Source organism: Streptomyces sp. Sge12, assembly GCF_002080455.1.
Classification (GTDB): Bacteria; Actinomycetota; Actinomycetes; order Streptomycetales; family Streptomycetaceae; genus Streptomyces.
This window is the reverse complement of sequence record NZ_CP020555.1, coordinates 3,252,129-3,479,762: the sequence shown is the minus strand read 5'-3', so window position 1 is coordinate 3,479,762 and position 227,634 is coordinate 3,252,129. Positions and strand designations below refer to the sequence as shown.

Here is a 227,634-nt window from a genome sequence, read left to right as displayed (position 1 = left end):
AGGTTGTTGACGTAGTACTTCGAGCCGATCAGGCCCAGCTCCTCCGCGCCCCACCAGCCGAAGCGCAGGTGCTTGGTGGGCTGCAGACCGGCCCGGGAGACGGCGAGGGCCGTCTCCAGGACGGCCGCGCTGCCGGAGCCGTTGTCGTTCATGCCCGCGCCCGAGGTCACCGAGTCCAGGTGGGAGCCGGCCATCAGCACCGAGTTCGGGTCGCCGCCCGGCCAGTCGGCGATCAGGTTGTAGCCGGTGGCGCCGCTGGAGGTGAAGGTCTGCAGGGTGGTGGTGAAGCCGGCCGCGTCGAGCTTGGCCTTCACGTAGTCGATCGAGGCCTTGTAGCCCGTCCTGCCGTGGGCTCGGTTGCCGCCGTTGTTGGCGGCGATCGTCGAGAGCTGCGACAGGTGGGCCTTGACGTTGGCCAGCGGTATGTCGGGCGGTGTCGGCGCCGCGGTGACCGCCGTGGGGGCGGCGAGTGCGGCGGGGGCGGTGGAGGCGAACAGGCCGGCGACCGCGAACGCGGTCACGGCAGCAAGGCGCCGGGAGACGGACAGGCTCATGTGGGGGCTCCGGGATTCCGCGGGGATATGACGGAACGAGTGGGGATAGAGCAGGTGAGCGTTAGTGCGTCAGTGCGAGCCTGATGTTCAGCGAGAGTATGACTGTCCGTCAAGACCACAATTCGGTCAGGGCAGTTCGGAAAACGGACGATCCCCGGTACGGGTGGTCCGTACCGGGGATCGAGGGTGCGAGGGGTTTGCTGGTGCGTGCCCCGGGGAGTGCTCCGGGACGCGCCGCCGCGGGTCCGTTACGCGGGCTCGCGGGCCGGGGCCGCCACGACGGCCGGCGCCGCCGCCTCCAGCCTGACGCGGGAGCGCCGCGCCGCCCGCAGCGCGTCCCAGGTGAGGAGCGCGAGCGCGGCCCACACCAGGGAGAAGCCCGCCCAGCGCTCGGGCGGCATGGCCTCGTGGAAGTACAGGACGCCGAGCCCGAACTGGAACACCGGGGCCATGTACTGGAGCAGCCCGAGGGTGGACAGCGGGACCCGGATCGCCGCCATCCCGAAGAAGACCAGCGGGATCGCGGTGACCAGCCCGGTCGCGGCCAGCAGAGCCGCGTGGGCGACGCCGTGCGAGGCGAAGGTGGACTGGCCCTGCGCGCCGAGCCACAGCACGTAGCCGAGGGCCGGCAGGAACAGTACGGCCGTCTCCGCGGCCAGCGACTCCAGCCCGCCCATGTTGAGCTTCTTCTTGATCAGCCCGTACGTGGCGAAGGAGAACGCCAGGACCAGCGAGATCCACGGCGGCCGTCCGTAGCCGATGGCGAGCACCAGTACGGCGGCGAAGCTGAGGCCGACCGCCACCCACTGCGCGCGGCGCAGCCGCTCACCGAGCACCAGCACGCCGATGGCGATGCTGACCAGCGGATTGATGAAGTAGCCGAGGCTCGCCTCGACGACGTGCCCGTTGTTGACGGCCCAGATGTACAGGCCCCAGTTCACGGTGATCACCAGGGCGGCCAGTGCGGTCATGCCGAGCTTGCGGGGCTGGCGGAGCAACTCCCGTATCCAGCCCCAGCGGCGCAGGGCGAGCAGTGCCAGGCCGACCACGGCCAGGGACCACACCATGCGGTGGGCGAGGATCTCGACGGCTCCGGAGGGCTTCAGGAGCGGCCAGAAGAGGGGGACCAGCCCCCACATCCCGTATGCGCCGAATCCGTAGAGCAAACCCGTGCGCTGCTCGTTCTCTGCCTTCACGGGGCCTCCTGTGCGACTTCCAGCCAACTTCACGACGGTATCGCCGTACGGCCCAGATGTCATGCCCGTAATCACGAGATACTCATGACATCTTTCGGGGTCGCGAGCGCCCCGCCCCTCGTGCGCGGGGCGCACCGGACGCAACGGAGCCCGGATCCTGGCGCAGGATCCGGGCTCCGTGGGGTCGCGCTGCCCGACCGTGGGGTCGGCCTGCCCGCTACCCGACGACGGTCCAGGTGTCGTTGCCGGTCAGCAGGGCCCCCAGGTCGCCCTTGCCGCTGCGGTCGATGGCCGCGTCGAGCTGGTCGGCCATGAGGGTGTCGTAGACGGGCCGCTCGACACTGCGGAACACCCCGATCGGGGTGTGGTGCAGGGTGTCCGGGTCGGCCAGGCGCGAGAGCGCGAACGCGGTGGTGGCGCTGGCGTTCCGCGCGTCGTGCACCAGGATCTGCGCCTCGTTGGCGGCGGTCACCTCGACGACCTCCAGGTCCCCGGTGGCGGGGTTGCGGACGACGCCCTTCGCGCCGTCCGCGCCGAAGCGGATCGGCTGCCCGTCCTCCAGCCGGATCACGGCCTCCACGGCTTGGTCCTTGTCCTTGAGGACCTCGAAGGCGCCGTCGTTGAAGATGTTGCAGTTCTGGTAGATCTCCACCAGCGCCGTGCCCTGGTGGTCGGCCGCCCGGCGCAGGACCTCGGTGAGGTGCTTGCGGTCGGAGTCGACGGTGCGGGCGACGAAGGAGGCCTCGGCGCCGATCGCCAGCGACACCGGGTTGAAGGGCGCGTCCAGCGAGCCCATCGGCGTCGACTTGGTGATCTTGCCGACCTCGGAGGTGGGGGAGTACTGGCCCTTGGTCAGCCCGTAGATCCGGTTGTTGAACAGCAGGATCTTGAGGTTGACGTTGCGGCGGAGGGCGTGGATGAGGTGGTTGCCGCCGATGGAGAGCGCGTCCCCGTCGCCCGTGACGACCCAGACGGACAGGTCGCGGCGGGAGGTGGCCAGGCCGGTGGCGATGGCCGGGGCGCGGCCGTGGATCGAGTGCATCCCGTACGTGTTCATGTAGTACGGGAAGCGGGAGGAGCAGCCGATGCCCGAGACGAAGACGATGTTCTCCTTCGCGAGGCCGAGTTCGGGCATGAAGCCCTGAACGGCGGCCAGTACGGCGTAGTCACCGCACCCGGGGCACCAGCGGACCTCCTGGTCCGACTTGAAGTCCTTCATCGACTGCTTGCTCTCGGCCTTCGGTACCAGCGAGAGCAGGGTCCGTGCCCCGTCGGTCGCCTCCGTCACCTCAGTCATCGATGGCCTCCTTGAGAACCGTGGCGAGCTGCTCCGCCTTGAACGGCATTCCGTTGACCTGGTTGTACGACTGGGCGTCGACCAGGTATTTCGCCCGGATCAGGGTGGCGAGCTGCCCGAGGTTCATCTCCGGCACCACTACCTTCTCGTAACGCTCCAGGACCTCGCCGAGATTCCTCGGGAAGGGGTTGAGGTGGCGCAGGTGGGCCTGGGCGATGGGGAGTCCGGCGCCGCGCAGCCGGCGGACGGCCGCGGTGATGGGGCCGTAGGTGGAACCCCAGCCCAGGACCAGGGTGGTGGCGCCGTCCGGGTCGTCCACCTCGAGGTCGGGCACCCGGATGCCGTCGACCTTGGCCTGCCGGGTGCGGACCATGAGGTCGTGGTTGGCGGGGTCGTACGAGATGTTGCCGCTGCCGTCCTGCTTCTCGATGCCGCCGATGCGGTGTTCGAGACCGGGGGTGCCGGGGATGGCCCAGGGGCGCGCGAGGGTCTCCGGATCCCGCTTGTAGGGCCAGAACACCTCGGTGCCGTCGCCGAGGGTGTGGTTCGTGCCGGTGGCGAACTTGACCTTCAGGTCGGGCAGGTCGGCGACCTCCGGGATCCGCCAGGGCTCCGACCCGTTGGCGAGGTAGCCGTCGGAGAGCAGGAAGACCGGGGTCCGGTAGGTGAGCGCGATCCGGGCCGCGTCGAGGGCGGCGTCGAAGCAGTCCGCGGGGGTCCGCGGCGCCACGATCGGCACGGGAGCCTCGCCGTTGCGGCCGAACATGGCCTGAAGCAGGTCCGCCTGCTCCGTCTTCGTCGGCAGGCCGGTGGAGGGACCGCCGCGCTGGATGTCCACGATCAGCAGCGGCAGCTCCAGCGACACCGCGAGGCCGATCGCCTCCGACTTGAGCGCCACACCGGGCCCGGAGGTGGTGGTCACCCCGAGCGCGCCGCCGAAGGCCGCGCCGAGCGCCGCGCCGATGCCGGCGATCTCGTCCTCGGCCTGGAAGGTCCGCACGCCGAAGTTCTTGTGCTTCGACAGCTCGTGCAGGATGTCCGAGGCGGGGGTGATCGGATAGGAGCCCAGGTAGAGGGGCAGATCCGCCTGCTGGCTCGCGGCGACGAGACCGTAGGAGAGCGCCAGGTTCCCGGAGATGTTGCGGTAGGTGCCGGTCGGGAAGGCCCGGGTGGCGGGGGCGACCTCGTAGGAGACCGCGAAGTCCTCGGTCGTCTCCCCGAAGTTCCAGCCGGCGCGGAAGGCGACGATGTTCGCCTCGGCGATCTCGGGCTTCTTCGCGAACTTCTGCCGCAGGAAGCTCTCCGTGCCCTCGGTGGGCCGGTGGTACATCCACGACAGCAGGCCCAGCGCGAACATGTTCTTGCTGCGCTCGGCCTCCTTGCGGGAGAGGCCGAAGTCCTTCAGCGCCTCGACCGTCAGCGTGGTCAGCGGTACCGGGTGCAGGTTGTAGGCGTCGAGCGAGCCGTCCTCCAGCGGCGAGGTCGCATAGCCGACCTTGGCCATCGGGCGCTTGGTGAACTCATCCGTGTTGATGATGATCTCCGCGCCGCGCGGCACGTCCGCGATGTTCGCCTTGAGGGCCGCCGGGTTCATCGCGACCAGCACGTTCGGGGCGTCGCCCGGCGTGAGGATGTCGTGGTCGGCGAAGTGGAGCTGGAAGGAGGAGACGCCCGGGAGGGTTCCGGCAGGGGCGCGGATCTCGGCGGGGAAGTTCGGCAACGTCGACAGGTCGTTCCCGAACGACGCCGTCTCCGAGGTGAACCGGTCACCGGTGAGCTGCATACCGTCACCGGAGTCACCCGCGAACCGGATGATCACACGATCGAGGCGGCGTACTTCCTTGCCGCCGGGGCTCTCCGGGGTGCGCTGTCCACCGACGACCGCACCCCCGGCACCGTCGGCCTGCTCGGCTGGGCTGCTGACCTGGCTGGTCACTGAACCGGACCTCCTTCGAGGCGTGACCCCCCGGGACCCACCCTACGACGGTAGGGATCAAGGCCCCCAGGAGCGGCCACATTCTGGACCGTAGGACCGCCCCTCGAGACGGCCCTGCCGGTATGCCGTATCTGACAGAGTGTCAGTCGATCAAGATTTCAGATAGGTGAGAACGGCCAGTACTCGCCGGTGATCCCCGTCACTCGGCGACAGGCCCAACTTCATGAAGATGTTGCTGACGTGCTTCTCCACCGCTCCATCACTCACGACCAGCTGTTTGGCCACGGCGGAATTCGTCCGGCCCTCGGCCATCAGCCCGAGCACCTCCCGCTCGCGCGGGGTCAGGCCCGCCAGCACGTCCTGCTTGCGGCTGCGCCCGAGCAGCTGGGCGACGACCTCGGGGTCCAGGGCCGTACCGCCCCGGGCCACCCGCACCACCGCGTCCAGGAACTCCCGGACCTCCGCCACCCGGTCCTTGAGCAGATACCCCACTCCGGTACTGGATCCGGCCAGCAGCTCGGTGGCGTACTGCTCCTCGACGTACTGGGACAGCACGAGCACACCTATCCCGGGGTAGTCGCGGCGCAGCCGTACGGCCGCCCGTACGCCCTCGTCGGTGTGGGTCGGCGGCATCCGCACGTCCGCGACCACCACATCCGGCAGCGCGCCCTCCGCAGCCAGCTCCGCCACCGTCTTGAGCAGGGCTTCCGCGTCCCCGACGCCCGCCACGACGTCATGCCCCCGGTCGGTCAGCAACCGGGTCAGGCCCTCACGCAGCAGCACTGAATCCTCGGCGATGACCACCCGCACCCTGTCTTCCACGACTCAGCAGCTCCGCATCCACTTGGTCCCGCACTACCCGACTCAGCCAAGCATCCCAGCCTTAAGTCCCGGTGAAGGCAGAGCCGGGACAACACGTCGGCGTACGGGGGGAGTTTTCGCGTACTGGAAGGTCGCATACCGCAAACGGATGCCGGGGGAACGGAGGAGGGGCCGGGCCACCGGCCCGGCCCCTCTCCACTCCTCGGCGCGGTTCCTCGGCGCGGCGAGGCCTACGCCCGCCAGGGCAGCTCCGCCGTGACCGTCGTCCCGCCCCCGGCGGGGGAGTCGACGACCAGTACCCCGTCCACCGCGTCCAGCCGCTCGGTCAGCCCCGCCAGCCCCGTCCCCTCCGACGACCCGGCCCCGCCCGCGCCGTCGTCGGCGACCTGGATCAGCAGCCGCTCCCCGGACTTCCACACGTCCACCGAGGCCGACCGGGCCCGGGCGTGCTTGCTGACGTTCTGCAGCAGCTCCGACACCGTGAAGTACGCGATCCCCTCGATCGCCGCCGCGGGCCGGGCCGGCAGATCCACGGCCACCCGTACGGGCACCGCGCACCGCGAGGCCACCGACGACAGCGCCGCGTCCAGCCCGCGGTCGGTCAGCACGGCCGGATGGATCCCGCGCGCCAGATCGCGCAGCTCCTGGAGGGCGATCTTCACCTCGCCGTGCGCCTCGTCCACCATGCGGGCGGCGGCCCGCGGGTCCTCGGTCAGCTTCTCCTTCGCCAGCCCCAGATCCATCGCCAGCGCGACCAGCCGGGCCTGCGCCCCGTCGTGCAGGTCCCGTTCGATGCGCCGCAGGTCGGCGGCGGCGGTGTCCACGACCACCCCGCGGTCGGACTCCAGCTCGCTGACCCGGTCGGCCAGGCTGGACGCCCCGAGCAGCCCGCCGACCATCACCCGGTCGACGGTGGTCAGGGCCCGGATCACCCAGGGGGTGGCGAGGGTGACGGCCAATCCGATGAGGCACGTGAGGGCGATCTCGGCGGGCGAGTCGAGGTAGAAGGTGTAGTCGTCGTTCTGGAAGAGCTGAAGACCCGGCTGGTCGGTGTAGGCCGGGAAGACCCAGAACCACAGCGGGTACAGCAGGTAGGACCAGCCGAACGCCCACAGCACCAGCGACAGGCAGAAGGAGAACACCGCCCACGGGAAGTGGACGACCGAGTACAGCACGTGACGCCAGGCGCTCCCGCTCTTGAGCAGCGCCCCCATGGCGGCGAGCGGCCCGGCCTTCCTGGCCCGGATCGGCGCCGGCGCGGCGATGTCCGCCCCGAGCAGCACGCGCACCCGGGCCCGCTCCAGATGCCCGAACCCACGGCACATGGCGAGGACGCCGGCCAGCACCGGAACGCCGAGGAAGGTGACGAGCAGCCCGGCGCCGAGGCTCACACCGGTGATGGCGAGTGAGAAGTACAGCGTGCTCAGCGGCAGCCCGATCAGCAGGTACCCGAACTCCCGCCAGGTCCGCCCCGCGACCGGAGCCCACACCACCGCCCCGACCCCACCCTTGCCCTTGCCCATGATCCCGACCCCTTCCCAGCCACCGTTACCCCTCCACCCTGCCGCCCGCTTCCCCCCACAACCATGCGGCGAGTCGGCCTCTCCACCGGGGGGTTAACCCCACCCCACGGCCACTCCGCGCCGCCGCCAAATCCAGCCCGGCCAGCCTCCGAGGCGGCGCCGCCAAACCCAGCCTCGCCGGCGTTTGAGGCGCGGGGTCCGGGGCGGAGCCCTGGGAGACGGCGCCGCACCGGGCAAGGGAACGGGACCCGCCCCATCCCCGCAGCCCCGCCGGCGAGGCGTACCGCGGAGCCCCGGAAAACGGCGCCGCACCGGGCACGCGAACGGGACCCCCGCCCACCCCGGACGGGAGTCCCGCTGGATCAAGGGCCCCGGGGGCCTACCCCCGGTCACGCCACGGCAGCTCCGCCGTGACCACGGTCCCCGCCCCCGCGGGCGAGTCCACCACCAGCACCCCGTCCACCGCCCCCAACCGCTCCGCCAGCCCCGCCAACCCGCTCCCGCCGGCCGCACTCGCCCCGCCCCGCCCGTCGTCGGACACCCGCAGCATCAGCCGCGCACCCGCCCGCCACACCTCCACCGTCGCGCCCCGCGCCCCCGGCCCCGCGTGCTTGCTCACGTTCTGCAGCAGCTCGGACACCACGAAGTACGCGATCCCCTCGATCGCCTCCGCCGGCCGCGCCCCCGGCAGATCCACCACCACCTTCACCGGCACCACGCACCGCGCCGCCACCGACGACAGCGCCGCGTCCAGCCCCCGGTCCGTCAGCACCGCCGGGTGGATCCCGCGCGCGAGGTCCCGTAGCTCCTGGAGCGCCAGCTTCACTTCCCCGTGCGCCTCGTCGACCATGGCCGCCGCGCCCTCCGGGTCCTCCAGCAGCTTCTCCTTCGCCAGGCCCAGCCCCATCGCCAGCGCCACGAGCCGCGCCTGCGCCCCGTCGTGCAGGTCCCGCTCGATGCGCCGCAGGTCGGCCGCCGCGGTGTCGACCACCACGCCGCGGTCCGATTCCAGCTCCGCGATCCGCCGCTCCAGGTCGTCGGAGGGCGACAGCAGCCCCCGTACCATCGCCCGATCCACATTGGCCATCAGCCGCACGAGATACGGCAGCACCGGCCACAGCACGAACAGGCCGGTCAGCGCTACCGTGAAGGTGAGTACCCCCCACGGCAGCCGGATCAGCTGGTACAGCACCGTCCGCCAGCCGACCGGATCCTTGATGCTCGTCCACAGCCAGGGGAAGAATCCGCCGGACCGCTTCGGACCGGGGATCGGGGTCGGCTCGTCGACCCGTACGCCCAGCAGCCCGCGCGCGCGGGCCCGGTCCAGCCGTCCCCATTGACGGGACAGATACAGACCGCACGCGAGCAGCGGAATTCCGATGGCGGTCACGGAAAGGCCGCCCGCAGTGGAAACCATGACAACCGCGTAAACGAAACCGACGACCGCGAGCGGCAGGTTGCTCACCAGATAGGCGATCTCCTTCCACGTCACCGCGCTGAAAACAGCGCGTACCGGGGGAGGGCGATCGTTGTCGGGGATGGCGTGGCTCAAGGTCATGCGGCACAGCCTGTCAAGTGCGACCCGCTGATGCCATGGGGTGGCCGGGGTGCTGTGAACGGGGGATAACCCCACCCCGTGTGAGGCAGGCCCTAGACTCCCGTCCGTACCAGATCGTCGACAGTGACCGAGGAGCGAGGAACGGACGTGCCCGAACCAACGGTATCGACCGTAACCGTGCTCGCGGCGGACTACTTCCGGAGTTATTCGGTCGTCGGTCTGCTGGCCGTTCTCGGTGTGCTCTTCGTGGCCGTCGCCTTCGGTGCGGGCCGCCTGCTGCGGCCCGTCGTGCCGACCCCCGAGAAGCTGCTGACGTACGAATGCGGAGTGGACCCGGTCGGCGAGGGCTGGGCGCACACCCAGGTCCGCTACTACGTCTACGCGTTCCTCTACGTCATCTTCGCCGTCGACTCGATCTTCCTGTTCCCGTGGGCGACGGTGTTCGCCGCCGCCGGTTACGGCGCCACGACCCTGGTGGAGATGTTCATCTTCCTGGGCTTCCTGGCCGTCGGCCTGCTCTATGCGTACAAGAAGGGCGTCCTCGAATGGACGTGACACCGGCTGTGACGCCGACCGAGGGCGTGCTGCTCCCGGAGCCCAAGCGCCTCGGAGTTCTCTCCCGCCTGGCCCCGGAACCGATGAAGGTGGTCCTGAACTGGGGCCGCCGGTACAGCCTGTGGGTCTTCAACTTCGGCCTGGCCTGCTGCGCGATCGAGTTCATCGCCGCGTCCATGGCCCGGCACGACTTCATCCGGCTCGGTGTGATCCCCTTCGCGCCCGGCCCGCGGCAGGCCGACCTCATGATCGTGTCGGGCACCGTCACGGACAAGATGGCGCCGGCCGTGAAGCGGCTCTACGAGCAGATGCCGGAGCCGAAGTACGTCATCTCCTTCGGCGCCTGCTCCAACTGCGGCGGCCCCTACTGGGACTCGTACTCGGTGACCAAGGGCGTCGACCAGATCATCCCGGTCGACGTCTACGTGCCGGGCTGCCCGCCGCGTCCCGAGGCACTCCTCCAGGGCATCCTCAAGCTCCAGGAGAAGATCGCCCGCGAGTCGCTGGCGGAGCGGTACGCGAACGGGCCTTCGGTGTCGCAGCTGACGAGCGGTCTCGTCACGCCGCCGCCCGCGCCCACCTCGGGGGCCGGCGCGTGAACCTCTACGACTCCCTCCCCGACGCGGCGGCGACGGTCTTCGGCGCCGAGGCCGTCGCCGAGTTCTCGTACGACGTGCTCACCGTGGACGTACCCGTCGGCAGCTGGATCTCCGCCCTCGAAATCGCCCGGGACAAGCTCGGCTGCACGTACTTCGACTGGCTGAGCGCGGTCGACGAGCCCGGCACGGGTTTCCGGATCTGCGCGCACGTCGCATCGCTGGAGAACCACCGGGTGCGCCGACTGCTGCTGCGCACGACCGTCCCGCACAGCGCCGCTTCCCTGCCGTCCGCCGTCGCCGTCTACGCGGGCGCGGAATGGCACGAGCGGGAGACCTTCGAAATGTTCGGGGTGACCTTCACCGACCACCCGAACCTCGTGCCCCTCCTGCTCCCGGAGAACTTCGAGGGGCACCCGCTGCGCAAGGACTTCGTCCTGGCCGCGCGCGTCGCCAAGGCCTGGCCCGGGGCCAAGGAGCCGGGCGAGGCGCACGACCCGGACGCGCCCAAGCGCCGTCAGATGCTTCCGCCGGGCGTACCGGACCCCAATGACTGGGGCCCGATGAAGGGTCAGCTCCCGCCGGCCCCCGCCCGCCCGGCCCGTACCCCGCGCGCGGCCGGCGCCGCGGGCGCCGCCGCACGCACCCCGCGCGAGGGCGCACCCGTGCGCCGCACCCGCTCGGTCGCCGAAGGCTCGGCCACCCAGCCCCCGGCCGAGGCGTCCGAGGAAGCCGCGCCGCGTCCGCCCCGTCGTACGCGCTCGGTGTCGGAGGGCTCGGCCAGTCAGGCGGCGGCAGCCGCCGCCCCGGACGCGGAGCCCGCCGCTACCCCGGACGCACCCGCTCCGGAGGCCGCGGCGCGCCCCCCGCGTCGTAGCCGCTCGGTCGCCGACGGCTCGGCGAGCCAGACGCCCGCCCCCGGCGCCCCGGACGCGGGCGGGGCAGCGGCTCCGCCGCGCCGCCCTGCGCCCCGCAGCTCGGACGCCCCCTGGCACGACCCGAAGCCCGCCTTCGAGGAGCCGGCCCCCCGCCCCGCGCCGGAGGCCGCGCCCGCGCCTCCCGCGGCGGCGCCGAAGGCCGAGCCCCATGAGCCTGCGGCGGCCGAGCCCGCGGCCGACCCGGCAGCCGGACCCGAACCGGGACCCGGACCCGAGCCGGAACCCGGGCCCGGCCGCCCGGCCACCCCCAAGACCGACCCCACACCCGACAACGGAGGCGACGCGTGAACGACGTCCTCGACGTCGCCCTCCGGCTGATCGTCGTCTTCGCCGTCTTCCTCGTGCTTCCGCTCGTCGTCGGGCAGACCGAGCACAAGGTGATGGCCCACATGCAGGGCCGCCTCGGCCCCATGTACGCCGGCGGCTTCCACGGCTGGGCCCAGCTCGTCGCCGACGGCGTGAAGTTCGCGCAGAAGGAAGACATCGTCCCGGCGGGCGCCGACCGCCGGATCTTCCAGCTCGCCCCCGCCGTCGCCCTGCTGCCGTACCTCCTCGTCCTCCTGGCCATCCCGATCGGCCCCGGCGAGGGGGCCGTCGGCCAGGTCATCGACGCGGGCCTGTTCTTCGTGCTGGCCGTCATGGGCGTCGGAGTCCTCGGCTCCCTGATGGCCGGCTGGGCCTCCGCGAACAAGTTCTCCCTGCTCGGCGGCCTGCGCACCGCCGCCCAGCTGCTCGCCTACGAGCTGCCCATGCTGCTCGCCGCCGCCTCCGTCGCCATGGCCGCCGGTACGGTCTCCCTCCCCGGCATCGTCGAGGCCTTCGAGTGGTGGTGGCTGCCCTGGCAGATCGTCGGCGCCCTCGTCTTCTTCACCGCCGGCCTCGCCGAACTGCAGCGTCCCCCCTTCGACATGCCCGTCGCCGACTCCGAGATCATCTTCGGCGCGTACACCGAGTACACCGGCCTGCGCTTCGCGCTGTTCCTGCTCGCCGAGTACGCCGGCATCGTCGTCCTCTGCTTCCTCACCACCGTCCTCTTCCTCGGCGGCTGGCACGGCCCCTTCGGCGGCGACGACCTCGGCTGGGTCTGGACCCTCCTCAAGACCGCGATCCTCGCCTTCGTCGTGATCTGGCTCCGCGTGAGCTACCCGCGCCTGCGCGAGGACCAGCTCCAGAAGCTCGCCTGGACCACACTCATCCCGCTCGCGCTCGCCCAGATCGCGCTCACCGGCATCGTGAAGGTGGCGATCCAGTAATGCCCATCCCCGGATCCGGCCTGGCCAAGGGCCTGGCCGTCACCCTGCGCACGATGACGAAGCGCTCGCACACGGCCCAGTACCCCGAGGTCCAGCCCGAACTCCCGCCCCGCTCCCGCGGGGTCATCGGCCTGTTCGAGGAGAACTGCACCGTCTGCATGCTCTGCGCCCGTGAATGCCCCGACTGGTGCATCTACATCGACTCCCACAAGGAGACGGTCCCGGCGTCCACCCCCGGTGGCCGCGAGCGCAGCCGCAACGTCCTCGACCGCTTCGCCATCGACTTCTCCCTCTGCATGTACTGCGGCATCTGCATCGAGGTGTGCCCCTTCGACGCCCTCTTCTGGTCGCCGGAGTTCGAGTACGCGGAGACCGACATCCACGAGCTGACCCACGAGCGCGACAAGCTCCGCGAGTGGATGTGGACCGTCCCGGCGCCGCCCGCGCTGGACCCGGCCGCCGAGGAACCCAAGGAGATCGCCGCCGCCCGCAAGGCCGTGGAGAAGGCCGAAGCCGCAGCCGCGGCGGCGGCCGCCGCCGAAGCCGCCGCCCGGGCGGCCGAGACCGCGCCGCCGACCGAACCGCCGACCGAACCGACCCCGGAGGGAGACGCGTGAGCCCCGCCGCCACCCTGGCCGCAGCCGCCACCACCGGGCCCGGCTTCCTCTCCCCGACCGGCGTCGAGATCGCCTTCGTACTCGTCGGCCTCGCCACCCTCGGCGCGGCCCTCGTCACGGTCACCACCAAGCAGCTGGTGCACGCCGCCCTGTGGCTGGTCGTCGCGCTCGGCGGCATCGCCGTCGAGTACCTGCTGCTGACCGCCGAGTTCATCGCCTGGGTCCAGGTCCTCATCTACCTCGGTTCCGTGGTCGTCCTCCTCCTCTTCGGACTGATGCTCACCAAGGCCCCCATCGGCCGCTCCCCGGACGCGGACTCCGGCAACCGCTGGATCGCCCTCGGCGTCGCCGTCGTCGCGGCGGTGTCGCTGGTCTGGGTGGTCGTCGACGCCTTCCGCACCACCTGGATCGACCTCGACGGACCCGTCCAGGGCTCCACGAAGGTCTCCGGCGAGATCCTCTTCCAGCACTGGGTGCTGCCCTTCGAGGCGCTCTCCGTCCTCCTCCTCGCGGCCCTGATCGGCGCCATCGTGCTGTCCCGCAGGACCGACTCCGCCGAAGACGCCGACGCCAGCGACAAGGGGCAGCGCTGATGCACCTCGCCTACCCCGCCGTCCTCGCGGCGCTCCTCTTCTGCACGGGCCTGTACGGAGTACTCGCCCGCCGCAACGCCATCCTGGTCCTGATGTCCGTCGAGCTGATGCTCAACGCCGTCAACCTGAACCTGGTGGCCTTCGACGTCTGGCTGCGCGACGCCCTGCACGCCGGCCAGGCCCTCACCCTCTTCACCATCGCGATCGCCGCCGCCGAGATCGGCATCGGCCTCGCCATCGTGCTGATGGTGTACCGCAACCGGGGCACCTCCGACGTCGACCGGCTGCGCGACACCGCCGAGGGCCACGAGCCCGCCGCCGCGAACAACCAGAGCGAGGTCACCGCGTGAGCACCACGACCCTCGCCGTCCTCGTCCCGCTGCTGCCCTTCCTGGGCGCGGTCGCGGGACTGCTGCTCGGCCGCACCGCACCCGGCTTCGTCCGGCCGCTCGCCATCCTGCCGACGCTCGCCTCCGCCGTACTGGCCGTCATCGTCGCCGTCCGCCAGGGCGGCGGCGAGCCGATCGACACCGCGACCGAGCTGACCCCGACCGGCTCGGTGCCGATCGACCTCTCGCTGTACCTGGACGGCTTCGCCGTGCTGGTCGCCGTCCTGGTCGGGGTCGTCGCCACCTGCGTACAGCTCTACTCGACGGCGTACCTCCGTGAGGACCCGCGCTACCCGTCGTATGCCGCTCTCGTCTCACTGTTCACCTCCGCCATGCTGCTCGTCGTCTACTCCGGCGACCTGATGGTGCTGCTGGTCGGCTGGGAGATCATGGGCATCTGCTCGTACTTCCTGGTCGGCCACTACTGGGAGACCGAAGCGGCCCGCTCCGCCTCCCTGAAGGCCTTCCTCGTCACCAAGCTCGGCGACGTCCCCTTCCTGATCGGCCTGTTCGCGCTCGGCACGGACGCCGGCTCCTTCCGGATCCCGAAGATCCTGAACACCGTCGCCGCGGGCGGACTCGACCACCCGACCTTGATCGCACTGCTCCTGCTCGCCGGAGTCGCGGGCAAGTCCGCGCAGTTCCCCCTGCACACCTGGCTCCCCGACGCCATGGCGGGCCCCACCCCGGTGTCGGCGCTGATCCACGCCGCGACGATGGTCGCGGCCGGCGTCTACTTCATCGCCCGCCTCCTGCCCGTCTTCGCGGCCTCCCGTGCCGCGCTGGTCGTCATGGCCGTGATGGCGGCCGTCACGATGGTCGGCTCCGGCCTGGCCGCCATCGCCCAGGACGACATCAAGCGAGTGCTCGCCTACTCCACGGTCGGCCAGCTCGGCTACATGGTCGGCGCCCTGGCCGTCGGCGACCGCGGCGCCGCCGTCTTCCACCTCCTGTCCCACGGCGCCTTCAAGGCGCTCCTCTTCCTCGGCGCCGGCGTGATCATCCACGCCGCCGGTACGAACTCCCTGGGCGCCATGTCCCGGATGGGCGGCCTGTCCAAGCGCATCCCCGACGCCTTCTGGACGATGACGATCGCGCTGCTCGCGCTCGCCGCCGTCCCGCCCTTCGCCGGCTTCTTCTCGAAGGAAGCCGTCCTCGTCGCCGCCGAGAACACCGCGGCCGGCCACTCGGAATTCGCCCCGAGCGCCGCCGGCTGGCTCGTGCTCGTCGCCGGTCTGCTGACCGCCCTGCTCACCGCCGCCTACGCCACCCGGCTGTGGCTGATGGCCTTCCGCGGCCGGGGCGCGGCCGCCCCCGACCACGGCAAGGAACCCCTCGCCATGACCGGCGTGCTGTGGCTGCTGGCGATCCCGTCGGTCGGATTCGGCCTCGCAGCGGGCCCCATCGCCGGCTGGTTCGACGGCGGGGAGCTCACCCCGACCCTGGTCACCTCGGTCCTCGGCACGGGCGCCGCCGCCATCGGCGCGATGCTGACCTACGCCCTCTGGCAGCGGGCCTCCGCGAAGGCCGCCCTCGCGACCGCCGCCGGCACCCGGGCCGCAGCCGCGGCCGGAGCGCCCGCCGCCGCCGTCGCCGCCGAATCCGCCGCGGAGGCCCCCGAGGTGGCCGAGGTGACCCACGATCACCCCGCCGTCCCGGTCGGCCCCGCCGCCGACCCCGGCAAGGCGTTCCTCGGCCCGCTGCACCGCCACGCGGCCGACGGCTTCCACCTCGACGCCGTCTACGACCGGCTCTTCGTCCGGCCCGTCCGGGCCGCCGCGAGCCTCGTCCGCTTCCTCGACCGCGAGGTCGTGGACACGTACGTCCGCGGCGCGGGCACCGGCACCCAGCTGCTCGGCAGCCTCGTCCGCCGCGCCCAGACCGGCAACGTGCAGAGCTACCTGAGCGCCCTGCTCGCCGGCGCCGTGGTCCTGGCGATCGCCACCGCCGTCCTCGCCAACGTCAACGCCGGATCGTGAGCCGTGAGTCAGCCGTGATTGATATCAGCCCGTCCGTGATGCAGTTCCTTCTGGCGTTCATCGTGGTCGCACCGCTCCTCGGCTCCGCCGCGGCGCTCCTGCCGGCCCCGCCCGGCCTCAAGGGCAAGAGCCCCGAACAGGCCGTGCTCCGCCACGGCGTGACCGTGACCGGCGTGATCCTCGCCGCGGCCATCGCCCTCACCCTGGGCTTCGACCACGACGCCCCGTCCCGCTTCCAGGCGACGACGGACATCAGCTGGATCCAGGCGCTGAACGTCCGGATCCACCTCGGCATCGACGGCATCTCGCTCCCCCTCCTCCTGATGACCGCGCTGCTGTTCTTCCTCTGCGCGCTCTACAGCTACTTCAAGCTCCCCGCGGGCCCCTCCCCGAAGGCCTTCGTCGCACTGCTCCTGGTCCTGGAGTCCGGCACCCTCGCCACCTTCGCCGTCCTCGACCTGCTGCTCTTCTTCCTCGCCTTCGAGATGGTCCTCATCCCGATGTACTTCCTCATCGCCCGCTGGGGCGGTGCTCAGCGGCAGGCCGCCGCCTGGAAGTTCATCCTCTACACCCTCCTCGGCTCCGTGGTCATGCTGCTCGGCCTGCTGCTCATCGGTGTGACGAGCGGCACATTCGACATGGTGGCACTCGCCTCTGACAACGGCCGCGAACTGTCCCACACCACCCAGCTCCTGGCCGTCCTCGCCATCGGCCTCGGCCTCGCCGTGAAGACCCCGATGTGGCCCCTGCACAGCTGGCTGCCGGACGCGCACACCGCCGCGCCCACCGTCGGATCCGTCCTGCTGGCCGGCGTCCTGCTCAAGATGGGCACGTACGGGTTCGTCCGCATCCTGCTGCCCATCACCCCCGACGGCATGGCCACCTTCGCCCCTTACCTCGGGGCCTTCGCCGCCGTCGGCATCGTCTACGGATCGCTCGCCTGCCTCGCGCTGGCCCGCAAGGGGAACAAGGGCGACCTCAAGCGCCTCATCGCCTACTCCTCCGTCGGCCACATGGGCTTCGTCCTCCTCGGCATCGCGTCCATGACCCCCACCGGCGTCAACGGCGCGCTCTTCGCCAACATCGCCCACGGCCTGATCACCGGCCTCCTCTTCTTCCTGGTCGGCGCCCTCAAGGACCGCTACGGCACCGCCGACCTCGACACCCTCGCCGGGGCCACCGGCGCCGCCCTCTACGGCCGCGCCCCCCGCATGGGCGCCTTCCTCGCCTTTGCCGCCGTCGCCTCCCTCGGCCTGCCGGGCCTGGCCGGCTTCTGGGGCGAGATGCTGGCCCTCTTCGGCGCCTTCGAGCCCGCCGAGGGCCTCTCCCGCCCCGCCTTCCTCACCTACATGGCCATCGGGGCGTTCGGCACCCTGCTCACCGCCGCCTACCTGCTGATCGTCGTACGGCGCGTCTGCATGGGAGACCCGAAAGCCGGCCCCGAGCTCGCCGTCCCGGACATCCAGCGCTACGAATTCGCCGCCTGGACCCCGCTCGTCGCCCTCACCGTCCTCGCCGGCCTGTGGCCCGCGGTCCTCCTCGGCCTCACCGACCCGGCCGTCCAGAAGCTCCTCGCAGGAGGCAATTCATGACGGCCACGACGGCCCTGACGGCCCTCTCCGCCAAGGCCCCGAGCCTGGTCCAGTCCGTCGACTGGCTCGCCATCGCACCCGTGGTGATCACCGCCGCCGTCGGGCTGGCCGTCCTCGTCGCCGACCTGTTCCTCGCAGAGCGCCACAAGCCCGTCCTCGGCTGGATCTCGGTGGCCGGCCTGGCCGCCGCGACCGCCACCCTGCTGCCCCTGCGCGCCGGAGACCGGGCCACCTTCTGCCTCACCGGCGACCCCGCGGCGTGCAGCTACGTCGCCGACCGCTTCACGATCGCCATCCAGTTCCTGGTACTGGCCGGAGCCCTGGTCACCGCCCTGGTGTCGGTCACCGCCGTCCGCGACACCCGCATGCCGGCCGGCGAGTACTGGTTCCTGCTGCTCTCCTCCGCCGCGGGCGCGGCCCTGCTGCCCGCCTCCCGCGACCTCGCCACCCTGATCGTCGCGCTCGAAGTCGCCTCGCTGCCCGCCTTCGCCCTCGTCGGCATGCGCCGCGGGAACCGGCTCTCCTCCGAGGCCGCCCTGAAGTTCTTCCTGTCCTCCGTCACCGCCACCGCCGTGTCGCTGATGGGCGTCAGCTTCGTCTACGCCACCACCGGCTCCCTGCACCTCACCCAGGTCGCCGACCGCCTCGAAGACGTCCCCGGGCAGCTCGACACCCTCGCCATGGCCGGCGTCGCGCTCACCCTCGTCGGTTTCGCCTTCAAGACCGCGGCCGTCCCCTTCCACTTCTGGGTCCCCGACACCTACGTCGGCGCCCCGCTGCCCATCGCCGGCTACCTCTCGGTGATCGGCAAGGCCGTCGGTTTCACCGGCCTCATCCTCGTCACGGTGATCGCCTTCCCGGCGTACTCCGACATCTGGGGCCCTGCCCTCGCCGTGCTGGCCGCGCTGACCATGACGCTCGGCAACGCCGCCGCCGTCCGGCAGTCCGCGGACCGCCCGAACAGCGCCGTACGGCTGCTCGCCTGGTCCTCGGTCGGCCAGGCCGGCTACCTGCTGGTCCCGATCGCCGCGGCCGCGTACACCGACCGCGACCAGATCGGCTCCACGGTCGCCTACGCCCTCATGTACGCCGCCGTGAACCTCGGCGCCTTCTCCGTGGCCGCCCTGGTGGCCCGTACGAAGCCGCTGCACCGGATCAGCGACTACCGCGGCCTGTACGCCGAGCGCCCGCTGGCCGCCCTCTCACTGGCCTTCTTCCTGCTCTGCCTGGCGGGCCTGCCGCCGGGCATCATCGGGCTCTTCGCCAAGGTCACCGTCTTCCGGTCCGCCGTCGACGCGGGCCTGGGCTGGCTGGCCGTGGTCATGGCGATCAACGTCGTCATCGCCCTGTACTACTACCTGCGCTGGACGGCACTGCTCTTCCGCACCCCCGAGGGCGCGCAGACCCGTACGAGGGCCCCCTGGCCCGTGGCGGCGGCCGTCGTCCTCACCGCGATCACGGCGGTCGTGCTGTCCGGCGCCCCCGAGATCATCCTGCGCGTCACGACGGGCAGCCTCTTCGCGCAATAGCCGGCCGGTCCACCCGTACGGAGCAACGCCCGCCGCGGCCCCGCCGCCCCCCGCCGAGGGGCGGCGGCAGGCCGCCGCCCTGCCGCACCCTGGGAACCTGACGCCCTCACCTCGCGTTGACCAGGAAGGGAGGGTCCACTGGACCGTAGACCCTCACATCCATGACGGGCTCCCCTGCCGCACCACTTGGAGGGCGTACCGTGCACCGCCGGCACAACGGGCTCAAGACCGCCGTACTCCTCGGCGGGCTGTCCGCACTCATCATCCTCATCGGCAGCTTCTTCGGACGGGGCGGCCTGATCATCGCCGTCCTCGTCGCCCTCGGGACCAACGCCTACGCCTACTGGAACAGCGACAAGCTGGCTCTACGCGCGATGCGCGCCCGCCCCGTGAGCGAGTTCGAGGCGCCACAGCTCTACCGCATGGTGCGCGAGCTCTCCACGTCCGCGCGCCAGCCCATGCCACGCCTGTACATCTCGCCCACCGAGGCCCCCAACGCCTTCGCCACCGGCCGCAACCCGCGCAACGCCGCGGTCTGCTGCACCGAAGGCATCCTGCGCATCCTCGACGAGCGCGAGCTGCGCGGGGTCATCGGCCACGAGCTCAGCCACGTCTACAACCGCGACATCCTGATCTCCTCGGTCGCCGGCGCGCTCGCCTCGGTGATCATGTTCCTGGTGAACTTCGCCTGGCTGATCCCGATCGGTCGGTCGAACGACGACGAGGGCCCCGGCCTCCTCGGCATGCTGCTGATCATGATCCTGGGCCCGCTGGCCGCGTCCGTGATCCAGCTGGCCATCAGCCGCTCCCGCGAGTACGAGGCCGACGCCTCCGGCGCCCAGCTCACCGGGGACCCCCTCGCCCTGGCCAGCGCCCTGCGCAAGCTCGACGCGGGCACCAAGCAGCTGCCGCTGCCCCCCGAGCCGCGACTGGAGGCGGCGAGCCACATGATGATCGCCAACCCGTTCCGCCCGGGCGCGGGCCTTTCTAAGATGTTCTCCACACACCCTCCGATGGCCGAGCGCATCGCCCGGCTCGAACAGATGGCAGGCCGCAGCCAATGAAGACAATCCTCAACATCATTTGGCTCATCCTCAGCGGCATCTGGCTGTTCCTGGGCTACCTCCTCGCAGGCGTGATCCTCTGCATCACGATCATCGGCATCCCGTTCGGCATCGCCGCCTTCCGCATCGCGGTCTACGCCCTCTGGCCCTTCGGCTACACGACGGTCGAGCGCCACGACGCGGGCGCGGGCTCCGCCATCGGCAACGTCCTGTGGCTGGTCCTGGCGGGCTGGTGGCTCGCTCTGGGGCACATCTTCACGGGCATCGCGCTCTGCATCACCCTCATCGGCATCCCCTTCGGCATCGCCAACTTCAAGATGGTCCCGCTCGCCCTGCTCCCGCTGGGCCGCGAGATCGTCCCCACGGACGCGCCGTTCGCCTCGCGCTGACGCAGGAACCGGCGTCGTGGACGCCGGCACAGACTCCGCCCGCAGGCCGTCCGGATCGGCCTGCGGGCGGAGTTGTCCACAGGCCCGGGCGGCTGTCGGTGGGGTGCGTCACCATGAACGCATGAACGAGACGGAGCAGTTGCTGGAGCAAGTCGCCGCGCGCGCACACGCATCCGGGCAGGGGCACGGAAAGCCCCTGCCCGCCCCCCTGGGCCCGGAGGAGATCGCCCGGGCCGAGGGCATACTCGGCTTCGCGCTGCCGCCCCTGCTCGCCGCCCTCTACACCCGCGTCGGCGACGGCGGATTCGGCCCGGAGTGCGGCCTGCTGCCACTGCGCGACGCCGTCCGTGCCTACGGGGCGGGCCGCTCGTCGGCCTGGCGCTGGCCCGAGGGCGTCCTGCCGATAGCCGACTTCGGCTGCGCCGTGTCCGTCTGCGTCGACTGCCGTTCCGACACCGCCCAGGTCCTGCTCTTCGACCCCGGCCTCGGGGAACCGGAGCTCGCCTGGTCGGTCGACACCCCCGGACTGGCGGCCTGGCTGCGCGGCTGGCTCGACGGCACCGCCTGGTACTGCGACGAGTCGCCGGCGGGGGAGGAGTACGACCTGGAGCTGACGCCCTGGGACGGATTCAGATCCCGGATCTGAGCCGCCCCCGCAGCCCGTAGGCGCATGCACCCGCGGCCAGCACAGCCGCTCCCCAGGCCGCCGACGCGAGGGGCAGCGCACACGCCAGCACCACACAGCCGGACAGTCCGACCACTGCCACGGCCCGCCCCTTGACAGCTGAATCGAGAGTCCACGCAGAGGCGTTCGCGATCGCGTAGTAGACGAGCACTCCGAAGGAGGAGAAACCGATCGCGCCCCGCAGATCGGCGGTGGCCGCCAGCACCGCCACGACCGCACCCACCGCCAACTCCGCATGGTGCGGCACCTGGTGCCGGGGATGTACGGCGGCCAGCGCGCGCGGGAGACGGCCGTCGCGCGCCATCGCCAGAACGGTCCGCGACACCCCGAGCACCAGCGCCAGCAGCGACCCCAGCGCGGCCAGGGCCGCGCCCACCCGCACCACCGGGGCCAGTTCGGGCCGGCCGGCCGCCCGCACCGCATCGGCGAGCGGCGCCGCCGACCGCGCCAGCCCCTCGACGCCGAGCACCGACAGCGCCGCCACCGCCACCGCGGCGTACACCAGCAGCGCGATCCCCAGCGCGACCGGCACCGCCCGCGGGATCGTCCGCTCCGGGTCGCGCACCTCCTCGCCCAGGGTGGTGATCCGGGCATAGCCCGCGAAGGCGAAGAACAGCAGCCCGGCGCCCTGCAACAGCCCGAACACACCCCAGTCCGAACCGGACAGTCGCCCCGGGTCGGCCGCCCCGGAGGACAGGCACACCACGACCACGGCCGCCAGCACCGCCAGAACCGCCGCCACGATCAGCCGGGCCACGCGGGCCGACCGCTGCACACCGCCGTAGCTCGCGGCCGTCAGCGCCACCACCGCCGCGACGGCCACGGCATGCTGCTGCCCGGGCCAGACGTAGGCGCCCACCGTGAGGGCCATTGCCGCGCAGGACGCGGTCTTTCCGGTCACGAAGGCCCAGCCGGCCAGATACCCCCAGAAGGGCCCCAGCCGCTCGCGCCCGTACACGTACGTGCCGCCGGACGCCGGGTACCGGGCGGCCAGTCGGGCCGAGGAGTGCGCATTGCAGTAGGCCACGAGAGCCGCCACGGCCAACGCGGCCGACAGGGCCCCGCCCGCCGCCCGCGCCGCCGGCGCCAGAGCGGCGAAGATCCCGGCGCCCACCATCGCGCCGAGTCCGACGACGACGGCGTCGGACACCCCCAGGGTGCGCCTCAACTTCTCTTCCACGGGCGGAGGGTAACCGGCCTAGATGACGCCCTCCCGGCCGGGAAGCGGCGTCCTGGCGCGCTCCCATCCCTCCAGCGCGGTCAGGCAGGCGTGGTCCATGTGGCGCAACCCGCTCAGGTCCAGCCGCACCGGCTGCCCGTGCGGCAGCGCGTCCAGGGCGTCGAGCAGCTTCGGCAGCCGCAGGAAGCTGGCGTTACCGACGACCCGCACGCACAGCTCCTCGTCCTCCCACACCTCCTCGATGTGCACGTGGGAGGTCTCCCAGGCCGCCTTGGCGACGGCGAGCCCCAGCCCGATCAGCACCCCCTCGAAGAGGTTGGTGACCAAGATCGCCGAGGCCGTGACCACCAGCACCACCGCCTCGCCCCGGTGCGTCCGCCACAGCGCTGCCACCGCCCTGGCCGGCAGCAGCTTCCACCCCGCGTGCAGCAGCACCCCGGCCAGCGCCGCGAGCGGCACGCTCTCCAGGACCTGGGGGAAGGCCACGGCGAAGAGCAGCAGCCAGCCGCCGTGCATCACCCTCGCCGCACGGGTGCGCGCCCCGGCCTCCACATTGGCGGCGCTGCGCACGATGACCGCGGTCATCGGCAGCGCGCCGAGCAGCCCGCACACGCTGTTGCCCACGCCCTGGGCGATGAGTTCCTTGTCGTACTCCGTCCTCGGCCCGTCGTGCATGCGGTCCACGGCGGCCGCGCTGAACAACGTCTCCGCGGACGCGATCAGCGCCAGCGCGACCACGGTCCCGGCCGCACCGACCGAGGCCAGCACCCCGAAGTCGCCCCAGCCCGGCGGGGACACGGCAGCCAGTACGCCCGTCACCCGCACCTTCTCGACGGGCAGCCGCAGCAGGACGGCCACGGCGGTGGCGGCGCCCACCCCGACCAGCGCCCCGGGCACGATCCGCAGCCTCGCGGGCACCCGGCGCCAGGCGACCATGGCGGCGATGGTCCCCACCCCGAGCAGCACGGCGGCCAAGTCGGCCTGCGCCCCCAGCTCGTGCACCCCGCGCAGCTTCGCCAGGGTCTGCCCCGGAGCCTCCACACCGCCCAGGGCGTACAGCTGCCCGGAGATCAGCACCAGCCCGATCCCGGCCAGCATCCCGTGCACGACGGCCACCGAGATCGCCCGGAACCACCGCCCGAGCCGCAGCGCCCCCATGGCCAGCTGCATCACCCCGGCGGCCAGCACCAGCACCCCGAGCGCAGGAAGACCGTAGGCCTGCACCGCCTCGTAGACGAGCACGGTGAGCCCGGCCGCGGGCCCGCTCACCTGCAAGGAGCTCCCGCGGAACCACCCGGTGACCAGCCCGCCGACCACCCCGGTGACGATCCCGAGCTCGGCCGGCACCCCGGAGGCGACCGCCACCCCCACGCACAGGGGTAGTGCGACCAGCGCGACGACGACGGACGCCCCGAAGTCATCGCGAAACGTGCCGGCCCCAGGCATGCGAGAACCCCCTGCCACGCGGTGATGTGATGCCACCCAGCGTGGTGGGCGCACTCATCGCCGCCCAAGTGCCCACAGGAGTCCGCAGTGGCGCGTGCGCCGCACACGCCCCGCACACACCCCCCTCGCAACCGCCGCGGCCCGGCGGTCGGTGAGGACCGCCGGGCCGGCGTGAGGCAGATCGTGGAGCAGGGGTCAGCGGTAGTTCACGAACTGGATCGCGAAGTCCAGGTCCTTGCCCTTCAGCAGCGCCTGGACCTCCTGGAGGTCGTCACGGCTCTTCGAGCTGACACGCAGCTCCTCGCCCTGGACCTGGGCCTTGACACCCTTGGGACCCTCGTCCCGGATGATCTTCGCGACCTTCTTGGCGTTCTCCTGCGAGATGCCTTCCTCGATCGTGGCGAAGATCTTGTACTCCTTGCCGGACAGCTGCGGCTCCCCGGCGTCCAGCGCCTTCAGCGAGATCCCGCGCTTGACCAGCTTGGTCTCGAAGACGTCGAGGACGGCCTTCACGCGCTCCTCGGAGTTCGCCTCCATCAGGATCTTCTCGCCGGACCAGGCGATCGTGGCGCCGGTGCCCTTGAAGTCGTAGCGCTGCGAGAGCTCCTTGGCGGCCTGGTTGAGGGCGTTGTCGACCTCCTGCCGCTCGACCTTCGAGACGATGTCGAAACTGGAGTCGGCCATGTGCTGTGGCTCCTTGAAATCGGTTGTGATCACCCCGGAGGGCGCGGCCGGACATGCCCGGCCCGCTCGGCAAAGCCTAGCCACCGTGCCCACCCGCAGCGCTGATCAATCCGGTGGTGAAGCACCCCCGGTCATCAGGTATCGTTTACGTCGTTGCCGGGGAGCGCCACCGCAAGGTGGAAAAAACGGCAGCATCTCTTGGCGGTGTGCCCGAGTGGCCAAAGGGAGCAGACTGTAAATCTGCCGGCTCAGCCTACCCAGGTTCGAACCCTGGCGCCGCCACGCGAGTGGAACCCCCGTTCATCTGTGGAATCACAGTGAGCGGGGGTTCTTTCGTTACCTTCCGAACGCGGCACGGACCCGGGACGAGCCTCCGCTCGGCGTTGCTCCGGGCAGATGAAGTACTCACCTGACTGGGCCACAGCCCCGGCCCTGCCAGCGCAACGTCGGAACCGCGGACGGTTCGGATGGGCGGCGCGTGACGCACGCACCCCTCCCATCGCATCCCGCGGCAGCCCACGGCGCCGGCGGGTAAGGAAGCCATGAACCTGAACCATCAGACGGCGACGATTCAGCGGCCCCGGGGGCGTTCCCGGGTTCTGCTCGCCTCCATCGCCGCCGCGGCCGCCCTCACCGGCCAGCTGATCGCGGTGGCCCCGGCCGCATCCGCCGACGGTCCCGAGCCGGCGGCGCAGCAGAACACGAAGCCTGCCGACAGCCCGAAGCAAGCGCCGCCGGAACCCGACAAGACCAAGAAGCAGACGGTCCTGCCCGTCCACGGTCTGCGGCAGTTCACCTCGGACAACACCTTCACCCCGCCGGCGGGGGTCACGCAGGTGTTCGTGCAGGCCTGGGGCGCCGGCGGTGGCGGCGGCGGGGGCGGTGGGTCCGCGCGCGGCAACAACGGCGGCAACGGTGGCGGCAACCCGAACAACCCGAACAACCCGAACAACCCGAACAACCCGAACGGCGGAGCCGAGACGGGCGCGGACACGGACGGCGCCGCAGCCGCGCGGAACAACACCGGTGGCCACGGCGGCGGTGGCGGCGGGGGCGGCTTCACCTGGTGCGTCATCCCGGTCACGCCCCACAGGGACTACGGAGTGGACGTCGGCACCGGGGGCGCCAACGGTCTCGGCGGGGCGCCCGGCTCGAACGGCGCCGCCGGCGCCGCCGGTACCGCGACCACCCTGACCGTGGCGTCGACCAACAGGACGCTTGTCACCGCGACCGGCGGTACCGGCGGCGGTGGCGGCGCCGCCGCCGACCGCGGTCCCGGCGAACCGGGCACGCCGGGCCTGGGCGGCAGCGGATCGTGCTCCTCGGGCGGCATCAACCGCGACGGTGACCCGGGCAACGCCGACGGCACCGGTGGCGGCACCGCCGACGGCATCGTCGAGCTCCCGGAGGGCGCGGCCTTCGGCGGCGACGGCGGCCGCGGCGGCGGCACCAACCGGGCCATCGGCAACTCCGGCTCGCGCGGCAAGGACGGCGGCGACGGCTACGTAGTCATCTACTGGTAGTCGCGCCACCACGCACCACGGCACCGACCGGAAGCCCGCCCGCCCGCCCATGACCACGGGCGGCGGGCTTTCGAGGCCGGCGCGGCGCACGCGCGAAAAACGGTGGGCGCAGGCGACACGGCTGCGGCATCCTGGGCGCATGATCAGCAACAGCATCAGCAGCCGAAAGGCCCGTGCCGCGTAAGGCACCCTCGCAGGTCAGGATGGACCTGCCCGCCCCGCCGCCCCGACCGCACGAGCGCGGCGTCGTCCCCGGCGTATCGGCCGCCACCCTCGCCGCGATCGCCCGCGTCGAGCACCGCCGCCTCTCCCGCGGCGACACCTACCGGTCCCTGCGGCACTGGCACCGGACCGTCTACCAGCGGGGGCCGTGGATCATCTACCCGGCGATGGACGACGACCACCGATGCTGCGACTGGGTCGGCTACTGCCGCGGGACGCTGGAGACGGTCTGTCACCTCCTCCCGCCCCGCGCCCGGCGCGAGTTGCGCGCCGTGATCCGGCCGCTCGACGAGCGCTTCCTCGCCCGCACCCTCGCCGACCCGTACGCCGCCCCCGACGCTCCCTGGTGGCAGCGCCGCCTGACGTACTGACCCGGCCCGGCCGCAACGTAGACGGCCGCATTTCGTTCACCGGGGGTGAAATGGACATCTGACACACGTGGAAAGGTCGGCGGCGGGGTTCTCATGGCCCTGCTCGGCGCGGGGATCCCGGCTCTGGTGGGAGCAGCCCTCCACCCGGACGTGGGCGAGCCCTACCAGGAGACCCGGCTGTACTTCGGAACCCAACGGGCCGACGGCCGCGGCACGGTGGAGGAACGCGAGTTCATGCGGTTCCTGGACCGGGAGATCACCCCCGCCTTCCCCGAGGGACTGACCCTCCACGACGGGTACGGCCAGTGGCGCGGCCAGGACGGAAAGATCGTCCGCGAGACCTCGTACGAGGTGGTCCTGCTGTATCCGGAGAAGGAGGCCGGCGAGCGCAGCACGCGCATCGAGCGGATCCGGCAGGCGTACGAGGACCGCTACCAGCAGGACTCGGTCGGCCGGTCCGACGACAAGATCAGCGCCGGGTTCTGATCCGGAGGGCCGCCACAGGACCGCCGCACGGCCCGGGCGGCGGCTCAGTTGCCCGCCACGTCCTTCACGGCCACCTGCACCGGCGTCGAACCGGAGATCAGCTCCAGGGTCAGGCCCGCCGTCGCCGGCGTCTCGATCAGCTCGGCCAGAACCGCCGCCACGTCGTCGCGCGGGACGGCCCCACGGCCCGTCTGCGCCTCCAGACGGACCAGGCCCGTCCCGGCGTCGTCGATCAGCGAACCGGGGCGCAGGATTGTCCACTCCAGGCCCAGACGGGTCCGCAGGTGGTCGTCGGCCTCGCCCTTGGCCCGCAGGTACGCGTCGAAGACCTCATCGCCCTCGTGGTGCGCGTCGGCGCCCATCGAAGACACCATCAGGAAGCGCCGTACGCCGGCCCGTTCGGCGGCGTCGGCGAACAGCACCGCCGCGCCCCGGTCCACGGTGTCCTTGCGCTCGATCCCGCTGCCGGGTCCCGCCCCGGCCGCGAACACCGCCACGTCCGCGTCCCGCAGGATCCCGGCCACATGGTCCACCGAGGCCGACTCCAGATCGCAGAGCACGGGCTCGGCACCCGCCTGCCTCAGGTCATCGGCCTGCGCCGGATCGCGGATGATGCCCGCGACCTCGTACCCGCGCGCGGAGAGCAGCCGCTCCAGCCGCAGCGCGATCTGACCGTGTCCACCCGCGATGACGATGCGCATGACCCGACCGTACGACGACCCGGGCGCCCACGCCCGCGAACGCACGGCGAACTTCAGGGACCGGGCTCCGTCCGGCCCTGTCGGGGCAGGTCCAGGGCCACCGCGACGGCGGAGTCGCAGTACTCGCGCACGGCACTCGTACGGGCTACCACGCGCCCGCGATGGATCACGATCCTGCTGTACGCGAGGGACAGCACGCCCGCGATCTGCTCCCCGCGCACGGCGAGCAGCTCCGCCGGGAAACCGGCCTCCACCCGAACCTCCGGCAGGCCCATGGCCTCACGGGCGCAGGCGCTGACCGACTCGTAGGCCTCGCCCGCCCGCAGGCCGCCCTGGGAGGCCAGCAGGTACGCGGCCTCCAGCGGGTCCCCGCGGCCGACGGGGTTCCCGGCGTCCCGCAGCGCCCCGCTGCCGGCCGCGACGCGCACGCCGGCGGCCCGCAGCAGGCGTACGGGCGCGGTGCGCAGGCCGCGGCGTTCCAGGGCCGCGCAGTCGCCCTGGGGCAGGCAGGTCACCCGGACGCCGGCCGCGGCCAACTGGTCGGCGGCGCGCGAGGCCGCGTCCAGCGGGAGCCGGGACAGGCCGCCGCAGGGGCCGATGGTCACCCCGGGGCGCAGCCCGCCGGCCATCGCCGCTAGCCGGGAGAGGCGGCCCGGGTCGTCACCGTCCGTGTGCAGATCGACGGGGCAGCCGTGCTCGGCGGCGAGTTCCAGAACGGCTTCGAGGAAGCCCGTCGGGTCCGGGTCCAGGTCCGGGCAGCCGCCGATCACGGAGGCGCCCATCTTGACGGCGTCCCGCAGCATGGCGAGCCCGTCCGCGCCCGCCACCCCGGTCAGCAGCCGGGGGACGGCCACGGCGGTGAGGTCGGCGAGCCCGCGCAGGGAGCGGCGGGCCTGGAGCACGGCCTCCATGGGTCCCAGGCCGTGCACGTCGCCGATGCGGACGTGGGACCGGACGGCGGTGGCGCCGTGGCCGAGTTGGAGCAGGGCGGCTTCGGTGGCCCGGCGCTGGACCTCGTCGGGGGAGTAGGAGACGGGCCCCTCACCGTCGGCGGTCAGCGCGGTGTCCCCGTGGGCGTGCGGCTCGGCGGGGGCGGGAAGCAGCAGGTAGCCGGACAGGTCCACCCGGGACAGTGCGGGGGAGGGGAGGCTGCCCGCGGTGCCGACGGCCTGGATCCGGCCGCCGCCGAGGCGGACGTCGACGGTACGGCCGTCGGTGAGCCGGGCCCCGGCGAGCAGCAGGGTGGTGGCCTCGGCCGCGGCCGCGTTGCCATGGCCATTGCCGTTACCGCTGCGGGGTGGGAACGGCTGCTGCGGCTGGCTGTCGGACATCGCGCTCCTGCGGTGGCTCGGGCGGTTCCTGGAGCCGTGGCAATGGCAGTGGCGGAGCCCGCGGCCCGCGGCCCGCGGCCCAAGATCACGCAGCGTGCTCCGAGCGTAGGGCGCGGGGCACCCCGCTTCGCGGAAGAGCGCAATAGTCGTACCGGTGTGGTGCCCACGCCCGGGTCCTCGTGGACCCGGTGGCTCCGCGTGACGGTCGGGGGCTCCGAACGGTCGCGGCCGTGTGAGCCCGCACACAATCCGGTGGAAAAGTGGGGCTGGAGTGATCGAAGGGTTGATCAAGACGGTCCGGCGAACCCCCTCCGAGCCCTGTCCCCGCAAAGGATTTGGGCGATCGGCAGGCAACCGTGTAATGTCTTCATCGCTCGCCCCAATAGCTCAGTCGGTAGAGCGTCTCCATGGTAAGGAGAAGGTCTGCGGTTCGATTCCGCATTGGGGCTCTGGTGAGAGAGGTTCCCCACCCTCGGGTGGGGAGCTGATCACATCAAAGCGGCGTAGCTCAGTCGGTAGAGCAAGCGGCTCATAATCGCTGTGTCACCGGTTCAAGTCCGGTCGCCGCTACACACAGTAGCCGATTGCGGGGTCGGTCTCCCGGTCGGCTACTCTTGTATGCGTTCATCCGTCCCAATTTCCGTCAAGGAGCACTCACGTGGCTGCCACCGACGTCCGCCCGAAGATCACGCTGGCCTGCGTGGAGTGCAAGGAGCGGAACTACATCACCAAGAAGAACCGGCGTAACAACCCGGACCGTCTTGAGATGAAGAAGCACTGCCCGCGCTGCAACTCGCACACCGCGCACCGCGAGACCCGCTGACCCCAGCGAAGTCTCGAATAACAGGCACCGTCATGAGGTCGTCCCCTTCATTGGGGGGCGGCCTTGTGTCGTTTCCGTGACCGTTCCGGGCCTGTTCCTGTCTTTGTTCTTGCGTCATTCGTGTCCCTTCATCAGGAGGTAGTGAGTCATGGCTCTCGACCAGTCCTTCGTGGGGCGGAGCTACCCGCCCACCGATCCGTACGAGGTCGGCCGGGAGAAGATCCGCGAATTCGCGGTTGCGGTGGGTGACACCAATCCCGTCTACACCGATCCCGAAGCCGCGAAGTCGTACGGCTACCCCGATGTGATCGCTCCGCCGACTTTTGTGTTTGCGATCACTTTCAAGGCCGCCGACCAGGTCGTCGAGGACCCGCAGCTGGGCCTGGACTACAGCCGTGTCGTGCACGGCGACCAGAGGTTCGCGTACTCGCGTCCGGTGCGGGCCGGCGACCGGCTTTCGGTCGTCTCCACCATCGAGTCCGTGAAGTCCCTCGCCGGCAACGACGTCATCGACATCCGCGGTGAGGTCCACGACGAGACCGGCGAGCACGTGGTGACGGCGTGGACGAAGCTCGTCTCCCGCGCCCCCGAGGAGGCCTGACATGGCAGCGCAGATCCAGTACGCCGACGTCGAGGTCGGCACCGAGCTGCCGGCGGCTTCGTTCCCCGTGACGCGCGCCACGCTCGTCCAGTACGCGGGCGCCTCGGGCGACTTCAACCCGATCCACTGGAACGAGAAGTTCGCCAAGGAGGTCGGACTGCCGGACGTGATCGCGCACGGCATGTTCACCATGGCCGAGGCCATCCGTGTGGTCACCGACTGGGTCGGCGACCCGGGTGCGGTGGTCGAGTACGGAGTGCGCTTCACCAAGCCGGTCGTGGTCCCGAACGACGACCGGGGCGGCCTGATCGAGGTCACCGCGAAGGTCGCCGCCAAGCTGGACGACAACCGCGTCCGGGTCGACCTGACGGCCATGAGCGCGGGCCAGAAGGTCCTGGGCATGTCCCGCGCGGTGGTCGAACTCGCCTGAGGCGGGAGCGGCGTGAGGACGGGGCGGGGTGGGGCGGGGCGGGGGCCGGTGGGCCTCCGCCCCTTTTGGTGGGGGCGGGGGGCTAGGGGTGCGGGGTCGGGGTGGGGGTGGGGATGCGCGGGCGGCTTCGGGGGGCGGGGTTGTGGTCGGGCGGTAGTCAGGGATGCGTATGGGGGTTTCCCGGCAGTCATCGTCTCTCCGTGTCGGGCCGGCCCCTCAAGGGCGCTCCCTTCGGTCGCGTCGCTTCGCGATTTCGCTGCGCTCAACCCTTGACCGACCGTCCCGCCCCGGACATACGAAGACTGCCGGAAAACCCCCAAAGGAACGGGCCGGGCGTTCCTTTCCAGGGACGGGCGGTCGGAGATACCCGAGCGGGCCGGGCGCAGGCACGCCCCCGAGGCGGGCTCATCCCGAGCCGCCTCCCGGGTCGGGGGAAGCGCAGCAAATCGCTACGCGCTCCTCATCTCTCAGCGTCCGACGACCGTCTTGGGTTGGACATAGGCCGCCCACGACGCGTGGTGCTCCTCAGTCACGCGTCCGACGACGGTCCGGGTTGGGCACAGGCCGCCCACGACGTCGGTTCGAGGCTCGACATGCGTCCGAGGACCGCCTTGGGCTGGGCATAGGCCGCCCACGGGCCGTTGATGCTTCTCGACGACCGCGACTGGCGCCTGTCCGGGGTGGAAAGGCGTGGGACAGCGGCTATTTCGTCGTGGATGCGGGTCAGGGCACGTGGATGCCGCAAAAGGCCGACAGTTTGCCCCAATTGCCCCCGTATGTGCCCCTGTTTGTGGGCTCGGTCCGGCGCTGACCCGGATCCACGACGAAATAGCCGAAGGATCGGCCGTCAGCCCCTCCCAACGACCTGAGACGGTCGCCGGACGCGTGACCGAAGAGCGTCAGAAGGTCGTGGGTGGCCTGTGCCCAACCCAAGAAGGTCGTCTGGCGCGTGATTGAGGAGCGCCAGCGGGTCGTGGGCGGCTTATGTCCGGCCCAAGGTGGTCGTCTGGCGCGTGATTGAGGAGCGCCAGCGGGTCGTGGGCGGCTTATGTCCAACCTCAGGCGGTCGTCGGACGCTGGGATGTGAGAGGCGCCAACGGTCTTGGGCGGCCTATGTCCAGCCCCAGACGGTCGTCGGACGCTGAGGGATGAGGAGCGCGTAGCGATTTGCTGCGCTTCCCCCGACCCGGCAGGCGGCTTCGGGTGGGCCCGCCTCGGGGGCGTGCCCAGCCCCGGCCCGCTCGGGCATCTCCGACGTCCCCGTCCCTGGAATGCATCCCCGGCCCGTTCCTTTGGGGGTTTCCCGGCAGTCTTCGTATGTCCGGGGCGGGACGGTCGGTCAAGGGTGGCCGAAGGCCATCGCGAAGCGACGCGACGACGAAGGAGGAGCGCCCTTGAGGGACCGGCCCGACACGGAGAGACGATGAGACTGACGGGAAACCCCCATACGCATCTCTGGCTACCGGCCCAGCAGGTCCCGTCCGCCGTGTCGGCCCGAGCAGGGCGCCCCGCCCCCGCCCCCGCCCCCACCCCCACCCCCGCCCCGCCCCGCCCCCGCCCCGGCCCCCCGCCGCCACCCACCCCCTTGACTTGGTTAGTGATTGAGCACTAACTTCGTCTCATGGTGAGGATGAGCGCAGATGAGCGGCGCGAGAGCGTCATTCGCGCGGCGATGCACGAGTTCGCGCGTGGGGGTTACTACGGGACCTCCACCGAGGCGATCGCCAAGCGGGTGGGTGTCTCGCAGCCGTATCTCTTCCGGCTCTTCCCGAACAAGCCCGCCATCTTCCTCGCCGCGGCCGAGCGCTGCCTGAGGGATACGCGGGCGGTCTTCGCCGAGGCTGCCGAAGGGCTGCACGGCGAGGAGGCCACCCATGCCATGGCGAACGCCTACACCCGGCTGATCGCCGAGGACCCGGACAAGCTCCAGATGCAGCTCCAGATGTACGTCACCGTCGCCGCCGCCGAGGCGGCCGGGGACCACGAGCTCGGCGAGCTCGTGCGCAAGGGGTGGATGGAGCTCTGGGACACCGTCCACGTGCCCTTCGGCGGGGACGTCGGTGAGACCACGACCTTCATGGCGTACGGAATGCTGATCAACACCCTCGCTGCCATGGGCTTCCCGCCCGAGCACCGGGTCTGGGAGGGGCTCTACCCTTCGGCGCGCACCACGGGGCGCCTGGAGGCGTGAGGGTGTGCGCGTCTGCCCGCGCATTCGCTTGGCCACGAAAGTTAGTCAGTAATAACTAACAAGCTGTAGGGGGAACCGTGCACACGCAAGAATCGGACACCAAGCTCCGCGGGCCCGCCGTCTGGGCCCTCGTCCTCACCGGCGTGGCCAGCTTCATGGCCGCGCTCGACAACCTGGTCGTCACCACCGCCCTCCCCGCCATCCGCGAGGACCTCGGCGGCAAGCTGGAGGACCTGGAGTGGACGGTGAACGCGTACACGCTCACCTTCGCCGTCCTCCTCATGTTCGGTGCCGCGCTCGGCGACCGCTTCGGGCGCCGGCGGCTCTTCATCGCGGGCCTCGCGGTCTTCACCGGCGCCTCCGCCGCGGCCGCCCTCTCGCCCGGCATCGACGCGCTCATCGCCGCCCGCGCCGTGCAGGGCGTCGGCGCCGCCATCATGATGCCGCTCACGCTCACCCTGCTCACCGCCGCCGTTCCGGCCGCCCGCCGCGGTATGGCCCTCGGTATCTACGGCGCCGTCACCGGCCTCGCCGTCGCCAGCGGGCCCCTCATCGGCGGCAGCCTCACCGAGCACATCTCCTGGCAGTGGATCTTCTGGCTGAACGTGCCGATAGGCATCGCCCTGATCCCGCTCGCCCGCCTGCGCCTCGCCGAGTCCACCGCGCCCGGCGCGCGTCTCGACATCCCGGGCACCCTGCTCATCAGCGGCGGCCTCTTCGGCATCGTCTACGCCCTGGTCAACGCCAACTCCGAGGGCTGGACCAGCGCCCCCGTCCTGACCGGCCTGATCGTCGGCGCCGCGCTCGTCGGCGCGTTCATCCACCACGGCTTCACCCACGCCGACCCCATACTCCCCATGCGGCTCTTCCGTGACCGAGGCTTCCTCGGGATCAACCTGGCCAGCCTGCTGATGTTCCTCGGCATGTTCGGCTCGATCTTCCTGCTCAGCCAGTTCCTCCAGGGCGTCGCCGGCTACTCGCCCACCGAGGCCGGCCTGCGCATGCTCCCCTGGACCGGCATGCCGATGATCGTCGCCCCGCTGGCCGGGATCCTCTCCGACCGCATCGGCGGCCGCCCCGTCGTCGCCGCCGGGCTCGCCTTCCAGGCCCTCGGCCTCGGCTGGTTCGCGGCGATCCTGAGCGCCGACGTCTCGTACGCCGCCCAGCTCCCGCCGCTCATCCTCAGCGGAATCGGCATGGCCCTCTACTTCGCCCCCGCCGCCAACGTCCTGATGTCCACCGTCACCCCGGCCGACCAGGGCAAGGCCTCCGGCACCAACAACGCACTGCGCGAGCTCGGCGGAGCCCTCGGTGTCGCGGTCCTCGCCTCCGTCTTCTCCGCCCAGGGCGGCTACGAATCCCCGCAGGCCTTCACCGACGGAACCGTCCCCGCCCTGTGGATCGGCGCCGGCGCGGTCGCCGTCGCCGCCGCACTGGCCCTGCTGGTGCCCCGCAGGTCCAAGGCCGCCCCGGTGCTCGCGGGCCGGAACGCCGCCGTCCCGGAGAAGGTCCCCGCGGCCGGCTGACCCACCCCACCCGCAACCTCGACCGCCAAGGAGCACGCGTCATGCCCGACATTCCCTGGTCCACGCCCACCGCGGCCGCCCCCGACGCCGAGGTCTACGTCATGGCCTCCCGTTTCGAGACCGCCACCCTCGCCGGCGCCGTCCGGTTCTTCCTCAAGGCGCCCGGCATCATCCTCCAGATGCGCAAGGCCCCCGGCGCCCACGGCGTCGCCCTGCGCGCCCGGGTCCTGCGCCGGACCTTCCTGACCCTCTCCGCATGGGAGGACCGGGACGCGCTGTACCGCTTCGCGCGCAGCGAGCCCCACCGCACCAGCTCCCGCGCAGCCAGCGCGTACATGAAGGAGTCGGTCTTCACCTACTGGACCGTCCCGGCCGCCGAGCTGCCCCTCACCTGGGCCGAGGCCGAGCGCCGCCTCACCGAGCAGAAGTCGAGCCACTGACCCGGCAGGCAGGGGGGACGAGCGAGTACGGTCCGTGGCCCCGCAGGGATGCGAGAGGCACGGACCGTACTCTTGTCCACGTGCAGGAACTCCACGATGCCCCCCTCGCCCCGCTGACCACCTTCCGTCTCGGTGGTCCCGCCGCCCGCCTGGTCACCGCGACCACCGACGCCGAGGTCGTCGCCACCGTGCGCGCCGCGGACGAGAGCGGCACCCCGCTCCTGATCATCGGCGGCGGCAGCAACCTGGTCATCGGCGACCGGGGCTTCGACGGCACCGCACTGCGCATCGCGACCACCGGCTTCGACCTGGACGGGACGCGGCTGGAGCTCGCCGCCGGCGAGAACTGGAGCGACGCCGTCGCCCGCACCGTCGAGGCCGGCCTGGCCGGTATCGAGTGCCTCGCCGGCATCCCCGGCTCCGCCGGCGCCACCCCGATCCAGAACGTCGGGGCGTACGGCCAAGAGGTCTGCGACACCATCACCGAGGTCGTCGCCTACGACCGCACCACCGGCGAAACGGTCACCCTGAGCGCCGCCGACTGCGCCTTCCGGTACCGCAACAGCACCTTCAAGGACCAGCCCGACCGCTACGTCGTGCTGCGCGTGCGCTTCGCCCTGGAAGACGCCGGCGGCCTGTCCGCGCCGATCAAGTACCCCGAGACCGCCCGCGCCCTCGGTGTCGGGGCCGGCGACCGGGTCCCCGCCGCCACCGCCCGCGAGACCGTGCTGCGCCTGCGCGCCGGCAAGGGCATGGTGCTCGACCCCGCTGACCACGACACCTGGTCGGCCGGCTCCTTCTTCCACAACCCGATCCTGACCGACGAGGCCTACGCCGCCTTCCTCACCCGCGTCCAGGACCGCCTCGGCCCCGACACCGCCCCGCCCGCGTACCCCGCCGGTGACGGCCGTACGAAGACCAGCGCGGCCTGGCTGATCGACAAGGCCGGCTTCACCAAGGGCTACGGCACCGGCCCCGCGCGCATCTCCACGAAGCACACCCTCGCCCTCACCAACCGCGGCGAGGCCACCACCGAGGACCTCCTCACCCTGGCCCGCGAGGTCGTCGCGGGTGTCCACGCGGCCTTCGGCGTCACCCTGGTCAACGAGCCGGTGACGGTCGGCGTCAGCATCTGAGGAGCCCCGGCCGCCCATGCTCTGTCCCCTGCACGGGGCCGGTACGGACCCCACCCGTCTCGTGGGGCGCACGCTCAGCCGAGTCGTCGCGTCCTGGCACATCAGTGACGGCGAACGCTCCGAGGCGCCCCTCGACGTCTGGCTGATCGACAGCATCGGCGACACCATCCGGATCACCACCGGATCCGACCAGTGCCTCATCGTCGAGTCCGCCGCACCCCACGAGGCGTACGACATGGGGGAGTGGGGCCGCATCGAGGTCGGCGAGGACCTCGGCGACCACCCCTTCCTGCGGCACCTCGGCGAGACCGTCGCCTCGGTCGCCGAGTTCGCGCTGCCCGCACAGGGCCGCACCCACCTGGAGATCGGCTTCCTCGACGGCGGCCGGGTGCGCGCCGACTGCTACGAGGGGGACCTGCGGCTCACCCGGTGAGCCAGTGGTCGATCCCCGCCAGCAGCTTGGCCTGTACGTCGTCGGGCGCCGCGCTCCCGCGCACCGACTGGCGGGCCAGCTCGGCGAGTTCCGCGTCCGTGAAGGCGTGGTGGCGGCGGGCGATCTCGTACTGGGCCGCCAGCCGGGACCCGAAGAGCAACGGGTCGTCGGCGCCCAGCGCCATGGGGACCCCGGCCTCGAACAGGGTGCGCAGCGGGACGTCCTCGGGCCGCTCGTAGACCCCGAGGGCGACGTTGGAGGCCGGGCAGACCTCGCACGTGATCTGCCGGTCGGCGAGCCGCTTGAGGAGCCGGGGGTCCTCGGCGGCCCGGACGCCGTGCCCGATGCGGGAGGCGTGCAGGTCGTCGAGGCAGTCGCGGACGGAGGCCGGGCCGGTGAGCTCGCCGCCGTGCGGGGCGGCGAGGAGACCGCCCTCGCGGGCGATGGCGAAGGCCCGGTCGAAGTCGCGGGCCATGCCGCGGCGCTCGTCGTTGGAGAGGCCGAAGCCGACGATGCCGCGGTCGGCGTAGCGGACGGCGAGACGGGCGAGGGTGCGGGCGTCGAGGGGGTGCTTCATGCGGTTGGCGGCGATGAGGACCCGCATGCCGAGGCCGGTCTCGCGGGAGGCGGAGTCGACGGCGTCGAGGATGATCTCGACCGCCGGGATCATCCCGCCGAGCAGGGGGGCGTAGGAGGTGGGATCCACCTGGATCTCCAGCCAGCCGCTGCCGTCCCGTACGTCTTCCTCCGCGGCCTCGCGGACCAGGCGCCGGATGTCGTCGGGCTCACGCAGACAGGAGCGCGCGGCGTCGTAGAGCCGCTGGAAGCGGAACCAGCCGCGCTCGTCGGTGGCACGGAGCTTGGGCGGCTCCCCGGCCGTCAGGGCGTCGGGAAGGCGCACACCGTACTTGTCCGCGAGCTCCAGCAGGGTCGATGGTCGCATCGACCCGGTGAAGTGCAGGTGGAGGTGGGCCTTCGGCAGAAGCGTGAGATCGCGTGCGTGCTCCATCTGGTGATCCTGCCGTACCGCTGCGCTCGGCGGGAGGGGGTTTTACCGATCGGGGGCTTGCGCGAACGCGTGAGCGGGCGCGGCGCCGTTGCCGGGGGCGCTGCCCCCGGACCCCCGCGCCTCAAACGCCGGCGGGGCCGGGAAGCGCCTGGGCGGCGGCACCTCGAGGGTGCCGCCGCCCAGGTTGTGCCGCGGGCCGCGTCAGGCCTTGGCTTCGGCCAGGAGCTTCTGGATGCGGGAGACGCCCTCCACCAGGTCCTCGTCGCCCAGGGCGTAGGACAGGCGCAGGTAGCCGGGGGTGCCGAAGGCCTCGCCCGGGACGACCGCGACCTCGACCTCGTCCAGGATCAGGGCCGCGAGCTCGACGGAGGTCTGCGGGCGCTTGCCGCGGATCTCCTTGCCGAGCAGCTCCTTCACCGACGGGTACGCGTAGAACGCGCCCTCGGGGGTGGGGCAGAGGACGCCGTCGATCTCGTTCAGCATCTTGACCATGGTCTGGCGGCGGCGGTCGAAGGCCTTGCGCATCTCCGCGACCGCGTCCAGGTTGCCCGAGACGGCGGCGAGCGCCGCGACCTGGGCCACGTTGGAGACGTTGGAGGTGGCGTGCGACTGGAGGTTGGTCGCGGCCTTGATGACGTCCTGCGGGGCGATGATCCAGCCCACGCGCCAGCCGGTCATGGCGTACGTCTTGGCGACGCCGTTGACCACGATGCACTTGTCGCGCAGGGCCGGAACCAGCACGGGCAGCGAGGTGAACTTCGCGTCGCCGTACACCAGGTGCTCGTAGATCTCGTCCGTCAGCACCCACAGGCCGTGCTCGGCGGCCCACTCGCCGATCGCGCGGGCGTCGGCCTCGCTGTAGACCGCACCCGTCGGGTTGGACGGGGAGACGAACAGGACGACCTTGGTGCGCTCGGTGCGCGCGGCCTCCAGCTGCTCGACGGACACCCGGTAGCCGGTGGTCTCGTCGGCGACGACCTCGACCGGGACACCGCCGGCGAGACGGATCGACTCCGGGTAGGTGGTCCAGTACGGAGCCGGGACGATGACCTCGTCACCCGGGTCCAGGACGGCCGCGAAGGCCTCGTAGATCGCCTGCTTGCCGCCGTTGGTCACGAGGACCTGCGAGGCCTCGACCTCGTAGCCGGAGTCCCGCAGCGTCTTGGCGGCGATCGCGGCCTTGAGCTCGGGCAGGCCGCCGGCCGGCGTGTAGCGGTGGTACTTGGGGTTGCGGCAGGCCTCGACCGCGGCCTCGACGATGTAGTCCGGGGTCGGGAAGTCGGGCTCGCCGGCGCCGAACCCGATCACCGGGCGTCCGGCGGCCTTGAGGGCCTTGGCCTTGGCGTCCACGGCGAGGGTGGCGGACTCGGAAATGGCGCCGATTCGGGCGGACACCCGGCGCTCGGAGGAAGGCGTTGCAGAGGTCATACGAGCAATCGTCCCAGACGGCAAAGAAGCGCCGCACACCGTTTCAGTCAACGGACTGCTGCATGTCAGGTCGGGTGCTGTTCGACGTCACGGCCCGGTTCACGTACACTCACCTGTCGTTGGACCTCGCCAGCCGCTGAGAAGCGTGAGCACTCCGTGCACTCGCTCGGATGCGGTAGGTTGGGGGACGCAAAGGGTCGTAGCTCAATTGGTAGAGCACTGGTCTCCAAAACCAGCGGTTGGGGGTTCGAGTCCCTCCGGCCCTGCTCCACACTCCATCTCGGACGTGTGTGCGCAGGTACGTACTTAGATGCAACGCCGTGCGGCGCAACCGGGCGCGGTACGGCCACGACCCGGATTCAGGTGAGAGACGTGACGGACGCCCTGGGCTCCATCGACATGCCTGACGCCGAGGACGAGACGCGCGAGAAGAAGGCCCGCAAGGGCGGCAAGCGCGGCAAGAAGGGCCCTCTGGGCCGGCTCGCGCTTTTCTACCGCCAGATCGTCGCGGAACTCCGCAAGGTTGTCTGGCCTACTCGTAACCAGCTCACGACGTACACCACCGTGGTGATTGTCTTCGTCGTCATCATGATCGGTCTGGTGACCGTGATTGACTTTGGGTTTGAAAAAGCCATCAAGTTCGTCTTCGGCTGATCCCCGCGGAGGGCGGCGCCTGATGGGTGTCGCCCGTTTTCGCATGTTCCACCACCTTTTGTATCCAGGAAGAAGCAGCCACCGTGTCTGACCCGAACCTGAACGCGAGCCACGACTCCGTCGAGTCCGTCGAGGACGAGCTCGACATCGTCGAGGCGGCGGACGCTGTGGACCCCGACGAGGTCGAGCTCGCCGACGCCGAGGCGGGTGTCGCCGCCGAAGAGGCCGCGCTGCACGTCGAGTCCGACGAGGACGAGGTCGAGGCTGACACCGAGATCGAGGCCGGCGCCGAGGTCGAAGAGGCTGCTGACGAGGTCGAGGCCGACGAGGAAGAGGCCGAGGAGGCCGCTCCGGTCGAGCCCGCCGAGCCCGTCGACCCCATCCAGGCCCTGCGCGAGGAGCTCCGCCTCCTGCCCGGCGAGTGGTACGTGATCCACACCTACGCCGGCTACGAGAAGCGCGTGAAGGCCAACCTCGAGCAGCGTGCCGTCTCGCTGAACGTCGAGGAGTTCATCTACCAGGCCGAGGTGCCCGAGGAAGAGATCGTCCAGATCAAGAACGGCGAGCGCAAGAACGTCCGGCAGAACAAGCTGCCCGGTTACGTTCTCGTCCGCATGGATCTGACGAACGAGTCCTGGGGCGTCGTCCGCAACACGCCTGGTGTCACCGGCTTCGTCGGCAACGCGTACGACCCGTACCCGCTGACCCTGGACGAGATCGTCAAGATGCTCGCCCCGGAGGCGCAGGAGAAGGCCGCCAAGGCCGCCGCGGAAGAGGCCGGCCTGCCCGCGCCCGCCGTCAAGCGCACCATCGAGGTCCTGGACTTCGAGGTCGGCGACTCGGTCACCGTCACCGACGGCCCGTTCGCGACGCTGCAGGCGACCATCAACGAGATCAACCCCGACTCGAAGAAGGTCAAGGGCCTCGTCGAGATCTTCGGCCGCGAGACCCCGGTCGAGCTCAGCTTCGACCAGATCCAGAAGAACTGATCTTCTGAGCGACAGCTTCCGGACAGGTCAGATCGCCCCGTGAAGGGCGGTCTGACCTGCTCGGTTTTTAGCCCCGCACCGATACCCGTTATCGTGGTGCGGTATGCCTCCATCCGGATGACCGGATCGGCGGCTGAAAACTCTCACTAGGACCCGGAGAGAGCAATGCCTCCCAAGAAGAAGAAGGTCACGGGGCTTATCAAGCTCCAGATCAAGGCCGGTGCGGCCAACCCGGCTCCGCCGGTCGGCCCCGCGCTCGGTCAGCACGGCGTCAACATCATGGAGTTCTGCAAGGCCTACAACGCCGCGACCGAGTCGCAGCGTGGCATGGTCGTGCCGGTGGAGATCACGGTCTACGACGACCGCTCCTTCACCTTCATCACCAAGACTCCGCCGGCCGCGCGCCTCATCCTGAAGCACGCGGGCATCGAGAAGGGCTCCGGCGAGCCCCACAAGACCAAGGTCGCCAAGCTCACGGCTGCCCAGGTCAAGGAGATCGCCGAGCTGAAGATGCCCGACCTGAACGCCAACGACATCGACGCCGCCGTCAAGATCATTGCCGGCACCGCGCGTTCGATGGGCGTCACCGTCGAAGGCTGATCCAGCCACCCCCAGCACCATCAGTGGTAGGACCAAGCGCTGGTCCGCACCACGACTCCATGCCTGAAGCCGAAATACAGGAGCAGAAGTGAAGCGCAGCAAGACTCTCCGCGCTGCGGACGCCAAGGTCGACCGGGAGAAGCTGTACGCCCCGCTCGAGGCCGTCCGTCTCGCCAAGGAGACCTCCACGACCAAGTTCGACGGCACCGTCGAGGTCGCCTTCCGCCTGGGTGTAGACCCGCGCAAGGCCGACCAGATGGTCCGCGGCACCGTGAACCTCCCGCACGGCACCGGCAAGACCGCCCGGGTCCTGGTCTTCGCGACCGGTGACCGTGCTGCGGCCGCGGAAGCCGCCGGCGCCGACATTGTCGGCGACGACGAGCTGATCAACGAGATCGCCAAGGGCAACCGCCTGAACGAGTTCGACGCCGTTGTGGCCACCCCGGACCTCATGGGCAAGGTCGGCCGCCTCGGCCGCGTGCTCGGTCCCCGTGGCCTCATGCCGAACCCGAAGACCGGCACCGTCACGATGGACGTCGCGAAGGCTGTCACCGAGATCAAGGGTGGCAAGATCGAGTTCCGCGTCGACAAGCACTCGAACCTGCACTTCATCATCGGCAAGGTCTCCTTCTCCGATGACAAGCTGGTCGAGAACTACGGCGCGGCCCTGGACGAGATCCTTCGTCTGAAGCCGTCCGCCGCGAAGGGCCGCTACATCAAGAAGGCCGCCCTCAGCACCACCATGGGCCCCGGCATCCAGCTGGACCCGAACCGCACCCGGAACCTCCTCGTCGAGGAAGACCCGGCTGCTGTCTGATCGGGCTGAGCCCTACGGCTCGCTGATCTGATCGACCGAACGGGCCCTTCGCCCCCTTCACAGGGCGGCGAAGGGCCCGTTTGCGTGTTCATGACCACATACCGCTCGGCGGGGCCAAATGGGGGAGCGATCCGGCCCAGTGGCACCGTAGGGTCGCTGAAACAGGAGATTGACCAAAGATTGACCAAGGGGTGGGGGATGCGCGTGTCCGCGTACCGGAAGAAGACCGTCGGCGCAGCGCTGGCAGCCGTACTGCTCGTGGGTGGGGCCACGGCGTGCGAGAACGGGAAGAAGGAGGACTCCGGCAAGCCCGCAGCCGGGTCCTCCGCGCAGCCGAGCAAGCCCGCCGCGGGCGGTTCCGCCACCGAGGCGCTCGCGGCGGCGTACAAGAAGACCTCCGCCGCCAAGTCGGCCAAGGTCCGCATGACCATGTCGATGCCCGCTTCGACGGGCGCCGGCGGCAACGTGGAGATGACCGGTACGCAGGGCTGGGACCCGCAGGTCATGGACATCACCATGAAGGGCGGGCTCACCGCGGGAGCGGGCGCCGAGTCCATGCGCATGATCATGTCGAACAACGTCATGTACATGGAGGTGCCGAAGGACTCCCCGATGTCCGAGGGCCTGGACGGCAAGCGCTGGATGAAGCTGGACATCACGGCCGCCGCGGAGGCCTCCGGCGACGCCGAGGCGATGAAGAAGCTCAGCGGCATGGGCTCGATGGACCAGAACCAGGACCCGGCCAAGCAGCTCGCCCTGCTGCTCAGCTCGCCGAACGTGAAGCACCTGGGGGCCGAGAAGGTCGAGGGCGTGGACGCCGAGCACTACAAGGGCACCGTGAGCTTCGAGGAGATGCTCGCCGTGAACGAGGGCGCCAAGGTCCTTTCGGAGGCCGAGCGCACCAAGCTCGTCGAGGCCACGAAGAAGGCCGGCATCAAGGGCTACGACATGGACGTGTGGCTCAACAAGGACGGCTACCCCGTCCACATGAAGGTCGGCATCGGGACGCCCCAGGGGGACCTGAACATGGACGCCTACTACTCGGACTACGGCTCCGCGGCCACCGTGCAGACCCCGCCGGAGAACGAGACCCTCGACCTCTTCGCGATGCTCAAGGAACTGGGCCAGCTCGGCGCGGGGGCCTGACCCTCCCACGCGCCACGCACGTCAGCACCACGGATCCATGGATCCGCAGATCCACAGGGGGAAACCAGATGAACAGGGCTGTCCGGACCCGAGCCGGAATCGCGATGGCGGGCACCGCGCTGCTCGTGGGCGGCCTCACGGCCTGCGGCGGCGACACGGCCGACGCGGGCACCGGCAAGGGTGACGGGGGCAAGGCCGCCGCCGAGCGGGCGCACTCGCCCGTGGAGGCGGTGAAGGCCTCCTACGTGAAGACGGTGGCCGCCAGGTTCGCCAAGGCGGAGCTGTCGATCGCCGAGCGCGACGGCAGGACCGACAGCGAGTCCGGCACCAAGGGCTGGTACCCGTCCAGCCACGACGTGATCCTCAAGAGCGAGAAGCCCGACACCCGCTCGATCATGGTCGGCGACATGGTCTACACCCACCTGGGCGAGCCCCTCATGGGCAAGGCCTGGATGAGCATGAACCTGGCCAAGGACGGCAAGCCGGGGGTCCGGCTCAACGACGACCCGGCCGAGTACCTCGCCATGCTGCTCGGCCAGGAGAAGCTCACGCACGTCGGCGCCGAGAAGACGGCCGACGGCATCGACGCCGATCACTACAAGGGCAGCTTCACGGGCGCCGACCTGCTCAAGGCGGACGAGTCCACCAAGGTCATGCAGGAGGCGGACCGGCAGTACCTCCACGAGGCCGTGAAGCACCTCACGGCCTTCGAGGTGGACCTGTGGATCGGCAAGGACGGCTACCCGGTCCGCGTGGAGACGGTGAACACCGACGGCAAGGGCACGACGAAGACCACGGCGAAGTTCTCCGACTTCGGCAAGCCCGCCCCCGTCGAGGCCCCTCCGGCCGACCAGGTCGTCTCCTTCGACGAGGTGACCAAGGAGACCGACCGCAAGCTCAAGCAGGCCGACGAGGACCTGAAGGAGGCCGACAAGACGCTCCGGGATGCCGGCCTCGGCGGCCTGGACCTCGACTCCTGAGGCGATTTGCCTCGGCTGCACCCCTTCACGTAGTCTTCCCCAGAAGCCAAAGACCGCTGGTCGTTGCCGTGCCCGCAAGGGTTCGGTGGCCGAAGGATCCGTTGAATGCGGACGACCCGCGTAGGTGACTGTGGAAGGTTCCCGGAATTCGTTCCGGTTGAGCCACGCCCTGGCGCCTATGCCGGGGCGTTTCTTATTTCAGCCCCTTCTGAGCGGTCCTCATCACCCGGAAGGAGGCGAACGCACCATGCCGACGCCCAACAAGGCTGCATCGGTAGCCGAGCTCAAGGACGCGTTCCAGAGCTCGAACGCCGCCGTGCTGACCGAGTACCGGGGTCTCACCGTCGCGCAGCTCAAGACGCTGCGTCGCTCCCTCGGTGAGAACGCCCAGTACGCCGTGGTGAAGAACACGCTGACCAAGATTGCGGCCAACCAGGCCGGGATCACCGCGCTGGACGAGCACTTCGCTGGTCCGACCGCGGTCGCCTTCATCACCGGTGACCCGGTGGAGTCGGCGAAGAGCCTGCGTGACTTCGCCAAGGACAACCCGAACCTCATCATCAAGGCGGGTGTCCTTGATGGTAAGGCGCTCACCGCCGATGAGATCAAGAAGCTTGCGGACCTCGAGTCCCGCGAGGTTCTGCTCAGCAAGCTGGCCGGCGCGTTCAAGGGCAAGCAGTCTCAGGCTGCCTCGCTCTTCCAGGCGCTGCCGTCGAAGTTCGTCCGCACCGCGGAAGCGCTTCGCGTCAAGCTCGCCGAGCAGGGCGGTGCCGAGTAATTCGGCTCGCGCACTGATCCACGCCGCCTAGTGCGTGGGTCGTAGCGGGCCGTTACGCCCGCCTCTATATACATCCGGCACCTGCCGATTTAGTGGAAGGATCGCCCATCATGGCGAAGCTCTCTCAGGACGACCTCCTCGCCCAGTTCGAGGAGATGACCCTCATCGAGCTCTCCGAGTTCGTGAAGGCCTTCGAGGAGAAGTTCGACGTCACCGCCGCCGCGGCCGTCGCCGTTGCCGGCCCGGTCTCCGGTGGCCCGGTTGCCGACGCCGCCGAGGAGCAGGACGAGTTCGACGTCATCCTCACCGGTGCCGGCGACAAGAAGATCCAGGTCATCAAGGTCGTGCGTGAGCTGACCTCCCTGGGTCTGAAGGAGGCCAAGGACCTCGTGGACGGCGCTCCGAAGCCGGTCCTCGAGAAGGTCGCCAAGGAGGCCGCTGACAAGGCCGCCGAGTCCCTCAAGGCTGCCGGCGCGGCTGTCGAGGTCAAGTAACACCTCCGGGGCCCTCTGGGGCCCCAACCAAGGGCGATCACCCGTAAGGGTGGTCGCCCTTTGGCGTACCCGCAGTGCCTGACTTGCCCTGGTCTCGTTGGGGAGTAGGGTGATCATCGTTGCTCCGGAGCAGGGTCCGAAGATGATCCGCTCGGAGCAGGGGGCCTTGACGAACGGGACGCGGCGCGCAATTCTCAGTCCCGTCGAGAGGTCGACCGCCTGGATCCGAGATCCGAGGCATGGATCGACTACGAAGAGGGCAGTACTGATACGCGCTCTGTACACGAGTACGGGCGCCGCAGCGTTGGACACAGTGTTGGTTGAACGACACGGGGAAGGCCTGTTGCCGGTTTCCGGAAACCTGGTCTGGACATCAGTGAGCCGAGTGGCTACACTGACCCTTTGCGCTGCCTGTTAGCTGTCCCCTGCCCGTCGCCAGGGACATGCCCACGCTTGAGCACACTTGATTGATCCACCCTGACCTGGCCTTTTCGGTTGGATTTGGGGGGCTTGTCTTCTGTGTCTGCTGGGACCGGTACGCGCGTAGTGAGTCCGAGCCCTCGGAAGGACCCCCTCTTGGCCGCCTCGCGCAACGCCTCGACCAATACGAACAACGGTGCCAGCACCGCCCCGCTGCGCATCTCCTTTGCAAAGATCAAGGAGCCCCTCGAGGTTCCGAACCTCCTGGCGCTGCAGACCGAGAGCTTTGACTGGCTTCTCGGCAATGCCGCCTGGAAGTCTCGCGTCGAGTCGGCGCTTGAGAGTGGACAGGACGTCCCCACCAAGTCCGGTCTGGAAGAGATCTTCGAGGAGATCTCGCCGATCGAGGACTTCTCCGGGTCGATGTCGCTGACCTTCCGCGACCACCGTTTCGAGCCGGCGAAGAACTCTGTCGACGAGTGCAAGGAGCGCGACTTCACGTACGCGGCTCCGCTGTTCGTCACTGCCGAGTTCACGAACAACGAGACCGGAGAGATCAAGTCTCAGACGGTCTTCATGGGCGACTTCCCGCTCATGACCAACAAGGGCACCTTCGTCATCAACGGCACCGAGCGTGTCGTCGTGTCGCAGCTTGTCCGTTCCCCCGGTGTCTACTTCGACTCCTCGATCGACAAGACGTCCGACAAGGACATCTTCTCCGCCAAGATCATCCCGTCCCGGGGTGCCTGGCTGGAGATGGAGATCGACAAGCGCGACATGGTCGGTGTCCGCATCGACCGCAAGCGCAAGCAGTCCGTCACCGTTCTCCTGAAGGCTCTCGGCTGGACCACCGAGCAGATCCTGGAGGAGTTCGGCGAGTACGAGTCCATGCGCGCCACCCTGGAGAAGGACCACACCCAGGGGCAGGACGACGCGCTGCTCGACATCTACCGCAAGCTGCGTCCGGGCGAGCCGCCGACCCGTGAGGCCGCTCAGACGCTGCTCGAGAACCTCTACTTCAACCCGAAGCGCTACGACCTCGCCAAGGTCGGCCGCTACAAGGTGAACAAGAAGCTCGGCGCCGACGAGCCGCTGGACGCCGGCGTGCTCACCACGGACGACGTCATCGCGACGATCAAGTACCTGGTCAAGCTGCACGCCGGCGAGACCGAGACGACCGGCGAGTCCGGCCGTTCGATCGTGGTCGAGACCGATGACATCGACCACTTCGGCAACCGTCGTCTGCGCAACGTCGGCGAGCTCATCCAGAACCAGGTCCGCACGGGTCTGGCTCGTATGGAGCGCGTCGTCCGCGAGCGCATGACGACCCAGGACGTCGAGGCCATCACGCCGCAGACCCTGATCAACATCCGGCCGGTCGTCGCCTCCATCAAGGAGTTCTTCGGCACCAGCCAGCTGTCGCAGTTCATGGACCAGAACAACCCGCTCTCGGGCCTGACCCACAAGCGCCGCCTGTCGGCGCTGGGCCCCGGCGGTCTGTCCCGTGAGCGGGCCGGCTTCGAGGTCCGTGACGTTCACCCGTCGCACTACGGCCGCATGTGCCCGATCGAGACCCCTGAAGGCCCGAACATCGGTCTGATCGGCTCGCTCGCCTCCTACGGCCGCGTCAACGCGTTCGGTTTCGTCGAGACCCCGTACCGCAAGGTCATCGACGGTGTCGTCACCGACGAGGTCGACTACCTCACGGCCGACGAGGAAGACCGCTTCGTCATCGCCCAGGCCAACGCCGGCCTGTCCGAGGACATGCGCTTCACCGAGAACCGCGTGCTGGTGCGCCGTCGTGGCGGCGAGATCGACTACATCGCCGGCGACGACGTCGACTACATGGACGTCTCCCCGCGCCAGATGGTGTCCGTCGCGACCGCGATGATCCCCTTCCTGGAGCACGACGACGCCAACCGTGCCCTCATGGGCGCGAACATGATGCGCCAGGCCGTTCCGCTCATCAAGGCGGAGGCCCCGCTCGTCGGCACCGGCATGGAGTACCGCTGTGCGGTCGACGCCGGTGACTCGATCCGTGCGGAGAAGGACGGTGTCGTCCAGGAGGTCTCGGCCGACTACATCACCGTCGCCAACGACGACGGCACGTACACCACGTACCGCGTCGCCAAGTTCTCCCGCTCGAACCAGGGCACCTCGGTCAACCAGAAGGTCATCGTCAACGAGGGTGACCGGATCATCGAGTCCCAGGTCCTCGCCGACGGACCGGCGACCGAAGAGGGCGAGATGGCCCTCGGCAAGAACCTGCTCGTCGCGTTCATGCCGTGGGAAGGTCACAACTACGAGGACGCGATCATCCTGTCGCAGCGCCTCGTGCAGGACGACGTCCTCTCCTCGATCCACATCGAGGAGCACGAGGTCGACGCCCGTGACACCAAGCTCGGCCCCGAGGAGATCACCCGGGACATCCCGAACGTCTCCGAGGAGGTCCTCGCGGACCTCGACGAGCGCGGCATCATCCGCATCGGTGCGGACGTCGTCGCCGGCGACATCCTGGTCGGCAAGGTCACGCCCAAGGGTGAGACCGAGCTGACCCCGGAGGAGCGCCTGCTCCGCGCGATCTTCGGTGAGAAGGCCCGCGAGGTGCGTGACACCTCGCTCAAGGTCCCTCACGGTGAGATCGGCAAGGTCATCGGTGTCCGCGTCTTCGACCGCGAGGAGGGCGACGAGCTTCCTCCGGGCGTGAACCAGCTGGTCCGCGTCTACGTCGCCCAGAAGCGCAAGATCACCGACGGCGACAAGCTCGCCGGCCGCCACGGCAACAAGGGTGTTATCTCCAAGATCCTTCCGATCGAGGACATGCCCTTCCTGGAAGACGGCACGCCGGTCGACATCATCCTGAACCCGCTGGGTGTCCCGTCCCGAATGAACCCGGGACAGGTCCTGGAGATCCACCTCGGCTGGCTCGCCAGCCGCGGCTGGGACGTCTCCGGCCTGGCCGAGGACTGGGCCGAGCGTCTGAAGGTCATCGGGGCCGACCGTGTCGAGCCCGGTACCAACGTCGCCACCCCGGTGTTCGACGGTGCCCGCGAGGATGAGCTCGCCGGCCTCTTCGAGCACACCATCCCGAACCGCGACGGCGACCGCCTGGTCCTGCCGTCCGGCAAGGCGCGCCTGTTCGACGGCCGCTCCGGCGAGCCGTTCCCGGACCCGATCTCGATCGGGTACATGTACATCCTCAAGCTCCACCACCTGGTCGACGACAAGCTCCACGCCCGGTCGACCGGTCCGTACTCGATGATCACGCAGCAGCCGCTGGGTGGTAAGGCACAGTTCGGTGGCCAGCGCTTCGGTGAGATGGAGGTGTGGGCGCTCGAGGCTTATGGCGCCGCTTACGCCCTCCAGGAGCTGCTGACCATCAAGTCCGACGACGTCACCGGCCGCGTGAAGGTCTACGAGGCCATCGTCAAGGGCGAGAACATCCCCGAGCCGGGCATTCCCGAGTCCTTCAAGGTGCTCATCAAGGAAATGCAGTCGCTCTGCCTCAACGTGGAGGTGCTGTCCTCGGACGGCATGTCCATCGAGATGCGCGACACCGACGAGGACGTCTTCCGCGCGGCGGAGGAGCTCGGTATCGACCTGTCCCGGCGTGAGCCGAGCAGCGTCGAAGAGGTCTGACGGGCCTGACGGGGGGCTCGCTCAAGAGCCCCCCGTCATCCCCGGGACCGTTCAGACCATGATTGAGACTCGACCCCGAAAGAGGGATTGACGCACAGTGCTCGACGTCAACTTCTTCGACGAGCTGCGGATCGGCCTTGCCACCGCGGACGACATCCGAACCTGGTCGCACGGCGAGGTCAAGAAGCCGGAGACCATCAACTACCGCACCCTCAAGCCCGAGAAGGACGGACTCTTCTGCGAGAAGATCTTCGGTCCTACCCGGGACTGGGAGTGCTACTGCGGTAAGTACAAGCGTGTCCGCTTCAAGGGCATCATCTGTGAGCGTTGTGGCGTCGAGGTCACGCGCGCCAAGGTGCGCCGTGAGCGGATGGGCCACATCGAGCTTGCCGCTCCCGTCACCCACATCTGGTACTTCAAGGGCGTCCCGTCGCGCCTCGGATACCTGCTGGACCTCGCGCCGAAGGACCTCGAGAAGGTCATCTACTTCGCCGCGTACATGATCACGTTCGTCGACGACGAGCGTCGCACCCGCGACCTCCCGTCGCTGGAGGCGCACGTCTCCGTCGAGCGCCAGCAGATCGAGAACCGCCGTGACGCGGACCTCGAAGGCCGGGCCAAGAAGCTCGAGACCGACCTCGGCGAGCTCGAGGCCGAGGGCGCGAAGGCCGACGTACGCCGCAAGGTGCGCGAAGGTGCCGAGCGCGAGATGAAGCAGCTCCGTGACCGCGCCCAGCGCGAGATCGACCGCCTCGACGAGGTGTGGGCCCGCTTCAAGAACCTCAAGGTCCAGGACCTGGAGGGCGACGAGCTCCTCTACCGCGAGCTGCGTGACCGCTTCGGCACGTACTTCGACGGCTGCATGGGCGCCGCCGCGCTGCAGAAGCGCCTGGAGTCCTTCGACCTCGAGGAGGAGGCCGAGCGCCTCCGCGAGATCATCCGTACCGGCAAGGGCCAGAAGAAGACCCGTGCGCTCAAGCGCCTCAAGGTCGTCTCCGCGTTCCTGCAGACCAGCAACAAGCCCAAGGGCATGGTTCTGGACTGCGTGCCGGTGATCCCGCCGGACCTGCGTCCGATGGTGCAGCTGGACGGTGGCCGCTTCGCGACCTCCGACCTGAACGACCTGTACCGCCGCGTGATCAACCGCAACAACCGTCTGAAGCGCCTCCTCGACCTCGGTGCCCCCGAGATCATCGTGAACAACGAGAAGCGCATGCTTCAGGAGGCCGTCGACGCCCTCTTCGACAACGGTCGTCGTGGTCGTCCGGTGACCGGTCCCGGCAACCGTCCCCTGAAGTCCCTCAGCGACATGCTGAAGGGCAAGCAGGGTCGATTCCGTCAGAACCTTCTCGGTAAGCGTGTGGACTACTCCGCGCGTTCCGTGATCGTCGTCGGTCCGCAGCTGAAGCTGCACCAGTGCGGTCTGCCCAAGGCCATGGCGCTGGAGCTCTTCAAGCCGTTCGTGATGAAGCGCCTGGTCGACCTGAACCACGCGCAGAACATCAAGAGCGCCAAGCGGATGGTCGAGCGCGGCCGCACGGTCGTCTACGACGTCCTCGAAGAGGTCATCGCCGAGCACCCGGTCCTGCTGAACCGTGCGCCCACGCTGCACCGCCTCGGCATCCAGGCCTTCGAGCCCCAGCTGGTCGAAGGCAAGGCCATCCAGATCCACCCGCTCGTCTGCACCGCGTTCAACGCGGACTTCGACGGTGACCAGATGGCCGTGCACCTGCCGCTCTCCGCGGAGGCGCAGGCCGAGGCCCGCATCCTGATGCTGTCCTCGAACAACATCCTCAAGCCGGCCGACGGCCGTCCGGTCACGATGCCGACCCAGGACATGGTCCTCGGTCTGTTCTTCCTGACCACCGACGGTGAGCTCCGTGACACCAAGGGCGAGGGCCGCGCGTTCGGCTCCACGGCCGAGGCGACCATGGCGTTCGACAACGGCGAGCTCGCGCTCCAGTCGTCCGTCGACATCCGCTTCCCGGTGGGCACCATCCCGCCGCGTGGCTGGGTGCCGCCGGTCGCCGAGGAGGGCGAGCAGGAGTTCCAGCCGGGCGACAGCTTCCGTCTGAAGACGACCCTGGGTCGCGCGCTCTTCAACGAGCTGCTGCCCGAGGACTACCCGTTCGTCGACTACTCGGTGGGCAAGAAGCAGCTCTCCGAGATCGTCAACGACCTGGCGGAGCGCTACCCCAAGGTCATCGTGGCGGCGACGCTCGACAACCTGAAGGCGGCCGGCTTCCACTGGGCGACCCGTTCGGGCGTCACCGTCGCCATCTCCGACGTCGTCGTGCCCGAGGCCAAGAAGGCCATCGTCGCGGGCTACGAGGCGATGGACGAGAAGGTCCAGAAGCAGTACGAGCGCGGTCTGATCACCAAGGACGAGCGCACGCAGGAGCTCATCGCGATCTGGACCAAGGCGACCAACGAGGTTGCCGAGGCGATGAACGCGAACTTCCCCAAGACGAACCCCATCTTCATGATGGTTGACTCGGGTGCCCGAGGAAACATGATGCAGATGCGACAGATCGCCGGTATGCGTGGTCTGGTGTCGAACGCGAAGAACGAGACCATCCCGCGTCCGATCAAGGCGTCCTTCCGTGAGGGCCTCACCGTTCTGGAGTACTTCATCTCCACGCACGGTGCCCGTAAGGGTCTGGCGGACACCGCCCTGCGTACCGCCGACTCGGGTTACCTGACCCGTCGTCTGGTGGACGTCTCGCAGGACGTGATCATCCGCGAGGAGGACTGCGGCACCGAGCGCGGCCTGAAGCTGAAGATCGCCGTTCGCGGCGAGGACGGCGTGCTGCGCAAGGCCGACGACGTCGAGACCTCGATCTACGCCCGCATGCTGGCCGAGGACGTCGTCATCGACGGCAAGGTCATCGCGCCGGCCAACGTCGACCTCGGTGACGTGCTCATCGACGCCCTGGTCGCCAACGGCGTCGAGGAGGTCAAGACCCGCTCGGTCCTGACCTGTGAGTCCGCGGTCGGCACCTGTGCCTTCTGCTACGGACGCTCGCTCGCCACCGGCAAGCTGGTCGACATCGGTGAGGCGGTCGGCATCATCGCCGCCCAGTCCATCGGTGAGCCCGGTACCCAGCTGACGATGCGTACCTTCCACACCGGTGGTGTGGCCGGTGACGACATCACGCAGGGTCTGCCGCGTGTCGTCGAGCTCTTCGAGGCCCGTACCCCGAAGGGTGTCGCCCCGATCTCCGAGGCCGCCGGCCGCGTGCGGATCGAGGAGACCGAGAAGACGAAGAAGATCGTCATCACGCCCGACGACGGCAGCGACGAGACGGCGTTCCCGATCTCGAAGCGCGCCAAGGTCATCGTGCACGAGGGCGACCACGTCGAGGTGGGCCAGAAGCTCACCATGGGTGCCACCAACCCGCACGACGTGCTGCGCATCCTCGGTCAGCGTGCCGTCCAGGTCCACCTGGTCGGCGAAGTCCAGAAGGTCTACAACTCGCAGGGCGTGTCGATCCACGACAAGCACATCGAGATCATCATCCGGCAGATGCTGCGCCGCGTGACGATCATCGAGTCCGGCGACGCGGAGCTCCTGCCGGGCGAGCTGGTCGAGCGGTCGAAGTTCGAGACCGAGAACCGTCGTGTGGTCACCGAGGGCGGTCACCCCGCCTCCGGCCGTCCGCAGCTGATGGGTATCACCAAGGCCTCGCTCGCCACCGAGTCGTGGCTGTCGGCGGCGTCCTTCCAGGAGACGACCAGGGTTCTGACGGACGCGGCGATCAACGCCAAGTCCGACTCCCTGATCGGCCTCAAGGAGAACGTCATCATCGGTAAGCTCATCCCGGCCGGTACGGGCCTCGCCCGCTACCGCAACATCCGGGTGGAGCCCACCGAAGAGGCCAAGGCCGCGATGTACTCGGCCGTCGGTTACGACGACATCGACTACTCGCCCTTCGGCTCCGGCTCCGGCCAGGCTGTCCCGCTGGAGGACTACGACTACGGCCCGTACAACGGCTAAGAGCTCGTAAGAAGAAGCCCCCCGCTGCTCCGAGAGGAGCGGCGGGGGGCTTCTTCGTTGCCGTGGGGGATCCGGCGGCCGCGGGGCGGACCCCGCAGCCGCGCGGGGGAGCTCAGTCGCGCCGGCGGCGGCGGAGGGAGGTCACCTTGACGCCGATGAGGACCATCAGGGCCAGGGTGGCGCCCGCCAGGCCCGGGGTGAGGCCCTTCGGGGTGAAGGTGCAGGAGAACGCGTCGGTGCCCGCCGGGAGCTCCACCGCCAGCAGGCCGTGGAAGGGCTTCGTCGGGGCCGAGCACTGCCAGCCCGGTACGGCGGTCGTGGCGATGACCGCCGTCCCGCCGGCGGGGGTGGGCAGGGTGGCCTCGACGGTGTGGCCGCCCGGGCGGACCGAGGTGGCGCCGGTGGTGGTCAGGTGCCGGACGACCGTGTCGAGCGCCGCCCGGTCCAGGCAGCCGAGCGGGTGCTCGCCCGCGTCCGCGCCCTGGGTACGGGTCTGCACGGTGACGTCGACGCGGCCCGAGGCGGGGACGGTGCCCAGCGGGGTCACGCCGGTCATCCGGTCCTCCAGGGGCCGCTGGGTGCCGCCGGCGCGGACCGTGCCGTAGAGGGCGGGGGAGTACCAGAAGGCCTCGGAGCCGGGGGTGCAGCGGGCGGCGTAGGTCTGCTCGGTGTCGGTGCCGCCGCGGGTGACCGGCGGGACCTGGTAGACGGTGGCGCCCAGGACGTTCTCCTGGTGGGCGTAGACGCTCTGCGCCGCGTTGGGGGAGGTGTAGGGGCCGGTGCGGACGGTGACGAGCGGGGGCGCGGGGAACTTCGCGGCCGTCCAGGTGTCCGTGGCGGTGCCCGGGCGGACCCGGGCGCCGATGGAGAAGATCGCGTCGAGGACCGGGTTGTCCGCGCCGAAGAAGGTCCGGCCGTCGTTCTTGAAGCCGTATCCCAGGGGCTCCAGGGCGCGGTAGGTCGCCTCGGGGAGGTAGCTGCTGTAGTACTGCGGCCCCTCCGCGCGCAGCGCCAGGGCGTCGTTGTACGCGCTCTGCGGCGCGCCCGAGTCGGTCCGGTACGCGGGCCAGCCGGCGACGTCCCGTACGGCGTCGAAGTGGTTGCCGATGGACGCGTTCGAGGTGGCGACGGGCTTGGCCCAGCGCTCGCGGGCCCGGCGGGCGTCCGCGTTCGCGGCGGCGACCGTGGACTCGGCGAAGACGACGCCGATCATCAGGGCGGCGGCCACCGGGATCAGGTACCGGCGCTTCTCGCCGAGCCGCAGCAGGACCAGGGCCAGCAGGGAGAGCGCCCCGCCGCCGAGCACGGCCGGCCAGGTCCAGCCCCCGAAGTCGTCGGTGCGGCGCAGGACGAAGGTGGCGGCCACCAGGAGCGCCGCGACCAGGGCCAGGTGCAGCGGGCGCGGCCGGTTGGCCAGCGCCAGCCAGGCCACGATCACGACCATGCCGCTGAAGACGAAGGCCTCGCGGTACGGATTGCCGTTCGGGACGGCCAGCCCGTGCCACAGGTACTGCGTGGGCGGGAACTGGAAGGAGGCGGCCACGAGCAGGATCGCGGCCGCCCACACCAGCCGGGTGCGCTTGGCCACGGCGGTGTTCAGGACGAACGAGCCGGCCAGGATCAGCCCGAGCGAGGCGACGTACAGCCGCGGGCGGCCGCCCCACAGGTGCGTGGCCGGGAGCATGCCCGAGAGGAAGATCTCGATCCGTACGGGGTCGAAGGCGGCCGCCTTCGTGGGCTGCGCGGCCCCGCTGGACAGGAACGAGGGCAGCAGGAGGGGCAGGGTGAGCAGGATCCCGGTCCCGGTGGCCGTGGCGGCCCGCCACAGGGCGCGCAGCCGGTCGCGGGCCGTCATCTCGCGGGTGGCCATGCGGATGGCCAGCAGGATGCAGGCGGCCATCGTGGCCATCATCGCGGTGTAGAAGTTCCCGAACCAGGCGAGCGCGACCAGCAGGGTCACGGCCGGCCAGCGGCGCTCCTCCAGGCACCACTCGACGGCGATGCCGAGCAGGGGGAGCGCGACCAGGCCCCACAGCCACATCGGGATGTACGAGGCGTCGCTGAGCGCCCAGCCGCACAAGCCGTACGTGGCTCCCAGCACGCCCCGCTGCCACCACGGGCCGGCGTGCAGCTTGCCGAGGTACACCGTCATGGCGGCCGCCGCGGCTCCCATGGTGAGCGGGGTGATCGCGAAGACGGCGAGGTCGACGTGGGCGCGGGGGACGAGCACGGCCAGCCAGGAGAGCGGGTTGCCGAGGTAGGTGTGGTAGTCGGCGAGGAACTGCTGTCCGAAGCCGCCGCGCCAGGTGAAGAGCACGTCGCCGGCGGCCTGTCCGTGGACCAGGTCCCAGAGCGCCCGGTGGAAGGGCACGTACTGGTTGGCCTGGTCGTTCAGGGCCCGGCCGGTGTTCCCGAAGGGGAAGGTGCCACGGGCCACCCAGGCGGCGCAGAATGCGCCCGCGGTGAGCAGTAAGGCCAGCAGGGGGCCGCGAAGGCCCCTGGTCCGGCGGGTGGCCGGGCGGCGCGGGGCCGGTCGGTCGGGGGCGGATGGACGGGCGTCGACTGTGGTCGGCTCGGGTGCCACGGTCCCCAATGTCCTGCTCCCTGCTGATCGACTCGCGGGCGTCCCGCCCCCGGGCAAGGTGTCAGTTTAGGGCGCAGGGCGGGGCACGGGGCCGATCGGGCCGCTCCCCGCTTGCGCGCGGCGGGTTTTCGTGCTGGGCATTTGTTTTGACCTACCTCTGTGAGGTAGGTACGCTCTGACCTTGTGCCTGGGGTGTGCCCTGGGCTCCCGCGTGTGCGTAAGACCCCGCGGAGAGCCGAGAAGACCACACCGCAATCTGCGCCCGACTCACTTCGGTGAAAGCGTGCAGTGTTCGACACACCCGACCGCGTGGGTCGGGGGAGTTCCAGGTTAGTTTCACTACACGGCACACAGAAACCGGAGAAGTAGTGCCTACGATCCAGCAGCTGGTCCGTAAGGGCCGGCAGGACAAGGTCGAGAAGACAAAGACTCCCGCGCTCGAGGCCTCGCCCCAGCGTCGCGGCGTCTGCACGCGAGTGTTCACGACCACCCCGAAGAAGCCGAACTCGGCGCTCCGTAAGGTCGCGCGTGTGCGTCTGACCTCCGGCATCGAGGTCACCGCTTACATTCCGGGTGAGGGACACAACCTGCAGGAGCACTCGATCGTGCTCGTGCGTGGTGGCCGTGTGAAGGACCTGCCGGGTGTTCGTTACAAGATCATCCGCGGTGCGCTTGACACCCAGGCTGTCAAGAACCGCAAGCAGGCCCGCAGCCGCTACGGCGCCAAGAAGGAGAAGTAAGAATGCCTCGTAAGGGCCCCGCCCCGAAGCGCCCGGTCATCATCGACCCGGTCTACGCATCTCCTCTGGTGACGTCGCTCATCAACAAGATCCTCCTGAACGGCAAGCGCTCCACCGCCGAGCGCATCGTCTACGGCGCCATGGAAGGCCTCCGCGAGAAGACCGGCAACGACCCGGTCATCACGCTGAAGCGCGCGCTGGAGAACGTCAAGCCGTCCCTCGAGGTCAAGTCCCGCCGTGTCGGTGGCGCGACCTACCAGGTTCCCGTCGAGGTCAAGCCGGGTCGCCAGTCGACCCTGGCCCTCCGCTGGCTCGTGGGTTACTCCCGCGCCCGTCGTGAGAAGACCATGACCGAGCGCCTGATGAACGAGCTTCTCGACGCCTCGAACGGCCTCGGTGCGGCCGTCAAGAAGCGCGAGGACACGCACAAGATGGCCGAGTCCAACAAGGCCTTCGCGCACTACCGCTGGTAGTCCCAACCCACATCGAGACCGAGAGAAGACTGAGCCGATATGGCTACCACTTCGCTTGACCTGGCCAAGGTGCGCAACATCGGCATCATGGCCCACATCGACGCGGGCAAGACGACCACCACCGAGCGCATCCTGTTCTACACCGGTGTGTCTTACAAGATCGGTGAAGTCCACGACGGCGCTGCCACGATGGACTGGATGGAGCAGGAGCAGGAGCGCGGCATCACGATCACGTCTGCCGCGACGACCTGCCACTGGCCGCTCGAAGACGTCGACCACACCATCAACATCATCGACACCCCGGGTCACGTTGACTTCACGGTCGAGGTGGAGCGTTCGCTCCGCGTCCTCGACGGTGCCGTCACCGTGTTCGACGGTGTCGCCGGTGTGGAGCCGCAGTCCGAGACCGTTTGGCGTCAGGCCGACCGTTACGGCGTGCCGCGCATCTGCTTCGTCAACAAGCTCGACCGCACCGGCGCCGAGTTCCACCGCTGCGTCGACATGATCGAGAGCCGCCTCGGCGCGATCCCGATCGTCATGCAGCTCCCCATCGGTGCCGAGGCCGACTTCCAGGGTGTCGTCGACCTCGTCACGATGAAGGCGTTCGTCTGGTCCGCCGAGGCGACCAAGGGCGAGATGTACGACATCGTCGACATCCCGGCCACGCACACCGAGGCTGCTGAAGAGTGGCGCGGCAAGCTGGTCGAGACCGTCGCCGAGAACGACGACGAGATCATGGAGCTCTTCCTGAACGGCGACGAGCCGTCCGTGGAGCAGCTGCACGCCGCCGTCCGTCGCATCATCCTCGGCTCCGGCAAGGGCAAGGGCGAGCCCACGATCACTGCGGTGTTCTGTGGCACGGCGTTCAAGAACAAGGGTGTTCAGCCCCTGCTCGACGCCGTCGTCCGCTACCTGCCGTCGCCGCTGGACATCGAGGCCATCGAAGGCCACGACGTCCGCGACGCCGAGGTCGTCGTGAAGCGCAAGCCTTCCGACGAGGAGCCGCTCGCGGCGCTGGCGTTCAAGATCATGAGCGACCCGCACCTCGGCAAGCTCACCTTCGTCCGGGTTTACTCGGGCCGCCTGGAGGCCGGCACTGCGGTGCTGAACTCCGTCAAGGGCAAGAAGGAGCGCATCGGCAAGATCTACCGCATGCACGCCAACAAGCGTGAAGAGATCGACGCGGTGGGCGCCGGTGACATCGTCGCCGTCATGGGCCTGAAGCAGACCACCACCGGTGAGACGCTGTGTGACGACAAGCAGCCCGTGATCCTGGAGTCCATGGACTTCCCGGCTCCGGTCATCCAGGTCGCCATCGAGCCCAAGTCCAAGGGTGACCAGGAGAAGCTGGGTGTTGCCATCCAGCGTCTCGCGGAGGAGGACCCCTCCTTCCACGTTCACTCGGACGAGGAGACGGGCCAGACCATCCTCGGCGGTATGGGCGAGCTGCACCTCGAGGTGCTGGTCGACCGTATGAAGCGCGAGTTCAAGGTCGAGGCCAACGTCGGCAAGCCGCAGGTCGCGTACCGCGAGACGATCCGCAAGGCCGTCGAGCGCCACGACTACACGCACAAGAAGCAGACCGGTGGTACCGGTCAGTTCGCCAAGGTGCAGATCGCGATCGAGCCCATCACCGAGACCGACGGTCCGGCGTACGAGTTCGTGAACAAGGTCACCGGTGGACGCGTCCCGAAGGAGTACATCCCTTCGGTCGACGCCGGTGCGCAGGAGGCCATGCAGTTCGGCATCCTGGCCGGCTACGAGATGACGGGCGTTCGCGTCACGCTTCTCGACGGTGGCTACCACGAGGTCGACTCCTCGGAGCTCGCCTTCAAGATCGCCGGTTCGCAGGCCTTCAAGGAGGCCGCGCGCAAGGCTTCTCCCGTGCTCCTTGAGCCGATGATGGCCGTCGAGGTCACCACGCCCGAGGACTACATGGGTGACGTCATCGGTGACATCAACTCCCGCCGTGGCCAGATCCAGGCCATGGAGGAGCGTCACGGTGCTCGCGTCGTGAAGGGCCTCGTGCCCCTTTCGGAGATGTTCGGCTACGTCGGAGACCTCCGCAGCAAGACCTCGGGTCGCGCCAGCTACTCGATGCAGTTCGACTCCTACGCCGAGGTTCCCCGGAACGTCGCTGAGGAGATCATCGCGAAGGCCAAGGGCGAGTAACTCTTCCGAGTACACGCTTTAGGCTTGTCACCGGAGCCTCTGGGGCAACAGGAGTAACCCTCCGTTGCCCCGGGGGACCGGCTTTCCAGCAAAGATCACCTGGCGCCGATCTGTAAGGCGTACAGAACCACTCTCCAGGAGGACCCCGTGGCGAAGGCGAAGTTCGAGCGGACTAAGCCGCACGTCAACATCGGCACCATCGGTCACATTGACCACGGTAAGACGACCCTCACGGCCGCCATTACCAAGGTGCTGCACGACGCGTACCCGGACCTGAACGAGGCCTCGGCCTTCGACCAGATCGACAAGGCTCCTGAGGAGCGCCAGCGCGGTATCACCATCTCCATCGCGCACGTCGAGTACCAGACCGAGGCGCGTCACTACGCCCACGTCGACTGCCCGGGTCACGCCGACTACATCAAGAACATGATCACCGGTGCCGCGCAGATGGACGGCGCGATCCTCGTGGTCGCCGCCACCGACGGCCCGATGCCGCAGACCAAGGAGCACGTGCTCCTGGCCCGCCAGGTCGGCGTCCCCTACATCGTCGTCGCCCTGAACAAGGCCGACATGGTGGACGACGAGGAGATCCTGGAGCTCGTCGAGCTCGAGGTCCGCGAGCTCCTCTCCGAGTACGAGTTCCCGGGCGACGACCTGCCGGTCGTCCGCGTCTCCGCGCTGAAGGCGCTCGAGGGCGACAAGGAGTGGGGCGAGAAGCTCCTCGGCCTCATGTCCGCCGTCGACGAGGCCATCCCGACCCCGCCGCGTGACACCGAGAAGCCGTTCCTCATGCCCGTCGAGGACGTCTTCACGATCACCGGTCGCGGTACCGTCGTCACCGGCCGTATCGAGCGTGGTGTCCTGAAGGTCAACGAGACCGTCGACATCATCGGTATCAAGGAGACCAAGACCACCACCACGGTCACCGGTATCGAGATGTTCCGCAAGCTCCTCGACGAGGGCCAGGCGGGCGAGAACGTCGGTCTGCTCCTCCGCGGCATCAAGCGCGAGGACGTCGAGCGCGGCCAGGTCATCATCAAGCCCGGTTCGGTCACCCCGCACACCGAGTTCGAGGCCCAGGCCTACATCCTGTCGAAGGACGAGGGTGGCCGTCACACCCCGTTCTTCAACAACTACCGTCCGCAGTTCTACTTCCGTACCACGGACGTCACGGGTGTCGTCACCCTGCCGGCCGGCACGGAGATGGTCATGCCGGGCGACAACACCGAGATGACGGTCGCGCTGATCCAGCCGGTCGCCATGGAGGAGGGCCTGAAGTTCGCCATCCGTGAGGGTGGTCGTACCGTGGGCGCCGGCCAGGTCACCAAGATCACGAAGTAATTTCGTGCTCTGACCTGGTAGCCCGTTCACCGGGCACCAAGTTGCACTGAAGGGCCCCGGCCCATCGCCTCGGCGGTGGGACGGGGCCCTTCGGCATGTCCGGACCGGATGCCCCGGGCGGATACGAGTGAGGGCCGCACCCCGTCCGGGGTGCGGCCCTCACTCGTATCGGCGGTGGGTCAGTTCACGCGCAGGGACTCGGTGAACTCCACGCAGGCGGCGTGGTCCGGGAGCAGACCGGTCGCGAGCGCGTCGGCCAGCGAGGGCGCGGCCTCGTCGCGGGCGGACAGCTGCGGGACGTCGGCCGGCCACTCGATGCCGAGGTCGGGGTCGAGCGGGTGCACCGAGTGCTCGCCGGTCGGGTTGTACGTCTCCGAGCAGAGGTACGACAGCGTCGCGTCGTCGGACAGGGCGCAGAAGCCGTGGCCGAGGCCCTCGGGGATGTAGACCGCGCGGCGGTCCACGTCGTCGAGGCGGACGCCCTCCCACTGGCCGAAGGTGGGGGAGCCGACCCGGAGGTCGACGATGACGTCGAGCACGGCGCCGCGCACGCAGGTCACGTACTTGGCCTGGCCGCGCGGCACGTCCGCGAAGTGGATGCCGCGGACCACGCCCGCGGCGGAGACCGACAGGTTGGCCTGCGCCAGGTTCAGCGGGTGGCCGACGACCTCGGCGAGGCGGTCGAAGCGGTACCACTCGGTGAACAGGCCGCGGGGGTCGCCGTGCAGCTGCGGGGTGACCTCGAAGGCGCCGGCTATGGAGAGTTCGCGGAACTTCATCGGGCGTCCTCCTCGGCGAGCAGCATCAGCAGGTAGTCGCCGTAGCCGCTCTTGGTCAGCGGCTCGGCGAGCGCGCGCAGCTGCGCGGAGTCGATCAGGCCGGCCCGCCAGGCCGCCTCCTCGATGCAACCTATCTTGAAGCCCTGGCGCTCCTCGATGACGCGGACGAACTCGGAGGCCTGCACCATCGAGACGAAGGTGCCGGTGTCCAGCCACGCGGTACCGCGGTCGAGGATGGTCACGTTGAGCTCGCCGGCCTGGAGGTACGCGTCGTTGACGGCGGTGATCTCCAGCTCGCCGCGGGCGCTGGGCTTCAGGCCGCGGGCGATCTCGACGACCCGGTTGTCGTAGAAGTACAGACCCGGCACCGCGTAGCGGGACTTGGGCTTCTCGGGCTTCTCCTCGATGGAGATGGCCTGGCCGTTCTCGTCGAACTCGACCACGCCGTACGCGGTGGGGTCCGCCACCGGGTACGCGAACACGCGGCCGCCCTTGGCGTCCGTGTGCTGGGCGAGGCGGGTGCCGAGGCCACTGCCGTGGAAGATGTTGTCGCCGAGGATCAGGGCGACGGACTCGTCGCCGATGAAGTCGGCGCCGAGGACGAATGCCTGGGCGATGCCCTCCGGGCGCTCCTGGACGGCGTACTCCAGCCGCAGGCCGAACTGCGAGCCGTCGCCGAGCAGTCGCTCGAACTGGTCGCGGTCGTCCGGGGTGGTGATGATCAGGATCTCGCTGATCCCCGCCATCACGAGGGTGGAGAGGGGGTAGTAGATCATCGGCTTGTCGAAGACGGGCAGCAGCTGCTTCGAGACTGCCCGGGTCAGCGGCCAGAGACGAGATCCGGTGCCACCGGCCAAGAGGATTCCACGCATGGGGAGAACCCTATGCGAGAGCGCGTGGGGGCGCCGAGCTCAGGCCGTGTGACGTTCGGCAGGCCGCTAGACTCTTCGTATTATGCGCATCCTCGTGACCGGCGGCGCCGGCTTCATCGGTTCAGAATTCGTCCGCCAGCAGCTCGGTGCAGATGCCACGGCGCAGATCACTGTCTTCGACAAGCTGACGTACTCGGGTGTGGAGGCCAACCTCGCCCCGGTCGCGGACCACCCCGGCTACACCTTCGTCAAGGGCGACATCTGCGACGCCGAGGCCGTCGACCAGGTCATGCCCGGTCACGACGTCGTCGTGCACTTCGCGGCCGAGTCCCACGTGGACCGCTCGATCGCCGGCGCGGGCCCCTTCGTGCTGACCAACGTCGTCGGCACCCAGGTGCTGCTCGACTCCGCCCGCAAGCACGGCGTCGGCCGCTTCGTCCACATCTCCACCGACGAGGTCTACGGCTCGATCAGCGAGGGCTCCTGGACCGAGGAGTGGCCGCTGGTGCCGAACTCCCCGTACTCCGCCTCGAAGGCGTCCTCCGACCTGCTGGCGCTGGCCTACCACCGCACGCACGGCATGGACGTGGTGGTCACCCGCTGCTCCAACAACTACGGGCACTACCAGTTCCCGGAGAAGGTCATCCCGCTGTTCGTCTCGAACCTGATGGACGGCAAGAAGGTCCCGCTGTACGGCAACGGCGGCAACGTCCGCGACTGGCTGCACGTCTCCGACCACTGCCGCGGCATCGACCTGGCCATGCGGCGGGGCCGGGCCGGCGAGGTCTACAACATCGGCGGCGGCACCGAGCTCACCAACAAGGAGCTCACCGGTGTCCTGCTGGAGGCCGCCGGCCTCGGCTGGGAGATGGTCGAGCAGGTCGAGGACCGCAAGGGCCACGACCTCCGCTACTCCATCGACATCAGCAAGATCGGCGCCGAGCTGGGCTACGCCCCGCAGGTCACCTTCGAGGACGGCATCAAGGCCACCATCGACTGGTACCGCGAGAACCGCGCCTGGTGGGAGCCGCTCAAGGTGAAGGCGGCCCTGCAGAAGTGAGCGCGAACCCGCGAGCCGGACGCTGGCTCGTCACCGGTGCGGCCGGCATGCTCGGCCAGGACGTCCTGGCCGCCCTGAAGGACGCCGGCATCGAGGCCGCGGGCCTGCGCCGCGCCGACCTGGACATCACCGACCCGGCGGCCGTCCGCGCCGCCGTCGAGGGTGCCGCCGTCGTCGTCAACTGCGCGGCATGGACCGATGTGGACGGCGCCGAGACCGCCGAGGATGCCGCCACCGCCGTCAACGGCACCGGCGTACGCGTCCTCGCCGCGGCCTGCGCCGACGCCGGTGCGCGCCTGCTCCACGTCTCCACCGACTACGTGCTGCCCGGCAACGCCACGCAGCCGTACGCCGAGGACGCGCAGACCGGCCCGGTCAACGCCTACGGGCGCTCCAAGCTGGTCGGCGAGCAGGCCGTCGCCGAACTGCTTCCGCAGAGCGGCTACATCGTGCGGACCGCCTGGCTGTACGGCGAGCACGGGGCGAACTTCGTCGCCACCATGCTGAAGCTGGCCGCCCAGCGGGACACCCTCGACGTCGTCGACGACCAGCACGGCCAGCCCACGTGGTCCTACGCGCTGGCCCGCCACCTGGTCGGGCTCGGCCTCGCCGCGCTGGCCGGTACCGCCCCCGCCGGGGTCTACCACGGCACCGCGAGCGGCCGGACCACGTGGATGGGCCTGGCCCGCGAGGCCTACCGGCTCGGCGGCCTCGACCCCGAGCGGATCCGGCCGACCACCTCCGAGGCGTTCGTCCGCCCCGCCGTCCGGCCCGCTTTCAGTGTCCTTGGTCACGACCGCTGGTCGGCCGCAGGGATGGAACCACTGGCGGACTGGCAGGCCCAGCTCGCCGAGGCGATCACCCGACCCGCCTTCACTGATCTGCTGGGACTCCCCCCGAAGAGCTGATCGAACGGGTCCTCCCGTATTCATGTGCACACCGTCGGCGGGGCCCGGGACGAAACCTTCCGGGCCCCATTGGCGTCCTCATGGGTGCCATATGCTTCTCCTACTAAAGATGTTGGCCCCTTCGCGCGAAAGGCGCCGTCCGCTGTGCAACTCTCCGTTCTGACTTCCATCACCGGTCTTCTGGTGCTGGGGTACATCCTCGAGCTGCTGCGCCGCCAGCAACTGCGGGAGAAGTACGCGGCGATATGGCTCGCGATCGGGCTGCTCGTGGCCCCGCTCGGATTCGTGCCCGACCTCCTGGACCCCGTCGCCAGAGCGCTGGGCGTCGCGTCCGGTGTGAGCCTGGTGCTGTTCGTCGGCTTCGTCCTGGTCCTGCTGGTCAGCCTGCACCTCAGCTGGGAGACCAGCCGGCTGGAGGCGGAGACCCGCACCCTCGCGGAGGACGTCGCGCTGATCCGCGCGCATCTCGTCCAGCAGGGCGGATACCCCAGCACGTCGCCGCGCACGGAGGATTCCGGCGCCATCGAGGCACAGGTGAACTCGTGAACGACGGTCGTCGCGTTCTGATCATTCTTCCCGCCTGGAACGAGGAGGACGGCCTGCCCTCCGTCCTGCGCGAGATCCAGCAGCAACTGCCCTACGTCGACACCCTCGTCGTCGACGACGGTTCGGCGGACAACACCGCCGAGGTGGCCCGGGCGGCCGGCTCGGCCGTCGCCCAGCTGCCCTTCAACCTCGGTGTCGGCGGCGCGATGCGGCTCGGCTACCGCTACGCGCAACAGCACGGCTACGACGTGGCGATCCAGGTGGACGCCGACGGCCAGCACGACCCGGCGTACGTACCGGCCCTGCTGGAGCGCCTCGCGGCCGGCGACGCCGACCTCGTCATAGGCGCCCGCTTCGCCGGCGACGGCGACTACACGGTGCGCGGCCCCCGCAAGTGGGCGATGTCCCTGCTGTCCGTGGTCCTCTCGCGCATCACCCGGACCAAGCTCACCGACACCACCTCGGGCTTCCGCGCCTGCAACCGGCCGCTCATCGAGTTCTTCGCCCGCTGGTACCCGGTCGAGTACCTCGGCGACACCATCGAGTCCATGGTGGGCGCCGCCCGCTCCGGCTTCACCGTGCGCCAGATCCCCGTGGCGATGCGGGAGCGCACCACCGGCCGCCCGAGCGCCTCGCCGCTCAAGGCTATGGTCTACCTCACCCGGGCCGGCCTCGTGCTGCTGCTCGCGATGATCCGCCGGATGCCCAAGGAGCTCAAGACCTTCACCCCCGGCACCCCGGCGTACATCGCGTTCCAGCAGCGCACCGCCGAGCTGGTCCGCCGCGAGCTGACCAAGGCCTAGGCGGAGAACATGTCACGTTTCGAGATCCTGCTGCCGTACTACGGCGACGTCACGCTCATGCAGGACGCCGTCCGCAGCGTCCTGGCTCAGGACGGGGACGACTGGCGGCTCACCGTGGTCGACGACGGCCGCGAGCCGGGCGTCCCCGAATGGTTCGAGCAGCTGGCGGACCCCCGCGTCCGCTACCTGCGCAACGAGCGCAACCTCGGCGTGACCGGCAACTTCAACCGCTGCGTCGAGCTCGCCGAGTACGAGTACCTGGTGCTCATGGGCTGCGACGACCTCATGCACCCGAACTACCTCCAGGTCGTACGGGCCACCGCCGACCGCGAGCCGACCGCGGCGATGATCCAGCCGGGCGTCCAGGTCATCGGCACCGACGGCCTGCCCTTCGACACCCTCGGCGACCGGACCAAGCGCAAGATCTACGCGCCCAAGGGACCGGGCCGGGCCCTGCTCGGCGGCGAGGAGCTGGCCACCAGCCTGCTCCGCGGCAACTGGCTGTACTTCCCCTCGATCTGCTGGCGCACCGAGGCAGTCAAGCGCTTCGGCTTCCGCACCGACCTCGGCGTGATCCAGGACCTCGCCCTGGTCGTGGACCTGCTGGTGGCGGGGGAGACCCTGGCGACCACGCCGGAGGTCTGCTTCAGCTACCGCCGGCACGCCGAGAGCGAGTCCTCGGCCAAGGCCTACACCGGCCACCGCTTCGAGGAGGCCAAGCGCTTCTTCGTGGAGACCGCCGACCGTCTGGACCGGCACGGCTGGCCGCGCGCCGCCAAGGTCTCCCGGCTGCACCTCTCCTCCCGGCTGCACGCGCTCACCCTGCTGCCCGGCGCCGCCAGGAAGGCCGGCCGACCCGGCGTCAGCGCCATGCTCCGCCACGCCACGCGCTGAGCGTGCGGCCTATGAAAGTTCCTGGATGAACCCGATATCGAAACTGCTCAAGGCCCTGCCCCCCGGGACCGCCATGGTCGCGGGGGGCACCGCTGTGCTCGGCGCCGCCTCCTACATCCACCTCGCGGTGGCCGGGCACAGCCTCTCCAAGGCCGACATGGCCGGGGTCTCGGTGCTGTGGACCCTGGTGATGTCCGTCGGAATAGGCCTGTTCTTCCCGATCGAGCAGGAGCTCACCCGGATCGTCGCGGCCCGAGCGGTGCGCGGTGAGGGAGCCGCGCCCGTTCTCCGGAAGGCGGGGCTGCTGACCGCCGGCATCCTCGCCGTCGTCATCGGCGCGCTCGCCCTCTTCGGCGGACCGATCGCCGACCGGCTGTTCCAGGGAGACCGGCAGCTGGTCGCCGTGCTCGGCGCCGCCTTCGCCGGGATGGCCCTGTGCTACCTCACCCGGGGCGTCCTGGCCGGCACCGGCCGCTTCACCGCGTACGGCTCCCAGCTCGCGGTCGACGGTGGCCTGCGGATCGCCCTGGCCTTCGCCTGCGCCCTCGCCGGACTGCACTCGGCGCTCGCCTTCAGCCTGATCCTCGTCGTGGCACCGTTCGTCGCCCTGCTGGTCACGCTGGCCCCGACCCGGGGCGCGGCGCGGCCCGGCGGGCCCATTGCCACCCGCGAGCTGGTCCGCGGCCTCGGCCCGCTCACCGCCTCCACCCTGCTGGCCCAGGTGGTCGTCAACGCGGCGGTGATGAGCACCCAGCTGCTGGAGCCGACCCGCACCGAGCTGATCGCGGGCCTGCTCAGCGCACTGGTGCTGGCCCGGGTGCCGCTGTTCGTCTTCGGCTCGCTCCAGGCCTCGCTGCTCTCCGGACTGTCCACCGTGGTGGCCGCCGGGGACCACCAGGGCTTCGCCCGGATGCTCCGCAAGGCCTGCCTGGTGGTGCTCGGCCTCGGCGTGGTCGGCGGTGTACCGGCCGTGCTGATCGGCCCCTGGCTGATCGAGGTCCTCTTCGGCGCCACGCCCGGCCAGCTCGGCCGCCTCGACTTCCTGTGGTTCGCCATCGGGACCACCTGCTACATGCTGGCGATGGTCCTCGGCCAGGCCCAGATGGTCCTGCACAAGCACCGCGCCCAGCTGGTCTGCTGGGTGTTCGGCACCGCCGTACTGCTCGGCATCACGCTGGTCCCCGGCGACATCGCGCTGCGCGTGGGCCTGGCCTACGCGATCGGTTCGCTGGCCACCGCCGCCGCGATGCTCCTGACCCTCCGCGGCGCCGTGGAGCGCCGCCGCACCACCGCACTGATACCCGACGGACATCTCACGGAAGTCTGACCTGTCATGACGCGACTGGCCCCCCTGTCTCCCGCCGACCCGGAGAGCGACCGGCCCGCCGGGGACTCCCCGGCGGACGGCCCCACCCCGGCCGGGTGGTGGCACGCCCGGTGGGTGATGCCGTTGGCGCTGGCACTCGGATACGTACTCAACGTGCTCTTCCGGCTGGCCCTCGTCAGGCAGCAGGACTACCCGACGGTCAGCCCGGACGAGCCGATGTACCTGGTGATGGCCAGGATCCTGGCGGGCCGGTCCAGCACCGAGATACCCAACGACCAGGTGATACCGGCGGGCTACTCCCTGCTCATCTCGCCCGCGCTGCGGATCACGACGGACCCGGTGTACGCCTACCACCTGATCATGGGCATCAACGCCCTGATCAGCTGCCTGGTGCTGCCCCTGGCCTACTGGGCGCTGCGCCGGCTCGACGTGTCCAGGGCGGTGTCCTACGTCGCCGCCTTCGCCACGGTGCTGCTGCCGCCGGTGGTCTTCTACTCGCAGTTCGGGATGGCCGACACCCCGCTGCCGGTCCTGGTGCTGGCCTGGCTGATCGGCGTGCACGGCATGTTCTCCGAGGGCAGCCGGCGCCGCCGGATCTGGTTCGCCCTCCTGGGCGCCTTCGCCGCCGGGTACTGCCTGCTCACCCATGACCGCGGCGGTGTGATCATCGCGCTGACCGGTCTGGTGCTGCTGGTGGCGCTGGTCCTGGGCTGGGCCCCCCGGATCGCCGCCGCGCTGGGGCTGGCCATGCTGGGCGCGATGTTCGCCGTCAAGCAGGTCATGACGGCCTGGATGATGTCGAACATCGATGGAGCCAAGCCGAGCGAGGTCGGCAACGCCGTGTTCGAGACGCTCGAGAACACCCGGCTGCTGCGCCGCACGATCATGCGGATGATCGGGCACATCTGGTACTTCATGACCAGCACCTGGGGGCTCGGCGCGCTGGCCGTGGTGGTCTGCGTGTGCGCGGTGCTCAGCCCGCGCTTCACCCGGGCGAACCGAGTGGTGGCGTTCCTGATGGTGGCGCTGCTCGGAGGCATCGCCCTGGCGGCGGCCGCGGGCCTGCCCAACGACCACCGCATCGACACCATCGTCTACGCCCGGTACCTGTCCCTGCTGGTCCCCGTGTACGTGCTGGTCGCGCTGGCGGTGCTGTACCACGTCCGCGGCTGGAAGAAGATCGCCGCGCTCGGTGCGGCGAGCGCGGGCGTCGTGCTGGCGCTGACCGCGGCGCTGCTCCACATGGCAGGAAAGCAGTGGGCCAAGTCCCACTTCGTCATCTGGGGCCTGCCCGATTCGACCTTCCTCTCCAGCCTCTGGAAGGAGGACTGGAGCCGCTTCCACGGGGGACGCACGGCGGCGGTCGCCCTCATCGTCTTCCTCGTCCTGATGGCGGTGCGCCTGATCGGAGGCAACCGCCGGGCCGGGCTCGCCACCGGTGCTGTCGCCGTGGTGGTGGCGCTCTTCGCGGGCTGGGCGACCGTGACCATCACCGATCGCGTCACCGAGCCCAGCACGAAGTCGCGCTACAGCGACGCCACCGGCTTCCTCGAGAAGTCGGGCCTGCGGCCCGGCGACCGGCTGGTCATGGACCGGGCCTTCCGCTGGGAGACCCGGGTGACCCTCGGCTACGAGGTGATCGACGGCCGGACCTGGACCCGGTCCCTGATCAAGGGCGAGGCCGTGCCCGCCGGAGCCAATGTCGCCGTGCTGAACAGGTTCGACGACAAGTCCCCGGCCGCCGACAGCTGGCCGGGCGTCCCGGCCGGCTGGCACATCGACCGGGACGTCCGCGAGGACAACTACGTGATCTGGCGCCGCGACTGATCCGCGCCGCCGGACACGAAGAACGGGTGGCCCCCCGGCCGGATCGGCCGGGGGTCCACCCGTTTCTTCGTACCGCTCTTCGCTACTTGGTGAAGTAGCCGGTGACGTCGGCGATGAGGTCGACGGTGCCGGAGTGGTTGTAGAAGCTGACCTTGCCGTCGACGACCGGGAGGATCACCAGGTTGGGGATCGTCTGGCCGGCGGTGAAGTTCAGGTTCGAGGCGCCGGGGCGGGTGGTGCCGCTGGGGTAGACCGACACGAAGCTGGACTGCGTCGGGTTGGTCGCGGTCACGTTCAGGACGACCGCCTTGACGCCGGTGGCCGGGATGCCCTCGACGCCGGCGACCTGGAGGGTGACCGAGGTGCCGCCTGCGACCTTCGCCTGCGGTACGCCCAGGCCCTCACGGGTGTCCATCAGCCGGGTCGGGCCGACGTTCGTGTGCGTCGAGCCGGCGGCGCTGTCCGAGAAGTAGCCGGTGACGTCGGCGATGAGGTCGACGGTGCCGGAGTGGTTGTAGAAGCTGACCTTGCCGTCGACCACGGGGACGACCACCAGGTTGGGGATCGTCTGGCCGGCGGTGAAGTTCAGGTTCGACGCGCCGGGGCGGTCGGTGCCGCTCGGGTAGACCGACACGAAGCTGGACTGCGTCGGGCTGGTCGCGGTCACGTTCAGCACCACGGCCTTGACCCCGGTGGCCGGGATGCCCTCGACGCCCGCGACCTGGAGGGTGACCGAGGTGCCGCCGGCGACCTTCGCCTTCGGCACGCCCAGACCCTCACGGGTGTCCATCAGCCGGGTCGGACCGGCGTTGGTGTGCGTGGCGCCCTCACCGCTGGAGGTGAAGTAGCCGGTGATGTCGGCGATCAGGTGGACCGCTCCCGAGTGGTTGTAGAAGCTGACCTTGCCGTCGACCACGGGAACGACCACCAGGTTGGGGATCGTCTGGCCGGCGGTGAAGTTCAGGTTCGACGCACTGGGGCGGGCCGTACCGGCCGGGTGGACCGACACGAAGCTGGACTGCGTCGGCTCCGTCGCGGTCACGTTCAGGACGGCCGCGGTCACCCCGTTCGCCGGGATACCGGTGGCACCGCCCGCGACCTGGAGGGTGACCGAGGTGCCGCCGGCGACCTTCGCCTTCGGCACGCCCAGGCCCTCACGGGTGTCCATCAGCCGCTTGGGGGCGACCGGGACGAACTTGACGTCCTTGACCTCGGCGACGACGGTGACCGCCAGGCTGGTGGACACCTTGCCGTTCTTCGTGGTCGCACGGACCTGGACCTGGTGGCTGCCCGAGGTCAGCGACGTCGACGCGCTGCGGGCGGTGCCCGCGGCGGTGGCGACCGGCTGGTCGTCGACCAGCAGCTCGAACTTCGTCACCAGGGAGCTCGCCGTGCTGGTGTCGAAGCCGACGGTCAGGGGACCGGAGGTCTGGAACGAGGCGCCCGGCTGGGCGGCGTCACCGTTCACGGTGGTGACCTTCAGCCGGGCCGCGGGGCCGGACGTGCGCAGCTGCTCCAGCTGCGGGTACAGCGAGTTGCCCGGGCACTGGGTGTTGAAGCCGTCGCGGTGGCCCGAGAGCGTCTTGAACTCGTACGTCTGCTTCTCGGTGAAGGTCTTGCCGAAGAAGTTGGTCTGGGTGGCGCCCGCGGTCAGCGTGGTCGTGCCGCTCATGTCGCCGTCGTACTGGCCCAGCTTGTAGGCCGCGACCTTCGAGATGGCGTCGAGCGCGGCCGCCGAGGCGCCGGCGCCCGTGTAGTCACCGAGGACGGAAACGCTCGTCGACTCGGAGTTCCAGCCGTAGGAGTGCGCGCCCATCACGGGCTGGTCGACGCCGCCCTGGCGACCCTCGAAGATCGTGCCGCACTTGTCGGTGAGGAAGTTGTAGCCGAGGTCCCGCCACTTGTTCTCCTTCACGTGGTACACGTGCAGGCCGCGGACGATGGCCGCGGACTCGGAGCACTCGTACGGCGCGGAGGCCGCGGTGTGGTGGACGAAGACCGCCTTGATCTTCGCTCCGGGGAGGTAGATCGGGCCCTCGTTGTTCAGGCTCTCGTCGGCACCCCACTGGACGCGCGAGACGATCTCGGGCTTCGGAGCCGTGGAGGCCGGTCCCGGGGTCGTCGGCGGCTCCGCGGGCGTGGGCGGAACGGGGTCATCGGCCGGGGCGGCGAAGGCCGCCGGCTCGGCCTTGATGTCACCGGGCTTCTTGGCGTCACCGGCGGAACCCGGGTCCACGAGCGCCAGCTCCATACCGGCGGGGAGCGCGGCGGCGTCGCCGCCCACCCGGACCTCGGCGCCGTCCGAGAGACCGACCCAGACGGGCTCGGTGGCGCCGCGCATACCGGGGCGCTTGCCGTCGAGGTTCGCCTTGGCCTGCTCCAGGGTGATCCACTGCGACCACTTGCCGGTCTTGGCGTTACGGGTGCGGGCCTCGATGGACCCCTTCACCTCGGCACCGGGGTCGGTCCAGGTGACACCCAGGAGGCCGAAGGGCTTCGTGTCCTGCTGCGCGAGGACGGCCTTGCCGGTCCCCTTGGGCTTCAGCGCGAGCTTGTGGACCTTGCCCGGTACCGGGCCCCGCACCTTGCCGGCGGCGCTGTAGCGCGCCAGTCCGTTCTCGTCCGGGGAGTCCGTGCCGAACCCGTTGGCCGCCCCCTGGAAGCCGAGTACTGCTACGACACCGAGCGCGGCAGCCAGAGCCGTCCCGCGCGCGCGACCTAGTCTCAAGTTGTTTCCCCAACCCCTTTTGTGAACCCACCAGGTGACAGCCCTGGTCGGGCGGATGCTACTGCCCCGTACCACTCCGGCACCCGGCGGGGTCGCCTCCGTGCCGGGTAATGAGAAGCTCCGGGGGAAGCACACAAAGGACGTCGCAGGGTGGGGACATGAGGAACAACGACAACGACGGCAGACCGAACCCCTGGGCCGAGCCGCCGCATTGGCGCACCGGGCCCGCGTGGCAGGAGCGGCGCCGGGGGCCGAGGCGGCTGGGGATCGCCCTGGCCGTCGCGTGCATAGCCGGGCTCGCCCTGCTCGCCCTGCGCCCCGAGCTGCTGATCGACCGGCTCGCCGGCAAGGCCGAGGCCCTGCGCCACACGGCGGGCGCACCGCCCCTGGCGGTGGAATCCGTACGGCCGACCGCGCCGCCGCCGATGGCCCCCGACGAGCCGACGCTGCAGGAGCCCTTCCGCGGCTCCCCGGCCCTCCAGTGGGCCGACGGCGCGGCCGGCATCGAGGTCCCCGAGGCCGCGGCCACGGGCTGGATGTCGAAGGAGGCGGTCGCGGACGCGCTGGAGAAGACGAAGCGGTTCCTCGTCGCGGCCAACCTGGACCCGGCGACCCTGCGCGGGGAGCGGCCCGCCGACGCACTGGCGCTGCTGGACCCGCAGCAGCCGGAGATCCCGCAGCGGCTGGAGCAGTACCTGACGAAGCCCACGGAGCAGGACACCCCGGTGACGGTCTTCACCCGCTTCGATCCGGCCGAGGCCAAGCCGGTCGGCGACGTCGTCAAGGTGCGCGGCAGCATGCGCGTGGAGAAGGGGGAGCCGGGGGAGGTGCTCGTGGTGACGGACTACACCTTCGTGCACCCGCTGACCAAGGGGGGCACGAGCGTGCAGCGCACCATCGTGCGCCGGCAGATCACCCTGGCGCTGCTCGACCCGGTGCGCTGGGAGACCACCCGCGGGCGGCTCCAGCTGCGCGAGTACCACGCGGAATGGTCGAACGTGGAGTGCAGTGCGGCCGACGGCTTCCTGCACCCGCAGTTCCCGCAGGACCTGGCGACCGGGCCGGCGGCGACCGGGCCCGCGGTGGACCCGTACGACCGCAGTGCCGGCGGGGTCCGGGGCGACGGATGCGGCACGATCACCCGTTCCTGACCGGGGGAGGGGCCCCGCCGGGTGCTGGGCGTGGTGCGGTTTGACCACTCAGCGTGGCGGGGTATTCTCTTCGGCCCGATTGGCCAGGTACGTGCCTCGTATGGCAGACTACTCAAGTTGCTCGGCTGAGTGCCGATGCTGCGCGCCTCCCGCCGGGAGGACCGGAAGCGAGTCCCACAGTACTCGTCGTCCTTAATCTGCCTCTCGGGGCAGCAATGGGGACGGACGTACGGGAATCTTCTGGGAAGCGTCAGCACGGTGCCCACCAGGCGCTCGGTGGGTGTTTCTCCCCCGAAACGCGGTCACAGGGACCGCACCCCCTTGGACGAGGGAATTTCCGTATGGGAATTTTCTGTAGAGGGAGTGCGACACGCCCGACCGCGTGGGTCGGAGAGAAGCCGCGGGATCCGTCCCGCAGCCGACCGAGGGCCAGAGCGTTTCCACATACAGACAGGACTACGGAGTAGCCATGGCGGGACAGAAGATCCGCATCCGGCTCAAGGCCTACGACCACGAGGTCATCGATTCCTCGGCGAAGAAGATCGTCGAGACGGTGACGCGCACTGGTGCGTCGGTCGCGGGCCCGGTGCCGCTGCCCACTGAGAAGAACGTGTACTGCGTCATCAAGTCGCCGCACAAGTACAAGGACTCGCGCGAGCACTTCGAGATGCGCACGCACAAGCGCCTGATCGACATCCTCGACCCGACCCCCAAGACCGTTGACTCGCTGATGCGCCTGGACCTTCCGGCCGGCGTTGACATCGAGATCAAGCTCTGAGAGGCGTCGAGAAGATGGCAAAGCAGATCAAGGGCGTCCTGGGCGAGAAGCTCGGCATGACCCAGGTCTGGGACGAGAACAACCGTGTCGTCCCGGTGACCGTGGTCAAGGCCGGACCCTGCGTCGTTACCCAGGTCCGTACGAACGACATCGACGGCTACGAGTCGGTCCAGATCGCCTTCGGCGAGATCGACCCGCGCAAGGTGAACAAGCCCCTCAAGGGCCACTTCGCCAAGGCCGACGTGACCCCCCGCCGCCACCTGGTGGAGCTCCGCACCTCCGACGCCAGCGAGTACACGCTCGGCCAGGAGATCACTGCTGAGGTGTTCGAGTCCGGCGTCAAGGTTGACGTCACGGGCAACAGCAAGGGCAAGGGCTTCGCCGGTGTCATGAAGCGGCACAACTTCCGGGGCCTCGGCGCCGGTCACGGTGTGCAGCGCAAGCACCGCTCCCCCGGTTCGATCGGTGGCTGTGCCACCCCTGGGCGTGTCTTCAAGGGCATGCGCATGGCCGGTCGCATGGGTAACGAGCGTGTCACCACCCAGAACCTGACCATCCACGCGGTTGACGCGGAGAAGGGTCTGCTCCTCATCAAGGGTGCGGTCCCCGGTCCGAACGGCGGCCTCGTCCTGGTCCGTACCGCGGCCAAGGGGGCTTGAGGTAATGAGCACCATTGACATCCTTTCGCCGGCAGGCGACAAGGCCGGTACCGTCGAGCTCCCCGCGGAGATCTTCGACGCGAAGACCAGCGTTCCGCTGATCCACCAGGTCGTTGTCGCTCAGCTGGCTGCTGCCCGTCAGGGCACGCACAAGACCAAGCGTCGTGGCGAAGTCCGTGGTGGTGGCCGCAAGCCGTACCGCCAGAAGGGCACCGGCCGCGCGCGCCAGGGTTCGACCCGTGCGCCGCAGTTCGTCGGCGGTGGCGTGGTCCACGGCCCGCAGCCGCGTGACTACTCCCAGCGGACCCCGAAGAAGATGAAGGCCGCCGCTCTCCGCGGTGCCCTCTCGGACCGCGCGCGTCACTCCCGCATCCACGTCGTCACCGGCGTGGTCGAGGGTGCCGCCTCCACGAAGGCCGCCAAGACGCTGTTCGGCAAGATCTCGGAGCGCAAGAACCTGCTCCTGGTCGTCGACCGCGCCGAAGAGGCCGCGTGGCTGTCCGCCCGCAACCTGCCCCAGGTTCACATCCTGGAGCCGGGCCAGCTGAACACGTACGACGTGATCGTCTCTGACGACGTGGTCTTCACTCAGGCCGCTTTCGAGTCCTTCGTGTCTGGCCCCAAGGCCGATGAGACCGAAGGGAGCGACGCCTGATGTCTGAGGCGACCGTTACCAGCAAGACCTTCACCGACCCGCGCGATCTGCTGATCAAGCCGGTGGTTTCGGAGAAGAGCTACGCGCTGCTGGACGAGAACAAGTACACGTTCATCGTCGCGCCCGGCGCCAACAAGACCCAGATCAAGCAGGCCGTCGAGGCGGTCTTCTCGGTCAAGGTCACCGGGGTCAACACGATCAACCGTCAGGGTAAGCGCAAGCGGACCAAGACCGGTTTCGGCAAGCGTGCGAACACCAAGCGCGCCATCGTGACCCTTGCCGAGGGCAACCGTATCGACATCTTCGGCGGCCAGGCCTCCTAACGGAGGTCTAGTCGTCCGGAATCGGACGAGGACTGAGAAATGGGTATCCGCAAGTACAAGCCGACGACCCCGGGCCGTCGTGGCTCCAGCGTCGCCGACTTTGTCGAGATCACGCGGTCCACGCCGGAGAAGTCGCTGGTTCGCCCCCTGCACAGCAAGGGCGGCCGTAACAACACCGGTCGGATCACCGTTCGCCACCAGGGTGGTGGACACAAGCGCGCCTACCGCGTGATCGACTTCCGTCGTCACGACAAGGACGGCGTGCCGGCCAAGGTCGCGCACATCGAGTACGACCCCAACCGCACCGCGCGCATCGCGCTGCTGCACTACGCCGACGGCGAGAAGCGCTACATCATCGCGCCGCGCGGCCTGCAGCAGGGTGACCGGATTGAGAACGGCCCGACGGCCGACATCAAGCCCGGTAACAACCTGGCGCTCCGCAACATCCCGGTCGGTACCACGATCCACGCGATCGAGCTCCGCCCCGGTGGCGGCGCCAAGTTCGCGCGTTCGGCCGGTGCCTCCGTGCAGCTGCTGGCGAAGGAGGGCGTCATGGCCCACCTCCGCATGCCGTCGGGCGAGATCCGTCTCGTCGACGCCCGCTGCCGCGCCACGGTCGGCGAGGTCGGCAACGCCGAGCAGTCGAACATCAACTGGGGCAAGGCCGGCCGCATGCGCTGGAAGGGCGTTCGCCCGTCCGTCCGCGGTGTCGCGATGAACCCGGTTGACCACCCGCACGGTGGTGGTGAGGGCAAGACCAGTGGTGGTCGCCACCCGGTCTCCCCGTGGGGTCAGAAGGAGGGTCGTACTCGCTCGCCGAAGAAGGCTTCGAGCAAGTACATCGTCCGCCGCCGCAAGACGAACAAGAAGCGCTAGGAGCGGGTTTAGATGCCGCGCAGTCTCAAGAAGGGGCCCTTCGTCGACGACCACCTCGTAAAGAAGGTGGACGTCCAGAACGAAGCCGGCACCAAGAACGTCATCAAGACCTGGTCCCGTCGCTCGATGATCATCCCCAGCATGCTGGGTCACACCATCGCGGTGCACAACGGCAAGACCCACGTCCCGGTGTTCGTCACCGAGTCGATGGTCGGCCACAAGCTCGGCGAGTTCTCGCCGACTCGCACCTTCCGCGGCCACGTCAAGGACGACCGGAAGTCGAAGCGCCGCTAAAGGCGGGGTGGTTATGACTATGACTTACACCGAAGGGACAACCATGGAAGCCAGGGCCCAGGCGCGGTACATCCGCGTCACGCCCATGAAGGCCCGCCGAGTGGTGGACCTTATCCGTGGCATGGATGCCACGGAGGCTCAGGCGGTCCTGCGTTTCGCCCCGCAGGCCGCGAGCGTGCCGGTTGGCAAGGTGCTTGACAGCGCCATCGCCAACGCCGCACACAACTACAACCACCCGGACGCCTCCACGCTGGTCATCAGCGAGGCGTACGTGGACGAGGGCCCGACCCTGAAGCGGTTCCGTCCGCGTGCGCAGGGCCGTGCCTACCGGATCCGCAAGCGGACCAGCCACATCACCGTGGTCGTCAGCAGCAAGGAAGGTTCCCGGTAATGGGCCAGAAGGTAAACCCGCACGGGTTCCGGCTCGGCATCACCACCGACTTCAAGTCGCGTTGGTACGCCGACAAGCTGTACAAGGACTACGTCAAGGAAGACGTCGCCATCCGTCGGATGATGACGTCCGGCATGGAGCGCGCCGGCATCTCGAAGGTTGAGATCGAGCGCACCCGTGACCGCGTGCGTGTGGACATCCACACCGCTCGTCCGGGCATCGTCATCGGCCGCCGTGGCGCCGAGGCCGACCGCATCCGCGGTGACCTCGAGAAGCTCACGGGCAAGCAGGTCCAGCTGAACATCCTCGAGGTCAAGAACCCCGAGCTGGATGCACAGCTGGTTGCCCAGGCCGTTGCCGAGCAGCTCTCCTCCCGCGTCTCCTTCCGTCGCGCCATGCGTAAGAGCATGCAGGGCACGATGAAGGCCGGCGCCAAGGGCATCAAGATCCAGTGTGGCGGCCGTCTCGGCGGCGCCGAGATGTCCCGCTCCGAGTTCTACCGCGAGGGTCGTGTGCCGCTGCACACGCTGCGCGCGAACGTGGACTACGGCTTCTTCGAGGCCAAGACCACCTTCGGCCGTATCGGTGTGAAGGTCTGGATCTACAAGGGCGACGTCAAGAACATCGCCGAGGTTCGCGCCGAGAACGCTGCAGCCCGTGCGGGTAACCGCCCGGCCCGTGGCGCGCAGGGCGCTGGCGACCGTCCCGCCGGCCGTGGTGGCCGTGGTGGCGAGCGCGGCGGCCGTGGTGGCCGCAAGCCGCAGCAGGCTGCTGGTGCCGAGGCCCCCAAGGCCGACGCTCCCGCCGCCGCTCCGGCCGAGAGCACCGGAACGGAGGCCTGACCGACATGCTGATCCCTCGTAGGGTCAAGCACCGCAAGCAGCACCACCCGAAGCGCAGCGGTATGGCCAAGGGCGGTACTGAGGTCACGTTCGGCGAGTACGGCATCCAGGCGCTGACCCCGGCTTACGTGACGAACCGCCAGATCGAGGCGGCTCGTATTGCGATGACCCGCCACATCAAGCGTGGCGGCAAGGTCTGGATCAACATCTACCCGGACCGCCCGCTGACGAAGAAGCCGGCCGAAACCCGCATGGGTTCCGGTAAGGGTTCTCCCGAGTGGTGGATCGCCAACGTGCACCCGGGTCGGGTCATGTTCGAGCTGTCCTACCCGAACGAGAAGATTGCTCGTGAGGCGCTCACCCGCGCTGCTCACAAGCTTCCGATGAAGTGCCGGATTGTTCGGCGCGAGGCAGGTGAGTCGTGATGGCGACGGGAACCAAGGCGTCCGAGCTTCGTGAGCTCGGCAACGAGGAGCTCGTTGGCAAGCTGCGCGAGGCCAAGGAGGAGCTGTTCAAGCTCCGCTTCCAGGCGGCCACGGGTCAGCTGGAGAACAACGGCCGGCTCAAGTCCGTCCGTAAGGACATCGCTCGCATCTACACCCTGATGCACGAGCGTGAGCTCGGTATCGAGACGGTGGAGAGCGCCTGATGAGCGAGAACAACGTGACTGAGAAGACCGAGCGCGGTTTCCGCAAGACCCGTGAGGGTCTGGTCGTCAGCGACAAGATGGACAAGACCGTCGTCGTCGCCGTCGAGGACCGCGTCAAGCACGCCCTGTACGGCAAGGTCATCCGCCGTACGAACAAGCTCAAGGCGCACGACGAGCAGAACGCTGCCGGCGTCGGCGACCGCGTCCTCATCATGGAGACGCGTCCGCTGTCGGCGAGCAAGCGCTGGCGCATCGTCGAGATCCTCGAGAAGGCCAAGTAAGGCAATTCGCGCAAGCGAATTCCAAACAGACACAGTCTGAGGGGTTTCCCTCAGATTCGTTCCGCCAGGCTCGGTGGGGGCGACGCTCTCCGGAGTGAAGCCCCCGCCGGGAACCGGCAGACAAACAGGAGATACACGTGATCCAGCAGGAGTCGCGACTGCGTATCGCCGACAACACTGGTGCAAAGGAGATCCTTTGCATCCGTGTTCTCGGTGGTTCCGGTCGCCGCTACGCGGGCATCGGTGACGTCATCGTCGCCACCGTCAAGGACGCGATCCCCGGTGGCAACGTGAAGAAGGGTGACGTCGTCAAGGCGGTCATCGTTCGCACCGTCAAGGAGCGTCGCCGCCAGGACGGCTCGTACATCCGCTTCGACGAGAACGCCGCCGTCATTCTGAAGAACGACGGCGACCCTCGCGGCACCCGTATCTTCGGCCCGGTGGGCCGTGAGCTGCGCGAGAAGAAGTTCATGAAGATCATCTCGCTCGCGCCGGAGGTGCTGTAAGCATGAAGATCAAGAAGGGCGACCTGGTTCAGGTCATCACCGGTAAGGACAAGGGCAAGCAGGGCAAGGTCATCGTCGCCTTCCCCGCCGACAACCGCGTCCTGGTCGAGGGTGTCAACCGGGTCAAGAAGCACACCAAGGCTGCGCAGAACCAGGCCGGTGGCATTGTGATCACCGAGGCCCCGGTCCACGTCAGCAACGTTCAGCTGGTTGTGGAGAAGGACGGCAAGAAGGTCGTCACCCGCGTCGGCTACCGCTTCGACGACGAGGGCAACAAGATCCGCGTTGCCAAGCGGACGGGTGAGGACATCTGATGGCTACCACTCCGCGTCTCAAGACGAAGTACCGCGAGGACATCGCGGGCAAGCTGCGTGAGGAGTTCTCCTACGAGAACGTCATGCAGATTCCCGGCCTCGTGAAGATCGTGGTCAACATGGGTGTGGGCGACGCCGCCCGCGACTCCAAGCTGATCGACGGCGCCATCAAGGACCTGACGACGATCACCGGTCAGAAGCCGGCCGTCACGAAGGCCCGCAAGTCCATCGCGCAGTTCAAGCTGCGCGAGGGTCAGCCGATCGGCTGCCACGTCACCCTCCGTGGTGACCGCATGTGGGAGTTCCTGGACCGTACGCTGTCGCTCGCGCTGCCGCGTATCCGTGACTTCCGTGGTCTGTCGCCGAAGCAGTTCGACGGCCGTGGTAACTACACGTTCGGTCTCACGGAGCAGGTCATGTTCCACGAGATCGACCAGGACAAGATCGACCGTACCCGGGGTATGGACATCACCGTGGTCACCACGGCGACCAACGACGACGAGGGCCGTGCCCTCCTTCGTCACCTCGGCTTCCCCTTCAAGGAGGCGTAAGCGAGATGGCGAAGAAGGCTCTCATCGCGAAGGCTGCCCGCAAGCCCAAGTTCGGTGTGCGTGCGTACACCCGCTGCCAGCGCTGCGGTCGCCCTCACTCCGTGTACCGCAAGTTCGGCCTGTGCCGCGTCTGCCTTCGTGAGATGGCTCACCGTGGCGAGCTGCCGGGCGTGACCAAGAGCTCCTGGTAATTCCCTCCCGTCCGTAAGGACTTGGGAAGTACCAGAGACTCTCGGTAAGCATCTGGTCGGTGGGTGCCCAGCACCGCATGCCGTAGGCTTGTGGGGTTGGGCGTCCACCGCCCTATCGACTTACTACGCCGTAGGTCCCCGCACCGCACCCGTCCCGCCACTGAGTGGGGAGAGGGATGGCGCATACAGGAAACCCCGGCGAGAGAGGCCGAAGGCCACTTCATGACCATGACTGACCCGATCGCAGACATGCTGACCCGTCTGCGTAACGCTAACTCGGCGTACCACGACACCGTCGTGATGCCGCACAGCAAGATCAAGTCGCACATCGCAGAGATCCTCAAGCAGGAGGGTTTCATCACCGGCTGGAAGGTCGAGGACGCCGAGGTCGGCAAGAACCTCGTCCTCGAGCTGAAGTTCGGGCCGAACCGTGAGCGCTCCATCGCGGGCATCAAGCGGATCTCGAAGCCCGGTCTGCGCGTGTACGCGAAGTCCACCAACCTGCCGAAGGTGCTCGGCGGCCTGGGCGTGGCGATCATCTCCACGTCGCACGGTCTGCTCACCGGCCAGCAGGCAGGCAAGAAGGGCGTAGGTGGGGAAGTCCTCGCCTACGTCTGGTAGTCGGGAACGGAGGAAAAGCAATGTCGCGAATCGGCAAGCTCCCCATCCAGGTTCCCGCCGGTGTGGACGTCACCATCGATGGCAGCACGGTCGCGGTGAAGGGCCCCAAGGGTTCCCTCTCCCACACCGTCAAGGCTCCCATCGCCGTTGTTAAGGGCGAGGACGGCGTTCTGAACGTCACCCGTCCGAACGACGAGCGTCAGAACAAGGCCCTGCACGGCCTGTCCCGCACGCTGGTGGCGAACATGATCACCGGTGTGACCACGGGATACGTCAAGGCTCTCGAGATCAGCGGTGTCGGTTACCGTGTCCTGGCGAAGGGCTCCAACCTGGAGTTCCAGCTGGGTTACAGCCACCCGATCCTGGTGGAGGCGCCCGAGGGCATCTCCTTCAAGGTCGAGTCGCCGACCAAGTTCACGGTCGAGGGCATCGACAAGCAGAAGGTCGGCGAGGTCGCCGCCAACATCCGCAAGCTGCGGAAGCCCGACCCGTACAAGGCCAAGGGTGTCAAGTACGCCGGCGAAGTCATCCGCCGCAAGGTCGGAAAGGCTGGTAAGTAGCCATGGCATACGGTGTGAAGATCGCCAAGGGCGACGCGTACAAGCGCGCTGCCAAGGCTCGCCGCCACATCCGCATCCGCAAGAACGTCTCGGGTACGGCGGAGCGTCCGCGCCTCGTCGTGACGCGTTCCAACCGCAACATCGTTGCTCAGGTCATCGACGACCTCCAGGGTCACACCCTGGCGTCCGCGTCGACCCTGGACGCTTCGATCCGCGGTGGCGAAGGCGACAAGAGCTCGCAGGCCCAGGCTGTCGGCGCGCTCGTCGCCGAGCGTGCCAAGGCTGCGGGTGTCGAGACCGTTGTGTTCGACCGCGGTGGCAACCGATACGCCGGGCGCATTGCCGCTCTGGCTGACGCCGCCCGCGAAGCCGGGCTGAAGTTCTAAGCCCCGGTTCCGGGACTCACGGACGTAACAGAGAGAGGTAATCCAATGGCTGGACCCCAGCGCCGCGGAAGCGGTGCCGGTGGCGGCGAGCGGCGGGACCGGAAGGGTCGCGACGGTGGCCCTGCCGCCGAGAAGACCGCTTACGTTGAGCGCGTTGTCGCGATCAACCGCGTCGCCAAGGTTGTCAAGGGTGGTCGCCGCTTCAGCTTCACCGCGCTGGTCGTGGTGGGCGACGGTGACGGCACTGTAGGTGTCGGTTACGGCAAGGCCAAGGAAGTTCCCGCGGCCATCGCCAAGGGTGTCGAGGAAGCGAAGAAGAACTTCTTCAAGGTTCCGCGCATCCAGGGCACCATCCCTCACCCGATCCAGGGCGAGAAGGCTGCGGGCGTCGTCCTGCTGAAGCCTGCTTCCCCCGGTACCGGTGTTATCGCCGGTGGCCCGGTGCGCGCCGTTCTGGAGTGCGCCGGCGTTCACGACATCCTGTCGAAGTCCCTGGGCTCCGACAACGCGATCAACATCGTGCACGCGACCGTGGCGGCCCTCCAGGGCCTGCAGCGTCCCGAGGAGATCGCGGCTCGCCGTGGTCTGCCCCTCGAGGACGTCGCCCCCGCGGCTCTGCTTCGTGCACGTGCTGGGGCGGGTGCGTAATGGCTCGCCTCAAGATCACGCAGACGAAGTCGTACATCGGCAGCAAGCAGAACCACCGCGACACTCTGCGTTCGCTCGGGCTCAAGCGCCTGAACGACGTGGTCGTCAAGGAGGACCGCCCCGAGTTCCGCGGAATGGTGCACACCGTCCGCCACCTCGTGACGGTTGAGGAGGTTGACTAACATGGCTGAGAACAGCCCGCTGAAGGCCCACAACCTCCGTCCCGCCCCCGGCGCCAAGACCGCGAAGACCCGTGTCGGTCGTGGTGAGGCGTCGAAGGGTAAGACGGCCGGTCGTGGTACGAAGGGCCAGAAGGCCCGTTACCAGATCCCGCAGCGCTTCGAGGGTGGGCAGATGCCCCTCCACATGCGCCTGCCGAAGCTCAAGGGCTTCAAGAACCCGTTCCGCACCGAGTTCCAGGTCGTGAACCTGGACAAGCTCGGCGCTCTCTACCCCGAGGGTGGAGAAGTCACGGTGGCCGACCTGGTCGCCAAGGGCGCGGTTCGCAAGAACAGCCTCGTCAAGGTCCTGGGCCAGGGCGAGATCTCCGTGGCGCTGCAGGTTTCGGTTGACGCCGTTTCCGCCTCCGCCAAGGAGAAGATTGCCGCTGCCGGCGGCACCGTCACCGAGCTCGTCTAAGACGATTTCAGTGGCTGAATAGCTCGAAACCCGACCGGGGATGCCTCACATATGGGGCATCCCCGGTCGGTCGTTCCACGGGAGGCACACTCGCCGGTAAGGTGGCGTGCACCTTTGCTTTGTCGTATTCGTCGATCCCTCAGACCGTCACCTCTGACGCAGTAGCGCGGGGGTCGCAGGAGGCACCGTGCTCACCGCGTTCGCCCGGGCGTTCAAGACGCCCGACCTGCGCAAGAAGCTGCTCTTCACGCTCGGCATCATCGTGCTGTTCCGGCTCGGGTCCCACATCCCGGTTCCCGGCGTGAGCTACAAGAACGTTCAGATCTGTGTCGACCAGGCAGGCAGCAGCAACGGGCTGTTCGGTCTGGTCAACATGTTCAGCGGCGGTGCGCTGCTGCAGATCACGATCTTCGCGCTCGGCATCATGCCCTACATCACGGCGAGCATCATCCTGCAGCTGCTGACCGTGGTCATCCCGAAGCTGGAGACCCTCAAGAAAGAGGGCCAGTCCGGCACGGCGAAGATCACTCAGTACACGCGCTATCTGACGGTCGCGCTGGCGATCCTGCAGGGCACGGGCCTCGTCGCCACGGCCCGCACGGGCGCCCTGTTCCAGGGCTGCTCGGCCGCTCGCGATATCGTCCCCGACCGGTCGATCTTCACCACCGTCGTCATGGTCGTCACCATGACCGCCGGTACCTGTGTCGTCATGTGGCTCGGTGAGCTCATCACCGACCGCGGCATCGGCAACGGTATGTCGATCCTCATGTTCATCTCGATCGCCGCCGGCTTCATCGGCGCCCTCTGGCAGATCAAGCTCCAGGGCAAGATCGCCGACGGCTGGGTCGAGTTCGGCGTCGTCATGCTCGTCGGCCTCGCGATGGTCGGCCTGGTGGTCTTCGTCGAGCAGGCGCAGCGCCGGATCCCGGTCCAGTACGCGAAGCGCATGATCGGCCGTCGTGCCTACGGCGGTACGTCGACCTACATCCCGCTCAAGGTGAACCAGGCGGGCATCATCCCCGTCATCTTCGCCTCGTCGCTGCTCTACATCCCGGCACTGGTCGTGCAGTTCAGCGGGTCCACCGCGGGCTGGGCCGTCTGGATCCAGAAGCACTTCGTCAAGGGCGACCACCCGTACTACATCGCGGTGTACTTCCTCCTGATCGTCTTCTTCGCGTTCTTCTACGTGGCGATCTCGTTCAACCCCGAGGAAGTTGCAGACAACATGAAGAAGTATGGTGGGTTCATCCCGGGCATCCGCGCCGGTCGACCCACCGCCGAGTACCTCAGCTACGTACTCAACCGGATCACCTGGCCGGGGTCGCTGTACCTGGGTCTCATCGCTCTTGTGCCGACGATGGCGTTGGCCGGCTTCGGAGCGAACCAGAACTTCCCGTTCGGCGGGACGAGCATCCTGATCATCGTGGGTGTGGGTCTGGAAACCGTGAAGCAGATCGAGAGCCAGCTCCAGCAGCGTAATTACGAAGGGTTCCTCCGCTGATGCGAATCGTCCTCGTTGGACCGCCCGGTGCGGGCAAGGGAACGCAGGCCGCGTTCCTTGCCAAGAACCTGTCGATTCCGCACATCTCCACGGGCGACCTGTTCCGGGCCAACATCAGCCAGGGCACCGAGCTGGGCAAGCAGGCGAAGGCGTTCATGGACGCCGGCGACCTGGTCCCCGACGAGGTGACCATCGGCATGGCGAAGGACCGTATGGAGCAGCCGGACGCCGTGAACGGCTTCCTGCTCGACGGCTTCCCGCGCAACGTCTCGCAGGCCGAGGCCCTCGACGAGATGCTCCAGGCCGCGGGCATGAAGCTCGACGCCGTCCTCGACCTGGAGGTCGAGGAGGACGAGGTCGTCAAGCGGATCGCCGGCCGGCGGATCTGCCGCAACGACTCCTCGCACGTCTTCCACGTGACGTACGCCCCGCCGAAGGCCGAGGGCGTCTGCGACACCTGCGGCGGCGAGCTCTACCAGCGCGGTGACGACTCCGAGGCCACGGTCCGCAACCGGCTGGAGGTCTACCACACGCAGACCGAGCCGATCATCGACTACTACAAGGCCCAGGGCCTGCTGGTGACCATCCCGGCCCTCGGTGAGGTCGCGGACGTCACCAAGCGCGCGATGGACGCCCTCAAGAAGTAGTAGCCCTTTCTTGTGCAGGTACGGCCGCGGTGTCCCCAGGACATCGCGGCCGTACTGTTGAAAAGACCCGAACAACGCAGATCCGAAGGTGGAAGGCACTTCCCATGGTCCAGATCAAGACCCCCGAGCAGATCGCGAAGATGCGCGAGGCAGGGCTGGTCGTCGCCGCGATCCACGCTGCGACCCGTGAGGCGGCCGTGCCGGGCGCCACGACGCGGGATCTGGACATGGTGGCCCGCAAGGTCATCGCGGACGCCGGTGCCAAGTCGAACTTCCTCGGCTACGGCGGCTTCCCCGCGACGATCTGCACCTCGGTGAACGAGGTCGTCGTCCACGGCATCCCGGACGACAAGACCGTCCTCAAGGACGGCGACATCATCTCGATCGACGCCGGCGCGATCGTGGACGGCTGGCACGGCGACGCCGCGTACACCGCCTTCGTCGGCACCGGGCACGCCCCTGAGCTCGTGGAGCTGTCCCGGGTGACCGAGGAGTCCATGTGGGCCGGTATCGCCGCCATGAAGCTCGGCAACCGCCTCGTGGACATCTCCAAGGCGATCGAGACGTACATCAAGCGCCAGCCCCGTCCGACCACCGGTGAGCACAGCCTCGGCAAGTTCGGGATCATCGAGGACTACGGCGGCCACGGCATCGGGTCCGAGATGCACATGGACCCGCACCTGCTGAACTACGTCTCGCGCAAGCGGGGCAAGGGGATCAAGCTCGTTCCGGGCGTCTGCCTGGCGATCGAGCCCATGGTCTCCCTGGGAACCGCCCAGACGGAGGTCCTTTCGGACGACTGGACGGTCATCACGACGGACGGCACCTGGTCCTCGCACTGGGAGCACTCCATCGCGCTGACGGAAGCCGGGCCCATCGTCCTGACCAGCCCGGACTGCGGCAAGGCGAAGCTGGCGGAGTACGGAGTCACGACGGCTCCGGACCCCCTCGGTTAATGATCTAGACTCTGGGGCAAACTTTCCGGATTCGTCTTTCTGGGTGCCCTGACGTAGACTGACTCGTCGGCTCTCGTGCACTTCCATGTCTGCATGGCGCACGGAGTCGATCAAGGTAGCCGATTCGAAAGGCGAAGCGTGGCCAAGAAGCAAGGTGCCATCGAAATCGAGGGCACCGTGATCGAGTCCCTCCCGAACGCGATGTTCAAGGTGGAACTCCAGAACGGTCACAAGGTCCTCGCGCACATCAGCGGCAAGATGCGCATGCACTACATCCGCATCCTCCCCGATGACCGGGTCGTTGTGGAGCTCTCTCCGTACGACCTGACGCGTGGCCGGATCGTCTACCGATACAAGTAGATCTTGCTCTCACTCCTGCCTGGGCATCCGTCCCGGTGCGGGTGGTGGCACTGACCCGGAGAACCTCACCAACATGAAGGTCAAGCCGAGCGTCAAGAAGATCTGCGACAAGTGCAAGGTGATCCGCCGTCACGGTCGGGTCATGGTCATCTGCGACAACCTGCGCCACAAGCAGCGCCAGGGCTGACGCACGCCGACCGACCTGCCTTCCGCAGTTCTTCGCGCGACGTAAGAAAACGTACATACGCAGAACCCGCCCAGCCCTGTACGGGGCCGGCGGTACCTCCGGCGGGGGCCGGGGACCCGGGCGTACCATCACCCACTTTCGGGTGGTCGGCGGTCGGGGTCGGTTCTGCTGAAGACCCCCGAACACACAGGAGCCATTGAATGGCACGCGTTTCCGGTGTTGACATCCCGCGCGAAAAGCGCGTGGAGATCGCACTCACCTACGTCTTCGGTATCGGGCGCACCCGGTCCAAGGAGATCCTCGCCTCCACCGGCGTGAACCCGAACACCCGCGTTCGTGACCTGGCCGAAGAGGACCTCGTCAAGATCCGCGAGTACGTGGACGCCAACCTCCGTACCGAGGGTGACCTCCGCCGCGAGATCCAGGGCGACATCCGCCGCAAGATCGAGATCCAGTGCTACCAGGGCATCCGCCACCGTCGTGGCCTGCCGGTGCACGGTCAGCGCACCAGCACCAACGCGCGTACCCGCAAGGGCCCGCGTCGCGCGATCGCCGGTAAGAAGAAGCCGGGCAAGAAGTAGTCCTGTTCAGCGGTCTTGCGCTGTAGGACCGACCACCTCCCGTAGGAGATTTAGATGCCCCCCAAGGGTCGTCAGGGCGCTGCCAAGAAGGTGCGCCGCAAGGAAAAGAAGAACGTCGCTCACGGGCACGCCCACATCAAGAGCACGTTCAACAACACCATCGTTTCGATCACGGACCCCTCGGGCAACGTGATCTCCTGGGCCTCCGCCGGCCACGTCGGCTTCAAGGGCTCGCGCAAGTCCACCCCCTTCGCCGCGCAGATGGCTGCCGAGTCGGCCGCCCGCCGCGCGCAGGAGCACGGCATGCGCAAGGTCGACGTCTTCGTGAAGGGTCCGGGCTCCGGCCGCGAGACCGCGATCCGCTCCCTCCAGGCCACCGGCCTCGAGGTCGGCTCGATCCAGGACGTCACCCCCACCCCGCACAACGGCTGCCGCCCGCCGAAGCGCCGCCGCGTCTGACGACTGCCGGACTTCTCGCTTCACCGAAGCGGGAAACGGCGTCTGAAGCAGCGGACGCACCTGTGCGTTCTTGAGTGTCCGGGCGGTACGAACCCCTCGCGGGGGACGTGCCGCCCGTACCCTTGTAGTCCGCAGCCCCGTGCTGCACTCCGTCGGGCGTCAAATAGTGGGCGTCCACGAATGAAGGAACACAGACATGCTTATCGCTCAGCGTCCTTCGCTGACCGAAGAGGTCGTCGACGAGTACCGCTCGCGGTTCGTGATCGAGCCCCTGGAGCCGGGCTTCGGTTACACCCTCGGCAACTCCCTGCGCCGTACCCTCCTGTCCTCCATCCCGGGTGCCGCTGTCACCAGCATCCGCGTGGACGGCGTCCTGCACGAGTTCACCACCGTGCCGGGCGTCAAGGAAGACGTCACCGACATCATCCTCAACATCAAGCAGCTGGTCGTCTCCTCGGAGCACGACGAGCCGGTCGTGATGTACCTGCGCAAGCAGGGTCCCGGCCTGGTCACCGCTGCTGACATCGCGCCCCCGGCCGGTGTCGAGGTGCACAACCCGGACCTGGTCCTCGCCACGCTCAACGGCAAGGGCAAGCTGGAGATGGAGCTGACCGTCGAGCGCGGTCGCGGCTACGTCTCCGCCGTCCAGAACAAGCAGCTGGGCCAGGAGATCGGCCGTATCCCGGTCGACTCCATCTACAGCCCGGTCCTCAAGGTCACCTACAAGGTCGAGGCGACCCGAGTCGAGCAGCGCACCGACTTCGACAAGCTGATCGTCGACGTCGAGACCAAGCAGGCCATGCGCCCGCGCGACGCCATGGCGTCCGCCGGTAAGACCCTGGTCGAGCTGTTCGGTCTGGCGCGCGAGCTCAACATCGACGCCGAGGGCATCGACATGGGCCCGTCCCCGACGGACGCCGCCCTGGCCGCCGACCTGGCGCTGCCGATCGAGGAGCTCGAGCTCACCGTTCGGTCGTACAACTGCCTCAAGCGCGAGGGCATCCACTCCGTGGGTGAGCTCGTCGCCCGCTCCGAGGCCGACCTGCTCGACATCCGCAACTTCGGTGCGAAGTCGATCGACGAGGTCAAGGCGAAGCTGGCCGGCATGGGCCTGGCCCTCAAGGACAGCCCGCCCGGATTCGACCCGACCGCCGCCGCCGACGCCTTCGGCGCCGACGACGACGCGGACGCCGGTTTCGTCGAGACCGAGCAGTACTAGAAAAGCTTGTGGGGGGCTCGCGCCCCCCACACCCCCTCTCGCGACCGCTTGAGGGAACTGACTCCGGTACCTGACACGGCCGGTGCAGATTTGAAGGAGTAACAATGCCGCGTCCCGCAAAGGGTGCCCGCCTGGGCGGCTCCGCCGCGCACGAGAAGCACCTCCTCGCGAACCTCGCGAAGGCGCTCTTCGAGCACGGCCGCATCACCACCACCGAGGCCAAGGCCCGTCGCCTGCGTCCCTACGCCGAGCGTCTGGTCACCAAGGCCAAGAAGGGCGACATCCACAACCGTCGCCTGGTGCTGCAGACGATCACGGACAAGAGCATCGTGCACACGCTGTTCACCGAGATCGCCCCGCGCTACGAGAACCGCCCCGGTGGTTACACGCGCATCACCAAGATCGGCAACCGTCGTGGCGACAACGCCCCGATGGCCGTGATCGAGCTGGTCGAGGCCCTTACGGTCGCCCAGCAGGCCACCGGTGAGGCCGAGGCCGCCACCAAGCGCGCGGTCAAGGAGGCGGAGGCTGTCGAGACCCCCGCCGAGGAGACCAAGGAGGCCTGATCCCCCGGGATCACGCTTGCTTGAACGGCTCTGAACGGGCCCGCCCCCTTCCGGGGCGGGCCCGTTCTGCATATGGGTGATTCTGAGAGGATCGGTCACGTGAGTGACGAGGTGGAGCCCGGGCATGTCCGGGTGCGGCTGGACCTGAGCTACGACGGCAAGGACTTCTCCGGCTGGGCGAAGCAGCGCGTGCTGCGGACCGTCCAGGGCGAGCTGGAGTCGGCCCTGCAGACCGTGATGCGGCTGTCCGAGCCGGTCGAGCTGACCGTGGCCGGGCGGACCGACGCGGGGGTGCACGCCCGCGGTCAGGTCGCGCAGTTCGACCTCGCCGAGGAGGTGTGGGCCGAGCACGGCGGTCTGCTGCTGCGGCGCCTCGCGGGCAGGCTGCCCCACGACGTACGGGTGTGGAAGGTCGCCGAGGCCCCCGAGGGCTTCAACGCGCGCTTCTCGGCCATCTGGCGCCGCTACGCGTACCGCGTGGGCGACCACCGGGGCGGCGTCGACCCGCTGCGCCGCGGGCACGTGCTGTGGCACCAGTGGCCGCTCGACGTGGACGCCATGAACGAGGCCGCCGCCCCGCTGCTCGGCGAGCACGACTTCGCCGCGTACTGCAAGAAGCGCGAGGGCGCCACGACCATCCGTACGCTCCAGCAGCTCAGCTGGGAGCGCGCCGAGGACGGGATCATCACCGCGACCGTCCGCGCGGACGCCTTCTGCCACAACATGGTCCGCTCGCTGGTCGGCGCCCTGCTGCACGTCGGGGACGGGCACCGGCCCACCGACTGGCCCGGCAAGGTGCTGGCGGCCGGCGTACGGGACTCCTCGGTGCACGTGGTCAAGCCGCACGGGCTGACCCTGGAGGAGGTCGGCTACCCGGCGGACGAGCTGCTGGCCGCCCGCAGCAAGGAAGCGCGCAACATGCGGACCCTGCCGGGCGCCGGCTGCTGCTGAGCGCGTGCCCGCCTAATCCGTTTGGGCGGATCGGGGCCCGGCCTGGACAATGCGCGGCATGGGACATCTCGAAGCCAGCCACCTGGAGTACTACCTTCCCGACGGGCGGGTCCTGCTCCCCGACGTCTCCTTCCGGGTCGGGGAGGGGTCGGTGGCGGCCCTGGTGGGGGCGAACGGCGCCGGCAAGACCACCCTGCTCAAGCTGATCTCCGGGGAGCTCCAGCCGCACGGCGGCGGGGTCACCATCAGCGGTGGGCTCGGCGTGATGTCGCAGTTCGTGGGCTCCGTACGGGACGAGACGACCGTGCGGGACCTGCTGGTCTCCGTGGCCCAGCCGCGGATCCGGGAGGCCGCGAAGGCCGTGGACCACGCCGAGCAGCTGATCCTCACGGTCGACGACGAGGCCGCGCAGATGGCGTACGCCCAGGCGCTCAGCGACTGGGCCGATGTCCAGGGCTACGAGGCGGAGACCCTGTGGGACGTCTGCACGATGGCCGCGCTGGCCATCCCGTACGACTCCGCGCAGTTCCGCGAGGTGCGCACGCTGTCGGGCGGTGAGCAGAAGCGGCTCGTGCTGGAGGCGCTGCTGCGCGGGCCCGACGAGGTATTGCTGCTCGACGAGCCGGACAACTACCTCGACGTCCCGGGCAAGCGCTGGCTGGAGGAGCAGCTGAAGGCCACCCGCAAGACGGTGCTCTTCGTCAGCCACGACCGGGAACTGCTCACCCAGGCCGCGGAGAAGATCATCAGCCTGGAGGCGAGCCCGACGGGCAGCGACGTGTGGGTGCACGGCTCCGGCTTCGCCACGTACCACGAGGCCCGCAAGGAGCGCTTCGCGCGCTTCGAGGAGCTCAAGCGGCGCTGGGACGAGGAGCACGCCCGTCTGAGGGCCCTGGTGCTGCGCCTGCGCAATCAGGCCGCCTCCAGCCCCGACATGGCCTCGCGCTACCGGGCGATGCAGACCCGCTTCCAGAAGTTCGAGGAGGCCGGCCCGCCGCCGGAGCCGCCGCGCGAGCAGGACATCAAGATGCGGCTCAAGGGCGGCCGGACCGGCGTGCGGGCGCTGACCGTGGAGAACCTGGAGCTCACGGGGCTGATGAAGCCGTTCTCCCTGGAGGTCTTCTACGGGGAGCGGGTCGCGGTGCTCGGCTCGAACGGCTCGGGCAAGTCGCACTTCCTGCGGCTGCTGGCGGGCGAGGACGTCAAGCACACGGGCGCCTGGAAGCTGGGCGCACGGGTGGTTCCCGGCCATTTCGCGCAGACGCACGCGCACCCGGAGCTCTTCGGCCGCACCCTCGTCGACATCCTGTGGACGGAGGCGGCCAAGCCCCTGGGCCAGGCGATGGGGGCCCTGCGCCGCTACGAGCTGGAGCGCCAGGGCGAGCAGCCCTTCGAGAAGCTCTCCGGCGGCCAGCAGGCACGTTTCCAGATCCTGCTGCTGGAGCTGGCGGGCACCACGGCGCTGCTGCTGGACGAGCCGACGGACAACCTGGACCTGGAGTCCGCGGAGGCGCTCCAGGACGGCCTGGAGTCCTACGACGGCACTGTGCTGTGCGTCACGCACGACCGGTGGTTCGCGCGCACATTTGACCGTTACCTGGTCTTCGGTTCGGACGGTGTTGTGCGGGAGACTCAGGAACCCGTCTGGGACGAACGTAGAGTCGAACGCAAGCGCTAGGGGGAGACCGTCGCCCCCTCCGGTGGAGTGAGGGGCAGGCGTCGTGGGGCTGCGGCCGAGCATCTGGCTGATGAAGTGGGAGAACCAGACGTCCGGGAACCGGCTGGTCGACTGGCTGCTGCGGCCGGCTTCCCGGTTCTGGCAGTTCGCCTCGCTCGCGGTGCTCCTCGGGATCGCGGTCTCCACGAGCCTGCGGGAGAACTGGGGCTCGGACAACGCCTTCGTGGTCAAGGCCGCCGAGACGCTGCTGGCCGGCGGGTCCCCCTACGAGGACAAGCGGTTCCTCTACCTGCCCAGCGCCGTGATCATGGCGGTTCCGGAGGCGCTGCTGCCGCACACGGTGCTGCGGTGGGTGCTGCCCGTCGGGATGTCGGGGCTGCTGGGCATCGGCTGGCTGGCCGCGCTGCGGCTTTTCGCGGTGCCGCTGCGCTCGCGGTTCGCGGTCTGCGGTCTCGCGGTCTTCGCCCTCGCCTACAAGCCGTACGTGAACCTCGTGCTGATCGGCAACTGGACGGCCATCTCGGCGGCCGCGCTGCCGGTGGCCCTGCTGCTCGCGCGGCGGCGGTCGTGGGGGGCGGCCGGCCTGGTGATCGGGCTGGCGATCGCCTGCAAGCCGATGCTGGTGCCGATCGGGCTGCTGTTCCTGTTCGCCCGGCAGTGGCGGGCGCTGGCCGTGGCCGTGCTGGTACCGGTGGGGGTCTCGCTCGCCGGCGCGCTGATGATGCCCAGTCCGTCGCTGTTCTTCACCAAGACGCTGCCCTTCCTGTTGCAGGGGCAGGACTCCTACGCCCTGCCGTGGGACGCCTCTCCGATCGCCGTGCTGCCGCGGCTGGGGGTGCCGGAGCCGGTGGCGGTGGTGGTGGCCTTCGCGGGTGCCGCGGCCGGGCTGTGGGGCGCCTGGCGGCGCTGGCGGCGGCCGGACGATGCGGACCAGGGGGAGCTGCGGCTCGTGGAGACGGCCTGCATGGTGATGCTCGCCGCATTTCTGGTCTCCCGTCCCTCCTTCGACCACTACCTCCTGGTGGTGCTCCCGCTGCTGCTGGCCTCGGGGGTGCGGGCCGGCTCGATGCCCCGCTCGCCCTGGTTCTGGCTGGCCCTGACGCCCCAGGTGGCCCTGGTCCCGTGGCCGTCGGAGCTGGCCCACAAGCGGCGGGCGTTCAAGGACTGCGCCACCCTCTGCGGGCTCGCGATCATGATGGCGCGTCGTGCACTGCGCTCCGGGCGGGTTACTCTGGAGCCCGTAACAACTGCGGGGTCCCCACCCAGGACCGAACCGGAGTGCGCCGCGACGCCAGCAGAATCGGCATCGCGGACCGCGTTTTGACCCGTACGGGTCTGCTTGGGTATCCTGCTGGTTTGTTATGCGTATTGGCTTTCTCATTCTCACGTGAAAGGGCCTTGCGCCGGTCCACCGGACCGATGACCAGCAGTTCGCGCGGGTGCGTCCCCGCTGCGAATGAGGGCTGTCGTGATCGTCCGTGGTGACCCTGTCAGGACCTTCCCGTGGGGCTTGCGCCCTTGGGATAACCACCACCGAAGAAGCGAAGGCATACGCGTGCGTACGTTCAGCCCCAAGCCCGGCGACATCTCGCGCCAGTGGCTCGTCATCGACGCCCAGGACGTTGTCCTCGGCCGTCTGGCGACCCAGGCCGCTGCCCTCCTGCGGGGTAAGCACAAGCCGACTTACGCCCCCCACATGGACATGGGCGACTTCGTCATCATCGTCAACGCCGACAAGGTTCACCTGTCCGGCAACAAGGCGTCGCAGAAGATGGCCTACCGCCACTCCGGCTACCCGGGTGGTCTCCGCTCGGTGCGCTACGACGACCTCCTGGCGAACAACCCGGAGAAGGCCGTCGAGAAGGCCATCAAGGGCATGCTCCCCAAGAACACCCTGGGCCGTCAGATGCTCTCGAAGCTGAAGGTCTACTCGGGCGACCAGCACCCCCACGCTGCCCAGCAGCCGGTGCCGTTCGAGATCACCCAGGTCGCGCAGTAGTTCCGGCCACCCCCTAAGACGTAGAAAATTCTGAGGAGCATCGTGGCCGAGACCACCGCCGAGACGACCGTCGAAGAGTTCGAGGGCAACGTCGAGGAGTACACCAGCGAGTCTGAGGTCGTCGTCGAGGGCGACTACACCTCCGAGTCCCTTGCCGGCCGCTTCGGCGACCCCCAGCCGGCCGCCGGCCTGGGCCGTCGCAAGAACGCCATCGCCCGCGTCCGGATCGTTCCGGGCACCGGCAAGTGGAAGATCAACGGTCGCACCCTTGAGGACTACTTCCCCAACAAGGTGCACCAGCAGGAAGTCAACGAGCCCTTCAAGCTCCTCGAGCTTGACGGCCGCTACGACGTCATCGCCCGCATCTCGGGTGGCGGCGTCTCCGGCCAGGCCGGCGCCCTGCGCCTGGGTGTGGCCCGTGCGCTGAACGAGGCGGACGTGGACAACAACCGCCCGGCGCTGAAGAAGGCCGGCTTCCTTTCCCGCGACGACCGTGCGGTCGAGCGCAAGAAGGCCGGTCTCAAGAAGGCCCGTAAGGCTCCGCAGTACAGCAAGCGTTAATCTGCGCCTGCTGTTCTGCAACGAAACCGCCCCGGCAGCACTCTCTGTGCTGCCGGGGCGGTTCGTTTACCGCCACAAGCGGCAAATACCTGTCACAAGCGGTCATACGCGAAGCGGAAACTCGGGAGGACAACAGTGGGACGACTCTTCGGGACGGACGGTGTACGCGGCGTTGCCAACGCGGATCTGACGGCGGAGCTCGCGCTCGGCCTCTCCGTGGCGGCTGCCCACGTACTCGCCGAGGCGGGCACCTTCGAGGGCCACCGGGCCACCGCCGTGGTCGGCCGGGACCCCCGTGCCTCCGGCGAATTCCTGGAGGCCGCGGTCGTGGCGGGCCTCGCGAGCGCGGGCGTGGACGTCCTGCGCGTCGGTGTGCTGCCCACCCCGGCGGTGGCGTATCTCACCGGTGCGCTGGGCGCCGACCTCGGCGTGATGCTCTCCGCCAGCCACAACGCCATGCCCGACAACGGCATCAAGTTCTTCGCGCGCGGCGGCCACAAGCTGGCCGACGAGCTGGAGGACCGCATCGAGTCGACCTACGAGCAGCACCGCACCGGCGCCCCCTGGGACCGGCCCACCGGCTCCGGCGTGGGCCGCGTGTCCGACTACACCGAGGGCTTCGACAAGTACGTCGCCCACCTCATCGGGGTCCTCCCCAACCGCCTCGAAGGCCTGAAGGTCGTCCTCGACGAGGCGCACGGCGCGGCCGCGTACGTCTCGCCCGAGGCCTTCGCCCGGGCCGGCGCGGAGATCATCACGATCGGCGCCGAGCCCAACGGCCTCAACATCAACGACGGTTGCGGCTCCACCCACCTCGGTCTGCTCAAGGCCGCCGTGGTCGAGCACGGCGCCGACTTCGGCATCGCGCACGACGGCGACGCGGACCGCTGCCTGGCCGTGGACGGCTCCGGCGCGGAGGTCGACGGCGACCAGATCCTCGCGGTGCTGGCGCTGGCCATGCGCGAGGCCGGCCAGCTGCGCGAGAACACCGTGGTCGGCACCGTGATGTCCAACCTGGGCTTCAAGCTGGCCATGGAGGCCGAGGGCATCCAGGTCGTGCAGACCGGGGTCGGTGACCGGTACGTGCTGGAGTCGATGAAGGAGCACGGCTACGCGCTCGGCGGCGAGCAGTCCGGCCACGTGATCATCCTCGACCACGCGACCACCGGCGACGGCACGCTGACCGGCCTGCTGCTCGCCGCGCGCGTCGCGGCCACCGGCAAGTCCCTCGCCGAGCTCGCGGGCGTCATGCAGCGACTGCCGCAGGTGCTGATCAACGTTCCCGACGTGGACAAGTCCCGCGTGACCACCTCCGCCGAGCTCGCCGCGGCCGTGGCCGACGCCGAGCGCGAGCTCGGCACCACCGGACGGGTGCTGCTGCGTCCCTCCGGTACGGAGCCGCTCGTACGGGTGATGGTCGAGGCCGCGGACATCGAGCAGGCCCGCGCGGTCGCCGGCCGGCTCGCGGACGTCGTGAAGTCCGCGCTCGGCTAGACCTCAGGCCCTAAAAGCCGCTGCCAGGCCTCCGTGGCGCACCCGGTTTCCGGATCATCCGGCTCTCCTGGGTGCGCCACAGCAGTTTCCAGCACAGGAGGGTGAGCGTTCCGGCGAGGATGATGCCGCCCAGGTTCACGGCCAGCTGGATGCCCGATCCCCACATCTGCGCGAAGTCGCCGTAGCTGAGGGCCACCGCGGCGTTGGCACCCGCCGGGACGGTGGTGACGGAGATCGCCACGCCCACCAGGGCGCCGGCCTTCGCCGAGGTCAGCGACAGCATGCCGGCGACCCCGGCGAGCAGCGCGACGACGAAGGAGAACGGGTCCGGCTGCCAGATGAAGCTGGTGTTCGGCCGGGGGTTCTCGAGCATCCCCTCCTGGAACAGGCCGAACGCGGTCATCACCAGGCTGAAGAGCGTCGTCGCCGCGATCGCCACGGTGAAACCGACGGCCAGGGCGATGAGCGAGCGCAGGGCGAACTTGTACCGGCGCTGCACCAGACCGGTGCAGACGCCGGCGAGCGGGCCGAACTCCGGGCCCACCGCCATGGCGCCCACGATCAGGATCGCGTTGTCCAGGACCACACCGCAGGCCGCGATCATCGTCGCGATGACCATGAATGCGGCGTAGGTGATCGTGAGGGTCGACTCCTCGTGCGTCGATTCGGCGAGCTGCTCCCAGACCACCGCGTCGGCGGCCTCGCCGGGCGCCTCCTCCTCGGCGTCGTCGGCGCGCCTGGAGATCGACAGGTCGATGTTCTCGACGGCGATCGAACCGCTTTCGCCGATGCCGAGCGCGCGCATCTCCTGGAGCAGTTCGTCCGCCGCCTCGCGGGCGACGTCGCACAGGACGAGGTCGCCCTCGGGGTCGCGGGCGGCGCCCGGCAGCACGACCAGGTGGGTGGTTCCGACCGTTCCGTCGATCAGCGCCACCACCCGCTCGGTGAGGTGGTGCGGGGTGATCATCCGCAGATGCAGCATCCCCGCACCCTAGCCACTGGCGGCCGGGCCCGTCTCTCCGGAGGGGACGGCCTAGAGCTTGCGGAGGCTCAGCTTCTGCACCTTGTGGTCCGGCCCCTTGCGGACGACGAGGGTGGCCCGGCCGCGGGTGGGTGCCACGTTCTCCAGCAGATTGGGCCGGTTGATCGTCCGCCACATCGTCTGCGCGTACTCCATGGCCTCCTCCTCGGAGACCTGGGTGTACTTGCGGAAGTAGGAGAAGGGGTTCTGGAAGGCGGTTGCGCGCAGCTTCCGGAAGCGGCCCAGGTACCAGCGCTCGATGTCCTCGGCACGCGCGTCCACGTACACGCTGAAGTCGAAGTAGTCGGCGAGGGCGACGCGGGTGCGGCCGTCGGTGCCGGGCAGGGCCGGCTGGAGCACGTTGAGGCCCTCGACGATCAGGATGTCCGGGCGGCGCACGACGAGCTCCTCGCCGGGCACGATGTCGTAGATCAGGTGTGAGTAGACCGGGGCCCGTACCTCGTCCTTGCCGGCCTTGATGTCGGCGACGAAGCGGGTGAGCGCGCGCCGGTCGTAGGACTCCGGGAAGCCCTTGCGGGAGGTGAGCCCGCGCCGCTGGAGCTCCTTCATCGGGTACAGGAACCCGTCGGTGGTCACCAGCTCCACGCGCGGGTGCTCGGGCCAGCGGGCGAGCAGGGCCTGGAGCAGGCGGGCTACGGTGGACTTGCCCACGGCGACCGAGCCGGCGACCCCTATGACGAAGGGGGTGCCCTGCTGGGCGCCGTGCCCGTTGCCCGCGTCGCCGAGGAAGGTGTTGAGGGTGCCGCGGAGGTTGCTGGTGGCGCCCACGTAGAGGTTCAGGAGCCGGGACAGCGGCAGGTAGACGTCGCGGACCTCGTCGAGGTCGATGACGTCGCCGAGGCCCCGGAGCTGCTCCACCTCCTCGGCGGTCAGCGGCAGCGGGGTCCGCTCCCGCAGCGCGCTCCACTCGGCGCGGGTGAGGTCGACGTACGGCGAGGCGTCGGGGCCGCGGCGGTGTGCGGGGCGCGTGGGGTGCCCGTCCCGCCCGGTGCGCTCCGTTGCGTCGTCCGGCGTGCTGCTTCGTGGCGGCGAAGTGATCACACCGCCATTGTCGGGGCTCCGGGGCGGTTGTGGGTGGTGTGGTCGGTCACGTGTGCAACGGGAGAGGCGCGTGACGGTCGGGGCCCGGCCGGAACCGGGAGGGTTGCACGGCCGGTGGTTTCGATTGGAAATTCTTGGTGTCTCGCCCGGGTCACGATTGGCCGCGATCGCCGTCCGTGGCGCCCCGGTGATCCATCGCCCCGTACATTGTTGATCACCGCAGTCATCTCCACGCCCCGCTCCGAGGGGCGCGGTTCGGGCTGCCCTGTACCTGTCTTTTCCATGGGGGAGTTTTTTCGTGCGCAACGCTCTTGTCCGTCGTACCGTCCTGGCCGCCTCCGCGGTCTCCCTGGCCCTGCTGGCCACCGCCTGCGGCTCCGACAAGGCCGACACCAAGGCGGACGCCAAGCCGTCGGCCCCCGCCTCCTCGCCGGCCCCGGCCGCGGCCAAGGGCAAGACGGACGCCGAGGCCACGGCCCTGGTCGTCACCCAGGCCGATCTGCCGGACCAGATCGTCTCCGCCGAGGGCGCGGCGAAGGCCGCCACCGAATCGGCCGGGGCCACGGTCGACAAGGCCGAGTGCAAGCCGCTGATGCAGGCCCAGTCGGGCCAGAAGGTGGGCACCGCGACCGGTATCGGCCGCACGGCCACCAAGGCCAAGCCGAAGGAGGCGGCCGCCGACGCCTCGCCCGAGGACAAGCTGAAGGCGGGCCTGGAGGCGCTCGGCGCCACCCAGACGCTGGTCAGCGTCGGCTCGTACGACGCGAAGGGCGCCGAGGAGGCGTTCGCCGCCCTCAAGACCGCTGCCGCGGCCTGCTCCGGCGGCTACACGGTCACCGAGAGCGGCGAGAAGGTGAAGTACCTCGACGTCAAGCCGGGTGCCGCCGTCACCGCCGGGGACGAGGCCGCGGCCTTCACCCTGACCATGGACCTGGACGACGGCGAGAAGTCCGCCAACCACTTCGTCGTCGTGCGCAAGGGCAACGCGCTGGCCACCTTCTACGCCTTCGGCGTGACGGCGGAGCAGCCCAAGACCGTGATCGACGCCCAGGTCAAGAAGCTCGGCTGAGTCCGGCCGCCGAACAGGCCGTCAACCCCGCTCCGGCGCATTCGCCGGGGCGGGGTTTTCGTCTTGTTCGGCTACGGGGCAGACGGCCGACCACGGCGTACGCTGCGCCGTATGTGCGGAATTGTGGGTTACGTGGGAGCGCAGTCGGCGCTCGATGTGGTCATTGCCGGACTCAAGCGGCTGGAGTACCGCGGCTACGACTCGGCCGGGGTCGCCGTGCTCGCGGACGGCAGCCTCGCGGCCGCCAAGAAGGCCGGCAAACTCGTCAATCTGGAGAAGGAGCTGGTCGGGCACCCGCTGCCGGCCGGCTCCACGGGGCTGGGGCACACCCGGTGGGCGACCCACGGCGGGCCCACCGACGCCAACGCCCACCCGCACCTCGACAATTCGGGGCGCGTGGCCGTCGTACACAACGGCATCATCGAGAACTTCGCCGCGCTGCGGGCCGAACTGGCCGAGCGCGGGCACCGGCTGGAGTCCGAGACGGACACCGAGGTCGTCGCGCACCTGCTGGCGGAGCAGTTCTCGGCGACCGGCGACCTCGCGGAGGCCATGCGGCAGGTCTGCCGGCGCCTGGAAGGTGCGTTCACGCTGGTCGCGGTGCACGCCGACGAGCCGGACGTGGTGGTCGGCGCGCGCCGGAACTCGCCCCTGGTGGTGGGCGTCGGAGAGGGCGAGAACTTCCTCGCCTCGGACGTGGCCGCATTCATCGCCCACACCCGCTCCGCGATCGAGCTGGGCCAGGACCAGGTCGTCGAGCTGCGCCGCGAGGGGGTCACGGTGACCAACTTCGACGGCACGGCCGCGACCGTGCGGGCGTACCACGTGGACTGGGACGCCTCGGCGGCCGAGAAGGGGGGCTACGACTACTTCATGCTCAAGGAGATCGCCGAGCAGCCGAAGGCCGTCGCCGACACCCTCCTGGGCAGGATCGACGCGAGCGGCTCCCTGACCCTGGACGAGGTGCGCATCCCCGTCTCGGTGCTCCGCGAGGTCGACAAGGTCGTGATCGTGGCCTGCGGTACGGCCTACCACGCGGGCATGATCGCGAAGCTGGCCATCGAGCACTGGACCCGCATCCCGTGCGAGACGGAACTCGCGAGCGAGTTCCGCTACCGCGACCCGATCCTGGACCAGCGCACGCTCGTCGTCGCGATCTCCCAGTCCGGCGAGACCATGGACACCCTGATGGCGCTGCGGCACGCGCGCGAACAGGGCGCCAAGGTGCTGGCCATCTGCAACACGAACGGGTCGACGATCCCGCGCGAATCGGACGCCGTGCTCTACACGCACGCCGGCCCCGAGGTGGCCGTCGCCTCGACCAAGGCCTTCCTGACGCAACTGGTGGCCTGCTACCTGGTCGCCCTCTACCTCGGCCAGGTCCGCGGCACCAAGTGGGGCGACGAGATCGAGGCCGTGATCCGCGAGCTGTCGGACATCGCCGCGGCGGTCGACACCGTACTGGAGACCATGGAGCCGGTACGGCAACTCGCGCGCTCCCTCGCCGACAAGAACACCGTGCTCTTCCTCGGCCGCCACGTCGGCTACCCGGTGGCGCTGGAGGGCGCGCTCAAGCTCAAGGAGCTGGCGTACATGCACGCCGAGGGCTTCGCGGCGGGCGAGCTCAAGCACGGGCCGATCGCGCTCATCGAGAAGGACCTGCCGGTGGTCGTCGTCGTCCCGTCGCCGCGCGGCCGGTCGGTGCTCCACGACAAGATCGTGTCGAACATCCAGGAGATCAGGGCCCGCGGGGCGCGGACCATCGTGATCGCGGAGGAGGGCGACGAGACGGTCGTCCCCTACGCCGACCACCTGATCCGGATCCCGGCCACGCCGACGCTGCTCCAGCCGCTGGTGGCGACCGTCCCCCTCCAGGTGTTCGCGTGCGAGCTGGCGACGGCGCGCGGCAACGAGGTCGACCAGCCGCGTAACCTCGCCAAGTCGGTGACCGTGGAGTAGCGGAGCAGTAGGGCGGCCTGGGTGATTATCGGTGTGGGGATCGACGTCGCGGAGATCGATCGGTTCGGCGCGGCGCTGGAGCGCACGCCGAACCTGGCCGGACGGCTCTTCGTCGACGCCGAGTTGACGCTGCCGAGCGGCGAGCGGCGCGGAACCGCCTCGCTCGCCGCGCGGTTCGCCGCCAAAGAAGCCCTGGCCAAGGCCCTCGGTGCGCCCGCCGGCCTGCTGTGGACCGACGCCGAGGTGTACGTCGAGGAGAGCGGGCGGCCCCGGCTGCGCGTCTGCGGGACGGTGGAGGCGCGGGCGCGGGCCCTCGGCGTGAAGTCCTGGCACATCTCGCTCAGCCACGACGCCGGGGTCGCCTCGGCCGTGGTGATCGCAGAAGGGTAGGGGGCAGTCCGTGCGCACTGCTTACAGCGTGGAGACCGTACGGGGCGCCGAGCGCGAGCTGATGGCGCGGCTGCCCGAGGGCGCCCTGATGCAACGGGCGGCGGCCGGACTGGCCGCCGCCTGCGCGGGGCTCCTGCGACGAAGGCGCGGCGGCGTGTACGGGGCGCGGGTCGTGCTGCTCGTCGGCCCCGGCGACAACGGCGGCGACGCCCTGTACGCGGGCGCCCGGCTGGCCCGGCGCGGCGCCGGGGTCACCGCGGTGCCGATGGACCCCGAGCGGATGCACCCGGCCGCCCTGGCCGCGCTGCTGGCCGCCGGGGGACGGGTGGCACAGGCCGTACCCCAGCGGGCGGACCTCGTACTGGACGGGCTGCTCGGGATCGGCGGCAGGGGCGGACTGCGCCCGGCGGCCGCCGACCTGGTGGAGCGGATCCCGCCGGGGGCCCCCGTGGTCGCGGTGGACCTGCCGAGCGGCGTGGACGCGGACACCGGGGAAGTGGCGGGCCCGGCCGTCGCGGCCGACGTGACGGTGGCCTTCGGGGCGTACAAACCCGGCCTGCTGATCGACCCCGGGGCCTCCCGGGCGGGCGCGGTGCACCTCGTGGACATCGGGCTGGAACTGCCGCCCCCGGAGGTGGAGGCCCTGCAGCACGCGGACGTCGCGGGGCTGCTCCCGGAGCCGACGGCGTCGAGCGACAAGTACCGGCGGGGCGTGGTCGGGATCGTCGCCGGGTCCGCGCAGTACCCCGGTGCGGCCGTGCTGGCCGTGGCGGGAGCACTGCGCGGCGGTGCGGGCGCGGTGCGGTACGTGGGGCCGGCGGCGGACGCGGTCCTCGCCCGCTACCCGGAGACGCTGATCGGGCCCGGCCGGGTGCAGGCCTGGGTGGTCGGCCCGGGGCTGGGCGAGGGGCGTGCCGGGGAGGTGGCGGAGCTGCTGGCCGGGGACGCGGCGGTGCTGGTCGACGCGGACGGGCTGCGCGGGCTGGACCCGGCGGCGCTGCGGGCCCGGAGCGCCCCCACGCTGCTGACCCCGCACGCGGGGGAGGCGGCGGCGCTGCTCGGGGTGTCGCGGGAGTCGGTGGAGGCGGGCCGGCTGGATGCCGTACGGGTGCTGGCGCAGCAGTACGGGGCGTCGGTGCTGCTGAAGGGCTCGACGACCCTGGTCGCCTCCGGCGCCGGCGCCGTCCGGGTGAACCCGACGGGCACCCCGTGGCTGGCCACCGCCGGCAGCGGCGACGTGCTCTCCGGGCTGGCCGGGTCCCTGCTGGCGGGCGGCCTGTCCGGTGCGGACGCGGGCGCGGTGGGCGCGTACCTCCACGGCCTGGCGGCCCGCCGGGTCGGGGGCCCCCTCCTGGCCCACCAGGTGGCCGAAGCCCTCCCGGCGGCCTGGCGCGACACCCGCCACCCCTGAGGCGGGCGGCGCGGGGAGGGGCCCGCGCGGCGGCGACCGCACCCGCCCGCCCGCACCCACCCGCCGCGCCCTCCCGCGGAACGAAGCGGAGACGCGATGGCCACTTGGCCCGGCCCCCGCAGGGCCGGGCGGGGATTCTGAGAGACTGGGGGCGATGAACGAGACAGCGACGCGCGTGTACGCCGAGATCGATCTTGACGCTGTACGGGAGAACGTGCGCGCACTGCGCGAGCGGGCGCCCCGGGCCGAGTTGATGGCCGTGGTCAAGGCGAATGCCTACGGGCACGGCGCCATCGAGTGCGCCAGAGCCGCCCGGCAGGCCGGTGCCACCTGGCTCGGTACGGCCACCCCCGACGAGGCCCTGGCCCTGCGCGCCGCCGGCATCGAGGGCCGCCTCATGTGCTGGCTCTGGACCCCCGGCGGGCCCTGGCGGGAGGCCGTCGAGGCCGACCTGGACGTCTCCGTCAGCGCCATGTGGGCCCTCGACGAGGTGCGCGAGGCCGCCCGCGCGGCCGGCCGCACCGCGCGCATCCAGCTCAAGGCCGACACCGGCCTCGGCCGCAACGGCTGCCAGCCCGCCGACTGGGAGGCCCTCGTCGGCGCGGCCGTCGCCGCCCAGGCCGAGGGCACCGTCCGGGTCACCGGCGTCTGGTCGCACCTCGCCTGCGCCGACGAGCCCGGGCACCCCTCCATCCAGCTCCAGCTGGCCGCCTTCCGCGACATGCTGGCGTACGCCGAGAAGGAGGGCATCGAGCCCGAGGTCCGGCACATCGCCAACTCGCCGGCCACCCTCACCCTGCCCGAGTCCCACTTCGACCTGGTGCGCTGCGGGCTGGCCGTCTACGGCGTCTCGCCCGCACCCGAGCTCGGCACCCCGGCCCAGCTGGGTCTGCGGCCGGCGATGACCCTCAAGGCCTCCCTCGCCCTGGTCAAGACGGTCCCCGCCGGGCACGGCGTGAGCTACGGCCACCACTACGTCACCGACGCCGCGGCGAACCTCGCGCTGATCCCGGCGGGCTACGCCGACGGCATCCCGCGGCAGGCCTCCGGCCTCGGCCCCGTGCTCGTCGCCGGCAAGATCCGCCACGTCGCCGGACGCATCGCGATGGACCAGTTCGTGGTCGACTTGGACGGAGACCACGCCCGCGCAGGTGACGAGGCCGTCATCTTCGGGGACGCGGAGCGCGGTGAACCCACCGCCGAGGACTGGGCCAGGGCGGCGCACACGATCGCGTATGAGATCGTCACCCGTATCGGTGGACGTGTGCCCCGGGTGTACCTGGGCGGCTGAGCGGAGTGAGGGCGGCGGCGTGAGCGAGAACTGGCGCAAGGCCGGCTGGGCCGGCGCCGCGATCGGCGTGATAGCCGCGGGTGCGGCGGCCGGTGTCGCGGTCGAACGGATCACCGTGGGGCGCGGCATGCGCATGAAGGCGCGCCTGGCACTCGACGCGGCCGGGGACTACGGCTCCCTGCGCGGCACCCAGGGAATCTGCCGGGCCGAGGACGCCACCGAGCTCTACTACGAGGTCGACGAGCTCCCCGACGACGGCAAGCGGCGCCGGCTGCGGCGCAAGCCCGAGCCCCCCGCCACCGTCATCTTCTGCCACGGCTACTGCCTCGCCCAGGACTCCTGGCACTTCCAGCGCGCCGCCCTGCGCGGTGTGGTCCGCGCGGTCTACTGGGACCAGCGCAGCCACGGGCGCAGCGCCCGCGGCCTCGCCCAGGCGGACGGCGAGCCGCTGGGCATCGACCAGCTCGGCCGGGACCTGAAGACCGTCATCGACGCCGCCGCCCCCGAGGGGCCGCTGATCCTGGTGGGTCACTCGATGGGCGGAATGACCATCATGGGATTCGCCGAGCAGTACCCCGAGCTCGTGCGCGACCGCGTCGTCGGCGTGGCCCTGGTCGGCACCTCCAGCGGCCGCCTCGACGAGGTGACGTACGGGCTGCCCGCGGTCGGCATGGGCGCGGTGCGCCGGATCCTGCCGGGCGTGCTCAAGGCGCTCGGCTCCCAGGTGGAGCTGGTGGAGAAGGGCCGCCGGGCCACCGCCGACCTCTTCGCCGGCATGATCAAGATGTACTCGTTCGGCTCCCGGGACGTGGATCCGGGCGTCGCGCGGTTCGCCGAGCGGCTGATCGAGGCCACGCCCATCGACGTGGTCGCCGAGTTCTACCCGGCCTTCCAGACCCACGACAAGTCCGGCGCGCTCCAGCAGTTCGCGGACCTGCCGGTCACCGTCATCGCCGGGGACCGGGACATGATCACCCCGCCCGCGCACAGCGTCGCCATCAAGGAGGCGCTGCCCGGCGCCGACCTCGTGGTCCTGGAGTCCACCGGGCACCTGATGATGCTGGAACGCCCGGAAACCGTGACGCGGCTGCTCACCGAGCTGCTGGCGCGCACCGGGGCGGTGGCGGTCCCCGCAGCGACTAACGTTGGCGGGCATGGAAGAAGTACCGCTGGAAGCACAGCGCAGCCAGGCGCCGGCAGCTGAGGCCGCGGCCGGCTCGCAGACCCGGATCACCGTCGATTCCCCGGACGCGATGCAGGAGTTGGGCCGCAGGATCGCCGCCCTGCTGCGCCCCGGCGACCTCGTCCTGCTGACCGGCGAGCTGGGCGCGGGCAAGACCACGCTCACCCGCGGCCTCGGCGAGGGCCTGGGCGTGCGCGGGGCCGTTACCTCGCCGACCTTCGTCATCGCCCGCGTGCACCCCTCGCTGACCGGTGGACCGGCGCTGGTGCACGTGGACGCGTACCGGCTGGGCGGCGGGCTGGAGGAGATGGAGGACCTCGACCTCGACGTCTCGCTGCCCGAGTCCGTGGTCGTCGTGGAATGGGGCGACGGCAAGGTGGAGGAGCTCTCCGACGACCGGCTGCACGTGGTCATCGCCCGCGCGGTCGGCCACGAGGAGGTCCTGGACGACGTGCGCGAGGTCTCGGTGCGCGGGATCGGGGCGCGCTGGGGTTCCGGAGCCGGGCTGGACGCGCTGGCGGGCGCCCTCTCGGAGTAAACGTACCGACAACTCGTCGGCAAGATATTGCGCTGTCGGCAGCGCTCGTGGTGACATGGTACCGAGAGTTTCTTAGGTATGCCTAAGTACGGTGTCCCGGGTCCAGGAGGGCAGCCATGTCGGCACCAGCAGGAGCACATCGCGAACCCCGCCCGTCCGCCGTCTCCATGTGGACGCTCCTCGCCGCCGGCGTGGCCGCCACCGCCGTCTCCACACCGCCCGCCCGGGAGTGCGCCACGGGCACCGGCGGGCCGGACGACCCCGCACACGAAGAGGCCGCTCCGGAGTCCGAAGCGGCCTAGAGGGCTCCCGGGGGAACCTTGGGGAGGCTGCCGCGTTCACCCGGTCGGGTGAAGGGCGGGCCGTCCGTCAAGGAACGACGACGACCTTCGACGCGATCGTCGCGAAAGCCCACATCGCATCGCCGTCGGCACGGGTCATCCGGATACCGCCGGTCTTCTTGTTCGGGTCGGGCTCCGGCATCGCGCCGTCCGTCCGGGCACTGAAACCGACCGCCACGCCCTCCGCGGTGGCGAACCGGACGACGTGCTCGATCGGCACCCCGTCCGAGCCGGTCACGGAACCCGAGCGCGAACCGACCAGGTAGGTGCCGGCCTTCGGGTGCACCGTGCTCGGCATCACCGCGAACGACTTCGGCTCCTGCGCGGGGTCGCCCACCAGCCACACCCGCTTCTGGCCCACCGAATACACCACCCGCACCCCGGTGCCGGAACCCTCCGGCACGGCCACCGGCTTCGCCGGGTCCTGCTTGGCGGCCTGACTCGCGGCGGGAGCCGGCTCCTGCGCGGCCGCCTTCGGGGGATGCGCGGGCGCCGTGGCGGAGGCCTGGTAGCCGAGGAAGCCGACGACGGCCACCGCCGCGGCGGTGAGCCCGGCCACGATTCCCGAGCTGCTGCGTGCCACCTTGCTCCACCTCTCCGCGCCGACTGGTACCACGTTCGATACCCCGGTCGAAAGGTAGCAGCCACCCTGCTCCCAGACCGGCCGCAAGGGGCGCGGCCCCCGGAGTCGTAGGCTGTTCGCGTGCTCTTGCTCGCCGTAGATACCGCCACGCCCGCCGTCACCGTCGCCCTGCACGACGGTGAGTCCGTCGTCGCCGAGTCGAACCAGGTCGACGCCCGCCGCCACGGGGAGCTCCTGCTGCCCTCCGTGGACAAGGTCCTCGCCGAGGCCGGCACCACGCTCGAAGCCGTCACCGGCGTCGTCGTCGGCGTCGGGCCCGGCCCCTACACCGGGCTGCGCGTGGGCCTCGTCACCGCCTCCACCTTCGCCGCCGTGCTCGGCGTGCCCGTGCACGGGCTGTGCACCCTCGACGGCCTCGCGTACGCCGCCGGGGCCGCCGGCATCGAAGGCCCCTTCACCGTCGCCACCGACGCACGGCGCAAGGAGGTCTACTGGGCCCGGTACGAGGACCCGCGCACGCGCGCCGGCGAGCCCGCCGTGGACCGCCCGGCCGACATCGCCGAGCAGGTCGCGGGCATGCCCGCGGTCGGCCAGGGCGCACTCCTCTATCCCGAGGTCTTCCGGGACGCCCGCGGCCCCGAGCACCAGTCCGCCGCCGCACTGGCCTCGCTGGCCGCGGAACGACTGGCGGCCGGCCTGGAGTTCCTGCCTCCGACCCCGCTCTACCTGCGCCGGCCCGACGCGCAGGTCCCGAAGAACTACAAGGTGGTCACCCCGCAGTGACGTCCCACACGCTGCGTGAGATGCGCTGGTGGGACATCGGACCCGTGCTGGAACTGGAGCACGAGCTGTTCCCCGAGGACGCCTGGTCCGCCGGGATGTTCTGGTCCGAACTCGCCCACGCCCGAGGCCCGCAGGCCACGCGCCGCTACATCGTCGCCGAGGACGGGACGGGCCGCCTGGTCGGCTACGCCGGACTGGCCGCCGCCGGCGACCTGGCCGACGTACAGACCATCGCGGCCGCGCGCGACCAGTGGGGGACCGGGCTCGGCGCCCGGCTCCTGACCGACCTGCTGCGCGCGGCCACCGCATTCGAATGCGCCGAGGTGCTGCTGGAGGTACGGGTGGACAACACACGCGCCCAGAAGCTCTACGAGCGCTTCGGCTTCGAGCCCATCGGCTTCCGCCGCGGCTACTACCAGCCCGGCAACGTCGACGCGCTCGTCATGCGACTGACCGACCCCGCACAAGCACGAACTGAGAGCAGTGAGAGCAATGGCTGACGAACCGCTCGTCCTCGGCATCGAGACCTCCTGCGACGAGACCGGCGTCGGCGTCGTCCGCGGCACCACCCTGCTCGCGGACGCCATCGCGTCGAGCGTCGACGAGCACGCGCGCTTCGGCGGCGTCGTGCCCGAGGTGGCCTCGCGGGCCCACCTGGAGGCGATGGTCCCCACCATCGAACGCGCCCTCAAGGAAGCCGGCGTCAGCGCCCGCGACCTCGACGGCATCGCCGTCACCGCCGGCCCCGGCCTCGCGGGCGCGCTGCTCGTGGGCGTCTCGGCGGCCAAGGCCTACGCGTACGCGCTGGGCAAGCCGCTGTACGGGGTCAACCACCTGGCCTCCCACATCTGCGTCGACCAGCTGGAGCACGGCCCGCTGCCGGAGCCCACGATGGCCCTGCTGGTGTCCGGCGGCCATTCCTCGCTGCTGCTGGCCCCGGACATCACCTCCGACGTACGGCCGCTCGGCGCGACCATCGACGACGCGGCGGGCGAGGCCTTCGACAAGATCGCGCGCGTGCTCCAGCTGGGCTTCCCCGGCGGTCCGGTCATCGACCGGCTCGCGCGCGAGGGCGACCCGAAGGCGATCAACTTCCCGCGCGGGCTGACGGGCCCGCGCGACGCCGCGTACGACTTCTCGTTCTCCGGACTGAAGACGGCCGTCGCCCGCTGGATCGAGGCCAAGCGCAAGGCGGGCGAGGACGTCCCGGTGCGCGATGTGGCCGCGTCCTTCCAGGAGGCCGTGGTGGACGTGCTGACGCGCAAGGCGATCCGGGCGTGCAAGGACGAGGGCGTCGACCACCTGATGATCGGCGGCGGCGTCGCGGCCAACTCCCGGCTGCGCTCGCTGGCGCAGGAGCGGTGCGACGCGGCGGGGATCGTGCTGCGCGTACCGCGGCCGAAGCTGTGCACGGACAACGGCGCGATGGTGGCGGCGCTGGGCGCCGAGATGGTCAAGCGGAACCGGCCCGCCTCGGACTGGGACCTGTCGGCGGACTCCTCGCTCCCGGTGACGGACCCGCACGTGCCGGGCACGTCCCACGACCACGTGCACGAGCACGAACTGAGCAAGGACAACCTGTACTCGTGAGCACCGTCGCGCTGATGTGGGAGGCCCGGGCCGCCGACGGCCGGGGCAACGAACTGCTGGAGTGGGCCCGCGCCCAGGTCCTGGCCCGGGAGCCGGTGCGCCGCGAGGTGTTCCGGGCCCCGCAGGACCGGGTCCTCGTGATCACCTGGTGGGAGGCCGCCGAGGGCGTGGCGGCGGACCTCCCCGAACTGCCCGAGCCCGCGGCCGACCTGATCACGCGTGCGGTGCACCGCTGGCGTTTCGAGTCGGTGCAGGTGGACCAAGCCTGACCGAAGCCACCGCCCCGGGGACGCCCGCCCGCCCGGCCCGGGTGGCGCCGGGCCCGCGTTTCAACCGTCGAGCGTCGCCGCAGGCGGGCCGGCAGGCGGGACCGCCGGGGCGCCGATCAGCATCGACGGAGCCCCCGCCACCCGGGTCAGGAAGACGGTCGCCGAGTTCGGCCCCTGCGGCTTGACCTTCCGGCGCAGTTCCTCGGGCTCGATCGCCGAGCCGCGCTTCTTCACGGTCAGGATCCCGACCCCGCGCTCGCGCAGCAGCGCCTTCAGCTTCTTCAGGCCGAAGGGCAGCACGTCGGTGATCTCGTACGCCGTCGCGTACGGCGTCGCGCGCAGCTCGTCGGCGGTGACGTAGGCGATGGTCGGGTCGATCAGCCGGCCGTCCAGCTGCTCGGCGACCTCGGCGACCAGGTGGGCGCGGATGACGGCGCCGTCGGGCTCGTAGAGCCAGCGGCCGACCGGCCCGGCCGCCGGGTCGGGCAGCGGATCGGCGGTGTGCAGCCCGCGCGGCCCGGGGAGCAGGGTGGCGCGCACGGTTCCCGGCGCGGTCCCGAACCAGAGCACGGCCTCCTTGACGTCCCCCTGGTCGGAGATCCACTCGGCCTCGGCCTCCGCCGGCACGGCCTCGTGCGGGATCCCCGGTGCGATCTTGATGGCGGCGTACTTCGCCGCCCGGGCCGTCTCCACCGCCCACGACAGCGGCGGCGAGTACGACTCGGGGTCGAAGATCCGGCCGCGCCCCCCGCGCCGGGCCGGGTCGATGAAGACGGCGTCGTAGCCGGAGGTGTCCACCTCCGTCACGTCCGCCTCCCGGACCTCGATCAGGTCCGCCAGCCCCAGTGCCTCGGCATTGGCCCGGGCGACGGCGACGGTGAGGGGGTCGTGGTCCACCGCGAGCACCCGGATGCCGAGCCGGGCCAGCGCGAGGGCGTCCCCGCCGATCCCGCAGCACAGGTCCGCGAGGCTGCGTACGCCGAGGGCCGCGAGCCGTTCGGCCCGGTACGAGGCCACGGACGCGCGGGTGGCCATCTCGCCGCCGCCGGGCGTGAAGTACATCCGGAAGGCGTCCTCCGCGCCGAACTTCGCCACCGCGCGCTGCCGCAGCCGGGCCTGACCGAGCGCGGCGGAGACCAGCCCGGCGGGGTGCTCGCGGCGCAGCCGGGTGGCGACGGCCAGCTCCTGGGCGGGGTCGTAGTCGCGGAGCGAGTCGAGGAGGGCGCGGCCCTCGGGGGCGAGGAGCGCGGCGAAGTCTTCGGGGGTCACGGCTCCATTGTCGGCGACGGGCGGGACCCGGACGGTGTGGGCCAGTCGAAGGAAGGTGGGACCGCGTTCGCGGTGTCTTCCCGGGAGCCCGTGTGTCGGGTGCCAGGATGCGCAGCTATGCAGCTAGTACGACAAAAGGGAAATAAGTCGCAACAAGGTCACCGGTACGCGGCGGGTCCGCGCGGCCGGTTCGGGGTGGCCGTCGCAGCCCTGCTCGTCGCCGCCCTCGGAACGGCCTGCGGATCCGGGGACTCCGGTCCGGACAAGGCCGCGAAGGAGAAGGCCGCCAAGGCTGCGGAAGCGGGCGCGGCGGGCGCGCTCAGCGCCGCCGAGAAGGCCAAGGCGGCCCAGCAGGCGCGCGTCGTCGCGGCGAAGAAGTGGGGTCTGCGCAAGACCCCGCTCGCCGCCCCGCCGGCGCCGAAGGAGAAGCCGGAGATCACCACGCGCGACGGCTTCGAGGTGGAGGACCAGGAGGAGTACCCCCACGTCTTCACCACCGTCCCGACCGAGGACAAGGTCGTCTTCCTGACGATCGACGACGGCTCGGAGAAGGACCCCGAGTTCCTGAAGATGATGCAGGAGCTCAAGATCCCGTACACGGCCTTCCTCAGCGACTACGTCGTACGGGACAACTACCCGTACTTCAAGAAGATGCAGGCCGCGGGCGTCACCCTGAACAACCACACGCTCAACCACCGCTACATGCCGGGCCTGTCGTACGAGCAGCAGCGCGAGGAGATCTGCGGCCAGCAGGACACCATCCAGAAGCAGTTCGGCAAGCGGCCGACCCTCTTCCGGCCGCCGTACGGCAACTACAACCAGGACACGCTGCGCGCGGCGAAGTCCTGCGGCATCAAGGCGGTCCCGCTGTGGAACGCGGAGGCGTTCACCAACCGGATGGACTACCGGGAGTGGGACCGCGACCTGCACCCCGGTGACATCATCCTCACGCACTTCCGCGGCAAGGAGGACTGGAAGGGCACGATGCCTGACATGATCCGTCATGTCATGAAGACCGTCACGGACAAGGGATACGCCGTGGCTCGCCTGGAGGACTATCTGTGAAGCACGCGCGCCGGTTGGTAGCCGGAACGCTGGCGGCCGGCGCGCTCGCGCTGTCCCTGACGGGGTGCGGGGACAACGTCGACACCACCGAACGACTGGGCCGCAAGACGGCGGAGGCGACACCGGACGCCGGTGGCGCCACGCCGTCCGCGGCCCCGTCCGGCGCTACGCCGGCGCCCGGGGGCGCATCCGACGAGGCGTACAAGAAGTGGGGCCTGACGGCCCCCCTCCAGTACGCGCCCAAGCCGGCCCGGAAGCCCCAGATCCCGAAGCCGACCGCGGGCAAGGTCCCGGTGATAGACCGAATACCCGTCGCGCCGGACGACAAGGTCGTCTTCCTGACCTTCGACGACGGAGCCGAGAAGGACCCCGAGTTCCTGAAGATGGCGGCCGACCTCAAGCTGCCGATCAGCATGTTCCTCACGGACAACGTGGCCTCGTCGGACTACGGACACTTCGAGAAGCTCCGCGACAACGGCTCGGCGAGCACGATAAACAACCACACGCTGTCGCACCCGAACCTTCGCACCCTGTCCTTCGAAGGGCAGAAGAAGGAGATATGCGGCCAGCAGGACCGCCTGGAGAAGCGCTTCGGCCAGCGCCCGCCGCTGTTCCGCCCGCCCTTCGGCAACTACAACGACGACACCCTCCGGGCAGCCTCGGAGTGCGGAGTCTCGTCCCTGGTCCTGTGGCGCGTGTCGATGCAGATCAACAACTTCCAGTACGCCGAGGGCTCCGCCCTCAAACCGGGCGACATCGTCCTCGCCCACTTCCGCGGCCCCGGCGAACTCAAGGGCACGACGGAAACCCAGATGACGACCCGCATGCTCCAGCGCATCCAGGAACAGGGCTACCGCATAGGCCGCCTGGAGGACTACCTGTAGGGCGGGCGGGATCCACTGGGGCGGCGTTGGCGGGCGGGAGCCACTCGACCGGTAGTCAGGGACGCGTATGGGGGTTTCCCGTCAGTCTCATCGTCTCTCCGTGTCGGGCCGGTCCCTCAAGGGCGCTCCTCCTTCGTCGTCGCGTCGCTTCGCGATGGCCTTCGGCCACCCTTGACCGACCGTCCCGCCCCGGACATACGAAGACTGCCGGGAAACCCCCAAAGGAACGGGCCGGGGGATTCTTTTCAGGGACGGGCACGCCAGAGAACCGCGAGCGGGCCCGGGGCGCGCCAGATCGCTACGCGCTTCGCACGTATCAGCGTCCGACGACCGTCCGGGGCTGGACATAAACCGCCATCAATCGCTACGCGCTCCTCCATGACCGCCTCCGACGCTTGCCCTGGGCTGATCACGGGCTTCGGAAGGTGCGGCCCGGTCGACGGGCTCGACGTTGGCGACGGAGGTGGAGAATTCACGCCCGGACGCGCCGCGGATGCAGGCGAGTTCCACCCGGTGCTCTGTGCGGCCAAGGGACTCGTGTGTGGGCCCGCAGCCGCCGCTTCGTGCTGGACGGCAAACCGGTGCTCTTCGCGGTGTCGCACCTGCCGTCGGACATCGTTGCGGACTCGGCCGTCACCCAGGTCGACACCGGTCCCGGCGGGACGTACGCACGTCTGGCGGAGCTGGGGCACGCGCCCGTCCACTTCCGGGAGGAGATCCGCTGCCGGATGCCTTCGGCGGACGAGGCCGAGCGGCTGTCACTCTCCATCGGCACGCCGGTCGTCCGGATCGTCCGCACGGCGTTCGCCGAGGGCGGGCGGGTCGTCGAGGTCAACGAGATGACTCTCGACTCCGCTTCCTACGTGCTGGAGTACGGCTTCGACGCCTAGAAGGGCGGAGTGTCGCTGTAAGCCGTCGGCCGGGGTGGTGGGGTGCGGGGGCGGGGTGTGCGAAGGAGGGTCACCGCCTCCTCGACGCGGCCCAGCTCCACCAGGGCCGGGCCGAGGGGCCACCGGTGGTCCAGGCGGTCCGTGTCCAGCAGGGCGATGGCCTCCTCCGGGTGCCCGGCGTCGATCAGCAGGCAGGCCAGGCTCTCCGTTGCGTACCAGCTGCCGCCCTCGGGGTGGGCGCGGGCCTCCGCCAGCGCTTCGTCGAGCCGGCCGCAGGCGGCCATCAGCGGCCCGCGCAGCCGGAACAGTTCCCATTCCTCCTCGCCCCGACGGGCCTTGAGCGCGTCCAGGTGGGCGAGGCCCTCCTCGGCTCGCCCCTCGGCCGCGAACAGCTTGCACAGCAGGTCGACGACCCAGTCCTCGGCGCTGTCCGGGGCGCGCATGACCTCGATGGCCTCGGCGCCCCGCCCGTGCCGGGCCAAGAGCTCCGCGAGGAGTACCGCCGTGTTCAGGCGGTCCTCCTCCCCATGCTTCCGGTACACGTCGACCGCGCCCGCCACGTCGCCGCGCTCCTCCAGCAGCTCTGCGAGCCGGCGGAGCGCCTCGTGCGTGCCCGGACCGGCCACGTAGGCGCGCAGTTCGTCGATCCGGTCGTGCCGGACCAGCAGTTCGGCCAGCGGGTCGCGGTTGTTGACGACCGTGGCGCCGGGCGAGTGCAGCACCGCGATCGCCTCGTCCGTACGGCCCTGCTTCTCGCGCACGAGCGCCAGGAGGTTCACCGCGTTGAACGGCTCCATGTACGGCCTGCCGCACTCCGGACTTCCGCAATGGGCGCACGGCATACCAGGCGCTCTGCAGGCCTCCAGCAGCTCCGCGACCTCGTCGCCGCGCCCCAGCCCGACGCCCACCTCGACCAGTGCCTCGGCGAGCATCCAGTCGGTGACGTGCGGCAGGAGCAGCTCGTACGCCTCCTCCCCCTGCCCGTGGCGGGCCAGCAGCAGCGCCAGGTCGTGCAGGGCCGACAGCTCGCCCTGCGACGCGAAGGGGCGGACGAGGGCGACGGCCTCCTCGCCCCGGCCCCCGGCGTCCAGCAGCCGCGCGGCCTCCGCGGCCGCCGTCCACCAGCCGGTGGCGACGTACGGGGCCAGTACCTCAAGGGCCTCGTCCAACTCTCCGCGGCCGGCCAGGAGACGCGCCCAGGCGCGGGCGCAGAACCAGTCGCCGTCCTCCGCCACGGCCTGCCTGCGGACCACTTCGGCGTGCCCGAGGGCGAGGAGGCGGTCGACGAGGTCCGGGGGCACGCACTCGTCGTGCATGTTGGTTCTGCGGTGGAGTACGGCGGCGTCCATAGCCGCACCCTAAAGGGCGCTCGTCCGACCCCCTTCCGGTGATTGCCGGGCGCCCCGCGAGCCGACCACGGGCCGCACCGGGTACGCCTCTCCGCACCGACCATGCCGAGCCCATTCAGGAGATCAACCATGTACGCAGCAGTGCGGCGGTACGAAGGCGTGACCGACCCGGCCGAGGCCGGACGCCTCGTCGACGAGGGGTTCGTGCCGATCATGCGCCAGGTTCCGGGATTCGTGGCGTACTACTGGGTCGATGCCGGTGGCGGGGTGATGGTGTCCACCAGCGTCTTCCGGGACCGGGCAGGGATCGACGAATCGATCGCCAGGGCGGCGCAATTCGTACGCGACAACCTGGCCCAGTTCCTGCCCAACCCGCCGCAGGTCACGGCGGGCGAGGTGGTTGCCTCGGCCTGACGCCTGCACTCCCTGCCGCCTGACAGGGAGATACCCGCCCCGGACGACCGCCGGACGCTGAGACGTGCGAAGCGCGTAGCGATCTGGCGCGCCCCGGGCCTGCTCGCGGGTCTCTGGCTACCGCCCCAGTGGCTCCCGCTCACTGCCGCCCGGCCTCGCTTCCGCGCTCACCAGTGGGGTGATGGTGGTTTCTGCCGGGCCGTGGGTGTCCGCCTCGCGTTGGCGTTCTGCGCTGTCGCTGATGCGGAGGAGCAGGGCGATCATGATCCAGTTGGCCAGGAGTGAGGAGCCGCCCTTGGCCAGGAAGGGGAGGGCCTTGCCCGTCAGGGGGATCAGGCCCGTCACGCCGCCCGCGACCACGAAGACCTGGAGGGCCAGCGCCGCGGCCAGGCCCACGGCGAGCAGTTTGCCGAACGGGTCGCGGGCCCCGAGCGCCATGCGGAGTCCCCGCTGCACGAGGAGTGCGTAGAGGATCAGTACGGCCATGACCCCGGCCAGGCCCAGCTCCTCGCCCACCGTGGTCAGGATGAAGTCGCTGCGTCCGGCGAACGCGATCAGCTCGGGGTGGCCCATGCCGAGGCCCGTGCCCGAGATGCCGCCCGTGCCGAAGCTGAACAGGGCCTGCGCCGACTGGTCGGAGGTGACCCCGGCCGGGCGGTTCTCCCAGTAGTAGGACAACGGGTTGAGCCAGGCGGCCACGCGCGCCTTCACGTGCGGCTCCGTCGAGCCGACCACGAAGGCGCCCGCCGCGGCCATGAGCAGGCCGCAGACGATCCAGCTGGTGCGTTCGGTGGCGACGTACAGCATCACCACGAAGACACCGAAGAAGATCAGCGAGGTGCCGAGGTCGCGTTCGAAGACCAGGACCAGCATCGAGACGATCCACACCGTGACGATCGGACCGAGCTGACGCATCGGGGGCAGTCGCATGCCCAGGAACCGGCGGCCCGTCAGGGCGAGGGAGTCGCGGTGGACGACCAGGTATCCGGCGAAGAAGATCGCGATCATGATCTTGACGAACTCGCCGGGCTGGAGCGAGAAGCCGAAGAGTTTGATCCAGCGCTTCGCGCCGTAGGTGTCCGCGCCGAAGAAGGCCGGCGCGATCAGCAGCACCAGCGCGACGGCCATCGTGATGTAGATGAAGCGTTGCAGCAGCCGGTGGTCGCGCAGCAGCGCCAGTACGAGCAGGCAGGCGGCGACCCCGACCACCGTCCACATCAGCTGGCCGGGGGCGTTCGCGTCCGAGTTGTAGCGCTCGATGTAGCCCTGGTCGAGGCGGTGCAGCAGCACCAGGCCGAGGCCGGTCAGCAGCATCGCGAGCGGGAGGATCAGCGGATCCGCGTAGGCCGCGAAGCGGCGCACGCCCAGGTGCCCCACCAGGGACAGCAAGGTCATGCTGATGGTGAACCCGGCGAGGTTGGGCGGCAGCTCGTCGTTCATGGCGAGGCCTGCGGCGGCGTGGCCGAAGACGGCGATGGCGATGACGAAGAGCAGGAGCAGCGCCTCGGTGCGCCGGCGGGCGACCGCCGTCGTCAGGGGTTTCAGTCCACGCACGGGATGCCGCCACCGTCCCTGGAAGCGGGCGGCGAGGGCGGTGAGGACGGTGAGGGTGGCGACGACGGCGACGGCGCCGCCGGTGAGGACGGTGCGCCGGGGCCGGGGGAGGCCTTCGGTCCGATCTGCTCGGTAATGAGGCGCTTTATCTTCATATCATCTACGACGTTGATGTCCTCCCCATGGTTCCTTCCGAAGCCTTCGATGGGAAGTGTCGTGAATTGGACCTTCCCCCCGGACAGGTTCTTGGCCTGCTTCACGAACGCCAGCAGATCCCAGCCCTCGTCCGTCACCACGTCCTGTTTCGCGGCATCGATCAGCTTGATCAGCTTCGCCGGATCGGTGAAGGTCCCGGCCGAGTTCAGCTTCTTCGTCGCCCCCGCCAGGAAGGCCTGCTGCCGCTTCGTCCGGTCCAGGTCACCCCTCTCCAGGCCGTGCCGCTGCCGTACGAAGGCGAGCGACTGCCGGCCGTCGAGCGTCTGCGGCCCCGCCGGGAAGTCGGCGCCCGAGTACGAGTCCTTCACCGCCCTGTTCAGGCACACCGGTACGCCGCCCAGCGCGTCCGCGAGGTGGTAGAAACCGGCCAGGTTCAGCTCGGCGAAGTGATCGATCGGGACCCCCAGGAAGTTCCGCACCGTCTCGATCTGCGCGGCGCGTCCCGCCTCCCGGCCGTCCCGCTCCAACTGCCGTACGTCCGTGACCCCCTGCGCGGCGAGCTGCTCCTGCTTCTTCTCCTTCGCCAGCCCGTACGCCTTCTTGATCTTGTCCTTGCCGTGGCCGGGTATGTCGACGAAGTCGTCGCGCGGGACCGAGAAGGCCTTCGCCCGGCTCCCGTCCCCGGGCACGTGCAGCAGGATCAGGGTGTTCGCGTTGTAGCCGCCGATGTCCGAGCTGCCGGCGTGCAGCTTGTCGAGGACCTCCTCCGGCAGTTTCTCGCCGTTCCGGTCCCGCCGGCTGTCCAGCCCCACCAGCAGGATGTTGCTGTCGCCGGACTTCGACTTCTCCGCGCCTTCGAGAGCCTTGGAACTGCCGATACCGGCCGCGAGGTCGCGGTACAGGTACCAGGCGCCCCCTCCCGCCAGGGCTCCCAGCGCGCACCCGGTGACCAGCAGCGTGCGGACCGCGCGCCGTCGGCGGGACGGGCGGCGGGATCGTGTCGTCGGCTTCCTCCGGTGCGCGCTCATACCTGCCGATGCTGACGGAGGTCCGCTGAAGGAATCCTGAGGGCGCCCGCGGAGCGCTACCGGATGCGCAGCACCAGCCGCGCGCCCCCACCGGGCGCCGGCAGCGCGCGTACGTCGCCCCCGTGAGCCCGCGCAATCTCCCGGGCGATGGCCAGACCGAGCCCGGTGCCGCCGCTGGCCCGACCGCGGTCCGCGTCCAGGCGTACGAACCGCTCGAACACCCGGTCCCGGTCCGCCTCCGGGATGCCCGGGCCGTCGTCCGTGACCTCCAGCAGCCTCCAGCCGTCGTGCTCCGCGGCCCGCACGACCACCTCGGCGCGGGCGTACCGCAGCGCGTTGTCCACCAGATTGGCCAGCGCCCGCTCCAGCCGCGCCGGATCACCGGACGCCGGTACGGGCGCCCGCGCATCCAGCCGTAGCGAGACCCGGGCGTCACCCCGCGGGCCGCCCCGGCGCGCCGCGTCCTCCGCGGCCAGCAGCGCCAAATCCACCGGCTCGCTCCGGGGCGCCGGGCCGCCGTCCAGCCGGGCCAGCAGCAGGAGGTCCGCCGCGATGCGCTGAAGCCGCTCGGTGTCCGCCAGCGCGGCCCCGACCGACTCCCGGTCGGGGCGGTCCATGGCCAGCGCCACCTCCAGCCGGGACCGTACGGCGGCCAGCGGATTGCGCAGCTCGTGCGAGGCGTCCGCGGTGAACTGCCGCTGCCGGGCGTCGGAGCGCTCCAGCCGGTCGAGGGTGTCGTTCACGGTCCGGGCCAGCCGCGCGATCTCGTCCGCCCCGCCCGGGTCCGGGACCCGCCGGTCCAACTCGCTCGCCGTGACGGCCGCCAGCTCGCGGCGGATCGCGTTCACCGGGCGCAGTGCGCGGCCCGTCACCCACCAGGCCAGGGCCGCGGCGAAACCGGCGAGCGGGGGACCGCCCGCCAGGAGTCCGATCGCGACGGCCCGGGTGGCGTCGTCGACGTCGCCGAGCACGGTCATCGCGTACACGGTGTGCGCGCCCGGCGCGTTGACGACGACCACCGCGCGCCGTTCCCCGCCGGGGCGGGCGGGAGGGAGCACGGCCGACCGGGAGTCCTCCCCGGGCCCGGGGCGAGGGGCGCCGGCCAGGTCGGGGGTGTGCTTCGGATCGCCGGTGCCGCTACCGGTGCTGGCGACCGTCCGGCCGGCCTCGTCCCGTACGAGGACCAGGTCCACCCCGCTCTCGGGCGCGGGCAGCCGTCCACCGGGCGGCAGGGTCCGGCTGTCGAGCTGCGCGGCGACCTTGCGGGCGGCGAGCTCGGCACGGCCGGTGGTGTTGTCGAGGAGGTTCGCCCGCAACAGGGCGTGCAGCCACAGCCCCCCGGCGGCGAGGACAGCGGCCATCGCCAGGGCCGCCGCGGCGGCGGTGCGCGCCCGGATGCTGCTAACCACCGTCGGGGGCCAGCCGGTAGCCGGTTCCGTGGACGGTGCGGATCGAGCGGCGGCCGAAGGGGGCGTCGATCTTCTTGCGCAGCGAGGAGACGTACACCTCGACGATGTTCGGGTCGATACCGTGCGGGGAGTCCCAGACCTCGTCCAGAATGTCCTGCTTGGCGACGGCCCGGCCCGGCTGCTCCATCAGGCAGGCGAGCACGCCCAGTTCGCGGGCGGTGAGCTCGATGTCCCGGTCGCCGCGGCGGCACCGGCGGCCCTGCGGATCCAGGACGAGGTCGCCGGCCTGGAGCGTGCCGCGGTCGGGAGCGCCGGCGCGGCGGGCCAGTGCGCGTATTCGGGCGGCCAGGACGACGAAGGAGAACGGCTTGGTGAGGTAGTCGTCGGCGCCGGAATCCAGGCCCTCGGCCTCGTCGTACTCGCCGTCGCGGGCGGTGAGCATCAGGACGGGGGTGGTGTCGCCGTGGGCGCGCATCCTCGTGCAGATCGCGTGGCCGCTGGGACCCGGGAGCATCAGGTCGAGGAGGACGACGTCGTACGGGCCGCCGGCGAGGGCGAGGTCCATGCCGAGGTGGCCGTCGTGGGCGATGTCCACGCGGTGGCCGTCGGCGGAGAGGCCGCGCCGCAGGGACTCGGCGAGGCCTTCTTCGTCTTCGACTACGAGAATGCGCACGGCCCAAGCCTCACATATCGCCCGTCCGGGGCGCGGCCGGGTGTGCGGCTTGCGGTGGTGTGCCGGGTGCCCTGCGGGCGGCTCGGCGGTGTGCGGCTCGCGGCGGTGTGCCGGGCTCTGCCGGGTGCCCTGCGGGCGGCCCGTGCGATGTCCGGCTCGGCGCCGTGTGCCGGGCTCTGCCCGGACCCGCGCCTCAAACGCCGGCGAGGCTGAGTGGTGCGGGCCCGTGCCTTCGTGAGCGGCATGGCCGGGACGGTGCGGGCCGGCGCCTTCGTGAGCGGGGTGGCCGGGCCGGGATGGTGGTGCGGGGTGGTCGGCCTGGGCCGGTGCGTGGGGCCGGGGCGGGGTGTCTCCTCGGCTCGGCGCGCGCGGGCATGTCTCGGCCGTACGCGGGGGTCGCGCCTCGTCCTGCGGGGACACCCCGCCCCGTCCCCACTCCCCTCCGCCGACACACCCCCGGGAAAGCCCTGCCCCCCAATCGGGTCCCGCGTACAGCCGAAGCCTGCCGTGGGGCGGGGACACGCAGGAGGGTCCCCGCAGGACGAGGCGCGACCCCCGCCGTACGGCCATGACGCCGCCGCGCGCGCCGAGCCGAGGAGATCCTCGTGCGGGGCACCGCCCCACCCGAGATCCGCCAAATCAAGCCCCGCCGGCGTTTGAGGCGCGGGGTCCGGGGCGGAGCCCCGTGCAACGGCGGGGCGGGGCACCGCCAAGCCGCCCGCAGGGCAACCCGCGCGGGGGCCGGGGCGGAGCCCCGGGCAGCGGCGGGGCGGCGTACCGCAGGGGGGCCGCGCAACGCCCGAGGGGCGGGAATTGGCACTCCGCTTGACCGAGTGCTAATCGCCGGAATAGTCTCGCACCTGGCACTCGCCCCTGGTGAGTGCCAACACAGCGACAGGCAGATCCGGCACCCGCGACGACGGATCGACCTGGTCGCCACCTCAGACAGTTAACCCCGGATCTCCGAAGGGGGAGGTCGGATCGTGACGACCACCAGCTCCAAGGTTGCCATCAAGCCGCTTGAGGACCGCATTGTGGTCCAGCCGCTGGACGCCGAGCAGACCACGGCTTCCGGCCTGGTCATCCCGGACACCGCGAAGGAGAAGCCCCAGGAGGGCGTCGTCCTCGCGGTGGGCCCGGGTCGCTTCGAGGACGGCCAGCGTCTCCCGCTGGACGTCACCGTCGGCGACATCGTGCTCTACAGCAAGTACGGCGGCACCGAAGTGAAGTACAGCGGCGAGGAGTACCTCGTCCTCTCGGCTCGCGACGTGCTCGCGATCGTCGAGAAGTAATTCTCTTCATCAGTACTGCTTTGAGCTGCGCCCCTGGTCACCCCGCTGATTGCCGGGCGGCGAGGGGCGCAGCTCGTTAAACCCGAGTTTTCGAGAGGGCTGAACCGCTCCCATGGCGAAGATCCTGAAGTTCGACGAGGACGCCCGTCGCGCCCTCGAGCGCGGCGTCAACAAGCTTGCCGACACGGTCAAGGTGACGATCGGCCCCAAGGGCCGCAACGTCGTCATCGACAAGAAGTTCGGCGCCCCCACCATCACCAACGACGGTGTCACCATCGCTCGCGAGGTCGAGCTGGACGACCCGTACGAGAACCTGGGCGCGCAGCTCGTGAAGGAGGTGGCGACCAAGACCAACGACATCGCGGGTGACGGCACCACCACCGCCACGGTGCTGGCCCAGGCGCTGGTCCGCGAGGGTCTGCGCAACGTCGCCGCGGGTGCTTCCCCGGCCGCCCTGAAGAAGGGCATCGACGCCGCGGTCAAGGCCGTGTCCGAGGAGCTCCTCGCGACCGCCCGCCCGATCGAGGACAAGTCCGACATCGCCGCCGTGGCCGCGCTCTCCGCGCAGGACCAGCAGGTCGGCGAGCTCATCGCCGAGGCGATGGACAAGGTCGGCAAGGACGGTGTCATCACCGTCGAGGAGTCCAACACCTTCGGCCTGGAGCTGGAGTTCACCGAGGGCATGGCCTTCGACAAGGGCTACCTCTCGCCGTACATGGTCTCGGACCAGGAGCGTATGGAGGCCGTCCTCGACGACCCGTACATCCTGATCAACCAGGGCAAGATCTCCTCGATCCAGGACCTCCTGCCGCTGCTGGAGAAGGTCATCCAGGCCGGCGCCTCGAAGCCGCTGCTGATCATCGCCGAGGACGTCGAGGGCGAGGCGCTCTCCACCCTCGTCGTCAACAAGATCCGTGGCACCTTCAACGCGGTGGCCGTCAAGGCCCCCGGCTTCGGTGACCGCCGCAAGGCGATGCTCCAGGACATGGCCACCCTCACCGGTGCCACCGTCATCGCCGAGGAGGTCGGCCTCAAGCTCGACCAGGCCGGTCTGGACGTACTGGGCTCCGCCCGCCGCGTGACCATCTCCAAGGACGACACCACCATCGTCGATGGTGGCGGCAGCCACGAAGAGGTCCTCGGCCGCGTCAACCAGATCAAGGCCGAGATCGAGTCGACCGACTCGGACTGGGACCGCGAGAAGCTGCAGGAGCGCCTGGCGAAGCTCGCCGGTGGCGTCTGCGTCATCAAGGTCGGCGCCGCCACCGAGGTGGAGCTCAAGGAGAAGAAGCACCGTCTCGAGGACGCCATCTCGGCGACCCGCGCCGCGGTCGAGGAGGGCATCGTCTCCGGCGGTGGCTCCGCTCTCGTCCACGCCGTGAAGGTCCTCGAGGGCAACCTCGGCCTGTCGGGCGACGAGGCCACCGGTGTCGCGGTCGTGCGCCGCGCCGCCGTCGAGCCGCTGCGCTGGATCGCCGAGAACGCCGGTCTCGAGGGTTACGTCATCACCTCGAAGGTCGCCGAGCTCGACAAGGGCCAGGGCTTCAACGCCGCCACCGGCGAGTACGGCGACCTGGTCAAGGCCGGCGTCATCGACCCGGTGAAGGTCACCCGTTCCGCGCTGGAGAACGCCGCCTCCATCGCCTCCCTGCTGCTCACGACCGAGACCCTGGTCGTCGAGAAGCCGGCGGAGGACGAGGGCGACGCCGGTCACGGCCACGGCGGTCACGGCCACAGCCACTGATCGCACGCACCACGCCGAGAAGGCCCCGTTCCGCAGCCGCGGGGCGGGGCCTTCCCCGTGATGGGGCCTCAGGTTCCGTACGGGGAACCCGATCCGCCCATCTGCCGTTGCAGGGCCGCGGTGTTGTAGTGCCACCAGCCCTCGACGATCTCTCCCTCCAGGCACCTGAAGGTGGTGCTCCCGGACATCTCGTACGTCTTCCCGGTCGGTGGGACTCCCATGAAGGTGCCCTTGTGGGTGCCGCGCCAGTTCCACACCGTCGTGACCATGTCGCCCTCGGCCAGCATGGCCTGCGGCTCGAAGGTCATGTCGAAGGCGGCGCGCCACGTCTCCATGTCCGACCGCATGGCGTCGCGTCCGATGACGGTGGACTCCGCCTTGCTGACGTCGTGGTCGATGTAGTTCGTCGCGAAGCACTCGTCGAGGACGCCCATGTTGCCGCCCATGGCCGCTTCCTCGAACACCCGCCGGGCGAGCTGCTTGTTGAGGTGCTCGTCGCGGACGACGTCGAGGTTCATGAACTTCGGCATTCCCTCACAGAGGGCCACCATCTCCTGGAACATGCGGTCCGTCTCGGGGAGATGGGAGTTCTTCATGGCCTCCTCGTACGAGGGGAACTCCACCATGTCCACGTAGTGGTTCCGGGCCTCGCGGTCCTGGCCGATCATCGTGTGCGTCGCCGTGCGCCTGCCGCTGCTCTGCTCCGCCCAGCGGTCGATGAGCGCGTTCATCTCGTCGAACCGCCTGGTCTCATAATCGATCACTTGTACGAATGTCATGGCGTCGCCTCCCGCGCTGGATGGGACAGGTCCAGTTTAGGGAGATTTCACCCGATCGGCTGCTTGTGACGAGGCCCGTCCGGGTGGCCTCCGGGGCTACTGGGGGCCGTACTTGCGGCCCGTGCGCGAGGACACCCCGCCCAGCAGTCCGCGCGGCGTCAGCTTCACCACGCCCATCAGCGCCTTGTACCGCGGGTCCGGGATCGACACCGTTTTCCCCCGCGCCAGGTCGGCCAGGGCCGAAGCCACCAGCTTGTCGGCGTCCAGCCACATCCAGCTCGGGATGTTGTCCGTGCCCATTCCGGCCCGCTCGTGGAACTCCGTCCGGACGAAGCCGGGGCACAGCGCCATCAGCCGCACCCCGGACCCGCCCAGGTCCCGCGCCGCGCCCTGGGTGAACTGCACGACCCAGGCCTTGCTCGCCCCGTACGTACCGCGGGGTACGAAGGCGGCCACCGAGGCCACGTTGATCACGCCGCCGCGGCCGCGCGAGCGCATCGACGCGGTGGCCGCCGAGGTCAGCCGCAGGACCGCCTCGATGTGCACCTTCAGCATGGTCAGCTCGTCGGCCATGGAGACTTCCAGGTAGCGGCCTTTGTTGCCGAAGCCCGCGTTGTTGACCAGCAGGTCCACCGGGTGCGTGCGGTCGTCGAGGCGCCGCTCGACCGCCGCGATGCCCTCCTCCGTGGAGAGGTCGGCGGCCAGTACCTCCGCCTCGATGCCGTGCCGGTCGTGCAGTTCGGTGGCCTGTTCGCCGAGTCGCTTGGTGTCGCGCGCCACCAGCACCAGGTTGTGCCCCTGGGCGGCCAGCCGCCGGGCGAAAGCGGCGCCGATGCCCGCCGTGGATCCCGTAATCAACGCAGTCGTCATAGGCGCAACCTAGCTTCCCCCGCTGACGGCGCTACTTCGCCCCGGCCCCGGCCCCGTACTTCTCCACGTACAGGCGAACCCGCTCGTGGGCCTCCGGCTCCATCGCCCCGCCCGCCGCCAGGGTGAGCGGCAGCAGGGCCCGCTCGGTGGTGAAGGCGCGGAACCAGAGTTCCACCGTCACCTCGTGGTCCGGCCGGTGGATGACCTCGATCGCGTCGCCGGGGGAGACCGAACCCTCCTCGATCACCCGGAGGTACGCACCCGGCCGGGCCTCCTTCGTGAACCGCTTGACCCAGCCGGCCTCACCCAGGGCGCCCTGGAAGGTCCGGCACGGGATGCGGGCCGAGGCCACCTCGAGGACGAGGTCCGCGCCGACCCGCCAGCGGTCGCCGAGCCGCGCGGTGTTCAGGTCGATGCCGGAGGTGGTGAAGTTCTCGCCGAAGATCCCGGCCGGCAGCTCCCGGTCCAGGCTGCGCTCCCACAGGTCGAGGTCCTCGCGGGCGTACGCGTAGACGGCCTGGTGGTCGCCGCCGTGGTGCCGGCGGTCGCAGACGGCGTCGCCCTCCAGTCCGCTGCCGAGGCCGGTGGCCTTGGGGCCCGGGGCGACGACGCGGACCGGTCCGGGGACGGGGCGCTTGCCTATGCCCGTCACCCCTCCCTCCGCGTCGGAGTAGTCGACGGCCGTGGCGCGGCCGAGGTTCACGGAGATCAGATGCATGGAGCCCATGGGACCACACGCTAGCCGAGCAATCCCAAAGCGTCACCGGGATATTCGCGCAGCAGTCAAAGCAGGGCTTATGCTCGGGTGGTGATCGAGGCACGTCATCTCCGGGTTCTGCGCGCTGTCGCCGGGACCGGGTCCTTCTCCGCAGCCGCCCGCGAGCTCGGCTGCACCCAGCCCGCCGTCTCCCAGCAGATGAAGGCGCTGGAGCAGTCCGCCGGCACCCCGCTGCTCATCCGCACCGGCCGCGAGATGCGGCTGACCCAGGCCGGTGAGGCCCTGGTGCGCCATGCCGCGGGGATCCTGGCCGGGCTGACCGCGGCCGAGGAGGAGGTCGCGGCCATCGCCGGGCTGCGCGCGGGACGGGTGCGGCTCGTGTCCTTCCCCAGCGGCAGCTCCACGCTGGTGCCGACCGCGCTCGCGGCGATGCGCGCCGAGCACCCCGGGACCCGTATCTCGCTGGTCGAGGCCGAGCCGCCGCGTTCGGTGGAGATGCTGCGCGAGGGGGACTGCGACCTGGCGCTGGCCTTCCGCTACGGCGGCGCCGCCCATTCCGCCGCGGAGTGGGACGACCTCGTGGTGCGGCCGCTGCTGACGGACCGGCTCGTCGGGCTGGTTCCGCAGGGGCACCGGCTGGCCGGCGCGGAGCGCGTGGGCATGGCGGAACTGGCGGACGAACCCTGGATCGCGGGCTGTCCGCGCTGCCGCCGCCACTTGGTGGAGGTGTGCGAGGGCGTGGGCTTCACCCCGCGCATCGACTTCGCCACCGACGACTATCCGGCGGTGGTCGGTCTGGTCGGCGCCGGGCTGGGCGTGGCGGTGCTGCCGGAGCTCGCGGTGGAGTCCGTACGGGCCAAGGGCGTGAGCACGGTGGCCGTGGAGCCGGCGGTCGAGCGGGAGGTCGTCGCGCTGACCCTGCCCGACCTGGCCCGGGTGCCGGCCGTGGCCGCGACCCTGGCGGAGCTGGAACGGGCGGCCGCGCGCTGACCCGCGTCCGCCCCCGGCGGCGGCCGGGGGCGCACATCGGACGGCCCGGTGGGGCCGAACGAGTGAAACGCGGGCCGGGCGGCGACACGCCCGGTGGTGCCGGTGATTCGAGGAAACGTTCCTTCTGACGTTTCGTCGGCGCTCAGTTCGGCGCGATCGGTCCGATCGCACTCGACGCGGGGATCAGGCGGTGCCGGGCGCGGCCCATCAGTTCCTCGCGCTCGTCCTCGGTGAGGCCGCCCCACACCCCGTAGGGCTCTCGGACGGCGAGTGCGTGCGCGGCGCATTCCGAACGCACCGGGCAGCGCATGCAGACCTCTTTAGCCGAGGCCTCGCGCGCGCTCCTGGCCGCGCCCCGCTCGCCTTCCGGATGGAAGAAGAGGGAGCTGTCGACCCCGCGGCAGGCAGCGAGGAGCTGCCAGTCCCAGAGGTCGGCGTTCGGTCCGGGGAGGCGGGAGAAATCTGCCATTGGTAGTCCTCTTGGTGCCGGTACTGAGGCGGATACGGTCCATGTCTCCACACCTACTGTCGGAGTAGATGTAAATATGACTCATTGGGAATCTAGCCTCAGACACGTGCCAAACGGAAGGAAAGCCGCCAAATAGGGCATAGCTCCAGATGGAGGACAGCCGGCCCGCGCCTCCAACGCCGTGATCGCTTCCTCACGTAGAGTGCTGAAGGTGTCCGTCCGACCCGTAACTCTTTCGAGTGACCATCGTTGAGAGTGCGAAGGCGGTTGAACCAACAAGTTCTCGGACAGGTGTCCGGGAGCATCGACCGCACAGGTGACGATACGTACCAGCCTGGAGGCTCAAGGTGACGCGCATCAGCAGCTGCGGAGGGCGGTCATGACATCCGTCCTCGTCTGCGACGACTCCCCGCTTGCCCGAGAGGCGCTCCGTCGCGCGGTTGCCACCGTGCCCGGCGTCGAGCGTGTGACGACGGCTGCCAACGGCGAGGAAGTCCTCCGCCGCTGGGGCGCCGACCGCTCCGACCTGATTCTGATGGATGTACGGATGCCCGGGCTGGGCGGTGTGGAGACGGTCCGTCGGCTGCTCTCGGCCGACCCCGGCGCCCGCATCATCATGCTGACGGTCGCCGAGGACCTGGACGGCGTGGCCCTCGCGGTCGCCGCCGGCGCCCGTGGCTACCTGCACAAGGACGCCTCGCGCGCCGAACTGCGGGCCACGGTCACCCAGGCCCTCGCCGACCCGACCTGGCGACTGGCCCCGCGCCGGCTCCGCTCGGCCGAGATGGGCGCCGCGCCCACGCTCACCGCGCGCGAGATCCAGGTCCTGGAGGGCATGAGCCACGGCCGGTCCAATGCGGAGATCGGGCGCGAGCTCTTCCTCTCCGAGGACACGGTCAAGACGCACGCCCGCCGGCTGTTCAAGAAGCTCGGTGCCTCGGACCGGGCGCACGCCGTGGCGCTCGGATTCCGCTGGGGTCTGGTCCGCTGACCCCTCGGTCCGGGCCGGGAGCGGCCCGGTCCGCCGCAGGCCGTGGATCGTCGCGAGCGGTCCCGTCCGCCACCCGCGGACGGGGCGGCGCGCCGCCCTCGTGATCTCCTGTTCTCGGGGGCAGCCCTGTCCCCGCCGTACCCGGTGCGCACACGGGGGTTGGCGGGGCACAATCCGGGGGACGTCTCGCTTCGTGCGCGATGCCGCATCCTTGAGGGTGTGGAGTCTCTCGGGGACTATTCGGCCGAGCGGGAGGGGAGGGCGCAGACGATGGGTTCCGGCGCGCCTGCTCATAACGCTTCGATGCACAACAAGGGCCACGGTGCCGCGGATGCTCCGGCGCCAAGGCACCATGGATTGATGCGCGACGACGAGGCCCTGGGGTCACCCGCGGCCACAGGCCCGACCGGCGCCGCCAAAGGCGGCAGTGCCGGGGGTGTCAGCGCGCTCGTACGCCGGGCGGTGGAAGGCGACGAGCAGGCCACGCACGACCTGCTCGCCTTCGTGCACCCCCTCGCGATCCGCTATTGCCGCACCCGGCTCTCGCGGCTGCCCGGTGACGCTCGTCACTTCGTGGAGGACCTGGCGCAGGAGGTCTGCGTCGCCGTCCTGATGGCGCTGCCGCGCTACCGGGACACCGGGCGGCCCTTCGAGGCCTTCGTCTTCGCGATCGCCGCGCACAAGGTCGCCGACCTGCAAAGGGCCGCCATGCGGCACCCGGGCAGCACGGCCGTGCCCTCCGACGAGATGCCGGAGCGGCCCGACGACTCGCTGGGCCCGGAGGAGCGTGCGCTGCTCAGCAGCGACGCGGCCTGGGCCAAGAAGCTCCTGGCCAACCTTCCGGAGAACCAGCGCGAGCTCCTCGTGCTGCGGGTCGCCGTCGGGCTGACCGCGGAGGAGACCGGGCAGATGCTCGGAATGTCCCCCGGGGCCGTCCGCGTGGCCCAGCACCGGGCGCTCAGCCGGCTGCGGGCACTGGCCGAGCAGTAGGGGCGCTGCCCCACGCGGGAGGGCGGCTGTGCGGGCCTCGCGGCCCGTGCGGGCCCTGCGCTCCGTCCGGTCCCGTGGCACCGGTCGCGGCCCTGTGTGCGGAGCCCGCCCGCGGGTGCCGGTCGTAGGAAACGACGAAACTTCTGCTTGACCTTGGTCGTGGAATGAGACGCGTCGGGATCCCGTTAGCATGGACATCCGCGCTGAGCAAGACCATTTGGGAAGGTGTCATGACTGCCGACGGAGTGCCCGACAAATTCGCCACGCTCGGACTGACCTACGACGACGTGCTGCTGCTGCCGGGCGCGTCGGACATGTCTCCGGACGCGATCGACACCTCCTCCCTCATCTCCCGGAACGTGCGCGTCAACGTTCCGCTGCTGTCCGCGGCCATGGACAAGGTCACCGAGGCCCGCATGGCCATCGCCATGGCCCGCCAGGGCGGCGTCGGCGTGCTGCACCGCAACCTCTCCATCGCCGACCAGGCCAACCAGGTCGACCTGGTCAAGCGCTCCGAGTCCGGCATGGTCACCGACCCGATCACCGTGCACCCGGACGCGACGCTGGGCGAGGCCGACCAGCTCTGCGCGAAGTTCCGCATCTCGGGCGTCCCGGTCACCGACGCCGGAGGCAAGCTCCTCGGCATCGTCACCAACCGCGACATGGCCTTCGAGTCGGACCGCAGCCGCCAGGTGCGCGAGGTCATGACCCCGATGCCGCTGGTCACCGGCAAGGTCGGCATCTCCGGCGTGGACGCCATGGAGCTGCTGCGCCGCCACAAGATCGAGAAGCTTCCGCTGGTCGACGACGCGGGCATCCTCAAGGGCCTCATCACGGTCAAGGACTTCGTCAAGGCCGAGAAGTACCCGAACGCCGCCAAGGACAAGGACGGCCGGCTCCTCGTCGGCGCCGCCGTCGGCGTCGCCGGTGACGCGTACGAGCGCGCCCAGGCCCTGATCGAGGCGGGCGCCGACTTCATCGTCGTCGACACCGCGCACGGCCACTCCCGCCTGGTCGGCGACATGGTCGCCAAGATCAAGTCGAACTCCACCGTCGACGTCATCGGCGGCAACGTCGCCACCCGCGACGGCGCCCAGGCGCTCATCGACGCCGGCTGCGACGGCATCAAGGTCGGCGTCGGCCCGGGCTCCATCTGCACCACCCGCGTCGTCGCCGGCATCGGCGTCCCGCAGGTCACCGCGATCTACGAGGCCTCGCTCGCCGCCAAGGCGGCCGGCGTCCCGGTCATCGGCGACGGTGGCCTCCAGTACTCCGGCGACATCGCGAAGGCCCTGGTCGCGGGCGCCGACACGGTGATGCTCGGCTCGCTGCTCGCGGGCTGCGAGGAGTCCCCGGGCGAGCTGCTCTTCATCAACGGCAAGCAGTTCAAGTCCTACCGCGGCATGGGTTCGCTCGGCGCGATGCAGTCCCGCGGCGACCAGCGCTCCTTCTCCAAGGACCGCTACTTCCAGGAGGGCGTGGGCGGCGACGACAAGCTCATCCCCGAGGGCATCGAGGGTCAGGTCCCCTACCGCGGCCCGCTCTCCGCGGTCGTGCACCAGCTCGTCGGCGGCCTTCGCCAGTCGATGTTCTACGTCGGCGGCCGCACGGTCCCCGAGCTCCAGGACCGCGGCCGGTTCGTCCGGATCACCTCGGCGGGCCTCAAGGAGAGCCACCCGCACGACATCCAGATGACGGTGGAAGCACCGAACTACTCCCGCAAGGGGTAGCAGCCACGCCGAAGGGGCGGGCCCGGACGACCGGGCCCGCCCCTTCGGCGTGGGGGCCGGTCGTCCGCACAGCGGTCACCGGAACGCGGGCCCCCGGCGTTCGGGGATACTGGACGGGCAGACCCAGAGGAAAGGCCACCACACGTGACTGAGATCGAGATCGGGCGCGGCAAGCGCGGCCGCAGGGCGTACGCGTTCGACGACATCGCCATCGTCCCGAGCCGGCGTACCCGGGACCCGAAGGAGGTCTCGATCGCCTGGCAGATCGACGCGTACCGCTTCGAGCTCCCCTTCCTGGCCGCTCCCATGGACTCGGTCGTCTCCCCGCAGACCGCGATCCGCATCGGCGAGCTCGGCGGCCTCGGCGTGCTGAACCTCGAAGGCCTGTGGACCCGGTACGAGGACCCGCAGCCGCTGCTCGACGAGATCAGGGAGCTGGACGAGGAGGCCGCGACCCGCCGTCTCCAGGAGATCTACTCCGCGCCGATCCAGGCGGACCTGATCCGGCAGCGGATCAAGGAGGTGCGCGACTCGGGCGTCGTCACCGCCGCCGCGCTCTCCCCGCAGCGCACCGCCGAGTTCTCCAAGGCCGTCGTCGACGCGGGCGTGGACATCTTCGTGATCCGCGGCACCACGGTGTCGGCCGAGCACGTGTCGGGCGCCGCCGAGCCGCTGAACCTCAAGCAGTTCATCTACGAGCTCGACGTCCCGGTCATCGTCGGCGGCTGCGCCACCTACACGGCGGCCCTGCACCTGATGCGCACCGGCGCGGCCGGTGTCCTCGTCGGCTTCGGCGGCGGCGCCGCGCACACCACGCGCAACGTGCTCGGCATCCAGGTCCCGATGGCGACCGCCGTCGCGGACGTGGCCGCGGCCCGCCGCGACTACATGGACGAGTCCGGCGGCCGCTACGTGCACGTCATCGCCGACGGCGGCGTGGGCTGGTCGGGCGACATCCCGAAGGCCGTCGCCTGCGGCGCGGACGCCGTGATGATGGGCTCCCCGCTGGCCCGTGCCACCGACGCGCCCGGCCGCGGCAACCACTGGGGCATGGAGGCCGTCCACGAGGACGTGCCGCGCGGCAAGAAGGTCGACCTGGGCACCGTGGGCACCACCGAGGAGATCCTCACCGGTCCCTCGCACACCCCGGACGGCTCCATGAACATCTTCGGCGCGCTGCGCCGCTCGATGGCCACCACCGGCTACAGCGAGCTCAAGGAGTTCCAGCGGGTCGAGGTCACGATCGCGGACTCGCAGCACAGCCGCTGATCGCTCCACCAGTACGCCGGAGGGCCGGCACCCCGAGCGGGGTGCCGGCCCTCCGGCGTGTGCGGGGCGCCGGTCAGGCGGCCTTGCGGGCCGTCTGGAAGGCGGCGTACGCGCCGATCGCGAAGAACAGGACCGAGATCGGGTCGAAGTTGTCCAGGTAGGACTGGTGGACGTCGGCGAGGTGGCTCGTGAGCAGCTCGGTCGCCGTGAGCGGGGGGTTGGCCTTCGCGATGAACATGGCCTCGGTCAGCAGGTAGCCGGCGTAGACGCCGGCGAGCGTCAGCAGGGCGCTCAGGACCGGGAGGACGGGGTTGCTGCCGCCGAGGCGGACGGCGACGAGGCCCACCAGGAACCCGACACCGGCCGCGGCGTAGCCGATCTGGTACTCGATCGCGCCCATGAGGCCGCCGTAGGCGGCCCCCGCGGCCAGGGCGGCGGCCAGCGCCCCGAGGATCGCCAGGCCGATGTTGCCGGTGCGGGCCGGGGCCGGGGCGGGAGCCGCCGTGTAGGAGTCGGGCGCGGGCGGCGTGAAGTTCTGGCTCATCGGAAATCCCCCCAGGGACGCAGACGCACAGAGGTCCAGGGGGACGTATGTGCGAGATAAGTGACGCCGCAGGCTAGCAGCCGTGTCGGACATCCACCTGGGGGTTTTCCCGGGCTCAGAGCCGGTGGGCCGCGCCCACCGGGCTGGCGCCGCGGGTGTCCAGGAGCAGCTGGGCCTTCACGGCGAGTCCTTGCAGGTCGTAGGTGCGGTGGTGCTGGAGCAGGATGGTCAGGTCCGCGTTCGCGGCGGCCTCGTACAGCGATTCGGCGCGGGGGACCGGCTGGTCCCGCACCCGCCACCCCGTGATGTACGGGTCGTGGTAGCTGATCAGCGCGCCCAGGTCGAGGAGGCGGCTGGCGATCTCGCAGGCCGGGGAGCCCTCCTGGTCGGCCAGGTCGGGCTTGTAGGTGACGCCGAGGAGCAGGACGCGGGCTCCGCGGGCGGATTTGCCGTGCTCGTTCAGCAGGGTGGCCGAACGCTGGATGACGTACTGCGGCATCCGGTTGTTGATCTCCTGGGCCAGGCCGACCATGCGCAGGGGGTGGCCGGGGGTGCGCGTGGTGTGGGGGAGGTAGTTCGGGTCGAGGGGGACGCCGTGGCCGCCGACCCCGGGGCCGGGGCGGAAGGCCTGGAATCCGTACGGCTTGGTCTCGGCGCAGCGGATGACGTCCCACAGGTCGACGCCGAGGTCGTGGCAGAGCACCGCCATCTCGTTCATGAGGGCGATGTTGACGTGGCGGTAGTTCGTCTCGAGCAGCTGTACGGTCTCGGCCTCGCGCAGGCCGCGGGCGCGGACCACCTTCTCGGTGAGGCGTGCGTAGAAGGCGTGCGCGGATTCCGTGCAGGCGGGGGTGAGGCCGCCGATCACCTTGGGGGTGTTGGAGATGCCGTGCGTGCGGTTGCCCGGGTCGTGGCGGCTGGGGGAGTAGGCCAGGTGGAAGTCCCGGCCCGCCCGCAGCCCGGAGCCGGCTTCGAGGATCGGGCGGAGGTAGTCCTCGGTGACCCCGGGGTGGGCGGCCGATTCGAGGATCACGGTGGTGTGGGGGCGCAGCCGGGCGGCGAGCGCGCGGCCGGCCTCACCGACGGCGGAGAGGTCCAGTGCGCGGTCGGCGCCGAGCTGGGTGGGGGCGCAGATGACGGCCGTGCGGACCCGGCCGAGCTCGGCGGGGTTGGTGGTGACCCGGAAGCCGGCCGCCGACATGCGGCGGATCTCGGCGGCGGTGAGGGTGGAGTCCGTGACCGGACCGCTGTCGTAGCCGACCGTCTCGATTCCGGCGGCGACGGCCGCCTGGGCGAGTGGGAGGCCGAGATGGCCGAGTCCGATGACGGCGAGATCTGCGGGCATGGGGGTGCCGTCCCTTCCCTGACATGAGGGGGCTGCGGCGCAAGGCCTCCGGGGGCACGGGGGAAGCTGGCGCAATGTCAGACTAGGCGTATATATGACAGATATGTCGCATTCCGGGGTGAACGCCACCGTTGTGTTGTCCACAGGCGGTGGCTGATGTGGGTGCGGGCGGTCAGAATCAAGGAACGGGGGCATGTGAGCGGAATCTCATCCGCACCAACGGGAGGCAGCCGTGAGGACAGCGACACTGGGGCCGACGCAGCGGGCCGAGGCTCTCAGCCGGATGGCCGAGCGGGAACTGGACGTGCTGGTGGTGGGCGCGGGCGTGGTGGGCGCCGGCACCGCACTGGACGCCGTGACCCGGGGCCTGTCGACCGGCCTGGTGGAGGCCCGGGACTGGGCATCGGGCACGTCCAGCCGCTCCAGCAAGCTGATCCACGGCGGCCTGCGGTACCTGGAAATGCTCGACTTCGCCCTCGTGCGCGAGGCCCTGAAGGAGCGCGGCCTGCTGCTGGAGCGCCTCGCCCCGCACCTGGTGAAGCCGGTGCCCTTCCTGTACCCGCTCCAGCACAAGGGCTGGGAGCGGCTGTACGCCGGCTCGGGCGTCGCACTGTACGACGCGATGTCGGTCTCCAGCGGCCACGGCCGGGGCCTGCCCGTGCACCGGCACCTGTCGCGGGCGCGCGCGCTGCGGGTGGCGCCGGCGCTGCGCAAGGACGCGCTGGTGGGAGCCCTCCAGTACTACGACGCCCAGATGGACGACGCCCGGTACGTCACCACGCTGGTGCGGACGGCCGCCGCGTACGGGGCGCACTGCGCCAATCGGGCGAGGGTCGTCGGCTTCCTGCGTGAGGGCGAACGGGTCGTCGGCGCGCGGGTGCGGGACGTGGAAGCCGGCGGCGAGTACGAGATCCGCGCGAAGCAGGTCGTGAATGCGACGGGGGTGTGGACGGACGACACCCAGGCGCTGATCGGGGAGCGTGGCCAGTTCCACGTACGGGCCTCGAAGGGCATCCACCTGGTCGTACCGAAGGACCGGATCCATTCGAGCACCGGGCTGATCCTGCGGACCGAGAAGTCGGTGCTGTTCGTCATCCCCTGGGGCCGGCACTGGATCGTGGGGACCACGGACACCGACTGGGACCTGGACAAGGCCCACCCGGCGGCGTCGAGCGCGGACATCGACTACCTGCTGGAGCACGTGAACTCGGTGCTGGCGGTGCCGCTCACGCGCGACGACGTCCAGGGCGTGTACGCGGGCCTGCGGCCGCTGCTGGCCGGGGAGTCGGACGCGACGAGCAAGCTGTCGCGCGAGCACACGGTCGCGCACCCGGTGCCGGGGCTGGTGGTGGTCGCCGGGGGCAAGTACACGACGTACCGGGTCATGGCGAAGGACGCGGTCGACGAGGCCGTGCACGGGCTGGACCAGCGGGTGGCGGACTGCGTGACGGAGGACGTCCCGCTGGTGGGGGCGGAGGGCTACCGGGCACTGTGGAACGGCCGGGCCCGGATCGCCGCCCGGACGGGTCTTCATGTGGTGCGGGTGGAACACCTGTTGAACCGCTTCGGATCCCTGACGGAGGAACTGCTGGACCTGATGGCCGCCGACCCGGGGCTGCGGGAGCCGCTGTCCGGGGCGGACGACTACCTCCGGGCGGAAATCGTCTACGCGGCCTCGCACGAAGGGGCGCGGCACCTGGACGACGTCCTGACGCGGCGCACCCGGATCTCGATCGAGACCTTCGACCGGGGGACGCGGTCGGCGCGGGAATGCGCGGAGTTGATGGCCCCGGTCCTGGGGTGGGACAAGCAGCAGATCGAGAAGGAAGTGGAGCACTACGAGAAGCGGGTCCAGGCGGAAAGGGAATCGCAGCGCCAGCCCGACGACCAGACGGCGGACGCGGCGCGGCTGGGGGCGCCCGACATCGTTCCGTTGTAACTCCGGGATCCGGAGGGGGGAACCGCAGACCCGGGGCGCCCGTCCGTTGCGGAGTGAGGAACAATGAGGGTTCTGCCGGGGCGGGTTATCGCGGGCCCCGGCCGCCGGGTCGCTCAGCCGCTGGGGCAGGCGGAGCAGCGGCACGATCGCAGAGGGGACGCATGTCGAAGCCGGAGCACACCGAGTCGCCTGCGGCGAAGCCCAGCAGTGAGAAGTCCGAGGCTGGCGCCGCGGCTTCGGATGCCGGGTCGCCTGCGGCGAAGCCCGGCGGTGAGGCAGCCGCGCCTGTGTCTGCCGAGCCGGCGGACGCTGCGTCCGACGCCGATCCTGCGGGGTCGCCTGCGGGGTCGCCTGCGGCGAAGCCGGGCAGTGAGAAGGCTGCGCCTGCGGCTGCCGAGCCGGCTGACGCTGCGCCGGAGGCCGAGCCTGTGGTTGGGAAGCCCGGGTTGAGCAAGGCTGCGGCGGAGGCCGTGGAGGCCGGGCCTGCGGCTGGTGCCGCGGATGCGGAACCGGCTGATGCCGAGCCTGCGGTTGCGAAGCCTGGGTTGAGCAAGACCGACGGGTCGCCTGCGGCGAAGCCGGGCCGGGAGAAGGCTGCGGCTGCCGATCCGGCTGACGCTGTGCCTGCGGCTGCGAAGCCAGGGCTGAGCAAGGCTGCGGGGTCGTCTGCGGCGAAGCCGGTGGTGGCGAAGCCGGGGAGCAATCCCGTCGTCGAGAAGGCGGATGCCATGGCCGCCGCCGTCAAGGCCGCCGCGAAGGCCGCCGGGGACGGCAAGGACGAGGGGCGGTTGCTGGCCGGGCGGTACCGGCTCGGTGCCGTGCTCGGCAAGGGCGGGATGGGTACCGTCTGGCGCGCCCAGGACGAGACCCTGGGCCGGACCGTCGCCGTCAAGGAACTCCGCTTCAGCAGCGGGGTCGACGAGGACGAGAAGCGACGCCTCATCACCCGTACCCTCCGCGAGGCCAAGGCGATTGCGCGGATCCGCAGCGGCGGCGCCGTCACCGTCTACGACGTCGTCGACGAGGACGCCCGGCCGTGGATCGTCATGGAGCTCATCGAGGGCCCCTCGCTCGCCGAGTTCATACGTGAGAACGGCCCGCTCACCCCGCACCGCGCCGCCGAGGTCGGCCTCGCGGTGCTCGACGTGCTGCGCGCCGCGCACGGCCAGGGCATCCTGCACCGCGACGTGAAGCCGTCCAACGTGCTCATCGCCGGCAACGGCCGGGTCGTCCTCACCGACTTCGGCATCGCGCAGGTCGAGGGCGACCCCTCCGTCACCTCCACCGGCATGCTCGTCGGCGCCCCGTCCTACATCTCCCCCGAGCGCGCCCGCGGCCACAAGCCCGGCCCGCCCGCCGACATGTGGTCGCTCGGCGGCCTGCTGTACGCCTCCGTCGAGGGAGTGCCCCCGTACGACAAGGGGTCCGCGCTCGCCACCCTCACCGCCGTGATGACCGAGCCGGTGGAGCCGCCGAAGAACGCGGGCCCGCTGATCGAGGTCATCTACGGCCTGCTCGCCAAGGACCCCGCGCACCGGCTCGACGACAGCCGCGCCCGGGCGATGCTCAGCGCCGTCCTCGCGGCGCCCGAGCCCGAGCCCGCCCCCGTAGTGGCCGCGGCGGCCGAGGAGACCCGGCAGATTTCGCTGGCGGACGCCAAGGAGGCCGCGGACAAGGCCGCCGCGGAGAAGGCGGAGAAGGCTGCCGAGAAGGCGGCGAAGAAGGAACGCGAGCGCCGCGACCGCGAGCAGCGCGAGCGGGCCCGCGCCGCGCTGAAGGCGGCCCGCAAGGCGGCGACGGCCGCGGCCGCCACCACGGCCGTCACCGCCGCGGAGCCGCCGAAGTCCAAGCCGTCCCCCGTCAAGGCGCCGCTCACGGACGTCATGCAGCGCCGCACCATCGTGCTCGCGGCGGCGGCCGTGGTCGTGGTGCTGGCCGTCGTCGGCTCGCTCATCGCCTACGCCTTCAGCACCGACGACAAGGACCCCAAGGACGAGAGCAAGGGCGGGGGCAAGCCCACCCCGGCGGCCTCGGCCCCGAAGGACCCGGGCGGCGGGACGGGGAACACCTCCCCGAAGCCCTCGGGGAACACCGGCGACACGGGCGGCAACGCCAACGGCAGCGCGGGTACGGGTGCCGGTACCGGCGGGCAGCAGTCCCCGGCCGCGAACCAGGGCCAGGGCGCCACGTCCGGCGGCGGCGCCGGCGGCGCGCTCCCGGCGGGATTCGTCCCGGTGCAGGACTTCGGGTTCCACTTCTCGATGGCCATGCCCGAGGGCTTCAAGCAGACGGGCACCGCGGGCGAGAACTCCGGCGGCATATACAGCCGTGACGGCGGATTCCCGCGGATCCAGGTCGACTACACCGACAAGCCGGGCAACGACGCGCGCCTCGCCTGGGCCAAGGCCGCCCCGGCGGTGGCGGGCAGCAGCACCAGCTACCGGCAGATCCGCATCGACGCGGTGGACTACCGGGGCTACCCGACCGTCGCGGACTGGGAGTTCGAGCGGGAGCAGAAGGGGATCAAGGTCCGGGTGCTCAACCGCGGCTTCAAGCTGGACGCGACGCACGGCTACGCCATCATGATCAGCTGCGCCGCCGACCAGTGGGACGGCGCCGAGTGCACCCAGATGCGCAACGTCGCCTTCGAGACGTTCCAGCCGCTCGGCTGACCTCGGGACGCGGGCGGCCCCGGCGACGTATCGTGTCGGAGGGGCCATGGGGACCCGCCGCACTCGGGGGAGGCGATGTGGAGGAGTACGCGGGCCGGATCCTGGCCGGCCGCTACCGCCTGCCCCTGCCGCCGTCCGACGAGTACGAACTGGTCGAGACGCGCGCCTTTGACACGCGCAGCGGGCAAGAAGTCCTGGTACGCCAGGTGCCGTTGCCGGAGATCGTGGACGCGGAGCTGCTGGACGGGCACCGCGCCGTGCCGGCCGCGCGCCGCTCGCCCGCCGATCTGCCGGCCGTCCGCCGCGCCATCGAGGCGGCGCAGGCGGCGGCTTCGATCCCGGACCATCCCCGGCTGGACCAGGTCTTCGACGTGTTCGCCGAGGGCGAGTCGCTGTGGATAGTGAGCGAACTGGTGCCGGCCAGGCCGCTGGCCGCGCTGATAGCCGATGAACCGCTGAGCCCCTACCGGGCGGCCGAGGTGGCGTCGGACGTGCTCACCGCGCTGCGGGTGCTGCACGCGCACGGCTGGACGCACCGGAACATCACCGTCCGGACGGTGTTGGTGTGCGAGGACGGGCGGGTCGTGCTGACCGGCCTGGCGGCCGGCGCGGCGGAGGAGGCCCTGTGCGGGTACGACCCCGTGCCGAGCGCCGAGGACACCGGCGTCGCGACGGGGTGGGGTACCGGCCCGGCTCCCGCACCCGGCACCGGCGCCGTTCCGCTCCCGGCGCAGGCGTCCGCTCCGGCTCCGACTCCGGCTCCGATGCAGGTTCCCGCTCCCGCTCCGGTCGTGCTCCCGGACCCGGACCCGGATCCGGCTCCCGCTGCCGGTCCGGTGGACCTCCGTACGGAGCCCCCCGCCGCGTACGCGCCCCTCGTGGCCCCCGGCTACGACACCGGGCCGCGGTACAACGACCACATCACCCCCGGCCGTCCGCAGGAGCGCCCCGACCTCCAGGCCGCCGCGCGGGCCGGGGCCATCGCGGCCTACCGGGCCGGGGCGCGGGCCGCCGCCGCCCGGGTCATCGAGGAGCGCAGGGCCGGAGCCGGGACCGAGATCGAGGCCGGTTCGCCACCGCCGGAGCGTCGGCCCGAGGGGTCGACCCTCCCGCACGGGTACTCGTACCCCTACGGCGGCCCGGAGACGGGCACCGCCTCCTGGCACGGTGCGACCCCCCGCCGGGCGGAACTCCCCGCGGCCACCCCGGAACCCGAACCGGAACGGGAACGGGAACGGGAAACGGAATCGGATCCGGAACCGCTGCTGGAAGGGCCCGTGCGGGAGGCCTTACCGCAACCCCGACCACAACCGGAACCCTGGCCCGAACCCCGGCCGGAACAGGCGCCGGCGCCCGACCTCCAGCCCGAGCGCCCCGCCCTGCCCGCCCGCCTCGCCCTGCCCCAGGGCTACCGGCAGGCCGAGGCCGAGGCCCCGGCCACGCCCACGCCCGGCCAGCCGCAGTCGAGCGGCTGGACCGGGCCGCGCACCGGCCTGGACGCCGAGCGGGCCCGGCAGACCCGGATGGCCGTCGTCGGGGCGGTCACCGAGCGGTGGGCCCCCGAGCAGGCCGGTCCCGTGCACGGGCACTGGCAGCTCGCGGCCCCCGTCGGGCCCGCCACCGACCTGTGGGCGCTCGGCGCGCTGCTCTACCGCGCGGTGCAGGGGCACGCCCCGTACCCGGAGGACAGCGTCGCCGAGCTGGTCGAGATGGTCTGCGCGGAACCGCCGGCCTTCGCGGAGGAGTGCGGGGCGCTGCGCCCGATCGTCGAGTCGCTGCTGCGCCAGGACCCCACGGAGCGGCCGGACTTCGAGGAGCTGCGGGGCTGGCTGCGCTCGCTCGTGCGGTCCGCGCCCGAGCCGGACGCCGGATTCGGGGTGCTCCCGATGCCGGAGCCGGATCCGGCGCGGCTGCCCGTCGTACGCCGTCGCGGCGAGGTCCACGGGCGGCACCGCAACCCCAGCGCCCCCCGCAAGCCGCGCGCCCTCGGCCGGACCCTGCTCGTCGGGATCCTGGTCCTCCTCGCCGGCGCGGTGGCGTACGCGCTGCTGTTCATGCCGCGTGCCGCGGATCCGGAGGCCGCGGGCGACGCCCGGGGCAGCACCGGCCAGGCCCCGGCGAAGCCGAGCCCCTCCCAGGTGCCCTCCGGCACGCCCGAGTCCAAGCCGGCGCCCCAGACGACCGAGCCCGCCGCATCGCAGCCCGCCCCGGCCCCGGCTCCGGCCGGTTACACCACCCAGCAGGATCCGGAGCACTTCGAGATCGCCGTGCCCGACGGCTGGGAGCGCCGCGGAATCAATGAGTCCGGTCAGGTGCGTTACACCGACGGGCAGTTCGTGCTGACGGTCGTCCCCGGCCGTGACAAGGTCCAGGGCAATCCGGATCCGGCGGCGTACCAGAAGGACAAGGAGCCGGAGCTGACCCCGTACCGGACGTCCACCTGGTCCACCGTGGGGGACGTGAAGACCACGAAGGTGGGCCAGCAACTGCGCGCCTCGGGCCGGTACACGTGGATCGACGGGACCGGTCGCAACGTGTTCGCCCGCAACTTCGTCGTCGCGCTGGGCGGGAGCTACCACGTCGTTCTGGTCACCGGTCCGGAGGACGAGCAGTCCAAGGTCACCGAGGTCTTCGAAAAGGCCACGGCGAGTTACAAGGCGGGCGGTTGAACGGATACTGACGACTGATCAGTACGGCGATTGCGTCACAGTGCCGTCTTTCGGCGCCCGGGCGGTTCCGGCAGCCCCTCCGGGCTCCGTAATCTGGCCTGAAGTGCAGAGAGCGGCGGGATTTCGTGGAACAGCAGACAGGTGGGGGCGATGTGCTGGCGGGCCGGTACCGGCTCGTCGAGCCGATCGGCCGGGGCGGCATGGGCAAGGTGTGGCGCGCGCATGACGAGCTGCTCCACAGGACCGTCGCCGTCAAGGAACTGACGGCGGGTCTGTACGTCGCCCAGGCCGACCGGGACGTCATGCACGCCCGGACCCAGAAGGAGGCCCGGGCCGCGGCCCGGATCCAGCACCCGGCGGTCGTCACCGTCCACGACGTGCTGGAGCACGACGACCGGCCGTGGATCGTCATGGAGTACATCGACGGCCCCTCCCTGGCGGAGGCGGCCAAGGCGGCGGGGCGGATCGAGCCCCGCGAGGCGGCCCGGATCGGGCTGCACGTGCTGGGCGCGCTGCGCGCCGCGCACGCGGTCGGCGTGCTGCACCGGGACGTGAAGCCGGGCAACGTGCTGCTCGCCAAGGACGGCCGGGTGCTGCTCACGGACTTCGGGATCGCGGCGATCGAGGGCGACTCGTCCATCACGCGCACCGGCGAGATCGTCGGCTCCATCGACTACCTGGCTCCCGAGCGGGTCACCGGGGGCTCGCCCGACCCGTCCTCGGACCTGTGGTCGCTGGGCGCCACCCTGTACACGGCGGTGGAGGCCCGTTCCCCGTTCCGCCGCACCTCGCCCATCTCCAGCCTCCAGGCCGTGGTCAACGACGAGCCGCCGGCGCTGCGCCAGGCCGGGGCGCTCGGGCCGATCATCACCGCCCTGCTGCGCAAGGACCCGGCGGAGCGCCCCTCGGCGGCGGAGGCCGAGCGGATGCTGCTGGAGGCGATGGAGGGCCGGGAGCCGAAGGCGGCGCAGGCGTACGTGCCCACGCGCGCGGTGAGTCCGGAGGAGCTCGCCCCGGCGCAGGACCGGCCCGAGGAGCCGCGGCCGGCCCCGCAGCGGGACGTCGCGCAGACGGCCGCGCTGCCGGAGCCCGCGATCTCCGGGACGGTGTCCGCGGCCGCTGCCGCGCCCGCCGACCGGGACGGCGGCTGGATCAAGCGCGCCGCGGTGGTGGCGCTGGTGGCCGCGCTGCTCGGCGGCGGCGGTGTCTTCGGGATCCTCAAGTACACCGGGGACGACGGCCAGGAGAGCGATCCGGACCGGATCGTGAGCTCGACGGGAGGGCAGTCGGGCGACTCCGGGAAACCGCAGGCGGCGACCCCGCCGGCCGGCTACAAGAAGGTCGTCGACCCCCTCGCCGGTTTCACGCTGTTCGTCCCGGAGGGCTGGACGCGCAAGGCGAACGGCGACCAGATCGACTACACCCCGGACGACGGCAAGCACTTCATCCGGATCGCCGCCGACCCCACCCCGGACTACAGGGATCCGCTCGCGCACCTGCTCGACCTGGAGACGCAGGTGGCGAAGCGGACCGACTACAAGAAGGTGCGGCTGAACCAGAACACCTTCCGGGACAGCACCCGGGCCGCGCTCTGGGACTTCACCTATACGGAGAAGCAGAACCACCCGGGCCCCCGCCGGGCCAAGGAGCAGATGTACATCGCCCCGGACGGCACGGAGTACGCGATCTACATGTCGAGCCCGGTCGCGAGCTGGGCCACGACCGAGCAGCAGTTCGACGTCGTGCTCACCGGCTGGGAGCCGCCCGCCAAGCAGCCCTGATCGGCCCCGATCCCGTCATCCTGCCAGCGATCACTGGCGGAAATGGCAAAATCCGGTTACCGGCGGGTACCCAAAGGCTGTCCGGAGCAATACGCTCACCGGCATGACGGACTCGCAGGCCCCCGACGCCCCCCTCCGGACCGCACCGCAGCCCACCAACCCGGTCGCCCCGGCGCCGGCCGGTGCCCGCACCGCCGCCGATGTGGTCACTCCCGACCTGGTCGCCCGGCTGACCCGCGGCGTGATCGGATCCGGTCGCACCGCCAACCACACCCCCTTCACCGGGGACCGGCTGGCGGAGCTTCCCGAGGCCACCCCCGAGGACGTGGCCGAGGCCTTCGACCGGGCCCGCGCCGCCCAGCCCGCCTGGGCGGCGGTCCCCGTACGCAAGCGGGCCGCGGTCCTGCTGCGCTTCCACGACCTGGTCCTCGCCCGGCAGGCCGAGGTCCTCGACCTGATCCAGCTGGAGACCGGCAAGGCCCGCCTGCACGCCCACGAGGAGGTCCAGGCGGTCGCCGTCTCGGCCCGCCACTACGGGCGCAAGGCCCCCGGGTACCTGCGCCCCAAGGGCCACACCGGCGCCATGCCCACCCTCACCAAGGTCACCGAGCTGCGCCAGCCGCGCGGCGTCGTCGGTCAGATCGCCCCCTGGAACTACCCGCTCGAGCTGTCGGTCGGCGACGCCCTGCCCGCCTTCGTCTCCGGCAACGCGCTCGTCATGAAGCCCGACACCGAGACCGCCCTGACCGCCCTGTGGGCCCGCGACCTGCTGATCGAGGCCGGCCTGCCCGCCGAGGTCTTCCAGATCGTCCTCGGCGAGGGCCCCGTCGTCGGCCCCGAGGTGGTCCGGCACGCGGACTACGTCTCCTTCACGGGCTCCACCCGCACCGGTCGCGAGGTCGCCCGGGGCGCCGCCGACCGCCTCGTCGGGGTCTCCCTCGAACTCGGCGGCAAGAACGCCATGCTCGTGCTGCACGACGCCGACATCGAGAAGGCCGCCGCGGGCGCCGTCCGCGCCTGCTTCTCCTCCGCCGGGCAACTGTGCATCTCCATCGAGCGGCTCTACGTCCACGCCTCGATCGCCGACGCCTTCGTCGAACGGTTCGCCGCCCGCACGAAGGCCATGCGGCTCGGCGCCTCCCTCGCGTACGGGGCGGACATGGGCTCACTGGTGGGGACGCGCCAGCTGGAGACCGTACAGCGGCACGTGGACGAAGCCGTGGCCAAGGGCGCCACCCTCGTGGCCGGCGGCACCGCCCGCCCCGACATCGGACCGCTCTTCTACGAGCCCACCATCCTCGACGGCGTCGAGGCGCCCATGGCGGTGTGCGGCGAGGAGACCTTCGGCCCGGTCGTCTCGATCTACCGCTTCACCGACGAGGACCGGGCGATCGACGAGGCCAACGCCACCGCCTACGGCCTGAACTCCAGCGTCTGGACCAAGGACTCCCGCCGCGGCCACGCCGTCGCCGCCCGCCTGCGCACCGGCACCGTCAACATCAACGAGGGCTACGCCCCCGCCTACGGCAGCGCCCAGGCGCCCATGGGCGGCATGAAGGACTCCGGCCTCGGCCGCCGCCACGGCTCCGAGGGCATCCTCAAGTACACCGAGGCCCAGACCGTCGCCCACCAGCGACTGCTCCCGATGGCGCCCTCGCTGGGCATGGACGACGAGAAGTACGCGGCGTTCATGACCCGCAGCCTCCAGGTCATGAAGGCCCTGCGACTCCGTTGATCCTCCGACTCCGTTAAAGGGGCAGCACCGTGTCTGAGTCGTACGACTACGACGTCATCGTCATCGGATCGGGCTTCGGCGGGTCGGTCTCGGCGCTGCGACTGACCGAGAAGGGCTACCGGGTCGGCGTCCTGGAGGCCGGCCGCCGGTTCACCCGCGAGAGCCTGCCGAAGAACAGCTGGGACCTGCGCAACTACTTGTGGGCCCCGGCCCTCGGGCTGTACGGGATCCAGCGGATCCACCTGCTCGGCAACGTGATGGTGCTCGCGGGCGCCGGTGTGGGCGGCGGCTCGCTCAACTACGCCAACACCCTGTACGTGCCGCCCACCGCCTTCTTCGAGGACCGGCAGTGGGCGTCCATCACCGACTGGCGGAGCGAGCTCGCCCCCTACTACGAGCAGGCCAAGCGGATGCTCGGGGTGCGCCTCAACCCGACCATGACCCCCTCCGACGTCCACCTGAAGGCGGCCGCCGAGAAGATGGGCGTCGCGGACTCCTTCCACATGGCCCCGGTCGGCGTCTTCTTCGGCGACGGCGACGACGCCGAAGGACAGCCGAAGGTGCGGCCCGGCCAGGAGGTCCCCGACCCGTACTTCGGCGGCGCCGGCCCCACCCGCCGGGCCTGCACCGAATGCGGCGAGTGCATGACGGGCTGCCGGCACGGCGCGAAGAACACCCTGAACGAGAACTACCTGCACCTCGCCGAGCGCGCCGGCGCCGTCATCCACCCGATGACCACCGTCACCGCGCTCTCCGACCACCCCGAGGGCGGCTACCGCATCCGCACCGTCCCCACCGACGGCCGCCGCCGGGGCCGCGCCAAGGTGCTGCGCGCCCGGTACGTCGTCGTCGCGGCCGGCACCTACGGCACGCAGACCCTGCTGCACACGATGAAGGACCGCGGCGAACTCCCGCGCCTGTCGCAGCGGCTCGGCGAGCTGACCCGGACCAACTCCGAGGGACTGGTCGGCGCGCAGACCGACGACCGCCGCTACCGCAAGCGCCACGGCGACGGCTCCGGCAGGGCGCAGCGGGCCGACTTCACCCGCGGCGTGGCGATCACCTCCTCGGTGCACCCCAACGCCGACACCCACATCGAGCCCGTGCGCTACGGCCGCGGCTCCAACGCCATGGGGTTCATGACCGTCCTCCAGGTCCCCCACAGCAAGCACCGGGTCCGTGCCTGGCTCGGCCGGACCGTGCGGCACCCGCTGCAGCTGGCGCGGTCGCTGTCCAACCGGCGCTGGTCGGAGCGGACCATCATCGGCCTGGTCATGCAGTCGCTGGACAACTCGCTGACCACGTACCGCAAGCCCGGCGGCATCGGGAAGGGCCTGCTCACCGCCCGCCAGGGGCACGGCGCCCCGAACCCGGTCCAGATCGCGGAGGCCACGCAGGCCGCGACCCTGCTGGCCGAGGAGATCAACGGCTTCCCGGGCAGCAACATCGGCGAGCTGATGGGGACCCCGCTGACCGCGCACTTCCTGGGCGGCTGCCCGATCGGTGCCTCGCCCGAGGAGGGCGTGGTGGACCCGTACCACCGGCTCTACGGGCACCCGGGCATCTCGGTGGTGGACGGCTCGGCCGTGTCCGCGAACCTCGGCGTGAACCCGTCGCTGACGATCACGGCGCAGGCGGAACGGGCGATGTCGTACTGGCCGAACAAGGGCGAGCGCGACCCGCGGCCCGAGCAGGGGACGGCGTACGTGCGCCTGGACGCGGTGGAACCGGTCCGTCCGGCGGTGCCCAAGGAGGCCTTCGGCGCGCTGCGGCTGCCGTTCCTCGCGGTCCCGGAGGTTCCGCCGCGGCAACCCTGAGCGATCCGGAACCTGGCGTGTGACTGCGGTGGGTACCGCGCTCCCCCTCCGAGCGCGGTACCCACCGCGGTACATACGTGACAGATGTTCAGCCTTGATGGTTGTACCGGAATCCCGCGAGGCGGGCTGTGGTGTCGATCACACAGCGAAGTGTGCAACTGCGATTGATGTTCGACAGTCAACGGCTGCATGAGAAAGCGCATGTCTTTGCTGGCCGCCGGCGCTCTGGTGGCCCTGGGTCTGGCCACCACCCCCGCACACGCCGCGGACCCCGTCTTCACCCTGGCCGGACCGGCCGGGATCGGCCTGCGCCCGCACCCCGGGCAGAGCGGTGAGCCGCAGAAGACCTCGGTGGAGTTCCGGATCCTCAACGACTCCACCAAGACCTTCGACCGCCAGAGCACCTTCACGATCGACCTGACCCCGCTCAAGGGGATCGCCGACGTGACGCTCGCCAAGGAGCAGCAGGGCGCGAACTGCACGCTCGCCGCCACGGCCGTGACCTGCACGCGCTGGGCCCTGTGGACGGGCGAGACCACCGTCGTGGGCCTGGACGTCAGGGCGGCCAAGGACAGCAAGGTCGGCCGGACCGCGGACCTGACCGTCACCGGCCGGGCGGAGGGCGCCACCTTCAAGTCCGCCACCACCAAGGTCCGCGTCGGCGGCCCCGACCTGGTCCTGGACCGCGCCGACCTGAAGGCGCAGCTGAAGCCGGGCGACAAGCAGAACCTGCCGATCATCTTCGCCAACGAGGGCACCGACCCGGTCAACGGTGTCGTCCTCGAAGTGCGCACCACGCACGGCATCGGCCTCGTCGAGCAGTACGACAACTGCTCGTACTCCGAGGACAGCGCCGCGGGCCAGCCGTGGAACACGGGCTGGAGCACGGTGCAGTGCCTGCTGGAGGGCGAGTACGAGCCGGGCGCGCTCTACGGCGTCGACGGCCCGCTGACCCTCAAGGCCGCCCCGCACGCCTTCGTCGACGGACTGACCTACGCGGTGTACGCCGCCGGCGACCAGCCGAAGTCGGGCAAGCACCGCACGCCCGCGGGCGGCAAGAAGCTGGCCGTGGCGAAGCAGGCCGGCAAGGCCTCCGCGCAGTCCGCGCAGCAGACCGGCGACCTCGACCCCCGGGACAACATCCAGGAGTTCGACTTCGCGACGCGCAACACCGCCGACCTGGTGGCCGCGGGCGTCTCCCTCAAGGGCAAGGCCGGCGAGACGGTCCGCGCCGACTTCGGCTTCCGCAACAACGGCCCCGCGTGGGTCGCGTACCTGCGCTCCGGCGAGAGCGTCGCCCGGACGGACATCGTGATCCCGGCGGGCGCGAAGGCCACCCGGGTCCCGGCCGGCTGCACGGGCGTCAATGCGAACGGCACGCCCCGCGAGCAGGCCCTGGGGGCGCCGCGCTACTTCTGCTCCACCGGTCACGTGGTGGGGGAGGCCGCGACGTTCTCCTACCCGTTCGAGCTGAAGATCGAGACGGTCGTCGCCGACGCCAAGGGCTCCGTCACGGTCGGCGAGTGGACGGCCGAGGGCACCACGCCCCACCGCTGGGACCCGAACGCGGCCAACAACAAGGGGGCCTTCGTGATCAACGCGAAGGACGGCGGCCCGGCCCCGACCCCGACCACGTCGGTCGGCCCGACCCCGACCGCCTCGGCGACGGCCACCGCGACCGCGACGGCGAGCGCCTCGGCCACCGGCACCGGCAGCGGCACCACGGCCAACGGCGGTCTCGCCTCCACCGGCAGCTCCGCCGCGGCGATCGCGCTCGGCGGCGCGGTGCTCGTGGCTGCGGGCGGCGGGCTGTTCCTGGCGTTCCGCCGCAAGGCGGGCGGGCACGCGTAACGACGCGGGCGCGCAGGACCGCGCGAGCGCACAGAACGGCCGGCCCCGGGCGTCCCCGGGGCCAGCCGTCCTTTACGGGGTGACCGGCCTGCTGTCCCCTGCCGTCCGGTCACGCGAAGGAGCGAGGTCCCACGACGCACGCTCCACGGGGCGTGCGTCTCATCGCTCCAGCGGAGCCACGCGTGGTGTTGCGGTTCCGCGGCTGGCTGACGCGGACATCCTCACCAACGAAGGGGCCCGGGGCCGGTCACGGGCCGGACGAGTGACGAACAGCCGTCACACGCGGCCGCGGCACAGCTCCAGCAGGGTCATGGCGAGTGCGGTGCCGGGCTTGCCGAGGGCGTCGCTCCAGTGCGAGAGCACCTCCATCTCGCGCGACAGGTGCACCCGGCGCCCGCCGGACGCGATCCGGGCGTCCTGGATGACCGTGGAGACGGCCATCCGCTCCTGGATCAGTCCGATGATCCGGTCGTCGAGGGCGTCGATGCGCCCACGGGAGTCGGCGATCAGCTGCTCGGGGGTGGTGGTGATCGTGGTCATGGTCTCTCCTGCGGGGTGTGTGCCGACAGGAGCGGAAACGCAGAGCGCCCCGGTCCTGTCGGACCGGGGCGCTCTGGGAAGTTCAGTGGCTCAGGCGAGCATCACGAGGACCCATGGCGACCGGACCGACCGGTGCCATAGGTAAAGAGGAAGCTCAGCTGCTTGCGCACGGGACGGATTATTACCTCCCGCGGGCCCCGGGGCCAAGCGGATTCGGATGGTGAGACGAAGAGGGCCCGGCGTCCCCCGTTAGAATCGACAAAACAGCCACCTCTTCCGCCGGAAGGCCGCCCCGTGCCAGAAGCACCCTCCGCCGCCCACGACAGCGCCCCGGACACGGTTCTCGTCGTCGACTTCGGCGCCCAGTACGCCCAGCTCATCGCCCGCCGCGTCCGCGAGGCACGGGTCTACAGCGAGATCGTGCCGAGCTCGATGCCCGTCGACGAGATGCTGGCCAAGCAGCCCAAGGCGATCATCCTCTCCGGCGGCCCGTCCTCCGTGTACGAGGAGGGCGCCCCGCGGATCGACCGGGCCCTGTTCGAGGCCGGCATCCCCGTCTTCGGCATGTGCTACGGCTTCCAGCTGATGGCCGTCACCCTCGGAGGCCAGGTCGACAACACCGGCGCCCGCGAGTACGGCCGTACGCCGCTGGCCGTCTCCAAGAACGGCTCCACCCTGTTCGAGGGCACCCCCGCGAACCAGTCGGTGTGGATGTCCCACGGTGACGCCTGCTCCGCCGCCCCCGAGGGCTTCGCCGTCACAGCGTCGACCGACGTCGTCCCGGTCGCGGCCTTCGAGAACGACGAGAAGAAGCTGTACGGCGTGCAGTACCACCCCGAGGTGATGCACTCCACGCACGGCCAGCAGATCCTCGAGCACTTCCTCTACCGCGGCGCCGGCCTCGCCCCGACCTGGACCACCGGCAACATCGTCGAGGAGCAGATCGCGGCCATCCGCGAGCAGGTCGGCGACAAGCGCGCCATCTGCGGCCTCTCCGGCGGCGTGGACTCCGCCGTCGCCGCGGCCCTCGTGCAGAAGGCCATCGGCTCGCAGCTGACCTGCGTCTACGTCGACCACGGTCTGATGCGCAAGGGCGAGACCGAGCAGGTCGAGAAGGACTTCGTCGCCGCGACCGGCGTGCAGCTGAAGGTCGTCGACGCGCAGGAGCGCTTCCTGACCGCGCTGGCGGGGGTCTCCGACCCGGAGACCAAGCGCAAGATCATCGGCCGCGAGTTCATCCGCGTCTTCGAGCAGGCCCAGCTGGAGATCCTCCAGGAGGACGGCCCGGCGGTGGCCTTCCTCGTCCAGGGCACCCTGTACCCGGACGTCGTCGAGTCCGGCGGCGGCACCGGCACCGCCAACATCAAGTCCCACCACAACGTGGGCGGGCTCCCCGACGACATCGAGTTCGAGCTCGTCGAGCCGCTGCGCCAGCTGTTCAAGGACGAGGTCCGGATGGTCGGCCAGGAGCTCGGCCTGCCGGACGAGATCGTCCAGCGCCAGCCCTTCCCCGGCCCCGGCCTGGGCATCCGCATCGTCGGCGAGGTGACCAAGGAGCGCCTGGACCTGCTCCGCGAGGCCGACGCCATCGCCCGCCACGAGCTCACCGCGGCCGGCCTGGACCGCGAGATCTGGCAGTGCCCGGTCGTCCTGCTCGCGGACGTCCGCAGCGTCGGCGTCCAGGGCGACGGCCGCACCTACGGCCACCCGATCGTGCTGCGCCCCGTGTCCTCCGAGGACGCGATGACCGCGGACTGGACGCGCATGCCGTACGAGGTGCTCGCGCGGATCTCGACCCGCATCACCAACGAGGTGCCGGACGTGAACCGGGTGGTCCTCGACTGCACGAGCAAGCCCCCGGGCACCATCGAGTGGGAGTAGTCCCACCAGGTCCCACCGGATCCACCGGTCCCACCGGATCGCAGTGAAGCCGCCGCCCGCACCCGCGGGCGGCGGCTTCGCCGTTTCTCTGGCCAGTTGGCAGGGCCCCGGGTACCTTGCGCGGCGAACCGAGCCGTCCGAGGGAGCGCCCATGCCCGATCAGCCCGTACCCGTGCCCGTGGAGCGGCTGGGCTTCGAGATGCCGCCCGTGCACGACACCGTCGAGGCGGCCCGCGCCCACCGCAAGGAACGGCTCGCCGAGGCGCTGCGGCTGCTGGAGTGCCTCGGGTACGGGGACGGGGTCGCGGGGCAGATCACCGCACGGGACCCGGAGTTCGAGGACTGCTTCTGGGTGAACCCTTTCGGACGGGCCCTCGGCGCGCTCACCGCGGACGACCTGCTGCTGGTCGACGGGGACGGCCGGGTGGTGCGGGGCGCGCGCCGGGTCAACCAGCTCGCCTTCGCCGTCCACGCGGCCGTGCACCGCAGGCGGCCCGAGGTGGTCGCCGTCGTCCGCGCGCAGGGTCCGTACGGCAGGGCGCTCGCGGCCCTGGGCGAGCTGCTGGCCCCGATCACCGAGGAGGCCTGCGCCTTCTACGAGGACCACGCGCTGCTCGACGAGTACTCCGGGGCCGACGAGCCGGAGCGGACCGCGCTCGCGCTGGGCCCGTACAAGGCGCTGATCCTGCGCAACCGCGGGCTGCTGACGGTGGGGGACTCGGTGGACGCCGCCGTCTGGTGGTTCATCGAGGCGGAGCGGGCGGCTCAGGTGCAGCTGATCGCCCGGGCCGCCGGGAAGCCGGTGCCCGCCGACCACCGTGCCGCGGCCCTGACGCGCCAGCGGTTCGGGTCCGATCTGGCGGCCTGGGTGAGCTACCAGCCGCTCAGGGAACGGGTGGCGTCAACATCATGAACCGTTAATCACCTGCTCTGACATCGTGCGCAATCCGGAGCACTGCCGCAGTGGTGCACAATTCGCTGGCATTGCACCGTAGTTCAGAGAGGCGGCACGTACGTGGCTGTCCAAGAGATGTCCCGAGGTACCCACACCACCGCCTGCGCCTGCGAGGAGTGCGCACGGGAGGGCCACCGCCGTGCCGTGGCCGCGTTCCTGGAGAAGCGCGACGAGTTCGCCTCCGGCCGGGGCGTGCCGGCCGCCGTGGCCCACTCGCTCGGCGCCTCGCGGCAGTGGGTCTCCGACGAGCTGACCCTGTCCGCCCGCACGGTCGCCGACCGGGGCCGGGAGGCCGGGAGCTCCTGGCTGTACCTGTTCTCCCGGCGGGCCGTCCTCGCCGTCTGGATCGCCGCAGGGGTCCTGCTGCTGGTGCAGGTCGCCGCCGCGCTCGGCACCGGCTGGTCCACGGCGCGCACCGCCGGGCTGCTGGCCGCCCTGGCGCTGGCCGGGCTGCTCACGGTCGCGGCCCGCGCCCAGTCGGTGCGCGGCGGGCTGCTGGCCCCGCTGGTCGGTGAGGACAACCGGCTGTCCACCTCCAAGGCGGTGCCCAGCGCCTGGGTGGTGCTGACGGCCTTCGCCACCCTGCTGCCCGCGCTGCGGCTGGCCGCCTCGGCGCCCGGGCCCGAGCGGCAGGCGCTGTACGCGGGCCTCGCGCTGGACCGGGCGCTGCCGCTGCTGGCGGTGGTCTCGCTGACCTCCGGTGTGGCGGTGCTGGTCCGCCGGGTGGTGTCCGTACGGATCATGGGCCAGCGGTTGCAGAAGCTGCCGGCGGACCGCCCGCGCGGGGCGGACCTGCTGACGGACGACGCGGGCCGCGGCAGCTTCCCGGACGCCCAGTACGTGCTCGTCTCGACGGTGGTGCTCGGCTACGCCGCGGTCTGCCTGGCGCGCTTCCCGGACCGGCTGCCGCAGCTGCCCTGGGCGCTGGCCCTGCTGGTGGCGCTGTCCGCCGCGGTGTACCTGGCGGCGAAGTACGCGGAGGGCAGCCGTCCGCTGGTGCTGTCGGTGGTGCGCAGACGGGAGCCCGGGGATCTGGACGCGGCCGTCCGCCCCGGGGACGACATCGAGATCCGGGGCGTGGGCTTCGTGCCGCCGGGGGCCCAGACGCCGGAGATGCTGGCCCGTCTGGTCGTACGGGTGGGGGCGGTGCACGTGCACGTGCCGCTGGTCCCGGTGGCGGGCGGATTCACCAACCCCTCCGACGCCGTGCTGACCGTGCCGGTCCCGGCGGAGGTGGAGCCGGGGCGCGTCGAGGTCCAGGTGGTCACCGCCGCAGGGGTGGAATCCAACCGCTGCACCATCGATGTTGCCGAGTGATCGGGGTACACATGTCCCGTGAACCGAACCGATGTTCTTGAAACCGACGCCCCTCGCGACGCGGTGGGCCTGCGCGAGCTGGCCTCCCGGCACGCACTGCTGCCCCTGCGGCTCTTCCTCGGCGTGACCTTCGTGTACGCGGGGATCGACAAGCTGACCGACCCGGCGTTCCTCTCCGCCTCCGGAGACGGCTCCATCGGCGACCTGATGCGCGGGGTGCGCGACACCTCCGCGATCCCCGGCCTCGTGGACCTGTCGCTGAACTCGCCCGTCGGCTTCGCCGTCGCCCTGGCCATCGGGGAGATCCTGGTCGGCCTCGGGGCCCTGGTCGGCCTGCTGACCCGTATCGCGGCCGTCGGCGGGGCGCTCATCGCGCTCAGCCTCTGGCTCACGGTGTCGTGGGCGGTGACCCCGTACTACTACGGCAACGACCTGATCTACATGATGGCGTGGACCCCGCTGATCCTCGCCGGGGCGCCCTACCTGTCGCTGGACTCGGTGATCCGGTCGCGCCTGTCGCGGCGTACGGCGTAGGTCACCAGCCCCACCAGCGCGGCCAGCGAGAGCCCGCCCAGGGCCATCGGGATGATCGCGAACCAGGGCAGGTCGGCCCGGCCGGTGCTGTCGAGCAGGTAGAGCACGCCCGCCACCACCAGGACGAGCCCCGCGATCAGCCGCCCGGGCTGGAACTCATGACGCCGCACGAGCCACCTCCACCAGTCCCAGACCCGCACTGAGGTGCAGGTCGATCGTTCCGCCGGCCTCGGTGCCGGCCGCCGGCGCGAGGGTTTGCGTCCGGTTCTGCTCGCCGACCCGCTCGATGCGGCCCGCGTCGTCCCCCGGCAGCTGGATGTCGCCCGCCCGCCGGATGGTCACATCGGCCTGCGCGGTGGCCTCCCGCGGCAGGACCACCTTGAGCCGGCCCGCGTCGATCGAGGCCTCGACGGCCACCGTGGTTCCCTTCGGCACGTCCAGCCGGCTCAGGTCCAGCGTGGCGAGCCCGGTGCCCGCCTCGTACACGGGCCGTACGTCGGCCACCGCGGCCGGCCGCCACTCGACGCTGCGCCAGTCGGTACCGACCTCGCGGGGCAGTACGGCCGCTCCCGCCAGCAGGCCCGAGGTGAACACGGCGAGCACGATCGTGCCGAAGCCGGTCCGTCCCAGCAGGGAGCTGACCGCGAGACCCACACCGAAGACGATCAGCGCGGCGGCGAGCCCGGTCTGCAGCGCCTCGCCGAGCGGATTGCCCTCCCACGCGGAGCCGGTCCCCGCGATCCCGGCCAGCAGCGCCAGGACGAAGACCCGGCCCCCGATGCCGCCGCGCGGGCGGGCCGGGGCGGCGGGCGCCTTCGCGGACGCCTTCGGGGTACGGCCGCTCACGACGGGGTCCACGGTGTCATCGGGCCCCCACAGGTAGCCCGTCCCGCCGACCGGGCCGGTCGTACCGTCCTTGACCAGCGGATCCCGCCACCAGGACGGGCCGCCGGGGGCGGGCGGGGCCTGCGTCTCCGGCGGGGCCGGCGAGTGCGCGGTGCGGTGCGCGCCGCCGCCCGGCTCGGGCGTCTGCGCCTCGGGCTGGCAGAGGTGCCGCTGCCGCTGCGACCAGTACGAGGCCCCGCCCAGCGCCAGGACGACCAGGACGGAGAAGGCCGCCAGCCCGCCGTTGTCCAGCATCGACAGGAACAGCGCGCAGCCCACCAGCGCGGCGAACACCGCCGCCAGCGTCGCGCCCTCGACCCGGCCGGTCAGCAGCTTCTTCGCCTCGCTGTCCTCCTCGCCCTCCTGGGGGAGCAGCAGCCACGCGAAGCCGTAGAAGATCAGACCCACGCCGCCGGTGACCGCGAGGACGCCGAGGACGATCCGGAAGACCACCGGGTCCAGGTCGAAGTACCGGCCGAGGCCGCCGCACACGCCCGCGAGGACCTTGTCGCGCTTGCTGCGGCGCAGGGGCGGCCGCGCATCGGCGGCCCGAGGGGCCCCTGGCTCGGCCGGTGGGGCGTCGTGTACTTCGGTCATGGGTCCATGGTGACGGCCCGCGGAAGCGGAGGGCATCGGGCCCTACCCTGGTGCAACCCTGATATCCCCCCGGTACAAGTGGGGGGATGCCCTGATGACCGGCCCCCGCCGGGCGTGTGACCCTTGGTGACATGCCCGTAGCCGCCGCCCCCCGTACCCCGCACGCACCGGACGCCGACGAGGTCCCGCAGCGCAAGCTCTACCGCAGCGCCGACGGCCGGATGCTCGGCGGTGTCGCACGCGGTCTCGCAGGGCACCTCGGGCTGCCCGTGGGATGGGTCCGCCTGGCCTTCCTGCTGCTGTTCATGTGGGGGGACGGGCTGGGCGTGCTGCTGTACGCGGCTTTCTGGGTCTTCGTACCGCTGGGCGTCGGCGGCCGGACCGGGCACCGTTCCTTCTTCGAGACCCTCCCCGACGGCAGCCGGCGGCTGCGCAAACCCGACCGCGGGCAGATCACCGCGCTGGTCGCCCTGTTCATCGGCGCGGGCATCTTCATCTCCAAGGTCCAGCTCGGCGGCGCCTCCGGCCGGTACGTGTGGCCGACGCTGCTGGTCGGGGCCGGGGTGGTGCTCGTATGGCGGCAGGCCGACAACGCCCGCCGCGCGCACTGGTCCGAGGCCGTGGGACGGCACGGACGCCTGCTGCAGGCCGCCCGGGCACTGGCCGGCGTGGCCCTGGTGGGGGTGGGCCTGACCGTCTTCATCGTCGTACGGGGCTCCGCGGCGCAGCTCGGCAACGTCCTCACCGCGACCCTCGCCGTCCTCGTCGGCGTGGCCCTGCTCGCCGGGCCCTGGCTGATCCGGATGACCCAGGACCTCTCCGAGGAACGCCTGATGCGCATCCGCGCCCAGGAACGCGCCGAGGTCGCGGCCCACGTGCACGACTCGGTGCTGCACACCCTCACCCTGATCCAGCGCAACGCGGAGGACGTCTCCGAGGTGCGCCGCCTGGCCCGGGCCCAGGAACGTGAGCTGCGGAACTGGCTCTACAAGCCGGAGGGCACCGGCAAGGACGAGGCGGAGGAGCCGGCCACCCTCGCGGAGGCCGTGAAGAAGACCGCCGCCGACGTCGAGGACCACCACGGCGTCCCGATCGAGGTCGTCGTCGTCGGCGACTGCCCGCTCGACGAGGGCCTGGCGGCGCAGATCCAGGCCGCGCGCGAAGCGATGGTCAACGCCGCCAAGTACGGTGGCGAGGGCGGGCCGGTGCAGGTGTACGCGGAGGTGGAGGGGCGGACGGTGTTCGTGTCCGTACGGGACCGGGGACCGGGCTTCGACATCGACGCGGTACCGAGCGACCGCATGGGCGTACGAGAATCGATCATCGGCCGGATGCAGCGCAACGGCGGGACCGCACGGCTGCGGTCCGCGCCCGACGGCGGCACGGAAGTCGAGCTGGAGATGGAGAGGGCGGCGAACGCAGCATGACCGAGGCCGGAGAGAACGCAGGCGCGGGGGAGACCAGGCGCGTCCGGGTGGTGCTCGTCGACGACCACAGGATGTTCCGTACGGGAGTGCAGGCCGAGATCGGCGAGACCGAGCGCACGGGGGTCGAGGTCGTCGGCGAGGCCGCCGACGTCGACCAGGCCGTCACGGTCATCACCGCCACCCGCCCCGAGGTGGTCCTGCTCGACGTGCACCTGCCCGGCGGCGGTGGCGTCGAGGTGCTGCGGCGCTGCGCCCCGCTGATGGCGGCGGCCGTGAACCCGGTGCGGTTCCTGGCGCTGTCGGTGTCGGACGCGGCCGAGGACGTCATCGGGGTCATCCGGGGCGGTGCGCGGGGGTACGTCACCAAGACCATCACCGGCACCGACCTGGTGGACTCGGTCTTTCGCGTGCAGGACGGGGACGCGGTGTTCTCGCCGCGGCTGGCGGGCTTCGTGCTCGACGCGTTCGCCTCTACGGACGCGCCGCCGGTCGACGAGGACCTGGACCGGCTCACCCAGCGCGAGCGCGAGGTGCTGCGGCTGATCGCGCGCGGGTACGCGTACAAGGAGATCGCCAAGCAGCTCTTCATCTCGGTGAAGACGGTCGAGTCGCACGTCTCCGCCGTCCTGCGCAAGCTCCAGCTGTCCAACCGGCACGAGCTGACCCGCTGGGCGACGGCCCGCCGCCTGGTCTGATGCACCCCGTCCGACCTGCGGTGTGACCGACACCGCAGGCCGAGGGGGCAACCGGGAGCGGGCACGCCGCCCTCTACGGTGGCGTGATGAGCTTGACGGGGACCCCCTTCTTCGTGGCGGTGATCGCCCTGACCGCGATCGCCGTCGTCCTTCCGCTGGCCGTGTGGAGCAAGGTGCGCGGCCCTGCCGTCGTACGCACCGTCCTGCGCGCGCTGATGGTGGTGTTCGCCCAGGTCACAGCCGTCGCCGTGGTGTTCGTCGCCGTCAATCGGGCCGAGCACTTCTATGCCTCGTGGGGTGATCTGTTCGGCACCGGCAGGTACGTCACGGCCGCCCCCGACCTCGGCCCGGACGGGCTCGGCGGCAAGAAGGTCGAGGAGGCGCCGAAGGTCAAGCAGGAGTTCCAGCCGGTCGAGGGGCTGGGCGGCCGGGTCAGGAAGACCGAGCTCGACGGCAAGATCTCCGGCGTCAAGGGCGACGTCATGGTGTGGCTGCCGCCGCAGTACGACGACCCGGCCCACAAGGACAAGAAGTTCCCCGTGGTGGAGCTGATCCCGGGCATACCGGGGACGGGCAAGTCCTGGTTCCAGGGGGTCAAGGCCCACGAGGTGCTGGAGCCGCTGATGAAGAGCGGCAAGGTGCAGCCGTTCATCCTGGTCTCGCCGCGCGCCATGCTGGTCGGCAACGGTGACACCGGCTGCGCGAACATCCCCGGCAAGGTCAACGCGGACAGCTGGTTCAGCGTCGACGTCCGCAAGATGGTCGTCGACAACTTCCGTGCTTCGGACGACCCCCGCAGCTGGGGTGTGGCCGGGTACTCGGCCGGCGCCTACTGCGCCGCCAAGCTGGCGATCCTGCACCCCGACCGCTACAGCGCGGCCGTCTCCCTGTCGGGCTACAACGACCCCGGCCAGGAGCCCTCCTCGCTGGTCGCCCAGGACCCGACGCTGCGGACCACGCACAACCTGAAGAACCTGCTCAAGGCCGCGCCCGCACCGCCCGCGGTCTCGCTGTGGATGTCGGGGGCCGAGCACGACGGCTACCTGTCCGGCACGGACCTCAAGGCGATCGCGAAGACCCCGACCGTGGTGCACGCGGAGAAGGTCGTCGGCGGGCACAACCTCGAATCGTGGTCCAAGCAGCTGCCGCAGACCTTCGGCTGGCTGAGCGGGATCGTCAAGGCGCCGTAGAGGCCGCGCGGTCGTGAAGGGTCACGGGGTCGTGCGGGGGAACGGCGGGCGGATCAGGCGGGGCGGGAGGCGCCGGCCCAGGGCATCGAGTCGATCGGTGCCAGCCGGACCGTCGAGCCGGGCCGCGGGGCGTGGATCATCTGGCCGTTGCCGACGTAGAGGCCGACGTGGGTGACCCCGGAGTAGAAGAACACCAGGTCGCCGGGGGCCAGCTGGTCGCGGGAGACGCGCCGGCCGACGTTGATCTGGGTGTAGGTGGTGCGGGGCAGCGAGACCCCGGCCGAGCGCCAGGCCGCCTGGGTGAGGCCGGAGCAGTCGAAGGACCCCGGGCCGGTCGCGCCCCAGACGTACGGCTTCCCGATCGCGGTGTACGCGAAGGCCACGGCGCGGGCCGCGCGCGAGCCGTCGGACGGGGGCGGGGGCGTACTGCCCTTGGCGGCGGCCGGTGCGGCGGCGGCCGGGCCGCCGGGTGACCGGGCCTCGTAGGCGGCCCGCTCCTCGGCGGTGAGCCGGGCCAGCAGGTTCTTTGCGGCGGTGAGCTTCTCCTCGATCACGGCCTTGTGCCCGGCGATTTCGTCCTGCCGGGAGCGGAGGTCGGCGAGCCGTCCGGCGGCCTGGTCCCGCAGCTTGCCGACCTCGTCGAGCCGGCGGCGCACGGTGGTGATCCCGGCGGCGTTGCGGTCCCCGGCGCGGGCGATGAAGGAGGCCTGGGAGAGGTACTCCTGCGGGTCGGACGCCAGCGCGAGCCGTACGGCGGTGCCCAGGGAGCCGCTGCGGTACTGGGAGGCGGCGAGCGTTCCGAGCGCGCTGCGGGCGGTGTTCAGCTGGTCGGTCTTGCGGGCGGTCTCCTCGCGCAGTCCGGCCAGCGCGCGCTCGGCCTCGTCCGCCTGCTCCTTCGCCCCGTTGTACTGCTCGGTCGCCGCCTCGGCCTCTTCGTAGAGCCGGTCCACCTCGGACTTGACCTGGGCGGGTGTGAGCCGGGGGTCGGCCTGGGAGGTGCCTTCGAAGGCGGTGGCGGTGGCAGCGCCCGCGAGGGCGAGGGTGGCGGCGGTGGCCCGTGCCGGGCCGCCGGAGAGCGGGCGCTGCCTGGGCTTTCGATGACTGGCCACGAGGGCCTCACGTCCTTCCTCCGTCGGGGCTTGGAGGAGGACGCTAGACCCGCAGGTAACGGGCGGATGACGAGATGATAGTAAGTGGCTCGATATGACCGGAGCTGGCTGCCCAGGACTGGAACGGATCGTTCCGGTGTGGGTCAGTGCCAGAGAACGGCGATGAAGATGTTGATCACGGTCAGCCCGCCGACCGCGCCGAACAGCGCCTTGTCCACGTGCTCCTCGTCGCGCTTGACGTAGACGAGGCACAGGATCACGAAGAGGATCGCGAGCTTCACGCCGACCTTGATGTTGTTGACGGGGTCCCCGTCCATCTGGTTGAGGCCGACGAGCACCACACCGGTCACGAGCATGGTGAGCGCACCGTGCAGCATGGCGGGCGTGAAGCGGGCGGTGCCCGCGCTCATCGCCTTCATCTGCGTCAGGAACCCGCCGAGGAGCGAGGCGATCCCGATGATGTGCAGGCCCACGAAGACATTGATGAGTACGTCCATGGCGTCGAGCGTACGGGGTGCCCTCCGGCGGATTTCCACCGGTCACCGCAGGGCGTTCGGGCGGCCGAATCGGCAGAATCGACCGAAGAGCCGGGCCGGTTCCGCCCGGATGTACGAGATCTTCGAACGGTTCGGGGGTGTCCGTACGAGATCTGCGTACAGTGAGGGCATGCCTGCCGCAGCCGAGCTGACCCACCCCGCCGCCGACCGCATCGAACTGGTCGACGTCCTTGCCGCGCTCGGACACCCCGTCCGCCTGGAGATCGTCCGCAGGCTCGCCTCCGGGCAGGAGGCCTTCTGCGGCGAGGTCGTCCCGGACCTGCCCAGGTCCAGCGTCACGCACCACCTCAAGACGCTGCGCGAGAGCGGTGTGATCTGCCAGCGCCCCCAGGGCCGCAGGCTCTACCTCGCGCTGCGCCGCGACGACCTCGAACGCAGCTTCCCCGGCCTGCTGGCGATCGTGCTGGGCGAAGCCCTCGCGGCAGGGGAATTTCCCGCTGCGGAACCGGCTGTCGGTCCCGCACCCTAGACTCGGATGGCGATGAGCAGCCTCTTTGACGACAGTTTCCTGGCGGACCTCACCCCCTCCGACGAGGTCCCGCCGCCGCCCGAGGACCACCCCGCCCCGGAAGCGGGCGCGGACGACCTCTTCGGGGGGCGGTTCGACGTGCCCATGAGCGGGGACGCGTACTACCGGGACGGCGCCCCCAGGCCCGTCATCGACCCGGCGGCGCTCCTGGACGGCCTGAACACCGAGCAGGCCGCGGCCGTGGTGCACGCGGGCTCCCCGCTGCTCATCGTGGCCGGCGCCGGCTCCGGCAAGACCAGGGTGCTGACCCACCGCATCGGCCACCTGCTGGCCGCGCGGAACGTCCACCCGGGGCAGATCCTGGCGATCACCTTCACCAACAAGGCCGCCGGCGAGATGAAGGAGCGCGTCGAGGGCCTGGTCGGCCCGCGCGCCAACGCCATGTGGGTCTCCACCTTCCACAGCGCGTGCGTGCGCATCCTGCGCCGCGAGTCCAAGCGGCTCGGCTTCACCTCCTCGTTCTCGATCTACGACGCGGCCGACTCGAAGCGCCTGATGGCGCTCGTCTGCCGCGACCTGGACCTCGACCCGAAGAAGTTCCCGCCGAAGGCCTTCAACGCCAAGATCTCGAACCTGAAGAACGAGCTGATCGACGAGGAAGCCTTCGCCGACCAGGCCGCGGACGGGTTCGAGAAGACCCTGGCCCAGGCGTACGCGATGTACCAGGGGCGGCTGCGCGAGGCCAACGCCCTCGACTTCGACGACATCATCATGACCACCGTCCACCTGCTCCAGGCCTTCCCGGACGTGGCCGAGCACTACCGGCGCCGCTTCCGGCATGTCCTGGTCGACGAGTACCAGGACACCAACCACGCGCAGTACACGCTGGTGCGCGAGCTGGTGGGCACCGGCTACCCGGACCTGCCGCCGGCCGAGCTGTGCGTGGTGGGTGACGCCGACCAGTCGATCTACGCCTTCCGCGGCGCGACCATCCGCAACATCCTCCAGTTCGAGGAGGACTACAAGGACGCGACGACGATCCTGCTGGAGCAGAACTACCGCTCCACGCAGACGATCCTCTCCGCGGCCAACGCGGTCATCGAGCGGAACGAGAACCGCCGAGCGAAGAACCTGTGGACCGAGGCCGGCACCGGCGCCGTCATCACCGGCTACGTCGCGGACACCGAGCACGACGAGGCGCAGTTCGTCGCCGACGAGATCGACCGGCTGACGGACGCGGGCGACGCCAAGGCGGGCGACGTCGCGATCTTCTACCGGACCAACGCGCAGTCGCGCGTGTTCGAGGAGATCTTCATCCGGGTCGGACTGCCCTACAAGGTCGTCGGCGGCGTCCGCTTCTACGAGCGCAAGGAGGTCCGCGACGTCCTCGCGTACCTGCGCGTGCTGGCGAACCCGGAGGACAACGTCCCGCTGCGGCGCATCCTGAACGTCCCCAAGCGCGGAATCGGCGAGCGCGCCGAGGCGATGATCGACGCCCTCGCACTGCGCGAGAAGATCACCTTCCCGCAGGCGCTGCGGCGCGTGGACGAGGCCTTCGGCATGGCCGCGCGCTCCACCAACGCGGTGAAGCGGTTCAACGTGCTGATGGAGGAGCTCCGCACGATCGTCGACTCGGGCGCGGGCCCGGCGGTGGTGCTGGAAGCGGTGCTGGAGCGTACGGGCTACCTCGCCGAGCTCCAGGCGTCGACCGACCCGCAGGACGAGACCCGGATCGAGAACCTCCAGGAACTCGCGGCGGTGGCGCTCGAGTTCGAGCAGGCCAGGGAGGCCGCGGCGGCGGAGGCCGCCGAGACGGGTGCCCCGGCCCCCGGGTCCGGGACCCTTGCCGAGTTCCTGGAGCAGGTCGCGCTCGTCGCCGACTCCGACCAGATCCCGGACGAGGACACCGACGGCTCGGGCGTCATCACGCTGATGACGCTGCACACCGCCAAGGGCCTCGAATTCCCGGTGGTCTTCCTGACCGGCATGGAGGACGGGGTCTTCCCGCACATGCGGGCGCTGGGCCAGACCAAGGAGCTGGAGGAGGAGCGCCGTCTCGCCTACGTGGGGATCACCCGGGCGCGCGAGCGGCTGTACCTGACCCGCTCCGGCATGCGCAGCGCGTGGGGCACGCCCTCGTACAACCCGCCGTCGCGGTTCCTGGAGGAGATTCCGGCGGAGTACCTCCAGTGGAAGCGGACCGGAGCCACGCAGAAGCCGGCCGGTCCGATGCGGAGTTCGGGCTACGGGTCGTCCTCGTCCGGTTCGGGGAAGGCGCCCTTCGGCACCTCGCCCGAGGCGTTCCTGTCCTCGTCGCGCACGAAGTCGGGGCCGTCCGGATTCGCGACGCGGCGGGCCGCCGACAAGCCGGTCATCGCCCTGGTGGTCGGGGACCGGGTCACGCACGACCAGTTCGGGCTCGGCACCGTCATGGAGGTCAAGGGGGCGGGCGCGGACGCGCAGGCCACCATCGACTTCGGGGACGACAAGCCCAAGCGGCTGCTGCTGCGTTACGCGCCGGTGCAGAAGCTCTAGCGCGTCAGCGCGTCAGCGCGTCACAGAAATGAGGCGCGCAGGGATGAGGGCGGGCGACCGCGCGGCCTTCGGGCCGCGCGGCGGTTACGTCGGGTCCAGGCCCTTGCTGCGGAGCCACGCCAGGGGGTCGATCGCCGAGCCGCCGCCGGGCCGGACCTCGAAGTGCAGGTGCGGACCGGTGGAGTTGCCCGAGTTGCCCGAGTAGGCGATCACGTCGCCCGCCTTCACCTTGCCGCCGCGGATCTTGGTGGAGCTGAGGTGGCAGTACCAGGTCTCGGTTCCGTCGGGCGCGGTCACTATCGCCATGTTCCCGTAGGCGCTGTTGTACTGGGTGCGCACGGTGCCGTCGGTGGCCGCCATGACCGGGGTCCCGTAGGAGACCGGGAAGTCGATGCCGGTGTGCACCGACATCCACATGCCGCCGGCCTGGCCGAAGTTGGCGCTCAGGCCGTGCTGGTTCACGGGGATGGCGAACTTGGGGCGGGCGGCCTCCTTGGCCGCGGCCTCCTCCGCCTTCTTCTTCTTTTCCTCTTCCTGGCGCTCGCGCAGGTCGATGCGCTCCTGCGTGCGGCTCGCGCGGTCCGCGAAGTCGCCCGCGTCGGCGCTGAGCGCGACCAGTTGGGTGTCGAGCTTGGTGTTCGCCGCGACCGGCTTCACCGAGGCCGGGTCGGGCGCGGCCATCGTGGTGGTGTCCTCCGCGGGCCGGTCCGTGCCGGTGAGGCCGCCGACGGAGGCGGCCGCGACGCCCGCGACGCCCATCACACAGGCGGAGGGCACGGCCACGGTCAGCAGGGCGGAACGCTTCGCCGGGCTGCGGCGACGGCTGCTGGCGCCGCCGCCGGCCTTGGGGGCGCTCCGGCGCGCGGTGCGCGGAGCCGTGGTCACGGGCATGGCCTGGGTGGGGAGGTCATGGACCTCGTGGAGGGCGTGCACCTCGGGCAGGTCGCTGACTTCGTGGTGCGCCTGCGCCTCGTAGGTCTCGTCGACCCGGGGCGTCTGCGTCTCGTCGGAGAGCACCTCGAAGACGGCGGTCTCGCTGTAGGTGTCGGATCCGGTCCCGGAGTCGGCCGTGGTCCCGTAGGCGTAGCCGACGGAGGTCGCCTCGTAGGCGTACTCCTGCTGCGCCGCTGCGGGCGCGGGCTGGTACTCGTAGGCGTAGGCCGCCTCGGGCTGGGCCGGGGTCTCGGCGACGGTGTTCCAGGCGGTGGCGTCGTAGGCGCCGGTCTCGGTACCGGTGGTGCCGTAGCCCGGCATCGCCCAGTGGCCGGTCTGCTCGCCGGTGGTGTCGTAGCCGAAGGAGGGCTGCTGCTGGTAGCCGGTGTAGCCGGAGTAGTCCGCGCTCGGAGTGGTCCAGGCGCTCGCGTCCCAGGTTCCGGTGGTGTCCTCGGGGGCGGCCTGGGTCGGGATCGTGGACAGGTAAGGGTCCTGCGCAGTCCATGCCGTGGTGTCGTACGCGCCGGTCTCGTAGGAGCCGTAGGCGGCGTAATTGACTCCCTGACCCTGCGTTTCATAGGAAACGTAGGCCGAGTCACCAGCGAAAGCGGTGGTGGAAAGGCCGTCGTACCCGGCATCCGGGTACTGGCCCGACGAGGGGCGGTCGTTCACCAACTTCTCTTTCGCCTCGGCAGTGGGGGCCTGGGTGGCCGGGAACTCGAAGTTCACCGGAGGAGAGCAGTGGCGTGACTGTACCCGGCGGTTACTCGCAACGACAATCTTCGCCGGGTCCCCAGATCTCCGGAACCGGGCATTCGGCCGTCTTTCGGTCGCCGAAAGACGCACCCTTGGCCTTGAGTTCGAAATCCGTTCGACTGTCGGCCGCTTTTCTGTCAGGCGACGGAAGCGGTGTCCGAGCCCACGACGGCGGTCGGGCCGGGCCCGTCGAGGGCCCGTCGGACCGCCGAGATGACGGCGGGATGGGAGGGCAGCGCGAGATGTCCGATACCGGTGACCTGCACGTTCTCCACACACAGATCCGGATGTTCGATCCGTGCCGTGCCGACCGGGGACATCAGCGTGTCGAACTCGCTCCAGAACGCCACGCACCGGGTGGCGCAGCCGGGCGCGGGCTCGGCCAGCTCCGCCAGGACCTCGGAGTCGGGGCGCATCTGCCGTACCAGGGGGTGCGCGTCCATGAAGGGGGCGACCAGCGTGCCGGAGTGCGGTGTCCCGAGGGTGACGAGGGTGCGGACGCGGGTGTCGCCGCCGAGTCGCTGCACGTAGTACCGGCCGACCAGCCCGCCGAGGCTGTGCCCGATCAGATCGACCCGGTCCTGTCCGGTGCGTTCGCACAGTTCCTCGACACGCCGGGCGAGTCGGCGGGCGGTGACGCGCAGATCGAGGGTGAACGGTGAGTAGTTGTACGCCTCCACGTGCCGGCCTCCCGCCCCGAGGGCGCGGCGCAGCACGACGAAGACGGACCGGTTGTCCGTGAATCCGTGCAGGAGGAGCACGGGCGGCCGTGTCGCGGGCGGGCGGGCGGTGACCTTCTCCTGACACACTCCGGTGGGGTACAGCAGGAGGTGCCCGCCGAGCACCATCACCTCGAGGACGCCGGCCCGCAGCGCGGCGCCGGACAAGGGTACGGACATGGGTATGGACAGCCCCATCGACGGCCTCCCCTGAGCCTTTGTGGGACGCCGGCCGTCGCGCCACCGTGCCGTGCGGCTGTCGGCACGGTGGCGCAATGCCGTCCCACGTGTGATTTCCCCCTCGTGGTTGACCGCGAAACGGCGGCGTGCGCGATGCTGTACTTAACGTTCGTTCACTCGGGAGGCAGTGCGATGGGTGTGACCGGTCCGATCCGTGTGGTGGTGGCCAAGCCGGGTCTCGACGGCCACGACCGCGGGGCCAAGGTGATCGCGCGGGCGCTGCGGGACGCGGGCATGGAGGTCATCTACACCGGCCTCCACCAGACCCCCGAGCAGATCGTGGACACCGCCATCCAGGAGGACGCCGACGCGATCGGCCTCTCGATCCTCTCCGGCGCCCACAACACGCTGTTCGCGCGCGTGCTGGAGCTCCTCAAGGAGCGCGACGCGGAGGACATCAAGGTCTTCGGCGGCGGCATCATCCCGGAGGACGACATCGCCCCCCTGAAGGAGAAGGGCGTGGCCGAGATCTTCACCCCGGGCGCGACGACGACCGCGATCGTCGACTGGGTCCGCGGCCACGTCCGCCAGTAGCCCCAGCCCGGCCCCAGCCCCGCCGGCTTGAGCCCGGCGGGGTGCCCGACCCCAGCCTCGCCGGCGTTTGAGGCGCGGGGTTCGGGGCGGAGCCCCCGGCTCTCGGGCCCTGCGGAGCAGGACCCCGGCCCGGCCCCTGCGGCGGAGGCTGGGCCTAGGCCAGTTCGGCCAGCATCGCCGCGCGGAGGCGGAGCGTGGCCACCAGTCGCTGGAAGGCCTCGGCCCAGTACGCCGCCGCGCCGGGCGCCGCGTCCGGCAGATCCTGCGCGGCCGCGGTCAGGGCTTCCAGCCGGTCCGCCTCCGCAGGGTCGAGGCAGCGCTCCGCCAGCCCCATCACCCCGCTGAAGCTCCACGGGTAGCTGCCCGCGTCCCGGGCCGTGTCCAGTGCGTCCACGACCGCCCGGCCCAGTGCCCCCGCCCATGGGACCACGCACACCCCGAGCAGCTGGAAGGCCTCCGACAGGCCGTGGGCCCGTATGAACTCCGCGACCCACTGCGCCCGTTCCTCATCCGGCAGGGTCTCCAGCAGCTTGGCCCGCTCCGCGAGCGAGGCCGTGCCCGGCCCCGCCGCGGGCGGCGCGGAGGCCGGGCCGAGCAGGGCCCGCGACCACGGGGCGTCGCGCTGGCGGACCGCCGCCCGGCACCACGCCGCGTGCAGCTCCTCCGTCCAGCCGTCGCCCGCGGCCACCGGCAGCGCCACTATTTCGGCCGGACCGAGCCCCCCGAACCGCTCCCGCCAGCACGACAGCGGAGCCGCCTCCACCAACTGCCCGAGCCACCAGGCCCGCTCCCCGCGTCCGGCGGGCGGCCGCTTGACCACCCCGTCGCGGAGCATGCCCGCATCGCACTCGGCCGGCGGGGTCACTCCCTCCGGGCCGACGCAGGCCAGCGCGCGCTCCGCCATCCGCCCCGCCAGCGCCGAAGTCGGCAGGGCCGACAGCAGCTCGGCGGCCGTGGCGCGGACGTTGCGGCTGCGATCGCCCAGTGCCGCCTCCAGGAAGGGCTCGTCCTCCGCGGACAGCCCCACCCTCAGTGAATCGAGGAACATCAGCCGGTCCTCGGCCCGTTCGGTGGCCCAGGTCGTCGACAGCAGCCGCGGCGCGGCCGCCGCCTCGTGGGCCCGGACCGCCCCGAGCAGGGCGACCCGCTCCGCGAACAGCCCCTCCTGCCACAGTCGTTCCACCCCGGCCCGGTCCGTCACGTCCGGCAGTTCCCCGGCGGCGCCCGCCCCGCCGCGCAGGGCGAACCGCCAGTCCGGATTCAGCCGGGCCAGCCACAACCCCCGGGTCCCGGCCAGCGCCAGGGCCTGCGGGCGCAGGTCCGTACGGGCCCGGGCGGCGTCCAGCAGCGCCGGTACGAGTGCGTTCGGCGCGCGGTAGCCGTGCCGTGCGGCCGCGGCCAGCCACTGCGGGAGCAGCTCCGTCAGGTCCGGGGCGGTCCCGCGCCGCCCGCCGCCGTTCACCGCTCCGCTGCGGCCGGCCAGCAGCTGGGCGAGCCGCCGGCCCGCCGCCCGCGGTGGCGCGGGCCGTGGATCCCGGGGCGCGGGCTCCGGGCGCGGTCCCGCCGCGGCCGGTCGCAGCCCGGCCCGGCGTCGTACGGCGTGCACGGCCGCCGCGTCCAGCAGTGCCTCCGGCGAGCCCGCCGGGCCCCCGCCCCGGCGCCGGTCGGTGCCCAGCAGCGCGGCGGCGACCAGCTCCTCCCACTCCCCGTACCCTTCGTCACCCTTCTCCATCGGGCCCCTCCCTCATCGCTCGTCGTGCGTAGCGTGCTGTGCTCCGGTCCCGTCCCCATCCACGGGACCGGAGCGGTCGATGTCCCCGTCTGCCCGCGTTCAGCTGGCGTGGTTGTCGTTCATGCAAGCCCCCCGGCTCGTTGTCGTTCGGTGCACGGCGCCCCCCGGCGCCGCACATCTCCTCACCGCCCCCAGAGAGAGACGGCACAGGACCCCCCAGGCCCCCTGCGATGTGGTGTGTGTTTCCTGCTCCCGATCAGGCCAGGGCGACGGGCTCGGTCGAGTCCGGCTGCCAGGCCGTCAACGGGCTGAAGCCGCGGTGGCCGCATTCGCCGAACACCGTCACCGGGCCCCCGCCCGACAACGCGGCCAGCTGCCACAGTCCCCCGCGTGAGCGGCTGCCGCCCCCGGTGAGGGGCACCGGCAGGGCGGAGGTGCCCTCCGCGTCCGCCAACTGCCAGCCGAGCTCTCCCGGTATCGGAATCACCGGACCGAGCACCACCGGCCAGGACTCCAGCCACGGGTCCTCCCGCAGCGCCGCCCCGTACGCCTCCAGCGCCGCCCCCGCACTCACCCCGGCGGGCACCTCCGCGCACGGCACGGCCGCCGCGAACCGCTCACCGAGGTCCGCCCGCAGCCCCGCCGACCCGGGCCGGAAGCGCATTTCCGCCTCCAGCACCAGCCCCACCGGCAGCGCCAGCCCCGGCGGCCGCCCGGGCGGGCCGAAGTCCAGCACCAGAGCGGGCCGCCCGCCCGCCAGCCCGCGCAGCCATATCCGGCGGGTGGTGAGCCGGCCGTCCGGCGACACCGTGTCGTACTGGGCGAGCACCAGCCAGCGGTCCCGTACGGCCTCCCCCTCCCCGGAGGCCGGCAGTCCCACGCGGCTGCGCACCGTCGCCGCCAGCTCTTCCGGCAGCCCGGCCACCCCGCACCACGCCCGGTCGAGCAGGTGCAGCAGCGCCGCCTCCTCCAGCATCCGGGCGGGCCAGCCGGGGCCGCAACTGGGTATCGTCCCCAACTCCCTTACCCGAGCCGCCAGTCCGGGTGCCTGCGCGTCGACCATGCGGGCCGCCGTCTCCTCCCACCCCGCGTATCCCGACTGCTCCTGGCCCGCGAGTCCGCCGCGCAGCAGATCGGCCAGCCGCTGCTCCAGCTCGGTGACGCCCGCCCCGATCCGGGCCGCCCGCCGCTCGGCCCGCCGCCGGGCCCCCTCCTCGTCGACCGGCGCGGCCCTCCCGCCGGCCGGCCGCTCGGCCTTGGCCGCCCGGTCCGCCAGCCACTGCGCGGCCCAGTCGGGCGCCTCGGCCGGCTCGCCGACCCCCTCCGCCGACCAGAGCAGCAGCAGCCCGAGCGCGTGCTTGCAGGGGAACTTCCGGCTCGGACAGGAGCACTTGTAGGCCGGGCCCGTCAGGTCCACGACCGTGCGGTACGGCTTGCTCCCGCTGCCCTTGCACAACCCCCATACAGAACCGGAAGCGGAACCTCCGATCTGCAACCACGGCCCTGCGCCGCCGAGTCTGCCGCCCGCCTTGCGTGAGGCATCGTCAGGAGCCAGAGCCAGTACCTGTTCCGCTGTCCAGCGGTCCCCCTGCTCAGTCATGGAACTACCGTAGAGACCGCCACTGACAATCGCTCTGACCTGCAACGATGCTATGAGCAGGGCCCGTTGTCAGTGGCGTGGTGCACCTTGGATGCAGCAGTCGGAAGCGGCTGCCGAGCATTGGAGGGGGACCATGACCACGCCCGAGAACGAGCAGCGAGCAGAAGCTCTGCGACCGCACGCCGAAGACGCCTTCGCACACGAACTGAAAGCCCTGGCGGCCGCCGACGACCGGCCCCGCCCGACCCGCTGGAAGCTCTCCCCGTGGGCCGTCGCCACCTACCTGCTCGGCGGCACGCTCGACGACGGAACGGTGATCACACCCAAGTACGTGGGGCCGCGCCGCATCGTCGAAGTCGCCGTCACCACCCTGGCCACCGACCGCGCCCTGCTCCTGCTCGGCGTCCCCGGAACCGCCAAGACCTGGGTGTCCGAACACCTCGCGGCCGCCGTCAGCGGAGACTCCACCCTCCTCGTGCAGGGCACCGCCGGCACCCCCGAGGAAGCCATCCGGTACGGCTGGAACTACGCCCGGCTGCTCGCCCACGGCCCCAGCCGCGAGGCGCTCGTCCCCAGCCCCGTCATGCGGGCCATGGCCGACGGCATGACCGCCCGCGTCGAGGAACTCACCCGCATCCCCGCCGACGTCCAGGACACCCTCATCACCGTCCTGTCCGAGAAGACCCTGCCCATACCGGAACTGGGCCAAGAGGTGCAGGCCGTGCGCGGCTTCAACCTCATCGCCACCGCCAACGACCGCGACCGCGGGGTCAATGAGCTCTCCAGCGCGCTGCGCCGCCGCTTCAACACCGTGGTGCTGCCGCTGCCCGCCACCGCCGACGCCGAGGTCGACATCGTCGCCCGCCGCGTCGACCAGATGGGCCGCGCCCTCGACCTGCCGGCCGCACCCGAGGGCCTGGAGGAGATCCGCCGGGTCGTCACCGTCTTCCGCGAGCTGCGCGACGGCATCACCGACGACGGCCGTACGAAGGTGAAGTCCCCCAGCGGCACCCTGTCCACCGCCGAGGCGATCTCCGTCGTCACCGGCGGCCTGGCCCTGGCCGCCCACTTCGGCGACGGCGTGCTGCGCCCCTCCGACGTGGCCGCCGGCATCCTCGGCGCCGTGGTCCGCGACCCGGCGGCCGACAAGGTGGTCTGGCAGGAGTACCTGGAGGCCGTGGTCCGCGAGCGCGACGGCTGGAAGGACTTCTACCGGGCCTGCCGGGAGGTGACCGTATGAGCCCGGCCACCGCACGGGGCGGGGGGCCGCTGTTGCTGGGCGTGCGGCACCACGGGCCCGGCTCCGCCCGCGCCGTCCGGGCGGCCCTGGACGCGGCCCGGCCCGCGGCGGTGCTGATCGAGGGCCCGCCCGAGGGGGACGCGCTGCTGGCGCTCGCCGCCGAGCCGGGGATGCGGCCGCCCGTGGCGCTCCTCGCGCACGCGGCCGACGACCCGGGCCGGGCGGCGTTCTGGCCGCTGGCCGGATTCTCGCCCGAGTGGGTCGCCATCCGCTGGGCCCAGGAGCACGAGGTCCCGGTCCGGTTCATCGACCTCCCGGCAGCGCACTCGCTCGCCGCCGACGGGGACCGGCCGGACGGGGAGCAGCTGGAGGGTGGCGAGTCCGACGCCGTCCGGCTGGACCCGCTCGCCGTGCTGGCCGAGACCGCCGGGTACGACGACCCCGAGGGCTGGTGGGAGGACGTCGTGGAGCACCGAGGCGCCCGGGGCGCGGGCGAGGACGTGCTCGGCGCCTTCGAGGCGCTCGGGGAGGCCATGGGAGCCCTGCGCGAGGCGTACGGCGACGGCGGCCACCACCGCGACCTGGTGCGCGAGGCGTACATGCGGCAGCGGATGCGCGCCGCCCGCCGGGAGTTGGGCGACGCCTACGCCGTGGTGTGCGGGGCCTGGCACGTCCCGGCGCTGCGGGCCAGGACCACCGTGGCCGCGGACAAGGCGCTGCTGAGCGGACTGCCCAAGGTCAAGGTCGAGACCACCTGGGTGCCCTGGACGCACCGCAGGCTCGCCCGGGCCGGCGGGTACGGCGCGGGGATCACCTCGCCCGGCTGGTACGCCCACCTCTTCACGGCCCGGGACCGGCCCGTCGAGCGGTGGCTGACCAAGGTCGCCGGACTGCTGCGGGAGGAGGACCGGCAGGTCTCCTCGGCCCACGTCATCGAGGCGGTCCGGCTGGCCGAGACCCTCGCCGCGATGCGCGGAAGGCCGCTGCCCGGCCTGACGGAGACCCTGGAAGCGGTCCGGGCGGTCATGTGCGACGGCTCCGACGTCCCGCTCGCGCTGATCGAGGACCGCCTCGTGGTCGGCGACGTACTCGGCGAGGTCCCGGACGGGGCGCCCGTCGTACCCCTGCAGCGGGACCTGACACGGCAGCAGCGCACGCTGCGGCTCAAGGCCGAGGCCCAGGACCGCGAGCTGGAACTCGACCTGCGCAAGGACACCGACACGGCGAAGTCCCTGCTCCTGCACCGGCTGCGGCTGCTCGGCATCGGCTGGGGCACCCCGGTCGCCTCCCGGTCCGGCACCGGAACCTTCCGGGAGACCTGGCGTCTGCGCTGGGAACCGGAGCTGTCGGTGCGCATCGCCGAGGCCGGGATATGGGGCACCACCGTCCTCGGGGCGGCCACCGCCAAGGCCGAGGCCGACGCGGCCGCGGCCGAGGAGCTCGGCGACATAACGGCGCTGGCCGAGCAGTGCCTGCTGGCCGGCCTCGCGCAGGCGCTGCCCGCCGTACTGCGGGCCCTGGCCGACCGGGCCGCGCTCGACACCGACGTGGCGAAGCTCGCCAAGGCCCTGCCGGCGCTGGCCCGTTCGCTGCGCTACGGCGATGTGCGCGGCACCGACGCCACGGCGCTCGGCGCCGTGGCGGCCGGGCTCGCCGAGCGGATATGCGTGGCGCTGCCGCCGGCCTGCACGGCCGGACTGGACGCCGACGCGGCGGCGGAGATGCGCGCCCACGTGGACGGGGTGCACGGGGCCGTCGGCCTGCTGGCGGACACGGACGCGGGGCTGGCGGTGCGCTGGTCCGCGGTGCTCGCAGTACTGGCCGACCGGGACACCGTGCCCGGCCTGATCCGCGGCCGGGCGGCCCGGCTGCTCCTCGACGACGGGCGGCAGCCGGCCGAGGAGACGGCCCGGCTGATGGGGCTCGCCCTGTCCCCGGCCTCCTCCCCGGCCGACGCGGCCGGCTGGATCGAGGGCTTCGCGGGCGGGAGTTCGGGCGGGGGCACGCTGCTGGTCCACGACGAGCGGCTGCTGGGCCTGATCGACGCCTGGCTGGTGGGGGTGCCGGAGCGCGCGTTCACCGACGTACTGCCGCTGCTGCGGCGGACGTTCGGGGCGTACGAGCCGGGCGTGAAGCGGACCCTGGGCGAGCTGGTCCGCCGCGGCCCGGGCGGTTCCGCCGCCGCGGTGGCGGCGGGTGCGGCCCCCGAGGGCTTCGCCCCGGAGCTGGATCCGGTCCGCGCCGACGCGGTGGTGGGGCTGGTACGGATGCTGCTCGCCGGGTGAGGGGCGGCGGGCCGAAAGAACGCGGAAACGACGAGTGCAGGGGGACTGGAGCATGAACGGTACGGACGCGGGTGCGGGTGCGGGAGAGCAGTACACCGCGGACCCCGCCGGAGGCGAGCGGTTGCGGCGGTGGCGGATGGTGCTCGGCGGGGGAGATGCCGACGGCACCGGCCGCGCACTGACCGGGCGGGACGCGGCGATGGACGCCGCGCTGGGCGCGCTGTACGGCGGGGGCGGCGAGGCCGGGTCGCGCCGGCCGTCCGGGGCGCGCTCGGCCGGGCTCGGCGGCTCTGCGCCGAATGTGGCCCGCTGGCTCGGGGACATCCGTACGTACTTCCCGAGCTCCGTGGTCCAGGTCATGCAGCGCGACGCCATCGAGCGGCTGGGCCTTGCCGCGCTGCTGCTGGAGCCGGAGATGCTGGAGGCCGTCGAACCGGACGTGCACCTCGTCGGCACCCTGCTCTCGCTCAACAAGGCGATGCCCGAGACGACGAAGGAGACGGCGCGGGCCGTGGTCCGCAAGGTGGTCGAGCAGCTGGAGAAGAAGCTCGCGACCCGCACCCGGGCCACCCTCACCGGCGCCCTCGACCGCTCCGCCCGGATCAGCCGTCCCCGCCACCACGACATCGACTGGAACCGCACCATCCGGGCCAACCTCAAGAACTACCTGCCCGAGTACCGCACCGTCGTCCCCGAGCGCCTGATCGGCTACGGCCGGGCGGCGCAATCGGTGAAGAAGGAGGTGATCCTCTGCATCGACCAGTCGGGTTCGATGGCGGCCTCCGTCGTCTACGCCTCCGTCTTCGGTGCGGTCCTCGCCTCCATGCGCTCGATCGCCACCCGGCTGGTCGTCTTCGACACGGCGGTCGTCGACCTCACCGACCAGCTCGACGACCCGGTCGACGTCCTCTTCGGCACCCAATTGGGCGGTGGCACCGACATCAACCGCGCCCTCGCCTACTGCCAGTCGAAGATCACCCGGCCCGCCGACACCGTGGTCGTCCTGATCAGCGACCTCTACGAGGGCGGTATCCGCAATGAGATGCTCAAGCGGGTCGCCGCGATGAAGGGGGCGGGTGTCGAGTTCGTGACCCTGCTCGCCCTGTCCGACGAGGGCGCCCCGGCCTACGACCGCGAGCACGCCGCAGCCCTTGCGGCGCTCGGGGCGCCGGCCTTCGCCTGCACCCCCGACCTGTTCCCGGAGGTAATGGCCGCGGCACTGGAGAAACGCCCGCTGCCGACGCCCTGACGGCCGTGTCCCGGTCTTTGCTGTGAATCGGTGAATCACACGAACTTCCAGTTCAACCGTGAGGCGATCTGTGACAGGTATCACCGCTCAGGTGTGATCTGCGATTTAGGGTCCCACGTCCCTCGGGGATAACCTGCGGGACGGACATGCCGCGTCCACGGTCACCGTGTGCGCCTTCCTTGTGACAGCGCCGTCACGTTGCCCTCCGCGGCACGCCCACGCAGATAGCAGACAACCGCGAATCACTGCGAATCTTTAAAAAGACAAGGGACGGACGCGCGTGGACCTGTTCGAGTACCAGGCGAGGGACCTCTTCGCCAAGCACGGTGTACCGGTGCTGGCCGGTGAAGTCATCGACACGCCTGAGGCGGCTCGCGAGGCCACCGAGCGGCTGGGCGGCAAGTCGGTCGTCAAGGCGCAGGTGAAGGTCGGCGGCCGCGGCAAGGCCGGTGGCGTGAAGCTGGCCGCCACCCCGGACGAGGCCGTCGCCCGGGCGACGGACATCCTCGGCATGGACATCAAGGGCCACACGGTCCACAAGGTGATGATCGCCGAGACGGCCCCGGAGATCCTCGAGGAGTACTACGTCTCGTACCTCCTCGACCGGACCAACCGCACCTTCCTCGCCATGGCGTCCGTCGCGGGCGGCATGGACATCGAGCAGGTCGCCGAGGAGACCCCGGAGAAGCTCGCCAAGGTCCCGGTGAACGCCAACGAGGGCGTGACCATCGAGAAGGCCCGCGAGATCGTCGCGCTGGCGCAGTTCCCGGCCGAGGTCGCCGAGAAGGTCGCCGAGGTCCTCGTGACCCTGTGGGCGACCTTCATCGCCGAGGACGCGCTCCTCGTCGAGGTCAACCCGCTCGCGAAGGTCGCCAACGGCGACGTCATCGCGCTCGACGGCAAGGTCTCGCTCGACGAGAACGCCGAGTTCCGCCAGCCGGGTCACGAGGAGTTCGTGGACCACGCGGCCGCGAACCCGCTCGAGGCCGCCGCCAAGGCGAAGAACCTCAACTACGTCAAGCTCGACGGTGAGGTCGGCATCATCGGCAACGGCGCGGGTCTCGTCATGAGCACCCTCGACGTCGTCGCGTACGCCGGCGAGAACCACGGCGGCGTCAAGCCCGCCAACTTCCTGGACATCGGCGGTGGCGCCTCCGCCGCCGTGATGGCCAACGGTCTCGAGATCATCCTCGGCGACCCGGACGTCAAGTCCGTCTTCGTCAACGTCTTCGGTGGCATCACCGCCTGTGACGAGGTCGCCAACGGCATCGTCCAGGCGCTGCAGCTGCTCGCGGACAAGGGCGAGGCGGTCACCAAGCCGCTGGTCGTCCGTCTCGACGGCAACAACGCCGAGCTGGGTCGCAAGATCCTCTCGGACGCCAACCACCCGCTGGTCCAGCGCGTGGACACCATGGACGGCGCGGCCGACAAGGCCGCCGAGCTCGCGGCTGCGAAGTAAGGGCAGAGGTCACAGACTCACATGGCTATCTTCCTCAACAAGGACAGCAAGGTCATCGTCCAGGGCATGACCGGTGCCACGGGCATGAAGCACACCAAGCTGATGCTGGCTGACGGCACCAACATCGTCGGCGGCGTGAACCCGCGCAAGGCCGGCACCACCGTCGACTTCGACGGCACCGAGGTCCCGGTCTTCGGCTCCGTCGCCGAGGCGATGGAGAAGACGGGCGCCAACGTCTCCGTCCTCTTCGTCCCGCCGGCCTTCGCCAAGGCCGCCGTCGTCGAGGCGATCGACGCCGAGATCCCGCTGGCCGTCGTCATCACCGAGGGCATCGCGGTGCACGACTCCGCCGCCTTCTGGGCGTACGCGACCGCCAAGGGCAACAAGACCCGGATCATCGGCCCGAACTGCCCGGGTCTGATCACCCCCGGCCAGTCCAACGCCGGCATCATCCCGGGCGACATCACCAAGCCCGGCAAGATCGGTCTCGTGTCCAAGTCGGGCACGCTGACCTACCAGATGATGTACGAGCTCCGTGACATCGGCTTCACCTCTGCCGTCGGCATCGGTGGCGACCCGGTCATCGGCACCACGCACATCGACGCCCTGGAGGCCTTCGAGGCCGACCCGGAGACCGAGCTCATCGTCATGATCGGCGAGATCGGCGGCGACGCCGAGGAGCGTGCGGCGGACTTCATCGCGAAGAACGTCACCAAGCCGGTCGTCGGCTACGTCGCGGGCTTCACCGCCCCCGAGGGCAAGACCATGGGCCACGCCGGCGCCATCGTCTCCGGCTCCTCCGGCACCGCGCAGGCCAAGAAGGAGGCCCTCGAGGCCGCCGGTGTGAAGGTCGGCAAGACCCCCACCGAGACCGCGAAGCTTGCGCGCGAGATCCTCAACGCCAAGTAAGAGCGACTCTGCACGGGCGTGGCCCGCACCCCTCGGGGGTGCGGGCCACGCCCGTTTCTCATTCGATCCCCGGGGCGATCCGCGCCGGTCCGGCCTCCGGGTCGGCGCGCAGCTTGTCGTGCAGCTGTCTGCTGCGCTCGGTGAGCTGCTGGGGGCCGGCCAGCGGGGGTACGCCCGAGACGCTCGCGCCGGGTGCCAGCGGGGGCTCGTAGTGGGTGGGCGCGGTCATCAACGTGTAGGCGGTCGAGACGGCGATCATCGCCGTCAGGCTGAGGGTCGCGCGGGTCCACAGCCGGGTGCGCCGCTCGCCGCCGCCGCGGACGGCCGAGGCCGGGCGGGGGTGGAGGTCGACGGCCGGTTGCAGCGCGGTGAACAGGTCGCGCAGCAGTGCGGACTGCTTCTCGGGCGGGACCTCGGCGAGTTCGGGGATCAGCTCGGTGAGGTCGGCGTGTGCGTGCACGAGCCGGTTCCCGGCGGTGGGGGTGGTGGCCTCGGTCTCGGCGGCGGTGTCGGGCAGGTCGAGGCCGACGCCGTCGTAGAGCAGCACGGTACGGCGGTGGACGGGGGGCAGTGACAGCAGCGCGTCGAGCAGGATCCGGTCCGACGGCTCGGCGGGGGGCTTGTCGGGGTGGCGGTGGGCGCGCCGGAACCGGTGCCAGGGGGAGAGGGCGTAGTCGTACGCGATCGCCCGCACCCAGCCCACCGGGTCCGGGTCGGTGGCCACTTCGGGCCACCGGTCCCACGCCTGGGTGAAAGCTTTCTCCACCGCCTCCAGGGCGAGGGCTCCGCGGCCGGTGAGCAGGTAGGCCTGCCGGGCGAGGTCGCGTGCGGCACGGGTGTAGAGGGCGTCGAAGGCCTCGGCCGGGCCCTGTACCGGGAGCGCCGGGGGCTGCTCGGCGGGCCCGCCGGTCGCGTCGACGGAACCGGTGGCGGTCCCGTCGGCCGCGGCGGGCCCGGTGGCTGCCCCGCCGGTTCCGGCGGTCGCGGCGGTCGCCTCGGCGGTCGCGGCGGCGGGTTCGGCCGGCGCGTGCGAGGAGGAGGGTGGGTCGGCGGCGGGGTCCTCCGCCGCCCGCGCGGGCTTCGCCTCCCCGGGCGCGCCGGTGGGCGCTGCGGCTTCCGCGGGGTCGGCGAGGCGCGCCAGGAACTGCGTGTACGCCTCGCGCTTGCGCCCGCGGGGGGCCGTGCGGCCCGATTCCCAGGAGCGGACGGTCGCCGCGGTGACGCCCACCGCCGCGGCGACCTCATCGTGTGTCAGTTCCGCCGCCTCGCGCAGTCTGCGGCGCTCCTTCGGGGCGGGCAGGCTCAGCTCCGGGTCCGCTGAGGAGGCAGTATCGACGCTTCGTGTCATGCCGCACTCCCCGCGAACCGGCAGCCCTGGGCGAAAAAGTACATAAACGTATATTGAGCGACACCACGGGCATTCGCCTGTTACCCGCCCATAGCGCGTGTCGTTGGCACCATGGCGGGGTGACCCAAGTGACCGAACGCGGGACCCCGTTGTCAGCGGCCCCGCGAGCCGGCGTGCGGCGCCGTTCGCCGGCCGCCGCCGCATGCGTCGTGGGCGGCGCCGTGGCGGCCGGACTCGGGCTCGGCTTCCTCGCCGTGCTCGTCATCGTGCTGTGGATCAGCTCCCCCTACCCCGACAGCGGCCCCGGCGGGGCCCTGCACCTCGCCGCCGGGCTCTGGCTGCTCGCCCACGGGACCGAGCTGGTGCGCTACGACACCCTGTCCGGCGTTCCCGCGCCCGTCGGGGTGACGCCGCTGCTCCTCGTCGCACTGCCCGTGCTGCTCGTGCGGCGGGCCGCCCGGCTGGGCAGCGCCGCCGAGGAGGACGAGGAGGTGCTGCCCGCCGGGGCCGTGTTCTCCGCCGTGCTCTGCGGCTACCTCGCCGTCGGAGCCGTCGCCACGGTGTACGCCGCGGGCGGCCCCATGTCGGCCGACCCCATCAGCGCGGCCTGGCACATCCCGCTGGTCGCGGTGCTCGCCGCGGCCGGCGGGGTGTGGGCGGCCCGGGGGCGTCCGCTCGGGCCGCTGCCGACCTGGCTGCCGGGGGGCGTACGTAGGGCCGTCGTGCGCCCCCGGTACGCGCTGGCGCTCCGGGCGGGCGCGGGCGGGGCCCTGGTGCTCCTGGGCGGTGGCGCGCTGGTGGTCGGCGCCTCGCTCGCGTGGCACGGAGCCGAGGTGCAGTCCTCCTTCCTGTCGCTGACCGGGGTGTGGTCCGGCCGCTTCGCGGTCCTGCTGCTCGCACTCACGCTGATCCCGAACGCCATGGTCTGGGGCGCGGCCTACGCCCTCGGGCCCGGCTTCGCCCTCGGCGCCGATGTGACGGCCGCGCCGCTGGGCTTCCCGGGCGCGCCCGGGTTGCCCCGCTTCCCGCTGCTGGCCGCGCTTCCGACCGCGGGCCCCGGAACCCCGCTGACCTGGGCGGCCTTCGTGGTGCCGGTGGTTGCCGGACTGGCGGTGGGCTGGTTCGCGGTACGCCGGGCGCGCGAGGTCTCGTACGGGGAGACCGCGCTCACGGCGGCCCTGGGTTCGGTGGTGTGCGGCCTGCTGATGGCCGGGCTCGCGGCGGCGTCGGAGGGGCCGCTGGGGTCGCGGCGGCTGGCCGAGTTCGGGCCGGTGTGGTGGGCCACGGGGGCGGCGGCCCTGGCGTGGACGGCGGTGCTGGCCGTGCCGGTCGCGGTGGCGGTGCATGCGTGGCGCAACCGCCCGGCGATGGGGCCGGTCGGGGCGGATGCCGATGACGCGGTGGACGACGGGTGGCACGACAGCGGGGTGCGGGAGGTTCGGTGGGCCGCGATGAGGAAGGCGGCGGGGGCGCTGATTCCCGAGATCGGGGTCGCCGCGCCGCTGCCTCCGGCGGTGCCGGCGGTTCCTGAGGTTTCTGCTGTGCCCGAGGAACGGGTGCGGGGGCAGGTGCGCGTGCGGCGGGCCGTGACCGTGGCGTCGGGGCTGGATCTGGATCCGGGACTGCTCGCGGGGAGGTCGGCGGAGCCGGTCGCGCCGGCGCCGTTGGCTCCGCCGGTGGTCGGGGCGCGGGTGCTGGCCCGGCGGAAGCCGCCGCCGCCCGAGTAGGCCGTTCGGGTGCGGCGCCGCTGCCGGGGCTCCGCCCCGGACCCCGCGCCTCAATCGCCGGCGGGGCTGAAAGAGCGCCTCAATCGCCGGCGGGGCTGAAAGAGCGCCTCAATCGCCGGCGGGGCTGAAAGAGCGCCTCAATCGCCGGCGGGGCTGAAACGGCGCCTCAAGCGTCGGCCGGGCTGGAAGCGGGGCTTGAGGGGCGGGTTAGGGGCGGACCTTCAGGACGTCGCCTACCAGGTTGTTGGGGAGGAGGGTGTTGCACTGGAGTTCCGCCGACTTGGTGAGGGCGTCGTCGCGGCAGACGTAGAAGTCCTTGTACGCCAGCTGCAGGGCGTACGAGCTCATCGCCAGCAGGATCGCCAGTGAGGCCGTGACCAGGCCGCTCACCGCCGCCGTGCGCTGGGGGCGGGCCGCGGGGCCCAGGGCGTCCAGGCCCGCCGGTGCGGCGGCCGGGGCGCCGTCCGCCGTCGCCGGTACGGGCTTGCCGCGCAGCGCGCTGATCCCCCAGTAGAGGGCGAGCGCCCCGAGCAGCAGTCCCACCGACGGGATCCCGAAGATCCCGAAGAAGAAGCCCCACATGCCGGCCAGCAGCGCGTACCGGGCGCGGCGCTGGATCGGGTCCGTCGGGTCCCAGCGCGCCGGACCCCGCTGCCCGTCCGAGTCCTTCGGGCTCTCGCCGTTCCCGCCGCCCCCACCGTCGCGCGGCTGCCACGGCTGGTCGGGCCGGCCTTCCGGCGGAGCTGCGAAGGGGTTGTCGTCGGTGGGGGAGTCGGGCTGACGGCGGTCCGGCATCGGGTGTGTTTCTTCCCCTGTGTCATGGACGCCCTGAGGACGTCGTGGCGAGGTGGGCCCAGTTTGCGGCTTGTACGCCAGACGCTACCGCCCGGTCGTCCCCCCGTCCCTCGGGGGCTGTCCGGTGTACCGGTATCGTTGCAGGCGGTCGGTGGCTTCGTACGGTTGCCCATATACCGGTACCCCGAAGTTTCGTATGACCACACAAGACGAACACCGCAATCCCGCGAGAAAGGGCCTCCCATGGCCGCCTCCCGCCTGGTCGTGCTGGTCTCCGGTTCCGGCACCAACCTCCAGGCCCTCCTCGATGCCATCGACGCCCACCCCGGCGGTGCCGAGGGTTTCGGTGCCGAAGTCGTCGCCGTGGGGGCCGACCGCGAGAACATCGCCGGCCTCGAGCGGGCGGAGAAGGCCGGGATCCCGACCTTCGTCTGCCCGGTCAAGGGGTACGGGAGCCGCGCGGAGTGGGATGTCGCCCTCACCGAGGCGACCGACGCGTACGCGCCGGACCTCGTCGTGTCCGCCGGATTCATGAAGATCGTGGGCAAGGTGTTCATCGACCGCTTCGGCGGCCGGTTCATCAATACCCACCCCGCCCTCCTCCCCGCCTTCCCGGGTGCGCACGGCGTACGGGACGCCCTCGCCTACGGCGCGAGGGTGACCGGCTGCACCGTCCACTTCGTGGACAGCGGCGTGGACACCGGTCCGATCATCGCCCAGGGTGTGGTCGAGGTCCGGGACGAGGACGACGAAGCCGCTCTCCATGAGCGCATCAAGGAAGTCGAGCGCCAGCTGCTCGTCGATGTCGTGGGGCGTCTGGCCCGGCACGGCTACCGCATTGAGGGACGAAAGGTAACAATCCAGTGACCGCCGCAGACATCGCAGCGAGCAACGACCCGACCACGAACCAGCGGCCGATCCGGCGTGCGCTCATCAGCGTCTACGACAAGACGGGACTGGAAGAGCTGGCCCGCGGCCTGCACGGGGCGGGCGTCGCGCTCGTCTCCACCGGCTCCACCGCGTCGAGGATCGCCGCGGCCGGGGTGCCCGTCACCAAGGTGGAGGAGCTGACCGGCTTCCCCGAGTGCCTGGACGGCCGGGTCAAGACCCTGCACCCGCGCGTGCACGCCGGCATCCTCGCCGACCTGCGCCTGGAGGACCACCGCAACCAGCTCGCCGAGCTGGGCGTCGAGCCCTTCGACCTGGTGATCGTCAACCTGTACCCCTTCCTCGCGACCGTCCAGTCGGGTGCCACCCCCGACGAGTGCGTGGAGCAGATCGACATCGGCGGCCCGTCGATGGTCCGCGCCGCCGCCAAGAACCACCCCTCCGTCGCGGTCGTCACCAGCCCGGCCCGCTACGCCGACGTCATCGCGGCGGCCCAGGGCGGTGGCTTCGACCTCACCGCCCGCAAGCGGCTCGCGGCCGAGGCCTTCCAGCACACCGCCTCCTACGACGTGGCCGTGGCCTCCTGGTTCACGAACGCGTACGCCCCGGAAGCCCCCGCGGACGACGCCGCGGCGCTGCCCGAGTTCCTGGCCGGCGCCTGGGAGCGCAAGTCGACCCTGCGCTACGGCGAGAACCCGCACCAGGCCGCCGCCCTCTACACCGACGGGCAGCCCGGTGGACTGGCCAACGCGGAGCAGCTCCACGGCAAGGAGATGTCCTTCAACAACTACGTGGACACCGAGGCCGCGCGCCGCGCCGCCTACGACCACGAAGAGCCGTGCGTCGCGATCATCAAGCACGCCAACCCGTGCGGCATCGCGATCGGCGACGACGTCGCCGCGGCCCACCGCAAGGCGCACGCCTGCGACCCGCTGTCGGCCTTCGGCGGCGTCATCGCCGTCAACCGCCCGGTGACCGTCGAGCTCGCCGAGCAGGTCGCGGAGATCTTCACCGAGGTCATCGCCGCCCCCGCCTACGAGGACGGCGCGGTCGAGGTCCTGGCCAAGAAGAAGAACATCCGTGTCCTGAAGGTGGACGGCACCCCGCACCAGCCGGGCGACCTCAAGCCCATCAGCGGCGGTGCGCTGCTCCAGCAGAGCGACCTCTTCCAGGCCGAGGGCGACGACCCGGCCAACTGGACGCTGGCCACCGGTGACGCCCTGTCCCCGGCGGAACTCGCCGAGCTGGCCTTCGCGTGGAAGGCCTGCCGGGCCGTCAAGTCCAACGCGATCCTGCTCGCCAAGGACGGCGCCTCGGTCGGCGTCGGCATGGGCCAGGTCAACCGTGTGGACTCGGCGAAGCTGGCGGTCGAGCGGGCGGGTGCCGAGCGCGCGCAGGGCTCGTACGCCGCGTCCGACGCCTTCTTCCCCTTCCCGGACGGGCTGGAGATCCTGACGGCCGCGGGCATCAAGGCCGTGGTCCAGCCGGGTGGTTCGGTCCGTGACGAGCAGGTCGTCGAGGCCGCGCAGAAGGCCGGTGTGACGATGTACTTCACCGGCACCCGGCACTTCTTCCACTGAGCCGTCCGAACGGCCCCGAACGACGGCGAAGGCCGCGTCCCGCAGTGCGGGGCGCGGCCTTCGCCGGTTCCGGGAGCGGGCGCCGTCAGTAGGCCGGGCGCTTGAAGTAGTCGCCGGCCTTCGCGAGGCCGATGACGATGGTGAGGCCGAGGGCGAGGGAGACCAGGGCGGGCAGCACGGTGATGGCGGTCGGGCCGGCCGAGTGCTCGCTGGCTCCCGCTGCCGCCAGGTTGACGAGCACGCTCATGACGGCGAAGAAGGTCTGGATCGAGCCGTAGACGATGCCGGAGACACGGACCCCGTTGCGGCCCTTGCCCATCTTGGCCGCCGTCAGGAACGGCCACAGGGCCAGGCCGATCACGACGAGACCGCCGATGACGAAGCCGACGCCGACGGCGGTGCCCGCCTCGTCCGCCGAGGAGCTGGAGGAACCGGAGAGGGCCGCGGCGAAGACGGCGCCGCCGATGATGACGAACAGGCCGGCCAGCGCCTGCAGGCTGCCCAGGATGAAGAGGATGACGCGGGCGGCCTTGGCGCCGCCCGGCATCTCCATGTGGGCCCCGGGGTATCCGCCCGGCCCGCCCGGATAGCCGCCGGGCCCGCCCGGGTAGCCGGCCGGCCCGCCCGGGTACGCCTGCGGGGCCTGCTGCGGGTAGGCGTAGCCGCCCTGCGGCGGGACGCCCTGGGGGGCCTGCTGGGGGTAGCCGTAGCCGGGCTGGCCCTGCGGGGCCTGGGGCGGCTGCTGTCCGTACGGATTGTGCGGTTCGCCGAAGCTCATGGTGGGGTGTTCCTCCGTGGAAGTGCAGGGACGCACGGCACGAGCACGGAGGAGTCCTGCACGGTGCGGTCCCGCCCCCCGGCACTGCCCGCGGCACTCAGTCGTTTCATCGTGGTCCGACCGGCCGTTACTTGTCCAGCGGGTTGCGCTACGGGCGGTGACTTGTTGTGCAAGTGCAATGAACGCTGTGCCCCTGCGAGCGCCTTGACTGGAACCGGGGCCGCCTCATCCGGGAGGATGGGGGCATGACCGCCCAGATTCTCGATGGCAAGGCCACCGCCGCCGCGATCAAGTCCGAACTGACCGCCCGCGTGGCGGCCCTGAAGGCCCGGGGCATCACCCCCGGCCTCGGCACCCTGCTGGTCGGTGACGATCCGGGCAGCCGCTGGTACGTCAACGGCAAGCACAAGGACTGCGCCGAGGTCGGCATCGCCTCCATCCAGCGCGAACTGCCCGATACGGCCTCCCAGGAGGAGATCGAGGCGGTCGTACGGGAGCTCAACGCGAACCCGGAGTGCACCGGCTACATCGTCCAACTCCCGCTCCCCAAGGGCATCGACACCAACCGGGTCCTGGAGCTGATGGATCCGCTCAAGGACGCCGACGGCCTGCACCCCATGTCGCTGGGCCGGCTGGTCCTCAATGAGCCGGGCCCGCTGCCCTGTACCCCGTACGGGATCGTCGAACTGCTGCGCCACCACGGCGTCGGCATCAACGGCGCGCACGTCGTCGTCCTCGGCCGCGGGATCACCGTCGGGCGCTCCATCGGCCTGCTGCTGACCCGCAAGTCCGAGAACGCCACCGTGACGCTGTGCCACACCGGTACCCGCGACCTCTCCGGGCTGCTGCGCCAGGCGGACATCATCGTCGCGGCGGCCGGTGTCCCGCACCTGGTCAAGCCGGAGGACGTGCGTCCGGGCGCGGCCGTCCTCGATGTGGGCGTCAGCCGCGACGGGAACGGGAAGATCGTCGGCGATGTGCACCCCGGCGTGGCCGAGGTGGCCGCGTGGATCTCGCCGAACCCGGGCGGCGTCGGCCCGATGACCCGGGCCCAGCTGCTCGTCAATGTCGTCGAGGCGGCGGAACGGACCACCAGTGCAGGCTGAATCGGACGCGGAGAACGCGGCGGGCGGCGGCGCGGCCCGGGCGAACGGCACCCCCGTCGCACCGGTCGCACCCGCCACGCCGGTCGTCCCCGCCGTCGGGGCGGGCCCCGGCGCCCAGGGCGGTCCCGGCGCCCAGGCCGGTCCCGACGGGTCCGGGGCCGAGGCGGCCCGCTCCCGCCGCTTCCCCTCCATCACCCGGGACACCGCCCGCCCCGAGGGCAGCGGCCGTGCCGTGCCCGGGGCCGTGTCCACGCCGGCCCGTCAGTGGCCGATGCTCAGCGTGCTCACCGCGACCGCGGTCGGGCTGCTGACCACCGCGCTGGGGCACCCGCGGGTCGGCTGCCTGATCATCGGCGTCGCCCTGATCGCGGCCTCGGTGATGCGGCGCCTGCTGCCCTCGGTGGGCATGCTCGCGGTCCGCTCCCGCTTCACGGACATGATCACGTACGGGCTGCTGGGTGTGGCGATCACCCTGCTGGCACTGGTCATGCCCAAGCCGTGGCTGCAGATCCCGTTCATGGAGGACGTGGTGCGCTTCACCGTCCGCTAGCGGCGGTGGGCGCGCCCGACCCGGCCGGTGCGCCCGCCGACGTGAGTGCGGTGAGTGCCGCCAGGGCGGCCGCGACGGCCGGCTGGGTCTCGGTGCCCGCCCGGACCAGCGCGTCCAGCGTCCGCCCCGGCCCCGGCAGCTCCCGTACGGCGACGCCGGCCGGCGGGGCGTCGCACAGCAGCTTCGGCAGGATCGACACGGCCTGCCCGGTGGCCACGAGCCACAGCCCGGACCGCAGGTCCCCGCACTCGTGGGCGATGCGCGGGGTGAATCCGGCGTTCCGGCAGGCGTGCAGCAGCATCTCGCGACAGCTGCTCGGGGCCGGCGCCGCGACCCACGCGCACGCGCCCAGCGCGGCGAGCCCCTCCCGCTCGTACGCGGGGAGCAGGGCCCGCGGCAGTGCCAGGCACAGCGGGTCCGCGAAGAGCGGCACCGCGGTGGTCCCGGCCGCGGGCGGAGCGCCGAGCAGCGGGTAGGCGTAGGTCACCGCCAGGTCCAGGCGGCGCCCGCGCAGCAGCGGCAGCGCCTCCTCCGGGTCCGCCTGCACGATGCGCGGGCGCAGCCGGGGGTGGCGTACGGCCAGCTCGGCGACGAGCGGGGCGGCCACCGTGGCCAGCGCGCTGGGGGCGCAGCCGACGGCGAGGTCCCCGATCGGCTCGGTGTCGAGGGCGCGCACGGCTCCCTCGGCCCGTTCCAGGGCGGCGAGCACCGGTTCGCACGCTGCGGCCAGCGCGGCGCCGGCGGGGGTCAGCCGCAGCCCGCGCCCGTCCTTCTCGACGAGGACGGCTCCGGCCTCGGCCTCCAGGGCGCGCAGTTGCTGGGAGACGGCGGAGGGGGTGACCCCGTGCAGGTCGGCGACGGCGGTCACCCGGGAGTGTTCCGCCAGGTCCCGCAGGATGACCATGCGCTTCACATCAAGCATGAGTTCAGCTTAATGATTGCTGAAGCGCAGGTAGCTGGACTTCACGATGGCCGGGCGGTGATGCTCGTGCCATGAACGCGAAGACGCAGAAGGTCCTCCTGATCGGCGCACACGGAACCCTGGGCCGGGCGGTCCACACGGCCCTGCGCGACCGCGGCCACCGGGTCGTCACCGCCTCCCGCAAGGGCGCCGACGTCCACGTCGACATCACCGACCCCGACTCCGTCCGCGCCATGTACGAGCAGGTGGCGCAGCGGGTGGGGGACATCGACGCCGTGGCGTGCGCGGCCGGCAGCGTGCCGTGGCGCCCGCTCGCCGAGCTGAGTACGGACGACATCCGCGGCGGCCTCGAAGGCAAGGCCGTCAGCCAGATCGAGCTGGTCCGCCAGGGCGCCCGGCACCTGCCCGCGCACGCCTCGTACACGCTGGTCACCGGCATCCTGGCCCGCGAGCCCCTGCTCACCGGCTCGGTGGCCGCCCTGGTCAACGGCGCCGTCGAGGCCTTCGTGCGCGCCGCCGCCATCGAACTGCCGGGCCGGCAGCGCATCAACGCCGTCAGCCCGACCGTCTTCGAGGAGTCCCTCGACGCGTACGGGGACACCTTCGCGGGATTCGACGCCGTCCCGGTCGCCCGCGCGGCGAACGCCTACGTCAAGTCCGTGGAGGGGCACCGGACGGGCCAGATCTTCCTGGTCGAATAGCGGTCCGGGGACCGGCCGCACCTTCGAACTCCGGGGTCCGTGTGCCGCGCACCACAGGGACCCGGGGGTTAGCCCGCTCCCGGGTCGGATAGCCTGACGGCGGATGTCTCTTCACGTCAAGATTTACTGGGGAGCGGCGTCCTCCAGCACATGGGGCAGGGACGCCCCACCGCCAGCTGTCTAACGGAGAAGGCCATGACCCGCACTCCCGTGAATGTCACCGTCACCGGCGCCGCCGGCCAGATCGGCTACGCGCTGCTCTTCCGCATCGCTTCCGGTCACCTGCTCGGCGCGGACGTGCCGGTCAAGCTCCGTCTTCTGGAGATCCCCCAGGGCATGAAGGCCGCTGAGGGCACCGCCATGGAGCTCGACGACTGCGCCTTCCCGCTGCTCGCCGGCATCGACATCTTCGACGACCCGAACCAGGGCTTCGACGGTGCGAACGTCGCGCTGCTCGTGGGCGCCCGCCCGCGTACCAAGGGCATGGAGCGCGGCGACCTGCTCGCCGCCAACGGCGGCATCTTCAAGCCGCAGGGCCAGGCCATCAACGCGCACGCCGCGGACGACATCAAGGTCCTCGTCGTGGGCAACCCGGCCAACACCAACGCGCTCATCGCGCAGGCCTCCGCCCCGGACGTACCGGCCGAGCGCTTCACCGCGATGACCCGCCTGGACCACAACCGCGCGATCTCGCAGCTGGCCGCCAAGACCGGTGCCGCCGTCTCCGACATCAAGCGCCTGACCATCTGGGGCAACCACTCGGCGACCCAGTACCCGGACATCTTCCACGCGGAGATCGCCGGCAAGAACGCCGCCGAGGTCGTCAACGACGAGCTGTGGCTGGCCGACACCTTCATCCCGACCGTCGCCAAGCGCGGCGCCGCGATCATCGAGGCCCGTGGCGCGTCCTCGGCCGCCTCGGCCGCCAACGCCGCCATCGACCACGTCCACACGTGGGTCAACGGCACCGCCGAGGGCGACTGGACCTCGATGGGCATCCCGTCGGACGGCTCCTACGGCGTCCCGGCCGGTCTGATCTCCTCCTTCCCCGTCACCTGCAAGGACGGCAAGTACGAGATCGTCCAGGGCCTGGACATCAACGAGTTCTCCCGCACCCGCATCGACGCCTCCGTCCAGGAGCTGGCGGAGGAGCGCGACGCGGTCCGCGAGCTCGGCCTGATCTGATCCGGTCGCCCGACCCGATCGATCCGTTCTTCCGAAAAGCCCCGGCGCATCGCGCCGGGGCTTTTTGGCGCGAACGCGCCTGTCATGTGCCTGATCGCAGATTTATGGTTTCCCTCCGCACACCGAAAGGGGGATTCGGTGACAGGCACTGCGGACGACAGAACTCCTGTGCACCCTTCGCTCAGCGAAGCCGGCCGGCTGCTGTGCGCCGGCAGCTATCTCGACGCCGCGTACCGCGACCGGGTGATCCAGGAGCTCTATGTCCACGAGGAGCGCTTCGTGGCGCCCTCCTACGGTTTCGACGCCGCACGCGTCCTCGCCCACGCACTCCAGGCCCGCCGCGCCGAAGCGGCCTGGGCCTCGGCCGTCCTGGCGGTGTGGGGCCTCGGGCTGGTACTGGCCCAGGCACTCGTCATCTTCCTGCTGATCCCGGCCGCGTTCCTGAGCGGGGCCGGACGGCTCGAGCGCCGCCGGCTGAAGCGGGAACGCGGCGGCCGCTTCCTGGAACTCCTGCTGCGCGCATGCGGCTCCGTCCTGCTCATCGGCGTCGTGCTGGGCGTGCTGGTCGGCGCGGTCGAAGGCCGTACGAGCGTCGGCGGCACCGACGAATCGCTCCTGGTTTTCGAGTCCTTCCTGCACGAGTTCGAGGGAGAGCCCTTCGCTCTCGGCTTCGTCCTGGCGCTGCCCGCACTCGGCTACGCGCTCGCCGTCTCCTACGCCTGGACGGCCCTGATCGTCTTCGCCCTGCTGGCCCTGGTCGTCGGCCTCCAGCGGGGCCACTTCGCCCGCGTCATCAGCACCTCGCTCAGCCGCGACCGCTACGCCGACCCGAGCGCCGATCCCGCCTCCGGCAGCCGCTTCGCGCTGGCCCGCGACCGGATCCTGCGGACCCAGCACAGCCGCCTGGTCATCTACAGCGTCGAGGACCCGTTCTGCGGCGCGGGCACCGCGTACCGACCCTGGCACCTGTCGGTCGAACTGCGCCCGCGCACGGACGGCGTCGAACCCGAACCGCTGGACAACGCGCGGATCGTGGCCCGCATCCGGCCGCGGCTGGAGGCCCTGCGCGTCCCGTCGCCGCACGGCTCGCCCGAGGCCGAGCAGGCCGTACTGGACCGGCTGCGGGAACTGGTCGTCGACGAGTGCGTGTTCCTGCCGGCCTCCGGGCTGCCGGCCGCGTTCCGGCCGGACCTCTCGGACGGCGCGTTCGAGGCGCACCGGGCCGGAGCCGTGGAGGAGGGCGGTGAGCGCCGCCGGCACTTCCTGCGGGTACGGGTCGGCGGCTGGGACGAGAACCTCGTCGTCACCGTCTTCGTACGCGTCCACACACAGGGCGGGATGCTGATGCTGGAGGTGGCGCCGCACGTGCTGCTGCCCATACGGCAGGAGTTCCAGGAGGCCGACGACGTGGCCCGGCGCCATCTGCGCAACAACCCCTTCGCCAAGGCCGTCTGGGCGCTGCGCAACGCCCCGCGCTCGCTCGGCAAGGCCCTCACCACCCTGTCGGGCGGCAGCCGCGGCCCGTGGCAGATCGCCACGGAAGGCCACGGCGGCGCCCTCCCGGCCGGCCCGGCCGTGTCCGTACGCGAACTCGCGGCGCGGGAGGACGCCTCGCTGTTCCAGCTGATGGACCTGGACCGGTACCTGAAGACCATCCAGGACCGGATCGTCGCCGGCGTGACCCTCGCCCTGCACGAAGCGGGCTGGCACACGGAGGAGTTCGCACAGCGGGCGGTCACGGTGGCGGAGGGCGGGGTCTTCATCCAGTCCGTGAGCCACAGCGCGTTCAGCGTGGGCGGCAGCGGGCACAGCAACCGGACGAGCCACCACACGAGCCACCACACCAGCGGGGGGAGCGGCAGTGACGCATGACGGGGGAGCCGGAACCGGAGCGGGCTCGGGAGCCGGCACCGGGCAGGTGCAGATCAACAGCGTCCACAACGCGGCGTTCAGCATCGGCGGCGAGCACATCACCAACACCAGCGTCCACCACGACGGCACGGGAGCGGGCGCCCCGGGCGCGGAGGAACTGCTGGAGGCCGTACGGGAGCTGCGCGCCGCCCTCGCCCGACTGCCCCGCAGTGCCGACCGGGCGGCGCTCGACACCGAACTGGACGAGGCCGTCGGCGAGCTGGAGGAGGCCGGGGAGATCCGGCCCGGCCTGCCCGCCCGGCTGAGGGGCGCGCTCCAGCGCTGGGCCCCGCTGGTGGAGTCGGTGAACGCGGCCGCCGCCCTCGGCGGGCTGCTCGCCGCGCTGGGGAGCTGACCGGTGGCCACCGGCGGCGGCGCCCACTGGAATCCGCAGTCGCAGCGCTGGGAGTGGGCGGACCAGCCGACGTCGCCACCGCCGACGGGCGGCGGTGGCGGCTTTGGGGGTCGTGGCGGCCGTGGCGGTCGCGGCCCCGATGCGCTGCGCAACCGGAAGGTCCTCCTGTGGGTGGCCCTCGGAGCCGCGGTGGCCGGCGGCTGCGCCATGGCCGGGTGGCTCCTCCTCGGCGACGAGGAGCCGAAGGCACCCGCCGCGGCGCCGTCGGCTTCGGGCGCCCCGGATCCATCGACCGGCACGGAGCCGGACCCGGAGCCCACCGCCGCGTCCTCCTCCGCCTCGCCCTCCCCGTCGGCCGCTCCGCCGTACACGGTGGTCCGCGACGACGCCGGCTTCTCGGTGGCCGTCCCCACGGGCTGGGAGCGCAGCCACGACGAGAACGGCAGCGGGTCCTTCTACCGCCGGCCCGGGGACCGGAGCGCGCTCGTCCAGATCTTCCGGGTCACCGAGCCCGACAGCGTCGGCGCGTGCGAGCTGCTGCGGATCTCCTCGAACACCCTCGGCTCCAACCCCGGCTACCGCGAGGTCTCCGTCGAGGCGGCCCCCGGCAAGTCCTGCGAGCTGGTCTACGAGTACGACAGCGCGGAGTCGCAGGGCCGCCGCCGCGGGATCGAACGGATCGCCGTCTCCCCGGACGGCCGGCGGTGGGCGCTGCTGGCGGCCGGCCCGGCCGCCGACGGCGCGGCGGTGCGCGCGAACCTGACGGCGGCCGTGGAGTCCTTCAGGCCGGACTGACCGGCCCGGCGCAACCGTCCGATCGGGCTACTTGTACATGCCCGGGGTGTAGTGGCCCGGAACCAGGCGGGTGGTGACGCCGATGCGGTTCCAGACGTTGATCGTCGCGATCACGGCGATCAGCTGGGCGAGCTCGCGCTCCTCGAACTGCTTGGCGGCCTTCTCGTAGACCTCGTCCGGCACGAAGCCGTCCGTCAGGACGGTGACCGCCTCGGTGAACTCGATCGCGGCGAGCTCCTTCTCGGTGTAGAAGTGCCGCGACTCCTCCCAGGCACCCAGCTGGACGATGCGCTCGACGCTCTCACCTGCGGCGATCGCGTCCTTGGTGTGCATGTCGAGGCAGAAGGCGCAGTGGTTGAGCTGGGAGGCGCGGATCTTGACGAGCTCGACCAGGGAGGGGTCCAGACCCTTCTTGGAGGCGATCTCCAGGGCCAGGACGGCCTTGTAGACCTCCGGGGCGAGCTTCGCCATCTGCAGGCGCGGGGTGTGCTCGGGGGCGTGTTCGTGTGTGGTCGTCATGTGATCCACCCTAGGAGCCGGGCGGCCCACCGATATGGTCCATATTCATGACGGAATCGTGGGCCACTTTCGGCGCCGACCTGCACCTGGACCTCACCGCCGGACGCCGGCTGCGGGCCGGGCTCACCGAGGCGCTGCGCGAGGCCGCGCGCAGCGGGCGGCTCGCGGCCGGGACCCGGCTCCCGTCCTCGCGCACCCTCGCCGCAGACCTGGGCATCGCCCGGAACACGGTCGCCGAGGCGTACGCCGAGCTCGTCGCCGAGGGCTGGCTGACGGCCCGCCAGGGCTCCGGCACCCGCGTCGCCGAACGGGCCAGGCCGCGCCGGCCCGCCGCGGCCGGACCCGTACGGCGCCCCGCGCGCAGGGGGCCCGCGTACAGCCTGGTGCCCGGCTCCCCGGACCTGGGCGGCTTCCCGCGCGCGGCCTGGCTGTCGGCCGCCCGCCGGGCCCTGACCGCCGCGCCGAACGAGGCCTTCGGCTACGCGGCCGACCCGCGCGGCCGAGTCGAGCTGCGGCAGGCACTGGCCGGCTACCTGGCGCGGGCGCGCGGGGTGTACGCGGACCCCGAACGCATCGTGCTCTGCGCCGGCTTCCTGCACGGGCTGACCCTGCTGGCGGGCGTGCTGCGGGCGCGGCGGGTGCGGGAGGTGGCCGTGGAGGGGTACGGCCTGGACTTCCACCGCGACCTGCTGGCGCGGGCGGGCCTGCGGACGCGCCCGCTGGGCGTGGACGGGGAAGGGGCCCGGACGGGGGAGCTGACCGCGGCGGCGGGCGCGGTGCTGCTGACCCCGGCGCACCAGTTCCCGACGGGCGTGGCCCTGACTCCGGCGCGGCGCGCGGCCGCGGTCGACTGGGCCCGGACCACGGGCGGGCTGATCCTGGAGGACGACTACGACGGGGAGTTCCGCTACGACCGCCAGTCGGTCGGCGCGCTCCAGGGCCTGGACCCGGACCGGGTGGTGTACCTGGGCACGGCCAGCAAGTCACTGGCCCCGGGGCTGCGGATGGGCTGGATGGTGGTCCCGCCGGGGCTGCTGGAGGAGGTGCTCGCCGCCAAGCGGCCCACGGACTGGGCGTGCGGCGCGCTGGACCAGCTGACGCTGGCGGAGTTCATCACCTCCGGGGCCTACGACCGGCACGTGCGCGGGATGCGCCTGCGGTACCGGCGGCGCCGGGACGCGCTGGTGGCGGCGGTGGGGGACCGGGTGGGCGTGTCGGGGATCGCGGCGGGGCTGCACGCGGTGCTGGACCTCCCGGAGGGGCTGGAACGGTCGGTCCTGCAGTCGGCGGCCTGGCAGGACCTGGCCCTGCACGGGCTGGGGCGGTTCCGGCATCCGGAGGCGGGTGCGCTGCCCGCGCGGGATGCGGTGGTCGTGGGGTACGGGACGCCGTCGGACAGTGCGTGGGCGCCGACGCTGGCGGCCCTGGCGGCGGCCCTGCCGTGACCTGCGGCGCCGTTGCCGGGGGCGCTGCCCCCGGACCCCCGCGCCTCAAACGCCGGCGGGGCTGAGAGAGGTCGCCTCAAACGCCGGCGGGGCTGAAACGTGCGGCGGGGCGGTCGGCGCCGTTCAGTCGGCGGGGTCGGCCGGGGTGGCCGGGGGTTCGCCGAAGCGGGCCAGGGCCAGGGAACCGGCCACCGCCACCGCGAAGCCCGTCACCGCCAGCCAGGCCAGGCCCTCGCGGGTGCTGTCGCCGAGCCAGGCCACGCCCACCACCGCCGGGCCGACGGTCTCGCCGAGCACCAGGCCCGCCGTCGCCACCGTCACCGAGCCGCGCGCCAGCGCCGAGGTGAGGAGCAGGAAGGCCGCGCCTCCGCCCAGCAGGAGGGCGTACAGGGCGGGGTTGCGCAGGTCCCAGGGCGAGTCGATCAGCCGGACCGAGACCTCCACCACCCCGAAGCCGGTCCCCGCCGCCAAACCGAGCACCAGCGCCCGCGGCCCGTCCGGCAACCGTCCCGCGACCACGCCGACCAGCAGCACCAGCCCCGCCACCGCCAGCAGCCCCAGCTTCAGCGCCAGCGATCCGGTCCCCGTGCCCTCCTCCCCGGCAGCGAGCCCGAGCATCACCAGCCCCGCGCACACCACCGCCACCGCGCCCCACTCGGTCCGGGACAGCCGCACCTTCAGCAGCCGCGCCGCGACCACCGCCGTCACCGCCAGGCTGGCCGCCAGCGCGGCCCCCACCGCGTAGATCGGGACGTGCCGCAGCGCGATGATCTGGAGCACGAAACCGACCCCGTCCAGGCCGAGGCCCGCCAGGTAGCGCCACTGCCGCACGGACCGCAGGAACAGCGCCGTGTCCACTCCGGACCCCGTGCCCGGCTCCGCCGACCGCGCCGCGACCGCCTGCAGAACCGACGCCGTACCGAAGCAGACCGCCGCACCGAGCGCGCAAATCATCCCAATAAGCACGAACTGACTCTAGGTCACGGATCTCACGGCGGCCGGATTCCATCGGCCGGGGGCCCCGCTCTAGTCTGTCGGCAGCACGCGAGGCCCCAGGGGGAGCAGCAGACATGGACAACAGCAGCACCAATCAGCGCCGGATGCGCTCCGGCGCGGTCGCACTCGGCGGAATGGGCCTGCTCGCGGCCACGCTCGTGGCCTGCGGCAGCAGCGACGAACCGGACAAGCGCTGTGCCTCCCGCTCCACCTTGCAGCACCTGAACAACAAGGAGTGCAAGAGCGGCGGCACCGGCGCCTACTACTACGGCGGCAACGTCAGCGCCGGCAAGGTCTCCGGCGGCAGCTTCGACAAGTCCGCCGTCACCCGCGGCGGCATCGGCGGCCACAAGAGCTCCGGCTCCAGCGGCGGCTGACCGCCATCATGGAGCGGCACACCATCGAGCCCCGCCCCGGCTGGCAGAAGACGGTCGAGGAGCAGGGGGTGATCTACCCCCTCACCCGCTACCCCGATGACTCCCTGCGGCCCTACTGGGACGAGAGCGCGTACTACTCCTTCTCGCTCCCCGAGGTCGAGGCCCTGGAGAACGTCGTCGAGGAGCTGCACGCCATGTGCCTCGCCGCGGCCGCGCACATCGTCGAGCACGACCGCTTCGACGACCTCGGCATCACCGACCCGAAGCTGGCCGCGCTGATCGCCGAGTCCTGGCGGCGCCGCGCCGAACAGCCCTCCCTCTACGGCCGTTTCGACCTGCGCTACGACGGCACCGGCAGCCCGGCCAAGATGCTGGAGTACAACGCCGACACCCCCACCTCCCTCGTGGAGGCCGCCAGCCCCCAGTGGTTCTGGATGGAGGAGCGCTTCCCGGGCGCCGACCAGTGGAACTCGCTCCACGAGCGCCTCGTCGACGCCTGGCGGCGCCAGGCCGAGCTGCTCCCGCCCGGCCCGCTGCACTTCGCGCACTCCGAGACCGACGAGCTGGGCGAGGACCTGATGACGGTCGCCTACCTCCAGGAGACCGCCGAGCAGGCCGGCCTGGACACCCAGGCGCTCTCCGTCGAGCAGATCGGCTGGGACAGCCTGTCCGGGCGGTTCGTGGACGAGAAGCTCCGCTTCATCCGCTCCTGCTTCAAGCTCTACCCGTGGGAGTGGCTGGCGACGGACACCTTCGGCCCGCAGGTGCTCGGCACGTACGACCACGGCGGCGGCTCCGGCACCACCTGCTGGATCGAGCCCCTGTGGAAGATGCTGCTGTCCAACAAGGCGCTGCTCGCGATCCTGTGGGAGCTCTTCCCGGAGCACCCCAACCTGCTGCCCGCCTACCTCGACGGCCCGCGCGAACTGGCCGAGCCCGGCTCCACCGGCTACGTGGCCAAGCCGCTCCTCGGCCGTGAGGGCGCGGGGGTCACCCTCCACGAGGCGGGCGGGGGCGGCGAGCCCTTCGTACCGGAGGAGGGGGAGCGGTACTGCTTCCAGGGCCTGGCCCCGCTGCCCGACTTCGACGGCAACCGGGTGGTGCTCGGCGCGTGGGTCGTCGAGGACGAGGCGGCGGGGCTCGGCATCCGCGAATCGGCGGGGCCGGTCACGGACGAGTACGCCCGCTTCCTGCCCCACGTCATCCTCTAGCCGATCCCGATCCCGATCCGGGGCCCGATCGATCCGGGCCCCGGTGCGGACCCGGATCGGGGACGTCCTACGCGCCGAGCACCGACCGGAGCTGGGACAGGCCCCAGTCCAGGTCCTCCTTGCTGATCACCAGCGGCGGGGCGATCCGGATCGTCGACCCGTGGGTGTCCTTCACGAGCACCCCGAGCTCCATCAGCTTCTCGGAGATCTCCCGGCCCGTGCCCCGCGACGGGTCGATGTCGACGCCCGCCCACAGCCCGCGGCCGCGTACGGCGGTCACCGCGCCCCCGCCGACCAGCAGGTTCAGCTCACGGTGCAGGTGCTCGCCCAGCTCGGTGGCGCGGCCCTGGAACTCTCCGGTCCGGAGCATCGCGATCACCTCCAGGGCGACGGCGCAGGCGAGCGGGTTCCCGCCGAAGGTGGACCCGTGCTGACCGGGCCGGAACACCCCCAGCACGTCCCGGTCGGCGACGACGGCCGACACCGGCACCACGCCGCCGCCGAGCGCCTTGCCGAGGATGTACACGTCCGGGACGACGCCCTCGTGCTCGCACGCGAAGGTCCGGCCCGTCCGCCCCAGCCCCGACTGGATCTCGTCCGCCATGAACAGGACGTTCCGCTCGCGGGTCAGCTCCCTTACGCCGCGCAGGTACCCGGCGGGCGGCACCAGCACCCCCGCCTCGCCCTGGATCGGCTCCAGCAGCACGGCCACCGTGTTCTCGGTGACGGCGTGCGCCAGCGCGGTGAGGTCCCCGTACGGGACGATCTCGAAGCCCGGCGTGTACGGCCCGAAGTGGTCGCGGGCGTCGTGGTCCGTGGAGAAGGAGACGACGGTCGTGGTCCGCCCGTGGAAGTTGTCGGCGGCGACCACGATCTTGGCGTGCCCGTCCGGGACGCCCTTGACCTCGTAGCCCCACTTGCGGGCGGTCTTCACCGCCGTCTCCACGGCCTCCGCCCCCGTGTTCATGGGGAGCACCATCTCCTTGCCGCACAGTGCGGCCAGCTCGGTACAGAACTCGGCGAAGCGGTCGTGGTGGAAGGCGCGCGAGGTGAGCGTGACCCGTTCCAGCTGGGCACGGGCGGCGTCGATCAGACGGCGGTTGCCGTGCCCGAAGTTGAGGGCCGAGTACCCGGCGAGCATGTCGAGGTATCTGCGGCCCTCGACATCGGTCATCCAGGCGCCTTCCGCGGACGCGACGACCAGGGGCAGCGGATGGTAATTGTGCGCGCTGTGCGCGTCTGCGGAGCGGATGGCATCAGCAGTTGTCGACACGGGGTCTCCGATCGTCCGTCCGGCGGGGTGAAGCGCCGGGTGAAGCGGTGACGAGGGTGGCGTCACCTTCTTATCGTCGCTCGAATACCGGACGCAGAAACCTCTCTTCCGGCGCGCCCGCTAAGGTGTCGGGTACGCACGGCGACTGGCGTACGGAGAACCAACTCCGGGGGAGTCGTGCGCGCTCGACCGCATACAGGGCCGCTCGCCTGGGCCTCGCGGGGTACCGATCACATCGACCCCGGAGGAGCCCGCCATGTCCGCGAGCCGCCATCCCGCCCTGTTCGCCGCCGACCCCGAGCTGGCCTCGTTCGTCGCGGCGGAAGAAGTACTGCAGGCGCAGACCCTGCGCCTGATCCCCAGCGAGAACTACGTGTCCGCGGCCGTCCTCGAAGCCTCCGGCACCGTGCTGCAGAACAAGTACAGCGAGGGCTACCCGGGCCGCCGCTACTACGAGGGCCAGCAGAACATCGACCGCGTCGAGGCGCTGGCCGTCGAGCGGGCCAAGGGCCTGTTCGGCGTGGACCACGCCAACGTGCAGCCGTACTCCGGCTCGCCCGCCAACCTGGCCGTGTACCTGGCCTTCGCGAAGCCCGGCGACACCGTGATGGGCATGGCCCTGCCGATGGGCGGGCACCTGACGCACGGCTGGGGCGTCTCGGCGACCGGTTCCTGGTTCCGGGGCGTCCAGTACGGCGTCCGCGCGGACACCGGCCTGATCGACTACGACGCGGTGCGCGACCTGGCCCTCGCCGAGCGGCCCAAGCTGATCTTCTGCGGCGGCACCGCCCTGCCGAGGACCATCGACTTCGCCGCCTTCGCCGAGATCGCGCGCGAGGCGGGCTCGATCCTGGTCGCGGACGTGGCGCACATCGCCGGCCTGATCGCGGGCGGCGCGCACCCGTCCCCGGCGGACCACGTCGACGTCATCTCGACCACCACCCACAAGACCCTGCGCGGTCCGCGGGGCGCGATGCTGATGTGCCGGGAGGAGCACGCGAAGGCCATCGACAAGGCGGTCTTCCCGGGCCTCCAGGGCGGCCCGCACAACCAGACGACGGCCGGTATCGCGGTGGCGCTGCACGAGGCCGCGCAGCCGTCGTTCGTCTCGTACGCGCACGCGGTCGTCGCCAACGCCAAGGCGCTGGCCGCGGCGCTGCTGCAGAAGGGCTTCGACCTGGTCTCGGGCGGTACGGACAACCACCTGATCCTGATCGACCTGACCGGCAAGGACGTACCGGGCAAGATCGCCGCCAAGGCCCTGGACCGGGCGGGCATCGTCGTGAACTACAACACGGTGCCGTTCGACCCGCGCAAGCCGTTCGACCCCTCGGGGGTGCGGATCGGCACGCCGTCGCTGACGTCCCGCGGCCTGTCCACCGAGCACATGCCGGTGGTGGCCGACTGGATCTCGCGCGCCGTCGACGCCGCCGCGAAGGGGGACGAGCAGGCCCTCGCCGCGATCCGCGCGGAGGTCACGGACCTGATGGCCGCCTTCCCGGCCCCGGGCCTGCCGCTCGCGTAGCCCGCGGCACCGCTCCGGGGGCGCCGCCCCCGGAGCGCCGCCCCCGGAGCGGACCGGCGGAAACCGGCCGCTCGGCCGGGGCGGGATCGGGCCTGCGGCGGGCACGGGCCCCTCCCCGCACCTGAGAGAATGAAGCCATGGCTTCTGATCGTCCTCGCGCGCTCTCCGGCATCCAGCCCACCTCCGGCTCGTTCCACCTCGGGAACTACCTCGGAGCCATCCGCCAGTACGTCGCCCTGCAGGAGACGCACGACGCCTTCTACATGGTGGTCGACCTGCACGCGATCACCATGCCGCAGGATCCGAAGGACCTGCGCGCGAACACCCGGCTGTCCGCCGCCCAGCTGCTCGCCGCCGGCCTGGACCCCGAGCGCTGCACGCTCTTCGTCCAGAGCCACGTGCCCGAGCACGCGCAGCTCGGCTGGGTCATGAACTGCATCACCGGTTTCGGTGAGGCCAGCCGCATGACCCAGTTCAAGGACAAGTCCGCCAAGGGCGGCGTCAACAGCGCCAGCGTCGGCCTGTTCACGTACCCGATCCTCCAGGTCGCCGACATCCTGCTGTACCAGGCGAACGCGGTCCCCGTCGGCGAGGACCAGCGCCAGCACATCGAGCTGACCCGCGACCTGGCGGAGCGCTTCAACCAGCGCTACGGCCGGACCTTCACCCTGCCCGCCGCGCACATCGTCAAGGAGGTCGCGAAGATCTACGACCTCCAGGACCCGGCGATCAAGATGTCGAAGTCCGCGTCGTCCCCCAAGGGCCTGATCAACCTCCTCGACGAGCCCAAGGTCACCGAGAAGAAGATCAAGAGCGCGGTCACCGACACCGGCTCGGAGATCCGCTTCGACTCCGAGAAGAAGCCCGGCGTCAGCAACCTGCTCACGATCTACTCCACCCTCACGGGCGAGACGATCCCCGAGCTGGAGGCGAAGTACGAGGGCAAGGGATACGGCGCGCTGAAGACCGACCTGGCCGGTGTGATGGTCGATTTCGTCACACCTTTCAAGCAGCGCACCCAGGAGTACCTCGACGACCCCGAGACGCTGGATTCCCTTCTGGCCAAGGGCGCGGAGAAGGCCCGTGCGGTCGCCGCGGAGACCCTCGCGCAGGCCTACGACCGCCTCGGTCTGCTGCCCGCCAAGCACTGACGAACGCAACTACGGACAGAGAGCCCTGGCACGAACGGGGGTGCTGCCGCCACACTGGGGCGGCAGCAGTCCACAGCGACAAGCGGAGGAGAGATACGTGGGGACCGTAACGCTCGGCGTTTCGATCGCGGTCCCGGAGCCGTACGGCAGCCAGCTCCAGGAGCTGCGCGCGGGCTTCGGGGACGCCGCCGCGCACGGCATCCCCACGCATGTCACCCTCGTCCCGCCGACCGAGGTGGAGGCGGACCGCCTCCCCGCGATCAGGGCCCACCTGGCCGAGGTCGCCGCCGCCTTCCGGTCCTTCCGGATGAGGCTGGGCGGCACGGGGACCTTCCGTCCCGTCTCGCCGGTCGTCTTCGTCAAGATCGTCGACGGGGCCGGCGGCTGCAACCGCCTCCAGAGCGAGGTCCGCGACACCGGCGGGCCGCTCAGCCGCGAGCTGGCGTTCCCGTACCACCCGCACGTCACGGTCGCCCACGGGATCTCCGAGGAGGCGATGGACCTGGCGTTCACGACCCTCGCCGAGTACGCCGCCGAGTGGATCTGCGAGGGCTTCGCGCTCTACGAGCAGGGCTCGGACGGGGTCTGGCGCAAGCTGTGCGAGTACCCGTTCGGGACCGGTCCGACCTGCGTCCCGGCGCAGGCGGGCTCACCCGCCGACCAGGCGGCCGGGGCGGCCGGCGCCGCCGGATCCTGACGCAGCGGGCGCAGGGCCAGGGGCAGGGGAAGCCGGGCGATGCGCCGGGCGCGGAATCTCAGCCTTCGCAGGACCAGGGTGTGGAACGGGCGACCCGTGGGGCGCGTATCGGGAAAAGTCACAATCGACGACCGTAGCGGCCGGAACCGACAATCCCGGCTATTTCCGGCAGCTGAATTACGGTGACCCCATGGACTGGCTGACGAAACTCCCGGTGATCGGGCCGCTCGCGTCCCGTCTGATGCAGACGCACGCGTGGCGTTCCTACGAGCGCCTCGACCGGGTGCACTGGACCCGCCTCGCCGCCGCGATCACCTTCATCAGCTTCCTCGCGCTCTTCCCGCTGATCACCGTCGCCGCCGCGGTCGGCGCGGCGCTGCTCAGCCCGCAGCAGCTCGACCGGCTGGAGAAGAACCTCTCCGAACAGGTACCCGGCATCTCCGACCAGCTCAACATCGAGGGACTCGTCGCCAACGCGGCAACGGTCGGCCTCGTCGCCGGCGCCCTCCTGCTGTTCACCGGCATCGGCTGGGTCGGCTCCATGCGGGACTGCCTGCGCGCGGTCTGGGAGAAGGACGACGAGGACGACGGGAACCCCGTCGCCCGCAAGGGCAAGGACACGCTCGTCCTCCTCGGCCTCGGCGGGGTCGGCCTGGCCTCCGCCGCCGCCTCCATCCTCGGATCCAGCGCGGTCGGCAAGTCCGCCGACTGGCTCGGCATCCCGCGCGACGGCGCGGGCGGCGCACTGCTGCGCACCTTCGCCTTCCTCGTCGGCGTCGTGGCCGCCTTCCTGCTGCTGCTCTACGTACTGACCCTGCTCCCGGGCGTCGAACCGCCGCGCGGCCGGCTGATCCAGGCGGCCCTGATCGGCGCGGCCGGCTTCGAACTGCTGAAACTGCTGCTCAGCGGCTATATGCGGGAGGTCGCCGCAAAGAGCATGTACGGGGCCTTCGGTGTGCCGATCGCCCTGCTGCTGTGGATCAACTTCACGGCGAAACTGCTGCTGTTCGTCGCCTCCTGGACGGCCACCCGCGACGACGAGGACGGCGACGAGGACGGCGACGGCGCCGAGGACCCGCCGGCCGCCCCCGCGGCCCCGGCGACCCCGTCCCCCTCCCCCTCACCCGCCGCCTGAACGGCGCCGGTGGCGCACCGGTGTGGGGCCCGGTGCGCCACGGGAGTACCGCTGAAGGGGGCTGCTACCAGGTGCCGTTGCCGCAGCCGTACACCCAGCGGTGCGAGGCGGCGTTGTCGTGGACCTTCTCGCCCACCCCGCGGTTGTCACCGTTGCGCGTCCAGTTGAAGGTGTTCGCGTTGTTGCGCAGGTTCCACTCCGTGCCGTAGCCGATGCAGGCGTACGCCCCGGAGTTGTTGTCACCCCAGTAGATGTTGACGTGGTGGCGGCCGACGGCGACGCCGGAGTTGCGGACCCAGTCGACCTTGTTCTTGACCTGGCCCGGCCACGAGGACGAGTTGCCGCCCTCCTGGTAGAGGTAGTTGGCGTCGTCCGAATACGCGCAGAAGTTGCCGGAGCCACAGCCGCCGTCGGCCTGGGCCGCGGTCGGAACGGCCACCACCGCCGCACCGGCGATCGCGAGACCAGCGAGGAGCGTCCTGAGCCTGTTCATGGGGTTCCCTCCCAGTTGTACCGGTTGTACCGTGCGTGGTTCACCGCCGGTCGGCGGTACGCGATGTCAGCCCCCGGAATGCCGGGCGACCACATCGCGAGCTGTGGGCAGGGCCGCCACCTGCATCCGCCGCATGGCGTCGAAGGCGGCCCGGTTCTCGGCGCGGATCCTGTCCGAGAGGCGTTCGTGCAGTTCCTGCGCGGTGTCGGCGAATCCGGTCGAGCGGGCGCACTCGGCCTGGGCGACCGCCATCGGCACGTCCTGCGCCTCGGCCTGCGGGCCGGTCCGCGCCAGCTGTTCCTCGCGCTGGCGGACCGGGTGCCCGGCCGGGAATCCGCGCCCCGCCACACATGCGCTCCAGGCCGCCAGGGCCTTCCCGAAAGCGGGGTCCTGGTTGACCCGGCCGGTGCGCACCGCGGCCAGCTGGTTCGCCGTCTCACTGGAGCGGTACCAGGCCTTCACGTCCCCGTAGAGAGTCCGCCAGGACTCGGTGACGCAGCCGCGGTCGCTGTGGCTCAGGGTGCCGCCGAGCGGGCTCTCGACCTCCAGCCCCGTCGGCTCCGGCCCCAGGAGGGCCGCGCCCATGGCGTCCCGCTGCCCGTCGGAGAGGCCGCGTGCGTACTGCCCGGCCGGGCCCGAGGCCGCCTGCTCGTCCAGCTGCCGCTCGATAGCGCGCCCGAAGCCGTGGCCACGGGCCCAGTCCACGTCGTCCACCCCGTACGGGAAGTCCCGGAAGTCCGGGTGCGGCACGCGCGGGACCGGCCAGTACGAGAATCCCCGCGCCCGCATGCAGTCCTGGACGAGGAGTTCTCCGGCCCGGTGCAGCAGGTCCAGCTCGGCGGCGTCCACCGCGCGCGCCGGGGCCCGTTCCCCGGTGTCGCCCTCCGGGACACCGGTCCAGGCCGCCACCGCGAGCAGTGCGCCGCAGGCCACGAGGGAGGCGCCGATCCAGCCCCGCCGGGCGGAGCTCAGCACGGGGTCCTCACACCGCCGGTCGGGGCGGCCGTGCCCGTCGGGGTGCCGGCGTGGGCCTCCGCCCGGGTGCCGGCGCGGGCCTCCACCCGCACCGCCGACACCCACCGTCCGGCGGACATCCCCGGCGCGGTGTACGTGCCGTGCCCACCCGCCGCAGCGGTGCGGCGCTGCCCGGCCGGCCCGCCGTGCGCCAGCGTCGACCCGACCCCCGTGCGGATGACGTTGCTCTGCTCGGCGGCCACCATGACGACGGCCGACCATCTCCTCCGCATGGGAGGACCCCCTTCCCGAAGGCTCCTTGCCGACGGGAATGAGCAAACCGTGCCGAAGTCCTGTGCAGAACCTGTGAGTTGATAGGTGGCGCGGGCCCGCGAACCCGGCTAGGCCGTCCGGCCGTCCGGGACCCACCGCGCCACGGCACACGACCGCCCCCGGCCGCTGGTGCGGCCCGGGGGCGGTGGTGACGGCGAGAGGGGGGCGGCTCGGCGGGCGAGCGGACTCAGATCAGCTCCTCGCCCCGACTGCGGCGACCGCGGGGCCAGCGACGGTTGACCACGAACGCACCGCCCGCCAGCACGGCCAGCGCGCCACCCGCCACGCCCAGCGCGGTGCCCGCACCGCCACCCGCACCCTTGCCGGCCGCCGAGTTGTTCTCGTGCGACTGGGCCGGCGAGCCGTGCGAGGAGGTGTCCTCGCTCTTCGGCGGCACCAGCTCACCCACCGGCTTGACCTTGCCGGCCGCCGAGAAACCCCAGTCGAAGAGCGCGGCGGTCTCCTCGTAGACCGAATTCGCACCGCCCGCGTCCGGGTTCATCACCGTGACCAGCAGCTTCCTGGCGCCCTGCTGCGCGGCGCCGGTGAAGGTGGAGCCGGCCATGGTGGTGTTGCCGTTCTTCACCCCGGCGATGCCCTTGTAGGGGGAGATGCCGCCCGCGCCGGTCATCAGCCGGTTGGTGTTCTGGATCTCGAAGTAGTCGCGCGGCTTCCCCACCTCCTGGAGGCCGGGGAACTTCGCGCTCACCGTGCCGCAGTACTCCCTGAAGTCCTGCTTCTGCAGTCCGGAGCGGGCGATCAGCGTCAGGTCGTAGGCGCTCGACACCTGCTCCGGCGCGTCGTACCCGTCCGGGGACACCACGTGCGTGTCGAGGGCCTGCAACTCCTCGGCGTGGGCCTGCATGTCCTTGACGGTCTTCTCGACGCCGCCGTTCATGGCCGCCAGCACGTGCACGGCGTCGTTCCCCGACCGCAGGAAGACCCCCAGCCACAGGTCGTGGACGGAGTACTCGTGGTCCTCCTTCACGCCGACCAGGCTGCTGCCCTGGCCCACGCCCTCCATGTCCGCGTCGGTGACCCGGTGGACCTGGTCCTTGGGCAGGCTCGGCAGCACGGTGTCCGCGAAGAGCATCTTCATGGTCGAGGCCGGGGGCAGCCGCCAGTGCGCGTTGTGCGAGGCCAGCACCTCGCCGGACTCGGCGTCCGCCACGATCCACGACCGGCCGGTCAGGTTCGCCGGGAGCTGGGGCGCGCCCGGCAGCAGGTTCACCTGGGTCCCCGGCTGGCCGAGCAGCGACCCGCCGACCGTGGACATCGTGACGGGCGGCGCGGGCGCCGCCGGGGCCTTGGCAGGCCGGCCCTTTCCGTCGGCCGGGGGGCTCGGCGCGGCGTGTGCGGGAGCCACCAGCACGGTGGGGACCAGCAACGCGGCGGATAGGACCGTCAGCGCGGTCGTCTTGGCAGACACGCAGGTGAAAGTACCTCCCGATGAGCTGGATGGCTTCGCGGACCGGCCCATTCGCGGCAACCACCCCCGGGACAGCCCACCCCGGCGCGTCCGTCCTGGGGACGAATCCGATACTGAAGCCATGAGACTCAGCCGTACCGCCTCCTGGTTCCTGCTCGCGTTCGGAGTGTGGAGCTGGTTCATCTGGGTGTCTTTCGTCCGGAACCTGTGGAAGAACGGCAGTGGTCTTGCCTTCGATGCGGCAGGCGATCCCACTTCCTACTTCTGGGTGCACCTGACGCTCGCGGTGTCGTCCTTTCTCCTGGGGACGGTGGTCGGTGTGATCGGGTTGCGCGGAGTCCGGGCCCTGCGTCGTGAATCACGTGCGGACCGCGCCGACGCCGGAACGGATGTCCGGTCATGACGATCCTGATCTTCGCCCTCGTCGCACTGGCCGTCTGCGCCCTGCTCGTCCTGGTGCACCGCTGGCTCTGGATCCGCCTGGTCCGCGACACCACGGCCCCCGGCCGGCTGCCCCGGCGCATCGGCACGGCCTTGACCATCGCCCTGCCCCTCCTCTCTGTGGCCGCGCTGACCACGGGCCGCGCCGGCGCGCCGTTCTGGCTCCAGCAGACGGTCGCCTGGCCCGGGTACCTCTGGCTCGCGGTACTCCTGTACCTGACCCTGACGATGCTGGTCGCGGAGCCGATCCGCGCGCTGTTGCTCCGCCGTCTGGCCCACCGCGATCCCTCCGGGGCGGAAGTCGACGCGCCCCGGCCCGTGGAGGTGCCGACCGCCGGGGCCTCCTCGGCCGCCACCGTCACCGCCGAGCTGCCCACCACCGAGGAGCAGCCCACCACCGAGGAGCAGTCCGCCACCGCCGAGCAGTCCGGCACCGGTGGGGGCCTCACCCGCCGCCGGTTCGTCGCCCGGACGGTCGGCGGGGCGGCCGCCGCCGTGGCCGTCGGGACGGTCGGCGCCGGGGCCCACGGGGTCCTGCGCGGGCCGCGCGTGAAGCGGGTCCAGGTCCCCCTCGCCAAATTGCCGCGCGCCGCGCACGGCTTCCGGATCGCCGTCGTCAGCGACGTCCACCTCGGCCCGGTGCTCGGCCGCGCCCACACCCAGCGCATCGTCGACACCGTCAACCGCACCCAGCCCGACCTCATCGCCATCGTCGGCGACCTCGTCGACGGCAGCGTCCCCGACCTCGGGCACGCCGCGGAGCCGCTGCGCCGGCTCGCCGCCCGCCACGGCTCGTACTTCGTGACCGGCAACCACGAGTACTTCTCCGGGGCCCAGCAGTGGATCGACCACGTCCGCGAGCTGGGGCTGACCCCGCTGGAGAACGCCCGCCGCGAGCTGGCGCACTTCGACCTCGCCGGGGTCAACGACATCCAGGGCGAGCGGGAGGGGAAGGGCCCCGACTTCGGCGCGGCCCTCGGTGACCGGGACCGCGCGCGGGCCGCCGTACTCCTCGCGCACCAGCCCGTCGTCATCCATGACGCCGTCCGCCACGGCGTCGACCTCCAGCTGTCCGGCCACACCCACGGCGGCCAGCTCTGGCCCGGCAACTACCTCGCCGAGCTCGCCAACCCCACCGTCGCCGGGCTGGAGCGCTACGGCGACACCCAGCTCTACGTGTCCCGCGGAGCCGGGGCCTGGGGGCCGCCGGTCCGGGTGGGCGCGCCGTCCGACATCACCGTCGTCGAACTCGCCTCGTTTCAGGCCTGACCCTCCCCACGCGTCGCAGCGCCCTCTCCGACCGACCTTCCGGACGCCAATATTCCGTGATGGGATGACCGTTAATCGGACAGCACGTCGCTGTCACCGGGTCATGGGGTGGGGTTCAGGGGATGCGGTCTGTCCGCTCGAAGGTAATCGCGGCCGGGCTGGTCCTCGGCGTGGCCGGTGTCGGCGCCTGGCAGTTGCTGCCCGAGGACGGCAACGGCCGCGGAGCCGTCCGGGTCGGTACGAGTGACGTCGTCTCCTCGCTGGACCCCGCCGGGGCGTACGACGCGGGCTCCTGGGCCCTGTTCAGCAACATCTACCAGTCGCTGCTGACCATCAAGCCCGGCTCCGACGCCCCCGTACCGGACGCCGCCGCCTCCTGCGGCTTCGTCGGCCAGAAGCTCACCACCTACCGGTGCGAGCTCCGCTCCGACCTGAAGTTCACCGGCGGCCGCACCATCACCGCCGAGGACGTCAAGCACTCCTTCGACCGGATCAAGGCCATCAACTCCGACCAGGGTCCGGCCCCCCTCTTCAACACCCTGGAGTCGGTCAAGGCCGAAGGGCGCACGGTCACCTTCAACCTCTCCGCCGGCGACGCCACCTTCCCCTTCAAGATCGCGACGGGTGCGGCCTCGATCGTCGACAAGGACAAGTACCCGGCGAAGGCCCTGCGCGAGGACGGCAGGGCCGACGGCTCCGGCCCGTACACACTGGCCGGGTACAAGGCCGGCACCAGCGTCGAGCTCAAGCCCAACGGCTCCTACAAGGGCCAGGGCAAGCCCGCCCACACGCCCGTCACCGTCAAGTACTTCAAGGACTCGCAGCAGCTCGACCAGGCCTGGAAGGCCCACAAGATCGAGGTCGCCCACCGGGACATGCCGCCCACCGTGCTCGCCGGCCTCAACCCCGGCATGAAGGACACCCGCTACCAGGCGTCCGGCGGCAGCGAGATCCGTTCCGTCGTCTTCAACGTCCGCCCCGGCTCCACCGCCGCCCCGCTCGCCGTCCGGCAGGCCGTCGCCGCCGTGCTCGACCGCCCCAAGGTGGCCGCCGAGGTCCACCTGGGCACCGTCACCCCGCTGTACTCCCTGGTCCCGGCAGGCATCGCCGGACACAGCACGCCCTTCTTCGACGCCTACCCGACGCCCAACGGAGCCACCGCCAAGAAGCTCTTCAAGGACGCCGGCATCACCGCCCCCGTCCACCTGGGCCTCGGCGTGAACGTGCGCGGCGCGAACATGCCCGAGGCCGAGGAGCTCAAGCGGCAGCTGGAATCCACCGGGCTCTTCCAGGTGACGATCAAGCCCGTCGAGCAGTGGAGCGACTTCCAGAAGGCCTACGCGGCCGGCGAGTTCGACGCCTACACCATCGGCTGGATCGCCGACTTCCCGGACGCCGACAACTTCCTCGCCCCGCTCGTCGGCGCCGACTCGTCCATGAACAACGGCTTCTTGGACAAGCGCGTCGACGAACTCATCACCCGCACCCAGTCCCACTCGGAACGGTCCGACGCGGCCTCCGACTTCCGTGACCTCCAGAAGCTGGTCGCCCAGCAGGCGCCGATGGTGCCGATCTGGCAGAAGAAGGACTACGTGATGTCCCGCGAGGACGTCACCGGAGCCCAGTTCCTCTCCGACGGCACCGGCGTCTGGCGCCTGTGGCAGCTCGACTGGCTGTAGGGGTTTCTGGCCGATCAGACCGGATCAGGTGGCGGAGTCCGGGTCCGGGTCCGGGGCCGAGGCCTTGCGCCGGGCCCCCGCGGTGGCCGTCTGCGCCATGCCCGGCAGGAAGTCCGCGAACAGCTCGTGCACCTCCCGCACCAGCGGCCGCAGCACCCGGAACCGGGCCAGGACGATGCCCCGCGTCGTCAGCTGCGCACCGCGCTCGGCGAGCCCGCGCGTCTTCTCGCTGTTCGGGGAGCGGTCGAAGACCCAGTACAGGACCAGGCCCATCTGCGAGAGCCACATCAGCTCCGGCAGTACGTCGGCCAGCTCGGCCGGCACCTTGGTCTTCGCGCCCGCCAGCACCTCGCGGTGGATGTCGATCGCGGCCTGACGCGCCGGCTCCGATTCCGGCGAGAACGGGCTGAGCGGGCTCTCGGGGTCCGCCGCGTTCTTGAAGAACTGCGAGGCGAACTCGTGGTACGGGGCGGCGATGTCCAGCCAGCTCGTCAGTACGCCCGCGAGCCGCTTCTGCAGATCGGTCTCGCTGTCCAGAATGGGCCGCACCGCCGCCTGGTGGGCGGCGCCGATCCGGTCGTAGAACCCCTGGACCAGGTGTTCCTTCGACTCGAAGTAGTAGTAGGCGTTGCCGACCGAGACGCCGGCCTCCTTCGCGATACCCCGCATCGTCGTCTTGTCGAAGCCGCGCTCCTGGAAGAGGCGGAGCGCGGTCTCGAGAATGAGCGTGCGGGTCTGCTCGCTCTTGGGAGCCTTCTGATCAGTCACGGTGGATGAGCCTATCGGGGGACGGAGCACTGGTCGTCACAGGCCGGTCCCTCCACTGCCTCGGGGTGACCCTCGGTACGCACGGCCTGCCGCCAGGCGGAGGCCGTGTACATCGCCGCCCGGGCGAAGGGCCGCCCGGCGGCGGTGGCCAGCCAGTTCGCCCGCGGCCGGTGTTCGGCCAGCGCCCACAGGCAGACGATGAAGGCGTCGGTCCCCGTCCAGATCTGCCCCGAGTCCCCGATGACGGTGATCTCCCGCAGCGTCGACGCGTGGTCGAGGCGGGGGAACCGGCGCTGCGCCTCCCAGGAGGCGGCGGGGACCAGGGCGAGCGGGACCAGCCACCGCTGCGCGAGCAGCCAGTGCCGGATGTGCACGCAGAGCGGGCAGGCGGCGTCGTAGAGGACGGTCAGTCTCCGCACGGGCGCGGATACCGGCGCCGGCGGGGGCGGGGGCGGGGGTGCGGTGGTGCTGGTGGTGGTGGCCGTGGCGGCGTCGGTCGACACTCTCAGGCCCCGACCGGCGCGGTCCACCCCTGCGGGGCGACGGGCGGGGTCTGCTGGCGCTCCATGATCCCGCGGCGGCGCATCCTGTTCAGCGCCCACACGTTCCCGAGGTGCATGACCCCGAGCACCAGCAGGACGACGCCGAGCTTGACCGAGAGGGCCTCGAAGAGGGCGCGGGGGGTTTCGATCTCCTCGCTCGACCGGAGGTAGAGGGTCACGAAGCCGATGTTCACGAGGTAGAAGCCGACCACGAGGAGCTGGTTGACGGCGTCCGCGAGCTTCTCGTTGCCGTGCAGGACGTCGCCGATGAAGACGCGCCCGTTACGGCTGAGGGTGCGGGCCACCCAGACGGTGAGCGCGATGCTGATGAGCAGGTAGATGACGTACGTGACTACGGTGAGGTCCATGAACCCCAGCCCCCTTGAACGTGTTCAAACTTGCTGACGGGGATGACTGTAGGCCTCTTTTTGAACAAGTTCAAGCGAACCGTCGACGGCAGCGCGAAGCCCCCGGGAGTCCGCGTGCGGACACGCCCGGGGGCTTCGGGTGACGGTCAGGGGCGCGCCAGGAACTCCAGCATCAGACGGGTGGTTTCCGCGGGGCGCTCCAGCGAGGGGAAGTGGCCCGCCCAGGACAGTTCGAGGCGGTCGGCGCCCGGGATCACGTCGGGCAGCTCGGCGGCGATGTCGCGGAAGTCCAGGAGGTCGTGCGCCCCACCGACGACCAGCGTCGCAGCGGTGATCGCGGCCAGGTCCACCTCGGGCTCGGGCAGCTCGTGGCTCTCGGTGACGGCCAGTCCGTTCTCGAAGTTCCGCAGCTGCATGGCCCGTACGAGGGCGTGCGTGTCGGCGTCGGCGTCCGGGCCGAGCCAGGTGCGGGCATTGAACTCGGCGGCGCCGGCCAGATCGCCCGCATCCAGGAAGACGTCCTCGGCCGCCCCGAACTTGCGGAGCTCCGCACTCGGTTCGTGGCCGGGCCGCGCGGGACAGAGCAGGAGCAGCGAGGAGGCGCGCTCCGGATGCAGCGCGGCGATCTGCAGGGCGATCCGGCCGCCGTACGAGCTCCCGACGAGGGCCGCGCGCGGTGCGCCGAGGTGGTCCAGGAGGTCCAGCACGTCACCCGCATCGCTGTACGGGACGGTGCCGGCGGGGGAGTCCCCGCAGGTCCGGAAGTCGGGCCGGACCACCCGGAAGCCGGCCTCGATCAGGGGTCGCCACTGCGGCTCCCACATCCGCCGGTCGCACACGGAGGAGTGCAGCAGGACAACGACGGGCCCATCGACGGGCCCGTCCACATCATGAGAAACGATCATCCGCTGATCCTCGCGGCGCCAACGCGTACGCGCCAGCGCCTTTTTGCGGGGGCGGGGGTGGGGGCTTCGGGGGGCGGGGGTGTGGCCGGGCGGGGTCGGATGGTGCGGGGTGGCGTTGGTGGGCGGGAGCCACTGGGCCGGTAGTCAGAGATGCGTATGGGGGTTTCCCGTCAGTCTCATCGTCTCTCCGTGTCGGGCCGGTCCCTCAAGGGCGCTCCCTTCGGTCGCGTCGCTTCGCGATTTCGCTGCGCTCAACCCTTGACCGACCGTCCCGCCCCGGACATACGAAGACTGCCGGGAAACCCCCAAAGGAACGGGCCGGTCCCAGCCTTCAGGGACGGGGACGTCGGAGATGCCCAAGCAGGCCGGGCGCAGGCACGCCCCCGAGGCGGGCCCATCCCGAGCGGCCTGCCGGGTCGGGGGAAGCGCAGCCAATCGCTACGCGCTCCTCATCTCTCAGCGTCTCCAGCCCGTCTTGGGTTGAACATAAGCCGCCCAAGACCGTTGGCGCTCCTCGATCACGCGCCCGACGACCGCCTTGGGCTGGGCATAGGCCGCCCACGAGCTCGGTTCGAGGCTCGACATGCGCCCGAAGACCGCCTTGGGCTGGGCATAGGCCGCCCACGGGCCGTTGATGCTCCTCGACGACTGCGACTGCCGCCTGTCCGGGGTGGAAAGGCGTGGGACAGCGGCTATTTCGTCGTGGATGCGGGTCAGGGCACGTGGATGCCGCAAAAGGCCGACAGTTTGCCCCAATTGCCCCTGTATGTTCCCCTGTTTGTGGGCTCGGTCCGGCGCTGACCCGGATCCACGACGAAATAGCCGAAGGATCGGCCGTCAGACCCTCCCAACGACACGAGACGGTCGCCGGACGCGTGGCCGAGGAGCGCCAGCGGGTCGTGGGCGGCTTATGCCCAGTCCCAGGCGGTCGTCGGACGCTGAGACGTGAGAAGAGCCAACGGTCGTGGGCGGCCTATGTTCAGCCCAGGACGGGCTGGAGACGCTGAGGGGTGAGGAGCGCGTAGCGATTTGCTGCGCCCCCCGGCCCGGGAGGTGGCTTCGGGTGGGCCCGCCTCGGGGCGTGCCTGCGCCCGGCCTGCTCGCGCATCTCCGACCACCCCGTCCCTGAAAAGGATCCCCCGGCCCGTTCCTTTGGGGGTTTCCCGGCAGTCTTCGTATGTCCGGGGCGGGACGGTCGGTCAAGGGTGGCCGAAGGCCATCGCGAAGCGACGCGACCGAAGGGAGCGCCCTTGAGGGACCGGCCCGACACGGAGAGACGATGAGACTGACGGGAAACCCCCATACGCATCTCTGGCTGCCGCCCGAGCGAAACCCCGCCCCCCGAAGCCACCCCGCCTCTACATGCTCAGCGACCGGGCGTGGTTGAGCTGCGACATCACCCACTGGTAGGTGTAGGCGTCCACTGCCGGGATCATCGTGGAGTGGTGGCGGCCGCCGCTGGCGACCGTGACCTGGATGTAGCCCGTGGTGGTCTTCTGCTTCATCAGCAGGAAGAGCAGACCGAGCAGGCAGAAGAGGAAGAAGACGATCGCGAGCACGATCGCGTGCGGCGGGATCTTCTCCTCGGTGCGCGAGAAGTCGGTCGCGTTCCACATCGCGCCCCTGAGCGGCATGTTGCCCGACGGGGTGATGATCTGGTCCCCGGCGATGGTGATGTCGCCCAGGGACATGCCGGCTCCGCCGGTCGGGGCGGCCATCGGGTAGGCGGGGGTCGCCATGCCGGCGCCGATGGTCGGCTGGTAGGCCGGGGCCGCGGGGTAGGGCTGCGGGTAACCGTAACTGGCCTCGCCCGGGCCCCACCTGTAGTCCCCCTGGCCGGGCACGCCGGGCTGACCGCCCTGGCCGGCGGGGTCGCTCGTGTACGGATTCGGCTGCTGCTCGCTCATGCCGACGATCCTTCCACAGGGACTCCCACCCTGTACCCCGGGTCCCCAAGCCAGGTCAGAGCGCCGCGCCCACCGGAGCCGTGATGTGCGTACGCATCAACTCCCGTTCGCCGCCCGCCGGAAGGAGGGAGTGGGCGTCCGCGCCGCGGTCCCGCCCACCCGGACCATGGTGCCGCTCGCCACGGGGACGGCGCCGGAGGCCCGTACGGCCCGTACCGCCCGCTGTCAGTGGTCGCCCCTACTGTCGACTGCATGGGAATGGTGACCTTCGTCGACGAGACGACCGCCGGAGGCCGTGGTGACGGCTGGGTACTCGAGATAGCCGAGGAGCGGCTCGCGCTGCGCGAGCTGATCCGGCGCCGGGTCTTCCAGGAGGTCGCGGAGTACCACGCGAAGCGGCCGGAGGTCTTCCAGGGGCTGGTGCAGCCCGAGGGGGCCGAGCGCGCCCTGAACGGGTACGCGCTGCGGACGCCGCGCCGCATCGACCCGGAGAAGCAGACGGAGCTGGCGCTGAAGGCGTTCGAGCGGAACGGCTTCCTGGTGCTGGTGGGGGACCGTCAGGTCGTCGGGCTGGACGAGGAGATCGTCCTGCCGCTCGGTGTCGAGGTCACCTTCCTGAAGCTCGTCGCCCTGGTGGGTGGCTGATGGCGGAGCAGAGTACCGAGACGATGGCCAAGGCGCTCCTGCGCAAGGCCGTGCACTCCATGAGCCACAATCCGGCCTTCCAGGCGCAGCTCGACGGGATACTGGCGCAGCCGGAGCAGGACCGGCGCCGGCTGGTCGAGGAGTTCGCGGAGCAGTACGGGCGGGACTCCCACACCGAGCCGGTGCGGGTGAAGCTGCTGACCCTCATCGTGCTCGTCGGCCGGGGCCTGGACGGCCTTCCGCTGGAGGAGGAGCGGGCCGCCCGGCTGGAGGCCGTCTCCCGCTCCTACACGTTCTGGTACGCCGACCGGTACGAGGCCCTGGCCGAGGCCGAGGTCGCCGCCGGGCGCCCGCTCTCCCCGGCCGTCGTCGCGACCGTCCGGCGCAGCGCGATGAACGCGTACGGCGACACCGGTCTGGTCGAGTTCGCCGCGCGGCTGACCGGGCCGGTGCTGAATGCGGGGGAGGAGTGGGCGGAGCGGGCGATGGCGGACGAGCGGTGGCGGGATCTGCTCGCGTACGCGCTGACCGCCAAGGCCGCCAAGCCGTCCGCCGCGTGGGAGAAGGGCGGCCGGGCGCTCCTCGACGGCCTCGGCGGCGATGCGGTGCGCGAGGCCGTCACCGGCTGGCTGGCCCTCGTCGGGCGGCCCCGGACCATCGAGCTGGTGCCCAATGAGTACGAGTCGGACGTCAACAACGTCTTCGACCCGTTCAACGCCAACGCCCTGCGCGGACTGACCTGGCTGCTGTCGTTCCTGCCGCCGCACGCCGGTACGGTCCGCGCGCTCGGCGCGCTGGTGGAGAGCGCGCTGCGCAAGGTCGCCGGAGTCGGTCCGCGCAATCCGAAGGTGGCCAACGCGGCCGTCAACTCCCTGGCCCGCATGGAGGGTGGGGCCGCCCTCGCCGAACTGGCGCGACTGGGAACCCGGGTGACGTTCAAGGGCACCGCCAAGATCGTCGACGCGGCCCTGGAGGCACGCGCCGCGGCCGTGGGGATGAGCCGTGAGGAGATAGAGGAACTGGCGGTGCCCGCGCACGGGTTGACGGAGGTGGGACGTGCCCGGTTCCGCCTGGGCGAGGCCGTCGCGCTGCTGGAGGTGCGCGGGACGCGGGCCGTGCTCGGCTGGCACAACGCCGCGGGCCGGCCGGTCAAGAGCGTGCCCGCCACCGTGCGACGGGACCACGCCGAGGAGCTGAAGGAGCTCAAGGCGGCGGTCAAGGACATCGACAAGGCGCTGTCCGCGCAGGCGGAGCGGCTGGACGGCCAGTTCCTGGCCCGTCGGCGGTGGGCGTACGGGCAGTGGCGTGCCCGGTACCTGGACCATCCGCTGGTCGGGACCCTGGCCCGGCGGCTGATCTGGACCGTGGACGGTACGGCCGTCGGCTTCGCGGACGGGCAGCTGCGCACGCTGACGGGCGAGCCCCTGGCCCGCAGCGCCGGGGAGGAGGCGGCCGTCGAGCTGTGGCACCCGGTCGGCAGGGAGCCGGCCGAGGTGGTCGCCTGGCGGGAGTGGCTGGAGCGGAATGCGGTGACGCAGCCCTTCAAGCAGGCCCACCGCGAGGTGTATCTGCTGACGGACGCCGAGCGGAACACGGGGACGTACTCCAACCGGTTCGCCGCGCACGTCCTGCGTCAGCACCAGTTCCACTCGCTGGCCGCGGCCCGGGGCTGGCGCAACAGGCTGCGCCTGTGCGTGGACGACTGCGCCCCGCCGGCCGTCCGCGAGCTGCCGCGGTGGGGGCTGCGCGCCGAGTACTGGATCGAGGGCGAGGGGAGCGCGTACGGGGTCGACACCACCGAGTCGGGCAGCTACCTGCGGCTGCGGACCGACCAGGTGCGCTTCTACCCGATCGACGCCCCGCACAACGAGGCGAGCACGTACGGCGGCGAGTACACGATGGGGCTGCCGGCCGGCCGGGAGCCCGTCGACCCGCTGCCGCTCGCGGAGATACCGGCGCTGGTGCTGAGCGAGGTGCTGCGGGACGTCGACCTGTTCGTCGGCGTGGCCAGTGTCGGCAACGATCCGACGTGGTCCGACGGCGGGCCGGAGGGCCGCTTCCGCGAGTACTGGGCCTCGTACGGCTTCGGGGAGCTGAACCAGAGCGCCGAGACCCGGCGGGTGCTGCTGGAGCGGCTGGTGCCGCGGCTGGCCGTCGCCGACCGGTGCACCGTCGAGGGCCGTTTCCTGCACGTGCGGGGTGAGCTGCGCACGTACCGGATCCATTTGGGCTCGGGGAACATCCTGATGACGCCCAATGACCAGTACCTGTGCATCGTGCCCGGCGGGTCGGCGGGCACCGCGGGCGCCGACCCCGGCTACCTGCCCTTCGAGGGGGACCGCACCCTCGCGGTCATCCTCTCCAAGGCGATGCTCCTCGCGAAGGACACCGAGATCACCGACCCGACGATCACCAGCCAGATCCGGCGCTGATGCCGTGGGGGAACGGCGAGGGCCCCGCCCCCGGACGAACCGGGGACGGGGCCCTCGTGCACACGGACCGGAAGGTCAGAAACGGCGCGTGATCAGTGCGCGCTTGACTTCCTGGATGGCCTTCGTGACCTCGATGCCACGCGGGCACGCGTCGGTGCAGTTGAAGGTCGTGCGGCAGCGCCACACGCCGTCCTTGTCGTTCAGGATCTCCAGCCGCTGCTCGCCGGCCTCGTCGCGCGAGTCGAAGATGAAGCGGTGCGCGTTGACGATCGCCGCCGGGCCGAAGTACTGGCCGTCGTTCCAGAACACCGGGCACGAGGACGTGCACGCGGCGCACAGGATGCACTTGGTGGTGTCGTCGAAGCGCTCGCGGTCCTCGGCGGACTGCAGACGCTCGCGCGTCGGCTCGTTGCCCTTGGTGACGAGGAACGGCATGACGTCGCGGTACGCCTGGAAGAAGGGCTCCATGTCGACGACAAGGTCCTTCATCACCGTGAGGCCCTTGATGGCCTCGACGGTGATCGGCTTCTCCGGGTTGATGTCCTTGATCAGCGTCTTGCAGGCGAGCCTGTTCTTGCCGTTGATCCGCATCGCGTCGGAGCCGCAGATGCCGTGCGCGCACGAGCGGCGGAAGGTCAGCGTGCCGTCGAGGTCCCACTTGATCTTGTGGAGACCGTCGAGCACGCGCTCCTTCGGGTCGATCTCGACCTGGAAGTCCTGCCACTGGGACTCGTCGGAGACCTCCGGGTTGAAGCGGCGGATCCGGAAGGTGACCGTGATGAAGGGCGAGGCCGCGGCCGCGGCCTCCATCTGGTCCGTCTTGCTCAGGGTCGGGGTGCCCATCAGTACTTACGCTCCATCGGCTGGTAGCGGGTGACGACGACAGGCTTGTAGTCCAGCCGGACGGAGTCCTTGCCGTCATCGCCGACCTCGCGGTACGCCATGGTGTGGCGCATGAAGTTGACGTCGTCGCGGTTCGGGTAGTCCTCGCGGTAGTGACCGCCGCGGGACTCCTTGCGCGCCAGCGCGGACACGGCCATGACCTCGGCCAGGTCGAGCAGGTTGCCCAGCTCGATGGCCTCCAGCAGGTCCGTGTTGAAGCGCTTGCCCTTGTCCTGGACGGACACGTTCTTGTAGCGCTCGCGCAGCTCCGCGATCTTGTCGACCGCGGTCTTGATGGTCTGCTCCGTACGGAACACCATCACGCACGCGTCCATCGTCTCCTGGAGCTCCAGACGCAGGTCGGCGACCCGCTCGTTGCCCGTGGAGTTGCGCAGGCGCTCGACGAGGTCGGCCACCTGCTGCGCCGGGTTCTCGGGGAGCTCGACGTAGTCGTTCTCCTGCGAGTACTTGGCCGCGGCGATGCCGGAGCGCTTGCCGAAGACGTTGATGTCCAGCAGCGAGTTGGTGCCCAGGCGGTTCGCGCCGTGCACCGATACGCACGCGACCTCGCCGGCCGCGTACAGGCCCGGGACGACGGTGGTGTTGTCCGCCAGGACCTCACCCTCGACGTTGGTCGGGATGCCGCCCATGGCGTAGTGCGCGGTGGGCTGGATCGGGATCGGGTCCGTGTACGGCTCGATGCCCAGGTAGGTGCGCGCGAACTCGGTGATGTCCGGGAGCTTCGCGTCGAGCTGCTCCGGCGGCAGGTGCGTCAGGTCCAGGTACACGTGGTCACCGGCCGGACCGCAGCCGCGGCCCTCACGGATCTCGGTGTAGATGGAGCGCGAGACGACGTCACGGGACGCGAGGTCCTTCATGACCGGCGCGTACTTCTCCATGAAGCGCTCGCCGTCCTTGTTGCGGAGGATGCCGCCCTCACCGCGGGCGCCCTCCGTCAGCAGGATGCCCATGCGCCAGATGCCCGTCGGGTGGAACTGGAAGAACTCCATGTCCTCCAGCGGCAGGCCGCGGCGGTAGCAGGCCGCCTGGCCGTCACCCGTGAGGGTGTGCGCGTTGGAGGTCACCTTGAAGAACTTGCCGGTGCCGCCGGAGGCGTAGATGACGGCCTTGGCCTGGAACACGTGGATCTCGCCGGTGGCGAGCTCGTACGCGACCACACCGGCCGACTTCTTGACGCCGTCCTCCTCGACCAGGAGCTGGTCCAGGACGTAGAACTCGTTGAAGAACTCCACGCCCTCCTTGACGCAGTTCTGGTAGAGCGTCTGGAGGATCATGTGACCGGTGCGGTCCGCGGCGTAGCAGGACCGGCGGACCGGGGCCTCGCCGTGGTTGCGCGAGTGGCCGCCGAAGCGGCGCTGGTCGATGGTGCCGTCCGGGGTGCGGTTGAACGGCAGGCCCATCTTCTCCAGGTCGAGGACCGCGTCGATGGCCTCCTTCGCCAGGATCTCGGCGGCGTCCTGGTCGACCAGGTAGTCACCGCCCTTGACCGTGTCGAAGGTGTGCCACTCCCAGTTGTCCTCTTCCACGTTGGCCAGCGCGGCGGCCATGCCGCCCTGCGCGGCGCCCGTGTGGGAGCGGGTCGGGTAGAGCTTCGTCAGCACCGCGGTGCGGCTGCGCTTCGTCGACTCGATGGCGGCGCGCATACCTGCGCCACCTGCGCCGACGATGACGGTGTCGTACTTGTGGATCTTCATTGGTTTCGCCTCAGCCCCGTTGCCTAGCGGATGTTCGGGTCGAAGGTGAAGATCACCAGCGTGCCCAGAAGGATGGTGAACACCGTGGCGGTGTAGAGCAGGCCCTTCAGCCACAGCCGCGTGTTGGCGCGCTCCGCGTAGTCGTTGATGACGGTACGCAGACCGTTGGCGCCGTGCAGCATGGCCAGCCACAGCATCAGCAGGTCCCAGACCTGCCAGAACGGGGAGGCCCAGCGGCCGGCCACGAAGGCGAAACCGATCTTGGACACGCCGCCGTCGAGCACCAGCTGGATCAGCAGGTGGCCGATGACCAGGACGACGAGCACGATGCCCGAGAGGCGCATGAAGAGCCACGCGACCATCTCGAAGTTGCCGCGGGTCGAGCGCGGGGTCTTGCCGGTCCGCTTGCGCGGGGCCTCGATGTAAGGCGCCGGGTTCTCGGCGTCGTAGAGGGAAACGCCCTCCACGTCGCCGATGGCCTTGGCGGAAGAAGTGTCAGAAGACATGCGTGTCACTTCCCGAACAGTTCAAGGTAGGCGTGGCCCAGGACGGGGTACAGGGCCCCGAACATCAGAACGATCCAGATGCCCACGACGGTCCAGAGCATCTGCTTCTGGTAGCGCGGGCCCTTGGACCAGAAGTCCACGGCGATGACACGGAGACCGTTGAGCGCGTGGAACAGGATGGCGGCGACGAGGCCGTACTCCAGCAGCGCGACGATCGGAGTCTTGTAGGTAGCCACGACATCGTCGTACGCCTCGGGGGAGACGCGAACGAGAGCGGTGTCGAGGACGTGTACGAACAGGAAGAAGAAAATGAGGACGCCGGTGACTCGATGAGCCACCCAGGACCACATTCCTTCCCGGCCGCGGTACAACGTTCCAGCCGGCACGGAAAACCCTCCGGAAGCGGGGCGGGGGCCAGCCGGCTTCTTTGTCGGTCGGGCCCGGCCGGGTACGGTCCTCCGGCCCCGGACATCGTAGCGACGCTTTGTCGGTTCCCTTGCGCGGGGGTCATCGGTGTGATCAAACAGGCACGTACGGACTATCCCACAGGGGCGAATAGGCCGATTTCCGTGGCAGTCGGCCCATCGGGTGAGGTCAGCCAGCGTGTCAGATCGCGGAGCCGGGACTGCGCGACCCGACGCAGCTCGTCTGCGGAGATCGAGCGCTCCTCGTCCACCTCGTGCCCCATCCGGCGGCGGATCGCGCCCAGCAGCTGGTCCGCCTGCTCCTCCGGAGGGTGTCCGTCGAGGCAGATCACGAAGGCGTGGCCGAACTTTCGTTCGTACTCCGCGTGGGCCGCGTCGAGGGCCAGCAGTGCGGCGTACGAAGCCCCGTGGGCCAGCTCCGCCGAGGACTCCGCGGCCAGCGCCTCGGTCAGATCGCCCTGCGAGAGGTCGTACGAGGCCTCGTCCGCGGCGGCGATCAGGGCCCCGGCATCGGGGTAGGGGCGGTGGGCCGCCACCCGGTGCGCCCAGCGCCGGCTTCCGCAGCAGTGCAGCAGGACGGCCCGGGCGGCTTCGGGAGACAGGGTGTTGAACCTTCCCAGCCCGCAGCCGTGAGAAGGATCGGAGCTTCCCCCGCGTTCGGTCCGGGAAATGCCCCCTGGGGCCTGTGCCGGAAGGTGGCTGGACAGCAGGGGGCTCCTCGGGGCGCGGCGGGGGTGTACCGCCACGCTATCGACGCAGGGCAGGGTGTGTCGTACCGATTCGGGGATTTCACCCGGAAGTGAGCCGAAAGGATGACGTGAGCGCCACGGGCAGGCATGGTGAGGGCCCCGGGAAGGGGAGGGCGACCGAGGCCGCCACCCCCCACAGGAGAGGCCCCGGCCGCCATCCGTCACGGGCTCGTGCGACAAGCCCGTACCCCTGTCAGCGCCGCAAGTGCGTTTTGTGTCACACCTCGCTCCGCACAGGGTTGGTTGCGCGTTGTATCACTCGTGGACGCGAGGTACTTGAAAGCCGTAACGTGCTGATTTGCGCCACACGTACAGGACAGTGAACGGGTTGGGGACTTTGCTGGGGGACGACGCGGAGCTGACCGCCGCGGTGCTCGCGGCACAGGACGGCGACGAGAACGCGTTCCGTGCTGTGTACCGCGCCGTGCACCCACGGCTGCTCGGTTACGTACGCACGCTCGTCGGTGACGGCGATGCCGAGGACGTGACCTCCGAAGCCTGGCTGCAGATCGCCCGCGACCTCGATTCCTTCACGGGCGACGCCGACCGCTTCCGGGGCTGGGCCGCCCGCATCGCCCGCAACCGCGCCCTCGACCACATCCGCATGCGCGGCCGGCGCCCCGCCATCGGCGGCGACGACACCGAGCTGACCGGCTGGGCCGCCGAGTGCGACACCGCGGGCGCGGCGATGGAGTCCCTCTCCACCGGCCGGACCATGGCGCTCATAGCCCAGCTCCCGCAGGACCAGGCCGAGGCCGTCGTCCTGCGGGTCGTGGTCGGGCTGGACGCCAAGAGCGCCGCCGAGACCCTGGGCAAGCGGCCCGGCGCCGTACGGACCGCGGCCCATCGGGGCCTGAAGAAGCTGGCCGAGCTGCTCGGCGCGGAGGGCGGCTTCGAGCCGGACCCGGACACCGCCTCGGGCCCCGGCGCGGCGGTCGGCCATAATGCCCGTGGCCAGGTGTGGGACGGCGGGGGCGGGAGGGATCTCGACGCCGTACCCGCACAGCGTGGCCGGGGCGGGGGCTTCGTAGAGCAAACCGGTGTGACGGATTCACGTTGGCGGACGCAGAAGGACATGTGATGGCCGACGAGCGCAACAGGTGGCTGGACAAAGCCGCAGCGGAAAAACTGCTGCGCGGCGAACCGGTGGAACCTGTGGGGCCGGCCGCCGATCAGCGTGCCCGGACCGAGGCCGCCCGGCTGCGTGCCGCCCTGGACGCCCTGGGCGCCGTGACCGAGCCGCTGCCCGGGGAGCTTCCCGGCGAGGCCGCCGCGGTGGCCGCCTTCCGTTCGGCGCGCGGCGCCGCGCGGCCGTCTGCCGTGCCCGAGGCGTCCGGCCTGGACCTCGAACCCGTGATCGACCTCGGCCGCATCATCCCTGCGCCCGCGTCCGCGGGCCGTCGTGGGCGGACCGTGAGCTTCGGCCTGGCGGCCGCCCTGGCCAGTGTCGCCGTGGGCGGGCTGGCCGCCGCGGCCGGCGCCGGGCTGCTCGACCGGGCCCGGCACGACAGCGCGGGACCGGCTCCGGCGATGTCCGTCAGCGCCGGCGAGGACGCGGCCCGGGGCATCGGCAGCGGAGCCCCGACCTCGCGCCCGAGGCCGACGCCCACCCCGCTGCCGAACGGCTCGACTGTGCCGGTCCTCCCGGACGCGGCGCGCACGCCGGACGCGGACGGGCGGATGACACCCGGGATCGGGGCGTCCGCCGGAGCGTCCTCGGGTGCGACGGCGAGCGGCGGCTCGGGCAAGGACTCCCAGGACGGGCAGACCGGCACAGGCGGCAGGGACCGGGACCGCGACACCCTCGGCGGCGGGGACGCCGGCAAGGACGGCCAGGAAGGCGACCGGGAGCTCCGGCTCAAGGCCGCGGACCTCTGCGAGCAGTTCAAGTCGGGCCGGATCAATGACGACCGCCGTGAGTGGCTCTCGCGCCAGGCCAACGGCCTCACCCGGATTCCGGCCTACTGCAAGTCCCTCCAGGACGGCGACGGCTCCGGCGGGGGCAAGCGCAGCGACGCCCCGGCGCTGGGCGGGACGCTCCGCGCGCCGACCCTTTCACCGTCGCTCCCGCAGGCTTCGATCGGCCTGCGCGTCGACCGCTGATACGTGTGCTGACCTGCCTGTAACACTTTTCGAACCGGTGGCGCAGTACATATCGAGCCGACTGGTCATCGGCCGCGCATGAGCCGGGGTTCCCCCCGTACCCCTGGGCTCTGCGCAACCGGCGCGGGCGGGGCACGTTCCCCCGGCCCTGCCCGCGCCCATTACGTCGGACCGAAAAAGCCCGAGGCATCGCCTCGGGCTTCTTGCTTCTTGCCTGGTGCTTCCCGGCTGCCTCGGGCGGGGGCTTCGCGGGACCGGGGGTCCGGTCCCGTGTCCCGACCCGGCGGCATCACCAGTAGACGACGACCTTGTCGCCGACCTGCACCTGGTCGAACAGGGCCGACAGCTTGCCCTTGTCCCGGACGTTCACGCAGCCGTGCGAGGCGCCGTTGTAGCCGCGGGCCGCGAAGTCGGCGGAGTAGTGCACGGCCTGGCCGCCGCTGAAGAACATCGCGTACGGCATCGGCGTGTGGTAGATCGTCGACGTCCAGTCCTTGGCCTTCCAGCCCACGTTGAACACGCCCTCGCGGGTCGGGGTGTTCTCGGAGCCGAAGCGCACGTCCATCGTCGAGACGACCTTGCCGTCGATCATCCAGGCGAGGGTGCGGCTCTCCTTGCTGATGCACATGACGCGGCCCTGCATGCAGCGCGGGTCCGGCGCGTCGACCTCGTTGACGGTCGGCGGGCGCAGCTCGTCGGCGGTGGGCTTCTTGCTGGAGCTCTGGATCTTCTTCCAGGTGGCCTCGTCGACCGAACCGGTCGCGTTCAGGCCGTTCTTCGCCTGGAAGGCCTTGACCGCGGCCGTCGTCTTCGAGCCGTAGAAGCCGGTCGGCGCGACCGACATCAGCTTGAGCTGCTTCAGGCGGGCCTGGAGCTCGCGGATCTGCTCGCTCTCGTCGCCGTTGGCCATGATCTGCTTCACCGAGGGCGAAGGAGAGGCCGACGGGGAGGCCGACGCGGAGGCGGACGGCGACGGCGAGCCCGAGGGCTTGTCGTCGGTGGAGGGGGAGGTTTCGGGGGAGGCGCCCGCCGTGGGCGAGGACGGGGCCGAGGAGACGGAGCCGACGGACTCGGTCTTCTGCGGTCCACAGGCGGTCGCGGCGAGCGCGACGGCGGTTGCCACCCCGATCGTGCGGATTATGACTCTCTGGCGCTGCATTGCAGTCCCCCGGTTTCTACGTCGTGTATCTAGGTGATGCTCCGCACGCGTGGACAGTTGCACACGGCTCCGGGATGTTGCGCCATTGTGACCGGCAGTCGTCCGCAGCCTTACGAAGCGATTCGGCTGGGGCACCCCAGCGTTGGCTCGGGGAGGTTTTATCAGTCCCGGGCCCGGTTGCTCTACGGAGGACTACGTCACATGGCACTCACCGAGAGCGGATTCCCCATCGAACCCGTCTACGGGCCCGGCGACCTGACGGGGTGGGACCCGGCGGCCGAGCTGGGGGAGCCGGGCGACTTCCCCTACACTCGGGGGATTTATCCGAACATGTACACCGGCCGGCCGTGGACCATGCGGCAGTACGCCGGCTTCGGCACGGCCGCCGAGTCCAACGCCCGTTACCGGCAGCTCATCGAGGGCGGCGGCACCGGGCTGTCGGTCGCATTCGACCTGCCCACGCAGATGGGGCACGACTCCGACGCCCCCCTCGCCCAGGGCGAGGTCGGCAAGGTCGGCGTCGCCGTCGACTCGCTCGACGACATGCGGACGCTGTTCGACGGGATCCCCCTCGACCGGGTCTCCACCTCGATGACGATCAACGCGCCCGCCGCCCTGCTCCTGCTGCTCTATCAACTGGTGGCGGAGGAACAGGGCATCTCGGGCACACAACTGACGGGGACGGTCCAGAACGACGTGCTCAAGGAGTACATCGCGCGCGGAACGTACATCTTTCCGCCCGGCCCCTCCCTGCGCCTGACGGCCGACACCTTCCGCTACTGCCGCGCCGAGATCCCCCGGTGGAACACCATCTCCATCTCCGGCTACCACATGGCCGAAGCCGGCGCCTCGCCCGCGCAGGAGGTGGCCTTCACCCTCGCCGACGGCATCGCCTACGTCCGTACCGCCCTCGCGGCGGGCATGGTGGTCGACGAGTTCGCGCCCCGGCTCTCCTTCTTCTTCGTCGCCCGCACCACCCTGCTGGAGGAGGTGGCGAAGTTCCGCGCGGCCCGGCGGATCTGGGCCCGCGTCATGCGGGAGGAGTTCGGGGCGCGCGATCCGAAGTCGCTGATGCTGCGCTTCCACACCCAGACGGCCGGGGTCCAGCTGACCGCGCAGCAGCCGGAACTGAACCTCGTACGGGTGGCCGTGCAGGCCCTGGCCGCCGTCCTGGGCGGCACGCAGTCGCTGCACACCAACTCCTTCGACGAGGCGATCGCACTGCCGACGGAGAAGTCCGCCCGCCTCGCCCTGCGCACCCAGCAGGTCCTCGCGCACGAGACGGACGTACCGCACACCGTCGACCCCTTCGCCGGGTCCTACGCGGTGGAGCGGATGACGGACGAACTGGAGGCGGCGGCGCTCGCGCTGATGCGCCGGGTCGAGGACCAGGGCGGGGCGGTGGCCGCGATCGAGGCCGGCTTCCAGAAGGCCGAGATCGAGCGGAACGCCTACCGCATCGCGCAGGAGACCGAGAGCGGGGAGCGGGTGGTGGTCGGGGTCAACCGCTTCGCGCTGGAGCGCGAGGACGCCTACGAGCCGCTGCGCGTGGACCCGGCGATCGAGGCACGGCAGTGCGCGGCGCTGGCCCGGCTGCGGGCGGAGCGGGGCGGGGCGGCGGTGACGGCGGCGCTCGAGGCACTGAAGGAGGCGGCGGCGGGCACGGCCAACGTGCTGTACCCGATGAAAGAGGCACTGCGGGCCCGGGCCACGGTGGGGGAGGTGTGCGGTGCGCTGCGGGAGGTCTGGGGGACGTACGAACCGAGCGGTTCCACCTGGTGAAACAGACTGGCGCGACAGGTGCGTCCTTATGCGACACTCCTGCGCATGCTGGGTGTGACCGATCTACCGACCTATCTCGCCGGCCTGGTGCTGATCATTCTGCTGCCGGGGCCGAACTCCCTCTACGTGCTCTCCGTGGCCGCCCGCCGCGGAGTGCGCACCGGGTACAAGGCCGCCGCCGGGGTGTTCACCGGCGACGCCGTGCTCATGCTGGCGACCGCCGTGGGCGCCGGGGCGCTGCTGCGGGCGAGTCCGCTGGTGTTCACCGTGGTGAAGTTCCTCGGTGCCGGCTACCTGGCGTGGCTGGCCGTGGGGATGATGCGGGGCGCCTGGGCGCTGTGGCGCACGCGCATGGAGCGGGACGCGGCCGAGGCCTCCGCCGTACCCGCCGACCCGGCGGAGAACGAACGGCCCTACCGGCGGGCGCTGCTGATCAGCCTGCTCAACCCGAAGGCCATCCTCTTCCTGATGTCCTTCTTCGTGCAGTTCGTGGACCCGTCCTACGCCTACCCGGCGCTCTCGTTCCTGCTCCTGGGCGGCCTGCTCCAGACGGGCAGCTTCCTGTACCTGACGCTGCTGATCTTCGGCGGGACCCGCCTCGCGGCGGCCTTCCGCCGCCGCAAGCGGCTGTCGGCCGGGGCCACCTCGGCGGCGGGCGTGCTGTTCCTCGGCTTCGCGGCCAAGCTCGCCGTCAGCTGAGCGCCCGGCGCAGCCACGCCATCCGCCGTACGGCCCGGCGCACCGTCCGGCTGCGCGGCAGGAAGGACAGCTGCGCCGGGATGCCGCCCGGCAGGCCCAGGGAGGTCAGCCGGCGGCGGGTGAAGTACCGCCACGTGCGCGCGGTCAGGTGCCCGGCCAGGTAGGCCTCGGCCGCCGGCCGGCGCGCGGCCAGGATCTGCGGCTGCATCGTGAACCCGACGGCGGTGAGCAGTGCGGCCGGTTCCGCCCGGACCTCCTCGGGGGTCGGGGGCGTCCAGGTGCGGACCGCCTCGGCGTCGGCGAGGTCCGGGAGCAGGGCGTCCACCAGGGCCAGCGGGACGCGGTTGCTGTTCGGGTACGGGGTCAGCGCGGCCAGTACCGCGTCGGTGCCGGTCCGGGCCACGGGGAGCCCGTACAGGGTGGCGGCGGTCAGCAGCCCGGTGGAGAAGCAGCCGACGACCAGCGCGGGGCGCAGCCGCTGGTAGAGGGTCTCGGCCAGGACCGGGGCGGCGATCACCGTCAGCCGGGCGCCGAGCCGTTCGGCCTCCTCCTGCGCCCGGCGGCAGTACGCGGCCGGGGCGCCGGGGTGCGGTTTGAAGACCAGCTCGCGGTGGCCGAGGGCGTGGGCGCCGCGGACCATCGAGACGTGCAGCTCCTCCTCCTCGGCCGGGCTCATCAGGTCGAGGGC

217 protein-coding genes, 4 tRNA genes, 1 pseudogene and 1 riboswitch (2 of these 223 running past the window's edge) are annotated in these 227,634 nt (G+C 71.0%); of the genes and pseudogenes, 157 read left to right on the top strand and 65 right to left on the bottom strand.

All coding sequences use genetic code 11. From position 1 onward, the window contains the following. From B6R96_RS15285 to B6R96_RS15255, 7 genes are all read right to left on the bottom strand, one after another. Positions 1-554, bottom strand: partial view of a M28 family metallopeptidase gene (locus B6R96_RS15285; protein WP_030388334.1) — the 5' portion only. It extends 763 nt beyond the left edge of the window; 554 of the gene's 1,317 nt are visible here — the first part of the coding sequence; its start codon is at positions 552-554; its stop codon lies off the left edge, out of view. A gap of 248 nt (positions 555-802) precedes the next feature. Continuing rightward, positions 803-1,750 carry an EamA family transporter RarD gene (rarD, locus tag B6R96_RS15280; protein WP_030388333.1) on the bottom strand — a complete coding sequence of 316 codons (948 nt, stop codon included), beginning with the start codon at positions 1,748-1,750 and terminating at the stop codon, positions 803-805. A gap of 217 nt (positions 1,751-1,967) precedes the next feature. Continuing rightward, on the bottom strand, positions 1,968-3,047 hold the full coding sequence (locus tag B6R96_RS15275) for a 2-oxoacid:ferredoxin oxidoreductase subunit beta (protein ID WP_053704233.1): 1,080 nt from the start codon (positions 3,045-3,047) through the stop codon (positions 1,968-1,970). Next, positions 3,040-4,983 carry a 2-oxoacid:acceptor oxidoreductase subunit alpha gene (locus tag B6R96_RS15270; RefSeq protein WP_079405810.1) on the bottom strand — a complete coding sequence of 648 codons (1,944 nt, stop codon included), beginning with the start codon at positions 4,981-4,983 and terminating at the stop codon, positions 3,040-3,042. Before B6R96_RS15270 ends, B6R96_RS15275 begins: the two co-directional genes overlap by 8 nt. A 150-nt stretch (positions 4,984-5,133) precedes the next feature. Continuing rightward, on the bottom strand, positions 5,134-5,793 hold the full coding sequence (locus B6R96_RS15265; RefSeq protein WP_030388330.1) for a response regulator transcription factor: 660 nt from the start codon (positions 5,791-5,793) through the stop codon (positions 5,134-5,136). 242 nt (positions 5,794-6,035) lie between these two features. Beyond that, complete coding sequence (locus B6R96_RS15260; RefSeq protein ID WP_081522696.1) at positions 6,036-7,328, bottom strand: sensor histidine kinase; 1,293 nt, start codon at positions 7,326-7,328, stop codon at positions 6,036-6,038. Between the two features lie 379 nt (positions 7,329-7,707). Beyond that, entirely contained in the window at positions 7,708-8,886 is a 1,179-nt protein-coding gene (locus tag B6R96_RS15255) for a sensor histidine kinase (RefSeq protein WP_078972237.1), read from the bottom strand. Positions 8,887-9,033: 147 nt separating this feature from the next. Here B6R96_RS15255 and B6R96_RS15250 point away from each other — a divergent pair, with 147 nt between their 5' ends. From B6R96_RS15250 to B6R96_RS15190, 13 genes are all read left to right on the top strand, one after another. Beyond that, positions 9,034-9,441, top strand: a complete 408-nt coding sequence (locus tag B6R96_RS15250) for an NADH-quinone oxidoreductase subunit A (protein ID WP_030388327.1) — start codon at positions 9,034-9,036, stop codon at positions 9,439-9,441. Then, positions 9,432-10,040 (top strand): NADH-quinone oxidoreductase subunit B, encoded by a 609-nt coding sequence (locus B6R96_RS15245; protein ID WP_030388326.1) that lies wholly within the window; start codon positions 9,432-9,434, stop codon positions 10,038-10,040. The genes B6R96_RS15250 and B6R96_RS15245 overlap by 10 nt, the downstream gene beginning before the upstream one ends. Then, a complete protein-coding gene (locus B6R96_RS15240; protein ID WP_081522695.1) occupies positions 10,037-11,263 on the top strand; it encodes an NADH-quinone oxidoreductase subunit C in 1,227 nt (408 codons plus the stop codon). The genes B6R96_RS15245 and B6R96_RS15240 overlap by 4 nt, the downstream gene beginning before the upstream one ends. Beyond that, positions 11,260-12,228 carry a complex I subunit 1/NuoH family protein gene (locus B6R96_RS15235; RefSeq protein WP_030388324.1) on the top strand — a complete coding sequence of 323 codons (969 nt, stop codon included), beginning with the start codon at positions 11,260-11,262 and terminating at the stop codon, positions 12,226-12,228. The genes B6R96_RS15240 and B6R96_RS15235 overlap by 4 nt, the downstream gene beginning before the upstream one ends. Next, positions 12,228-12,845 (top strand): NuoI/complex I 23 kDa subunit family protein, encoded by a 618-nt coding sequence (locus B6R96_RS15230; protein WP_053704230.1) that lies wholly within the window; start codon positions 12,228-12,230, stop codon positions 12,843-12,845. Before B6R96_RS15235 ends, B6R96_RS15230 begins: the two co-directional genes overlap by 1 nt. 14 nt (positions 12,846-12,859) lie before the next feature. Continuing rightward, positions 12,860-13,438, top strand: a complete 579-nt coding sequence (locus tag B6R96_RS15225) for an NADH-quinone oxidoreductase subunit J family protein (protein ID WP_081525112.1) — start codon at positions 12,860-12,862, stop codon at positions 13,436-13,438. Then, the gene (gene nuoK / locus B6R96_RS15220; protein WP_030388321.1) at positions 13,438-13,788 is read left to right on the top strand and encodes an NADH-quinone oxidoreductase subunit NuoK; all 351 of its coding nucleotides are present in this window, start codon (positions 13,438-13,440) and stop codon (positions 13,786-13,788) included. Before B6R96_RS15225 ends, nuoK begins: the two co-directional genes overlap by 1 nt. Continuing rightward, positions 13,785-15,806, top strand: a complete 2,022-nt coding sequence (locus tag B6R96_RS15215; protein ID WP_081522694.1) for an NADH-quinone oxidoreductase subunit 5 family protein — start codon at positions 13,785-13,787, stop codon at positions 15,804-15,806. Before nuoK ends, B6R96_RS15215 begins: the two co-directional genes overlap by 4 nt. A gap of 38 nt (positions 15,807-15,844) precedes the next feature. Continuing rightward, a complete protein-coding gene (locus B6R96_RS15210; RefSeq protein WP_053704228.1) occupies positions 15,845-17,398 on the top strand; it encodes a complex I subunit 4 family protein in 1,554 nt (517 codons plus the stop codon). After that, complete coding sequence (locus B6R96_RS15205; protein WP_081522693.1) at positions 17,395-18,927, top strand: NADH-quinone oxidoreductase subunit N; 1,533 nt, start codon at positions 17,395-17,397, stop codon at positions 18,925-18,927. Before B6R96_RS15210 ends, B6R96_RS15205 begins: the two co-directional genes overlap by 4 nt. Before the next feature lie 200 nt (positions 18,928-19,127). Further along, positions 19,128-19,991: a zinc metalloprotease HtpX gene (gene htpX / locus B6R96_RS15200; protein WP_030388317.1), complete on the top strand. Its 864-nt coding sequence runs from the start codon at positions 19,128-19,130 to the stop codon at positions 19,989-19,991. Continuing rightward, positions 19,988-20,380, top strand: coding sequence for a YccF domain-containing protein (locus B6R96_RS15195; RefSeq protein WP_052874807.1), 393 nt, complete (start codon positions 19,988-19,990; stop codon positions 20,378-20,380). Before htpX ends, B6R96_RS15195 begins: the two co-directional genes overlap by 4 nt. A gap of 121 nt (positions 20,381-20,501) precedes the next feature. Further along, on the top strand, positions 20,502-21,026 hold the full coding sequence (locus B6R96_RS15190; RefSeq protein WP_081522692.1) for an SMI1/KNR4 family protein: 525 nt from the start codon (positions 20,502-20,504) through the stop codon (positions 21,024-21,026). On the opposite strand, the gene B6R96_RS15185 is transcribed toward B6R96_RS15190, so the two are convergent. From B6R96_RS15185 to B6R96_RS15175, 3 genes are all read right to left on the bottom strand, one after another. Further along, on the bottom strand, positions 21,010-22,245 hold the full coding sequence (locus B6R96_RS15185; RefSeq protein ID WP_081522691.1) for an APC family permease: 1,236 nt from the start codon (positions 22,243-22,245) through the stop codon (positions 21,010-21,012). The genes B6R96_RS15190 and B6R96_RS15185 overlap by 17 nt on opposite strands. 18 nt (positions 22,246-22,263) lie before the next feature. Beyond that, positions 22,264-23,691, bottom strand: coding sequence for a SulP family inorganic anion transporter (locus tag B6R96_RS15180; protein ID WP_081522690.1), 1,428 nt, complete (start codon positions 23,689-23,691; stop codon positions 22,264-22,266). Positions 23,692-23,886: 195 nt separating this feature from the next. Then, positions 23,887-24,375, bottom strand: coding sequence for a YajQ family cyclic di-GMP-binding protein (locus tag B6R96_RS15175; protein WP_030009008.1), 489 nt, complete (start codon positions 24,373-24,375; stop codon positions 23,887-23,889). A gap of 200 nt (positions 24,376-24,575) precedes the next feature. Between B6R96_RS15175 and B6R96_RS15170 the strand changes: the two genes are divergently transcribed. From B6R96_RS15170 to B6R96_RS15150, 4 genes are all read left to right on the top strand, one after another. Next, positions 24,576-24,657, top strand: a tRNA-Tyr gene (locus B6R96_RS15170). 260 nt (positions 24,658-24,917) lie between these two features. Continuing rightward, on the top strand, positions 24,918-25,898 hold the full coding sequence (locus tag B6R96_RS37255) for a hypothetical protein (RefSeq protein ID WP_237291429.1): 981 nt from the start codon (positions 24,918-24,920) through the stop codon (positions 25,896-25,898). Positions 25,899-26,071: 173 nt separating this feature from the next. Continuing rightward, the gene (locus B6R96_RS15155; protein WP_159062060.1) at positions 26,072-26,491 is read left to right on the top strand and encodes a hypothetical protein; all 420 of its coding nucleotides are present in this window, start codon (positions 26,072-26,074) and stop codon (positions 26,489-26,491) included. 93 nt (positions 26,492-26,584) lie between these two features. Next, positions 26,585-26,977: a DUF3574 domain-containing protein gene (locus tag B6R96_RS15150; RefSeq protein ID WP_053704223.1), complete on the top strand. Its 393-nt coding sequence runs from the start codon at positions 26,585-26,587 to the stop codon at positions 26,975-26,977. Between the two features lie 44 nt (positions 26,978-27,021). Here the strand turns inward: B6R96_RS15150 and B6R96_RS15145 are convergent, their stop codons facing one another. Further along, positions 27,022-27,678, bottom strand: a complete 657-nt coding sequence (locus B6R96_RS15145) for an SDR family oxidoreductase (protein ID WP_081522688.1) — start codon at positions 27,676-27,678, stop codon at positions 27,022-27,024. Between the two features lie 53 nt (positions 27,679-27,731). Continuing rightward, positions 27,732-29,009 carry an amidohydrolase family protein gene (locus B6R96_RS15140; RefSeq protein WP_081522687.1) on the bottom strand — a complete coding sequence of 426 codons (1,278 nt, stop codon included), beginning with the start codon at positions 29,007-29,009 and terminating at the stop codon, positions 27,732-27,734. 376 nt (positions 29,010-29,385) lie between these two features. Here B6R96_RS15140 and B6R96_RS15135 point away from each other — a divergent pair. From B6R96_RS15135 to B6R96_RS15090, 10 genes are all read left to right on the top strand, one after another. Next, positions 29,386-29,458, top strand: a tRNA-Thr gene (locus tag B6R96_RS15135). 48 nt (positions 29,459-29,506) lie between these two features. Next, positions 29,507-29,579 (top strand) — tRNA-Met (locus B6R96_RS15130). Positions 29,580-29,667: 88 nt separating this feature from the next. Then, a complete protein-coding gene (gene rpmG / locus B6R96_RS15125) occupies positions 29,668-29,832 on the top strand; it encodes a 50S ribosomal protein L33 (RefSeq protein WP_003956487.1) in 165 nt (54 codons plus the stop codon). Between the two features lie 148 nt (positions 29,833-29,980). Further along, a complete protein-coding gene (locus B6R96_RS15120; RefSeq protein ID WP_030388293.1) occupies positions 29,981-30,433 on the top strand; it encodes a MaoC family dehydratase N-terminal domain-containing protein in 453 nt (150 codons plus the stop codon). A 1-nt stretch (position 30,434) separates the two neighbouring features. Beyond that, positions 30,435-30,863 carry a MaoC family dehydratase gene (locus tag B6R96_RS15115; RefSeq protein WP_030388292.1) on the top strand — a complete coding sequence of 143 codons (429 nt, stop codon included), beginning with the start codon at positions 30,435-30,437 and terminating at the stop codon, positions 30,861-30,863. Between the two features lie 1,621 nt (positions 30,864-32,484). After that, complete coding sequence (locus tag B6R96_RS15110; RefSeq protein ID WP_081522686.1) at positions 32,485-33,054, top strand: TetR/AcrR family transcriptional regulator; 570 nt, start codon at positions 32,485-32,487, stop codon at positions 33,052-33,054. Between the two features lie 77 nt (positions 33,055-33,131). Further along, the gene (locus B6R96_RS15105) at positions 33,132-34,580 is read left to right on the top strand and encodes a DHA2 family efflux MFS transporter permease subunit (protein ID WP_053702838.1); all 1,449 of its coding nucleotides are present in this window, start codon (positions 33,132-33,134) and stop codon (positions 34,578-34,580) included. 41 nt (positions 34,581-34,621) lie between these two features. Beyond that, positions 34,622-35,020, top strand: a complete 399-nt coding sequence (locus tag B6R96_RS15100) for a DUF3291 domain-containing protein (RefSeq protein ID WP_081522685.1) — start codon at positions 34,622-34,624, stop codon at positions 35,018-35,020. Then, positions 35,017-36,156, top strand: coding sequence for a UDP-N-acetylmuramate dehydrogenase (locus B6R96_RS15095; protein ID WP_221510490.1), 1,140 nt, complete (start codon positions 35,017-35,019; stop codon positions 36,154-36,156). The genes B6R96_RS15100 and B6R96_RS15095 overlap by 4 nt, the downstream gene beginning before the upstream one ends. Positions 36,157-36,172: 16 nt before the next feature. Further along, positions 36,173-36,589: a hypothetical protein gene (locus B6R96_RS15090; RefSeq protein ID WP_030388886.1), complete on the top strand. Its 417-nt coding sequence runs from the start codon at positions 36,173-36,175 to the stop codon at positions 36,587-36,589. Here B6R96_RS15090 and B6R96_RS15085 read toward each other — a convergent pair. Next, complete coding sequence (locus tag B6R96_RS15085; RefSeq protein WP_030725986.1) at positions 36,579-37,598, bottom strand: adenosine deaminase; 1,020 nt, start codon at positions 37,596-37,598, stop codon at positions 36,579-36,581. The two genes, B6R96_RS15090 and B6R96_RS15085, sit on opposite strands and share 11 nt — an antisense overlap. 201 nt (positions 37,599-37,799) lie before the next feature. Next, positions 37,800-39,026 carry a pyridoxal phosphate-dependent aminotransferase gene (locus tag B6R96_RS15080; RefSeq protein ID WP_052876425.1) on the bottom strand — a complete coding sequence of 409 codons (1,227 nt, stop codon included), beginning with the start codon at positions 39,024-39,026 and terminating at the stop codon, positions 37,800-37,802. Between the two features lie 193 nt (positions 39,027-39,219). Between B6R96_RS15080 and B6R96_RS15075 the strand changes: the two genes are divergently transcribed. From B6R96_RS15075 to B6R96_RS15020, 11 genes are all read left to right on the top strand, one after another. Next, positions 39,220-39,292 (top strand) — tRNA-Trp (locus B6R96_RS15075). A gap of 106 nt (positions 39,293-39,398) precedes the next feature. Next, a complete protein-coding gene (secE, locus tag B6R96_RS15070; protein WP_030388883.1) occupies positions 39,399-39,680 on the top strand; it encodes a preprotein translocase subunit SecE in 282 nt (93 codons plus the stop codon). Between the two features lie 83 nt (positions 39,681-39,763). After that, on the top strand, positions 39,764-40,669 hold the full coding sequence (gene nusG, locus B6R96_RS15065) for a transcription termination/antitermination protein NusG (RefSeq protein ID WP_030388882.1): 906 nt from the start codon (positions 39,764-39,766) through the stop codon (positions 40,667-40,669). 165 nt (positions 40,670-40,834) lie between these two features. After that, the gene (gene rplK / locus B6R96_RS15060; protein WP_030008445.1) at positions 40,835-41,269 is read left to right on the top strand and encodes a 50S ribosomal protein L11; all 435 of its coding nucleotides are present in this window, start codon (positions 40,835-40,837) and stop codon (positions 41,267-41,269) included. An 88-nt stretch (positions 41,270-41,357) separates the two neighbouring features. Then, positions 41,358-42,086: a 50S ribosomal protein L1 gene (rplA, locus tag B6R96_RS15055; RefSeq protein WP_030388881.1), complete on the top strand. Its 729-nt coding sequence runs from the start codon at positions 41,358-41,360 to the stop codon at positions 42,084-42,086. A gap of 198 nt (positions 42,087-42,284) precedes the next feature. Continuing rightward, positions 42,285-43,232, top strand: coding sequence for a hypothetical protein (locus tag B6R96_RS15050; protein ID WP_081522684.1), 948 nt, complete (start codon positions 42,285-42,287; stop codon positions 43,230-43,232). A gap of 68 nt (positions 43,233-43,300) precedes the next feature. Beyond that, a complete protein-coding gene (locus tag B6R96_RS15045; RefSeq protein WP_159396329.1) occupies positions 43,301-44,212 on the top strand; it encodes a hypothetical protein in 912 nt (303 codons plus the stop codon). A 247-nt stretch (positions 44,213-44,459) separates the two neighbouring features. After that, positions 44,460-44,990, top strand: a complete 531-nt coding sequence (rplJ, locus tag B6R96_RS15040) for a 50S ribosomal protein L10 (protein ID WP_030008449.1) — start codon at positions 44,460-44,462, stop codon at positions 44,988-44,990. A 110-nt stretch (positions 44,991-45,100) separates the two neighbouring features. Then, on the top strand, positions 45,101-45,484 hold the full coding sequence (rplL, locus tag B6R96_RS15035; protein ID WP_030388878.1) for a 50S ribosomal protein L7/L12: 384 nt from the start codon (positions 45,101-45,103) through the stop codon (positions 45,482-45,484). A 576-nt stretch (positions 45,485-46,060) separates the two neighbouring features. Continuing rightward, entirely contained in the window at positions 46,061-49,543 is a 3,483-nt protein-coding gene (gene rpoB / locus B6R96_RS15025) for a DNA-directed RNA polymerase subunit beta (RefSeq protein WP_030388877.1), read from the top strand. Between the two features lie 97 nt (positions 49,544-49,640). Further along, entirely contained in the window at positions 49,641-53,540 is a 3,900-nt protein-coding gene (locus B6R96_RS15020) for a DNA-directed RNA polymerase subunit beta' (RefSeq protein WP_030388876.1), read from the top strand. A gap of 112 nt (positions 53,541-53,652) precedes the next feature. Here B6R96_RS15020 and B6R96_RS15015 read toward each other — a convergent pair whose 3' ends face one another. Beyond that, positions 53,653-56,124, bottom strand: coding sequence for a YfhO family protein (locus B6R96_RS15015; protein ID WP_237291428.1), 2,472 nt, complete (start codon positions 56,122-56,124; stop codon positions 53,653-53,655). Positions 56,125-56,492: 368 nt separating this feature from the next. Here B6R96_RS15015 and rpsL point away from each other — a divergent pair, with 368 nt between their 5' ends. The 4 genes from rpsL to tuf all read left to right on the top strand — a co-directional run bounded on the left by rpsL (position 56,493) and on the right by tuf (position 60,850). Beyond that, complete coding sequence (gene rpsL / locus B6R96_RS15010) at positions 56,493-56,864, top strand: 30S ribosomal protein S12 (protein ID WP_007265893.1); 372 nt, start codon at positions 56,493-56,495, stop codon at positions 56,862-56,864. A gap of 2 nt (positions 56,865-56,866) precedes the next feature. After that, a complete protein-coding gene (gene rpsG, locus B6R96_RS15005) occupies positions 56,867-57,337 on the top strand; it encodes a 30S ribosomal protein S7 (protein WP_007265894.1) in 471 nt (156 codons plus the stop codon). A gap of 39 nt (positions 57,338-57,376) precedes the next feature. Then, on the top strand, positions 57,377-59,509 hold the full coding sequence (gene fusA, locus B6R96_RS15000; RefSeq protein WP_030388874.1) for an elongation factor G: 2,133 nt from the start codon (positions 57,377-57,379) through the stop codon (positions 59,507-59,509). A gap of 147 nt (positions 59,510-59,656) precedes the next feature. Next, on the top strand, positions 59,657-60,850 hold the full coding sequence (gene tuf, locus B6R96_RS14995; protein WP_030008455.1) for an elongation factor Tu: 1,194 nt from the start codon (positions 59,657-59,659) through the stop codon (positions 60,848-60,850). 179 nt (positions 60,851-61,029) lie between these two features. Here the strand turns inward: tuf and rfbC are convergent, their stop codons facing one another. Together rfbC and rfbA are read right to left on the bottom strand one after the other, a co-directional pair. Continuing rightward, positions 61,030-61,629: a dTDP-4-dehydrorhamnose 3,5-epimerase gene (gene rfbC / locus B6R96_RS14990; protein ID WP_030388872.1), complete on the bottom strand. Its 600-nt coding sequence runs from the start codon at positions 61,627-61,629 to the stop codon at positions 61,030-61,032. Beyond that, positions 61,626-62,501, bottom strand: coding sequence for a glucose-1-phosphate thymidylyltransferase RfbA (gene rfbA / locus B6R96_RS14985; protein ID WP_053171221.1), 876 nt, complete (start codon positions 62,499-62,501; stop codon positions 61,626-61,628). Before rfbA ends, rfbC begins: the two co-directional genes overlap by 4 nt. Before the next feature lie 82 nt (positions 62,502-62,583). Between rfbA and rfbB the strand changes: the two genes are divergently transcribed. From rfbB to B6R96_RS14950, 7 genes are all read left to right on the top strand, one after another. Beyond that, positions 62,584-63,561 (top strand): dTDP-glucose 4,6-dehydratase, encoded by a 978-nt coding sequence (rfbB, locus tag B6R96_RS14980; RefSeq protein ID WP_030388870.1) that lies wholly within the window; start codon positions 62,584-62,586, stop codon positions 63,559-63,561. Beyond that, positions 63,558-64,469, top strand: coding sequence for a dTDP-4-dehydrorhamnose reductase (gene rfbD / locus B6R96_RS14975; RefSeq protein WP_081522681.1), 912 nt, complete (start codon positions 63,558-63,560; stop codon positions 64,467-64,469). The genes rfbB and rfbD overlap by 4 nt, the downstream gene beginning before the upstream one ends. A 144-nt stretch (positions 64,470-64,613) precedes the next feature. Then, the gene (locus B6R96_RS14970; RefSeq protein WP_078626601.1) at positions 64,614-65,015 is read left to right on the top strand and encodes a DUF2304 domain-containing protein; all 402 of its coding nucleotides are present in this window, start codon (positions 64,614-64,616) and stop codon (positions 65,013-65,015) included. Next, positions 65,012-65,818 (top strand): glycosyltransferase family 2 protein, encoded by an 807-nt coding sequence (locus B6R96_RS14965; RefSeq protein ID WP_030388867.1) that lies wholly within the window; start codon positions 65,012-65,014, stop codon positions 65,816-65,818. Before B6R96_RS14970 ends, B6R96_RS14965 begins: the two co-directional genes overlap by 4 nt. A gap of 9 nt (positions 65,819-65,827) precedes the next feature. Continuing rightward, entirely contained in the window at positions 65,828-66,712 is an 885-nt protein-coding gene (locus B6R96_RS14960) for a glycosyltransferase family 2 protein (RefSeq protein ID WP_030388866.1), read from the top strand. 25 nt (positions 66,713-66,737) lie between these two features. After that, positions 66,738-68,039 carry a lipopolysaccharide biosynthesis protein gene (locus tag B6R96_RS14955; RefSeq protein WP_081522680.1) on the top strand — a complete coding sequence of 434 codons (1,302 nt, stop codon included), beginning with the start codon at positions 66,738-66,740 and terminating at the stop codon, positions 68,037-68,039. 6 nt (positions 68,040-68,045) lie between these two features. Then, positions 68,046-69,866, top strand: coding sequence for an ArnT family glycosyltransferase (locus B6R96_RS14950; RefSeq protein ID WP_081522679.1), 1,821 nt, complete (start codon positions 68,046-68,048; stop codon positions 69,864-69,866). An 82-nt stretch (positions 69,867-69,948) separates the two neighbouring features. Here B6R96_RS14950 and B6R96_RS14945 read toward each other — a convergent pair whose 3' ends face one another. Next, complete coding sequence (locus B6R96_RS14945; protein WP_081522678.1) at positions 69,949-72,594, bottom strand: N-acetylmuramoyl-L-alanine amidase; 2,646 nt, start codon at positions 72,592-72,594, stop codon at positions 69,949-69,951. A gap of 158 nt (positions 72,595-72,752) precedes the next feature. Between B6R96_RS14945 and B6R96_RS14940 the strand changes: the two genes are divergently transcribed. The 37 genes from B6R96_RS14940 (at position 72,753) to glmM (ending at position 97,068) form a co-directional block, all read left to right on the top strand. Beyond that, a complete protein-coding gene (locus B6R96_RS14940) occupies positions 72,753-73,745 on the top strand; it encodes a hypothetical protein (RefSeq protein ID WP_081522677.1) in 993 nt (330 codons plus the stop codon). A 469-nt stretch (positions 73,746-74,214) separates the two neighbouring features. Next, a complete protein-coding gene (gene rpsJ, locus B6R96_RS14935; RefSeq protein ID WP_003948644.1) occupies positions 74,215-74,523 on the top strand; it encodes a 30S ribosomal protein S10 in 309 nt (102 codons plus the stop codon). 14 nt (positions 74,524-74,537) lie between these two features. Next, positions 74,538-75,182, top strand: coding sequence for a 50S ribosomal protein L3 (gene rplC / locus B6R96_RS14930; protein WP_007265899.1), 645 nt, complete (start codon positions 74,538-74,540; stop codon positions 75,180-75,182). 4 nt (positions 75,183-75,186) lie between these two features. After that, positions 75,187-75,837, top strand: coding sequence for a 50S ribosomal protein L4 (gene rplD, locus B6R96_RS14925; protein WP_030388861.1), 651 nt, complete (start codon positions 75,187-75,189; stop codon positions 75,835-75,837). After that, positions 75,837-76,160, top strand: coding sequence for a 50S ribosomal protein L23 (rplW, locus tag B6R96_RS14920; protein ID WP_007265901.1), 324 nt, complete (start codon positions 75,837-75,839; stop codon positions 76,158-76,160). Before rplD ends, rplW begins: the two co-directional genes overlap by 1 nt. 39 nt (positions 76,161-76,199) lie before the next feature. Next, a complete protein-coding gene (rplB, locus tag B6R96_RS14915; protein ID WP_030388860.1) occupies positions 76,200-77,036 on the top strand; it encodes a 50S ribosomal protein L2 in 837 nt (278 codons plus the stop codon). Positions 77,037-77,048: 12 nt separating this feature from the next. Continuing rightward, positions 77,049-77,330 carry a 30S ribosomal protein S19 gene (gene rpsS / locus B6R96_RS14910; protein WP_008739713.1) on the top strand — a complete coding sequence of 94 codons (282 nt, stop codon included), beginning with the start codon at positions 77,049-77,051 and terminating at the stop codon, positions 77,328-77,330. A gap of 43 nt (positions 77,331-77,373) precedes the next feature. After that, a complete protein-coding gene (gene rplV, locus B6R96_RS14905) occupies positions 77,374-77,721 on the top strand; it encodes a 50S ribosomal protein L22 (protein WP_007265904.1) in 348 nt (115 codons plus the stop codon). After that, positions 77,721-78,563: a 30S ribosomal protein S3 gene (rpsC, locus tag B6R96_RS14900; RefSeq protein ID WP_008739710.1), complete on the top strand. Its 843-nt coding sequence runs from the start codon at positions 77,721-77,723 to the stop codon at positions 78,561-78,563. The genes rplV and rpsC overlap by 1 nt, the downstream gene beginning before the upstream one ends. Before the next feature lie 5 nt (positions 78,564-78,568). After that, entirely contained in the window at positions 78,569-78,988 is a 420-nt protein-coding gene (gene rplP / locus B6R96_RS14895; protein ID WP_008739704.1) for a 50S ribosomal protein L16, read from the top strand. Beyond that, the gene (rpmC, locus tag B6R96_RS14890; RefSeq protein ID WP_008739703.1) at positions 78,988-79,212 is read left to right on the top strand and encodes a 50S ribosomal protein L29; all 225 of its coding nucleotides are present in this window, start codon (positions 78,988-78,990) and stop codon (positions 79,210-79,212) included. Before rplP ends, rpmC begins: the two co-directional genes overlap by 1 nt. Further along, on the top strand, positions 79,212-79,493 hold the full coding sequence (rpsQ, locus tag B6R96_RS14885) for a 30S ribosomal protein S17 (RefSeq protein ID WP_030008467.1): 282 nt from the start codon (positions 79,212-79,214) through the stop codon (positions 79,491-79,493). The genes rpmC and rpsQ overlap by 1 nt, the downstream gene beginning before the upstream one ends. Positions 79,494-79,630: 137 nt before the next feature. Then, complete coding sequence (gene rplN, locus B6R96_RS14880; protein ID WP_008739701.1) at positions 79,631-79,999, top strand: 50S ribosomal protein L14; 369 nt, start codon at positions 79,631-79,633, stop codon at positions 79,997-79,999. Positions 80,000-80,001: 2 nt separating this feature from the next. Beyond that, positions 80,002-80,313: a 50S ribosomal protein L24 gene (rplX, locus tag B6R96_RS14875; protein ID WP_030008468.1), complete on the top strand. Its 312-nt coding sequence runs from the start codon at positions 80,002-80,004 to the stop codon at positions 80,311-80,313. Then, a complete protein-coding gene (rplE, locus tag B6R96_RS14870; RefSeq protein ID WP_030388859.1) occupies positions 80,313-80,864 on the top strand; it encodes a 50S ribosomal protein L5 in 552 nt (183 codons plus the stop codon). The genes rplX and rplE overlap by 1 nt, the downstream gene beginning before the upstream one ends. Before the next feature lie 5 nt (positions 80,865-80,869). Then, positions 80,870-81,055, top strand: a complete 186-nt coding sequence (locus tag B6R96_RS14865) for a type Z 30S ribosomal protein S14 (RefSeq protein ID WP_003956452.1) — start codon at positions 80,870-80,872, stop codon at positions 81,053-81,055. A 222-nt stretch (positions 81,056-81,277) separates the two neighbouring features. Then, complete coding sequence (gene rpsH, locus B6R96_RS14855; protein WP_007265911.1) at positions 81,278-81,676, top strand: 30S ribosomal protein S8; 399 nt, start codon at positions 81,278-81,280, stop codon at positions 81,674-81,676. Positions 81,677-81,696: 20 nt separating this feature from the next. Then, positions 81,697-82,236: a 50S ribosomal protein L6 gene (gene rplF, locus B6R96_RS14850; RefSeq protein ID WP_030008470.1), complete on the top strand. Its 540-nt coding sequence runs from the start codon at positions 81,697-81,699 to the stop codon at positions 82,234-82,236. A gap of 2 nt (positions 82,237-82,238) precedes the next feature. Beyond that, positions 82,239-82,622 (top strand): 50S ribosomal protein L18, encoded by a 384-nt coding sequence (rplR, locus tag B6R96_RS14845; protein WP_030008471.1) that lies wholly within the window; start codon positions 82,239-82,241, stop codon positions 82,620-82,622. A gap of 45 nt (positions 82,623-82,667) precedes the next feature. After that, positions 82,668-83,270 carry a 30S ribosomal protein S5 gene (gene rpsE, locus B6R96_RS14840; protein WP_030388857.1) on the top strand — a complete coding sequence of 201 codons (603 nt, stop codon included), beginning with the start codon at positions 82,668-82,670 and terminating at the stop codon, positions 83,268-83,270. Next, complete coding sequence (gene rpmD, locus B6R96_RS14835) at positions 83,270-83,452, top strand: 50S ribosomal protein L30 (protein ID WP_005313525.1); 183 nt, start codon at positions 83,270-83,272, stop codon at positions 83,450-83,452. The genes rpsE and rpmD overlap by 1 nt, the downstream gene beginning before the upstream one ends. 1 nt (position 83,453) lies before the next feature. After that, on the top strand, positions 83,454-83,909 hold the full coding sequence (gene rplO / locus B6R96_RS14830; RefSeq protein ID WP_030008473.1) for a 50S ribosomal protein L15: 456 nt from the start codon (positions 83,454-83,456) through the stop codon (positions 83,907-83,909). Between the two features lie 187 nt (positions 83,910-84,096). Next, the gene (gene secY / locus B6R96_RS14825; protein WP_030388856.1) at positions 84,097-85,410 is read left to right on the top strand and encodes a preprotein translocase subunit SecY; all 1,314 of its coding nucleotides are present in this window, start codon (positions 84,097-84,099) and stop codon (positions 85,408-85,410) included. Next, positions 85,410-86,057: an adenylate kinase gene (locus tag B6R96_RS14820; protein WP_030388855.1), complete on the top strand. Its 648-nt coding sequence runs from the start codon at positions 85,410-85,412 to the stop codon at positions 86,055-86,057. The genes secY and B6R96_RS14820 overlap by 1 nt, the downstream gene beginning before the upstream one ends. Before the next feature lie 104 nt (positions 86,058-86,161). Then, the gene (map, locus tag B6R96_RS14815; protein WP_030008476.1) at positions 86,162-87,013 is read left to right on the top strand and encodes a type I methionyl aminopeptidase; all 852 of its coding nucleotides are present in this window, start codon (positions 86,162-86,164) and stop codon (positions 87,011-87,013) included. A gap of 138 nt (positions 87,014-87,151) precedes the next feature. Next, complete coding sequence (gene infA, locus B6R96_RS14810; protein WP_003956442.1) at positions 87,152-87,373, top strand: translation initiation factor IF-1; 222 nt, start codon at positions 87,152-87,154, stop codon at positions 87,371-87,373. A gap of 73 nt (positions 87,374-87,446) precedes the next feature. Next, a complete protein-coding gene (gene rpmJ / locus B6R96_RS14805; protein ID WP_003956441.1) occupies positions 87,447-87,560 on the top strand; it encodes a 50S ribosomal protein L36 in 114 nt (37 codons plus the stop codon). A gap of 200 nt (positions 87,561-87,760) precedes the next feature. Next, positions 87,761-88,141, top strand: a complete 381-nt coding sequence (gene rpsM, locus B6R96_RS14800) for a 30S ribosomal protein S13 (RefSeq protein WP_007265919.1) — start codon at positions 87,761-87,763, stop codon at positions 88,139-88,141. Between the two features lie 54 nt (positions 88,142-88,195). Beyond that, the gene (gene rpsK, locus B6R96_RS14795; RefSeq protein ID WP_003956432.1) at positions 88,196-88,600 is read left to right on the top strand and encodes a 30S ribosomal protein S11; all 405 of its coding nucleotides are present in this window, start codon (positions 88,196-88,198) and stop codon (positions 88,598-88,600) included. A 196-nt stretch (positions 88,601-88,796) separates the two neighbouring features. Continuing rightward, positions 88,797-89,819 (top strand): DNA-directed RNA polymerase subunit alpha, encoded by a 1,023-nt coding sequence (locus B6R96_RS14790; RefSeq protein ID WP_007265920.1) that lies wholly within the window; start codon positions 88,797-88,799, stop codon positions 89,817-89,819. Between the two features lie 104 nt (positions 89,820-89,923). Continuing rightward, positions 89,924-90,385 carry a 50S ribosomal protein L17 gene (gene rplQ, locus B6R96_RS14785; RefSeq protein ID WP_030154710.1) on the top strand — a complete coding sequence of 154 codons (462 nt, stop codon included), beginning with the start codon at positions 89,924-89,926 and terminating at the stop codon, positions 90,383-90,385. Positions 90,386-90,484: 99 nt separating this feature from the next. After that, on the top strand, positions 90,485-91,336 hold the full coding sequence (gene truA / locus B6R96_RS14780) for a tRNA pseudouridine(38-40) synthase TruA (protein WP_081522676.1): 852 nt from the start codon (positions 90,485-90,487) through the stop codon (positions 91,334-91,336). A gap of 49 nt (positions 91,337-91,385) precedes the next feature. Next, entirely contained in the window at positions 91,386-93,014 is a 1,629-nt protein-coding gene (locus B6R96_RS14775) for an ATP-binding cassette domain-containing protein (RefSeq protein ID WP_037861131.1), read from the top strand. 70 nt (positions 93,015-93,084) lie between these two features. Then, positions 93,085-94,338 carry a glycosyltransferase family 87 protein gene (locus B6R96_RS14770; RefSeq protein WP_081525111.1) on the top strand — a complete coding sequence of 418 codons (1,254 nt, stop codon included), beginning with the start codon at positions 93,085-93,087 and terminating at the stop codon, positions 94,336-94,338. A 231-nt stretch (positions 94,339-94,569) separates the two neighbouring features. Further along, the gene (gene rplM, locus B6R96_RS14765; protein WP_008739660.1) at positions 94,570-95,013 is read left to right on the top strand and encodes a 50S ribosomal protein L13; all 444 of its coding nucleotides are present in this window, start codon (positions 94,570-94,572) and stop codon (positions 95,011-95,013) included. A 42-nt stretch (positions 95,014-95,055) separates the two neighbouring features. Continuing rightward, positions 95,056-95,574 carry a 30S ribosomal protein S9 gene (gene rpsI, locus B6R96_RS14760; RefSeq protein WP_030388851.1) on the top strand — a complete coding sequence of 173 codons (519 nt, stop codon included), beginning with the start codon at positions 95,056-95,058 and terminating at the stop codon, positions 95,572-95,574. A gap of 135 nt (positions 95,575-95,709) precedes the next feature. Continuing rightward, positions 95,710-97,068 (top strand): phosphoglucosamine mutase, encoded by a 1,359-nt coding sequence (glmM, locus tag B6R96_RS14755; protein ID WP_030388850.1) that lies wholly within the window; start codon positions 95,710-95,712, stop codon positions 97,066-97,068. 10 nt (positions 97,069-97,078) lie between these two features. Here the strand turns inward: glmM and B6R96_RS14750 are convergent, their stop codons facing one another. Then, positions 97,079-98,050: a DUF389 domain-containing protein gene (locus B6R96_RS14750; RefSeq protein WP_081522675.1), complete on the bottom strand. Its 972-nt coding sequence runs from the start codon at positions 98,048-98,050 to the stop codon at positions 97,079-97,081. A gap of 51 nt (positions 98,051-98,101) precedes the next feature. Further along, positions 98,102-99,151: a type I pantothenate kinase gene (coaA, locus tag B6R96_RS14745; protein ID WP_081522674.1), complete on the bottom strand. Its 1,050-nt coding sequence runs from the start codon at positions 99,149-99,151 to the stop codon at positions 98,102-98,104. Positions 99,152-99,449: 298 nt separating this feature from the next. Here coaA and B6R96_RS14740 point away from each other — a divergent pair, with 298 nt between their 5' ends. The 8 genes from B6R96_RS14740 (at position 99,450) to B6R96_RS36810 (ending at position 107,294) form a co-directional block, all read left to right on the top strand. After that, a complete protein-coding gene (locus B6R96_RS14740) occupies positions 99,450-100,220 on the top strand; it encodes a hypothetical protein (RefSeq protein ID WP_081522673.1) in 771 nt (256 codons plus the stop codon). Positions 100,221-100,331: 111 nt separating this feature from the next. Beyond that, positions 100,332-102,179, top strand: coding sequence for a glutamine--fructose-6-phosphate transaminase (isomerizing) (gene glmS / locus B6R96_RS14735; protein ID WP_030388846.1), 1,848 nt, complete (start codon positions 100,332-100,334; stop codon positions 102,177-102,179). A 21-nt stretch (positions 102,180-102,200) separates the two neighbouring features. Then, positions 102,201-102,569 carry a holo-ACP synthase gene (locus tag B6R96_RS14730; protein WP_030388845.1) on the top strand — a complete coding sequence of 123 codons (369 nt, stop codon included), beginning with the start codon at positions 102,201-102,203 and terminating at the stop codon, positions 102,567-102,569. Between the two features lie 10 nt (positions 102,570-102,579). Further along, the gene (locus tag B6R96_RS14725) at positions 102,580-103,980 is read left to right on the top strand and encodes an NAD(P)H-hydrate epimerase (protein ID WP_081522672.1); all 1,401 of its coding nucleotides are present in this window, start codon (positions 102,580-102,582) and stop codon (positions 103,978-103,980) included. Positions 103,981-104,134: 154 nt separating this feature from the next. Next, on the top strand, positions 104,135-105,271 hold the full coding sequence (alr, locus tag B6R96_RS14720; RefSeq protein WP_081522671.1) for an alanine racemase: 1,137 nt from the start codon (positions 104,135-104,137) through the stop codon (positions 105,269-105,271). Further along, the gene (locus B6R96_RS14715; protein WP_079405840.1) at positions 105,216-106,475 is read left to right on the top strand and encodes an alpha/beta fold hydrolase; all 1,260 of its coding nucleotides are present in this window, start codon (positions 105,216-105,218) and stop codon (positions 106,473-106,475) included. The genes alr and B6R96_RS14715 overlap by 56 nt, the downstream gene beginning before the upstream one ends. Further along, positions 106,426-106,992: a tRNA (adenosine(37)-N6)-threonylcarbamoyltransferase complex ATPase subunit type 1 TsaE gene (gene tsaE, locus B6R96_RS14710; RefSeq protein ID WP_053705437.1), complete on the top strand. Its 567-nt coding sequence runs from the start codon at positions 106,426-106,428 to the stop codon at positions 106,990-106,992. The genes B6R96_RS14715 and tsaE overlap by 50 nt, the downstream gene beginning before the upstream one ends. Before the next feature lie 116 nt (positions 106,993-107,108). Beyond that, the gene (locus B6R96_RS36810; RefSeq protein WP_107475520.1) at positions 107,109-107,294 is read left to right on the top strand and encodes a hypothetical protein; all 186 of its coding nucleotides are present in this window, start codon (positions 107,109-107,111) and stop codon (positions 107,292-107,294) included. Positions 107,295-107,361: 67 nt separating this feature from the next. Here B6R96_RS36810 and B6R96_RS14705 read toward each other — a convergent pair whose 3' ends face one another. Beyond that, positions 107,362-107,916: a hypothetical protein gene (locus B6R96_RS14705; RefSeq protein ID WP_053171196.1), complete on the bottom strand. Its 555-nt coding sequence runs from the start codon at positions 107,914-107,916 to the stop codon at positions 107,362-107,364. A 120-nt stretch (positions 107,917-108,036) separates the two neighbouring features. On the opposite strand from B6R96_RS14705, the gene tsaB reads away from it, so the two are divergent. From tsaB to B6R96_RS14685, 4 genes are read left to right on the top strand one after another with little or no spacing between them, the layout of a single operon-like run. Then, complete coding sequence (tsaB, locus tag B6R96_RS14700) at positions 108,037-108,699, top strand: tRNA (adenosine(37)-N6)-threonylcarbamoyltransferase complex dimerization subunit type 1 TsaB (RefSeq protein ID WP_053705439.1); 663 nt, start codon at positions 108,037-108,039, stop codon at positions 108,697-108,699. 20 nt (positions 108,700-108,719) lie between these two features. After that, entirely contained in the window at positions 108,720-109,199 is a 480-nt protein-coding gene (gene rimI, locus B6R96_RS14695; RefSeq protein WP_037861138.1) for a ribosomal protein S18-alanine N-acetyltransferase, read from the top strand. Next, the gene (gene tsaD, locus B6R96_RS14690) at positions 109,192-110,289 is read left to right on the top strand and encodes a tRNA (adenosine(37)-N6)-threonylcarbamoyltransferase complex transferase subunit TsaD (protein WP_081522670.1); all 1,098 of its coding nucleotides are present in this window, start codon (positions 109,192-109,194) and stop codon (positions 110,287-110,289) included. Before rimI ends, tsaD begins: the two co-directional genes overlap by 8 nt. Further along, positions 110,286-110,558 carry a hypothetical protein gene (locus B6R96_RS14685; RefSeq protein ID WP_237291427.1) on the top strand — a complete coding sequence of 91 codons (273 nt, stop codon included), beginning with the start codon at positions 110,286-110,288 and terminating at the stop codon, positions 110,556-110,558. The genes tsaD and B6R96_RS14685 overlap by 4 nt, the downstream gene beginning before the upstream one ends. A gap of 60 nt (positions 110,559-110,618) precedes the next feature. On the opposite strand, the gene B6R96_RS14680 is transcribed toward B6R96_RS14685, so the two are convergent. Continuing rightward, on the bottom strand, positions 110,619-111,827 hold the full coding sequence (locus B6R96_RS14680; protein WP_053171188.1) for a class I SAM-dependent methyltransferase: 1,209 nt from the start codon (positions 111,825-111,827) through the stop codon (positions 110,619-110,621). 195 nt (positions 111,828-112,022) lie between these two features. Between B6R96_RS14680 and B6R96_RS14675 the strand changes: the two genes are divergently transcribed. The 3 genes and pseudogenes from B6R96_RS14675 to B6R96_RS14665 all read left to right on the top strand — a co-directional run. Continuing rightward, the gene (locus B6R96_RS14675; protein ID WP_237291426.1) at positions 112,023-112,892 is read left to right on the top strand and encodes a polysaccharide deacetylase family protein; all 870 of its coding nucleotides are present in this window, start codon (positions 112,023-112,025) and stop codon (positions 112,890-112,892) included. Beyond that, positions 112,889-113,776 carry a polysaccharide deacetylase family protein gene (locus B6R96_RS14670; RefSeq protein ID WP_237291425.1) on the top strand — a complete coding sequence of 296 codons (888 nt, stop codon included), beginning with the start codon at positions 112,889-112,891 and terminating at the stop codon, positions 113,774-113,776. Before B6R96_RS14675 ends, B6R96_RS14670 begins: the two co-directional genes overlap by 4 nt. A gap of 530 nt (positions 113,777-114,306) precedes the next feature. Next, positions 114,307-114,666: pseudogene (locus B6R96_RS14665) on the top strand (UTRA domain-containing protein); the annotation flags it as partial. On the opposite strand, the gene B6R96_RS14660 reads toward B6R96_RS14665, so the two are convergent. Further along, entirely contained in the window at positions 114,663-116,015 is a 1,353-nt protein-coding gene (locus B6R96_RS14660) for a tetratricopeptide repeat protein (RefSeq protein WP_081522668.1), read from the bottom strand. The pseudogene B6R96_RS14665 and the gene B6R96_RS14660 overlap by 4 nt on opposite strands. A 129-nt stretch (positions 116,016-116,144) precedes the next feature. Here B6R96_RS14660 and B6R96_RS14655 point away from each other — a divergent pair, with 129 nt between their 5' ends. Beyond that, entirely contained in the window at positions 116,145-116,429 is a 285-nt protein-coding gene (locus tag B6R96_RS14655) for a hypothetical protein (RefSeq protein ID WP_053169722.1), read from the top strand. A 117-nt stretch (positions 116,430-116,546) separates the two neighbouring features. Here the strand turns inward: B6R96_RS14655 and B6R96_RS14650 are convergent, their stop codons facing one another. From B6R96_RS14650 to B6R96_RS14635, 4 genes are read right to left on the bottom strand one after another with little or no spacing between them, the layout of a single operon-like run. Beyond that, on the bottom strand, positions 116,547-117,983 hold the full coding sequence (locus B6R96_RS14650) for an FtsW/RodA/SpoVE family cell cycle protein (protein ID WP_051779974.1): 1,437 nt from the start codon (positions 117,981-117,983) through the stop codon (positions 116,547-116,549). Beyond that, a complete protein-coding gene (locus B6R96_RS14645; protein ID WP_081522667.1) occupies positions 117,971-119,167 on the bottom strand; it encodes an LCP family protein in 1,197 nt (398 codons plus the stop codon). Before B6R96_RS14645 ends, B6R96_RS14650 begins: the two co-directional genes overlap by 13 nt. 56 nt (positions 119,168-119,223) lie before the next feature. Continuing rightward, positions 119,224-120,576, bottom strand: a complete 1,353-nt coding sequence (locus B6R96_RS38645) for a sensor histidine kinase (RefSeq protein ID WP_107475519.1) — start codon at positions 120,574-120,576, stop codon at positions 119,224-119,226. Further along, positions 120,569-121,249 (bottom strand): response regulator transcription factor, encoded by a 681-nt coding sequence (locus B6R96_RS14635; protein ID WP_053704308.1) that lies wholly within the window; start codon positions 121,247-121,249, stop codon positions 120,569-120,571. The genes B6R96_RS38645 and B6R96_RS14635 overlap by 8 nt, the downstream gene beginning before the upstream one ends. 983 nt (positions 121,250-122,232) lie before the next feature. Between B6R96_RS14635 and groES the strand changes: the two genes are divergently transcribed. Together groES and groL are read left to right on the top strand one after the other, a co-directional pair. Then, positions 122,233-122,541, top strand: coding sequence for a co-chaperone GroES (gene groES, locus B6R96_RS14630; RefSeq protein WP_030389102.1), 309 nt, complete (start codon positions 122,233-122,235; stop codon positions 122,539-122,541). A 112-nt stretch (positions 122,542-122,653) separates the two neighbouring features. Continuing rightward, positions 122,654-124,285, top strand: coding sequence for a chaperonin GroEL (gene groL / locus B6R96_RS14625; protein WP_030389103.1), 1,632 nt, complete (start codon positions 122,654-122,656; stop codon positions 124,283-124,285). Positions 124,286-124,353: 68 nt separating this feature from the next. Here groL and B6R96_RS14620 read toward each other — a convergent pair whose 3' ends face one another. The 3 genes from B6R96_RS14620 to B6R96_RS14610 all read right to left on the bottom strand — a co-directional run bounded on the left by B6R96_RS14620 (position 124,354) and on the right by B6R96_RS14610 (position 126,652). Then, positions 124,354-125,049, bottom strand: a complete 696-nt coding sequence (locus B6R96_RS14620; protein WP_335755535.1) for an ester cyclase — start codon at positions 125,047-125,049, stop codon at positions 124,354-124,356. 111 nt (positions 125,050-125,160) lie between these two features. Then, entirely contained in the window at positions 125,161-125,934 is a 774-nt protein-coding gene (locus B6R96_RS14615; RefSeq protein WP_030389105.1) for an SDR family NAD(P)-dependent oxidoreductase, read from the bottom strand. Between the two features lie 31 nt (positions 125,935-125,965). Next, complete coding sequence (locus B6R96_RS14610) at positions 125,966-126,652, bottom strand: MOSC domain-containing protein (RefSeq protein ID WP_081525106.1); 687 nt, start codon at positions 126,650-126,652, stop codon at positions 125,966-125,968. Positions 126,653-126,742: 90 nt separating this feature from the next. On the opposite strand from B6R96_RS14610, the gene B6R96_RS14605 reads away from it, so the two are divergent. After that, positions 126,743-127,642, top strand: coding sequence for a LysR family transcriptional regulator (locus B6R96_RS14605; RefSeq protein ID WP_030389107.1), 900 nt, complete (start codon positions 126,743-126,745; stop codon positions 127,640-127,642). A 142-nt stretch (positions 127,643-127,784) separates the two neighbouring features. Here B6R96_RS14605 and B6R96_RS14600 read toward each other — a convergent pair whose 3' ends face one another. Beyond that, complete coding sequence (locus B6R96_RS14600) at positions 127,785-128,111, bottom strand: WhiB family transcriptional regulator (protein ID WP_030011164.1); 327 nt, start codon at positions 128,109-128,111, stop codon at positions 127,785-127,787. Positions 128,112-128,490: 379 nt separating this feature from the next. On the opposite strand from B6R96_RS14600, the gene B6R96_RS14595 reads away from it, so the two are divergent. The 4 genes from B6R96_RS14595 to B6R96_RS14580 all read left to right on the top strand — a co-directional run bounded on the left by B6R96_RS14595 (position 128,491) and on the right by B6R96_RS14580 (position 133,091). Continuing rightward, positions 128,491-129,102 carry a response regulator transcription factor gene (locus tag B6R96_RS14595; RefSeq protein ID WP_003948568.1) on the top strand — a complete coding sequence of 204 codons (612 nt, stop codon included), beginning with the start codon at positions 128,491-128,493 and terminating at the stop codon, positions 129,100-129,102. Positions 129,103-129,462: 360 nt separating this feature from the next. Then, on the top strand, positions 129,463-130,092 hold the full coding sequence (locus B6R96_RS14590; protein ID WP_030389108.1) for a sigma-70 family RNA polymerase sigma factor: 630 nt from the start codon (positions 129,463-129,465) through the stop codon (positions 130,090-130,092). 230 nt (positions 130,093-130,322) lie between these two features. Then, on the top strand, positions 130,323-131,822 hold the full coding sequence (gene guaB / locus B6R96_RS14585) for an IMP dehydrogenase (protein ID WP_030389109.1): 1,500 nt from the start codon (positions 130,323-130,325) through the stop codon (positions 131,820-131,822). Positions 131,823-131,966: 144 nt separating this feature from the next. Further along, entirely contained in the window at positions 131,967-133,091 is a 1,125-nt protein-coding gene (locus B6R96_RS14580) for a GuaB3 family IMP dehydrogenase-related protein (protein ID WP_081522665.1), read from the top strand. Between the two features lie 73 nt (positions 133,092-133,164). Here the strand turns inward: B6R96_RS14580 and B6R96_RS14575 are convergent, their stop codons facing one another. Further along, on the bottom strand, positions 133,165-133,635 hold the full coding sequence (locus B6R96_RS14575; protein WP_030389111.1) for a hypothetical protein: 471 nt from the start codon (positions 133,633-133,635) through the stop codon (positions 133,165-133,167). A 115-nt stretch (positions 133,636-133,750) separates the two neighbouring features. Beyond that, on the bottom strand, positions 133,751-134,980 hold the full coding sequence (locus B6R96_RS14570; protein ID WP_030389112.1) for a nucleotide sugar dehydrogenase: 1,230 nt from the start codon (positions 134,978-134,980) through the stop codon (positions 133,751-133,753). A gap of 232 nt (positions 134,981-135,212) precedes the next feature. On the opposite strand from B6R96_RS14570, the gene B6R96_RS14565 reads away from it, so the two are divergent. The 7 genes from B6R96_RS14565 (at position 135,213) to B6R96_RS14535 (ending at position 149,444) form a co-directional block, all read left to right on the top strand. Further along, on the top strand, positions 135,213-136,919 hold the full coding sequence (locus B6R96_RS14565) for a glycerol-3-phosphate dehydrogenase/oxidase (RefSeq protein WP_053704305.1): 1,707 nt from the start codon (positions 135,213-135,215) through the stop codon (positions 136,917-136,919). 161 nt (positions 136,920-137,080) lie between these two features. Beyond that, complete coding sequence (locus B6R96_RS14560; protein WP_107475518.1) at positions 137,081-139,591, top strand: serine/threonine-protein kinase; 2,511 nt, start codon at positions 137,081-137,083, stop codon at positions 139,589-139,591. A 77-nt stretch (positions 139,592-139,668) separates the two neighbouring features. Then, positions 139,669-142,260, top strand: coding sequence for a protein kinase (locus B6R96_RS14555; protein WP_107475517.1), 2,592 nt, complete (start codon positions 139,669-139,671; stop codon positions 142,258-142,260). A 125-nt stretch (positions 142,261-142,385) separates the two neighbouring features. Then, positions 142,386-144,041 carry a serine/threonine-protein kinase gene (locus tag B6R96_RS14550; RefSeq protein ID WP_081522664.1) on the top strand — a complete coding sequence of 552 codons (1,656 nt, stop codon included), beginning with the start codon at positions 142,386-142,388 and terminating at the stop codon, positions 144,039-144,041. Positions 144,042-144,144: 103 nt separating this feature from the next. Further along, entirely contained in the window at positions 144,145-145,776 is a 1,632-nt protein-coding gene (locus B6R96_RS14545) for a succinic semialdehyde dehydrogenase (protein ID WP_053177006.1), read from the top strand. Between the two features lie 29 nt (positions 145,777-145,805). Beyond that, positions 145,806-147,593, top strand: a complete 1,788-nt coding sequence (locus B6R96_RS14540; protein WP_081522663.1) for a GMC oxidoreductase — start codon at positions 145,806-145,808, stop codon at positions 147,591-147,593. A gap of 201 nt (positions 147,594-147,794) precedes the next feature. Then, positions 147,795-149,444, top strand: coding sequence for an LPXTG cell wall anchor domain-containing protein (locus tag B6R96_RS14535; RefSeq protein ID WP_159396328.1), 1,650 nt, complete (start codon positions 147,795-147,797; stop codon positions 149,442-149,444). Positions 149,445-149,720: 276 nt separating this feature from the next. Here the strand turns inward: B6R96_RS14535 and B6R96_RS14530 are convergent, their stop codons facing one another. Continuing rightward, on the bottom strand, positions 149,721-149,984 hold the full coding sequence (locus B6R96_RS14530) for a chorismate mutase (protein WP_030389120.1): 264 nt from the start codon (positions 149,982-149,984) through the stop codon (positions 149,721-149,723). Between the two features lie 294 nt (positions 149,985-150,278). Between B6R96_RS14530 and guaA the strand changes: the two genes are divergently transcribed. The 4 genes from guaA (at position 150,279) to B6R96_RS14510 (ending at position 154,671) form a co-directional block, all read left to right on the top strand. Then, a complete protein-coding gene (gene guaA / locus B6R96_RS14525; protein WP_030389121.1) occupies positions 150,279-151,865 on the top strand; it encodes a glutamine-hydrolyzing GMP synthase in 1,587 nt (528 codons plus the stop codon). A gap of 151 nt (positions 151,866-152,016) precedes the next feature. Next, the gene (locus B6R96_RS14520; protein WP_081522661.1) at positions 152,017-152,778 is read left to right on the top strand and encodes a class II aldolase/adducin family protein; all 762 of its coding nucleotides are present in this window, start codon (positions 152,017-152,019) and stop codon (positions 152,776-152,778) included. 102 nt (positions 152,779-152,880) lie between these two features. Next, positions 152,881-154,137: a hypothetical protein gene (locus B6R96_RS14515; protein ID WP_203351628.1), complete on the top strand. Its 1,257-nt coding sequence runs from the start codon at positions 152,881-152,883 to the stop codon at positions 154,135-154,137. Between the two features lie 18 nt (positions 154,138-154,155). Further along, positions 154,156-154,671 (top strand): TQO small subunit DoxD, encoded by a 516-nt coding sequence (locus tag B6R96_RS14510; protein WP_030389124.1) that lies wholly within the window; start codon positions 154,156-154,158, stop codon positions 154,669-154,671. On the opposite strand, the gene B6R96_RS14505 is transcribed toward B6R96_RS14510, so the two are convergent. Together B6R96_RS14505 and B6R96_RS14500 are read right to left on the bottom strand one after the other, a co-directional pair. Then, positions 154,617-154,841 carry a hypothetical protein gene (locus tag B6R96_RS14505; RefSeq protein WP_030389125.1) on the bottom strand — a complete coding sequence of 75 codons (225 nt, stop codon included), beginning with the start codon at positions 154,839-154,841 and terminating at the stop codon, positions 154,617-154,619. The genes B6R96_RS14510 and B6R96_RS14505 overlap by 55 nt on opposite strands. Beyond that, positions 154,828-156,153 (bottom strand): PspC domain-containing protein, encoded by a 1,326-nt coding sequence (locus B6R96_RS14500; protein WP_081522659.1) that lies wholly within the window; start codon positions 156,151-156,153, stop codon positions 154,828-154,830. Before B6R96_RS14500 ends, B6R96_RS14505 begins: the two co-directional genes overlap by 14 nt. Positions 156,154-156,284: 131 nt before the next feature. On the opposite strand from B6R96_RS14500, the gene B6R96_RS14495 reads away from it, so the two are divergent. The 3 genes from B6R96_RS14495 (at position 156,285) to B6R96_RS14485 (ending at position 159,465) form a co-directional block, all read left to right on the top strand. Further along, a complete protein-coding gene (locus tag B6R96_RS14495) occupies positions 156,285-157,580 on the top strand; it encodes an ATP-binding protein (protein WP_030389127.1) in 1,296 nt (431 codons plus the stop codon). Beyond that, positions 157,577-158,275: a LuxR C-terminal-related transcriptional regulator gene (locus B6R96_RS14490; protein WP_030389128.1), complete on the top strand. Its 699-nt coding sequence runs from the start codon at positions 157,577-157,579 to the stop codon at positions 158,273-158,275. The genes B6R96_RS14495 and B6R96_RS14490 overlap by 4 nt, the downstream gene beginning before the upstream one ends. An 86-nt stretch (positions 158,276-158,361) precedes the next feature. Continuing rightward, complete coding sequence (locus tag B6R96_RS14485; protein ID WP_081522658.1) at positions 158,362-159,465, top strand: alpha/beta hydrolase; 1,104 nt, start codon at positions 158,362-158,364, stop codon at positions 159,463-159,465. Positions 159,466-159,518: 53 nt separating this feature from the next. Here B6R96_RS14485 and B6R96_RS14480 read toward each other — a convergent pair whose 3' ends face one another. Next, positions 159,519-160,574 carry a C40 family peptidase gene (locus B6R96_RS14480; RefSeq protein WP_081522657.1) on the bottom strand — a complete coding sequence of 352 codons (1,056 nt, stop codon included), beginning with the start codon at positions 160,572-160,574 and terminating at the stop codon, positions 159,519-159,521. A gap of 143 nt (positions 160,575-160,717) precedes the next feature. Beyond that, entirely contained in the window at positions 160,718-161,071 is a 354-nt protein-coding gene (locus B6R96_RS14475) for a hypothetical protein (protein ID WP_053175114.1), read from the bottom strand. Positions 161,072-161,240: 169 nt separating this feature from the next. On the opposite strand from B6R96_RS14475, the gene B6R96_RS14470 reads away from it, so the two are divergent. Then, the gene (locus B6R96_RS14470; RefSeq protein ID WP_081522656.1) at positions 161,241-161,600 is read left to right on the top strand and encodes an ArsR/SmtB family transcription factor; all 360 of its coding nucleotides are present in this window, start codon (positions 161,241-161,243) and stop codon (positions 161,598-161,600) included. Between the two features lie 12 nt (positions 161,601-161,612). Next, positions 161,613-164,135, top strand: coding sequence for a DNA helicase PcrA (gene pcrA, locus B6R96_RS14465; RefSeq protein WP_081525104.1), 2,523 nt, complete (start codon positions 161,613-161,615; stop codon positions 164,133-164,135). A gap of 84 nt (positions 164,136-164,219) precedes the next feature. Here the strand turns inward: pcrA and B6R96_RS14460 are convergent, their stop codons facing one another. Then, the gene (locus B6R96_RS14460) at positions 164,220-165,797 is read right to left on the bottom strand and encodes a M23 family metallopeptidase (protein WP_384739840.1); all 1,578 of its coding nucleotides are present in this window, start codon (positions 165,795-165,797) and stop codon (positions 164,220-164,222) included. Positions 165,798-165,961: 164 nt separating this feature from the next. Beyond that, the gene (locus B6R96_RS14455) at positions 165,962-166,723 is read right to left on the bottom strand and encodes an esterase/lipase family protein (RefSeq protein ID WP_237291423.1); all 762 of its coding nucleotides are present in this window, start codon (positions 166,721-166,723) and stop codon (positions 165,962-165,964) included. Positions 166,724-166,915: 192 nt separating this feature from the next. Here B6R96_RS14455 and B6R96_RS14450 point away from each other — a divergent pair, with 192 nt between their 5' ends. After that, positions 166,916-167,317 (top strand): cobalamin B12-binding domain-containing protein, encoded by a 402-nt coding sequence (locus tag B6R96_RS14450; protein WP_030389136.1) that lies wholly within the window; start codon positions 166,916-166,918, stop codon positions 167,315-167,317. A gap of 154 nt (positions 167,318-167,471) precedes the next feature. Here the strand turns inward: B6R96_RS14450 and B6R96_RS14445 are convergent, their stop codons facing one another. Both B6R96_RS14445 and B6R96_RS14440 read right to left on the bottom strand, forming a co-directional pair. After that, positions 167,472-169,049, bottom strand: a complete 1,578-nt coding sequence (locus tag B6R96_RS14445) for a DUF5691 domain-containing protein (RefSeq protein WP_081522655.1) — start codon at positions 169,047-169,049, stop codon at positions 167,472-167,474. Between the two features lie 256 nt (positions 169,050-169,305). Next, positions 169,306-170,649 (bottom strand): SWIM zinc finger family protein, encoded by a 1,344-nt coding sequence (locus B6R96_RS14440; RefSeq protein ID WP_081522654.1) that lies wholly within the window; start codon positions 170,647-170,649, stop codon positions 169,306-169,308. Between the two features lie 133 nt (positions 170,650-170,782). Between B6R96_RS14440 and B6R96_RS14435 the strand changes: the two genes are divergently transcribed. The 5 genes from B6R96_RS14435 (at position 170,783) to sucD (ending at position 177,791) form a co-directional block, all read left to right on the top strand. Continuing rightward, the gene (locus tag B6R96_RS14435; RefSeq protein ID WP_030389139.1) at positions 170,783-171,889 is read left to right on the top strand and encodes an ATP-binding protein; all 1,107 of its coding nucleotides are present in this window, start codon (positions 170,783-170,785) and stop codon (positions 171,887-171,889) included. Beyond that, positions 171,886-174,174: a DUF5682 family protein gene (locus B6R96_RS14430; protein WP_081522653.1), complete on the top strand. Its 2,289-nt coding sequence runs from the start codon at positions 171,886-171,888 to the stop codon at positions 174,172-174,174. The genes B6R96_RS14435 and B6R96_RS14430 overlap by 4 nt, the downstream gene beginning before the upstream one ends. 52 nt (positions 174,175-174,226) lie before the next feature. Further along, on the top strand, positions 174,227-175,423 hold the full coding sequence (locus B6R96_RS14425; protein WP_081525102.1) for a VWA domain-containing protein: 1,197 nt from the start codon (positions 174,227-174,229) through the stop codon (positions 175,421-175,423). Between the two features lie 280 nt (positions 175,424-175,703). Then, positions 175,704-176,882: an ADP-forming succinate--CoA ligase subunit beta gene (gene sucC, locus B6R96_RS14420; protein ID WP_030389142.1), complete on the top strand. Its 1,179-nt coding sequence runs from the start codon at positions 175,704-175,706 to the stop codon at positions 176,880-176,882. Positions 176,883-176,903: 21 nt separating this feature from the next. After that, the gene (gene sucD, locus B6R96_RS14415; protein WP_030290624.1) at positions 176,904-177,791 is read left to right on the top strand and encodes a succinate--CoA ligase subunit alpha; all 888 of its coding nucleotides are present in this window, start codon (positions 176,904-176,906) and stop codon (positions 177,789-177,791) included. Positions 177,792-177,849: 58 nt separating this feature from the next. On the opposite strand, the gene B6R96_RS14410 is transcribed toward sucD, so the two are convergent. Continuing rightward, on the bottom strand, positions 177,850-179,139 hold the full coding sequence (locus B6R96_RS14410) for a helix-turn-helix domain-containing protein (protein WP_107475516.1): 1,290 nt from the start codon (positions 179,137-179,139) through the stop codon (positions 177,850-177,852). 119 nt (positions 179,140-179,258) lie between these two features. Here B6R96_RS14410 and B6R96_RS14405 point away from each other — a divergent pair, with 119 nt between their 5' ends. Continuing rightward, complete coding sequence (locus B6R96_RS14405) at positions 179,259-180,866, top strand: cell division protein PerM (protein ID WP_159396327.1); 1,608 nt, start codon at positions 179,259-179,261, stop codon at positions 180,864-180,866. A gap of 207 nt (positions 180,867-181,073) precedes the next feature. Here the strand turns inward: B6R96_RS14405 and B6R96_RS14400 are convergent, their stop codons facing one another. Further along, entirely contained in the window at positions 181,074-181,661 is a 588-nt protein-coding gene (locus B6R96_RS14400; protein WP_030389145.1) for a hypothetical protein, read from the bottom strand. A gap of 243 nt (positions 181,662-181,904) precedes the next feature. Here B6R96_RS14400 and purN point away from each other — a divergent pair, with 243 nt between their 5' ends. Both purN and purH read left to right on the top strand, forming a co-directional pair. Then, positions 181,905-182,528 carry a phosphoribosylglycinamide formyltransferase gene (purN, locus tag B6R96_RS14395; RefSeq protein WP_030389146.1) on the top strand — a complete coding sequence of 208 codons (624 nt, stop codon included), beginning with the start codon at positions 181,905-181,907 and terminating at the stop codon, positions 182,526-182,528. Then, positions 182,525-184,129, top strand: coding sequence for a bifunctional phosphoribosylaminoimidazolecarboxamide formyltransferase/IMP cyclohydrolase (gene purH, locus B6R96_RS14390; RefSeq protein ID WP_081522652.1), 1,605 nt, complete (start codon positions 182,525-182,527; stop codon positions 184,127-184,129). The genes purN and purH overlap by 4 nt, the downstream gene beginning before the upstream one ends. A gap of 85 nt (positions 184,130-184,214) precedes the next feature. On the opposite strand, the gene B6R96_RS14385 is transcribed toward purH, so the two are convergent. After that, entirely contained in the window at positions 184,215-184,907 is a 693-nt protein-coding gene (locus B6R96_RS14385; RefSeq protein ID WP_030389148.1) for a hypothetical protein, read from the bottom strand. A gap of 245 nt (positions 184,908-185,152) precedes the next feature. On the opposite strand from B6R96_RS14385, the gene B6R96_RS14380 reads away from it, so the two are divergent. Together B6R96_RS14380 and B6R96_RS14375 are read left to right on the top strand one after the other, a co-directional pair. Continuing rightward, positions 185,153-186,013: a bifunctional methylenetetrahydrofolate dehydrogenase/methenyltetrahydrofolate cyclohydrolase gene (locus B6R96_RS14380; RefSeq protein WP_030389149.1), complete on the top strand. Its 861-nt coding sequence runs from the start codon at positions 185,153-185,155 to the stop codon at positions 186,011-186,013. Next, entirely contained in the window at positions 186,003-186,563 is a 561-nt protein-coding gene (locus tag B6R96_RS14375) for a DUF3017 domain-containing protein (RefSeq protein WP_237291422.1), read from the top strand. The genes B6R96_RS14380 and B6R96_RS14375 overlap by 11 nt, the downstream gene beginning before the upstream one ends. Here B6R96_RS14375 and B6R96_RS14370 read toward each other — a convergent pair. Further along, positions 186,550-187,485, bottom strand: a complete 936-nt coding sequence (locus B6R96_RS14370) for a LysR family transcriptional regulator (protein ID WP_081522650.1) — start codon at positions 187,483-187,485, stop codon at positions 186,550-186,552. The two genes, B6R96_RS14375 and B6R96_RS14370, sit on opposite strands and share 14 nt — an antisense overlap. A 71-nt stretch (positions 187,486-187,556) precedes the next feature. Between B6R96_RS14370 and B6R96_RS14365 the strand changes: the two genes are divergently transcribed. The 5 genes from B6R96_RS14365 (at position 187,557) to B6R96_RS14345 (ending at position 192,432) form a co-directional block, all read left to right on the top strand. Next, positions 187,557-188,186: a short chain dehydrogenase gene (locus tag B6R96_RS14365; RefSeq protein ID WP_053704281.1), complete on the top strand. Its 630-nt coding sequence runs from the start codon at positions 187,557-187,559 to the stop codon at positions 188,184-188,186. A gap of 195 nt (positions 188,187-188,381) precedes the next feature. After that, entirely contained in the window at positions 188,382-189,371 is a 990-nt protein-coding gene (locus tag B6R96_RS14360) for a malate dehydrogenase (protein ID WP_030389153.1), read from the top strand. 138 nt (positions 189,372-189,509) lie between these two features. After that, positions 189,510-191,243, top strand: coding sequence for a hypothetical protein (locus B6R96_RS14355; protein ID WP_237291421.1), 1,734 nt, complete (start codon positions 189,510-189,512; stop codon positions 191,241-191,243). Next, positions 191,233-191,637 (top strand): hypothetical protein, encoded by a 405-nt coding sequence (locus tag B6R96_RS14350; RefSeq protein WP_053704279.1) that lies wholly within the window; start codon positions 191,233-191,235, stop codon positions 191,635-191,637. The genes B6R96_RS14355 and B6R96_RS14350 overlap by 11 nt, the downstream gene beginning before the upstream one ends. A 3-nt stretch (positions 191,638-191,640) precedes the next feature. Continuing rightward, positions 191,641-192,432 carry a hypothetical protein gene (locus B6R96_RS14345; RefSeq protein WP_159062063.1) on the top strand — a complete coding sequence of 264 codons (792 nt, stop codon included), beginning with the start codon at positions 191,641-191,643 and terminating at the stop codon, positions 192,430-192,432. Between the two features lie 27 nt (positions 192,433-192,459). On the opposite strand, the gene B6R96_RS14340 is transcribed toward B6R96_RS14345, so the two are convergent. Beyond that, positions 192,460-192,951 (bottom strand): carboxymuconolactone decarboxylase family protein, encoded by a 492-nt coding sequence (locus tag B6R96_RS14340; RefSeq protein ID WP_030389157.1) that lies wholly within the window; start codon positions 192,949-192,951, stop codon positions 192,460-192,462. 47 nt (positions 192,952-192,998) lie between these two features. On the opposite strand from B6R96_RS14340, the gene pdxR reads away from it, so the two are divergent. Then, entirely contained in the window at positions 192,999-194,396 is a 1,398-nt protein-coding gene (gene pdxR / locus B6R96_RS14335) for a MocR-like pyridoxine biosynthesis transcription factor PdxR (RefSeq protein ID WP_053175157.1), read from the top strand. A 123-nt stretch (positions 194,397-194,519) separates the two neighbouring features. Here pdxR and B6R96_RS14330 read toward each other — a convergent pair whose 3' ends face one another. After that, positions 194,520-195,350 carry a hypothetical protein gene (locus B6R96_RS14330; RefSeq protein ID WP_081522648.1) on the bottom strand — a complete coding sequence of 277 codons (831 nt, stop codon included), beginning with the start codon at positions 195,348-195,350 and terminating at the stop codon, positions 194,520-194,522. Between the two features lie 116 nt (positions 195,351-195,466). Between B6R96_RS14330 and B6R96_RS14325 the strand changes: the two genes are divergently transcribed. Both B6R96_RS14325 and B6R96_RS14320 read left to right on the top strand, forming a co-directional pair. Beyond that, on the top strand, positions 195,467-195,769 hold the full coding sequence (locus tag B6R96_RS14325) for a hypothetical protein (protein WP_030389160.1): 303 nt from the start codon (positions 195,467-195,469) through the stop codon (positions 195,767-195,769). Between the two features lie 8 nt (positions 195,770-195,777). Beyond that, positions 195,778-196,980 (top strand): glutathionylspermidine synthase family protein, encoded by a 1,203-nt coding sequence (locus tag B6R96_RS14320; protein ID WP_081522647.1) that lies wholly within the window; start codon positions 195,778-195,780, stop codon positions 196,978-196,980. A 67-nt stretch (positions 196,981-197,047) separates the two neighbouring features. On the opposite strand, the gene rocD is transcribed toward B6R96_RS14320, so the two are convergent. Further along, on the bottom strand, positions 197,048-198,253 hold the full coding sequence (rocD, locus tag B6R96_RS14315; protein WP_030389162.1) for an ornithine--oxo-acid transaminase: 1,206 nt from the start codon (positions 198,251-198,253) through the stop codon (positions 197,048-197,050). 131 nt (positions 198,254-198,384) lie between these two features. After that, positions 198,385-198,475, top strand: a riboswitch (ZMP/ZTP riboswitch). A gap of 34 nt (positions 198,476-198,509) precedes the next feature. On the opposite strand from rocD, the gene glyA reads away from it, so the two are divergent. From glyA to B6R96_RS14295, 4 genes are all read left to right on the top strand, one after another. Next, entirely contained in the window at positions 198,510-199,778 is a 1,269-nt protein-coding gene (gene glyA / locus B6R96_RS14310) for a serine hydroxymethyltransferase (protein ID WP_053704274.1), read from the top strand. A gap of 137 nt (positions 199,779-199,915) precedes the next feature. Continuing rightward, positions 199,916-200,929 carry a tryptophan--tRNA ligase gene (gene trpS / locus B6R96_RS14305; RefSeq protein WP_030389164.1) on the top strand — a complete coding sequence of 338 codons (1,014 nt, stop codon included), beginning with the start codon at positions 199,916-199,918 and terminating at the stop codon, positions 200,927-200,929. 97 nt (positions 200,930-201,026) lie between these two features. Further along, on the top strand, positions 201,027-201,626 hold the full coding sequence (locus B6R96_RS14300; RefSeq protein WP_081522646.1) for a 2'-5' RNA ligase family protein: 600 nt from the start codon (positions 201,027-201,029) through the stop codon (positions 201,624-201,626). A 190-nt stretch (positions 201,627-201,816) separates the two neighbouring features. Then, a complete protein-coding gene (locus B6R96_RS14295) occupies positions 201,817-202,761 on the top strand; it encodes a YihY/virulence factor BrkB family protein (protein WP_081522645.1) in 945 nt (314 codons plus the stop codon). A gap of 64 nt (positions 202,762-202,825) precedes the next feature. On the opposite strand, the gene B6R96_RS14290 is transcribed toward B6R96_RS14295, so the two are convergent. From B6R96_RS14290 to B6R96_RS14275, 4 genes are all read right to left on the bottom strand, one after another. Beyond that, the gene (locus B6R96_RS14290; protein ID WP_081522644.1) at positions 202,826-203,254 is read right to left on the bottom strand and encodes a hypothetical protein; all 429 of its coding nucleotides are present in this window, start codon (positions 203,252-203,254) and stop codon (positions 202,826-202,828) included. Positions 203,255-203,320: 66 nt separating this feature from the next. Continuing rightward, entirely contained in the window at positions 203,321-204,229 is a 909-nt protein-coding gene (locus tag B6R96_RS14285) for a hypothetical protein (RefSeq protein ID WP_081522643.1), read from the bottom strand. Further along, entirely contained in the window at positions 204,223-204,501 is a 279-nt protein-coding gene (locus tag B6R96_RS14280) for a hypothetical protein (protein WP_159396326.1), read from the bottom strand. Before B6R96_RS14280 ends, B6R96_RS14285 begins: the two co-directional genes overlap by 7 nt. Positions 204,502-204,728: 227 nt before the next feature. Next, positions 204,729-206,153, bottom strand: a complete 1,425-nt coding sequence (locus B6R96_RS14275; RefSeq protein WP_078972243.1) for a D-alanyl-D-alanine carboxypeptidase — start codon at positions 206,151-206,153, stop codon at positions 204,729-204,731. On the opposite strand from B6R96_RS14275, the gene B6R96_RS14270 reads away from it, so the two are divergent. The 3 genes from B6R96_RS14270 to B6R96_RS14260 all read left to right on the top strand — a co-directional run bounded on the left by B6R96_RS14270 (position 206,092) and on the right by B6R96_RS14260 (position 209,359). Next, entirely contained in the window at positions 206,092-206,373 is a 282-nt protein-coding gene (locus tag B6R96_RS14270; RefSeq protein ID WP_030389170.1) for an SCO4848 family membrane protein, read from the top strand. The genes B6R96_RS14275 and B6R96_RS14270 overlap by 62 nt on opposite strands. Then, positions 206,370-207,680: a metallophosphoesterase gene (locus tag B6R96_RS14265; protein WP_443069892.1), complete on the top strand. Its 1,311-nt coding sequence runs from the start codon at positions 206,370-206,372 to the stop codon at positions 207,678-207,680. The genes B6R96_RS14270 and B6R96_RS14265 overlap by 4 nt, the downstream gene beginning before the upstream one ends. 122 nt (positions 207,681-207,802) lie before the next feature. Next, positions 207,803-209,359 (top strand): ABC transporter substrate-binding protein, encoded by a 1,557-nt coding sequence (locus B6R96_RS14260; protein WP_081522641.1) that lies wholly within the window; start codon positions 207,803-207,805, stop codon positions 209,357-209,359. A 24-nt stretch (positions 209,360-209,383) separates the two neighbouring features. Here the strand turns inward: B6R96_RS14260 and B6R96_RS14255 are convergent, their stop codons facing one another. The 5 genes from B6R96_RS14255 to B6R96_RS14235 all read right to left on the bottom strand — a co-directional run bounded on the left by B6R96_RS14255 (position 209,384) and on the right by B6R96_RS14235 (position 213,849). Then, positions 209,384-210,127 carry a TetR family transcriptional regulator gene (locus tag B6R96_RS14255; protein ID WP_053704268.1) on the bottom strand — a complete coding sequence of 248 codons (744 nt, stop codon included), beginning with the start codon at positions 210,125-210,127 and terminating at the stop codon, positions 209,384-209,386. Between the two features lie 11 nt (positions 210,128-210,138). Then, entirely contained in the window at positions 210,139-210,546 is a 408-nt protein-coding gene (locus B6R96_RS14250; RefSeq protein WP_053704313.1) for a thiol-disulfide oxidoreductase DCC family protein, read from the bottom strand. Positions 210,547-210,632: 86 nt separating this feature from the next. Then, positions 210,633-211,037 (bottom strand): hypothetical protein, encoded by a 405-nt coding sequence (locus B6R96_RS14245; RefSeq protein ID WP_052875437.1) that lies wholly within the window; start codon positions 211,035-211,037, stop codon positions 210,633-210,635. Positions 211,038-211,183: 146 nt separating this feature from the next. After that, positions 211,184-211,942, bottom strand: coding sequence for an alpha/beta fold hydrolase (locus B6R96_RS14240; RefSeq protein WP_081522640.1), 759 nt, complete (start codon positions 211,940-211,942; stop codon positions 211,184-211,186). A gap of 1,358 nt (positions 211,943-213,300) precedes the next feature. After that, the gene (locus B6R96_RS14235) at positions 213,301-213,849 is read right to left on the bottom strand and encodes a hypothetical protein (protein WP_053171509.1); all 549 of its coding nucleotides are present in this window, start codon (positions 213,847-213,849) and stop codon (positions 213,301-213,303) included. Between the two features lie 252 nt (positions 213,850-214,101). On the opposite strand from B6R96_RS14235, the gene B6R96_RS14230 reads away from it, so the two are divergent. Both B6R96_RS14230 and B6R96_RS14225 read left to right on the top strand, forming a co-directional pair. Then, positions 214,102-214,494, top strand: a complete 393-nt coding sequence (locus B6R96_RS14230; protein WP_081522639.1) for a hypothetical protein — start codon at positions 214,102-214,104, stop codon at positions 214,492-214,494. After that, complete coding sequence (locus B6R96_RS14225) at positions 214,494-216,926, top strand: DUF4132 domain-containing protein (RefSeq protein WP_081522638.1); 2,433 nt, start codon at positions 214,494-214,496, stop codon at positions 216,924-216,926. The genes B6R96_RS14230 and B6R96_RS14225 overlap by 1 nt, the downstream gene beginning before the upstream one ends. A gap of 75 nt (positions 216,927-217,001) precedes the next feature. Here the strand turns inward: B6R96_RS14225 and B6R96_RS14220 are convergent, their stop codons facing one another. The 5 genes from B6R96_RS14220 to B6R96_RS14200 form a co-directional block, all read right to left on the bottom strand. Then, entirely contained in the window at positions 217,002-217,769 is a 768-nt protein-coding gene (locus B6R96_RS14220) for a succinate dehydrogenase iron-sulfur subunit (protein ID WP_081522637.1), read from the bottom strand. Further along, entirely contained in the window at positions 217,769-219,523 is a 1,755-nt protein-coding gene (gene sdhA / locus B6R96_RS14215; protein ID WP_081522636.1) for a succinate dehydrogenase flavoprotein subunit, read from the bottom strand. The genes B6R96_RS14220 and sdhA overlap by 1 nt, the downstream gene beginning before the upstream one ends. 23 nt (positions 219,524-219,546) lie before the next feature. After that, the gene (locus tag B6R96_RS14210) at positions 219,547-220,029 is read right to left on the bottom strand and encodes a succinate dehydrogenase hydrophobic membrane anchor subunit (RefSeq protein ID WP_030387543.1); all 483 of its coding nucleotides are present in this window, start codon (positions 220,027-220,029) and stop codon (positions 219,547-219,549) included. A gap of 5 nt (positions 220,030-220,034) precedes the next feature. Continuing rightward, the gene (sdhC, locus tag B6R96_RS14205; protein ID WP_078626438.1) at positions 220,035-220,415 is read right to left on the bottom strand and encodes a succinate dehydrogenase, cytochrome b556 subunit; all 381 of its coding nucleotides are present in this window, start codon (positions 220,413-220,415) and stop codon (positions 220,035-220,037) included. Between the two features lie 152 nt (positions 220,416-220,567). Continuing rightward, on the bottom strand, positions 220,568-221,200 hold the full coding sequence (locus tag B6R96_RS14200; protein WP_081522635.1) for a 2-oxo-4-hydroxy-4-carboxy-5-ureidoimidazoline decarboxylase: 633 nt from the start codon (positions 221,198-221,200) through the stop codon (positions 220,568-220,570). A 340-nt stretch (positions 221,201-221,540) separates the two neighbouring features. Between B6R96_RS14200 and B6R96_RS14195 the strand changes: the two genes are divergently transcribed. Both B6R96_RS14195 and B6R96_RS14190 read left to right on the top strand, forming a co-directional pair. Beyond that, positions 221,541-222,284: an RNA polymerase sigma factor gene (locus tag B6R96_RS14195; RefSeq protein ID WP_030387546.1), complete on the top strand. Its 744-nt coding sequence runs from the start codon at positions 221,541-221,543 to the stop codon at positions 222,282-222,284. Further along, a complete protein-coding gene (locus tag B6R96_RS14190) occupies positions 222,284-223,306 on the top strand; it encodes a hypothetical protein (RefSeq protein ID WP_081522634.1) in 1,023 nt (340 codons plus the stop codon). The genes B6R96_RS14195 and B6R96_RS14190 overlap by 1 nt, the downstream gene beginning before the upstream one ends. Before the next feature lie 289 nt (positions 223,307-223,595). On the opposite strand, the gene B6R96_RS14185 is transcribed toward B6R96_RS14190, so the two are convergent. Further along, on the bottom strand, positions 223,596-224,465 hold the full coding sequence (locus B6R96_RS14185; protein WP_081522633.1) for a L,D-transpeptidase family protein: 870 nt from the start codon (positions 224,463-224,465) through the stop codon (positions 223,596-223,598). A gap of 201 nt (positions 224,466-224,666) precedes the next feature. On the opposite strand from B6R96_RS14185, the gene B6R96_RS14180 reads away from it, so the two are divergent. After that, positions 224,667-226,247 (top strand): acyl-CoA mutase large subunit family protein, encoded by a 1,581-nt coding sequence (locus B6R96_RS14180; protein WP_081522632.1) that lies wholly within the window; start codon positions 224,667-224,669, stop codon positions 226,245-226,247. A gap of 45 nt (positions 226,248-226,292) precedes the next feature. Beyond that, the gene (gene leuE / locus B6R96_RS14175; RefSeq protein ID WP_081522631.1) at positions 226,293-226,946 is read left to right on the top strand and encodes a leucine efflux protein LeuE; all 654 of its coding nucleotides are present in this window, start codon (positions 226,293-226,295) and stop codon (positions 226,944-226,946) included. Here the strand turns inward: leuE and B6R96_RS14170 are convergent. Then, positions 226,939-227,634 carry the 3' portion of a polysialyltransferase family glycosyltransferase gene (locus B6R96_RS14170; RefSeq protein ID WP_081522630.1) on the bottom strand. It continues 675 nt past the right edge of the window, so 696 of the gene's 1,371 nt are visible here — the last part of the coding sequence; its start codon lies off the right edge, out of view — the gene reads right to left on this strand; it ends in the stop codon at positions 226,939-226,941. The genes leuE and B6R96_RS14170 overlap by 8 nt on opposite strands.

Bases quoted from the DNA above. Each gene is read 5' to 3' on its own strand.
- B6R96_RS14500 (WP_081522659.1), bottom strand. From the start codon at position 156,153: ATGACCGAAGTACACGACGCCCCACCGGCCGAGCCAGGGGCCCCTCGG.
- rplK (WP_030008445.1), top strand. From the start codon at position 40,835: ATGCCTCCCAAGAAGAAGAAGGTCACGGGGCTTATCAAGCTCCAGATC.
- pdxR (WP_053175157.1), top strand. From the start codon at position 192,999: ATGACGGAATCGTGGGCCACTTTCGGCGCCGACCTGCACCTGGACCTC.
- B6R96_RS15195 (WP_052874807.1), top strand. From the start codon at position 19,988: ATGAAGACAATCCTCAACATCATTTGGCTCATCCTCAGCGGCATCTGG.
- rplE (WP_030388859.1), top strand. From the start codon at position 80,313: ATGGCTACCACTCCGCGTCTCAAGACGAAGTACCGCGAGGACATCGCG.
- rfbA (WP_053171221.1), bottom strand. From the start codon at position 62,501: ATGCGTGGAATCCTCTTGGCCGGTGGCACCGGATCTCGTCTCTGGCCG.
- rplV (WP_007265904.1), top strand. From the start codon at position 77,374: ATGGAAGCCAGGGCCCAGGCGCGGTACATCCGCGTCACGCCCATGAAG.
- B6R96_RS14570 (WP_030389112.1), bottom strand. From the start codon at position 134,980: ATGCCCGCAGATCTCGCCGTCATCGGACTCGGCCATCTCGGCCTCCCA.
- B6R96_RS15150 (WP_053704223.1), top strand. From the start codon at position 26,585: ATGGCCCTGCTCGGCGCGGGGATCCCGGCTCTGGTGGGAGCAGCCCTC.
- B6R96_RS15180 (WP_081522690.1), bottom strand. From the start codon at position 23,691: ATGCCTGGGGCCGGCACGTTTCGCGATGACTTCGGGGCGTCCGTCGTC.
- B6R96_RS14940 (WP_081522677.1), top strand. From the start codon at position 72,753: ATGAGGAACAACGACAACGACGGCAGACCGAACCCCTGGGCCGAGCCG.
- B6R96_RS14225 (WP_081522638.1), top strand. From the start codon at position 214,494: ATGGCGGAGCAGAGTACCGAGACGATGGCCAAGGCGCTCCTGCGCAAG.
- B6R96_RS15140 (WP_081522687.1), bottom strand. From the start codon at position 29,009: ATGTCCGACAGCCAGCCGCAGCAGCCGTTCCCACCCCGCAGCGGTAAC.
- rpsJ (WP_003948644.1), top strand. From the start codon at position 74,215: ATGGCGGGACAGAAGATCCGCATCCGGCTCAAGGCCTACGACCACGAG.
- sdhA (WP_081522636.1), bottom strand. From the start codon at position 219,523: ATGAAGATCCACAAGTACGACACCGTCATCGTCGGCGCAGGTGGCGCA.
- B6R96_RS15210 (WP_053704228.1), top strand. From the start codon at position 15,845: ATGCAGTTCCTTCTGGCGTTCATCGTGGTCGCACCGCTCCTCGGCTCC.
- rpmJ (WP_003956441.1), top strand. From the start codon at position 87,447: ATGAAGGTCAAGCCGAGCGTCAAGAAGATCTGCGACAAGTGCAAGGTG.
- glmS (WP_030388846.1), top strand. From the start codon at position 100,332: ATGTGCGGAATTGTGGGTTACGTGGGAGCGCAGTCGGCGCTCGATGTG.
- B6R96_RS14295 (WP_081522645.1), top strand. From the start codon at position 201,817: ATGGACTGGCTGACGAAACTCCCGGTGATCGGGCCGCTCGCGTCCCGT.
- B6R96_RS14400 (WP_030389145.1), bottom strand. From the start codon at position 181,661: ATGCCGGACCGCCGTCAGCCCGACTCCCCCACCGACGACAACCCCTTC.
- B6R96_RS15045 (WP_159396329.1), top strand. From the start codon at position 43,301: ATGAACAGGGCTGTCCGGACCCGAGCCGGAATCGCGATGGCGGGCACC.
- B6R96_RS14715 (WP_079405840.1), top strand. From the start codon at position 105,216: ATGAGATCGTCACCCGTATCGGTGGACGTGTGCCCCGGGTGTACCTGG.
- leuE (WP_081522631.1), top strand. From the start codon at position 226,293: ATGCTGGGTGTGACCGATCTACCGACCTATCTCGCCGGCCTGGTGCTG.
- B6R96_RS14535 (WP_159396328.1), top strand. From the start codon at position 147,795: ATGTCTTTGCTGGCCGCCGGCGCTCTGGTGGCCCTGGGTCTGGCCACC.
- rplF (WP_030008470.1), top strand. From the start codon at position 81,697: ATGTCGCGAATCGGCAAGCTCCCCATCCAGGTTCCCGCCGGTGTGGAC.
- B6R96_RS14950 (WP_081522679.1), top strand. From the start codon at position 68,046: ATGACGCGACTGGCCCCCCTGTCTCCCGCCGACCCGGAGAGCGACCGG.
- B6R96_RS14775 (WP_037861131.1), top strand. From the start codon at position 91,386: ATGCGCGGCATGGGACATCTCGAAGCCAGCCACCTGGAGTACTACCTT.
- B6R96_RS14820 (WP_030388855.1), top strand. From the start codon at position 85,410: ATGCGAATCGTCCTCGTTGGACCGCCCGGTGCGGGCAAGGGAACGCAG.
- B6R96_RS14245 (WP_052875437.1), bottom strand. From the start codon at position 211,037: ATGGACCTCACCGTAGTCACGTACGTCATCTACCTGCTCATCAGCATC.
- fusA (WP_030388874.1), top strand. From the start codon at position 57,377: ATGGCTACCACTTCGCTTGACCTGGCCAAGGTGCGCAACATCGGCATC.
- B6R96_RS14575 (WP_030389111.1), bottom strand. From the start codon at position 133,635: ATGAGCCAGAACTTCACGCCGCCCGCGCCCGACTCCTACACGGCGGCT.
- B6R96_RS15050 (WP_081522684.1), top strand. From the start codon at position 42,285: ATGCGCGTGTCCGCGTACCGGAAGAAGACCGTCGGCGCAGCGCTGGCA.
- rpsS (WP_008739713.1), top strand. From the start codon at position 77,049: ATGCCGCGCAGTCTCAAGAAGGGGCCCTTCGTCGACGACCACCTCGTA.
- B6R96_RS14750 (WP_081522675.1), bottom strand. From the start codon at position 98,050: ATGCTGCATCTGCGGATGATCACCCCGCACCACCTCACCGAGCGGGTG.
- B6R96_RS14440 (WP_081522654.1), bottom strand. From the start codon at position 170,649: ATGACTGAGCAGGGGGACCGCTGGACAGCGGAACAGGTACTGGCTCTG.
- rplO (WP_030008473.1), top strand. From the start codon at position 83,454: ATGGCTGAGAACAGCCCGCTGAAGGCCCACAACCTCCGTCCCGCCCCC.
- tsaD (WP_081522670.1), top strand. From the start codon at position 109,192: ATGGCTGACGAACCGCTCGTCCTCGGCATCGAGACCTCCTGCGACGAG.
- rplJ (WP_030008449.1), top strand. From the start codon at position 44,460: ATGCCGACGCCCAACAAGGCTGCATCGGTAGCCGAGCTCAAGGACGCG.
- B6R96_RS14190 (WP_081522634.1), top strand. From the start codon at position 222,284: ATGGCCGACGAGCGCAACAGGTGGCTGGACAAAGCCGCAGCGGAAAAA.
- B6R96_RS15115 (WP_030388292.1), top strand. From the start codon at position 30,435: ATGGCAGCGCAGATCCAGTACGCCGACGTCGAGGTCGGCACCGAGCTG.
- B6R96_RS14490 (WP_030389128.1), top strand. From the start codon at position 157,577: ATGACCGAGGCCGGAGAGAACGCAGGCGCGGGGGAGACCAGGCGCGTC.
- B6R96_RS14470 (WP_081522656.1), top strand. From the start codon at position 161,241: ATGCCTGCCGCAGCCGAGCTGACCCACCCCGCCGCCGACCGCATCGAA.
- rpsQ (WP_030008467.1), top strand. From the start codon at position 79,212: ATGAGCGAGAACAACGTGACTGAGAAGACCGAGCGCGGTTTCCGCAAG.
- B6R96_RS14210 (WP_030387543.1), bottom strand. From the start codon at position 220,029: ATGTCTTCTGACACTTCTTCCGCCAAGGCCATCGGCGACGTGGAGGGC.
- B6R96_RS15090 (WP_030388886.1), top strand. From the start codon at position 36,173: ATGCTCTGTCCCCTGCACGGGGCCGGTACGGACCCCACCCGTCTCGTG.
- rplB (WP_030388860.1), top strand. From the start codon at position 76,200: ATGGGTATCCGCAAGTACAAGCCGACGACCCCGGGCCGTCGTGGCTCC.
- B6R96_RS14450 (WP_030389136.1), top strand. From the start codon at position 166,916: ATGGGTGTGACCGGTCCGATCCGTGTGGTGGTGGCCAAGCCGGGTCTC.
- B6R96_RS14180 (WP_081522632.1), top strand. From the start codon at position 224,667: ATGGCACTCACCGAGAGCGGATTCCCCATCGAACCCGTCTACGGGCCC.
- nuoK (WP_030388321.1), top strand. From the start codon at position 13,438: ATGCACCTCGCCTACCCCGCCGTCCTCGCGGCGCTCCTCTTCTGCACG.
- B6R96_RS14530 (WP_030389120.1), bottom strand. From the start codon at position 149,984: ATGACCACGATCACCACCACCCCCGAGCAGCTGATCGCCGACTCCCGT.
- glyA (WP_053704274.1), top strand. From the start codon at position 198,510: ATGTCCGCGAGCCGCCATCCCGCCCTGTTCGCCGCCGACCCCGAGCTG.
- rpmD (WP_005313525.1), top strand. From the start codon at position 83,270: ATGGCTCGCCTCAAGATCACGCAGACGAAGTCGTACATCGGCAGCAAG.
- alr (WP_081522671.1), top strand. From the start codon at position 104,135: ATGAACGAGACAGCGACGCGCGTGTACGCCGAGATCGATCTTGACGCT.
- B6R96_RS14360 (WP_030389153.1), top strand. From the start codon at position 188,382: ATGACCCGCACTCCCGTGAATGTCACCGTCACCGGCGCCGCCGGCCAG.
- B6R96_RS14385 (WP_030389148.1), bottom strand. From the start codon at position 184,907: ATGAGCTTCGGCGAACCGCACAATCCGTACGGACAGCAGCCGCCCCAG.
- B6R96_RS14865 (WP_003956452.1), top strand. From the start codon at position 80,870: ATGGCGAAGAAGGCTCTCATCGCGAAGGCTGCCCGCAAGCCCAAGTTC.
- rplQ (WP_030154710.1), top strand. From the start codon at position 89,924: ATGCCGCGTCCCGCAAAGGGTGCCCGCCTGGGCGGCTCCGCCGCGCAC.
- B6R96_RS15245 (WP_030388326.1), top strand. From the start codon at position 9,432: ATGGACGTGACACCGGCTGTGACGCCGACCGAGGGCGTGCTGCTCCCG.
- B6R96_RS14495 (WP_030389127.1), top strand. From the start codon at position 156,285: ATGCCCGTAGCCGCCGCCCCCCGTACCCCGCACGCACCGGACGCCGAC.
- B6R96_RS14645 (WP_081522667.1), bottom strand. From the start codon at position 119,167: ATGAGCGCGCACCGGAGGAAGCCGACGACACGATCCCGCCGCCCGTCC.
- rplP (WP_008739704.1), top strand. From the start codon at position 78,569: ATGCTGATCCCTCGTAGGGTCAAGCACCGCAAGCAGCACCACCCGAAG.
- B6R96_RS15110 (WP_081522686.1), top strand. From the start codon at position 32,485: ATGGTGAGGATGAGCGCAGATGAGCGGCGCGAGAGCGTCATTCGCGCG.
- B6R96_RS14615 (WP_030389105.1), bottom strand. From the start codon at position 125,934: ATGACGACTGCGTTGATTACGGGATCCACGGCGGGCATCGGCGCCGCT.
- sucD (WP_030290624.1), top strand. From the start codon at position 176,904: ATGGCTATCTTCCTCAACAAGGACAGCAAGGTCATCGTCCAGGGCATG.
- B6R96_RS14185 (WP_081522633.1), bottom strand. From the start codon at position 224,465: ATGCAGCGCCAGAGAGTCATAATCCGCACGATCGGGGTGGCAACCGCC.
- groL (WP_030389103.1), top strand. From the start codon at position 122,654: ATGGCGAAGATCCTGAAGTTCGACGAGGACGCCCGTCGCGCCCTCGAG.
- B6R96_RS14280 (WP_159396326.1), bottom strand. From the start codon at position 204,501: ATGCGGAGGAGATGGTCGGCCGTCGTCATGGTGGCCGCCGAGCAGAGC.
- B6R96_RS14270 (WP_030389170.1), top strand. From the start codon at position 206,092: ATGAGACTCAGCCGTACCGCCTCCTGGTTCCTGCTCGCGTTCGGAGTG.
- rpsK (WP_003956432.1), top strand. From the start codon at position 88,196: ATGCCCCCCAAGGGTCGTCAGGGCGCTGCCAAGAAGGTGCGCCGCAAG.
- B6R96_RS15230 (WP_053704230.1), top strand. From the start codon at position 12,228: ATGCCCATCCCCGGATCCGGCCTGGCCAAGGGCCTGGCCGTCACCCTG.
- B6R96_RS14425 (WP_081525102.1), top strand. From the start codon at position 174,227: ATGAACGGTACGGACGCGGGTGCGGGTGCGGGAGAGCAGTACACCGCG.
- B6R96_RS14265 (WP_443069892.1), top strand. From the start codon at position 206,370: ATGACGATCCTGATCTTCGCCCTCGTCGCACTGGCCGTCTGCGCCCTG.
- rfbB (WP_030388870.1), top strand. From the start codon at position 62,584: ATGCGCATCCTCGTGACCGGCGGCGCCGGCTTCATCGGTTCAGAATTC.
- B6R96_RS15085 (WP_030725986.1), bottom strand. From the start codon at position 37,598: ATGGAGCACGCACGCGATCTCACGCTTCTGCCGAAGGCCCACCTCCAC.
- B6R96_RS14240 (WP_081522640.1), bottom strand. From the start codon at position 211,942: ATGATCGTTTCTCATGATGTGGACGGGCCCGTCGATGGGCCCGTCGTT.
- rplD (WP_030388861.1), top strand. From the start codon at position 75,187: ATGAGCACCATTGACATCCTTTCGCCGGCAGGCGACAAGGCCGGTACC.
- purN (WP_030389146.1), top strand. From the start codon at position 181,905: ATGGCCGCCTCCCGCCTGGTCGTGCTGGTCTCCGGTTCCGGCACCAAC.
- B6R96_RS14340 (WP_030389157.1), bottom strand. From the start codon at position 192,951: ATGACGACCACACACGAACACGCCCCCGAGCACACCCCGCGCCTGCAG.
- B6R96_RS14380 (WP_030389149.1), top strand. From the start codon at position 185,153: ATGACCGCCCAGATTCTCGATGGCAAGGCCACCGCCGCCGCGATCAAG.
- B6R96_RS14545 (WP_053177006.1), top strand. From the start codon at position 144,145: ATGACGGACTCGCAGGCCCCCGACGCCCCCCTCCGGACCGCACCGCAG.
- B6R96_RS14660 (WP_081522668.1), bottom strand. From the start codon at position 116,015: ATGGACGCCGCCGTACTCCACCGCAGAACCAACATGCACGACGAGTGC.
- B6R96_RS15260 (WP_081522696.1), bottom strand. From the start codon at position 7,328: ATGGGCAAGGGCAAGGGTGGGGTCGGGGCGGTGGTGTGGGCTCCGGTC.
- rplL (WP_030388878.1), top strand. From the start codon at position 45,101: ATGGCGAAGCTCTCTCAGGACGACCTCCTCGCCCAGTTCGAGGAGATG.
- B6R96_RS14475 (WP_053175114.1), bottom strand. From the start codon at position 161,071: ATGGACGTACTCATCAATGTCTTCGTGGGCCTGCACATCATCGGGATC.
- B6R96_RS14290 (WP_081522644.1), bottom strand. From the start codon at position 203,254: ATGAACAGGCTCAGGACGCTCCTCGCTGGTCTCGCGATCGCCGGTGCG.
- B6R96_RS15100 (WP_081522685.1), top strand. From the start codon at position 34,622: ATGCCCGACATTCCCTGGTCCACGCCCACCGCGGCCGCCCCCGACGCC.
- rpsC (WP_008739710.1), top strand. From the start codon at position 77,721: ATGGGCCAGAAGGTAAACCCGCACGGGTTCCGGCTCGGCATCACCACC.
- B6R96_RS14455 (WP_237291423.1), bottom strand. From the start codon at position 166,723: ATGTCCGTACCCTTGTCCGGCGCCGCGCTGCGGGCCGGCGTCCTCGAG.
- B6R96_RS15145 (WP_081522688.1), bottom strand. From the start codon at position 27,678: ATGCGCATCGTCATCGCGGGTGGACACGGTCAGATCGCGCTGCGGCTG.
- rplC (WP_007265899.1), top strand. From the start codon at position 74,538: ATGGCAAAGCAGATCAAGGGCGTCCTGGGCGAGAAGCTCGGCATGACC.
- B6R96_RS14260 (WP_081522641.1), top strand. From the start codon at position 207,803: ATGCGGTCTGTCCGCTCGAAGGTAATCGCGGCCGGGCTGGTCCTCGGC.
- B6R96_RS14955 (WP_081522680.1), top strand. From the start codon at position 66,738: ATGAACCCGATATCGAAACTGCTCAAGGCCCTGCCCCCCGGGACCGCC.
- B6R96_RS14275 (WP_078972243.1), bottom strand. From the start codon at position 206,153: ATGAACCAGCTCCACACTCCGAACGCGAGCAGGAACCAGGAGGCGGTA.
- B6R96_RS37255 (WP_237291429.1), top strand. From the start codon at position 24,918: ATGAACCTGAACCATCAGACGGCGACGATTCAGCGGCCCCGGGGGCGT.
- rpsG (WP_007265894.1), top strand. From the start codon at position 56,867: ATGCCTCGTAAGGGCCCCGCCCCGAAGCGCCCGGTCATCATCGACCCG.
- B6R96_RS14560 (WP_107475518.1), top strand. From the start codon at position 137,081: ATGTCGAAGCCGGAGCACACCGAGTCGCCTGCGGCGAAGCCCAGCAGT.
- trpS (WP_030389164.1), top strand. From the start codon at position 199,916: ATGGCTTCTGATCGTCCTCGCGCGCTCTCCGGCATCCAGCCCACCTCC.
- B6R96_RS14790 (WP_007265920.1), top strand. From the start codon at position 88,797: ATGCTTATCGCTCAGCGTCCTTCGCTGACCGAAGAGGTCGTCGACGAG.
- B6R96_RS14220 (WP_081522637.1), bottom strand. From the start codon at position 217,769: ATGGGCACCCCGACCCTGAGCAAGACGGACCAGATGGAGGCCGCGGCC.
- B6R96_RS14445 (WP_081522655.1), bottom strand. From the start codon at position 169,049: ATGGAGAAGGGTGACGAAGGGTACGGGGAGTGGGAGGAGCTGGTCGCC.
- B6R96_RS14325 (WP_030389160.1), top strand. From the start codon at position 195,467: ATGGACAACAGCAGCACCAATCAGCGCCGGATGCGCTCCGGCGCGGTC.
- B6R96_RS14235 (WP_053171509.1), bottom strand. From the start codon at position 213,849: ATGAGCGAGCAGCAGCCGAATCCGTACACGAGCGACCCCGCCGGCCAG.
- rpsE (WP_030388857.1), top strand. From the start codon at position 82,668: ATGGCTGGACCCCAGCGCCGCGGAAGCGGTGCCGGTGGCGGCGAGCGG.
- B6R96_RS14485 (WP_081522658.1), top strand. From the start codon at position 158,362: ATGAGCTTGACGGGGACCCCCTTCTTCGTGGCGGTGATCGCCCTGACC.
- B6R96_RS14320 (WP_081522647.1), top strand. From the start codon at position 195,778: ATGGAGCGGCACACCATCGAGCCCCGCCCCGGCTGGCAGAAGACGGTC.
- rimI (WP_037861138.1), top strand. From the start codon at position 108,720: ATGCGCTGGTGGGACATCGGACCCGTGCTGGAACTGGAGCACGAGCTG.
- rplW (WP_007265901.1), top strand. From the start codon at position 75,837: ATGTCTGAGGCGACCGTTACCAGCAAGACCTTCACCGACCCGCGCGAT.
- B6R96_RS14590 (WP_030389108.1), top strand. From the start codon at position 129,463: ATGCGCGACGACGAGGCCCTGGGGTCACCCGCGGCCACAGGCCCGACC.
- B6R96_RS14365 (WP_053704281.1), top strand. From the start codon at position 187,557: ATGAACGCGAAGACGCAGAAGGTCCTCCTGATCGGCGCACACGGAACC.
- rplX (WP_030008468.1), top strand. From the start codon at position 80,002: ATGAAGATCAAGAAGGGCGACCTGGTTCAGGTCATCACCGGTAAGGAC.
- rpmC (WP_008739703.1), top strand. From the start codon at position 78,988: ATGGCGACGGGAACCAAGGCGTCCGAGCTTCGTGAGCTCGGCAACGAG.
- B6R96_RS36810 (WP_107475520.1), top strand. From the start codon at position 107,109: ATGTCGGCACCAGCAGGAGCACATCGCGAACCCCGCCCGTCCGCCGTC.
- B6R96_RS14430 (WP_081522653.1), top strand. From the start codon at position 171,886: ATGAGCCCGGCCACCGCACGGGGCGGGGGGCCGCTGTTGCTGGGCGTG.
- B6R96_RS14230 (WP_081522639.1), top strand. From the start codon at position 214,102: ATGGGAATGGTGACCTTCGTCGACGAGACGACCGCCGGAGGCCGTGGT.
- B6R96_RS15255 (WP_078972237.1), bottom strand. From the start codon at position 8,886: ATGACCTTGAGCCACGCCATCCCCGACAACGATCGCCCTCCCCCGGTA.
- rpsH (WP_007265911.1), top strand. From the start codon at position 81,278: ATGACCATGACTGACCCGATCGCAGACATGCTGACCCGTCTGCGTAAC.
- pcrA (WP_081525104.1), top strand. From the start codon at position 161,613: ATGAGCAGCCTCTTTGACGACAGTTTCCTGGCGGACCTCACCCCCTCC.
- B6R96_RS15080 (WP_052876425.1), bottom strand. From the start codon at position 39,026: ATGACCTCTGCAACGCCTTCCTCCGAGCGCCGGGTGTCCGCCCGAATC.
- B6R96_RS14770 (WP_081525111.1), top strand. From the start codon at position 93,085: ATGAAGTGGGAGAACCAGACGTCCGGGAACCGGCTGGTCGACTGGCTG.
- B6R96_RS14960 (WP_030388866.1), top strand. From the start codon at position 65,828: ATGTCACGTTTCGAGATCCTGCTGCCGTACTACGGCGACGTCACGCTC.
- B6R96_RS15275 (WP_053704233.1), bottom strand. From the start codon at position 3,047: ATGACTGAGGTGACGGAGGCGACCGACGGGGCACGGACCCTGCTCTCG.
- B6R96_RS15205 (WP_081522693.1), top strand. From the start codon at position 17,395: ATGACGGCCACGACGGCCCTGACGGCCCTCTCCGCCAAGGCCCCGAGC.
- B6R96_RS15190 (WP_081522692.1), top strand. From the start codon at position 20,502: ATGAACGAGACGGAGCAGTTGCTGGAGCAAGTCGCCGCGCGCGCACAC.
- B6R96_RS14595 (WP_003948568.1), top strand. From the start codon at position 128,491: ATGACATCCGTCCTCGTCTGCGACGACTCCCCGCTTGCCCGAGAGGCG.
- B6R96_RS14600 (WP_030011164.1), bottom strand. From the start codon at position 128,111: ATGGCAGATTTCTCCCGCCTCCCCGGACCGAACGCCGACCTCTGGGAC.
- B6R96_RS14410 (WP_107475516.1), bottom strand. From the start codon at position 179,139: ATGACACGAAGCGTCGATACTGCCTCCTCAGCGGACCCGGAGCTGAGC.
- B6R96_RS15120 (WP_030388293.1), top strand. From the start codon at position 29,981: ATGGCTCTCGACCAGTCCTTCGTGGGGCGGAGCTACCCGCCCACCGAT.
- rpsM (WP_007265919.1), top strand. From the start codon at position 87,761: ATGGCACGCGTTTCCGGTGTTGACATCCCGCGCGAAAAGCGCGTGGAG.
- B6R96_RS14370 (WP_081522650.1), bottom strand. From the start codon at position 187,485: ATGCTTGATGTGAAGCGCATGGTCATCCTGCGGGACCTGGCGGAACAC.
- rplR (WP_030008471.1), top strand. From the start codon at position 82,239: ATGGCATACGGTGTGAAGATCGCCAAGGGCGACGCGTACAAGCGCGCT.
- map (WP_030008476.1), top strand. From the start codon at position 86,162: ATGGTCCAGATCAAGACCCCCGAGCAGATCGCGAAGATGCGCGAGGCA.
- B6R96_RS14610 (WP_081525106.1), bottom strand. From the start codon at position 126,652: ATGCATCTGATCTCCGTGAACCTCGGCCGCGCCACGGCCGTCGACTAC.
- B6R96_RS14655 (WP_053169722.1), top strand. From the start codon at position 116,145: ATGTACGCAGCAGTGCGGCGGTACGAAGGCGTGACCGACCCGGCCGAG.
- rfbC (WP_030388872.1), bottom strand. From the start codon at position 61,629: ATGAAGTTCCGCGAACTCTCCATAGCCGGCGCCTTCGAGGTCACCCCG.
- B6R96_RS15175 (WP_030009008.1), bottom strand. From the start codon at position 24,375: ATGGCCGACTCCAGTTTCGACATCGTCTCGAAGGTCGAGCGGCAGGAG.
- B6R96_RS14330 (WP_081522648.1), bottom strand. From the start codon at position 195,350: ATGATTTGCGCGCTCGGTGCGGCGGTCTGCTTCGGTACGGCGTCGGTT.
- tsaE (WP_053705437.1), top strand. From the start codon at position 106,426: ATGGAAGAAGTACCGCTGGAAGCACAGCGCAGCCAGGCGCCGGCAGCT.
- B6R96_RS14520 (WP_081522661.1), top strand. From the start codon at position 152,017: ATGCCCGATCAGCCCGTACCCGTGCCCGTGGAGCGGCTGGGCTTCGAG.
- B6R96_RS14435 (WP_030389139.1), top strand. From the start codon at position 170,783: ATGACCACGCCCGAGAACGAGCAGCGAGCAGAAGCTCTGCGACCGCAC.
- guaB (WP_030389109.1), top strand. From the start codon at position 130,323: ATGACTGCCGACGGAGTGCCCGACAAATTCGCCACGCTCGGACTGACC.